Raw genomic sequence first — 230,686 nt, 5'->3', positions numbered from 1 at the left:
GACCGTATGAAGAATATGCCTGCCGTAATGGCCAATGCAGAGGTGAGGCTGTATACCCCCGCTGCTGCCGGTAAACGCCGTATATCGGTATATGTAAACACCCACTTTGTACAAAGCTATTTTCTTAACTGGCCCAGCCTGGGCGATCCTGCCACCAAAAAGCGCATTCCGCAACAGTGGGTGCAGGATGCAGGTATTACATATGCCTTTCCCGGTAATGCCTGTAGCATTACCGTGGAATGCAGAAACCTGCTGAATAAGCAGGTGTACGATAATTACCTGTTACAAAAGCCGGGCAAGTTTGCCAGTGTTCAGATACGCTATTTTTTTAGTCAAGTAAAGCACAACCAATAAATGATTATTATGAAGCAGATGTTTAAAAGAACTTCTATTACCGCCTGCGCTTTTGCAGCGCTGGCCTTTGCCGCCTGTACTTTATCGTGCAGCAAAAACGACAGCACACCCGGAGCCAGCAGCGATCAGCATTTTACCATTGCTGCCTGGGGCAACGGCGATGATCAGTATGTTGCTTCTGTGCCTGCTATTATGGAAGGCTCACTTACTTTTAAAGGAAAGGGTATTGAAGTACAGGGCTCCCGCTATCTGCACCACAAACAATATGTATATCTGATGAACCTGCCGGAGAAAAAGTTTATTCAGTTTGAAATGCATAAAGATGGCAGCATTCAACAAAAAGCCTATATACTTACCGATGGTGTAGTACCTAACTATTTTCAGTCGCTGAATGTGGTGGATGACACCACGCTGCTGGTGCTGGGCGCTAACGAAGGTAATAACGGTGTAGTGGGCTGGGCCCGCATTTCTACCACCCGCTTTGTGGTAAAAGATAAAGGTACTATGAGTGTGCCTGCCACACCCGGTGTAGAATACTACCTGGGTAAGGGCTTTGTAGATAATGGTAAGTTTATTATAGGCGGTTATTTTTACGATAACAATGCCAAATCTTACGTAGCAGATGGTGTGCAGGCGTTGGTATACGATTATCCTGCTATGACCAACATGAAAGTGATTAAAACCAATGTTACCTCCGGCGGTATTGGCTACGATTACCTGCATACCCTGGATAAAGACGAAGAAGGTAACCATTACTTTGTAGTAAGCGCCGGTAAATACTGGACGGGTACCGGTGGTAAGTCTGGCGTGGTACGTATAAAAAAAGGTGCTGCTGAGTTTGATCAGGACTATTTCTTTGATATCACTACCCCTGTTGGCAAACAAGCCTGCCTGATGGGTATGAACTATGTAAGCAACGGCATTGCCTTTGGTACCGTACAGTACGAAGCAGATATGACCTCACTGCGCGACCGTTATAAAAACATTGCCCAGGTTATTAAAATGGACCTGCGTAACAAAACCGTTACGGTAATGAATACACCATTAAGCCCTGTAGGTATGGTGCGTTTTCCCCTGGTGTTCAATAACAAATATTATACTGGTATTGCCCCTATTGATGGTGATGCTTTCATTTATGAGTTTGACCCTGCGGGCGATGCCAATGCCTTTAAAAAAGGCCTTGCGCTGGACGGCGGCGGTTATGTACAGGTGCAGCTGATTGCACCGCATCCTGTTAATTAACAGGGGGCTTTAATCCTTACCCAATTGCAAAACGGGCTGCTTTCCCTGGCGGGAGGCAGCCCGTTTTGCGTATGCATTTAGTAAAGGTTATTTACCTAACAATATAATTGCATTAGCTACCTCCCGCTCACCTGCGTGGTCAAATTGTTTGTTATCGGTAGGGTAGTTAACCACACCGTTATCTGGTTGTCCTTTAATATACAGGGTGGTAGAGCCGCCGCCGTCCAGGTTAAGTGCTTCGGTGCAACCCAGCCAACGCATTAGTTTTTGCAATTCAGGTATGCTCATGCCTGCTGCTTCTTTTGCGCGGCCGTCTACGGTTAGTAATATGATTGTTCCGTTTGATGTTTTACCTACGGCTGTACGTGGGTGTCTGTCGTTACAAAAGTCATCATTAGGTATGGTGCTGTTTTGGCCGTTTATAATCATTACCGGGCCAGATGACATGATGTCTCTGGCTACCAGTTCTGTTTCCCAGTTTATATTACCGGAGTCTGCTGTTAAAACAGAAAGGTTCTTTTTACCCGAAATCGCAACCACACCCTGTTGGTTGCGTTGACGTGTGCTGTCTTTACGCCATACATGGGGCGCAATGAGGCTGTCGTTTACACGCATATATACCACCGAACGGTTTTTGCCCATGTAAGAACGTTCCAGCCGTTGCTTGCCCGTATTGCCGGAAGTGTGATCCGGATCGGGACCGCGCATTTTAAAGAAAGAGCCGTTGATTGCAGCTAGTGCATTGTGCTGCATGGCTATGGTAGAGGTTTTATCTAATGAATCGGAGTAGGCCACAGCCAGCCGTATTTTTCTGGCTTTGGGGGATATTTCAATAACGTTGATGTTCTGATTGGCATTAAACAGCTGGTTGCCGGTAATATGAAGGCTCTTCCATTGCACACGCTTTGCAAGCTTTTTAACCGTCCAGTTGACGTTGGTAAGCGTTATTGAATCATTTTGTGCAAAAAGGGAGAAACAAATACTACACAATAAAGAGGCGAAAATGCTTTTTTTCATCTTGAAAGGCTATTGGACTGATGCTGAAAAGGCGTTTAAGAGGGGCTAATTTAGGTACAGTTTTACAATAGATAGGTTAGAGTCCTGGCCAAACGCATGTTATTATATTATTATGCAGATGCCCGCCTTCATATAATAGATACCTGAGAAAGGAAAATGGGGGATGCCTGATGAAAATATTTTCTACTTTTTATTAATGTAATTACATTGATTCTGTGTTTTCGGGGGCTACTGCTTGTAATAATCTACATTCATTGAAAGTCTTACTAATACTCATTCCCGCTTTTTACTTCAGTATTGCCTGTAAGGGTGGAGGTAAAATGCCTGACAGGTCTGGTGTATATGTTAAAACAATTGCCGGATTGGGTAAACTGGAGTTATCTCTTATCCGCTTGAGCGATACTGTGTATTATTTTGAACATGAGGTACGCAAAAGCAATACAGCTGATTCGTCCGATAACGTAGCCATTGGGCTGGGTATTTTAAAGTGGAGGAATGATACATTGGTTTATATGACTTCAGGAAAGCACTATTACTTTAAGGCTTTCTTTCCAGGTGCTGCTGAACTGATATGTTCTTTGCTGCAGGTAGCTTTTTCCCATAAGGTAGAAATAGCCAATAATGTTGCCCATATTTTTTTGTGTTACCTGAAAATAAATATCTGTTAGTGGAGAAAAAAAATCCGGTAACCAATTTTTATTTTCCGTTGCCGGATAAATTTTTTGTGCTACCTGAAAATAAATATCTGTTAGCGGAGAAAAAAAATCCGGTAACCAGTTTTTATTTTCCGTTGCCGGATAAATTTTTTGTGTTACCTGAAAATAAATATCTGTTAGCGGAGAAAAAAAATCCGGTAACCAGTTTTTATTTTCCGTTGCCGGATTAATTTTTTGTGTTACCCGAAAATACAATTCCGTTAGTGGAGAAAAAAAATCCGGTAACCAATTTTTATTTTCCGTTGCCGGATAAATTTTTTGTGTTACCTGAAAATAAAATTCCGTTAGCGGAGAAAAAAAATCCGGTAACCAATTTTTATTTTCCGTTGCCGGATTTTTATTTTTTGTTTCTGAAATAATTGTTGTTGCCCGCTCATTGTTTTACCTGGCTTGCTAAATATCCGGTTGTATGTAGAGAGAATATTGTGCTGCTGGCGGAAAAGTGGTTGGCGATAACTGAAAATTTGATAGTAATTACGAAGAAAAAATCAATGCATCCGGAAAATCCGACCTTAATAATGAAATAAAAGATACCCGCTTCTGTTTCAAATAACCGGCGTATTGATTTATTTTATGAATCAGCGGCGGTATATGTTGTTTCAGGTACCGGACTTCTTCGTTGCTGTTGCTACCGGGCTGGTTGCTGTTGTTGCGCAGATCGGTTTTGTATAAAATAGCTGACTGTATAATAAACCGGTATTGCTGTATCAGATTGTTTTGTTCCTGACTATTGTTTTGCAGCGCGGGGCCAGTGTTTCTGCTAAGTACTTCCTGGTACCAGCTTCCCTGTTGTATTAATACGTTCAGTCGGTTAATGCAGTTTTCGGTTGTAAGTTGTTTATTTTCTGCTGTCTGTTGTATTTGCTGCAGGTAGCTTTTTACCATAAAAAGGCTGTCGGCGCTTTTGCCGTTTTGGGTATAAACCATTACCGGTATCATACAGATTGTGATTACACTTGCTATAACAACCATTTTTAGCATAGGGTAAAATTATCAATAATACCACTGCTGTAAACTACCCATGTTTAGGTATTTCTGTTAGGCCGGGTTGGGTAAACGGAGAAAAAGGTTTTGCCATGGCCTGTAAGAGTAATTATAATTACCAGTGTTTTTGGGGAGATGAGTGTGTATGGTGTTTGTGTGTAAAAAACAGAAGCCCCTTTATAATAGATACCTGAAAAGGTAAAATGGGGGATGGTATTGAGAAATATTTTTCTGCTATTTTGATGTAATTACATCAATGTTTGGTTCGGGAATTTGATCCATATAATATATGAATACCTCAAGGGATATGCGGTGGCCATTTTAACAGTTGGGAAACTTGCTTCTCCATTAGTATAGCCCTGTTTTGCTTGTGTGGGGATGATCCTCACACATGTAAAACTCGTCGCCACATATGTGGGGATGAATTTTATAGCTGTAAAACTTGTCGCGATAGTACACGGTGAGGAAATAAATTGTGAAGAAAAAGTCGCCAGTTCGGATAATTTCGGGTGAGTACTGCCTGGTATTCTATTACCATTTTGGAAATAAGCCATTACTGATTTCATACAGATAGTAAGCAGAATTGCGATAATATTCATTTTAGCATAGGGTAAAATGATCAGTAATACTACTGCTGTAACTACCGATGTTTAGGTATTTCTTTCTGTAATAGTTGCAACTATTTTTGAATTGTATTTCTATTGAAAACAGGAGTCGATTGCCTCTGTTATTGCGGTGTTTATACTGTTTGTGTGTAAAAACAGAAGCTCCATTATAATAGATACCCGGGAAAGTAATTGGGGGATGGTGGGATGAAATATTTCTCAGTACTTATCAGTGTAATTACATTGATTTGTTTCTTCTCGGATACGGTAGAGCTTCAGTTCGTTTTTTAGTAGGTAGCATTATATACTGTACTAAATTATATGTCATTCCTGATATTCCGGTTTCCCTTATTCTATAGATTTAGTTTTTTATATTTTTAAAATATGTATTTTGCTTTAAACAACCCTGCTAAATAAAATGAAGAATATTGCCCTTGCTGCAATGATGCTGTTTGCATCTTATGCCTTATTTTGCTACAGAAAATAAGAAGGGAACTCAGATTGTTTCGATAACGGACTACGAATCAAAATCCATTTTGTATACCAATAATAATGTTCAGAATTTACAGGGGGTGAAGCTTAAAATACCCAGAACCTCTATCTATAAAATCTCCGTAACTACCAATCACCTTTTCGACAGGCAGTGTAAGTTTATATTAAAATGTGTGCCCGATTCGGAAGCACCAGCTAGTTTTAGCAGAAATGTTGCATGGATGACAAAACAGGATACTTCTTTTTTAATAAGTTATACAGATAAAAAAACAAATGCAAGTTTTGAAGCTGTGGCGTTGCAGACTCCAATTAATCATTACCTGAATGGCGGATTGAATGCAACCTTTAGTACTGGAAAGTCACGCATTACTTTCCCGATAACTTTGCCAGCTAACACGGTAGAATGGTATTACACATTTGCTGCTACGAGGAACAAGGCCAATGTTCAGGCTACAAAAGATCAGATGAAACTTTTTTCTACTTTATCAAAAATGCTTGCTGGTGGTGGACCATTATCTATAGCTCTTAATATGCTTGGTCAACCGCCGGGCGCTGATTACTGCGATGTCTATTTATTACCTACCGAATATTTTCAGGCTTTTGAAAGAAAGGAGGAGCAGAAATGGAAATATATAGCTGAGGGTACCCGCTTGAATGTTATGTCAGGGGTTGTGAAGGTTAATAGCTGCTGTAATCAAGGTACTTATTTTCTGGGTTTCAAAAATCCGAGTCCCAGTTATGGTTTAGAGATAATGATTGAGGTGGTGGCTATAGTAGAAAAGGCTACTATGGAGAGGGTGCAGGTTAAAACACCATTGACTGTTAAAACTATAAAGGTGCCGGTTTTTACTACCAATTAGTTTCGGATAAGTCAAATTAAACAAGCGGATGGTGCAGGAAAATTGCGCAGTTCGCTTGTTTTATTTACAACTTACTTGCGTTGAACATACCTATCTATAATGCGATCTGTTACCGGCCTTAACCTTCTCTCATATTGGATGGGGTGGTAACCATCTGATGTGAAAAATTCTACCACATTGTCTATTTTAGTATACCATACCCATCCTTTAGACTTTGATGTGATGGTATCTGTGTTCGTTATCTTTTTGAAATGCGTTAGTTTTTCCGCATCCAGCGCTATCACCAGCACTCCATCCATTTTCTGATTACAGGGTATTTGCTCATAGTGGTCACCTGTCCAATACATACAACCTTCCTGGCCGGTTAATACGGGTTTTGTACTGTTTTTATTTCCCAACCAATAACCTCCCAGGCTTAAAGATGATATAAGTACAATTGCTAATATAGTTATCCGTTGTTTCTTAAAAGTAATAGTGGATTTTACAGGTTCTATTAAATGGGCATCTCCTGTTTTTGTTGTTCCTCCACTGGTTTCTTTTACGGGTTCCCGTATTGGTTCAGGTGAGGCGTCTGGTTCTGCCTTCTTATCTTCTTCAACTATATCCTGCTGTTTAGCTATTTTGTTTGCTTGATGTCCGTCGCTATTGGGGTCAGTCTTTCTTTCATCTTCTGCTACTCCGCCAGGTAATACCGGAATTTCTTCCTCCGTATTCTCTTGTTCTTTCCCACTTTGCTTTGCTTTTTCCTTATAAACTTTTCCGAGAATAAAAGGCCTGTCTTCAAAATCAATCAGCCAGGCTAACAGTTCAATATTCTTTTTTCCGGTACTGGCTTTACCGGTTTTAAGTTTATTTAAGTAATTAATCAGCGGTTTGAATTTCTCAATGTCGTGCATTTCTATTGCCTTTAAATAGGAGGCATGGTCCTTCTGTAAACCAAAAAAGGTTGCTAAGCAGCCTTCATCTTTCTTCTGATAGCGATGGTGACACACTTCCAGGCACTCGTCGCGGAGACTTGCACGAGTAGGGTTTATCAATCGTTGAGAAATGGCATTCTGTGCCAGTTTCATCTCATACTCCTCAATGACTAATGATAGATAATCAGGATACATTTCAAGAAATATAATAGTAAAGCTAATCGAATTTTCGGAATCGTTCCGGTATTTCCGGAATTGTACAGGAATTACCGGAAATATCGGAATCGTTTGCTAATCAGCCTCTTGGGCCGCTATACCTTTGCTTTGTAATCAAAACACACCGCGTTGATCGGCGGTTTATCTGATCAGATTGATTACGCAATAAGCAGAGAAAGCGAAGGTGAATAACCGGCCTGGGAAACGTTTACAAGTCTTCGCAATCAATGCCTTCTCTCTTCCCAAACATGTAAGAAGCGCTTCTTACCTCTCCCGCGGTTCAGTGCCCGGAACCTGGCCGCACCCATTTTTTCATACTTATTAAATTAAATTAAAATGTTACACATTTTTATAGCGCTCTTTATGGCATTGGTGTGCCCCAACAACAACGGTAATACAAATAGTAATAATGGTGCACCGGTAAGTACCATGGATACCGGCGGCGAAACAGGACATGTGCCGCCGAATCCACCGCTTCCTCCCAAACCGCAGATATAAAAACATACGAAAGGCAGGCATTAGCTTGCCTTTCTTTTTTATAGCCTGGTGTTAATCACAGGCTATTTTTTTATTTTTAGGCTAAATAGCCCTGAAAAAATGCGCCTGTACGTAATAGCCCTAATGGCTTGCCTGTTTGCCTGTCAACAAAAAAAAGCAATACCTCCGGTGGTAAGAGAGCCGGATTATGCTAAAGCCGAGTCGCTTATATACCGGCAGAATGATTCGGCTTTTTATTATTTTACCCGTGTAGTACAACATTCTAAAGACAGTTTACTGGTTGCTATGGCTTATAATAATATGGCAGCCATTCAGTCCGATGCGGGAGATTATTTTGGAAGTCAGGAAAGTCTGTTAACCTCACTAAAGTATCTGGATGAAAGAAGGGAAAGGGATCACTACTGCTTGTCTTCCGATTTCAATGAACTGGGAAGTACCAGTCTGAATCTGAAAAATTACGAGGCTGCTATCGGGTATTATAATCTGGCACTGAAGTTTGCACAGAATGAAGACTATAAACTGGTGTTTCTGAATAATAAGGCGCTTGCCTGGCAGAAGAAAAAAGACTTTGAAAGGGCGATAGCACTCTACGATTCTGTTTTAGGTAACCCTGTGCCGGATGCCAAAGTGTATGCACGGCTTTTGTCTAACCGGGCCAGAACAAAATGGCTGCAACAGCCCGCTTACAATGCAGCGCCGGAATTCTGGTCTGCCCTGGGTATCAGGCTGAAGCAGGAGGATGCGTGGGGGCAAAATGCCAGTTATGCGCATTTATCTGACTATTACGCCCGTTCTCACCCTGATTCGGCATTGATATATGCCCATAAAATGTATACGGTTGCCCGCCAGCTCAATAGTGCGGATGATGAAATGGAGGCCCTGCAGAAATTAATAGCATTGAGTACTGCTACCAGCAGCAAACAATATTTTACCCGCTATCAGTATCTGAACGATAGTACGCAAACGGCCAGGAGTAACGCTAAAAATCAGTTTGCCTTAATCCGTTATGAATCGGAGAAAAACAAAGCCGAGAATCTGGAATTACAGAAGGAGAATGCCGATAAAAAGCTTCAGATTATACAGCAGTGGTTTGTAATAGGTGGCGTGTTGCTGATATTATTTTACGCATGGGGCTGGTACCGGAAAAGGAAACGGAAGCTGGAGTGGAGGGCGCAGAATGCCATTCGTGAGCATCAGCTGAAAACCTCGCAGAAGGTGCATGATGTAGTAGCGAACGGGCTCTATCGTATTATGGTGGAAGTGGAACATCAGGAAGTAATTGATAAAGAAAGCCTGCTGGATAAGATAGAAGAGATGTATGAACAATCCCGCGATATCTCTTATGAGCATACGGAAACAGCGGAAACGGATTTTCAGGAAGCGGTGGCCGGGTTGTTCGAAACTTTTGCTACACAGCAAACCAAGGTAATGGGTGTGGGCAATAACAAAGCCTTGTGGCAGAAGGTAGATGCCCGTGCAAAAACAGAAGTGCGGCATATACTACAGGAGTTGCTGGTGAACATGAAAAAGCATAGCCATGCGGATAATGTGGTAATACGGTTTGAGCAGGTAAATAATCAGGTGAATATTCTTTATACCGACGATGGGGTAGGGTTGCCTGCCGGTAATATTTCAGGAAATGGATTAACCAATACGGGAAACCGTATTCAGGGGTTAAACGGCACAATTACTTTTGATACGGGTGCTGTAAAAGGTACCAGGATTCTGATTTCATTTCCAATAGAATACACACATGATTAAAAAGGTACTGATAGCCGAAGACCATGAAAGCACAAATATTTCTGTGCAGAAGACGATGGAGGAGTTGAGTATTGCAGACCCGCATTACGTTTACTATTGTGATGACGCCTTTGCTAAGGTGCAGATGGCTATACAGAAAGGGCAGCCTTATGACTTACTTATTACTGATTTGTCTTTTGAAGAAGATGCCAATGTACAGAAAATAACCGGCGGCCTTACGCTTATACCTGCGGTGCGCCAGATACAGCCCGACTTGAAAATAATTGTGTTTTCTGCAGAGCACCGCGCTGCCACTATTGAGATGTTATTTCAGCAGCTGGATATTGATGGTTATGTACGTAAAGCCAGACATGATGCCAAAGAACTGGTAACAGCCGTAGAAGCTGTTTCCCGGCATCAACGCCATTTTCCCAGACATCTTACCCAGTTGATTAAACAAAAGAATACGCACGACTTCTCCGAATACGATATTATGGTTATATCCCGTTTGGCAGAAGGCATGCATCAGAAAGATATACCCGCTTATCTGGCAGAAAATAAAATACGCCCCTCGGGATTAAGCAGCCTGGAAAAGCGGCTGGCTTATATAAGAGAAGTGCTTGGCTTTTCCAAGAACGAGCAACTGGTTGCTTTTTGTAAGGATATGGGTATTATATAAGCAGCAGATAATAATTCCTGCTTACGGTTTTCCGTATAATTAGGTTTTAAGGGGAGACTACTTTTAACGCACAATAATAAACAAAGCGCTATGAAGTATTACGTTTCTACCAATGCCCAGCCTACGGGTGAACATGAAGTACACAATGAATCCTGCCCGTTTCTTCCAAAGCCAGAGAATCGCGTATATCTGGGAGATTTTTCTACCTGTCAGGATGCTGTTGCCAAAGCAAGTAGTTACTATTCTAATGTAGATGGCTGCAAAGTTTGTTCGCCGTCTTGTCATACAAAGTAGTAACCTCAATACTGCTACCGGCGGGGCTTCTGCCGGTGGCTCTTTATGTCATGTACTATCTATCCATAATGAAAACGTTATTGTTTGTTTGCTGCTTTCTTAGCGCTGCCCGCTGTATGAATAGTCCGGAGGTATATGTCTGTAGTAGCAGGTATGCACGGAAATATCATTTGAAGCCTGACTGCAGAGGATTAAGTGATTGCCAGTACCGTATTGTTAAAACAACGCTGGACAGTGCAGAGAGTAAGCATAGAACCCTTTGTAACTGGGAGAAGCCGGCTTCTCCCAGTATACAGCATCATCAAATTCCTGAATAATTGTTATGAGTTTATCTTATCGGAAATCTGTTAGTGCTGGCCCGTTTAGAGTCAATTTTTCTAAAAGTGGCGTCAGTTATTCGGTGGGTGTAAAAGGAGCCCGCGTTAATATGGGGCCCAGAGGTACCTATGTTAATCTGAGCTCTAATGGTATCAGTTATCGTAAAAAAATAGGTGGTAATCCGCCTGCCAACCGGAATGTGCCGTTGCCTGCTACAAGGGAGGTGATTAACAACATTACTTCCGCACAGGTAGAGCAGCTGACGGATACCGATTCCAAATCGTTTATTACAGAGCTGACTGAAAAGAGTCTGCAGGCTTCTTATGTTAAGCGGTGGGGCTTTTTTCCGCTGATAGTGTTGCTCTGCATTCTGATCATAAGCTCGTTCAGTCAGGAACAGACTATAGTGCCTTCTGCTTATGGTGGGCAGATAACGGAAAATGCGCTGAAGATGACCAACCCTTACCTGTTATACCAGTTGGCTATCTGTTTCTTTTGTTTCATACCGCTCATTTACTGGCTAACGAAAGTGGATAAGAAGCGGTTTGAGATGGAGTTGAACTATGAGATGGACGAGCAGTACAAACAGATTTATCAGCAGTTCAGCGCTCATTTTATTTCCTTTTCCAAATCGGCTAAAGTGTGGCAGTACCTCAATGCCCAACGCACAAACGATTTCAAGCGTAATGCTGGTGCCGGCAAGCTGATAAGACGCATTGGTGTAAGTGGAATAGCTGCCCATAAAGTTCCGCTTCAGCATTTTATTACCAATGTATCCATACCCTATGTTGTATTAAACAACATGGAGCTTTACTTTCTGCCTGAACGTTTGCTTATAAAGCGCGGAAAAACCTTCGCGGCAGTATTTTATAAAAACCTCCGCGTAACCACAAATGTTACACGCTTTATAGAGGACGGTTTTGTGCCACACGATGCTTCTGTTATTGATTATACCTGGCGGTATGTAAACAGAAACGGTGGCCCGGACAGGCGATTTAACAATAACCGGAAATTGCCCATATGTGCTTATTCAGAATACATGTTTACATCTGATACAGGCATTTTTGAGGTGATATCTACCTCGAAGACGGCGGCCATGGATGCTTTTTCCGGGTTTTTATCGAAGATTGGGGAGTTGCAGGGGGCGTATGTTCATTAAAAAGCGGCTTTATTAAATTGAATTTTAATTTATAATTATATCGAGTGTTCAGGTTACTTATATTAACAAGAAAGATCGTTTCAGTACGCATGAAAATACTACCCATCTTGGTGGCGAAGGCGGGAAATAGGCAAGTGCTAAGGTTGTCGCTTCTATAGAGAAAAAGCAGCATGCCTTTTATACTATGGGGGTAACAGTCGTGCGGAATTTCGGGTGGGGAACGGACGAATGGAAAGTGTTTGAGAACATACGATGACGACCTGCCAAAGATAATCTGTTGGCGTTGTCTGAATACGGGTAGTTTTAATGCGTATGCCTTTATGCGTTGTTGAGAATCCCCGCTGAGAGAATAATAATATGTTTTGCAGGTTGGGATTCATTTGAAATTTATTTATTGCTTTCAAATGATTGGTTTGCATTTGTTTCTGAAAGTTCTTGCTATGGGAGGAGGAAGCGAGCTATAATAGCAAGGTTCAATGTCACAAAGCTTCGATGAAGCTAGTGTAGATTAAAGTTAACTATTGAGTTTTCGATATATTTAGTTTTTAAGTCGTTTGGATTCGTGAAAAGTATTTAAGTTTGCTAAAATTTATAGGATGTAATTGGTGTTTGATATTATTATTATTATTATTAATGTCATGATTAGTGTGTCTTTAATTTAATAGCTTAAAATAAAGATAGTATGATTAGGTTTTTGTTTTTGGTTTTTCTTTTGAATGGGGTCTTTCCGGGATTTTCTCAGAATGTAAATAATACTTATATAAAAGAAGCCGAAACGGTGAATGTTTATAGCGGAAATGTTACTATCGGTAAGGTTATTATCAACGAAAGCTTAGCAACTAAATTGTATATTTTATCTTCAAAGCAATATCGAGATTCTTCTGGATATTTTGTGACAGTTATTGCATTAGGCAATAATGAAAAAGTTCCCGTTTTTGGGGTCGATTTAGACTTTAGATTTGATAAACCTATATTGTCAGCCAATGCGAATTTAATGGGTATGTCTGTTCAGGAGAGCACTTCGGAGAATAGGAGAAATTATAAACTTACTGCAGCGCAATTAAATAGATATCCTGATGGGATAAGAAATGTTGTCGATTTGGAGTTTAAAAGTATGTTCGAGGTTAAGTTTACAATAAAAGGTGTTAGTGGAAATTTTAAATAAGAGCATGTTTATTTTATATGTATAATGGATTTATTTTTTAACCTCCTTTTGAGATTTTTTGCGAGAAAGATTTCAATTTGGTCTGATTTATTACATGGTTTATGTGGGATTTTTTTATCGAATATTTTGCTTCAATTATAACTTTTACGCTTGGTGCTGTTACAGCGATTAAGGAGTGGAAGAGGGATCGGCTTTCGTCAAAAAAGTATTTGTTTTTTATTATAGCGATGCTTGTTATAGCGATGATTGTTGATGTAAGTAAGAAAATGAGTGATAGCCTTAAGGAGGATAAAGTGAAGAATGATACTGACTCGCTGAAAAATGGTATAGCAGTATTAAAAAGTAAACTTATTGAAAAAAACACGAGTGATAGCCTTTTTCAAATTGAACTTAATAAGAAGTTCAGAATAATAAGAGATAGTATTACAAATGAACCTAAAGTAATAAATCAAACAAACAGTTACAATACAGATATTGGGAAAGCTGGCGTAGTTAATATTGGTAGATAGAGTGGCAAGTTTGGCGTAGTGAAATGCTTTTCTTTTTATAAGGAAGAGGTGTTTTTTTAGAAGCTAGTATACTGATCTCTTTAGAAATTAGAAAATTTAAGTGTATTGTCATGCGTAGCGATGAAATGCTTGTTTTTATTTTTGGCGCTCAGTAATCAGTTCAATTGATTTAGATCAGTAGTTGATATTGTAGTTGTGCTTTAGAATCGGTTATGGGTTTCACCTGATCTGTGTTGTCAATTAAGTGATAAAACAGCAATGGCTGGCCATTCGGCCAGCCATTGCTGTTTTATAGTGGAATTTACCTTATCAAATTCACACTTCCCTTCTTCGTCACTTCTCCTCCATTATTCAATTGAATCGAGCATACATAAATATAAACTCCCGAAGGCTGCATCTTCCCGCCGTATCTACCATCCCATCCTTCTCCTTTATTCGAGGTTTCAAACACTTTCTGTCCCCACTGGTTAAAGATCATAAACCGCAGCGATTTGATATCTGCTCCATACACATGAATCACATCATTCACGCCATCACCATTGGGCGAGAAGCTGTTCGGTACAAATACGGCATCACTGAGTGTAGTAGCGGCAGTAAGCTGCGATACACGTAACTGACAACCGCCCAGGCTGCGTACCAGTAAGGTTACCTGCTGTTTAGGTTGCAGGCCGCCGATGGTGTGCGTTAAGCCGGTTACGCCGGAGCTTGGGTTGGTCCAGGTGGTGCCGTTGTCGGTGGATATCTGGTAGCCGGTGGCGTTGGTAACGGCGTTCCAGCTAAAGCGTACGGCGTGTGTGCCCACACTGTCGGCGGTAACTATGGGTGCTGCTACATCTGGTATAATGTAGGCGGTAACGGCTAAACGGGCAGAGGTGTTACAGCCGCTGCGGCTGGCGCTTACGTAAAACTGGGTGGCGCTGGCTACGGTGGTGGTAAAGCTGTTGCCGGTTTGCAGTAAGGTGCCATTGGTTGCCTGGTTGTACCAGGTGTATACTACGCCGGTTTCAGGGTTTTTAATTTCAAAAGTAACGGCGCTGCCGGGGCAGGTACCTATGTTGTTGTTCACCACTTCAATAACCGGTAACGGTATTACAGTTATCTGTTTGCTGGTGTTGCCTGTACAGCCATCATTGGCGGTGGCGGTAAGGGCTACTGTATAGGTACCGGCGGTGCTGTATTGTTTGGTGGTGGTTTGGGTTGCAGCGGTGCTGTTATCGCCAAAGTTCCAGTTCCAGCGGTTAAGTATGGCGCCGTTGCCTGCGGTGCCACTGCCGGTAAAGTTACCGGTGGCGTTAATACAACCGGTGTAGTCGGTAGTGTAGTCAACTACAGGTGCGGCAATTACGGCTACGGTAAAGGAGTCAATAGCGTTTGCGTTACAGGTGGCCGGGTCTTCGCTATAGCTGGCGGTTAAGGGTATGCTATAGGTGCCGGTTTGGGCAAAGCTTATTTCCTGGTTAAGCAGGTAGCCATAAAACACGCGGTTGTCTCTTATAATAGTGTCTGTTGCTACCGGGTTGCTTACAGTTATATCTGTAGCAGGTGTTACACCAGTTACTCGGCTGAAACCGAAAGTAAGGCTGGCGGCTGTTACCGGCAGGTACACTTTGGGTTTGAACGTTGTGTTTACGCAGGTGTACGTATTGGGTTCAGCAAGCTGACTGTGTACGTTGCGATAGGTAGTAGGTTCAAAGCTTACACGTGGTACGCGGAAGCCGGCATTGTTTACCAGACCGTAAATGTTATTGGGAATATGTACCAGTGCGGTAAACGCTGAGTCGCAGGTAACATGCGCAATGGTTTCCACATCTTCAAACATTTTCACCGCTACAGTATAGCCTGGCAGTTGCGGGTGCGGGTAATTCAGGTCAAAGTCATGCACACCATCTACTTTCAGTGAGGCAAAGCCACCCTGTGGTACAATAACGTTCAGGTAGGTTTTAACGTTCTGTTCAAATCCGTAGTTTTTCTTTTTGGTAAAGAATACAGATTCTTTAATGCCATAACCCAGCGGGGTAAGGTATGCCATGCATTCGTTTGAGCCTGGGTTGTCATACTCATCATTGCCACAGGCATCAAAATAGGTCATATACTGGCCCACCATTATGGGGCGGTCTGCCTCTATATATTCCGCGTCGCGGCTGCTGAACTCATAAAAATTGCCGGTGCGGCCTGTCATAATTACACCATTGCGTTTTACTACTGTGTTTACATCTTTCACCAGTACGCGGAAGGTGTTAAACAGATATTCTGTATTGCTGTTTTGGGTGGCCAGTGGCGTGGTTAAATAACGGGTGCCCCATGCCTGAGCGGGGTAAGCCTGCTGGTACATAGATGCATCTGCACCATGCAGCAATGGCTTACAGGTAATGCCGGTGGCAGAGCTGCCCGAAAACACGGCTATAGGCTGGCATATACCTGCTACATTAGGTACCGATACTACTTTGGTGCCGGTAAGGTCGTACGCGGCATAGCTGTCTTCATTAAACATACCGCCGGTTTCTGCCTGGGTATAGCTGCGTATAAAAGCGCCTATTACCTGGTACACCTGCCCACGTTGCAGCGTAACCCGGAACGGAACGCCTGCGGCGCGGCCACCTTCGGTATTGTTGGAGGGGGTTATTTCCACTACGGTGCTGTCGCGGTCGGCCACTACATTCACCCACGATCTGCCCATGGTTACACCGCTATAGCCACTAAACTGGCGTGCGCCCAGTGCAATGTAGCTTTTGCTGTAAGTGCCTGCCGGCATCAGCAGGCCGTAAGTGCCCAGTACATCTATAAAGGCAGTGGCACTGATGGGCTTGTCGCTTTCTATCAATATACCTCTGTCAAACAATCCTTCACCACGCAGGCGTGCATCCCATGCGCCTGATTTGGGTAGGGCATCCGTAGTAAGTATAGTGCCTGCCGGTACCGTGTATGTTTTTCTGTAAGCGGTTCCGTTTACCGATACGGTTACCTGTGCGGTTTCGTCGGCAGCCAGTAAAAACTTAAATTCCTGACCATTGCTCAGATACTGACTGCTGGTTAAACCGTAAGGTGCCCAAAAGCGGGTGCCTTTGTTGGTACTGTCTGCCGGTGAGGTAATAACCGGTTTCTGCGGTTCTTTACCATCCGTCATACCGGTAAAGCGGCCTATATAATTCAGGTCTGCTTCTTTAATAATATTATTCAGTGAATCAATAACGCTGGCAGCAGAGGCGGCCCATACGTCAGCCGAATTGGTACGGCCCAGTTTAATCTGCGATTTTATGGGCAGGGTATTCAGCCAGGGATCAATAAAATGATGTTCTGCGCTATACTGGTAATTGCCTGCACCTGTGGTGGTGGCAGCTACATAGTAATACATTGATTTTTCTGTAGCAGGTAAGCCCGCTGGCAATATGCCTGAATAACGTTGCAGGGTAATGGTAGCAGGTACGGTGGCACCCCATTGCACCGTAGTTACGGTATCGGTACCCAGCATAAATACCTGGCGGCCACCGGCCACAGGGGCGGCAGGCAGGGCGGTAAGTGCGGGTGGTGCTACGGTAGGTGTAAATTCATACGCGCCCAGGTCTGGCACACCACCGGTCAATGTTTGGCTGCGTGCATTGCCTGTTTTATCTGTAACGTTGCCAGGTTGCTGCATACCTCTGCCCTGCATAGCCCAGGAATGTGCATCGGCTGCATTGGGGCGCAGGTTGGTATTGCTGGTAAACGCAGGTGCATATACAAGGGAATTCATTTCTGTACCCCATTGCGCGCGCCATTCAGCCAGGTTGGAAAAGTCTTTTTCAAACGTGGTGTACTCAGGGCCTTGTTTTACCAACAGGTTGCCTGGGGTGTACAGCAGGTTGTAATCGCTGTTAATATGTTCTGCCGTATAAGAATAGTATACCGCAGGGCCACCGCCGGTGTTGGCAAACACGTTGTTGAACATATTGGTAAAGCCGCCTTCTCTGGCGCTCTGGTGGTCAGCATACAAGGCCACATTGTACATACCTGCTGCGGGCGAGGTGTTTAATATGGAGTTGTTATAGTAATTACAGTAAGCAGCATCGCCTGAGAATAAACCAACTGCATACTCATAGTTAATGGTGCCATCTATGGAAGATTGCACACTTATTTCATTGTTTATTACATCCTGATAAGTGGCGTTCTGGTTGTGAATACCTGCCACGTGCGAGGTAAGGCCATCGCGCGCCATTACCGTATTGCTGGCAATTTTACCCCGGGCAGTGGCAGTGCCGTTGTTGCCGGTAAGGTAAATGCCGTACATATAACCAACATTGTTCTGCAGGGTTACGTTGTTGCCGCTTACTTCCAGTGCGCCATCGCAGTTGTTGGTGTATATACCATATACACCCTGGTTGGAATAGAAGGCACTGTAGCCGGTATTTACCGGAACGGTATTGTTTAATACTTTCAGGTTTGCTGTGTGCTGTGCGTATATGCTGTGGTGATAACAGCTGTCGAAAGTATTGTTGGCTATAGAGTCTTTATCGCTGGGGCGGCTGGCACTGGCTACCAGATAAATGCCTTTTGCACCGCCGTGGAATTGGTTGTTGTTAATTACCAGTTCACCGCCTTTAAAGCCGGTAGCGGCATGTATGCCGGTTACCATGGTTTGGTCGTAACCCCAGGTAGCATATTCTACTTCGGAAGGCAGTGGCGCTTTAATAATACAGCCCAGTACTTTAATATCTGCGGCGGTATTCAGAATGTCAACCACGCGGCCATACAGGTTGTTTTCGGAGGCAATGGTAAGGTTGCGGAAAACAAAATGGCTGGCGCTATCCAGTTTAATGGTATAGTTTTCCGGAACAGAAGCGGCGTTGTATACCAGTACCGCAGCGGCTGCATTACCACTTTCGCTCTGGAAAGTAATGGTGTTTACGGCCGAGCTGTTGGGTATGTTGGCAAAGCGTACATGTTCGCGGTAAGTATCGTCTTTTACATTAAATACCACAGGGCCGGTAATACCGCAGGAAATGGTTTTTTCCACATCGGTAAAGCTTTGGAAGTTACGCGTGCCCGCAGGGTCGGTAACCCGTGTACGGTCAATGGTATATGTACCAGCCGGGAACAGGCCACCGCTTACAATCTGCACCGGAGTGGAGTAAGCGGGGGTGCCACCGTTACAGGAAACCGCAGCGCGGTAATACAGCGTGCTGTTGCTGAGGTTAAAACGATACGGAGGTGCCTGCTGGGCAGTGGATAAATTGGTCCAGGTGCCGGATGGGTCGGTGGCAGACTGCCACTGATACGTCATACCCAGGCCTACCGCATTATTTTTCAGATTCAGCAACACCTCTTTGTTTACACAGGCCGTAGTACCCACGTTGGCATAGCTTTCGCCTGGCACAAAGGAGGTGTTACAGGCCGGTAGCGTAAACTCTACCGCACCAATATCGGGCGTGGTAGCGCTGCGTGCTGTATTGTAAATGTCTTTAGGTACTTCTGTAACGGGCTTACCCTTGTTGTCAAACAATACCGAGGTAGGGGTAAAGTCGCCCGCTGCTGCGTTTTTAAACGCAGGGTCTACCATAACAGCATTGGCATCGAAGGTAGAGGCGGTTTTCCAGTCTGCCAGTGTTGCGTACTCTTTGTCGTTTATATAACCCAGGAGTACGGTGGGGTTGGCATCAAAGAAATAGTTGTTGTTATCTACCTGGAATATAGCGTAGTCTTTATCGGCAAAGTACATTCCGTATTTTAAACCTGCACCGCCACGGGTAATAGAGAACAGGTTGTTGTACAGGTTAATACCGGAAGGGGCAAAGTCGGTATAAAAACCATACGCCGTTTTGATGCTTGCCGAAGAGTGGTCATCCAGCGAAATAGTGTTGTGATAATAGTTAACGAAGTTGGTGCCGAAGTTATGCAGCGCATAAATGGTACCCAGTCCTTTAATATCGTAAATAAGGTTGTTGTTTACCTGATGTTCCAGCCCTGCATCCGCATCGGCATTGGAAAGGGATATGCCGTAAAAGCTAACGTCGGCGTTTTCCAGGTGGTTGTTGAAAATGGCGTGAATGCGGTTGCCGGAAATGGCAGTACCCATATTGGCCTGTGTAATATAAATACCGTACACAGCAGCCGGGCTGCCAATGCGGTTGGGGCGGCTGATGTCGTTACCACTAATGGTGGTAAGCAGCGTATTCGTCATGTATATACCATACTCATAAAAATCTTTGATGGTATTGTTCAGTATTTTGTTGCGGTTAACCGGAAAGTCGCTCCAGTCTGTGGTACCACCTACCACCGTAATGCCGTAGTTACCACCGCTGATGGTATTGCCTTCAATGGTATTACCATCGCAATACGAACCGTAGGCGGTGGGGTACTCGCCGCCGCTGATAACAATACCATTGCAATCGCTGTTCTGCGCTGCGGTATTTGCGGTAATGGTGCATTTACGAATGGTGTTGGAATCGGCATTATTGGTCAGGTGAACGCCATAGCCATACTCACCGAAGTTAGCAGCAGTAGCCTCAATTACCAGACTATCAAACGTAATGTGCGAAGCGCCGTTCAGCTTAATTACCGCACGCTGTTCGGTTACGGTGCTGAGGTAGGTAATGGTAGCGCCGTTGCCTTTAAAGGTAATGGTGTTGCCGGTAGAGGTGCCAGGCACTTTGTTTATAATCAGTTGCTCGTTATACGGCGTGCCGGTATTAACTACGTTAAACACCACGGGGCCGTTAACGCCGCATTTAATATGGTTATAGGCATCTGCAAAGCTTGCAAACTCGCCTGCGCCGGGGGCGGTAAGGCTGTTGTTGATGGTAAAGTTGCCAGATACGCCAGCGGCACGGCTTACCAATACTTCGGAAGAAGTTACCGACTGGCTGCTGGCCACGCAGGTTACCAGTAAACGGTAATGGGTGTTGCTGCTAAGGCTGGTAGTAACCGTGTCTTTGGTTGCACCGGCTATGTTTTGCCAGGTGGTGCCGTTGGTAGATGATTGCCACTGATAGCTCAGCCCCATGGCAGGGGTACCGGTATACGAGAGCAGGAAAGGCTCTTCGGGGCACACAGTGGTTTTGCTGGCGCTGGCGGTGCCGGCTGCCGGTGTGCCACTACAATCGGGCGGCGCTGTTTGCCAGGTAAAAGTAAGGTTGGGCCGGGTGGTGGCAGTGCCTGCTTCGGTAGTAGAGGATATAGTACAGAAGTTGAACGTGTTGTTGGCGGCGCGGGTATGCGATGCGTTGAACGCAAGGCCGGTTGTCCATGCTACCGTGGGGTTAAACGTTTGGTTATCCCAGAAGCGGTTGCCTCCGTTGAGGCATATTTCTACCAGTATATTACTGGTGCCATCCCAGAAAAAATTATCGTTGAAAGTAAAAGTGTTTACGCCTGCTTCCGGTGCAAAACCCTCATTGTGGTAATACTGCTGCGGTGTGGGTTCCCAGGTGGTGGCGCTGAGGGTACTTACGGTGGTGGCCCCCATTTTAATGGAGTAGTCCTGTAAATAGCCACAGTCGTTCAGCGACAATACATTTATTTTCAGCCCGCTGATAAAACCGCGGGATAAACCTGCTGCCTGCAGTTCTGCTGCGCGGAACAGGTACTGCGCACGGCTGCCCTCCATAGCGCCGGGCAGGGGGCAGGGGTAACTGGTGGCTGTGTTGCCCACAGCGCCGGTGCCCACCGGAAAATCGGTCTGTGCCTGTACAGGCTGAAATAAAGTTGCTGCGCATGCCAGTAATACAACAAGGCACTTACTAAGAAAGCGGATAACCTTTTGGTTCATTGCAGTTAGTATTTGAGTAAGGCGATAAAACGGTTTTGGGAGGTAGTTTTTTCGCTCCGCTAAAAGTAAGCCGCCCTGCCATTATAAATAATAGGCACAAGTACTCAAAGGTGGTTAGGTATAAATACTCAGTGCATGCTCATTTGTTGGTTGCTAAACATTGGTTTTCATTTATATTTGATGGGTATAAATACCCTGTTTTGGGGTTACGCTGTAAAAAACTGCTGCTTTAATTGCTGTTATCCTGAATGAAATCTATTGCTATGCGCACAGCCTTGAGCTGGCTTTTGGGGTGGGTATGTTTTTGTGCCGGGCTGGGTGCGGTAGCCCTGCATGCGCAGGAACACAGGCAGGCGCCTGATACGGCCGCAATTCTGCAGTTGCTGGAAAAAGGCGATTCGCTAAGCAATGTGCAGCCGGATGAGGCATATGATGCTTATACCCGGGCACTGCAGCTGAGCCGTAGCATACCGTACCACAAGGGCACGGTAATGGCGCTTACCAGAACCGGTAACTGGTACTTTGGTAATGATATGAGCCTGGCTATACAGTATGGCCGGCAGGCGCTGCAGCTATATGAGGAAAAGGAAATGGCCGATGTGGAAATAAAAGCACCGCTGGATATGTTGCTGGCAGAGGCGTATGATGAAAGAGGGATTGTAGACTCTTCAGCTTACTTTTTTTATATACTTACCAACGAAATGGAAGGGGAGCAGCGCATGAGCCCCGCATTTACTACCAATGTGTATATTAAGCTGGCAGTGTTCTGGATACATATGAATTACGATACGGCCTCTACCCACCGTATGGTGAAGCTGTATGTAGATAATGCACGGCGCGTTGCTGAAGGCCTGCCGGAAAGCAGCGCTGCCAGGCGTAATGTATACTTTCTGCAGGCACTGGGTTTTCAGGCTACACATCAGTTCGATTCTTCCCGGTATTATTTTGAACTGTTTCTTGAAAAAAGTCCCCGCCTGGGCCTGCCCAGAAAAATGTCGGCCCTGCTGAATATAGCCAGCACCTGGTTATATACCAACCGGCCCGATAAAGCGCTGGATTATATTGAACAGATGGAGGCGCTGGCGCACAAGCCGGGGCACGAAGCGGCTACGGCTTATTTTATAAACGAAACCAGCTACCTGCGTGCCTATGCCTGGTTTATGCAGGAAAGGTATTCCACCACCATACCCCTGTTACAGCAGTTTCTGGCGCGTAGCGAGGGAAAGGGCAAGCAGCTGCGTTTTGAAATGATGGATGCGCACCGCATGCTGGCAGGTTGTTATGAGCGGATGGGGCTTTACAAAGAGGCGCTGGAAGAAAGCAAGATACAACGGCGGCAGCAGGACAGCCTTAGCCGGAAGGATAAGCTGGATATGGTAAACCGCCTGGAAATGCGCTACCGGCTTACGCAGAAAGACAAAACCCTGGCGTTGCAGAAACTGACTATTGCAGAGGAGCGGGATAAAGCACGTAAAAGAAATTTCTGGATGGGTATTATTGCCTTGGTGGTGGCGGTACTTACCATAACAGGTATGTTATGGCAGCGCAATAGCCTGCAAAAGCAAAAGTTACAGGCTGAAAAACTGAACGGTATACAAAAGGAAATAGAGATTACCCGCTTGCAGGCTACAGTAACAGGAGAGGAGCGGGAACGGAAACGCCTGGCGCGCGAACTGCATGATGGGGTGGGTGGCATACTGGCAGCCGCCCGCATGTCGCTATCGTTGTTTGCGCAAAAGCAGCCACTGGCCACAGCTGCTGGTTGGGAGGAAGGCCTGCACCTGATAGAAGAAGCAGCCATTGAACTGCGCAAAACAGCCCATAACATGCTGCCCGATGTGCTGGAAGCCAAAGGGTTGGAAGCTGCTGTACGGTCGTTTGTAAGTAAAATAAGCTGCAGTTACAGTGCCGCACTGGTAGTGCAAAGTTATGGCGCTGAAAAAAGGTACGCCATAAGCTGGGAGCTGGCTATATACCGTATTGTGCAGGAACTGGTGCAGCAGATGCTAAAACATACCCAGGCGGCGCAGGTAATTATACAGATAGACTTTGAGCCGGCAGGTGTAACCGTTACCATTGAAGATGATGGTGTAGTGGTCCCTGAGTATATACAGCCTGCAGCCTCTGTATCAGATTTTGCTGCTGTGGAAGAGCGGGTGCGTGCGGCCGGGGGAAGCATGGATATTAAAAGCAGCCCTGGGGCGGGTACCAGTATTTACCTGGAGTTTACGGCCCCCGCGTAAGGATAAATTACTAACCTTTTGTATAAAACAAATGAATCGTCTATTTTTACCTAAAGTAGAAATAAAGTAAAGTTTTTAGTTTTTAATAATACCTACAACCTGAATGGAATACAATTGCACTAACTGCAGCACTACTTTTACAGGAAGCTTTTGCAATAGCTGCGGCCAGAAAAAATACCATAGAATAGACAAAAAATATATCTGGGATGAAACCCAGTATATGCTTCTTCATACCAATAAAGGTTTTTTATACTCGGTAAAAAGTATTCTCAGAAACCCCGGTAAAACTGCGCGCGAGTTTATAGACGGGAAAAGAGTGAGCCACTATAAACCGATGCTGCTTGCGTTTTTGCTGAGTGGTATTTCTGCTTTTATCTCTTTTAAGGTGGTTGGATTAACGGAGGTGCTACAGGATCTTTATGCCCAACAACATGTGAATTCAGCTCTTATGAACGATTATATGGCCTTTGTAAGAAGCTATAATTCTTTCATCATGCTGGCGCTGATACCATTCTTTGCCTTTTTTACCAGACTGGTTTTTAGAAAATGGGGGCATAACTACTATGAGCATGTGGTTATGAATGCCTATATTATATCCTTTTATAACCTTGTAACCATATTTCTGGTATATCCTGTATTATACCTGCTTAAAGGGAATATAAAGGTTTTCGGGCTTGTTACCGAGCTGGTTTTGTTCCTGATTGTTCCTATTTTAATATGGTTTTTTAAAGCTTTTTATGCAGATAAGCCTTTAAAAAGCATTATTGGGAAAGTGATACTTACTTTTTTACTGGTACTGCTGGTTCTGGTAATATTGGTTTTTATTGCAATTGTTGTACTGGCAGTGTTTATGAAGCATAAACACACGCACTAGCGTGTAAATTGCTGTGCTGTGGTTTTTCTTTTACGCGCCCACCAAATACCTGCCAGCAAAGTGCTAATGCCTGTTACTATATTAAACAGCAGTTGATATGAAGTATTTATGTTTGATGGCTGTTTTTATTGTGTCCTGTACCAGTCGCGTGCAGGACAGGATACAGATGCGGGATTCAGTTACACCTGCGCCTGTTCATTTTTCTTTTGAGCGTGATTCTTTGGATGAAGTTTATTCTAATAATATAATACCAGAGTTTGAAGCCAGCTATAAGCACACCTTTACAATAGATACCTCTTTTGAATTTAAGGACACTGCTTTTTTTATTCGAATGGAATATTTACTGGACAGTACAGCGAAAGTGGTGGTGCCCAAAAAATATCTTCAGTTGTATGGTTTGGAGGAGTATGTGGTGTATGCCTCTTATTGCAACCTTACAATAGAAAAAAATGGAGCACCATTTTTTCAGAAAAGAATGGATAAGAGGATGTTTTACGATGCATTGGATGTGCCGAAAAAGGCGTATGCGGTTATTTATGCACCCCATATGTCTATTGATGCCGGTAAGGCTACAGTTTGTTGCAGCGTGTCTATACCTTTAACAGATATTGGAGAGGGTGTGTGCGTTGAAGTTGATTTGCGTAATGGGGAAATGGAAGTCAGGTGACCGGTTTTAAGGGAATACTACCCGCTGAGCATAGCAGCTGCCGGTTGTTGTACCGGCTGGTAATAGAATTCCCTTCAAAAGTAACTAAACCGCAGGGAAACGCTCTACTTTAGTACATTTAGAAAAGCGTTAAAGTCTTCATGTGGTAAATAGTAAGGCGATGTATAAAATGCTCCCTTTTTTTGTTTTGGGTTTGATTGTGATATCAAATGTTGATGCACAAAAGATTGACTATGTGTTTGGTGAAAAGTCTGATGTAATTGATTCTATTAGCAACGTAATAGGAAAGCTAAAAACATGGCATAAATCTGAAGACTCATCTAAGCTGATTTTTTTTGCCAGCACAGAATATTTGGAAGGTGATTTGTTTATACATATAAATTGTTTTGTTAAAGGGAAATCATTCATATGGGAAAATGTTGTGGCTAAATCAAATCGTATAATCCGGTTGAATGATTCTCTTAGTTTGCCAGTTGTGTTTAAAACAGATATTCTTTGCGGGGAACTGAATCAAAGAGCAAAATTTGCTACAATAGGAGGGTATAGCATAAGGATTGTAAGAGGGGAGCAGGATGATTCATGGCATACATCAGGTGTTTTTTATTTTTTTTAATCTGAAATTATTCTTTAGGCTGATGGGTGTAATTCCTTTACCTAAAGGAAAAATGAAATCAGTTGCCTGCTTTTTAGGGGAATACCAACCCCTGAGCATAGCAGGCAACTCCATTATATGCAATGTACCAATGATGCCGGAACATGGCGTCTATAAACTGATGTGTGCGTAGCTTACAGTCAATTGTGACCAATCCATGATAAGTGAATGATTTGTCCCGTGGAAGGTATTTTTTCAGGAACGCAGCCGTACTCATTTCTTCCGGTCCGGGGTATGGATTTTTTCCTCTAAGTATGGCACAGTGTTGCAGGAATTCTTTGTCTCTTTTTGTATTGTCATTTAGTATCCATTCTTTCTCATTGCTTAGTACTTCTGTGAGTTCCTGCTGCAGCAATTTTGTGTTCCTGAATGCAGGGTTAATGTCCCGCATATAAAAATTATAGTTGTGTCTGTCAATCACTATTCTTACTTTTTCGTTATGAAACGTAGCTGGTATTGACAGCTGAATAAACTCCGGCATGGTGTAATTGCTCTCGAAGATTAACGTAACCAGTTTTCCCATAAGGGTGTCTACAGCTGGCGTAGCTATGCTTGTTGTTTCACTTGCAGGCTTCACCGCATTTGATCTGATTGCACTACTACCTGCATCGGTAAGTTTTACAAGCATATTGTGTTGCTGCAAGGCTTCCACAATATAGTCGTCTCCCTCATATTCCTCTTTGAGCAAAAAATAGGCACCTTCTTCTGAGTAGTGTTGTAGTACTTCGTTGAGAAAATAGTTGCGGTTGGCTGGACTATTCAGTAAGTAGGTGTTTCTCCAGCGTAGCAAATGGTAATCCTGCAGGTTTAAGGATATTGCGCCTCCCATACTAAAGGTGAATATTTGCTTTCCTTCCAGTATACGTACCAATACTTTTTTTATAGTATCAGTATTCTGGCAGCCCAGCATCAGTGCATCCATATAAATTACCAGATCTTTACGGCTGATAGCCAGCCTTTCTTTCTGGCCATTATATACAACAGGTATTACCAGGCGTATGGCCGTATCGGTTTTGTTTGTAAAAACTGCATTTACCAGCTGCTGAGCTGGCTTTAACTGTTGTGCAGATAAGAAGCTATGAATCAGTATCAGAAAAACCGATGTTGTTATTATTTTCAACATAAATGGTATTAGGGTGTTTTCAAATGTAGTTAAACTGGAATATTAAGCTTCTTAAAAGTGGGTTTAAAATAAAAGCCCTGTAGAGGGCTTTGTTTTAAAACGAAGTTGCTGCATAATGAGATGATTGGTCTAAAGAATGCTTACCGCTCTTTCTGATAAACCCGCACATAATCCACCTCCATACTATCCGGCCAGTCGCTATCGGTAATAGCGCCACCCAATCCCCCGCCAATAGCTACATTCAGTATAATATAAAACTTCTGATCAAAGGGCCAGTCTTTCGGGTTGGTTTTGGGGTTTACGAAGGTGAAGGATGGTTGGCCGTCGTAAGTAAAGCGTACAGAGTCGGCCGTCCATTCCAGGCCGTATACGTGAAAGTCGGTGGTGGTGTTTTGTAAAATGCGGGTGCCGGAGAGCAGGCCTTTGTTCATCCAGTTTTTGCTTTCGGTGTGTACGCTGCTGAATACGGAGTCGCGTTTATGGCCAATGTGTTCCATAATATCCAGTTCGCCGCTGCGGGGCCATCTGCCGTATTTGCTTTCGGTGGGCATCATCCATATGGCGGGCCAGGAGCCGCGGGCGCGGGGTAGTTTGGCGCGTACTTCCACTTTGCCGTATAAAAAATCCATTTTGTTTTTGCTGATGAGGCGGGCGCTTGACCAGGGGGCGGAGGAGTCGCCCGTGGGGTAATCTTTTTTACCGGTGATGACCAGGCAGCCGTTGCGCAGTACGGCATTATCGTGCGTGGCATTGGTATAGGTCTGTTCTTCGTGGTTGGCCCAGCCTTTGGGCAGCACTTCGTAAGTCCATTTGGTGCTGTCGGCTTTGCCGGTGCCGTTAAATTCATCGGAGTAAATAAGTTGGTAGCCGGCAGGGGCTTTGGCTTTGTTGCGCTGAGCAAGGATGGGTGTGCAGGGCAGAAGCAGTGAAAACAGGGTAACCATGGCAATGGTATGCAGGTGTATAACAGCCGTTTGCCGGGTGGTAACAAATAAATTCATATTGGCAGTGTGTTTAGTGGTGTAATATAAAAGCAAACGGCGGTTTGATACACACAAACCGCCGTTTGAAGTAGATAAGACGTACTTACAGCTTGATAATTTTTATAGAAACCGGAGCGGAACCGCCTTCCAGCCTGATAATATAATTACCGTGGGGTACGTTGCCCAGGCTTTTGTTGAATTTAGTGCTGCCTGCCGGTACGGGCCATTTGCGTAGTACGCGGCCGTTCATATCCAGCAACAGCATGGTGGTGTATTTTTTATTACCGGTTTCAATGGTAATAGATTCCTGTACCGGGTTGGGGTAGGCCTGCAGCGTAGTGCCTTCCGCAACGGTTTTGTTGTTAAGCGCCGCTATGCTGTTTACCCGCAGGCTGCTGCTATCGGGTGCAGGCTCGTTGGCGCAGTTGTCAATAGCAAACCAGTTGAACTTAAACGTGCCGGAATGCTGTATTACGTTGGCATAACTAATGGCAGGAATAGTCATGGTATCGCTGATGGTAGCCCATTGCCCGTTGGTATTGGGCAGTTGAACAATGCCATAGGTAACACCGCTGTTGGCCAGTTTAACGGCCGCCGGTGCGTTGGTGAGTACCCGGAAGCTGATACGGTACTTACCTTTAACGGGTATGTTTAGCGTACTGTATCCAAACCAATGGTTGTAGCCTATGCCGGTAAAGTTTTGTCCGCCGCTGGTATCAGTAGTGGGTTCCAGGGTAGGCACGGTAGAGCGGCTGGTGCTGATTTCTGCTTCCCACCGTTTTTTAAACGTGCAGCCGTAGCCGGTGGTGAAGGTGGCGCTGCCGCTGATGCTGTCTTTGGTGGCGGTAACGGTATAGCTGCCAGGGTTGGTGGTGGCGGTTACTATGCCGGTGCTGCTGACGCTGTTGCCGGTGCCGCTTACACTCCAGGTAGCGCCGGTAAAGGCAATAGGGCTGCCGTATTGGTCAAAGCCCTGTGTGGTGTATTGCTGTGAGGCGCCAAAGGGCAGCGTAAGACTATCGGGCACTACCTTAATACGTGCCAGCCTGGGCAGGGCCAGTACGTTAATTTTTGCTTTGCCAAACATGCTGTTGTAATGGGCTTTTACATAGTAAATGCCTGGTGTATCGCTGGCGGTAATAACACCTTTACCATCTATGGTGCCACCTTTGGCAGGTACTGACCAGGTAAAGGGCAGGTCCATACGGCTGCTGTCGTTGGCATAGGCAGCGGCTTTGAATTGTTTGCGGCCTTTAATGAATACGCTGGTGCTATCGGGTGTTACCACTATGCGGGAGAGGGCAATGTCTGAATCGCGTATTACTTTCAGCCAGTTAAAGTTCCAGCCGCTGGTAGTGCTCTGCAGGGTAAGGGTATGTTTACCACCCGGCAGGTTAAGCAGACCGCTGGTAACGGTGCGCCAGGTTTGCCAGCCGCCGCTGGCGGGCAGCTGCATGGTGGTAAGCAGGCTATCGCCCAGCAGTATGCGTACGGTGCTGGCGGTGTTTACCGCAGCGCGCAGCTGCAGGCGGTACTTGCCTGCCCAGGGTGTTTGTATATCGTATTCCATAAAGCTGGTATTGGCTATATAGCTTACGTTTAATACGCCGCTGGTATCCTGCGCCGGTTCGGTACAGCAGGTATTGCTATAGTCAAATGCTTCGGCTTCTATGCGGGCCGGTACCGGTTTGTAGTTGGCGGCGCGTATGGTGGCATTGGCAATAGCACGCAGGGTATCGCCATTGTAAGTAGCGGTGGCGGTAATGGTGCCGGGTGTAACTACCGTGGCGCGGCCCGTGCTGGTAATGCTGTTGCCGGTGCCAGTAATGCTGTAGACAGGTGTTACGGGCAGGGGAAAGTCGTTCTGATCAAACACCTTACTGGTATACTGAAAGCTTTTGCCGGAGATATACGCACGGTTGGCGGGTGTGAGCGTAATGCTGTCCAGCACCGGTGTGCCAATACCTTTCTGGTATACACGTACATAATCAACCAGCATACTATCCGGCCAGTCTGCATCGGTAACAGCGCCACCCATACCGCCGCCGATGGCTACGTTTAATATAATATGAAATTTCTGATCAAACGGCCAGTCTTTCCAATCGGTTTTGGGGTTTACGTACGTGTAGCAATGCAAGCTGTCGAAAGTAAAGCGTATGGAATCTTCACTCCATTCCATGGCGTATACATGAAACACCGTATCTACATCAGTTATAGTTCTGTTGCCCGAGGTATGGCTGCCATTCATCCAGTTGTTGTTCTGGGTGTGTACGGTGCTGAGTACGGTGCCAAACTTATTGCCCACATGCTCCATAATATCCAGCTCGCCGCTGCGGGGCCAATCGCCATACGCACTGGTGGTGGGCATTAACCAGATAGCAGGCCAGGAACCACGCGCACGGGGCAGGCGGGCACGTACTTCTACCTTGCCATATTTAAAATCCATTTTGTTTTGTGAGATAACGCGGCCGCTGCTCCAGGGCTCGGTGGTATTGTAATTGGGGAAGTCTCTTTTGCCGGTGATGACCAGGCAGCCATTGCGCAGGCGGGCATTGTCGTACGAGCTATCGGTATACACCTGCTGCTCCCCGTTAATCCAGCCTTTGGGGCGTGGGTCTATGGTCCATTTGGTAATGTCGGGCTTACCGGTGCCGTTAAACTCATCCTGATAAATAAGGGTGTAGTTGGGGTTGCCTTCAAACACCACATTGCCTTTAGCCGTGTATTGCGCTGCACCGGTGCTATCCAGCTGGTTGCCGGCTATGGTAAGTTTAACCTCTAAGCGGGAATAGTTTTCTGTGGCAGTTCCTGCCAGTACAATATTCACCACGGTATCATTCACCCGGTGCAGACTGTCTATACTAATGCCTGCGGGCCAGCGGGCGCTCCACAGGTTTTTGTTCAGTGTTTGCTTAAAGGTGTTGCCACGTACGGTAGCGCGTATAATAGCGCCTGCTTCTGCACCCATGGGTATGCGGGTATTGGCGAGGCTGATAGAAGCCGGGTCGGGGCCCAGCACCAGATCGTAATACAAAATACCATTGGCTTTTTTGCCATCGGCATAATGCACTTCAATACGGTTAAGATCGGTACGGTTGCGTACGCTGGCAAAATCAAAGCTGCATTCTTCCCAGGTGTTTACATTCTTTATTTTGTAGGTAAAGAATACGGCTTTGTTGTAGTTGGTGCCCGGCTGTAACTTAAACAACACTTCTTCCTTTACATCGCTGTACACCAGTAGCTTGAATACGGTGTTGCCCTTCAGGTCAAAACTATCGGGCAGGCTGCATCCGGCGCTCATCCATTCAAAGCAGGTAGTGTCTTTAATAAACTTCGCTACTTTGGCGCTGGTGTTAAGGCCGCCGGGTGCGGGGTTGGCTACGCCAAACTGTACTTTGCCGGTGGTGGTGTTACCGGCATAATAATCCCACCGGCCGGCGCAGGGGCCGTTGCCCTCCATATCATCCAGCAACAGAAACTGCGCGTGCAGGTGATTGCCGCAAACGCTTAGTAACAGCAGTAGCAGCAAGGTGGTAAGTCGGGAAAGCCCGGGCATGGCGGGGGCCTGCCCTTTGGGCGGTGTAATAAATGACTTCATAATGGCAAGTTTTTTTTAGTGAATTAGACTACAAATTGGGATTCATTAATTTGTCTGCGCCTGGAATAGGCAATACATAATCCGATTTGGTAATAGTACCATTGGGTTTCAGGTCATCTGCATGTTTGGTGGCATTGGCTTCTTCTACTTTTTCCAGCCGTACCAGATCAAACCAGCGGTTCCATTCACCGGCAAACTCCCAGGCACGCTCATTTACCACTGCAGTAATAAACGCATCTGTAGTTAAACCGGCAGGTACATCGGTTAAACCGGCGCGGGCACGTACGGCGTTGAGGGCGGCATATGCCTGATCGTTTACCGTGCCGCTGCGGGCCTGTGCCTCGGCATAGGTAAGCAGCACATGGGCGTAACGGATAAGGATAACGGGGTTGGCTGACATATAGGTGGCTTTGGTGCCGGATTGTATAGTGAATTTTTTATAGTATGGGTGTTTGGTAGATACGTTTTGCCAGGGAATGGTATCACCATTTACCACAAATCTGGTAGAGAAAGTAGCGTCTTTACGGCTGCCTGCGGGGAAGTTGTTGAAAAAATTGATTTCCGGAAAGAAATCGCTCCAGCCGCCTTCATCTTCGGGCATGGTGCTGAGGCCGTAAAAGCTGTTATAGGTAATCCACTGTCCGCGGGTGTACAGGGCAAACACATCTTCACTGGTGCCTCCGGCAAAGATTTTCAGAAAGCCATCCTGATACAGGTTGAACCCGTAAGTACTTTTATTATCTATTACTTCTTTGGCTTTGGCAGCGGCCAGTGCGTATTTGGTGGCGTCTTTAATGGGCCATCCGCCCTGGGTAAGATATACATCGGCCAGCAGTGCTTTTACAGCGCCTTTGTTGGGCCTGCCTTGCGCGCGGCGGGTATTGGGTACCCAGGCTTCTGCTTTTTGCAGGTCGGCTTCAATAAGCTTGTATATTTCAGCCGGTGGGGTTTTGCCCAGGGTAAGCAGGCTGGTACTAAAGGTTTCGGAAGGTATTACCGGCACGGCACCCCAGAAACGGGTAAGCCAGTAGTAGCTGAGTGCACGCAGAAAATACGCCTCACCTACGATGGATTGTATAGTGGCTTCGGTACCATCGGTTACGCCTTTATAATTGTTAATGATGTTGGTGGAGCTTTGGATTACTTTATAACAGCCGCGCCAGATAGGCGTCATACGGCTGTTGAGATCGGCCACGTTAAACCGGTCAAACTCGCGAAACTCTTCTTTGTTGCTGCCGGGGTGGGTGGTAAGGTCATCGCCGCCCATAGTCATGGCTATCTGCGATACGGTGGTAAAACCACTTTCCCAGGGCACCATCAGGCTGCCGTAAGCGCCGGTAAGGGCCGATTCCAGCCCGGCCTGGTTGCTGATGCCTGCGGAGCCCAGTACAAGGCCGTTCGGTTCTTCTGTCAGTTGTTTGCTGCAGGCAGTGGTTAAAAGCAATAAGGAGATTATATATATGTTGCGCATAGCATATCGTTTGAAAAATTAAAAACTAAGGGTACAGCCACCGGTAATAGTACGTGTGTTAGGATAAGAACCGAAATCGATACCCTGCCGTATATCGCCGGAAGCAGCGTTGGCTTCGGGGTCAATGCCAGTATAGCCCGTAATGGTAAACACGTTGGTGGCGCTTACAAATACTTTCAGCCCGGCCTTGCCTTTGAATAGGGTGCGTGGCAGATCGTATGCGAGGCTCAGGTTTTTCAGCCGCACAAAATCAGCCTTTTCCAAAAAGCGGCTGCTTTGGGTAAAGTTGCGGTTGGTGGTGCTGAAAGCCGGTATATCGCTGTTTTCGTTTACGCCGGGTATATAACGGTTCAGTATATCTATATAAGTAGCTTCCCGTGCATCGCCGCCGTGGTACATGGCCGCGGCTTTGTTGTAGTTGAGCTTATCAAAGTTGAGCATGGCGTGGAAGAATACGTTCAGTGTAAGGCCTTTGTAGCTAACGGTGTTGTTCCAGCCCAGGCTGGTGGTAGGTACACCGTGGCCAATAACGCTGTAGTCGCTGGCATCAATTACGTTATCGCTTTTAATATCCAGATAGCGGCTGTCGCCTGCTTTGGCACCAAAGTCGCCCGCTTTGTTGTCGCCGGGTTTCCAGGTACCCAGATAGGTAAGGCCCCATATGGCGCCCAGGGGCTGACCGGCCGTTACTACAAACTCGCTCTGGGGCGACATGCCGCCGCCGATTTTACGGTTGTTGGGGTCGAAGATAATTTTGTTTTGTCCCGTAGCCGTAACACGGTTTTTAACATAAGAGGCGTTAAAGCCGCTGCTCCATTTAAGGGCAGGCCCGTCAATCACCAGCGCTTCCACACCTACTTCAAACCCTTTGTTTTCCACCGAACCTACGTTGCGGGTAATAGGGTTACCACCCAGATAAATAGGCAGGGTTTCTGTCAGCAGCAGATCACGTGTTTTTTTAATAAAATAATCTGCGGTAACATTCAGTCTGCCTTTCCACAGGCCCAGGTCTAAACCAATGTTCTGTTGCTCGGTTGTTTCCCATTTCAAATCGGGGTTGCCTATGTTGCCCAGTATAATACCGGTTTGGTTGCTGGCGCTGTTAAAGCTGGCAACGCGGTTGCTGTAGGTGCTGAACGTGCTGTAGGCATCAATGGCCTGATTGCCGGTAAGGCCCCAGCTACCACGCAGTTTGAGGTTGCTGAATACGGGCAGGTGCCGCAGAAAGCTTTCTTCACTTACCACCCACGCAGCTGATACAGAAGGGAAGTAGCTGTATTTATTGCTGCCCACAAAACGGGAGGAGCCATCGCGACGCAGGGCGGCAGACAACAGGTATTTATCTTTATAACCGTAGTTGGCGCGCGCCATTAAAGAAAACAGCGATGCTTTGGAATTGCCGGAGCCGGGCGTGCCGGGTGTACCCAGGGCAATATTGTTCCACATAAACGACTCGTAGTTGAGGTTGGAGGCACCGGCACTCATATAGTTATACGTGTTTTGCTGGTACTCCATTACGGCTGTGGCATCCAGGTTATGGGTGTTGTTAAACAGTTTGTGATAGTTAAGCGTGTTGGTATTTTGCAAACGGATTTCTTTGTTGGAGCGCAGGCTGGCAATAGAGGTGTTGGAGTTAACCACTTTGCCTGCAAAGCTTTTGTTCTCGTACCCGTTATAGTTTACACCGTATTGCAGGTGATAGCTGAGGCCGCTGGCGAGTTTAAATTTAAAGCCGCCGATAAGGTTGGCCAGCATGCGCTCGGTAACGGTTAACTGATCGGTAGTAAGGGCTACCGGGTTGAAGAATACAGAGCTTACAGGATCGCTTACCGTATAACCACCCACGCTGTTGCGTACAGGTACGGTGGGCGACCAGGTAATGGCCTGCGCCAGCGGGCTATGCGGACCATCGGCCGCTATATCGCTGTTTTGTACGTTGCTGTAGCTGCCGAGTATATTCAGTGTGGCGCTTACCCAATCGTTCAGTTTGGTGCTGAGGTTAGAGCGCAGGTTGTAACGTTTCAAAAAAGAGTTTTTGATAATACCATCCTGGTTCAGGTAATCGCCGGAGATAAAGTAGCTGCTTTTATCGGTGCCGCCGGAAAAGTTAATGAGATACTCCTGGCCACCGGCACGGCGGAAAATTTCATCCTGCCAGTTGGTGCCGCCTGCGCGTTTGAACGAATCTACCTGTGCCTGTGTAAAAGGCGATGCAGTACCCACCGCCACCGCATGTGCATTGGCCGTTTCAGCAAACTCACCCGCATTCAGCAGGGGTAGTTTTTTCAGCACGCTGGCAGCGCTGAGGCGGGCAGTTGCGTTTACATGCGTAGCGCCTTTGCTGCCTTTTTTAGTGGTAAGTATTACCACACCGTTTGAGCCGCGGCTGCCGTAGATAGCGGTAGCGGAGGCATCTTTCAGTATCTGAATGGTTTCAATATCATCGGGGTTAATGCTGGCAAAGTCGGCACCCACAAAGCCATCTACTACATACAGAGGGCTGTTATCGCCATTGATACTGTTGGAGCCGCGGATGCGGATGCGCACGGCGCCGCCGGGTGCGCCGGTACTGTTGGTTACCTGTACCCCAGCTGCACGGCCCTGCAATACCTGATCCAGCCGGTTTACAGGCTGCTCTTTAAAACTGGAGGAAGATACAGAGGTAATAGCACTGCTAACGGCACCTTTGCGCTGCTCGCCATAGCCTATTACAATCAGCTCTTTCATATCATTGGCAGTGGCCACCAGGCTGATGGTGATGTAATTGCGACCCTTTACCGCAATCTCCTGCCGGGTAAACCCCAGCGAGGTAACTATCAATGTGGCTTCGCTGCTGGTTACCTGTAAGGTAAAATCGCCATTGTCGTTGGTAACCGTTCCTTTGCCGGTGCCCTGTTCCTGCACAGCAGCTCCGGTAACGCCATTGCCTTTATCATCGGTAATGCGCCCTTTTACGGTATTGTCAAACGCAGCCTGTAAAAGGGTAGTGCCGGCAGATGCAGGGGGGCGGCGTTTGATAATAATGGTTTTGCCGCTCAGCTCATACATCAGCGGCTGGGCGGTAAAGCACTGGTCCAGCACTTTATCCAGCGGCTGGTTTTGTACATCCAGCGTAACGGTACGGGCGGTGGCCAGTTGCTCATCGGTATACAGAAAGCTGTACCCGGTTTGCTTTTTAATTTCTTTAAACACTTTTGGCAGTGAGGCATTGCGCAGGGTAAGGGTAATGTTCTGCGAAAGCCCCCTGGCCTGTGCCTGTAAAAAAGTGATCGCTATCAGCAGTACTGTGAGTTTCATAATCAGTAGCGGTTTAACGATGAATCGTATACAATTGGTTCTGCGCCGGGCAGCGTGTAGCGGCCCGCTTTGGCAAACAAGCGTGAATGGCATATATTTGATATAGTCGGTTTACAAATGGAGTCAAAGCCAGTGAACCCGATGTATAACCGGAAGTGGTACGAACACTTCCGGTTTTTTTTATGGGTATTGGTAAGGGCGTGTATTCTTAAGGACTCATAACATTGTTTGGTTTTTACGTTGGTAAGTATATACTAAGGCGTTACAATAATTTTTCTGCCGCTGATGGTAAAATGCACTTCTCCCGTCTGCTGCATCATGTTCAATACTTCTGTAATAGGCGCTTTGCCCGATATGCTGCCTCTGAAATGTGCATTGGGTACAGCACCGCGGTATTCCACCTCTACATTGTACCAGCGGGCTATCATACGCATGGCCGTAGGTACATCACTACCAGCAAACAGCAGCTGATCGTTTTTCCAGGCAATGGTTTCTTCGGTATCCACTTCATTTTGTATCTGCATGCGGTTGCTGCCGGTAGGCAGGCTGGCGCGCTGGCCCGGTGTTAGCCTGTGCGTGCTGCCTCCGGTGCTGCTAACCTGTACACTGCCTTGTAACAGGGTGGTTTGTATAGCCGGCTCATCGGTATAGGCCATAATATTAAACTGCGTACCCAGTACGTTCACCAGCATATTGTTTACCCGTACCTGAAAGGGATGCGCTGCATCGGGTGCTATTTCAAAATAGGCTTCGCCGGTAAGCGTTACCTCCCGTGTGCTGCCGGTAAAAGCAGTGGGGTAGTACAGGCTGCCTTCAGCATTCAGCCATACTTTACTGCCATCGGGCAGGGTAAGGCTGAACCTGCCACCACGTGGAGTTATAATGGTATTGTACAACACTTTACTATCCGTTGCGCCTGCGTTCTGGTAGGCCAGCTGACCGTTGGCCAGCTTTACTACCTGGGTATTGCCCTGTTGCGCCAGGGTGCCGTTCTCCGCTTCGCTAAGGGAGATATAGGAACCGTCGGCCAGTTTCAGCAATGCTTTATCCGTACCGGGTTGTATACCGGTAGGTGTTTGTGCGGTGGGCTGTGTAGTGTTGTTGTGCGTTTTGCTGCGGGTAAGCTGGTAAACGCCGCCTGCTGCAGCGCAAAGTATGAGCACGGCGGCTGCATATTTATACCAGTAATTGCGGCGGGGTATTGGTAGTACAGTTGTTTCCTGTGCAGGTGTGGCAGGTTGCAGGCGCGCCCATACCTCTTCAAAAGCCTCCCGGGCATTGGTTTCGGCGGTGGGTGGAATCTGCTGCGTTTCGTTGTATAAGGTAGCCAGCAACTGATCCAGCTGTTGCTGGTGTTGGGTATTCTGTACCAGTGCGCGCAGTTGTTTCAGTTCACCGGCAGTCATTTTCTGATCGGCCAGGTATTTTTCCCATAGCTGATTCAGTAAGTCCTGATTATTCATATGGCCTTGTTACAGCGCCCGCGGTTATGGCAAAAGCGGGGCGCTATACAACAAGACGTACAGGAACGCCGGGGGGAGGCGTTATCCGGAAAAAAAATATTCCGCCGGGAGAGAAAGCAGCAGGGGGAGTATAAACTGCTCACCTCCATAGCGTATAAGATATTGTTTAATAGCGTACAGCGCCCGCACCATGTACGATTTGGACGTAACACGCGTAATATTCATGCGTAAAGCAATTTCCGCATGGCTGAGCCCTTCATACCGGCTGAGCCTGAACACCTGCTGCATTTGCGGTGGCAGATTGTTTACGGCCCTTTGTAACAGGTTCTCCAGCTCTTTATATTCTGTTTTTTCCTGCGGTGTACCGGCATCATCACTGAAATAATCCAGCAGATACTCTTCATTACCAGCACTGAACACCTTTTTACGCAGGTGATCAATTACCAGGTGCCGCGTAAGGGTAAACAGCCAGGAGCGGAAATGCGTAACACCTGCCAGCTGCTGCCGGTGGTTCCATACTTTTATAAATGATTCCTGTGCAAGGTCTTTGGCCAGTTCAGGGCTTTTACACAGTTTCAACCCTATGGCATACACCGCATCCCAATATTGCTGAAACAATACACGGTAGGCCTCAGAATCGCCTTCAGACAGGCGTATAAGCAGTTCCTGTTCGTTATATGGTGGAACAAATGGCAAAGCGTAGCAAAATCGTTAGAAGGCTAATGTAGGAAAAAAAAGTAATTTCCGTACATGATAAAAAATCCAACAGGATTTTACATTTATACGTATCCGCGCTTTTAAAAAGCCGGACACCCCTTAATATGGTTAATCTATCAACTCTAACACCTATTCCAGCACATCCACAACTATATCCATAAAAGTTGTTACTTCATTCATACTATCCGTTTATTTTGGTGACTAAATAAGTGGGAAGTGTGTTGATGGCTGCCTTTAGTTTTTGGGTGGCTTTTTCCTTTTTTTCTTTATTCAGGTGATAAACGTAATCATGAAACAGAAAGAAGGCGATAATTCTGTTATAATCGTCCAGCGTGCTGTCTGCCATCATTTGCTGTACCTGCGTTTCAAATGCCTCTGTTGAACCTGTTTCTGATAAAGCTCTGCCTAAACGCGAAACATTGCCGTAGTAATGGTTGGGAGTTTTGTCATCAATCCGGAGGCTGATGCCCAGCAGCAAATCCAATACGTTGATGTTTAATACTTCCAGTTCTCTTATGTAGGTTTGTCTGGCTCCCCAGGCATAACTGCCGTCGCTGTTTCTGATAAATCTATCGTTCATGATATCCAGGTGTGCCTTTAAAAATATTTCCCAGCTGGTAGTTTCTGCAGCCAGTTGCGCAATGTTTAATGCATGCAGTCTTGGGCTTTCATCCATACTGCAGAACCCTCTTACTATCCGGCTTCGTTTTAAATTCAGCGCTGTTTTAGCGTTGTAATACCGTACCAGGTAATCTTCAAACTCGTCATCGCTATCGTTGTGTTTTTGAACTTTTTTTAATGCTTGTTTCAGTAGTTTCATACACCTGGGGTCATGTGCAAACATGCTGTCAGCATACTGTTGCCGCCTTATTTTAGCAGATTCCCATTGTTGCAAAAAATCTTCTCTGTTGCTCATGGTATCCAGCTGAGGTGGATATTTAACAGGTGGCGTAACATAAGAAAGGAAAGCGGAGGTAGATGTTTTTTTAAGGGGCTGCCATCTTTGCGAAGTCTGTGCGCTGGGGTAAACCATCTGAGCAGATGTGTCTATCAGGCACTCAGAATACTGAATCATCCTGCCGTAAACGGGAGGTAAAGTTTGGCGGTTTAGATTATCGGTAAAATAAAACGCTTGCAGCGAGGCAGATGAATACTTGTTTTTGGGGCTGTATTCCACTACCCACTTTCCTTTGAGTGGAAGATTGTATTGACTCAGTTGTTTTGTAAAATATAAGCTGTGGCGTGGGTATCTATCACTCAAATCCATACTATAGAATGCAACCTGCTCCTGATTGTTGCTCTTGCGATAGCTGGATTTTACTACAAGCAATTCGTTTTCAACTTTTGCTGTCTTGTATTTTATCAAAAAATCGCTGAAGGAAATGTTGTTCAGTATATCGTTGTATGCGTTCTCTGCTGTGGAATCTTCAAACGAGATATAATTTGCTTTTGCCTGTGGTGCAGACTGGTAGGTTTTATTCAGATCGCACACCCTGAATCTAAGATTCAATGAATCGGTAATGTGTTTCAGCTTTTGAATGGCACTGTCTGAATAGATAAGGCTACTGTCGGAGTTTCCAAATTCGTTGGCTTGGGAAAAACCAGCTACAGTGGTTAGTAACAGAATTATAGTAAGGGTTTGCTTTACCATAAAAAAGGGTGGTTGATGTATAACGAATATAACAGTAGCCTTTTATGTGAGGAAGTATTTGACAGATATTATAAAATATTTAGCGATTTTGGGTGTAAGGGCTATTTCAACAACTTTATGCTTTGTGACTGTAGAAAACCGGCATTGTAAAAAAATAAAATTTCTTTAGCAGTTTGGCTGATATCTTTGGACATTATCAACCCTGATACACTCAATATGCGCATCTTTCGTTTCGGTAACCGGGCAGTATTACTTTTATTAATCATTATGTTATCCGGTGCGGTGTTTGCACAGAGAAACCCCGCCAGAATAAGGCAGACAATGCCGCTGGGTGATTCCATGTCGATGAATCAATGTGAAGTAGCTATGCTGGAGTGGATGTGGTTTATTGTGAATAATGACTTCAGAGAAGATCTGTTTCCTGATCCTTCCGCTCTGTCTCAGACGGCAGCTTTGTTTTTTGATGATTTAAAGAGTAAGCGCTTTGCGTATTTGAAGGTGGTGGATAATTCAAAACATGAGGCTATTGAGTGGGACTACAAAACAGTGCGTCTTATAAAACGTTATGAGGAACTGGAGCAGGCAGATAGCATTTATTTCTCTGCACGGCAACCGGTGGCGGGTATCTCTTTTGCGCAGGCGAAACTGTATTGCGCCTGGAGAGAAAAGGTTTTAAACAGAGACAGAAGCAGGAGGGTAAACATAAAAGTGAGTTTGCCGGATATAGACGTATACAGGAAGGTTGCCGATAATGTGGATAGTGTATGTGGCAGCAAAAGATGCGACAGTTGTAAGCGCTTTAGCTTTAACTATTTTCATGCTCCTTGTAAGCTGGCCGGGTATGATAAAGGGCTTGCGGCCAATGGGCAGCGTCCCGCACGGATAGATTATTTCTGGCCGGTAAAGGCAGGGTTTTACAATATTCAGGGTAACGTTGCTGAAATGACTTCTGTGGAGGGCGTTGCTTTTGGCGGCTCTTTCAGGCATTATGCAATTGAAAGCCATAGCGATCATACGCAATCTTATACGAAACCGGAAGACTGGCTGGGCTTCCGGTGTATGTTTACTGCAACGTATAGGTATAGCCCCAAAGTTGCCTTTTAGGGGGTTAGTTTAACCATTAGCTGCTGCAGTTGCAAGTACTGCAATAACATAATGGTTTTACCATCTTTAATACTGCCATCAGCCACCATTTGCAGAGCCTGCGTAAAAGGCAGCTCCAGCACCTGAATATTTTCCTGCTCATCCTGCAAACCGCCGCCGTCGTTTATTTTCATTTGCGGAGTGTACCCGGCGATAAAAAAGTGGATGAGTTCGGTAACGGATCCAGGCGACATATAGGCTTCGAATACCTTTTGAATATTCTGAACACGGTAGCCGGTTTCTTCTTCGGCTTCACGGCGTATACAGTCCTCCGGATTGTCTTTATCCAGCAGTCCGGCGCAGGTTTCTATCATCATACCATCTTCATTGCCATTGATATAGGTGGGTAGTCGAAACTGACGGGTGAGTATTACGGTTTGTTGCGCTTTATTATATAAGAGGATGGTGGCGCCGTTGCCACGGTCGTATGCTTCACGGGTGTGTTGCTCGGTTGTGCCGTTGGGTAAGGTGTACTCGTAGGTTACTTTTTTGAGAATATACCAGTTGTCGGACAGCAGGGTGGTGTCGAGCAATTTTACGTTGGGATTCATTTACATTGTTTTAGATAACACAAAAGGGCAAGTGATGAAAATAGGCGCTTTCATCCGGTTAGAAGAATGGTTTTGTGAAAATTGAAATTTCTTTAGCACTTTGGCTGATTTACCCGCAAAACCGGCGTTTTTGCCAGTCCTTAGCTTGCAGGGCCGCTTTAATTTTATAACATAAAAGAGAAGTATGCCTTTAAAATCACTGTTGCTTAGTTTACTACTGGTTATGCGTGCGGGTACTATGTATGCTCAGGCAACAGACCCCTGGACAGAATACATGATGCCCTCGCCGGTACATGATACGCTTGCGCGTTATACCGGAAAATATGAACTTACTATTACGGTGTGGATGGATACTGAACAGCCGCCAACAGTAGTAAAAGCATTGGCGGTATATGAAATGAAAAAATTACCGTAACCAATTTCTCAAAAGTTTAATTGCGCCTGCAACCTCAGCAGATTGCCAGATTGGGCATTGCTCTCTTTTTCATAATCGGCCGTGCGCCTTTGTGATATGGTGTACATAGCAACCAGTTCAAAGTATTTAACGGGCTGCCATTCAACACCCAGTTCCCATTCGCGAACCAGATAGCTGCGGGCATCCTGCTCAAACTTTTTACCGCCATCGTAGTAATGAAAACGGGTAAAGGGAATTACTACCTGATCGCCAATTTTTTTACGGTACGAGCCCATTACGTAACCACCCTGTAGCTTGTGCGACATGATGGAGTCGTAAGCCTTATTGTACTGCGGCCCCCGGCCCCAGTTGTATTCGGCCTGAAGGCCCCAGGGTTGGGGATAGAGTATAAAGCTGGTACCTATTCTTTTATCTTCCAGGGTGCGGTGTTCGGCAATTTTTACTTTTTCGGAAAGGTGACGGTCGGTAAGGGTATACATACCGGTATAGGCCTGAATACCCGCTTCAATAATCTGTCCCTTCCATTCAAATGGGTAGGAGATTCTACCCACTACATGCATTTGATCGTTCTTTTCCGGGCGGTTGGCACCTTGCCCGTTAAATACACCAAAAGCTGCCACGCCGTAATCGCCCGAGCCTTTTAAACCCTCGCTTACCAGCCACGCAAAACGTTTTCTTATTTTATCCGGCGCATAGTAAAAGAAAGCACCCATATCGCGCTCGTTTACAAAAGCACTGTTCATACCATCACTACGGTCCAGCGGCAGGCGGTTTGAGCTGGATTGCATACACTCAAACCCGTAGGGAATTTTACTCTGGCCAATACGCAGGCGGTATTCGCGCTTTTTATCGAACGAGAGGTCTATATACGCATCTCTTATCTGGCCGAAATGCAGATCGTCTGAGGAGGCAGCAGAAGCAAAGTCGGGTTGAAAATAGAAGTAGATATTGTTGTTCAGCTGGCCGCTTAATACCAGCCGTGCCCGGCGCAGAAACAGGCCGCCATTGCTGCCCATAGATTTGTCGCACTGGTCACATTTAAGCTTAGGGTTGGTTTCCAGTAAACGGTTGTAACGTATTTGTACGTAGCCGCGCAGGTTAATACGTTTGTACCAGGCATCGTCTTTCTTTTTCTCTACGGTTGTATCCTCCGTTTGGGCCGAGGCTAACGCGGGTACCGACAACAATGCTACAAGAAACCTTTTCACTGTTAAGTTTTAGTGATGAAATTGTTAACTGGCCGCAAAAGTAGGGGGCAATGCGGTTGGTAACATTCGCTTAACAATTTGGTAATATTGTGCGGGGCCGCACTATTACCGGAAAGGGTTTTCCCATATTATGTCAAATGCCAGATAATGAACCACATGGGAGGCGGTTTTGCCCAATAGGTTGCTCATGTATCCCACATCCAGAGTGAATGGTAATTTCTTCAACGTCCAGGAATAGTAACAGGTAAACCTGCTCTCTTCATACGCAAAGGGGGTAAAGCCCGCATGGCCCGTAAGTTGGCTGGTAGCAAACAATGCTTCTGCACCGGTAATAAGCCTGTGTGTTTTTTGTTTATTCAGCGGCACTGTCATTTGCAGGCGCAGGCGTGAGCGTAGTTGCAGGCTCTCTTCCGGGTTATGGAAAGCCGGGGTATAAAACTTCCGCAACTCCTGCCTTAACACGGCGGCCAGTTTTATGCGCCGCAGGGGCAGAAAGTAGTACAACCTGCCATATGCTCTTATTTCCTGCTGTGTGCCGGGGCGCTGGTGTTTATAAGGTGCCCGGTCCAGATATTCATCCTGCCGCCGGTAGCTGAGGGCAAAAGCATATTGGTAGTGGGTGTTAACTGCGTGCGTAAACTCATGGTTCAGTACCAGTATGGCCGGTTTAAGCGCCGGATTGTAATTGTCAGGATTGCTTTTGCGGCCCATGCCTATGTAAGACATAGATTGCCAGCCTTTACGGCGCTTTAGCTTTTGCCTTATGCCCAGCGCAAACCAGTCTGCCATATGGGCAATGCCCAGGCCGGGCGGACTAATCTGCGCTTTGCTTTCCCTGCACAGGGCGGCTACCAGCAACATAAGTATGGTGGTGATTTTTTTCAAATTAATCTGCTTTTTTGCTTACGATATTTCCCTGTGCATCAAACACTACCTCCCATTTTTCCGGCTGCTTTTTCAGCGTGGCCTTGTAGGTTTCCTTAGTGCCTTCGGTAATTTTTTCGGCATCCTTTACCGTATAGCCTGCAAACGCAGCAGCAATTTTAGCCTGTACGGCTGCGGGTAATGCGCTGGTAGCAATTTCCTCTTTGTGTTTTACCAGTTTGCCTGTAGCATCGTACCAAACATCATGATCGGTTTTATTGGTGCCGGTTTCAAATTCCACTTTGTATAAAGCATCTTTTTTCTTCCATTCCACATCTGCTGCTTTGGGAAACGCTTTTTGAAAGTTGTTTACAATTACAGACGGAACCTGGCTTTGGGGAAGCTTTTGTGCTGCTACTGCGCCTGCCAGTAAAAGGCTGCCCATAAGGGCGGATACTGCTGTTTTCATTTGCTATTGTTTTAATTGATAACAAAATAAATACAGGAATCTGGAAACAATCTGGAAAAGGATAAGGACGGTGAAAAATTACGCAGAACCGGTAAACAACAGCGTAAAGCAGTGCTGCTGGTTATTATAATTATAGCGTATGGTAAAGCCATACAGGTTACAGATTGCTTTTATAATAGCCAGGCCCAAACCTGTACCTTTGGCGGCGGCATCAGCTTTATAAAAGCGCTGAAATATATGGGCTGCATCCAGTGGTGTGGCGGCACCGGTATTACAAATGGTAAGGGCGTGTTCAGTAATGTGAATACTTACTTCTCCACCTGCACGGTTATGTATAATGGCATTTTTTATAAGGTTTAGCAGTACGGTGGAAGCCAGTGATGTGTTTATGTGAATACTTGTCTGCGCCGCTTCGGTAAGCTGTATGCGTACTGCCTTATAGGCCGCAAAATCTTCCAGATTGCTTATGCACTGCCGGGCAAGGGTATTAATGTTTACAGGCTCATTCTGAAAAAACTGTTTGTTTTCAATTTTGGTTAGCAATAGTAACGATTTGTTCAGCTTATTCATGCGTTCCAGCATTTGCAGTACTTCGCTTATGCTTTCAGCTTCTGTGCCCGACAGGTTTGATTTTTCCAGCAGCAGTTCCAGTTTGGAAGTAGCAATGGCCAGTGGTGTTTGTAGTTCGTGCGAGGCATTTTCAATAAACTGTTTCTGCTGGTTGTACGTTTCCACACTATGCTGCAGCAATGCATTAACGGCATTCTTAAGATCGTTGAATTCGCGTGTATGGGTAGTAATTTGCGGTAGTTGTTTACTCTTGCCCAGCCTGAATTGCTGTAGCTGGTTCAGCAGGCTGTAAAAGGGTGTCCATAATTTTTGCAGTACCAGGTTGTTGATAATGATAATGCTTACTACCAGTATAATGTACAGCCATAATGCCGACCAGAACAGGTCTTCAATCAGGTCATCTTCTTCCACCATGCTATTGATTACTTTCAGCTGGTAGTACCTGTTGTTATTTTGAAAGGCAGTGGTAAGCATGCGTACCGGCTCCATATCATCTTCATCCTGCATATACATCAGTGTATCCACATACCGGTCTTTCATAGCCAATGCTACGGCGGGGCTTATTTCCTGTATAGCGTAATTGCTTTCATCAAAGGTGCTTTTGGTTACTACCGTACTATCGCCTGCTGCTTTCTGAATAACGAGTAGTTTGTAGTTGGCCAGTCCATCATCAATACGGTCTTCAATTTCATCCAGCATGCTTATGTAAAAAACAACTGACCATATGCTTACAATCAGCAGAATAGAGAGGGAGAGGTATTTGACTGACTGGTTAAGCAGTTTCATATTTCTATCATTTTATAACCTACGCCATATATAGATTCAATTTCAACACCTGCCTGGCAGGATTGCAGTTTTTTACGGAGGTTTTTAATTTGATAATAGATGAAATCGAAATTGTCTGCCTGGTCAATATGATCGCCCCAAACATGCTCTGCCAATGCGTTTTTGGTAATAAGTCTGTTTTTATTGAGCAGAAAATAGTTGAGAATGTCAAATTCCTTTCTGTTCAGTGGCACCAGCTGGTTATTTACCAGTAATTGTCTTTCAGTTAAATTCAGCTGCAGGTTGGCAGTTTCAATCGTGTTTTTGCCATCCAGTGTTTTACGCCGTAATACCGCTTTAATGCGCGCGTTCAGTTCAGCTATATGAAATGGTTTGGTAAGGTAATCGTCGGCACCCAGTTCCAGGCCAGCCAGTTTATCGTCCAGCGAGTCTTTGGCCGATATAATGATGATATTTTCCTGCTTGCCGGTTTTCTTCAGTTCCTGTAGCAGTTGCAGTCCATCGCCGCCTGGCAGCATAATATCCAACAGAATACAGTCGTAGTTGTACACGCCCAGCTTTTCCATGGCAACATCAAAAGTGCCTGCTGTTTCGGTTACAAAGTGTTCTCTGGCAAGCGAATCAGCTATAGCCTTCTGCAGCTCTGGTTCATCTTCCACTATTAATATTTTCATTGCCTGCATTTTACCGGTAAAATCTGGAAAGAAATGGGAATAGCGGGCTTGCAGGTTGAAAAGGGTAATACATATGCTGTACCCCGGAAGATACAGCATATGCAGCGCAATGATACTTATAAAGTAGCCAGTATCTGCTGTATGGTTTTAATATACTCCTCGTTTTTAGCTTCGGTAGCCAGGGCCAGTGTTTTTTCGGCGCTTGCCTTTGCACCTGCTTTATCGCCCAGCTTCTGGTAAATGCGGGTTTTTAACATAAATACGTGTGCTGCTCTGGCATTAGCCGGGTCGGCACTGGCTTTATCAATCCATTCTTTGGCTTTAGACAGGTCTTTGCCGTTATCGTAATAGTAAGAAGCGGCAGCGTAATAGGGCTTGCTTTCCTTTATAAAAACATCATTAATCTGCTTCATTACCTTTTCATCGGTATTGGTGCTTATGGGCAGTTCTACCGCACTGTTTTCCCAGCTCATTTGCAGTATGCAGCTGCTGGTGGTAAAGTTGCAGAAGTTAATGGTAAAGGTTTCCGCTTTCTCTGCCAGTTTTTTAACCGGTGCCTTTACGCGTACAATATCGTTTTCCTGTTTGTACAATGCAGGCTGGTTAATAGTAAGGTCTTTGGTAATAATAAGCGTCCACTCGCCTGCACCGGGAATGCTGAGCAGCCCGTATTTGCCTGCTTTAATGCTGGTGCCACCAATAGTAACATCTTCGCTGAACAGGATGGTGGTGGCGGAGTTAGCGCCGGTGCGCCATACCTGACCATAGGGTGCCAGATCGGTACCCACTTTGCGGCCTTTTAAACCCGGGCGGCTATAGCTGAGTTCAATACTGCCCACACCAAAATTTTGTTTAATGGTTTGCGTAGGAGAAGATTGCGGGGTGGCAAGCTGCTGTGCCTGGCTGTACAGAATGCCTGCCAGCAAAACGGCACTTAATAAAACCTTTTTCATGCTGTGTTGATTTTGCGCAAAATTAGGCATATGAAGGTGTAGGTGATGTTAACGTGCTGTAACAGAATGCGCTATACGCCGTTAATCTGTAGTGATTTACCGAAGCAACGGGAAATATTTGTAGTTTAGTAGACTAAACTTTTTGCCGGGGGAAATGTTACAGGCACATACCCAACTACTGTACCCCAATGAAGAGAAAACTGCTTTTTCTGGAGAGATTCATGTATGGTGATGGATCGGCTCCTTTTCACGGTGTATTCAGCCTGAAAATTCGTGGCGTTTTTACTGCTGAACAATTACAGCAGGCACTGGCTAAACTACAGGCCGGGCATTGCCTGTTAAATATGGTGATTGAAGAAGATAGCAAAGGTGTGCCATGGTTTGTGCTGAGTAAGCGCCCGGCACCCATACCTGTGCGTATAGAAGAACGGCAGGGCGATGAACATTGGATGCAGGAAACCCGGCGGGAATGGGCTACCCTGTTTCAAGTAAACACTCATCCGCTGCTGCGTTTGGTTTGGCTGCGGGGGGCGGAGGTAAGCGATTTGTTGCTGGTAGTACACCACTGCGCATTTGATGGCGGCGCTGTGCTATGCATGGTGCATGAGTTGCTAAGCCTGCTGGACGCACCACAAAAGAAAGTAGCTGCTGCAACGGCACTTCCGTTTACCCACGTACAGGATCTGGTACCGCATAACATTTATTATAGCAGGGGCAACCGGGCAAAGCGTTTACTGCTGGGTGGTGTGGCGCAACTGGCTGCGGTGGCAGTACCGGTAATAAAGCGGTTACAGCGGCAGCCGGAGGTAACCGGACGAAAGGATTATTTTATTACCTGGACTATTGATAAAGATGCCACCTCTGCATTAACCAGGCGTTGCGTAACGCAAAAAATTACCCCTCACGCCGCATTAACCACTGCTTTTTTATATGCTTTCAGGCAGGTAAAGGGGGCTGCCGCGCGTAACCGTATACTATGCCCGGTAGATATAAGGCGGTATGTAAGAGAAATAAAAAAGGATACATTGTTTGCCTTTGGTATGGGGGTGAATCTTTCTGTAAGCAAAAAATCCGATGCCGGCTTCTGGCAGGCGGCACAACAGGTGCAGGCAGCACTTACCCGGCAAACAGACAAGCTGAATGGCTACGATTTTCTGATGAACTTTGAATGCTTTCACCCCATGCTTGCCCGCCGTGCCAAAGGCAAAACAAAGGAGATGGTAAATTATGATATGGTGTTTTCTAACCTGGGCAGGCTGGATATACCTAAAAGCTTTACCAGTTTTGAAGTGGAAGCTGTTTATCCGCCCACAGTAATGGGGCCAACGGGTAATTACAATACGGTACTTACTTCCACCTTCCGCGGGCAAATGGATTTCTCTTTTACCGGCAGCACACATCATTTTGCGTATGAAGAAGCGGTACGGGTAAAAGAGATTGCTATGGAGTTGTTGCTGGGGCAGCCATAGTGCATTACAGAATGTATTTATCTTAGCAGTAAACAGCCCTTTAGTCAGCTATGAAGTATGTAGCTTTTCAATTGAGAAACCCGGTATTCCTTTTAGTCTTTATTACAATTGTTACCGCCTGCCATACCGTAGAGCGGAAGGGAAAGCAACTGGCCGAAAAGGCTAAGCAAACCGCTACTGAGGTGCGGGACACGGTAAGTAAACGTGTTGATAAGTGGGTTGATAAAAGATTTCCTGCTTTTGATGCCTATCAGCCAGATACGGAGCATAATAAAAGTCGCTTTAGCGCTTATTTACAAGTACCTGTTACAAGTGACGTGAAGAATATTTATGCGTATGGCGATTTTTTTGGTGCGGACTATAAAGTGTTAATAGCCTTTTCGTGCAATGCTAACACGATTAAAAAAGTAGTGGAAGCTAAAAAACTGCATTTAGAGAAAGAATTGCAGGAAGGATTAATTTTTTCTGAGGATTTTACCTGGTGGGACGAGACGATTACGCAGCGGGTGTACCCTTACAAAGCAGGGGAGGAATATGCCTGGTGGAATTATTTGTGGTATGATGCTGCTACATGCAAGGCGTATTATCTGGAGTATAGTATGTAACAATGGTTATTTGTATATTTGAGAATAGCGCCTTATAATATGAAGCAGCTTTTTCTGTTAACAACCCTCATACTTGTTTTTATCTCCTGTAGAACGCGTACGGAACCGGCTTCTGCAAACAAAATTCAATTGATTTTGCCTGATACTGCTAATAATGGACGTGCAAAAGATGATTTGAGTAATCTGGAATATCGTTCAAAGCTGGAATCGCAAATGGGATTTCGTGATCTGAGAAAAGGAGCGGATAGTTTGGAGATAAGGCTTTGGTACTCATTTTCTTTCAGCGATTTCAGAGAATTGTATACGATTAGGCTATGTGATAGCACCTGCTACCTGACTTACAGTAAGGTTTATTTGCGAAGGATTCATTATTCTGTTATAGCCAATAATCCGGATTGGGGTTCTTATAATGACCCCATGGTAGATAGTATTTCTTCAAAAACAGTTTTACTGGGAAAGGCCGATTATGAAAAAGTGCATCTGGATTCTGTATGGTTGTTGAAAGCTGAAAGTGAGCTGAGACTGCCTGACACTCTCAGTTTTTCGGATTGTGATAGTTATGCCTTAGGGGTAGCAGACAAGAGACGGTTTAAGTACATACGATATCATTGTCCAGGTGGTATTTACATGAAAACCCACATGAAGGAAGTTGCTGCCTTTATGAGATATTGTGAACGTGTGATGGGATTGGCGGGTAAGCGTGGCTGGATTCCGCTGGAGTGGTAATTAAAAGAAACACATTGAAATACCTTTTTATTGCATTGCTTTTGACTTCCTCTTTGGCAGTAGCGCAAAAGAAGAATAAAGTTATTTACAATTTTCAGACTGATTATTACTGGGATAACACATTGTATAAATCAGAAATGGCGTTCTATTATGATTTGAAGAACGGTGTTATAAATGAGGCACACTATCCGGTAAAGGTGTATCAATACACGAACTTAAAGCAGGATTCTACCTGGAGGAAGAGGACAGATGTATATTATGATGATCGTACCAGTTATCATTCTTACTGGTATAAGAAAATAAAAGACTCTCTGGCTCTGGTGTTTTTTAATGCCGCAACGAAAAAGGAGGAAGTACATGTGAACTATATTTTACGTGCAGGGGACTCCGTTTCTGGTATCCTTGATGGGGCTGAGTTGAAAGATGGGCATGCCTTTACACCATACGTAGGCGGTATATCAAAATATCTTGGGCAGCGGGCGTTGATGATTGCAGGAAAGGTGAAGCAAACCTACTGTCTGGAGGAAAAGCACCGGAATCTGGATGCAGATGTAAGTTATTACTATATAACGGAAGTCTATATAGATACCGCATCTTTAACACCTGTTCTGTTTATAAAACGTCGCTACAATAGAAATGACGTATATACAAACTACTTTTCTATAACCAGGGTAAAGTCTGTTACAAACGTTTTGCCTTCGTACGCTTATCAGGAAGATTTGATACTATATGAGAATAAAATATTGAAGTGGACAGCAAAGCAAAAAGCAGCTTTTTTAAACCATTATCCTTTTAATAACGCTAAAATGAGGCCTTATATGGAGTGCCTGCTAACTTTGCTGGACGGCTCCGTGAGTTTTTATAATTGGGAAAGTAGTCGCCAGTTTAAGAATATTGCCAGCCACAGTAAATGTAATTCACTGATTCCGGAGGAGTAACTATGCAAACCATGAAATATGTTCTGATCTTTCTTCTTGTTTTTTGTTTTCAGGCTTCCCGGGCCCAGTCGCATGCTGTAAAGGGCAAAGCACAAAAAGATACCCTGCTGGAGAAGGTACTGAAAGATATGCCGGACGAAAGCCGGAAGGCATTTCTAAAGGAGTACAATAAGATGAGTGTTGCAAAGAGAAAGGAAATGCTTGAGGCACTTAGCTTTTTTAATGTAATGCCGGTTAGCAGCAAGAAGCAGCTGATACAAAATGTGGATACCAACTATGCGGCCATTTTAGTCCTGAAAACCTTTTTTAATAGCCTTGTACCTGATGAGTATTCTATTTATATTGAGTTTAAAGAGGCTGATACGTTTGCGGGGTTTGATGAGAGTATTGATTTTTGGGTAAGCCGGAAAAGTAAGGATGTAGAAGGGAAAGAAATGGTGTTTCAGCAGTGGGATGTTGAACTGAAATCTCCCAAACTGGATAGCCTGTTGCAGCTTACTCCTTTGAAAAATTCAGATTTGCAGGAGTTAAAGAAGTATCTGGATAAGGCGCATTGCATTTCTGTAAGTAACGGAGTGGTGTTTGAGGTTGGTTTTGGTAGAAGCGGAATGGGAAAGTATACATACCTGCTTTTTGATAAGCCGCTGACAGATGTGGAGCAAAAAGACTATAATGACGGATGCAGGTATATTTTTTACAAAAACAATATTGTGCTGGGCTATCACGGTGGTGCTATAGGGCCACAGTGTTTTCCTGATAAATAAATGGGTTCATCTGTCTGACTAAAAGCTGTTTATATGGAAAGTATAAAGTTTACAGCGGAAACAGAGGTGCGATGCAGTCGTGAGCGGGTATTTGATTATACCCAGAATTACGCACAAAGACTGCGATGGGATACCTTTTTGAAAAAGGCCGTTCTGGTAGAGGGTGCTACCGTTGCTGACAAAGGCGTAAAAGCATACTGTGTTGCTAAAAACGGACTGGGAATGGTAACGGAATATGTTTCTTTTAACAGGCCAGTTGCAACAGCAATTAAAATGACCCAAGGCCCGTTTATGTTCAGAACATTTTTAGGCTCCTGGACTTTTAAGGAGGTGCAGCCGGATGTAACAAGAGTTATTTTTCTGTATTCCTTTCAGTTGCGTTTTCCATTCAGTCTGGCTGCCGGAATTATTCAAAAAAAATTACAGAACAACGTAAAACAACGACTTGCAGATCTTAAAGCACATATGGAAAGGTAAGCTACTGCACATCACCTTAATCAACCATATATGAAACTATGAAACCAGTAGTACTGTTATCCTTACTCTGAATTTTTCAGCTTCTTGTGCCTGAGCGAGTATTTATAAAAGTTCTCCACCTTGGTGCGTGCCCAGGGTGTTTTACGCAGAAATTTAAGACTGGATTGAACGGAAGGGTTGCTGATAAAGCAGTTGATACGGATATAGTTACCCAATTCTTCCCAGCCGTAGCTCGCTGCCAGCCGGGTTACAATCATTTCCAGTGTTACGCCGTGTAAGGGGTCTTTAGATACATGCTCCGTACTCATGTGCTGCAATTTGTACAAAGGTACTCTTTTAGTACACAGCTGTATTGTTCATTAAGGGGGAGCAGTAGATTTTTAGTTATCTCGCTGCGGGGTTGAAATCCTATACAGGAAGGTACGCTACAAGGGCTTGTATAGTCCAGCCGGAGCGTGTGGTACAACAAGCGCACCCCTGTGTGTGTACGCTACAAGGGCCTGTACAGTCCACCCGGAGTGCGCGGTACAACAAGCGCACCCTTGTGTGTGTACGCTACAAGGGTCTGTACAGTCCACCCGGAGCGCGTGGTACAACAAGCGCACCCCTGTGTGTGTACGCTACAAGGGGCTGTACAGTCCACCCGGAGTGTGCGGTACAACAAGCGCACCCTTGTGTGTGTACGCTACAAGGGGCTGTATAGTCCACCCGGAGTGCGCGGTACAACAAGCGCACCCTTGTGTGTGTACGCTACAAGGGGTTGTATAGTCCACCCGGAGTGCGCGGTACAACAAGCGCACCCTTGTGTGTGTACGCTACAAGGGTCTGTATAGTCCACCCGGAGTGCGCGGTACAACAAGCGCACCCCTGTGTGTGTACGCTACAAGGGGTTGTATTGTCCACCCGGAATGCGCGGTACAACAAGCGCAATCCTATGTAAGTGCTACGGTTAACAGGGGCAGGCTTGCCGGAATGCGTAGCATAACGGACGCATTTTTACTAATTTACGCCGGAAAGTACACGCTATGTTTCCGGAAGTGCGCTCACAGATGGCTGTACAAAGATAGCTGTTAAATGTAAAACAGGATAGATGTTGCGGAAGTGTGCTTCATGCAGTGGTTAGAAAGACTAACTATTATTGAAGTGCTGCCGCTGAGTAATGCTTTACACTACTAAAACAACAAAAATATTTGCGCAGGTGAACATTGCAGATTACAGGTATATGGGCTTTTTACTCGCCTATAAAGAAAACAAGTGTTTAAAAGGGCAGGCTTCCGCTGCGGAGGTAGCGGCGGCTGAAGCCGCCTGGGGTATAACACTGCCGCTGGCCCTTAAAGAACAGATGATGCTTACCGCACTCCGGATTATACTGCCTGGCGTGCGCCGGAGTAGTAATGAGGGGGGCGGTAAAAAGGTGGCGGATGAAAGCAGCAGCGATGGCAAAACACCGCTGTTGATTCAATGGCTTACTTCAGACTATGTGGATGTGCCTGTGAAGTTTTCCGCTCCTGCACAAAAGCAGACAGCGTTTTAATAAAAAAGTCAGTTTCAGAAAGGGTATTGTAATAGTGAACAGAGGCGCGTACAACACTGTTTAACTGATGTTTGTTCATGTGCAGTAGGGTGGAGCGGGCTAACCCAACGGATACATTAATGTGATGTAGTGCCAGGTATTCTTTTACCTCTTTGCTATCGCAATGGTTAACGGTAAAAGTAATAATGCCGCATTGTATGTTACCGCCGTCCTGCAAAGTAACCTGCTCTATTAATTGCAATTGGTTGCGCAGGTGGGTAGCCAGGTATTGAATACGGTTCCAGATACGATCCATGCCAATATGTAAGGCATATTCCACTGCTTTGGCTAAGCCCAGTGTAGTTGCGCGGTTTTTCTCGTAAAACTCAAACCGTTTGCCGTTAGGAAGTAGTTGGTAAGATTGTTCGTTAATAGTGCTGACAGCATGACCATCCAGAAACAGGGGCGTAATTTTGTGCTGCGATTTTTTGCTAACGTAGAGAAAACCTGTTCCGCGCGGTGCACGCAGGTATTTACGGCCGGTAACAGACAAAAAATCGCATTGAATCTGCGCTACGTCAACCGGTAGCTGTCCGATGCTCTGGCAGGCATCTAACAGGTATAGGATATGGTGTTCTGCTGCTATTGCGCCGATTGCTTCCACTGGTAATACGCCGCCAGTGGCAGAAGCTATGTGTGTAACCGCAATAAGCCTGGTTTTATCAGTAATGGCCTCTTTCAATTTAGTTATTGAAAAATTACCCTGTTCATCATTAGGAATAACAGTAAGGGTAATGCCATAGTGTTGCTTGCCATACAGGTAGCCAATCATGTTGGTTACATATTCAAACTCCGAAATCAACACTTCATCGCCCGGTTGCAGGCCAATACCATGAAAAGCAATACACCATCCGTTGCTGGCATTTTCAACCAGCGTTATTTCTTCCGGCTGCGCATTAATAAGCCGGGCAATAACGTTGTAGGTATTATTCAGCTGTTGTTCATATTGTGCTTCTGCTTCATACCCACCCAGCAAGGCTTCCTGCTGCAGGTAGGCTGTTATGGTATTCACTACAGGCGTGGGGGCCAGTGAGCAGCCTGCATTGTTAAAGTGAATTACGTGTGCCGTTCCCGGTGTTTCGTTTCTCAATGCTTCAATGTCTTCCTCCGTTAGTAATGGCGTTATCATGTTGAATGATGATTTATTGCAAAGGAAGAATAAAAATACAGGCAAAAACAGATACAGATTGGCTGTTTTTGTGCATAACAGATGTTAGGCACAGGTAGGGTTAAATGTCAGCAACGAGCTTATCCAGACTGGCATCATCTTCCATATCTATATCCAGTTTCTTTTTCAGCCGGCTGCGGGTTTTACGTACAGATGGCTGATTAATGCCCAGCATAGCGGCCATTTCCTGCAGCGACAGCTGCAACCGGCTCAGCACCACAAAGCGTACTTCTGCCGGCGTAAGGTCGGGCAGTTTTTTCTTTACTCTATGCAGATAGCCTGTATGTACTTTATCAAACAGAGCGCAGAAATACTCCCAATCTTCTTCTGTAAGTATAGTGCTTTGCTTCAGCTGCTCCACCGTATCATGGGCATCCGTTTCAGACTGCTCCCGTAGCAGGCTGATGATTTCGTTTTTCTCCGCAATGTTCCGGGCAAACATCTTCAGCTCTTTTTCTGCCCGCTTTATATCCTCCTCCTGCCGTTGTTGTTTCTTTGTCTGCTCCCTGAATACCCATAGAGATACCAGAAGCAGCAAAAACACAAACCCTATCAGCCCGTTGCGCTGCAGAATATTGATATGCCTCCTGTTTTGTACAGCCGCTATTTCTGCATCATACTGTGCTTTATGCGCCCGCTGTTCGGCCCGCAGCATCAGCAGCGCGTTCGTTTGCCGGGTTACGCTATCTGTAACAAACAATGCTGAATCCAGATACACCGCCGCCAGCCCTGGCTGGTTTTCTGCCGTGTATAGCTTGCACAGCAGCGGGTATAAATCTTTCAAACGCCTGTACTGCCCACTCCGGTACACATACCCCCTGGCCTCCATTATCTGCTGCCGGGCCTTTGCAAAGTCCTTTCTTATCAGGCTTATATTGGCCAGCACCATCAGCGAGCCCGATGCCAGTCCCCAATCGGCAATAGCCCGCGCCTCCTTTACATCGTACAGTAATAACGGCTCTGCCTTATCATACGCTTTGCGTAAAAAATAATTATGCCCCAGATTGCCGCTGCTGATACCCTTCCATACAGGAATATTCAGTTTATCTGCCAGGTTATACGTTTCCCGGAAGTAATAATCAGAAGAATCCGGCATGTTCATTTGCTGGTAGCAAATACCCATGGTGTTGAGTATGCCCAGTCTGGTGGGATAGGCCTCCAGGCGGATAGATGGCTCTGCGGCCAGCGCCTCTTTATTAAAAAAGAGGCATTCTCTGTAATCGCGAAACACGTAGTAGTTATGCGCAGTTTGCGTAAGGCAGGCCTGCTTGTATGGAAAATCAGCAGGAGAAATATTTTTGATCAGCTGGTAAACGCGGTGCTTGTGTACAAAAGCAGCTTCATAATTATGCAGTACATCAAAATTGAAAAACGATTTCAGATTTTCTGCCAGTATCTCTGCCCATAGCCTTTTTTGCTCCACCGCCTGCTGCTGCAGGCTATCCAGCTTTGCGGCAAGTAGTTCATGGCCCAGATTCGGCCGGTAGAAAAAGTAATGCACATACATCATGTGCGCTTCCATCAGCAGGTCGTCATCTTTATGCGCTATGGCCAGCTGCCTTACACTGTCTATTTTATTAAATATGCTGATGGAATCGGCAGTCCATAAAAAATTGTGATAAAAAGGCTGCATCAGCAGCAATCTTTCCGCATGACTTTTAAACAGTAACGATTGTGGCTGTTGCGCATAGCCTGCATACAGGCCCAGTGCAAGAAGAAAGGATATCAGATACTTCAACGGCTAAGAGATTGGCCTGCAATATACTATGATTACAACTGACTGTAAAATGAGGCAACAGACGCCCCAGCGGGTAGCACCCGATAATTACAGGTAACAACAACAAATCCTGATCATTACTACCGGTGCTACACTTTTCACTGAGGGTTTCCCCATCTTAAAGGCGGTTATAAATATGCTCAATTATGAATGCGTTGTCCAAAATACAGCCATATACACAACATGACAGTAACGCCCAGCAGTACCAGTAAAAGGTAAACGAGCCTGATGTTATTGTTTGAAGTGGGCATGCCGCAAAAATATCAGGGAGGCGTTTATTATTCCCCAAAAGCCCGGGACAAGTGCGGGACAAAACAGCAGAATGCAGTGAGAGCAGGCTTTTGCTTATTTGTCTCACGGTTGTCCCGCCCGTTTTGCAATAACCCGCTACGCAAAAACTAGCTTCGCAGCAGCATAAACCAATCCAATAGCTTTATATGACAAAATGGCGACTTCAACTCTAGTTCCCCCTATTTTCTGTCACCGGCCTGCATAGACAGGCTGGTGTACAGCCCTGCTTGCACATTATTCCTTAAGACTGCGCTTTGCTGCTTTTCAGCTTTAGCCCGTAAAAAATTACTCATGAATAAGATCTTGTATGCACTGCTGTGCACCTGCTTTTGTGTGCCGGTTACCAGGGTGTTAGCCCAGGACCCGCATTTTTCGCAGTATTTCTCTTCTCCTATGACCATGAACCCTGCCTTTGCCGGACGTATGGTGGATGACTGGCGCGGCGGTATTAACATGCGCAGCCAGTGGTGGGGCCAGGCCATTAAGCCTTATTATACGGTAACGGCCGCTGTGGAAAAGAAAATTGCCATGGGGGCGGATAATCCCAGCTACTGGGGGCTGGGCGGTATGGTGGTGAGCGATCAGTCTAACGGAGGCATTCTGAAAAATAACTACTTCTCTCTAACGGCTGCTTATCATATTGCACTGGATGGCAGGGGCAGGCATATGCTGGGTGCCGGCCTTATGGGTACTTATGCCAACCGGATATTGGATGCCAATAAATTTCTGTTTCAATCGCAACTGGGTTCTATGGGCTTTCAGCGGAGTACCCCTGCCAATGATGGCATTGCCATACAAAAGAACAACTACTTTGATATAAGTGCCGGCTTATACTATAGCTATACCGGTGAAAAAAGCGGTTTTGCAGCAGGTGGCGCTTTATTCCATGCTGCCAGGCCTAAGGAAGGTACTCATGAAAATACTACCTACAATATGCCACGCAAATACAGCGCTAATGCCAGCTACTGGTTTAAAACAGGTGTGGCTAACGAAATGCACCTGAGTGGGTTTGCTGAATTTCAGGGAGGCAATAGTATTTACACATTAGGTGGTGTATACAAGATAGGGATAGCAGATGAATTGTTACGCAGTGTAAATGTGGGGGTGTTTAAACGCTTTGGCGATGCCTGGTACCCTTATATGGCACTGGAAGCCCAAAGCTGGCTGGCTGGTTTTACCTACGATTTTGTACGGTCTGATGTAGGCAAATATGCCTCTGTACAAAGCATGGAACTGTCTTTTGTATGGAAGATGGGTAGTAAAAACACAGGCCGGCAGGCTGGCACGGGCATAGTGGCTTACTAGCTGCTGCTTATTTGCCTTGAACATAGATAGCATATTAAATCCCCAATCAGAATCCTTTTGCAATGAAACAATATATTTATATAAGCCTGTTGTGTGTGCTTACCTTTTTAAGCGCCGGCATACAGGCGCAGGATGCCAATGGTATTTTGTATGTAAAAAAAGGCGGCAGCGGCACCGGTGCCAGCTGGGCCAGCCCATTGGGAGAACTGGCAGATGCATTAAAAGCCGCCACACAAATGAATGCAGCTACAGCAGGCACGGTAAAACAAATATGGGTAGCTGCCGGTACTTATCTGCCCATGTACCCTGCCGATGCAGTAACTACAGGTGCAGCTACCACTACCAATAGAAACAATGCTTTTGTGGTGGTAAATAACGTAAAAATATATGGCGGATTTGCCGGAACAGAAACTGCGCTTACCAGCCGTGATTCTTCACGCACTACCAACCAAACTATATTAAGCGGTAACCTGGGCGGTACCGGGGTAAATTCAGACAATGCTTACCGTGTGGTAGTTGCCACTGGTGCGTTAGGTACCGCTGAAATAAACAGTTGTATTATCAGGGAAGGAAATGGGGGTGCTTTCAACATTATAAATGTAAATGGGATTGATATCGTCTCCTCCTCCGGAGGAGGGATAGTCTGTAAAGGCTCCTCAGGTTTATTGACTTCCTTCGTAATTGCCAATGTATCTATTACTGATAACCGCTCAAATACAGGCGGGGGGATGTATGGCCAATACGCTGCGCCTGTATTACGTAACGTAATCATCAGTGAAAACGAGGCTTTTCAGGATGGAGGGGGAGTGTATTACACGGATGCTGCGCCCGTATTAAATAAGGTAATCATCAGTGGCAATATAGCTAACAGCAGAGGTGGCGGAGTATATACCAGTTATAGTTCCCCCTCTTTTACCAATGTATTAGTTAGTGGCAATAAAGCCAATAATAGTCATGGTGGAGGAATGTATACGCTTGCTCCATCTATTTCTCCTGTTTTAACAAACGTAACCATTGCCGGCAACTCAGCTGGCGGCGATGGTGGCGGAGCATATGCGTTGGGTGCCATTCCTGCCATATACAATAGTATTGTTTATGGCAATAATGGGTCTCCCAATGCAGGTGTATCTCCGGCATTAATTCCATCCGCTACCTGCCAATATAACTTATTGCAGGGTGTAAGTGCCAGCACAGGTTATCATGTGCTGGATGGCAATACTGTTGATCCGTTGTTTAGAGGTGCTTCTACGGCAACGCCTCCATTTACAGGTGGTAATTATCGTTTGCAAAGTAACAGCCCGGCTAAAGATGCCGGAAACGATGCGCTATATACGGCTACCTCAGGTTACTCCACTACAGATGTGGCAGGCCAGCCCCGGTTTAATGGAGCTATTGACCTGGGGGCTTACGAAGCCCAGCCTTTAACAGCCCAAACTATCACAGTGCTGGCAGATACTACGGTTACTTACGGCAATGTATTTACCAGAGCATTCAGCGCCAGTTCAGGGTTAGGGGTTGCCGTTTCTTCTGCTGATAACAATATAGCGGAAGTTTATCAGGATGCAACAGATGGCAATGCCTGGAAAATCAAGGCTAAAAAAGCAGGTACGGTAAACATTACGTTAAGCCAGGCAGGTAATGACAGCTACGCTGCTGCCTCTGATGTAGTATTTGCGCTTACCATTAGTAAAGCTGCTTTAACCGTTACCGCTAAAGATAGTACCATGAACTACAGCGGTGTTGCTTTTGCCGGTGGTAATGGCGTTACCTACAGTGGCTGGGTAAACGGTGATGATTCTACGGCTGCTTTAACAGGTGCGCTTACCTACAGCGGCACCTCGCAATCAGCTACTGGTGCAGGTATATATACCACTATTCCAGGCGGTTTAACCTCCGGCAACTATACAATTACTTATGTAAGCGGAAAGCTGAATATCATTCTCACAGCAGGAGCCAATGGTATCCTGTACGTTAAAAAAGGCAGTACGGGAAATGGAAGCAGCTGGACAAATGCGGTGGGAGAAGTTGCTGATGCCCTACGGGCCGCAGCTGTAATGAATGGCATAGCCGCTGGCTCTGTAAAGCAGATATGGGTGGCTAAGGGTACTTATTTGCCTGCTTACCCTGTTACTGCCGCCACCACGGGAGCAGCCAGCAATGGCAATAGCTTCAACTCTTTTGTGCTGGTAAAAGATACAAAGTTATATGGTGGTTTTGCCGGAAACGAAACGGATACTGTAGGTAGAGACTTTACTGTCAATACCACTATTTTAAGTGGAAATATTGGCGACATCGGATCCAGATCGGATAATGCTTTCCGTGTAGTAGTAGCGGCTGGCGACATGGGAGAAGCTGTAATCAGCGGCTTTACCATTTCTGATTCCTATAGTACTATATCCGATAATATTATTGTCAATGGCGTGAAAACTGATAATGGACTGGGAGGCGGCATTACAGTAAGAAGTGCATCACTTTTGATAGAAGATGTGACGCTTACTAATAATACTAATATTAACGGCGCAGCAGCAGCAGTGTATTCTGAAGCCGGAGCTGCAATGGCAAATGCGACATTCAGACGCGTAAACATTTTTAGAAATAGCAGCCTGACAGGTGGTGGGGGTTTGTATGCCACTTATGCAAATGTGCAGTTAGAAAATGTTACCGGCAGCTTTAATAATGCCAACGCCACCGGGGGAATGTTTGTGTTGGCTCAATCAGCCACTGTTCATTGCCGGCAGTCATCTTTTAATGACAATAAAACCCGTCATTTAGGAGGCGCTATCTATTGTAGTGGTAACGCTATGGCTCTATTCTATCAATGTGAGTTTTTGAGAGATACCTGTTCTTCAAGCGGGGGCGCCTTTCATATAGCCGGTAGCAGTAGTATACAATTTAAAAACTGCGCCATGGAAGCTTGCGTTTCCAGTGCTTATGGTGCTGTGGGACATATTAATAGTAGCGGCGCCGTAGTAAAAATCCTCAATTCGCGGGTAATTGGTAGTTACCAACCTGCCAACACGGGCGTCCTTCTCATAGACAATGGTACTTTAGATGTAGTTAATTCTACCATCAGCGGAAACAAAAGTATTGCTGTTAGCGGCGTAAGTGGCACTACTATTCATATTTTCAACAGTATTATTTATGGCAACGGTGGCGGTGTTTCTGCTTCTGGCAACTATAACGCAATGTATAGCACTATTCAGGGCGCAACTGCTGATGCTACTGAACATATTACTAACGCTGATCCATTGTTTGTAAACAGCAATAATTATAATACAGCCCCTTTTGCAGGGGGCGACTATCGCTTACAACCGACCAGTCCTGTTGTTAACGGCGGTTACGATAGCATTTACCATGCAAATGACACAGTTACTACTGATCTGGCAGGCAACAGCCGCCTGATGGGAACAGCTATTGACCAGGGGGCATATGAACTGCAATTGTTACCTCAGTCTATTACCGCACTCGCCGATACCACAGCAACATATGGCGATGTATTCTCCAGAATATTCATTGCCAGTTCAGGTTTAGCCGTTACAGTTGCTTCTGAAGACAATAGCATTGCAGAACCTTATCAGGATGCAACAGCTGGAAATGTCTGGAAAATAAAGACTAAGAAAGCAGGGGCGGTGAATATTACTGTAAGTCAGCCTGGTAATGCCAGCTACTCCGCTGCTGCCGATGTAGTGTTTGCACTTACTATTGATAAAGCCGCATTAACCGTTACGGCTAAAGACACCACTATTTCTTATACTGGTGTTGGTTTTGCAGGCGGCAATGGCCTTTCATATAGCGGATTTGTAAATAGTGAAGATTCCACTGCTGCCTTAACGGGTGCTGTTACTTATAGCGGCACTTCTCAGGGAGCTAAGAATGCAAACACTTATGTAATTACACCCGCTGGTCTTTCTGCTGCCAACTATGCGATTACTTATGCAGACGGCACTTTAACCATTGATAAGGCTGCCTTGACAGTTACCGCTAAAGACTCGTCTAAGGTGTACGATGGTTTAGCGTATAGTGGTGGTAATGGCCTTTCTTATAGCGGCTTTGTAAACAGCGAAGATTCTGCTGCTGCTTTAACGGGTACGGTAACTTATAGCGGCACATCGCAGGGTGCTAAGAATGTAGGCTCTTATGTGATTACGCCTGGTGGCCTGGCTGCTGCCAACTATGATATCGCTTATGCAGACGGTACTTTAACGATTGATAAGGCAGCACTGACGGTTACTGCCAAAGATTCCACTAAGGTGTACGATGGCTTAGCGCATAGCGGTGGCAACGGCCTTTCTTATAGCGGATTTGTAAATAGCGAGGATTCTACTGTTGCATTAACAGGCACAGTAACATATAGCGGCACATCTCAGGGTGCTAAGAATGTAGCCTCTTATGTTATTACGCCTGGAGGCTTGGCTGCTGCCAACTATGCTATCACTTATGCAGACGGAACGTTAACTATTGATAAGGCAGCACTGACGGTTACTGCCAAAGATTCCACTAAAACCTATGATGGTTTAACTTATAGCGGTGGTAATGGCCTTTCTTATAGCGGATTTGTAAATAGCGAAGATTCCGCTGCTACCTTAACGGGTACGGTAACTTATAGCGGCACATCTCAGGGTGCTAAGAATGTAGACTCTTATGTTATTACGCCTGGAGGCCTGTCTGCTGCAAACTATGATATCACGTATGCAGACGGCACTTTAACCATTGATAAGGCAGCGCTGACGGTTACTGCCAAAGATTCCACTAAAACCTATGACGGTTTAGCTTATAGCGGTGGCAACGGCCTTTCCTATAGTGGATTTGTAAATAGCGAAGATTCCACTGTTGCCTTAACTGGTACGGTAACTTATAATGGTACTTCCCAGGGTGCTAAAAATGTAAATACTTATGTGATTACGCCGGGTGGGCTGGCTGCTGCAAACTATGATATCAGTTATGCAGATGGAACGTTAGCCATTGATAAGGCTGCACTGACAGTTACAGCTAAAGATTCCACTAAAACCTACGATGGTTTAGCTTATAGCGGTGGTAATGGCCTTTTATATAGTGGATTTGTAAACAGCGAAGATTCCACTGTTGCCTTAACTGGTACGGTAACTTATAATGGTACTTCCCAGGGTGCTAAAAATGTAAATACCTATGTGATTACGCCGGGTGGACTGGCTGCTGCAAACTATGATATCAGTTATGCAGATGGAACGTTAGCCATTGATAAGGCTGCACTGACAGTTACAGCTAAAGATTCCACTAAAACCTACGATGGATTGGCCTATAGTGGAGGCAATGGTCTTTCTTATAGCGGCTTTGTAAATAGCGAAGATTCCACAGCTGCCTTAACCGGTGTGGTAACTTACGTCGGAACCTCTCAGGGCGCTAAGAATGTAAACAACTACGTAATTACTCCTGGCGGACTGTCTGCTGCAAACTACACGATTACTTATGCGGATGGCACTTTAACCATTGATAAGGCAGCGCTGACGGTTACCGCCAAAGATTCCACTAAAACCTATGATGGTTTAACATACAGTGGTGGTAATGGCCTTTCTTATAGCGGCTTTGTAAACAGCGAAGATTCTACTGCCGCTTTAACTGGCACAGCAACTTATAGCGGCACTTCCCAGGGTGCTAAGAATGTAAACAACTACGTAATTACTCCTGGCGGCCTGTCTGCTTCAAACTATGCGATCACTTATGCAGATGGAACGTTAACTATTGATAAGGCTGCATTAACAATTACTGCCAAAGACTCCGCTAAAACCTATGACGGTTTAGCGTACAGAGGCGGTAACGGCCTTTCTTATAGCGGATTTGTAAATAGTGAAGACTCTGCCGCTGCCTTAACCGGTGTGGTAACTTATACCGGAACATCTCAGGGTGCTAAGAATGTAAACAACTACGTAATTATTCCTGGCGGCCTGTCTGCTTTAAACTATGCGATCACTTATGCAGACGGAACGTTAACTATTGATAAGGCAGCGCTTACAGTTACTGCCAAAGATTCCACTAAAACCTATGATGGTTTACCTTATAGCGGTGGCAACGGCCTTTCTTATAGCGGCTTTGTAAACAGCGAAGATTCTACTGCTGCTTTAACTGGCACGGCAACTTATAGCGGCACTTCCCAGGGTGCTAAGAATGTAAACAACTACGTAATTACTCCTGGCGGCCTGTCTGCTTCAAACTATGCGATCACTTACGCAGATGGAACGTTAACTATTGATAAGGCTGCATTAATAATTACTGCCAAAGACTCCGCTAAAACCTATGACGGTTTAGCGTACAGCGGCGGTAACGGCCTTTCTTATAGCGGATTTGTAAATAGTGAAGACTCTGCCGCTGCCTTAACCGGTGTGCTAACTTATACCGGAACATCTCAGGGTGCTAAGAATGTAAACACATATGTAATTACCCCGGGTGGTATAACGGCTGACAACTATGCTATCACCTATATAAACGGCGCGCTTACCATTAATAAGGCGTTGGTAACGATAGCGGCGGTTGATACGGCACGTTGTTATGGAATAACCAACCCTGTTTTCCGTATTACTTACAGCGGACTGGCGGGCAACGAAACCGAATCGGTATTTACCAGCGCAGCACAGGCCAGTTCTACAGCAAATACGCAGTCTGCTGCAGGTACTTATCCTGTTACAGTGGCAGGTGCAGCTGCTGGTAACTATAGCTTTGCCTATACCAATGGTGCACTTACGGTAAATGCTTTGCCGGTAAGTACTATCCATGCTGCAGAAGGAGCGGTATTGTGTGGTGCTAATGGTACCCGTGTACTTTCTGTAGCGGGCAACTACAGCTTCCGATGGTTGTTTGACAATACGGCAGTGCAGGGAAATACTACTGATACCATACTGGTATCGGCAACTGGAACTTATACTGCTATTGCTACAGATAACAACGGTTGTGTGGCTCCTGCTACCAACAGTGTGGCGGTAACCAGGTTATTGCCTGCGCAACCTGCCTTCAGCTATGACTCTTATTGTGCGGGTACGGCTGTACGGTTCAATAATGAAACCAATGCAACTAACAGCGGTGCGGTAAGTTATTACTGGAACAGTGGTAATGGTCAGAATAGCAGTGATGTGGCTCCCCGGTTTACTTATAGTGAAGCCGGCAACTATACAGCAGCGCTAACGGTAACTCCTGATGTATGTCCTTCACTGGCTGTAACGGTAACAAAGGTTATTCCGGTAGAAGTGCCGGTAGCGGGCGTGCAGTTGGCTACAGTGGGTACTACAGCTGGCCTGCCTACGGCTTTGGCTTCCAGGCAGCTGGCGAATGCTTCTTGCAGCTGGTCACCGGCCACTGGCTTATCCAATACGGGTATTTACAATCCGGTAGCAACATTGAATGCTAACCAGACATATCATATTCGTATGAATTTTCCATCTGGTTGTATTACGGTAGATACTTTGTTGGTAACAGTGTTAAATATCAGTACCGTGTTGGTGCCCAATGTGTTTACGCCAAACGGGGATGGCCAGAATGATGTGTTGTATGCAAACCTGCGCGGAGTAAAGCAACTGAATTATTTCCGTGTGTTTAACCGTTGGGGCAAAAAACTGTTTGAAACTGCTGATGTAAGTAAAGGATGGGATGGCCGTGTAAACGGAGAGTTGCAACAGTTAGCCACCTATATATGGACAGCAGAAGCGATTGATGAAAATGGAAGAACTATTCACAGACAGGGTTCTTTTACCTTACTTAGATAGGGTGTAACCAATAAAAGAGTAGAGATTCGAAAAAAGGTTGGGCATCATGTCCAGCCTTTTTTATTTTATTCGTGAGGTCGATCTGTTTCGGATAAGTGCTATATCTGTAATTTCATGTTGCGCGCCTTTTCCAGCCTCGATCACCTTCCCGGTGTCAGGAAAGTGATCGAGGCCGGAAAGCAACTTGTTGCAGACCAAAAACAAAAAAGCCGCTGAATTTCAGCGACTTTCTGTTAAAGCTTGCGGACCGGACGGGACGTCCGACCCACTTAAAAGGTTTCACTAGGTTTATTTAGTTTAATTGTAAGTCGTTGTTTTTAAAGATCTTGTCACATTATCTACCTTTCCGAATTCGTACCTTTATTAGAGTTGATAGGTTTTTTATAGACTATAAATAGACCATGCTATGCGTCAACCTATCAAGTTAATTGTCAAAAAAGGAAAGCTTCGTGATGACGGCACCCGCCTTATCTCCATCCAGTATTGTCACACTGCCACAAAAAGAGTAGTAATTGGAACCGGTTACAGTATTCCGCCAGCGTACTGGAACAAAAAAACTGGCCGTATTTCTCCTAACCTCCCGCCTGAATTTGGGCAGGTAGAGGTTTTGGAAGAACAACTTACCATCAAATTGCGCAAGGCCGAAGATATGGTAAAAGTTGCCAAGAAGAAACAAACCTGCCCAATTAACTTCCTGAAAATCAACTTTCCATTATCTGATAAGTGGGAAATTCAGCTTATGAAAGAGAAAAAGCAGAATTTAGACGTGTACCATAATATTGACGACTACATAGAAGAAAAACGTTCAGAGGTGAAGGCTGTAACCATAAGCGTTATCAATAACATGAAAGCGCACCTAAAAAGCTATGAAGAGTTTACCGCTATCCCTATAACCTTCGATAGCTTTGACTTTTACTTTTACACTGGTTTTGTAAAGTTCCTAACCTATGAGTATTGCCTTCAACGGAAGAAAGAAATCGTAAAAGGACTACGTTTAAACACCATAGGCAAAACAATAAAGTGGTTAAAAGCCTTCTTACGGAACAGAATAGCCAGAAAAATTATACCCTATACTGACCTATCCTACTTTAAGGTTTTTGAAGAAGAGGTTGACGCAATCTACCTAAACTGGCGAGAGATTTCTACCATGTATAAACTTGATTTATCCGAGACACCTATGATGGAAAAGGTTAGGGATGCCTTTATTCTAGGCTGCTTAACGGGCTTTCGTTTCAGTGATTATTCTACTGTAAAGCCGGACGAGGTTAGAGATGGTATGTTGTTTATTACGCAAACTAAAACCACTGATCGCGTAGTGGTTCCATTGAGACCAGCAACTAAAGCCATTTTGGAAAAATACAATATGGAAATGCCATTAATAAACAATGTAGACTTTAATTTCCAAATCAAAGAGGTTGCCCGGCTTGCTGGCTTTAACGAAAACATCAAGTTCACATACAAGCGCGGCAACAAAATGATAGAGGAAGTAAGGCCCAAATATGCTTGGGTAATGTCACACACTTGTCGCCGTTCGTTCTGTACAAATGAATTTTTAGACGGGACTCCAATCACTTTGATTATGGCTATATCTGGCCATAAAACAGAGAAAGCATTTCGCAGGTATATAAAAGCCAACAGCCTTGAGAAGGCTCAGATGATAAAACGCCTTTGGGAGAATAAACCAGGATTGGTTGCATAGTTCCTGAGCTGTCTGCAAAAATGCATGAGAAGTATTGCTTACTCATTGTCATTCACATCAGTCAACTAAAATACTCTTAAAGTGATTGAATTACAGCCACTTTATTATTGGGGTCTATTATCTTTATTGAATGGGGCTGGTCATCCCATAGCTACCCTTTACCTATGCAATCAACACTTTATACAATATCCTTACAATCCGGCTTTAAAAGAAAGGCTATCATTACTAACTCATTACCAACTAGTTGCGTCTATAAATTCCCTTATGGCTCCCCGGTTTTCATTACAATCCCTGGCACTACAGATATCTCCATTCAACAATACCACCAAAGTAATATCTGTTTTGAAGCACATTCGATTTCGACTAAAAAAGACACCCATATAATTATACAGGTAAAAGAGTCATTTGTCCTTTTTTTCTGTCATATTACTACCCGGGCTATTTATTTTTTTAATAATGATAAAGGGTTTTATGTTATCAAAGGCCGGCATTGTTTACCCTTACTGATGAAACCGGGTAGGTGTAAATTCATTTTTAAACCGGGGAATTACGACTATCTTTTATTTTCTATTCCAAAAGAACTGTTTGCAAAAAAAATTAGTACTGCTGGCTTTACCTATTTACAAAAAAAAGGGGATCGCTTCCTCTCGGGTGTCGATCTTTTGCCAGTTCTTCCAATAAGTGCTGCTACTAAAAAACTGATAAAACAACTACAGCAGGCAGATAAAACAAATGAGCATATTGAAACGAACCTGATGAACGTATTCTTACAACTACTTGCTAAATATGATACACAATCTTCTAACGCAGAAAAAAACGCCACTATAGCCACAGAAGAACTTGCTGATAAAGCTAAAGAATATATACTGGCAATGATTAAAAATGGGAATAGTAAGAGTATTCCTGAAATTGCAGAACTACTTGGTACTACCCCCAGTAGAATGGCAAGAGCTTTTAAACATAAATTCCATCTTACTTTAAAAGAGCTTATAAAAGAAGAACGTATGATAACAGCCAGGAACCTTTTATCAATAAAAGGAACATCTCCTGCTATGGTGTCTGCCTATTTAGGTTACAGCCGTATATCTTCCCTGATAAGAGAATATAAAAAACGATGGGGTACATGGCCTCAATGAAATGGGTGCAATATTTTGAACATATAAATATTTTAATTACAATCAGTTACGATATTTTGTCAACTAATGTGCAAATATTTTATTGATAAATGTGAATAAAATATGTAGAACTTTAAGTAAATGATCGATTCTGCCTAAGGCTAAACCTACTTGTATCCAGCATTGATTTATTCTATAAACCAATCTTCACCAACGCGATAGAATAAGCTATCCGCTCTAAAAACACTATTATGAAAAACTCAATGCCATTTATGCCTGGGGAAGAGGGTAAACCTATAAAAAAAACGCCCCTCAATTTAGTCGCATTCCTTCCTCAGTGGCCTAATGCGCAAAACGAATGTCTTGAATACAGCTTTGGTTTTATTACAACGCATAAAGTTACAGATGCAGCAGGATCGTGCTATACCTGTTATATTAGTAATACTCGAAAGCGAATAGTACTTACCCAAAATGTTCAGGCAGGAGGTATGTTTCTGTTAGTTCAAAAAAACAACATCCAGGACATTACTTTTTATGAAGAATCAGGAAGAACTTTAGAAGAGGTAAGCTGTACAATTACGTATTTCCCTTCAGGAGAAAACCTATTCAATGTGGCTGCCGGAACCGCTGCCCTACTATTGGTAGATATAGATAGCATCATGTACCAGTTTATGCCAGATTCAATTTTGCAACATCTGCAACTACATATACAACAATATCCTGCTGTTTTATATGAATTACCGGTTGTTACAAACAATGCCTGGTTACACGGATTGATAAACCTGCTATTGAATACAGGGAAAGACAGCCATTATATTCCTGAATTACACAACACGTTAAAAAAAGTTATTGCTATATACATGAATGAAATTGACGATAACATTCCTCTTCCACTAAAAGAAAAATTACAGTTAAGTATACTGTCAGGCCGTGTACAAGGCAAATCTTACTTACTGTATCAATCGAGGAAAGAGAGCTTATATAATGACATTATAGCTTACCTGGTAAAACATCTGAAAACGAACTATAACAAAAAGAACATCGCCATTAAAAGCGGATTAAGCGAGAAAAACTTTAGCAGAATATTCCAGGAAGGATATGGAAAAACATTTAAAGAAGGATACCTGGAACTGCGGCTCACAGAAGTATTCAGACAGGTTATACAAAATAATAAATTAGCAGAAATTGCTCATAAGTCAGGATACACAAGCGCCTCTAACCTAAGTGTATCCTTTAAAAAAATGTATGGAAACCCACCTTCCTTATATCAATGGCCCTATAGAATTAACACCTTTATTGCCAATGAGTATGAATAAAAAACGTTGCATAATCAATAGTGTAACATCAGGCAGGCAATAGACACCCCAGCGTTCAACAATACTTCAACTATTGTATCAGGCAATAAACTCACGTAGGTTTACATTATAGAAACGATGCAAACAAAAGTAAAGCCTGATCTATGAAATAACACATCCCTGTCAACTACACATGAGAAAGCCTTGTTCTGTTAATACAAAGTTATAGCTGCTGCTGCACCAACATAGGAGGCAGCAGCGCTTTAACCGAAATTTGAAAGCCATGTATACACATTTATTGATTGTGATCATCAACATCATGCTTATAATCCTATGGGTTTACGCAGCAGTTATAAAATTAACAGATGTTAAAAAATTCAGAGAATCACTTATTACGCAGGTGATACCACGGTGGATGGCTAAAACACTGGTATGGGCATTGCCGCTATCTGAATTACTAAGTGCAGGGTTGCTATTATTTGCCGGCACAAGGCTCTGGGGCATGTATCTGTCCGCATTGATGATGCTTGTTTTTACAGTATATGTAGGATGTGCAGCCTACCTGGTCTTCACAAGCTATCCGTGTCCTTGCGGCGGATTGTTTACACGCATTGGATGGAAAAAGCATTTTAAAGTGAATATATTTTTTACACTACTTTCTTTACTGGGTATTCTGTTAATTAAGTTTGGTTAAAACAGTCACTAAAGGGTGTTCCGAAAACCTGAAAAAGAGTAGGCTAACCATAAAATATGATATCATGGGCTGGTACATTTTAAATTGCAAGAGAGACCCTCTCAATCCGCATGCCTATACTTTGCTGGGCGACTGTCCCCCCTGTTGCTCAGGCACACAGCAGATATGCGCCATCTATACGGGTGGAGGGTCGTGCCCTGAAATTTCCAATGCGCTTCTCGAAGAAATGATATGGGCACTTCAAAACCACTGCAATAGTCCTAATGTAATACTTAAAAATAATTAATACATAAATGTATTTGTTGTACAACAAGTAGGCGGCATACAGGAAATATGCACGCTTCCGATCTAAGGATGCATTGCCATTCAAAAGATCACTGTTAAAAGGGAAACGCCGAAAACCCTGAAAAGAGTAGGCATACATATAAAGTTTTTAGGCAGCTTTTTGAATTATAAAAGTTACCATTTACTATGGCTTGGTATTCTTTGCCTCATGGTGCAAATCCACTGGTGCCTTCTCAGTACGTTTCGGTTGGCGATACACCTCCCACCTGTAACGGAAACCTTCAGGTATGTGCTGTTTTTGCTGATGGAGGAACAACTCCTGTTTTATCTCAACCACTAAAAGATGAGATCATTACAGCGCTGAACAATCACTCCAGTACTGCAAATGTTAAGCTAAGAACTCCATAATTGCGAACAGGGGCCTCGCCATGTTTAAGAGGCCCCTGCCTTTTATGGATAAAAAAGGGATATGCCGAAAACCCTTAACAGAGTAGGCGTTATCTAAAGTTTTTAGGCAGCTTTTTGATTTATAAAAGCTACCATTTACTATGGCCTGGTATTCATTGCCTCATGGCGGAAATCCGCAGATAGCTTCTCAGTATACTTTCATTGGCGATGTACAGCCAACCTGTAACGGAAACGTTCAGGTATGTGCTATCTTTGCCGAAGGAGGAACGACTCCCACATTATCTCAGCCACTGAAAGACGAGATAATTTCAGCGCTGAACAATCACGCCAGCACCGCAAACGTGAAACTGAGAACTCCATAATTAAAAAAAAACCACCTCATTCCATTGAGGTGGTTTTATTGTTATTGCAAATTTTAATGCTCTGTTATTACCAATACTTCTATCTCCCTGTTAGCCTCTATTAAATCAAAGCCGTTCGCCTGCAATTGTTGCCGGAGGCTTTGAAGATCGGTGTAATTACCCAGGTAAACATCCCCCTCATAATGAGATTCATCTAATGCAGGCGGAAATTTTCGGGAAAGATCCAGTGCAAAGAAGGGCAATGTACTTACGTTCACCTTCACAGCATTCGGAATAACTGTACTATCCGGTTTGGCGCCACCAGGTCCTTGCACCAGCACAAGACACTTTTGCATTCTTTTTTCCAATCTCCCCTTTATTCCCAGCCGCACATCAAGGTCGTTGATCACCCGGCGAAATCTTTCTTTATCAGGTAATATTTCCGCTGTTACCATCTCATAACAAAACCTGTTCTCCATATCCCATACATCCGCATACCCTTTTGCAGCATCAAACAAATAGCGGTTTTTATTTTTTACTTCCAGTTGAATACGGCCCGGATGAGCCAATAAAAAAAGAGGTGGTTCAATAAAATGAGCCCATAATGCTACATAGGCATCTACAATGGAAAAATTATAAAAGTAAGTACGGTGTATGGCCGAATCATAAACAACACCATTTTCAGCAACTAATCCTTTTCTAAAGCCTGCCATACCTGAGTAATCAAAGAAGCGGCTGTTGCTGTTGAAATTGGCCGAATCTGCTATAGTAAACAATGGCCTGGACGCATCAAAATTCATAGCATCACTTTTAACAGGCCACCGAACAGGTTGATTATTCAATACGGTTTCAATATTTTCTGCGGTAACATATTCTTTACCGGTAATGGCAATAACCCGCCCCTTATATATCCAGGCAATATGTGAGATGAACTTATGCCTGAAATATTTCGATAATACTGTATCTCCGGTTATCCACGTTAGTTGCAGCTGTTTCCTGCGGGCAATACTTTCCGGCTTAGTCAGCCATTGTTTTATGAGAGCCGGCTTTTGCCAGGTTACAGGATAAATAGCCACCCTGTTTCCCCATTGTTGTTGTTGTGCATTCATTTTAGGCAGCGCTTCAATACAGCTGCTACAGTAGGTATCCATAAAATCCAGTATCAGCAACTTGTCTTTAAAATCACTTGTGCGAATTTGTTGTGTAGTTCCATTCACTATATTTTTCAATACCAGGTTGGGTAATATGTCGCCAGGAACCAGGTTCCGGATTCCTGCATTTTCTGCCGGTGAATGTCTCACTGCCTCTACTTGCTGGGCGTTGGCATAACTAAAGAAAAGTAATACAACAAATACCAATATATTATTCATCTTCATCTTTAACTATTTTAAATATTATCGTTCATTTTGCGCTATACCACTGGTGCCTATCACTTCCTGCGGAATAAGCAGCGTATATCTGACATCATTGGGTGGTAATGGCGTATAAGGCATTGTATTTCTTGAACGGGTTAGCGTTTTCGCAAACCGGCTATCTTTATTCAGCCGCCTGAGATCTGTCCAGCGGCTGGTTCGGAATATTAATTCCTTCCGGCGTTCTGTAAGTATTTTACGCAATGCATCATCGGCATCCGATGCTGTATAAGGTACGAATGAAGCATTCCATCTTTTTATCAATAACGTATTTAAATCGTCCATGGCCGCCTGAACAATACCTGCCCGGGCATAACATTCTGCCCTCACCAGATAAACTTCGTCTATAGCAAGGCCAATAAACAATTGATTGGTGTTGGTACCATCGTAGCCACCCCTGTAAAATGCCTCAGCCCCCACATTGTTTTTAAAAAACAATTGCTTCCGCAGGTCACCTGAAGCGTAAGAACGATACAGCATTGTATCAATATGGGCTATACCGGGGTTTAATGCATAAGTAGAATTAGTAACAGCTGTAAAAACAACTTCATCATTGAAGCGGGTAAAAGCGGGTGTAGTACCAATAGTATCCAGCATTGCATAATCCAGTAATGCATGATAATGCTTTAAACAGGAATCGGCATACATACCTGCTTTTACATATTCCTCCATGGCAAGAAAGGTACGGGCCAGCATAGCAAAAGCTGCTGCTTTGTTCGGACGCGATTTTACCACAGCCGTCTCAGGCAACAAGGTGGCGGCCTGTTCCAGGTCGCTTACCATAGAGCTATATGTTTGCTGTACCGTTCCTCTGACAGAAGGTATACTGGCATCAGCGCTTTCACGCACCGGTATTCCGGGTGCAACATCTGCCGTGCTCTTATCATAAGGCGGGGCATAAAGCTGGGCTATCTGGTACAATGCAAAGGCCCTGAAAAACAGAGCAGATCCTTTTACATTATTATAGACGCCGGCAGCATCTGGCTCCAAATTACTTACTACCTCTAAAGCTACATTGGCATTAAATACGGCTTTATAAGGATATTGCCAGGTTGCCACATTATGAAGCCCGTTAGCCACCCAGGTATAATTTCCCCTGTCCAGCACATCCAGGCCCGACAAGTCCCCATCTGTAATATAATAGTTGTCGGCTGCCGCTTCCCCCTCACCGGAATACCTCATATTCATGGTGAAATAGTCATTCAGTAAAATATCTGCATCGTTCAGCGTAGTGGGAATTACAAATTTCTGATCCGGCTTCTCACTCAGAAACTTCTTACAGGCACCCGCATGCAACAGCATAAACAGCAGGCATGCATTTCTAAGCAGTGTATAGGAATATTGTATAGTCATGATATGTCTTTTATTAACCTTTTAAAATCCGGCAGTAATACCTAATGTATATGATCTGGAAGGCGGAACAGCATTATTGCCCAATGCGCCATAAGCAGGATCAATGCCGTATTTATTTGCCCTCCATAAAATTCCCACGTTATCAACCGTAGCATATATTCTTAACGATCTAAAGCGGAATAGTTTTTTATCCATATTATATTCCACTACAATATCCTGCAGGCGAATATGGTCGCCTTTTACTACATTCACCGAATTGTAGGCATAGAACAGATCCCTGTTGCTATCTAACGGATAAATAAAAGCAGGTACATTGGTTAGCTTTTCATCTCCCGGTTTCTGCCATCTCTGGCTGAATTCCTTATTGCCATAACGGGCGCCGGAAAAAGGACTAAACGTTTTAGAGTAATCCATAGCCGGACGAATAAACTTAAAGCCCAGCTGGTACTGCAGGTTAGCAGAAACAGAAAATGCTTTCCAGGTAAAAGTGTTGCGCACAGCGCCATAACAAACAGGCGTAGCAGAGCCATGATAGTCCAGGTCGTTAATGCTGCCATAGTTTAAAGAATAATAGTCCGTGCTCGGCTCTCCATTCACATATCCCCTGGGCGCACCGGTTGCAGGATCAAGGCCTGCCCATTTATAGGCATACAAGCCATAAGCATCCTTGCCTTCCATAGCATTCAACTGGCTTCCCGTTAATGCACCAAAGGTGAGGTAGCTGGTGGCATCAGTGGCAGGCAACAGGTATTTGGATACCTTATTACGGTTATAGCTAAACAATACGTTTGTTACCCACTGAAAATGATGCTGACGAATATTAATGGTATTAAGCGTAATATCCGTACCATAGCCGTGTAAATTAGCACTGTTCTGGTCAAGCGTATTAAATCCGGTAGTGGGGTCTAAAGGCGTAGGGGCAATCAAATTCGTAGAACGTTTGTCGTAATATTCTACACTACCCGATACCCGGTTATTCTTAAAGCCAAAATCCACACCTATATTTAACATACCAACACGCTCCCATCTTAATCCATTATTAGGTGGTTTACTAATGGTTCCATATAACTGTTGCGTAATAGCATTAGGGCTGCCCTGATACGAAATAATGGTAAAAGCAGCATTAGAGTTATTCACATTGCCCTGGTAACCAAAGCTGCCACGCAGCTTTAAATAAGGCAAAATACCCACTTTGTAAAAAGGCTCATTAGAAATATTCCAGGCAAGCCCTGATGACCATTGCGGCTGCCATCTTTTGCGTATTTCCACTCCAAACAAATTAGCAGCATCGTTTCTGATGCTTAAAGAAAGTACGTAGCGCCTGTTATAAGTAAGCGCTCCATTTCCGAACACGGATACAAAACGATTGTTAACGCCTCCTAACGTACCGGTGTTAACCGTGGTTTGATAGCCATCCATACCATTCAGCACGGCATGTGGCGTTACGTAATCAACATTACCTTGTGTAAGTGTGTTAGGGTTATACCCCCACACATTATAGCTTTGCAGGTCTGATGCAGCTTCTTTTATTTCCCCCCCTGCTATGGCATTTAATTCCAGCTTCTCCCAGGTATTATTTATATTCAGTTGCGCCCTGGCCGTATTAGATCTTAAATTTACATTCAGGTTGGTAAGCATATCGCCAACAGGAATACCACGCACCACATTTGCGCCACGCCAGTCAGAATGATAATTAATAGTATTGCGTGTTTCATAGCTGTTCACCCCTCTGCTATCCACTTCTCTTCTCGGACTCCTTTCATGCTGGTAGTTAACAGAGGCACTTAATATGCGGTTTATCCTGTATGAAATACCCAGATTTAACAACACATCCTGCAGATTATTGGTAGTGGAGGTCTGGTGCATATCGTTCAGTAAAGAATAAGACCAATCCAGTAAACGGCCGTTGCCAGCCGTATCTCTGAACACAGGATCATATCCTACAATATCTGTAACAGCGGCATTTCCATTCTTATCTACCAGCCGCAAATAAGGATAGGATGTATAAGAAAGCTGGTACTCCGGGGAATTAGCCTGGTTGGCAGAAGGTTTGTGCGTAACCGTGTTTGTATACAGTATCTGCGCCTGAATTTCCAGATTCTTTATGGGCTTCATTACTGTATTCATTCGTAGCGAGTAACGTTCGTAATCACTTAATAAATTATCCCTGCTTTTATCATACCCTCCACTAATCAGATAATTTACCTGATTACTGCCTCCAGAAACACTCAGCGCATATTGTTGCCGTACCGACTTACGGTATACATATTTCAGGTAATCATCCCGCGAATCAATATTCCGGTAAGCGTTAATCTGCTGTGCAGCAGCGGCGGGTGTTAATACACCATCCCGCTGCTTTTTTAAAATTTGCACAACAGGTGTTTTTCCATAACGGTATGCATCTGCGCTGTTCAACTGATAATCGTAAGCGCCGTTATTAAACAACAGCATTTCTCCATCAATAAAATCTGATAAATTCATATTGGGCAGGTAGTAAAGATTAGGCTTGTTTCCTACGTTTACGTTTGCATTTACCGACACGCGCAGCGGTTGGTTAAAGGCTCCTTTTTTAGTAGTGATTACAATTACACCGTTACCGGCCCGGGCACCCCAGATAGAGCCCGCTGCTGCATCCTTTAACAAGGTGATACTTTCTATATCATTAGGGTTAATATTATTGACATTACCATCATACGGAAAATTATCCACTACCACCAGTGGCGCGAAAGGTGATGTACGCAAATCGGTACCGCCACTTCCCGGCGAAAGTGTGCTGTTACCCCTGATACTAAACAAACCACTGGCCAGTACATTATCGGTTTTAGGAAACCCTTTGTTAATAAGAATACTGGTAGCTATCCCATCTAACCTGTTAATAATATTCGTACCAGGATTACGATTAAAAAGCTTGCTGTCAATCACTTCAAAAGAACCTGTAATCCGCTCTTTGGGAATTCGCTGGTACCCGGTAGAAGCTACCGAAACATCCTCTATGCGATAAACAAAGCCTTTTAAAACAATAACCGGGTTTAAAGTTTCATTACTAATTTTATAAGTGGTGGAGGTATAACCCACATATGAAACAACTAGTATGTCTCCTTCAACAGCTGCTATGAAAAAAAAACCTTTTACATCTGTGGTAGCGGTGATACGCGGTTTACCCTTTACAGTAATGACGGCTCCTATCATAGGATTGCCGGATGAATCTGTAACCTGTCCGGTAACCGGTGGCGCAGGTGCCGCCTGTAACACTGTAGTGGATGATGCTGACACAGGCAAGGATTTACCTGTTGCTTTTTTAAAAAGGATGATGGTTTTATCAGCTATTTTATAATTTACCGGCTGATCTTTCAATATCAGGTTTATAAAATCAGCAAGTGCCATATCCGTAGCTGCTATAGTAACAGGGTGGGTCTTTTCTAACACCTCCCGCTTTCCCCAAACAACATAGCCTGTTTGATTTTCGATAACTGCAAACAGCGATTTTAAAGATTGATTCTTTCCCGAAAAGGTAACGGATTGGGAAAAGCCCACAGCCTGCACCTGAAATGCAGTTGTTAACAGTAATACAACAATGAGTTTCATTACCAGTAAAATTTTAATAAGGCTTTGTTGTTCACACCAGGCATAACAAAGCCTCCAAGCAGATTTTTGCATAAATTGCATGTGTTTGGTTGTTAAAATGTAATGTTCACACAACAGGTTGGAGCAACTAAACTTTCCCGGAGGTGTTCGTAGCACTTCCGGTTTTGTTTTCATCAGGGCATTACTATCAGCTTTCTGCCTTCTATCCGGAAATGAATATCGGATACCTTAAGCCCTTCTAAAAGGTCGGTTAATTGTACAGACTTGCTCATTTTGCCAAAGAATTGTATATCGGGTATAGCGCCTTCGTATATCACTTCTATATCATACCATCGTTCCAGTTCATGCATCATGTCATATAAGCCGGCACCTTCAAAGTTGAATATTCCCCTCTTCCAGGCTATCACCTTTGCAGTATCGGCATGGTTTATTACTGTTATGGGTAAATGCATACTATTCAAAGCCTGCTGCAGCAGCGCCTGCTGTCCGGGAGTTAACACAACAGATGCATGATTTCCTGTTGCCAGGTAACGTATACGTACTTTTCCCTGCAATAAAGTAGCGGCAATATTGTTTTCGTTTTCATAAGCATTTACGTCAAAGTGGGTTCCCAGCACTTCTATCATTGCCCTGTTATTGGCATTTACCAGGAAGGGTATACCGGCCCTGGGCGCTACTTCAAAGTACACTTGTCCTGTCACTTCCACCTTGCGCTCCTTACCGGTAAAAACAGTGGGATACCTGATGGAGCTGGCCGCATTGAGCCATACCAGTGTACCATCCGGCAACACCAGGCTAAACTGCCTGCCTTTAGGCGTAATAACACTGTTATAGGCGGGTACTCCGGAAGAGGGGCCGGTTGCTGCATAAGCTAGCCGGCCGTTCCGTAGCATCACCTGCACATCTTTTTGTTCTGCCACAATACCGTTCTTCATTGTATCCAAAACCAATAAAGTACCGTTTGCCAGCTTTAAAAGAGCCCCGTTAGTGCCGGGTGAAATATGTTGAGAGGTGGTTCTGTTAGTATGCGCACGTTGTTGCTGAAGGCTGTTGGCATGCCAAATCCATAAAGCGCCTGCTGCTAATACAAGGAAAGCAGCAATAGCCTTCCAATGTTGCCGCCATAGCAATACCGGCCGAAAGGTGGAATGCGCAGGTTGACGTTTTATTTGCTGCAAAAGCTTTTGCCAGTTCTCTTCCCGTGCAAGAGCAGTATCCTCACGTTGTTGAATGGCATTACGCAGGAACTCCTTATCATTCAATAGCTTCAATGCTTCTTCGTTATAAAAAGAAGTATCAGCCCATTCCTGTAAGGCATGTTCCTGCGTAGCCGTTAAAGGTTCGTCATTCAGATGCAGCGTAATTATATGCAGCAGTGCTTCACTTATCACACAACTCGTTTCTATTGAAATCCTGTAATGCCGTTTTTTGTGACAAAAAAGGGCAATTATTTTATTCAGTGCGTTTTGCCATGAATAACCAGGTAGAAGAGCACCAGGTTACCTAAATTGGCGCGAACAATCCGGCTGCGTAATAGTTCTATTGCACGTTCTTTTCTCTTGCGTACATTGTTCTCAGATATTTGTAGTTGATAAGCCGTTTCTTTAATAGAAAGCTCCTCTACAAATAAGAGGTAAATAACATCCCGGTATTTAGGGTTAAGTTGCTCTATTTCACGGTGAATCTGCTGCACCATTTCGGCAATTACCATCCTGCTATCTGCATAAGCTACATATTCCTCCGGCAATGTATCCATAACCGCGAGCAGATGTTTTTTCCGGGCTTCCTCCCGGTGATAATACTTGTAGCAATCGTTGCGCACCAAGGTATACAAATATGCCTTGATAGCTGCAAGCGCTTCAAATTGCGTTCTCTTATCCCAGTAACGTGTAAAGGCAGTAATTACAATATCTTCCGCTTGTGCCGTATCGTGTATCATGCTGTTAGCAAAAAAAACAAGAGACGTATAATACTCATTATAAAGTATCCGTAATGCCCGTTCATCGCCTGTTGACAACTGTTGAAGCAACTCTGGTTCTATATGAAAATGTTTGGCTACCAATATCTAAATGTAAGTTTTTTCAACAATAAGCTACCCGAACTCCCTGTTTTACTATATATACAAGGCAGTCAGACCTAAAGAGGCCCGCCCTAGAAAGGGTAGGCCTTGATCTATGAAAATAAAAAAAAACGTTGACACTATAGACTACTTGTCATACAATCAAAGGCCGTACATCCAATCTGGAAAATCTAGAGGTAAATAATAGACTTGCTAAAGAGATAACTAATTGGTAGAGGTAAAGTGTGAGGGTGACTGTATAAATGTAACCTTTTTACTTCACTATATTAATTAATTTACTTAAATATTGAAATACAAAACTTACAATATTGATAATTCCCCAAAACAGGGAATTATATCTACATGTTACAGCCTTTGTTGCAAAAGGCGCTGAATCATTACTGTTCTTTCTTATACCCGTTATTCCTGCTCATAGCGCTATTTATGCCGCTTAAATACATGGTAGTATGGATGTTTTTTTATTGATCAGGGAAATCAGATGCAGCACTTTACTTGAATTAATAGATAACAGGTTACCCGCTAAGTGTTAACCTATCTATATATTACGTATATACAATTAAACTTGTCAAGCCTGTTATACTGGCATCATTTTAACAGAATAAGGTTGGCTCTTGCAAGGCATAATGGCGGTTTACAAAAAAGTATCCTCACTATTATAAGTATTTCACTTATGGATTCAAACACATTACTTGTAATTTGATACATTCAATGGATATGAATAATTGAAATGCTACTTTTTCGCAGGAAAAACATAAAAGATGTCTACAGCGAAAGTTAAAGCAGGGAGCGGGGGACGGAACCTCAAGAAACTATCATATTTAAAAGCTGAATTTGATGCAGAGAGAATAACGAGTTGGGAACAGGTATTTGCTTTTTATGCTATTAGCACTATTGCGGTTGACTTGGGAATACACTACAGCACCTTTCAGAAAAAAGTAAAAAACAATCGTTCTTTTACATTGGATGAATTAATCAGGTTTGCGGCTATTATAAATGTAAACCATCGCCTGGTAATAAACTTTGTAGTAGATCAGATTGCTGTTAATAAAAAGTAGAACCTCTCAGTTAATATTTTTGTAAGTTTTATAAACCAATATCCAATGTCCAAAACACCTACTCCTAAAAGGAGACTGTCTACAACAGAACCGGCCTTACTAAAATTATTCAAAGACGGGTTAAAGGACATTTACTGGGTCGAAAAGCACCTGGTAAAAGAACTCCCTAAAATGCGAAAATCAGCGACCAGCCAGGAACTGGCGGCCACCATGGAAGAGCATGCAGAAGTAACCAAAACACATGTTGAGCGACTGGAGCAGATATTTAAAATACTAGGGGAGAGAGCGCAAACAAAAAATGTGATGTCATGGAAAAGCTCACTATAGAAGGGCAAACCATTATAGAAGAAACAGAGGACGGATCTTCTACCCGTGACGCAGGCATTATTATGGCGGCTCAAAAAATTGAGCATTATGAAATTGCCACTTATGGTACATTAACACAACTAGCTACCGTTTTAGGCTTAGAGGACATTGCTGAAAGACTGGGTGAAACCTTAGCTGAAGAAAAGGAAGCTGACGATAATCTTACCGGCATTGCCGAATCTATCAATTATGAGGCAGCGGCAGCAGCAGAAGAAGAAGAGAATAGTTCGTATTAACAAGGTTTCATTGAAAGTCGGAATATAGCGCCGGCTTTTCCTATATCCGTACGCTAACAAGATTGCAATTGCCGATACCACATTTGTAGTGGCATGATCTTTTTATTGAATAGATTACAGCGTAAGGCATCCTCAACAGCGCCGTCATTTACGAAACACACCCAACACCCGCTAAAACAGCATTTGCATAGATAATACTCGGGATATGATAGCTTCTTGTTAAACACCTATTTAAAAAAATGGATATCCCTTTGTGTATTTCTGGGATCATTTATCTTCCTGGCACCAGGCGGGACTTTGGAATATGGCTGATAGCGTGTCTTTGCAACGAGTGCTTCATCTGCCAACCGTCACCGCCTTATTTGAAGCACAGCAAATGCTGGATAAATAAGCTACTTTCTAAGATGTAGCATCGTTCATTTTCATATCCTGTTCTATTGCTACATTTGCCGATTCAACAAGACCTTATGATGTTTTCAATAAGAATACGTTTTGCTTTTAATTTCAGTTAATGTAACTTAATAAGTAATCAATGTGAAATCATTCTGTTTGTCACGTCCACTGTCACGTGACATTGTTTTCATTGGTTCCTGGTGCTTATATTTTTTTCAAGGCTGCACTTGATATTTTTTTTGGTGGTAAGCAAGACAAAGGCACCTTGTCACATCTATCCTTTTAGAAAAATATTTGAGCATATTTTGGAATTGTTTGGCAAATCTCATCCCAAACGTGCTCAAACTGGGCAAGGACACTTTTCGGTTGTTGTATCATTGTAAAATAGCAGCACAGCTACTATTTCAACATTAAACTTTTGAAAATGAAAACCATGAACCACAACGAAAACAACCAGACTGTTATGTTATTCCCTTTTGATCCGGAAGTATTTTGGCAACGGGTGCGGGTTATTATACGAGAGGAAGTAAGTCGGGTAGAAAAAGCTACTCCTGTAACTTCCATGTATGAAACGCCAGGGCTGGAATACAAGCCACTTTATAAGACTGAAGAAATATGCAACCTATTCCAGATTAGCAAGCCTACTATCTATGCCTGGGTAGAATGTGGCAAGCTGAAACCTGTAAAAATTCGCTCGCGGGTATTTTTTCTATGGCAGGACATTCAAGAGCTTTTGAAGGAAGGGCGTAAAGATGCAGCTGCATAGTTACCCTACGTAAACAATAAAGGCTTCTAAATTTAAAAAGGCCTGTATTCAACATGCAGGCCTTTTTGGTAACTTATTTAAGATGTGTGACTACTTCTTTTCATTCAGTAATCTTTCAAGCAAAGAATTTTTTTCGCGTTCAACTCGAAGCAGTTGCTCATATAGTTTTTCATTTTTCTCGACAGCTTCTAAAAATCTTTCCAATGGATTAAAATTTAATGTAGAATGGTAATTGCTACTTCCACCACCCTGATTTACGCTGCTATCATGAAAAGTGTTCGTAATAATATTAATTGCTCTTTCTTCATCAAAGTTTCTAATTGCGTCAGGTGAAACTTTCAAAATCTTCGCTATTTGGTCCATAAGATCATCGGGGATTATTTCCTTTTCTTCCAGTCTTGATACTTTCTTTTGATCCCAGTCTTCCCCCAATTCAAAGGCTACAGTTTCCTGTTTAACGCCTAAGATTTCCCTCATGCGCTTAAAATTTTTTCCGTGATGTGGTTGGTGAGTGTTTGACATAATAGATGTATTTATACAAGACGCTGTAAGATAAGGTTATTTGTAAATTGGACTATTGTACCCGGTAAAAAAGGCAAAAAATCGGTTTTTTAGGCAATTTCTGCCTTTAATAGACAAGCTCAACTTACTTACTTTACCTAGTAAATATTACATTTGTCGTTCTTCATTGAATTTGAAGGACTTCGCTATAAGTCTCAATCTGAAAACCGCGAATTTTCAAGGGAAAGAGATGATAGGTGAAGCCTACTCTATAGTATTATGCCTATAGGGTAGGTCTCTATCAGCTTATCTCTTCCCGGGCTCTTCGCGGTGCCTCAGATTGGTAAGACGAGACCTGTCCTATAGGCAATTTCATTTCCGGACACGCCACGTCTACTAGAGACTTACATTTTTTAACCTATAAATGTAAGCGTATGTCGCACCCAATTACAGTATTACCATGCCAATAAGCAGGAAGTCATTTGCTGCTCCCTAACTGGAATCTCAATTTATTAGCCAGCGGTTGCCGTTATTCTTCATGGAAAACGGGGAATTTAATGTGTTGGTGACAGGCACTAGCGGTGGCCGCATGGCTATAACCATCTAATTGTTTATATGGCATTCCAATTTGCATTCACTCCGCAAGGGTTACCTATATTCCGTTTGCAGGTTTGTTGGAAACGGCTACCATTTATCTCACTTTTCATTTACTGGCTCTGTCAAATGCTGAGTACAGCCCTCTTTAACCTGGTGGTAGGTTCTCCGGTTACTATTATTCAATTACTGATTATTAGAAATACCTGGTATACTTACCTGCTCTTGTATGGGGTGTATATGCTGGCAATAGTGTTTTTGTTTGGCAAATTGTATAAGCGTGCAAAACGTGTTAGAAGAAAAAAGGGTTACATCATTCTGCTTATACACATTACAGTATTAATCCCTATTTACATTGGGGCTGCTATCTTCTTTCATAGCTTAATCATTGGGCTCGATTTCATTATAGCCTACACTTTATATGTAGGCTTGTCCAGACTGCTTATTGCCAAAGACCTTCTATTCCGAATACAGATGTATGACGGAACCACCATCCACCACCATTAACCCGCACACCACTTCCTTAGTATTTCCTAACGATTAATATAAATGACACATGAAGTTTCAAACACTGAAAGCTACATTCACGCTTACGGATGATTTTTTGTATGCCTGCAACTGGACAGGAAAAACGCCCGAACAAGTATTACAACAGTTTGCTGACCGGGTAACCATTGTGGGGTATCTGGAAAAGTACAATACCAGTTCCTCCAAACTGGCAGGCGAGTTTATAAAGCTCTGCAACTGGCACCTACAGGCAGAAAAGAAGCTACTGAAAGGAAACACCATTAAATACAGCATATCCAGTGGCTTTATGCAAAAAATAGCTAAGGTGATACATTCAAAAAAAACACAGCCAGAAAAGACTTTACTATACCAGCAAATTATACACGACTGGAAAAACGCCGTACTCACCTTATAAAATAACATTATGGAAAAGACTATCACCCTTCACATTGGCGAAGAAATGACATTGCTATGCGATGCATTACGGATCGACCTTCATGCGGTTTTGCAGCTGTATATCGATCACGTTTCCATTGAAAAGGTAGAGGTTGAACCTCTTAGCCAACCTGTGATGATTGCTACCGTTTTAACCGTCATGGATGAGCTAAATAAACACAAACCTATTGCCAATAATCATGAGTGAAGAAAATAAAGACCAGCTATTAAAGGACATTTACGTAGAAGTCCTCCACTTCTTTCTAAATAACCCATTTGAAAAGGCCAGAAAAGAATTTTGGGAGTGGATGACTGCATATATCTATTTCAGAGGTGAAATAATAGGCGGAAAAGAAGCGGGGGAATCTCTTTACTTCTATGAACAGCTTATAGATATGATTAACTCCTTAGAAGGATTCTTAAATAAAATTAGGAACCTGGAAGAAATGGCCAAGCTAACCGTTTAATCAACACGCATAAAAAACAACCAGTTATAACACTCAAACAAGAAAATATTATAATGGACACTATCTCTGTTACACTTGACATTTCGGAAAGTTTTACAAAAGACTGTGAAGCATATGGCATATCCGAACAGCAAATGTTGCAACTTTTCACCAGCCACTTAGTCACCGTCTGCACCTTCTTTGAGAATAATGACGACTTATTGATAGTACAAACAACGAACGTTTTTAAGGACTTCATGGAAACAACCATTGCTGTACCAGAATCTAACGAAGTTAAAAGAGAGATTTGTATAAAAGTGACTAAAACCATTATCGCAATGACTGTTACAGGAGTGCTGGAATGGTCAGAAGCGGAATATAACCAGCTGATTAACGACACCTATCAGCAATTACTACAAAACAACAAAAACAGTTAAGCTATGGAAATGACTTTTGAAATTACCCACACTCCGGAAAGCTATGTAATGATGGAGTTGTTTAACCATAGCTTACAAGAGGTGTTACAGCATTTTGTAAACAATGTATCTATTCAGAATTATAAAACAACAAAAAAAGAACATGTTAAACGTGCCACATTCGCCTTTTACAAATTGGCAGAAGCCCATAAGATCGATGAATTTGTGGGAGATTAGATAAGATTGATGCAGCAGGAAAATACATATTGGATAGCCCGTTTCCGGATGAATTTGCGGAAATCATCTAAAGCAAACAGGTTTTAGAAGAAAGCCGGTATTGTCCGGCTTTTCTCTTTAATCAGCAATTTGCTGTTCATCAATTTTATATCACTCTTCCTTTCCCGTTATCACAAAGCTCTTAAAAGTCAGCCTCAAAAACGGTCTGCGCTGTTGCTGCGCCTGCTTTCGGTTCGAGCAAAAATCTCCACCTCTGTGGAACAGTGGAAAATGCTTCCAAAGCTTTTTTGCTATAAAACTAAATGTCCAGTAATGCTTTGGCGGGAAGTATAGATTCTCATTATTTAGCAGCCCAATAAGCAGAAGTGGCAATAAAAAAGGATAGAAAAAATATATAACTTTATACTCCTATCAATTAAAAAGAGGTAAAACGAAGTAAGAAAGAACGGGAAAATGAATTATTATAGACTACCAAATAGACTAAAAATGAAGAAGTCGCTGTGTTACAGCGACTTCTAGTGGATTCTTGCGGACCGGACGGGACTCGAACCCGCGACCTCCGCCGTGACAGGGCGGCATTCTAACCAACTGAACTACCGATCCAAACCTTCCTTTTTAACAGCTTTACGTGTTATCGTTTGCCGTTAAAGGAGTGCAAATATAGGGGTATTTGATCAATGGCGCATGTGCGGGCAAAAAAATCTTACCCCTCTGCAACTATTAATTATTCACGCCTGCATGCTGTAAAAGCAGTACTGTATTCTCCATGGTGCTTCTGCACTGCAGGGCATACTGCAACACACGCTGCACCTGCTTATTCCGCAGTGCGATGACATCCGGTTTATAATGTTTCAGAAAAGTCGCCAGCAAATCCTGCTCGTTTCTTTTCACCATGTTACGGGAAATATACCGTTGCCGGCTACATTTTCAGCTTTTTGTACCGGAGTTGAGTATTTGTAGAAATCCTCTGCTTTGGTACGCGCCCAGGGTGTTTTGCGCAGAAACTTAAGGCTGAATTGTACGGAAGGGTTGCTGATGAAGCAGTTAATACGGATGTGTTGCCCCGGTTCTTCCCAGCCATAGCTGTCTGCCAGGCGAGGTAACAATCATTTCCAGCGTTACGCCGTGCAGGGGATCTTTGAAACATGCTCCGTACTCATTCACTACAATTGTGCAAAGGTACTCTTCTTTTAAAACATGCGTTTATCCCCTTAGTGCCGCGTTTCTGTATTTTAGCTTGCGGGGCAGGTGTTTATTACTTTGTTTTGTTCTGCCCTCAGTTTTATACAAATGATGAAGAAACCACACATACCGCTTTACTGGAAGTGTCAGCTGCTTGGCTGGTCTGCAGCATCTTTCTACTGGGGGTATACAGGTTTTCTGAGCGGTGGGTATATCGTATGGATAGGGGTATTGCAGTTTTTGTCGGATGTGTTGTTGTACGTGTTTATTACGCATCAGTATCACCGGTTTGCTTTGCGGCATCACTGGCAGCGGCTGGGCACGAACCCGTTAATACAAAAAATTATATCCGCCGTGGTGGTATTGTCGCTGGTGTTTCTGCTGGTTACTGCGGGTAAGATATATCTGTTTCGTGTATGGCTGTTTGGGGGTGATGCAGGCACTTTTGCCGCGTTTTTTCAGGCTAACTGGTTGCCCATTCTTATGGGTGGTTTCCGCTTAATGTGCATCTGGCTGCTGGCTTATCACCTGTATTACTATGGTAAGCGGGAGGTGGCACTGGCCAGAGAAAACACCCGGCTGGAACTGATAGCGAAAGATGCACAACTGAGCAATCTGCATGCACAGTTAAACCCGCATTTTTTGTTCAACTCGCTGAATACCATTAAAGCGCTGGTGGTGGATGAGCCTGCTGGTGCCAGAAGAGCCATTGATCTGATGTCAGATTTGCTGCGCAGATCTCTTTACTATCAGGAGTTGTTACTGCACCCTTTAAAGGATGAACTTTATCTGGTGCAGGATTATCTGGAACTGGAAAAGCTGCGGCTGGAAGAGCGGTTGCAGTTTGTTATTGAATGTGCGCCGGAACTGATGGATACAGTGATACTGCGTTACAGCATACAGGTACTGGTAGAGAATGCTATTAAACATGGTGTAAGTCAGCAGAAAAGCGGTGGGTTGTTACGGATAACAATCAGGCGTGAGGGAGACTTTATACATGCAACGGTAGAAAGCCCGGGTGTATGGAAGGTTGCCGCTCCGGCGCAGGGGTTGGGTTTGAAAAACCTGAGCGAACGTTTGCAGTTGTGTTATCAGCATAAGGCGGTATTGAATAGGGGGGAGGTGGATGGAGTGGTTACGGCCTGTATTTTATTTCCTGTAGTATGAGGAAGATGCGTGTAATAATTGTGGATGATGAGCGTAGTGCCAGAAATGAAATACGGCGCCTGGTAGCGGGTTGTCCGGACCTGGAAATTATTGCCGAGGCTGCCAATGCAGATGAGGCAGAACAGCTGATGGAGGAACAACAACCAGATCTGCTTTTTCTGGATATACAAATGCCCGGCCGGTCGGGGTTTGATTTGCTGGAAGGGCTGGCATGGGGGCAGCAGGTTATTTTTGTTACTGCTTTTGACCAGTATGCGGTGAAGGCTTTTGAGGTAGGTGCTTTGGATTACCTGATGAAGCCGGTACGCGAAGAGCGTTTTGCCAGAGCAATAGCGCAGGCCCGGCAACAATTTCATACGCCTGGAGAGGCCAGCGTGTTTGTTAAAGACAAAAACACCTATTATTTTTTGCCATGGAAAGAGGTGCACCTGATTGAATCGCTGGATAACTATGCAAGGCTTTCCTTTAACAATAAAAGTGTGTTAATTAAAAGCTCGCTGAACCAGTTGGAGAAGCGGCTGGAGGCTATGCCTTTTTTCCGGGTAAACCGCGCTCAGTTAATTCATACCGGTTTTATACGGCAAATAGAAACACTGGAGGATGGGCGTACACAGGTTACGCTTACTACAGGCCATACCGTAGAGATGTCTGAACGGCAGTGGATTAAATTCAGGAAGATACACAGGGGTATTTAGCTTTTCTGCACCCCGTTAATTACTAAACAATAATACTTGTTTTACCCATGAACAGAAACCTCTGTATGGCATTGCTATGCCTTTTTGTTACCCGTATGGCCGTATCGCAACCACTGGTGTGGCCGGCAGGCACGGGCCGCGATAGCGCCGCTGTTAACAGGCAGGTGCAACTGCTGGCTAAGCAGGTGCTGTTAACCTACACAGATAGCAGCCGTAAAACATATCTTGAAAATGCATACAGGTTACAGTTGTTGACCGGCGGATATTCGCAGGCAATGGCTACTGCAAAGGCCTGGTTGCCGCTTTACAAGGCGGCGAGCCCTTATAGGCCTGCAGTGGGCCTGTCATACCAATTGTATGCACGTGCAGCCAAAGAATTGAAGGGGCATCCGGAGCGTTTTGCTGCAATCTATTCCCGCCTGTTTTACAAGGCCATGGAAAAGCTGGATGATAAGGCTGCTTACCGGGAGTATGGTGGGTTTTTCAGCGCGGAGAGTGTAAGTGTTTTAAGAGATCTGTTTCAGCAGAAACTGGCTGCTGCACAAAAGGATAGTCTTTTGCTACCTGCAGATGCCGTTGCGCTTTGTGTAAGCTATGCAGATATGCAGTACGCTGAACAAACGGAAGTGCTTGCCCGATCGCTTATACTCAACGATTGCAAAAGGCGGTATGTGGTAACTGATCAGCTGGTGCAAATAGCAGGCGGCGTACAAATTCATGTAAAACTTATTTTGAAGCGGGGAATCAGCAGCGCCCTTCCTGCTGCTTTACAGTATACCATTTATGCAGATAGTACAGCAGGTATACGGCTGTTTGCCTCTGCTGCGTATGGTTATGCCGGCGTAATGGCTTTTAGCCGGGGAAAGGGGATGAGTACAGATACTATAGTGCCTTTTGAACATGATGGGGAAGATGCTGACCAGGTAATTACCTGGATAGCCAAACAGCGCTGGTGTAATGGCAGTGTGGGTATGTATGGCGGCAGTTATAATGGCTTTACGCAGTGGGCGGTGGCCAGGTACCGTAACCCCGCGTTAAAAACAATAGTGCCTTATGTGGCCGCTATTCCCGGCCTTGGCCTGCCTATGGAAAACAATGTGTTTCTGAATGCGAATTATGGCTGGGCTTTTTATACTACCAATAACCGGTATCTGGATAACGCTGTTTACAATAATCCTTCCCGTTGGCATTCGCTTAACTGGAACTGGTTTAACAGCGGTGCTGCCTACAGAAAAATGGATAGTATAGACGGCACGCCCAACCCCTGGCTGCAACGTTGGTTGCAGCACCCGGATTACGACCGCTACTGGCAGCAGCAGGTGCCTTATCAGCAGGACTATGCCGGTATTCATATACCTGTACTTACGGTGGAGGGATATTATGATGATGGGCAGATTTCCGGACTGCATTATTTTCTGGAACATCTGAAATACAACGCTGTTGCCAACCACTACCTGCTTATTGGCCCTTACGATCATTTTGGTGCCCAAAGCGGTGGGGTACCTGTATTACGTGGCTATGAGGTTGATCCGGTGGCATTAATCAGCACCCGGGAAATAACCTATCAATGGCTGGATTATGTATTGAAGGGCGCTTTCAGGCCGGAGATTATTCAAAACAGGGTAAACTATGAAGTGATGGGGGCTAACCGCTGGGTACATACTGCTTCTGTAGCAGATATGGCCGGTAAACGGCTTCGGCTGTACCTTACTGCACAAAAAAATGGTAATGACTATCTGCTTTCAGAAACTACCTCTTCCCAATCCTCCGCATTAAACGACACCATTGATCTGGCAGAGCGGAGCGTTTTATATGGCGACTATTACCCTTCGCCCATTATTAAAGAGGCACCTGACAGGAGTAATGGATTGTTTTTTCTGTCGCAGCCTTTTGACCAGCCTGTACAGATAAACGGCAGGTTTAGTGGCGAGCTGCATGCGATTATTAATAAGAAAGACATGGATGTAACAGTGGTGTTGTATGAGGTAACGCCGGAAGGAAAGTATTTGCAACTGAGTTACTACCTGGGAAGAGCCAGCTATGCACAGAATATGACCAACAGAAGGTTGCTGCATCCCGGTAAGGAAGAGCGCATACCCTTTGAGCGCACACGGCTGGTAAGCCGCCAGCTTAGGAAGGGCAGCCGTTTACTGGTGGTATTGAACACAGATAAAAATCCGTTTGCGCAAGTAAATTATGGCACTGGTAAAGATGTGGCTGATGAAAACGCTGATGATGGAAAAGCGCCTCTGTTGATTCAGTGGCTTACCTCCAGCTATGTGGATGTACCTGTTAAATTATTGTAGACTATGAAATAGAGCTCCAATAAAAGAGTGTAAAAACCGGATGATTTTCAAAATAAATAGCTATTCATTTGTAACGTACGTTTTTTATGCATAGGTTTGTGGAGGATTAATTAAGGAAAGATTGTGCAGCGGAAAATACCCTAACCAAAACTGAGATGGATGTGCTGAAGATCCTTTGGCAACGTGGGCGGGCATGCCATTGCTCCGATAAATAAACAGTAAAATCATGTAATTGTACAAGCTACTGGCGGCACAGTCGACCAGCAGGGAACTCTATTGCCTAAAAATTAAAACATGAATCGGAAAAATTTCAGAAAAGCTGTGGTATTGACAGTGCTGGTATCTGCCTTATGGCCTGCCCGAATGCTGGGTCAGCAGGTTCATGAGCGCCTGGATAGCCAGTTTGTAAATCTGGCGCTGCAAAACGAATTTAACGGAAATGTGCTGGTTGCCCAACAGGGAAAAATCCTTTATAGCCAGTCCTTCGGTTTTGCAGATGTGGTGGGGAAACATTTGAACGATGACGCTACGACTTTCAATCTGGGCTCGGTTTCCAAGACTTTTACTTCTGTGGCAGTATTGCAGCTGATGGAAAAAGGGAAGTTGAAGCTGGATGACCATTTTATCAGTTTTTTTCCTGAGTTTCCATTCGCAGAGATTACCATATCTCAGTTATTGAGCCATACTTCAGGATTGATTGACTATCAGATTTTTGAGGGGCCGCACCAAAAAGATCCTAAGCAGATTTATACACTGAAGGATTTGATACCTGCCATTAAAGCTGATAACAGGGCTTTAAGATGGAAGCCCGGAGAACGCTGGAACTATTCCAACACTGGTTATGGTCTTTTGGCGCTGTTGGTGGAAAAGCTTAGCGGGGAAGCGTTTCAGGATTACCTGAATAAGCACGTTTTCTTACCTGCGGGTATGAAAAATAGCTATATCACCAGTCCGCTGATTCCTTTTCCGGACACACACCGTGCTGTAAGGTATGAGTATCTGCCTTATTCCCCTTCGGTACTAAGGCCCGTAGATTCTGTAAAAGATGATTACATAGATGCAGTGGTGCTGGGTGCGATTGTGGGCCCAACGGCTGTGGTAAGCAGCTGCCGGGATTTACTGAGTTATGACCAGGCGCTTTATTCCGGCAAACTGCTTAAAGCGAAAACCCTGGATCTTGCGTTTACTCCCGCGCTTTTGAACAGTGGTGAAAAAGCGCAGATGGGCTGGGGTGGTAGCTATGGTCTTGGCTGGATGATTCTTCCAACCCGCTTTGGGAAGCTGGTCTGGCATTCGGGCGGCGCAGCAGGAATTGTTACCGCTTTTATCAGAAACGTGGAAAAACATCAAACGATTATTGTACTGGATAACGTAACGCACCGCGGTTTGCATAGCGACGCGCTAGACGCTTTTTATCTGGTAAACGGTGCTTCCATTGCTAAAAAAAAGCGCTCCGCGGCAGTGGCATATGTTATCGCTTTATACCGGAATGGCGCAGATGCAGCAGCAGCAAACTTGCTTAGCATGCGCACAGATACGGCTGCTTACTTCCTGGATGAGCGGGAAATGAATCGTTTGGGATATGCATTAGCCGGAGACGGGCTGTTCGCTGAAGCTTTGGAGGTGATGAAAGTGAACACTTTACTTTTTCCAGCCAGCTTTAACACCTATGACAGTTACGGAGATCTGCTTAAGCGGGCAGGTAAAAAGCAGGAAGCAATATGGATGTATGAGCGGGCAATTGCGCTGAACCCCAATAATGAGGGTGGTAAAAAAGCCCTGGCAGAATTAAAGGCCAGCTCTCATTAACAAAAAAGCCGCTGAAATTCAGCGACTTCTTGTTAAAGCTTGCGGACCGGACGGGACTCGAACCCGCGACCTCCGCCGTGACAGGGCGGCATTCTAACCAACTGAACTACCGATCCAAACCTTCCCTTTTATTGGCTTTCCGTGTTATCGGTTTGCCGTTTTGGGAGTGCAAATATAGGGGAGGCAGGTTCAATTCAACAAAACTTTTTTCAACTTTTTTTCTGCGTAACTGATTGATTGAGTTGTTACTCTGCTTTAAGGCTGTTAACCGGGTTGGCAATGGCAGTTTTAATAGCCTGGTGCGCCACGGTAAGTAAAGCAATGGCTACGGCTGCCACGCCGGTAAGTGCAAACATCCACCACTGCAGTTGAATGCGGTAGGTGTAGTTTTGCAGCCATTTATACATGGCTATGGCGGCAAGCGGGGTGGCTATTATAAAAGCCAGCACCACCAGTTGCACAAATTCTCTGGCCATAAGGCTGGTAATATGTGGCACGCTGGCGCCCAGCACTTTTCTAATACCCATTTCTTTGGTTTTTACCTGTGCGGTATAAGTGGCCAGGCCTAAAAGGCCGAGGGCGCTGATGAAAATGGTAACTACAGCAAATACTTTAAACAGGTTACCCGCCCGCTGATCGGCCCGGTACATTTTTTCAAAATCAGCATCCAGGAAGGAGTAACTGAAAGGAAAGTCTGAGCCATAGGCTTCCCAGTTCTTTTTAGCAGCGGCTATTACTGCTTCTGCTGCCTGTGTAGTGGTTTTTACATATATGTGATAGTTCTGCCTGCTGTAGTACATAATAATAGGTTCTACAGCCGTTCTGAGCGATGAGTAGTTGTAGTCTTTTACAACGCCGGTAATAATGCCCTTGTTTTCGTGCAGGCTAAAGCGTTTGCCTATCGGGTCTTTAATTCCCATCTGGCGTATAGCGGTTTCGTTAAGTATGTAACGGGCACTATCGCCTTCACCGGTAAAATTGCGGCCGGCCACCATTTGCATCTGTAACAGCGGAATAAAGTTTTCATCCACTTCCCGCTCGTGTATCATCATAGAACTGTTGGGGGCTTTGCCTTCCCAGTCAGTATCGCCGGTGGTGCCGTTAATACCTGCCAGCCCGCTGCCGCTACAGGTAATACCCAGTACGCCGGGCATTTGCGCCAGTTTATTACGCAGTACATCAAAGTGCGGAAAAGTGGCTTTATCCAGCCGGAAAGTAAAAACCTGCTCTTTGTTAAAACCCAGGTTTTTGCTGCGCATGTATTGCAGCTGGCTGGCTATAACCACCGTAGATATAATTAACGCGGTAGAAAATACAAACTGAGTAACCACCAGTGTTTTGCGGAAGGTGGTGGTGGCTATGCCTGCGGTAAGCTTGCCTTTAAGTGCCTGTAGTGGCCGGAACGAAGAAAGTAACAGTGCCGGGTAAATGCCCGATAGTAACAGGGTGCCCAGTATAGCGCCGCCGGTAACCAGCCATACGTTGGCAGAGAGCAGGTTAAAGCGCAGGTTTTTGCCCGATAAATCGTTATACAATGGCAGCAGCAGATAAATAATACCAAATGCCAGCAGGGTGGCAAATAAAAACAGCAGGGCCGATTCAACTATAAACTGCGCAAACAACTGCTGCCGTGCAGCGCCTGCAATTTTACGCATGCTTACTTCTTTAGCGCGCTGCATACTACGTGCGGTGCTTAGGTTTACGTAGTTAATACAAGCTATAATAAGTATCAGTGCAGCTACCAGTAAAAAAATGCGGGCTGTTTGTTGTGCGCCTTTATTGCCATCCGGCGTTTCCAGGTGCAGGCTGGTGAGCGGCTGTAATACAAAATGGCTGCCGTCTGCATCTTCACCGGATTTGTGCTGATAAAAAATGCTGGTTATTTTTTTAGCTACCGCCTCTGGTGTTGCCTGCGGGCGCAGCTGAAAATAGATATCGTAGTTATAACCGCCCAGGTCTGCATCTATGGTTTTCCAGTCGCCGTTGCCGCCGGCTTCGGTAAAATTTCTGGCGTATAACGTCATAGGAAAAATCATGTTGTATTGCATAACCGAATTGCCCGGAAAATCCTGCATTACGGCAGAAACCACCGTATGCTCTTTATTAATCTGCAGGGTTTTGCCCACCGCCTGTTCGGTACCAAATAGTTTTTTGGCAGTGGAGGCGGTAAGTACTACTGAATGCATATCGGTAAAAGGCTTATCGGGGTTGCCCTGTAGCAGCGGAAAGCTAAACAGGCTAAAGAAGCCACTGTCTGCATAAGCCGTGGTGTTTTCGTATAGTTTATCGTTACCTGTTTGAATAATCAGGTTGTTCCATCTTCTCATAACCCGTACGCCATTCACCACATCGGGTACACTTTCTTTGGCAAACACGGTAAGCGGGGCAGGGGCCACACCCCATACCTGGGCGTTGGCATTGCCCAGGTGGCTGTTAACTTTATAAATATGTGCCGCGTTGGTATGAAAGGTATCAAAGCTGGTTTCGTCCTGTACCCATAACAGTATCATAATACCTACGGCCAGGCCTATAGCCAGACCTGTAATATTAATTACACTGTAGAATTTGTTTTTTAAGAGATTGCGCCAGGCGGTTTTGAAATAGTTGCGGAACATGGGCGTTGGTTTGCAAATGGTCTACACAGTCCGTGCCAGGCGTGTAATGTCTTGTTTATCAATAATTTGCTAAGGACTATGCGTGTAAAAATGCACGGGGCCGTACAGAAAGTGTACGGTTTAGGTTTTGTGCTGCATTTTTGTGCAGGAGTAAAGTATATGTATACTACGGAACACAATAACGGGGTTTTGCCTCATTTTACACGTACGCGTATAGCCCCTACACCCAGTGGCTACCTGCATATGGGCAATGTGCTGTCGTTTGCGGTAACCGCCACGCTGGCAAAGCAAACGGGGGCGGTTATTTTACTGCGTGTTGATGATATGGACAGGGAGCGCGTGCAGCCCGCCTATGTGCAGGATATTTTTGATACGCTAAGGTTTATGGATATACCCTGGCAGGAAGGGCCGGAAAATGCGGCAGCTTTTGAAGCCACGTGGAGCCAGCAGTATCGTATGGCATTATATAACCAGGCACTGGAGCAGTTGCGGCAGATGAATGCGGTGTATGCCTGTGGCTGCAGCCGCGCACAGTTGCTGGCGGTTAACGGTATTGGCTGTGCGGGCAACTGCCGGCAGCAACAGCTGCCACTGGATGCGGCGCAGGTTAACTGGCGTTTAAAAACAGACAATATACGGGAGGTGACATTGCGTACGCTAACAGGTACGCATACAGAAGCATTTCCGGCGGAAATGAAAGACTTTGTTGTACGTAAGAAAGATGGATACCCGGCTTATCAGTTAAGTTCTGTAATAGACGATGTACATTTTGGGGTGGACCTGATAGTACGCGGAAAAGATTTGTGGCAAAGCACGCTGGCGCAACTGGGGCTGGCAGCGCAATTGAATGCAAAGGACTTTACCGCTACCTGTTTTGTACATCATGATCTGATAAAAGATGCGTCAGGAGAGAAGCTTTCTAAATCTGCCGGTGCTACTTCCATACAATACCTGCGAAAGCAGGGGGCAACTGCAGAAGCATTATATAACAGTATTGGTAAATTGTTGCAGGCTGAAGCCGAGATACATAACCGGGAGGGTTTAGGCAATGCTGTTTTATATGGTTGACATTTTGCTACTTTTGCCGCTACCTTAAACAACCATTGCTATGAAACACATACTGCTTATTGGCGCTTTGTTATGTACTGTTATTGCTTCTGCCCAGCAAACAGGCGCCTTGCAGGAGAAGGCAGACAAATACTTCGGCATTAATCCTTATTCAGCCAGCCGGGAAGGGATTGCAGACTTGCTGGAGGAGAAGTATCATCTTACTGATATATGGCGCAGAACACGCAGCAAGGATTCGCTTTTTTACATGCGTGGCTTTACTACTGAATTTAACCCGTTTTCTATACCGGTACAAAGCGTGGAATTTCAGGTAAGGGAAGCTACCCGGTCGAAAAAACGCCGTGACGGCAGTACAATAAAAGATACTGTGCTGGTAGTGCAGGTGGTGGGTTTAACAGACACTACACTACAGGCAAAAAAACAGGTGGAAGATGAATGGAGGTCCATTGCAGCAGATTTTCGGAAAAGCTACTTTGTAGTTCGTGAGAATGAGCAGCGGGAGAAAGGAGAGTTGCTGTATGCCAATACCTGGTTTGGTGCCGAAACAGGTGTGTTTAACAGCGTAGCAGGCTTTGGCCTGCATTATAAAGACAATAAAACACACTGTGTAGATGTAATGCTCTTCTTTGCCAACCGTTAAAAAGCAGCGCCGGCAAGCCGGCGCTGCGTGGGGGTGCTGCAGCTATTCTAACACACAGGTAACGGGGATACCTTACTTTACGCACATCTGCTGCAGCTATATACACAAGGGGATGCTTGTAGCGCTTTTAGCAGCATTGGTAGTATTAGCTACGTTGCTGATGTAAAATTACCAGGGCTGTAAGGGCGTTTGCCTGCATAATCGTTAAACAGGCCAATGAGGTAGTTGTACCGGGCAAAACGATACGTGGACTATACTTTAATAGATAAACAACCGCTGCCGGCAGGAAAAACAGGCTTGTTTCAGCCATATACCGGCCAACTGCTTTACCTTAACCGCCTCAATAGAACCATTAGCATGAAGAATATTGTACTGGCCAGTACCTCTACCTTATATGGAGAAGCGTACCTGGCGTACCTGCAACCAGTTATAAAAGAGTTGTTTGCAGCAGCAGGAGAAGTGATTTTTGTACCCTATGCACGACCGGGAGGCATTTCACACGATGAATACACCGCCAATGCAGCCAAAGTATTTGCAGACGCGGGTATTACCCTGCGCGGGCTACATACGTTTGATAACCCCGCAGAAGCGCTGCGTGTGGGCAAAGGCTTTTTTACCGGTGGTGGCAACACTTTTTTGCTGGTGAAGCAGTTGCACGAATTGGGGGTGATGCAGGTACTGGCAGAAGAGGTTTCTAACGGCAAACCTTACCTGGGAACCAGCGCGGGTAGTAACATAGGTGGGGTAAATATGCAAACCACCAATGATATGCCTATTGTATACCCACCTTCTTTTACCACCATGGGGCTGGTGCCTTTTAACCTGAACCCGCATTATCTGGACCCCATACCTGAACTGCCGCATATGGGCGAAACGCGGGAAACGCGTATAAAAGAGTTTCATACCCAGCAGGTTGTGCCGGTGGTAGGCCTGCGCGAAGGGGGCTGGATACGGGTAAAAGACACCCGTGTTACGCTGGAAGGCGTACCTGCCGCCCGTATTTTTTTACCCGGAAAACCCGCTTATGAAGTGAAAAGCGGGGAAGAGATTGTTTTTTAGCTATTTTGCGGCCCCAATTGTTAATATTCAGACTATGATTATTGTACCTAAAGTACGTGGCTTTATCTGTTTGACTTCCCATCCGGAAGGTTGTGCACAGAATGTAGTGAATCAGATTAACTACGTAAAATCGAAAGGAGCTATTGATGGTCCTAAAAAAGTGTTGGTAATAGGCGCTTCTACCGGTTTTGGACTGGCTAGTCGCATTACCAGTGCCTTTGGCGCCGGAGCAGCTACCATAGGTGTGTATTTTGAAAAACCATCGGCAGAAGGTAAACCCGGCTCACCAGGCTGGTATAACACCGCTGCTTTTGAAACCGAAGCTGGCAAAGCCGGTTTATATGCTAAAAGTATTAATGGCGATGCTTTCTCTAACGAGATTAAGCAAAAGACGATTGATCTGATTAAGTCCGATCTGGGTGAGGTTGATCTGATTATCTACAGCCTGGCTTCACCCCGCCGTACCCATCCGGTAACCGGCGTGGTACACAATTCTGTACTGAAGCCGATTGGCCAGAAGTTCAGCAACAAAACCGTTGATTTTCATACCGGTGTGGTAAGTGAGGTTGCTATTGAGCCTTGTACCGAAGCGGATATTGAGAACACGATTGCCGTAATGGGTGGTGAAGACTGGGAAATGTGGATAGATGCCCTGAAAGCAGCGGGTGTACTGGCAGAAGGTGCTACTACCGTTGCTTACTCTTATATAGGGCCCCTGCTTACCGAGCCGGTTTACCGCAAGGGTACCATTGGTATGGCAAAAAATCACCTGGAGCAAACTGCGTTTACCATTGATGAAAAGCTGAAAGACCTGAAAGGCCACGCTTACGTATCGGTAAACAAAGCGCTGGTAACACAGGCCAGCAGTGCTATTCCCGTAATTCCTTTATACATTTCGCTGTTATACAAAGTAATGAAGGCAAAAGGCCTGCATGAGGGTTGTATTGAGCAGATGCAGCGTTTATTTGCTACCCGTTTATACAACGGTGGTGCAGTGCCGCTGGACGATAAAGGCCGTATTCGCGTAGACGACTGGGAAATGCAGGAAGATGTGCAGGCAGAAGTGGCTGCTTTATGGGAGCAGGCTACTACCGAAAACCTGTCTGCCATAGGCGATCTGGCCGGTTATAGAAATGACTTCTTTAATCTGTTTGGATTTGAGTTTCCGGGCATTGATTATGAAAAAGATGTAAATGAAGTTGTGAACGTACCAGGACTGGTATAGTTTGCATAATTTTTATAAAAAGCGGCTGCAGAGTTTTCTGTAGCCGCTTTTTTTTGCAGCTGGCCGCTGTTTTAAACACATATAATATTTTACCTCTTTTTTATGTTTTTTTATAGCAGTATTAATAAGGCTTCTTATACGATGGATTAAAAACTAATTGTAGCTTTAAAAATTCATATCCTTTGTCAAAACCGATAACATGGATAAGCTTGTTTGCCATACTGCTGCCCAGGTAATGCCTATGCCTTATCTGGTACCTCTTTCACACAATGCCCGGCTTAGTAAGGTGTTTTTGCCCGGATGTGCCGCAGGCAATACTGAAAACAATACTTCTTTGCAAAAGCTGGAAGCCTACCGTAACGAACTGGAGTTAAACCGGCAGTTGCTGGCAGAAACCTGTTCCATAGCACGGGTAGGGGGTTGGTACTGTAATCTGATAACCAAACAACTTACATGGACGCCCGGCGCCTATGCCATTTATGAAAAGCCGGAAACGTATGAGCCGTTGTGCGAAACGTTGCCGCAGCTGTTTCACCCCGATTGCCGTGAACAGTTAAGAAACAGCATTGAAATGGCCCTGCGTGAACACGCAGGCTGGGAGCTGGAGGGAAAGCTGTTATTTGAAAACGGGCGTTGTAAATGGGTAAAAATAAAAGGAGAGCCCGTAACAGGCCCTGGTAATACGTTAATAGCCTATAAAGGCTTTGTAATGGATATTAACGATACCATGCTGGAGAAGATAGAAAACAACCGGTACAGAGAGGCCCTGGAAGTGCGCGATCAGCTGTTGAACGAAGTGGGTGCCATGGCACATATTGGCGGCTGGAAGGTGGATTTGCAAACCAGACGTTTGTACTGGACGCGCGAGGTATTCAGAATACATGAACTTGCCGATTGCGCTTTGCCCAGCCTGGACGAGGCTTTTGCGTATTACACACCCAAATCGCAGATGTTGCTGCGTGATGCGGTTAAAAGAGCGCAGGACTATCTGATACCTTACGATCTGGAACTGGAACTGATTACCGCTACCGGAAAAAAAATATGGATAAGATCGATAGGGAAAACCATACTGGACGAAAACGGGAAGGCGAAAGCTTTGTTTGGTACCATACAGAATATACAGGACCATAAAATAAGAGAAGCACAGCTGCAGGAGCAGCACAATATTATAAAAGAGCAGAAAGAAAGGCTGGAGAATTTTGCACACATCGTATCGCACAATCTGCGCTCGCACGCGGCTTCGTTTTCTGTATCGCTGGAGGTGCTGCCCCTGGTTACAGAAGCAGAGAAGGAAGAGATATTTCATAACATGGAGCGCATTAGCCAAAACCTGCACGAAACGCTGTACCACTTAAATGAAGTAATTAAAATTAAGAACGATTGCCGCAATGCGTTACAAACGCTCTATTTTTCGGATGTGTACGAGCAGGCGCTGCATGTGCTGGAACTGCAGATAAAAAAGACCGGCGCGCGCATAAGCTGCGATTTTTCGGAATGTTACCGGGTGCAGCATATACCCGCCTACCTGGAAAGTATAATGCTGAACCTGATATCAAATGCTTTAAAATACAGGCATCCTGACAGGGTTCCGGAAATAATGGTACGTGCCTGCAAAAGTGGTGATAAAACAGTGCTGGCCATTTCTGACAACGGCCTGGGTATTGATTTGCAAAAGAACGGGCATAAGATATTTGGTATGTACAAAACCTTTCACTCGCACCCGGATGCAAAAGGAATAGGGTTGTTTATAACCAAAAGTCAGATTGAAACGGTAGGAGGTACTATTGAAGTGGAGAGCAAGGTAAATGAGGGTTCCTGTTTTATTATTACAATGTTATAGCCATGAATACCAAGGTGCTTACTTTTCTGGTAGATGATGATGCCGCTTATTTGTATGGCACCCGCAAACTATTGGAATATCATAAGCTTTGCGATACGGTGCTTACTTTTGGAAACGGCAGGCAGGTGGCCGATTTTATGAAGGAACATTTGTACGATAAAGAGCGTACACCTGATTATATATTACTGGATCTGGAAATGCCCGTGATGGATGGATGGCAGTTTCTGGAAGAGTTTTTACAAATGAAGCCTTTGCTGGGAAAAGAAGTGAAGGTGTATATTGTAAGTTCTTCTATTGACGACCGGGATAAGGATAAGGCAAAAAGCATTAGTGTTATAACAGACTACCTGGTAAAGCCGCTGAACTCGGCGGGGTTGAGGGAAATTTTTAAGCCTGCTGAACAATGATGCCTATAATGGAATATTGGCAACCGGCGTCTGCTCCAGCCGCTGGTTTATCTGCTGGCAGCATGCTACTATCATGCCCAGTTGTTTTCTTTCCTCCGTTATATCACCTTCCTGGTTGTTAAGCATAAATTCTGCTATCAGTTGTATGCTGGTAAGCGGAGTTTTAAGATCGTGCTTTAGCTGCAGCAGTGCTTTTTCTTTCTGATACAGTTGCTGCTGCATGGCCAGAAAATGCTCCCGTAACGTTTCTATATCGCTTTTAGATGCAGGCATGTGCATGGGCTTGTATGTAAATATAAACAGTATTTATGTAAACCGGAATACCCCTGTTTAGGGGTAGTGTATACCTGAAAATGGTGTAATGAATAATGGCAGATACTATGGTACTTTGTTGTATGCTTATTTAACATTTAATCTTATTTGTTATGGCTACCATACTAACGATTGACGATGATATTACTATGCAGCATGTGATTTCGATGGTGTTAAAACGCGAGGGACATGATGTTTTTTCTGCTGCTTCTGCCAGAGATGCAATGGATTGCCTGGCCCGTTTTCATTATGATCTTGTACTGGTGGATATGATGTTGCCCAATACCAACGGACTGGAAATTATAGGCGCCATAAAACAGAAATGGCCCTATGATACCCCTGCCATAATTGTGGTAAGTGCTTTGGGCAATGAAAAAAATGTACAGGATAGTTTTGATATGGGGGCTGATGACTTTTTGCGCAAGCCTTTTTCTACCAGTGAACTGGTGTGCCGTATTAACCGGCTTTTGCAACGCGTAACACATAAATAACTGCCGTATGAATTATTTAACCGGATTGCCTGCCCAGGTGCAGATTGCATTGCTGATTCTGCTGATTGCTTTTACAGGTATTTTGTTTAGCATGGTTATTCTGCTTTTGTATAGGCTGGTAATGTACCGCAGAAACAAGCGCGAACGGATTTGTATAAACACCATACAAGCCCTGCTGGCAAAAGAAGTAGTGCTGAACGAACAACTGCACCGCGGTACGCCTGTAAAAGCCGTGGTGCTGGATATAGCTGCCTTTAAAGCAATTCCGCTGCACAAAAAATGGTGCCGGCAGTTACTGGTAGCGCAACTGATAGAATACCGCCATTTGCTGAGTGGCAAAACTGCAGAGCTGCTGCGGAAATTATATGTAGAACTGGGGCTGTACCGGCAGGCACGCTCTTTTATAAACTCGGCCAGACCGGGGCATATTGCGGCAGGTTTGCATGAATTGTGTGAAATGGCCATGCCTGCCGATAAAGACCGGCTGCTGATGCTTGCACAGCATACAGACAGAAACGTAATGGAAATGGCCCGTTGCGCCTGCGTAAGGCTTTTACGCGAGCCGCTGGTATTTTTAAAAGAAGTGCAAAAGCCATTATTGCCCTGGGAGAAGCTGGAGTTGTTACGGCTGTTATCGCTACGCAATGATGTTTGTTTGCCGGAGTTTTCCGGTTTTATGAATGAGGCTTACCACCATTCGGTAATATCGTTAAGTATGCGGGCGGCAGCATGGTTTCAGCAGTTTGAAGCCATACCCGCATTGATGAAAATGCTGGATAACCCCGAACAGGAGCTGCGTGCTGAGGCAGTAAATGCGCTGGGCAGGCTTGGAGCAGAAGTAGCAGAAGAAATATTGGTACAGCGGTACACTGCCGAAACCATGATGGTGAAAATTGAAGTAGTAAAAGCATTGGGCCGTATTGGCAGCGGCCGCTGCCTGGTGTTTCTGGAGCAGGAACTTACAGATGGGGAAGTGTTTGAGCTGCGAAAAAAATCGGCCCGGTCTATTATACAGCATAAAGCTTTGGCAAAAAACAATATACAACGCCTTACAGAACATACCATTGGTTTACCTCATCTGATGATAGTACATAGTGCAAACCCTTTAATCAGAAACTGATGTTACAACAAGTGTGGTTTTATATTACCGTCTTTTACGAAGGCGTAATATTCCTGTATTGCCTGGCACTTTTTGCGGTATACGCTTTACTGGCTGTTATGTCGCTTACCACCATTCGCAGGCACCTGCACAAGAACAGTTATAAAACCAGCCGTACGCTGGTTGAATCGCCCCTTATGCCGGGTATATCGGTAATAGCTCCGGTATACAACGAGGCTGCTACCATAGGTTGCAGCGCCCGGTCGCTACTTTCACTCAATTACCCCCGTTTTGAGGTAATTATTGTGAATGATGGCAGTACCGATAATACGCTGGAACTGCTGACAAAACAGTTTGATTTAATGGAGGTGGAATTTGCCTACCATGCACAGCTTGCCAGTAAACCCGTGCGGCGGTTTTTAAAATCGAAAAGCCCGGCCTATGCCAGATTGCTGGTGATAGATAAAGAGAATGGCAAATGCAAGGCCGATGCAGTAAATGCAGGTATTAATGCAGCTACGTACACCCACTTTCTGAATACAGATGGCGACTGCATTTTACACAGAGATACCCTGCTGAAACTGGCGCAACCTTTTATGGATGAAGAAAAACGCGTAATAGCCACCGGCGCTACCTTGCGCATGGCAAACTCGTGCCTGGTAAATGAAGGAGAGCTGACTGAAATGCGTGCGCCCGTTGAGTTTTTACCGCGTTTTCAGGAAATTGAATACATACGTTCTTTTCTGCTGGGCAAAATGGGATGGACCTTTTGCAATGCTGTAACCAATGTGTCGGGTGGTTTGGGGTTGTTTGATAAAGAGATTGCCATAAACAGTGGTGGGTACGATGCTGCTTCTTTTGCAGAAGATATGGATATAGTGGTACGCATGAGTAAGTACATGCATAGCCATAAACTACCCTTTGCCATAAGGTATGTGCCGGAAACGCTGTGCTGGACGGAAGGGCCCGCTACGTTGCGCGTATACGGCCGCCAGCGTGCGCGCTGGGGCAGAGGGCTGCTGCAGCTTTTTATGGCGCACCGCCAGGTATTTTTTAATCCGCGTTATGGTAAAATGGGCTTGTTTATGTTTCCGTATGTGGCGGTGTTTGAGTTAATGGCACCGGTTATTGAAGCTACAGGGCTGGTGTATTTACTGTACCATATTATTACCGGTACGGTAAACCCCTTATGGGCTGTTATTTTGCTTGCTTTTGTATATGTATATACTTTATTGGTTACTACGCTGGCGCTGTTGTGGGATCAGCTGACCTTCCGGCATTACCGTAGCTGGCGGGTGGTAACCGGTTTGTTTTTAACAGCACTTGCGGAGCCATTGGTATATCACCCCTTATCGCTGTTTTTTACGCTTAAAGGCTATCTGCAGCACCTGACCGGTAAAAAGCATAAATGGGGCAACATGCAAAGGCGTGGGTTTAAGCAGGAGCAGCCACTGCTATTTCATCATTAATACCTAAAGGACGATTGATATGGAAAGCCAGATAAAACCCCTGTTAAGGAAATGCGGAATGTTAATTCCTCTTTTTTTAACAGCAGCGGTACTGTATGCGCAAAACAGTGGCGGCAGCTTGTCTTCTGATGAGTTGCTGCAACTGGCGCAACGGGAAACAGTAAACCAGCACTACAACCAGGCCATGAGCCACTGCAGCGCCGCCCTTAAACTGGCGCCGGCAGATGATGATATACATACCCTTATGGGCAGGCTTTACGTTATAAAACAGCAATATGCTGCTGCACGGGAAGAATGGAAACAGGTGCTTACGCGGCAGCCCCGCAATAAAGATGTGCTGCTGTACATGATAAGCCTGGAAGCAGGCTGCGCTAACTATGCCGAAGCTATTGTAAACTGTGCTATTTTTCTGCGGTATTTCCCCGCCGACTCGCTGGTTATGGCTAAACAAGCTGGTTTATATATGCTGCAAAAGCAGTATTCCAGTGCCATCGCCGTTGCTGCCCCGTTGCAACGGCGCTATACCAGCGATGTAAGATTAACTGATTTATGTGCAGATGCGTGGTGGCTGCTGGGCAAAGAGTGCCAGGCACAGAACAAGCCAGATAGTGCTATGATGTGCTACAGGCAGGTATTGCAATACCACGCAACTGATACGCTGGCGCTGGTAAAACTGGCAGGCGGGTTTATGGCCGGCAAACAATACGATTCGGTGTTGTTGTACGCACAGCAAGGGTTGCAGCAATGGCCCGGGCAGGTGCCCCTGCTACGCGAAAAAGCAGTGGCACTGGATAACATGGGCAGGTATACCGAAGCGGTAAGGGCTATTATGGAATGGAAGCAGAACGAGCCGGGCAATAAAAGACTGAATGATTATTTGTTACAGGTGAAAGCGAAGCAGTACAGGAACCAGCTGGGGGTACTGCATCTGCAGTCGTTTTACAATAATGGTACACGCACTGCTTTCATCAGTTCTGTTCAGTACCTGCGCCGTTTTAAAAAGGTGGTGCTGCTGGGAAGGGTGAATTATGGCGACCGGCAATCTGGCAATGGTATACAACCGGAAGCAGAGGTTTATGTAAACCATGATAAACAAAACTATTCCTGGGCATGGCTGGGATGGAGTAATAGTGTGGTTTTTCCGAAGTACCGGGCCAGCTATTCCTGGTTTCATGGCTTTGCTAAAGGGTGGGAGGGGGAGCTGGGTTTCCGGTATCTGAAAGCAGATACCATACATACCTACACCCCTGTTATATCTATAGCTAAAAGCGCGGGTAATTACTGGGGCAACCTGCGGGGCTTTTTTACGCGTGATGCCGGTAAATGGTATCAGAGCGCTGTGTTTACCAATCGTTTTTACCTAAGGGAAGCAAAAGACTTTCTGGCGGTAATGCTGGGGATAGGGGTGAGCCCGGACGACCGCAGCCGCAATTTTCAGTTTGGGCGCCTGCTGGGTATGACTACTACATCAGCCACGCTGGGCTACCAGAAATATCTGGGGGTAAGCTCCGTTATTGCGGCTTATGCTACGTGGAGCCATGTACAGATGACTGGTATACCAGCTATAAATCAATACGATATATATGTATCCTTTTACCAGAATTTTTAATGGCTGCCTGGGTGCATGGGGTTGTACAAACCTTTTTGCATGGCAAAAACAATAAGATCGGCTGTGCGGTTTACTTTTAGCTTTTTCATAATTGTTTTCTGATAACTGTGCACGGTGTGTACGCTCAACTGCATTTTATAGGCAGCTTCTTTAACCGTATGGCCTGAACAGATAAGGTGCAGCACTTCTTTTTCACGGTGAGATAAGTGGAAAACAACCTGTTCTTCGGTAAATAAGGTAGTGAGCAGGCTGTTGCGTAAACGGGCAGAAATATATTGTTCACCATTGCTTACGGCGGTAATACACTCGCCCAGTTCTTCTACCCCGGTGTTTTTAGATATATAACCGGCGGCACCTGAGCGGATGGCCTGTCGTATGGTTTGCACATCTGTTACGCCGGATAAAACAATCACCTTAGTGTTTGTGTATGAATGCATTCTGAGTTTTTCTATCAGTTCTATGCCGTTGGTGCCGGGCATTAAAATGTCTGTAATAATAATGTGGGGGTGCCAGGCAGACAGGAGAAAGGCATCTGCATTAATAAACGTGCGGATATTCCGGGAGTGCCCGCTGGCTGACAGCACTGCTTTCAACGAGTCGGTAAGAAGCTGATGGTCATCAATCAAAGCAATATCCATGTGCAGCAGGCTTATTACTACAATTTACAATTAAGCAGCGGGGTGGCCAAATTCAGTGAACAGAGGCTTTTGTTCATTTTGTTCATTCTGTGCTGACTGTTGTTCGGGATATTGGGGCTGCCTATATTCGCACTTACAAAATCCAATTTCCCACAAAATTTTATTGTTATTCGTTTCTAATATTTGGGTGGAATTCTCATATTCCAACTAAGGGTCAAGGTTGTGTCCCTATATGTCTATATGGGGTATTTATTTGAATTGTTATTGAGTGTCTGGGGGGATGCTCAAGTCGTTATAACAAGTACGGCTCCGGAAATCCGGGGCCGTTTTTTGTGATTTAGATCGTAATTTTGCGCTCGGAAAGGAGATTTTTGACATAAAAAGTATTGTAATGCGCAAAAGACTGATCTGGGGTAGTTATGTGAAACTGGTGGGTATTTCGGCTCTGGTAGGACTGGCTTCGGCTTTTTTGGCAGACACACTGAAACATGTAACAGCACACTATGAAGACCATATATTGGAAACCATCCGCCCTTACCGTTTGTTATTTCTCATTTTTCCCGCTATAGGTTTACTGCTGATATTTCTGTTACGTACCTGGTTGTTTAAGAAGAAGAAAAACAAGGGTATAAAAGAGATTTACGAAACACTGGATACCCGGCACAACCAGTTACCTGCTTATAAAATTCCCTCACACTATATCAATGGCTTTTTAACGGTAATATTCGGCGGCTCTACCGGCGTGGAAGTATCTACGGTAGTAGCAACCGCCACAGTTGGCGCGGTAGCCAGCCGTAAAGCACGTATGCCTCTGCGTTACAAAGGCGAACTGGTTTGTGCGGGTGTAGCTGCCGGTGTTACGGCATTGTTTGGCAGCCCGCTTACCGGCTTTTTGTTTGCGTTGGAGGTAATTGCCCGCCGCCGCATAACCAAAACCAATGTAATAAGCGTGCTTACGGCTGTTGGGGTGGCCCGCCTGGTGCTGCTGCTGTTGCAGGATAAGCCTTTGTTTGTATTTCATACCACCGGATGGCAATGGAGCGCCCTGCCTTATATATTACTGCTGAGTGTACTGGCGGCATTGATGGCCGTATTGTTTACCAAAAGCGTTATTTATATAAAGTACAAACTGGGCGCGGTGCCAAACGATTACGTGCGTATTGGTGCAGGCGCAGCTATTATAGGTATTGCTATTGCCATACTGCCACAGTTATTTGGAGATGGTTATACGGCTATAGACGAAATGTTGGAGCAGGCGTTGAAAGGTTCTTTTACGCTGCCTTTTGCCTTTACCCTGCTGGCGGTGGTGCTGCTGAAACCATTGATATCATCGGTAACGCTGGGGGCAGGTGGCGATGGTGGGGTGTTTGCGCCAAGCATTGTAATAGGTGCTTTACTGGGGCTGCTGGTAGCGCTGATGTTTAATCACTTTCTGGGCACGCAACTGGTGGTAGAAAACTTTGTGGTAATAGGTATTGCTGCGGTACTCAGCGCCAGCATACATGCGCCTTTAACAGCAACGGCACTGGGCTGTTGTTTTACAGGTGGTTATGTAATTGCTATTCCGGTATTAATTGCCTGCGTGGTAGCCAGATATGTGGCCGGCACTATTTTTAAAGACACCGTATATACTTATACAACTGCACCGTAAGCGCTGCTACGAAATGTACAAGTTATTCGCTGATATGGCAATTGACGGCAGGTGCCACAGGGGATAACTTTGTATTATGTTTTTAAGGGGAGCGCTTATGAAAAGCAGCTGAATTGCGTAGCAGGGAGGGGGAAGGGACCAACCTGCTGCACAATCAGCATATCAGCCTTATTACTCCCACTTCCATGCTGCTATTTCCGGCATATCTACCAGATGTTCGCGTATATAAAGGTTGTGTTCTTCCAGCTTTTGCTCAAACAACTGTATCACCTGTTTTCCATTTTCATCCTCCGGTACACTTCTTTTAATAGCTTCTATAGCCAGATGGTAACGGCTTACCTGGTTCAGTACTACCATATCAAACGGCGTAGTGGTACTGCCTTCTTCCATAAAACCACGGGCATGAAAGCGGGAAGGGTTGGGCCGGCCATGTATTAAATCGTGTATTACACGTACATAGCCATGAAAGGCAAATATTACCGGTGTATCTGTGGTAAATAACTGTTCAAAATCTTCATTGGTAAGGCCGTGCGAATGGTAAGGCCGGGGCGTTAAAGCCATCAGGTCAATTACATTTACCACACGGGTTTGCAGCTGTGGCAGGTTCTTGCGTAACAGCCAGGCGGCAGCTACTGTTTCCATAGTGGGCACATCGCCCGCGCAGGCCAGTATAACCTGTGGCTGCGCAGAAGGGCTGTTGCCCGCCCAGTGCCATTCAGAAGCGCCTTTAATGCAATGCTGTATAGCAGCTTCCATATCCAGATACTGCAATTCCGGCTGCTTACCCGCTATAATTACGTTTACATAGTTTTTACTACGCAGGCAGTGGTGGGTAATAGCCAGCAGGGTATTGGCATCGGGCGGAAAATACAGACGTATAACCGTACTTTTTTTATTCACCACTGTATCAATAAACCCGGGGCCCTGGTGGCTGTAGCCGTTATGATCCTGCCGCCAGGCGTGGCTGGTAAGCAGGTAGTTAAGGCTGGCAATGGGTTGGCGCCAGGGCAGCTCGTTACAGGTTTTTAACCACTTGGCATGCTGGTTAAACATACTATCTATAATAGTAATAAACGCCTCGTAACAGGGAAAGAACCCGTGGCGGCCGGTAAGCAGATAACCTTCCAGCCAGCCCTGGCAAAGATGTTCGCTCAATACTTCCATTACGCGGCCATCTTTAGAAATATGATCGTCGCTTAAAAACAGCGCATTCATACTACAGCGGTTGGTGGCTTCAAATACGGCGGTAAGTTTATTGCTGTTGGTTTCATCAGGGCAAAACAGCCGGAAGTTTTGCTGCTGCTCATTAGCGGCAAACACATCCCGCAGGTATTTACCCAGTTGTTGTGTGGCCATGCCGGTGGTGGTAGCCGGTGTTTTTACGGGTAATGCATACTTACGGTAATCGGGTAATTGCAGTTCCTGCAATAAATGGCCGCCGTTGCCGTAAGGCGTAGCCCCCAGGCGTTTACTCCCTTCCGGTGCCATAGCGGCTAACTCGGGCAGCAGGGTGCCATTGGCATCAAATAAATCTTCGGGGTGGTAGCTTTTTAGCCAGGTTTCCAGCATAGCCAGTTGTTCCGGGTTTTTATTCACCTCGTCCAGCGGTACCTGGTGCGCGCGGAAGCTGCCTTCCAGCGGATGATGCTCCCATTCTTTAGGGCAGGTCCACCCTTTAGGGGTGCGCAGTATAATCATAGGCCAGCGTGGTGTTTGTGTAAGTGCACCGGTGCGTGCCTGCTCCTGTATAGCACGGATTTTTGCATAAGCCTTACCAAGCACTTCAGACATGCGTTCGTGTACCAGCAACGGATCGTTACCCTCTACCAGCAGCACCTCATAACCATGGCCCTCAAACAACTGCCGTACCTGGCGGTCTGGCATACGCGCCAGCACGGTGGGGCCGGCTATTTTGTAACCATTCAGGTGCAGTATGGGTAATACTGCGCCATCGCGTGCCGGGTTGAGAAAATGAATGGATTTCCAGCTGCCTTCCAGCGGGCCGGTTTCGGCTTCTCCATCGCCTACCACACAGGCCACCAGCAGGTTGGGATTGTCGAACGCAGCCCCAAAGGCATGCGCCAGCGAATAACCCAGTTCGCCCCCTTCATGAATACTGCCTGGTGTATGCGCGCTTACATGGCTGGGAATGCCGCCTGGGGTAGAAAACTGGCGGAAGAAGCGTAACATGCCCGCTGCATTCTGTGTTACCTCCGGATAGGTTTGGGTAAACGTACCTTCCAGATAGGCGTGAGCCAGTATAGCCGGGGCGCCGTGCCCGGGACCACATATATACAATACATCTGCCCCTGTATGCCGTATTAACCGGTTCAGGTGTGTATATATGAGGTTAAGACCGGGAGAAGTGCCCCAGTGGCCCAATAAACGGGGTTTAATGTGCTGAGGCTGCAACGGCTGTTGCAGCAAAACATTATCGCGCAGATAAATCTGACCTACCGCCAGATAGTTGGCAGCCTGCCAGTAGCGGTGGAGTAGTTGTAATTCTTCGGTAGCAAGTGGCTTCATGCCATTACTGCTTCAACAATTGCGCCGTATGGTGCGCTATCATCCACTCCTCATCGGTAGCCACCACGCGGATGGTAACAGCAGATGCCCGGTGGGAAATAACTGCCGCATTTTCCTGGTTGCGGGTTTCGTCCAGTACAATACCCAGAAAAGCCATGTTGTGGCAGATGCCGGCCCTTACAGCGGGCAGGTGCTGGCCTATGCCACCGGTAAACACCAGCGTTTGCAGGCCACCCATAGCAGCCGCCATAGCGCCCAGCTGTTTACGTGCCTGGTAGCAGAACAGTTCAATAGCTTCGGCCGCCTGTGGGTTTTCGGGGGCCGCTTCTACCAGCTGCTGCATATCGGCACTAAGGCCGGAAACGCCCAGCAGGCCGGATTGGCTGTTGAGTAGCTGGTGCAACTGGTGTGGTGATAATTTCTGCTGCTGAAGCAGGTATAACAGTACACCGGGATCCAGATCGCCCGGGCGGGTGCCCATTACCAGGCCGCCGGTGGGGGTAAAGCCCATAGTGGTATCTACACTCTGCTGGCCATTGATAGCGGCCATACTGGCCCCATTGCCCAGGTGGGCAATAATGGTTTTACCCGCAGGTTGCAGGGTGTGTACAATATAATTATAGGAAAGGCCGTGAAAGCCATACCGGATAACCCCCTCCCGGGTAAGTGCCTGCGGAAGGGCGTAGTGCTTTGCGGTACATGGCATGGTTTGGTGAAAAGCAGTATCAAAACACACCACCTGTGTAATATCGGGATATTGCTGCTGAAAAAAGCGGATGCCTGACAGTTCAGCAGGTAAGTGTAACGGTGCCATAGGCACCAGCTGTTCCAGTTGCTGCAATAGCTGTTCTGTTACTTTTTCGGGGGCAGAATGGTGCAGGCCCCCCTGTACTATGCGGTGGCTGATGGTATAGAGCTGTTTTTCGTACCCTATATACCTTAGCCAGTTTAATAAATGCCCAAAAGCATCCTGATTGCCGGGCAGGTGTACCGTTTCATCGGTAATTACTTTTCCTGTTGCGCCTGTGGCCGAAAAATGCCCGTTCTCTTTGCCAATGCCCGTTAGCGTGCCTCTGATGCGCATGCTGATATCTGCCATTTCGTATAACGCGAACTTGATACTGGACGATCCGCAATTGATAACCAGTATCCACTTGTGTAAACCGGCCATAGGCAAAACAGTTTGGTAAGGTAATTATGGTCTTAAGGTGGTGTCCCTGAACCGGGCGCTATCCCGTTGACTGCCCAGTGTATCCAGGTTTTGTCCGCCAACAGTAGCAGGCGTATCCATTGGTACAGGCTGGTTAACAGAATCGGCGCTGCCATCTTTGTTGTCACCATTGCCACAGCTGGCGGCAGCTACCAATAGGGTGGCCGACAGGGCACAGGCAGAAATAAAGCGTCTCATAGTGCTCGTATTTTATAGTTGAATAATACAATTTGGGGGTATTTGTTCAATTACCCTGCCGGGATTGGCCTGAGGAGATACCGGTTTACGGAGCAGAAATGCCCCTTTTTCTGTAGAATGAAATACCCTTACAACTGTTGTTATTTATAAGAAATGGGGTAAAATGGCCGAAAAAAAAGGAGAAAAACAGAATTAAACATTGGAAATTAGTTTCAAACTGTAATTTTACCGCCCAACAGTTAGATAGTAAAGCGTATGCCTCAATACCCCAACAGACAGTTTTTAGATTTTGAGCAGCCGATCAAGACTTTGTATGAAGAAATTGATAAGCTGAAGCAAACAGCAGAGAAGAGCAAAATTGACATGTCGGAAGGCATTAAAAAGCTGGAAGCTGCGATAGAGGATAAGAGAAAGGAAATAACCAGCCATCTGACCCCCTGGCAACGTGTTCAGTTAAGCCGCCACCCTGACCGCCCTTATACCTTAAAGTATATTGACAAAATGATTGATAGTTTTCTGGAGCTGCATGGCGACAGAAATATTAAGGACGACAAGGCGATGGTAGGAGGCTTTGGTCAGCTGGATGGAGAAACCGTTATGTTTATTGGCCAGCAAAAAGGTATTAACACCAAACTGCGCCAGTTGCGCAACTTTGGTATGGCCAACCCGGAAGGTTACCGTAAAGCCCTGCGTTTGATGCGCCTGGCAGAGAAATTCAACAAGCCGATTGTTACTTTAATAGATACCCCCGGTGCGTTTCCTGGCCTTGAGGCCGAAGAGCGCGGACAGGGAGAGGCCATTGCCCGTAACATTTACGAGATGATGCGGTTAAAGGTGCCGGTAATTTGTGTAATTATTGGTGAAGGTGCCAGTGGTGGTGCCCTGGGCATTGGGGTGGGTGATAAGATACTGATGATGGAGAATGCCTGGTACACCGTAATTTCTCCTGAAAACTGTAGTGCTATTTTATGGCGCAGCTGGGAGAAAAAAGAAGTGGCCGCTGAGCAGTTAAAACTGACTGCTAAGGATATGCATGGTTTTGGACTGGTAGATGAAATTGTACCTGAGCCGGCCGGTGGAGCCCATTGGGATTACGACCAGGCTGCTGCTATATTAAAAGCGCATATAAAGAAAGCGTTACAGGAAATAAAACAGGTGGCGCCCGAAAAGCGCATGGAAGACCGTATTGAGAAGTTCAGCAAAATGGGCTTCTGGGACGAGCGGTAATAACACGGTCCCCTGTTTTACTGTAAATAACAACAAGTACAATTTAACGCTAAAATTTATATGTCTCTTCGTCAGCAATTAAAAGGCACGGGTGTGGCTTTAATCACCCCGTTTACTGACACCCTTTCTGTAGATTACGACGCATTAGGTAGAGTAATTGACCATGTGATAGCAGGTGGTGTAGAATATGTAGTAACGCTGGGTACTACCGGTGAAACCCCTACACTGGATAAGAAGGAGAAGCTGGATATAGTTAACTATACATTTGAAAAGGTAGCCGACAGGGTACCTGTGGTAGTAGGTATTGGTGGTTTTAACACCCAGGAGCTGCTGAACGATTTAAAAAGCTATCCGCTGGATAAGGCTATTGCTGTGTTAAGCGCTGCGCCGTATTACAGCAAACCTTCGCAGGAAGGTATTTATCAGCATTACAAAGCACTGGCTGAAGTATCGCCTAAGCCGATATTATTATACAATGTACCGGGCCGTACCGGACGTAATATGAATGCAGAAACCACTATTCGCCTGGCAAAGGAAGTAAAAAACATTGCCGGTATAAAAGAGGCGGGTGGTGATATGATGCAGTGCATGCAGATTTTAAAAGAAGTGCCGGAAGATTTTCTGGTGGTGAGTGGTGACGACGGATTAGCCTTATCGCAGATTGCCTGTGGCATGGATGGCGTAATAAGCGTAATTGGTAACACCCTGCCCGCACAGTTTTCTGAAATGGTACGCCTGAGCCTGAAGAACGATTTTGTGGCTGCCCGTGCTATTAACAACCGCCTGCTGCAGGCCTATGATCTGCTGTTTGCAGAAAATAACCCCGCAGGTGTTAAGGCGTTTATGACACAGCAGGGTATTATTGGCAACCACCTGCGCCTGCCGGTTACACCGGTAAGCGACGGACTGTACCAGAAAATACAGGGGTATCTGAAAACCGTATAAGGCTATCGGAATACCTGATAATAGTGAATGTCCATGACAACGTTTTATTCGTAGTCATGGACATTTTTTATTGCTGCAACAACCTCCGGGGCAACCGGCTTTCTTTATATTTAACCCATGAAAAAAATCAGCCTTCTTTTGTATGTGAGTTTACTCACAACCCTTTTACACGCACAGTTTACCCTACGCCTGGTGGTTACAGAAGTGGCTACCAAAAAGCTGGACGATATTTATGTAACCGGCAATTTTAATAACTGGGACCCTGCTGACAGCAAATACAAGCTGAAGCCGTTTGGCCCTACGCGCCGCGCAATAGTGTTAAAAGACCTGCCCGCTGGTAAATATGAATTTAAGTTTACCCGCGGCGGATTGGATAAAGTAGAAACCACCGCCAAAGGAGAAGATATTGATAACCGCACTATTGATTTAACCACCGACGAATCGCTGAACATAACCATACCCGGCTGGAAAGATGATTACCCGGATAAGCCAAAGCCTTTTACTGCTACAGAGCAGGTGCATTTGCTGGATTCTGCTTTTAGCCTGCCACAACTGGGCCGCACCCGGGCAGTATGGATTTACCTGCCTAAAACCTATGAGGCACTGAAAGGTAAATCGTATCCCGTACTGTATATGCAGGATGGCCAGAACCTGTTTAACGAAAGAGTAGCCAACGGGCCGGAGTGGCGTGTGGATGAGTGCCTGGATTCTATACAAAAAGCAGGAGGCAAGGAATGTATTGTAGTGGGTATAGAACATGGTGGCGACAAGCGTATGACGGAATACAACCCGTATGACGATGCTAAATATGGTAAAGGAGAAGGGAAGCAGTATGCTGAGTTTTTGGCCAAAACACTGAAGCCCTATATTGACAGCAAATACAGAACCCTGAAAGATGCTGCACATACCTATATAGCAGGCAGCAGCATGGGGGGGCTGATTAGCCTGTATACGTTAATGCAGTACCCTAATGTGTTTGGTGCAGCAGGCGTATTCTCGCCATCTTTTCAACTGGCGCCGGCTATGGGTACCGACCTGGCCAATGCCAAATGGACGGTGCAGCCACGTTTTTATTTTTATGCCGGTGGTAAAGAAAGCACTACCATGGTGCCGGATATGGATAAGGTAATAGGTGTACTGGAAAAGAAGAACCAGTACGACCTGCGCCGCAGCTATTTTCCGCTGGGGCAGCACAATGAGGAGTACTGGAAGCGTGAGTTTGCAGACTTTTACAAATGGCTTGTTCGCTAAACCCAACAAAATACAGATATGAAAAACAAATACACCTGGTTGCTGGCGCTGATGCTGGGAAGCAGTGTTGCCGGTAATGCCCAAAGCGACAGTGTTTATATAAGAGAAGTAGTAGATACCCTTACCAGCCGCTGGTTTTTAGGCCGTGGCTACCTGGATAATGGTATGGGCAAAGCGGCTGATTATATTCAGAACCGCTTTAAAGAAATAGGACTACAGCCGTTGAAAGGCAAAAACTACCTGCAGCCCTTCAGCTACCCGGTAAACACTTTTCCGGGTAAGGCAGCCGTTACTGTTAACGGAAAAGCTTTGCGGCCAGGTGCTGATTTTATACCCTCACCTGAAAGCCGTGGGGTAAGAGGAAAAGGAACACTGGAGGCAAAGGATGCTACGCATTATATAGATGCGGAAAACAGAGTAATTCTGGTACTGGAGAAAAAACTTACCTGGTCGGTTGCTACCACGGCAGCCGACTATACGGTAATACAGGCAGACAGTGCGTTGTTTGTAAACGATACGCCCAGAGAAATTGCCATAGACCTTGACAATAAGCTGGTAAGTAATTTTAAAACTGCCAATATATGCGGCATGGTAAAAGGAACTACCCATCCGGATTCGGTGCTGTTTGTTACGGCACATTACGACCATTTGGGTGGCCTGGGCAAGGATGCTTATTTTCCGGGTGCTAATGACAATGCAAGCGGGGTGGGTATGTTACTGGCGCTGGCTAAGTATTATGCTGCGCACCCACAGCCTTATACCGTAGCATTCATCTGCTTTGCCGGTGAAGAAATTGGCTTACTGGGTTCAAAGTATTACACAGAGCATCCACTGGTTTCTTTAGAGAACATCAGTTTTCTGATTAACCTGGATTTAACCGGTACCGGTGATGAAGGTATTATGGTAGTAAATGCTACTGAATACAAAAAAGCTTTTGAGCTGATGAAAGAGATTAATGCACGGAAGCATTATCTGGCCGATGTTAAGGAGCGGGGTAAAGCGGCCAATAGCGACCATTATTTCTTTACAGAAAAGGGCGTGCCTGCTTTCTTTATTTATACTATGGGGGGCATTAAAGCTTATCATGATGTATATGATAAAGCAGCTACGTTGCCACTAAATGAAGTAAATGATCTTACAGCGCTGATTAAAGACTTTTTTCAGCAATGGCAGCAACACTAATTGCGGCAGCATGTTGTTGATAACAGCCTGCCTGGTGGTTACCCCACCAGGTAGGTTACCCCTTCCAATGCCAGTTGTGTATTGGGGAATACTTCGCAGGTTTCGCTTAAAAACTCATCCAGCACCTCGTACTTACTGCTGAAATGGCCAATAAGCAGCTTGCCTGCATTGGCAAGGGTGGCTAATTGCCCGGCCTGCTCTGTTGTAGAGTGGAAGCGCTCCGCGGCGCGGTCGCTCAGTTTTTTCAGATACGTAGTTTCGTGGTACAGCATACTTACATCCTTTACCTTTTCGGCTATAGAAGGCGTAAACACCGTATCTGCACAATAGGCGTAACTTTTACCCGGTGCGTTAGGTATAGTTACCCATTCATTTTTGATGACTTCACCACTGCGTTTTTCATAATCATCCCCATTCTTCAAACGCTCGTAGTAGGCCAGTGGAATTTCATAAGCCACTGCCTTTTCTTTATCAATACGGCGGGGCTTCTTTTTTTCGCGGATAATAAAACCCCAGCAGTCAATACGATGATATACCCGGAAGCTGTGAACGCTGAATTTGCTGTTATCTACCAGCAGCTCATCATCGCCCAATGGATGAAAATGTAATTTGTAAGGCAGTACCGAGCCGGATACATCCAGCTGCATTTGAATAATAGGCATTAACATAGCCGGAGCATACAGGTGCAACTCATTATCCCGCCCCATTAAACCCATAGTGGTAATAAGGCCTGGCAGGCCAAAATAATGATCGCCATGCAGGTGTGATATGAAAATATGATTGATGCGGCCGCGGCGTACTTTAAACTTGTTGAGTTGCATTTGAGTACCCTCACCGCAATCGATAAGAAACAACTGTTCGTTCAGTGTTACCACCTGTGCGGTAGGATGCCTGTCATAAGCAGGCAGGGCTGAATTATTGCCGAGTATTGTTACTCCAAACATGCGGGTACTGTATTTGTGTGTTTTTCCGTGATTTAAATAGACAATATTAAATGAAAAAATGATGCGCAGCTTATTCACAGTATACGAAATTGAATTGAAAGCCCGTTATATTTGCCTGTTAACGTAATTCATGGCCAACAGACTAAAAAAGAAAACGCCGCCCACCCCGCCACCTCCGGACCCTGACCAGTTAAAGCCGGAAAAAGAAGCAGAGGTAACGGTGAAAGAAATTGTGAAGGATGAGCGCACCACTAAAATAGCCGGTGCGGTTAGCTTGTTGTTTGCTGTATTTCTGTTTATAGCACTTACCTCTTATTTATTTACCTGGCAGGAAGATCAGGATAAAGTTTTACAGTTTGGAGCCAAACTGTTCAGCACCGATGATATTAAAGTAAGCAACCTGCTGGGCGCATTAGGCGCCTGGACGGCACACCTGTTTATTTATAAAGGCTTTGGCCTGGCCGCTTTTCTGTTCTGTACTTTCTTTTTTGTACTGGGCGTAAACCTGCTGTTTGGTAAAAAAGTGTTTAGCCTGCTGCGCAACCTGAAGTATATGATTGCGGGACTGCTGGTGCTGAGTGTTACTTTTTCTTTCTTTGGCAATGGCAGTGAGTTTTCCTGGGGCGGTGCCACCGGTGAACTGATGGAAGCCTGGATGGTGAAATGGATAGGTAAAGTAGGCACAGGCTTTACACTGGGTACTGCTTTTTTTGCTTATGTAATATGGCGGTTTAACCCTACGTTTCGCCTGCCCGAGCGTAAAGTGAAAGCCAAAGCTACCCCGGCTGCTGCTGTGGTGGGTGAGGCTGCAGCAGATGCAGAAGAACAGAAAGAAGTGCCTGGGAATGATGATACCAGTGCGTTACCCAATAAAAACAAACTGAAGAATAAGGGCGGTGCTACAGTAGTGCCACCCGTGGTACCTGCTGATGCAGCGGCTTTAAACGGGTTAACCCTTACGGAAAAAGAACTGCCGGAAATAACTGAAGAAGCAGACGGCGGCACTTTGTTTATTGATGAAAGTGTAATGCCGGAAGAGGAAGAACTGTTTGATGAAGAGCCGGTAACAGAAGCTTTTGCCGAAGAAGAGGAAGTGGTAACAGATGAGGAAGATTATGTGGAAGAAGAGTACGGGGAAGAAGAAGTAGCACCTGCACCACCACCGGTACTGAAAGGAAAGAACCGGATAGAAATGCCGCCGGAGGATATGCAGCTGGAGATAAAAGGCACACCGGATGAGGAGCCGGACGAGCTGGAAGAAAACCCTATTATGGTACGCCATACCGTGGCGGAAGTATATGAGCCTACACTGGACCTGCGCGACTATAAACACCCTGGCCTGGAGTTACTGGAAGCCCACGGCACGGATAAAATTGTACACGACCCCAATGAACTGGAGGCGAACAAGAACCAGATTATAGCTACGCTTAAAAACTATGATATAGCCATACAACGCATCAGTGCTACAGTAGGCCCTACTGTTACCCTGTATGAAATTGTACCGGCACCGGGTGTACGTATCAGCCGTATTAAAAACCTGGAAGATGATATTGCGTTAAGCCTGGCCGCATTGGGCATCCGTATTATTGCGCCTATACCTGGTAAAGGTACCATTGGTATAGAGGTACCTAACGTGCGCAAAAGCATTGTAAGCATGCGTACGCTGCTACAATCAGACAAGTTTCAGAATACTGCTTTTTCGCTGCCGGTGGCCATTGGTAAGAGTATTGACAACGAAAACTTTATTGTAGACCTGGCTGCCATGCCCCACCTGCTGATGGCCGGTGCCACGGGACAGGGTAAATCGGTTGGTATTAATACCCTGCTGGTTTCCTTATTATATAAAAAGCATCCATCGCAGCTGAAGTTTGTACTGGTTGACCCTAAAAAGGTGGAATTAAGCCTGTACCGGGTTATTGAAAAGCATTTTCTGGCTAAACTGCCGGGAGAGGAAGAGGCCATTATTACCGATACCAAAAAAGTGGTGTATACGCTGAATGCCCTGTGTATTGAGATGGATAACCGCTACGATCTGTTAAAAGAAGCCGGTTGCCGGAATATTAAGGAATACAACGAAAAGTTCATACGCCGTAAGCTGAACCCGCAGAAAGGGCATCAGTACCTGCCGTTTATTGTACTGGTGGTGGATGAATTTGCCGATTTGATTATGACGGCGGGTAAGGAAGTGGAGATGCCGATAGCCCGTTTGGCGCAGCTGGCGCGTGCCATTGGTATACACCTGATTATTGCCACCCAGCGCCCATCGGTAAACATTATTACCGGTACCATTAAAGCCAACTTCCCGGCACGTATTGCCTTTAAAGTATCTTCTAAAATAGACAGCCGTACCATTCTGGATGCCGGCGGCGCCGAGCAACTGATTGGTAAGGGAGATATGCTTATCAGCTACAACGGGGAAATTACCCGCTTACAGTGTGCCTTTGTTGACACCCCTGAGGTGGAACAGGTTTGTGAGTTTATTGGCGACCAGCGCGGCTACCCGCAGGCCTTTTTACTGCCGGAATATGTGGACGAAAAAGACATGGACGGCAAGGATGTGGACCTGAGCGACCGCGACCCGCTGTTTGAAGACGCAGCACGCCTGGTGGTACAGAACCAGATGGGCAGCACCTCGCTGATACAGCGCCGGATGAAGCTGGGGTATAACCGTGCCGGCAGGCTGATGGACCAGCTGGAAGCAGCAGGCATAGTAGGACCCAACCTGGGCAGCAAGGCCAGAGAAGTAAATGTTAAAACTGACTCGGACCTGGAAGAGATACTATCTATGCTGTAGCGCATTGGCCGATAATATCCGTTTTTTAACGTTGGTGTGGGGATGTGCTTTCCAATTGGCATGCCCTTTGGACTTATCTTTGCGACCGAAAATTTTACGAATGAAAAAGTTTTACGTTTTATTGATGATGTTAGCAGGTGTAACAAGCCTGGTGAATGCACAGAACGACCCCAATGCAAAGAAGATTCTGGACAATGTAAGTTCTAAGCTGAAGACCTACAAAGGTGTTACCGCTAATTTTACCTATACTACTACTGATAAAAAGAATGTGAAGAGAGGCGCTGTAGCCGGTACTATTCAGATTAAAGGTAATCAGTATTATATTAAGCAGGGTAACACAGAAATATTCTGTAACGGTAAACAAACCTGGAACTTTAACGGAGAAAGTGAAGTAACCGTGGCTGATGTGGAGAACGATGCTAAAACGTTGTCGCCCCAGAAGTTACTGTCTGACTTTTACGATAAAGACTTTACTTACAAGCTGATTTCTTCTGCCGGTTCATACCACCAGATTCTGCTGCAGCCGATAGACAAGCGCAAGAACTTTAAGCAGGTTACGGTGTTTGTAGATAAGGCAAAAAGCATGGTTACCAGAGCACAGGTGGTGGATAAGAGTGATAACACTGTTGAATTTAAGCTTTCTAACGTAAATACCAGCGCAACATTGGCAGACAGCAAGTTTGTGTTTGATGCCAAAAAGCACCCTGGCGTGGAAGTGATTAACCAGTAACAACAAGCATTCAGATACTTATAAAAAGGTCGCCGCAAGGTGGCCTTTTTTGTTAATTTTACAGCGGCATGAAAAAGATAATCATTACTATAGATGGTTACTCTTCCTGTGGCAAGAGTACGCTGGCAAAGCAAATGGCTAATGAGCTGAACTACGTGTTTGTAGACAGCGGAGCCATGTATCGCGCTATTACGCTGTATTTTTTGCGCAACCATATTAACTGGGAAAAAGCAGAAGAAGTTGTAGCAGCACTGAAAGAGATAAACCTGGAGTTTCAGTATAACGAACGCAGTGGCAAAAGCGATATGATACTGAATGATGAGGATGTGGAAGTGCTGATACGCGATATGCTGGTAAGCGAACACGTAAGCGAAGTGGCTGCTATTAAAGAAGTGCGCGAGTTTGCGGTGGCGCAGCAGCAGAAGATGGGTAAGAAAAAGGGCCTGATAATGGATGGCCGCGATATAGGTACCACGGTGTTTCCGAATGCGGAACTGAAGATATTTGTTACCGCCGACCCTGCTGTAAGGGTTGAACGCCGCTTTAAAGAGATGTACGATAAAAACCCTTCTATTACCATTGAAGAGGTGCGCAATAATCTGGAGATGCGGGATTACATAGACAGCAACCGTGAAATAAGCCCGCTGCGCCAGGCGGAGGATGCCGTGGTGCTGGACAACAGCAACCTTACCCGCGATGAGCAGTTAGATCTGGCGCTGGAATGGGCACAACTTAAAATAGCCTGCTGTTAAAAAGCCGAAGCCTTACGCAAATGATGCAGTAAGGCTTTCTACTGTTTGGGTGGTACTGTAAAAGCCCGCCAGTTTACGTATTACCTGCTCCACCAGTGCATCGGGGCAGCTGGCACCACTGGTTACCAGAATACGGGCCGGTGTATGCTCCGGTAAAAAATTATTCACCAGGGTTTGTTCTTTTGTACGCCAGTTACACTGAATAATTTCGTGGCGGCTGATAATTCTGTCGGGGCTATCAATAAAGTAGGTAGGTAGCTTATGCTCGCACAGTTCTACCAGGTGAGAAGTGTTAGATGAGTTATAACCACCTACTACCACAGCAATATCCGCATCGGTGGAAAGCAGGCCTGCTACAGCAGTCTGATTATCATTGGTGGCATAACATAAGGTATCACGTGTATCTGCAAAACGTTCGCCAATGGTGGTATCTGTTAGCTGAAAATGATCTTTCATTACCTGTTTCAGATAATCGGCTATGGCCTGTGTATCGGTTGCCAGTTGGGTGGTTTGGTTAACCACGCCTATTTTCTGCAGGTGTTTGGTAACATCAAACCCTTCATTGTACCGGCCTGCAAACTCTGTATAAAACTGTTCTACGGGCTTTTCACCGGTAATATAACGTGCCAGCTCTATGGTTTCTGCCATATCGTTTACCACCAATGTTGGTGTATGGTAAGAGGCATGGGAGAAGGTAGCTCTGGTTTCTTCGTGTTTGGGTTTGCCATGTACTATAATACTGTAACCTTTCTGCGCAATCTGTTCACTGCGGTTCCATACCTTTTCTACAAAAGGGCAGGTAGTATCGTATTTAGTGGCAGGTATTCCTTTTTCTTCCAGCAATGCTTCAATTTGTAACGTGGTGCCAAAAGCAGGAATAATAACAATATCATCGCTGGTAATATCTGAAAAGGGGATAAGCTGTTTGCCGTAAGTATCCTGTAAAAACTGTACGCCTTTGGCCTGCAGATCGGCATTTACCTGTGGGTTGTGAATCATTTCACTCAGCAGGTAAATACGTTTGCCCTGATTTTCGTCAATGGTTTTAAAAGCAATATCAATAGCATTCTCTACCCCGTAACAAAAGCCGAAATGGCGGGCCAGGTAAAACTGAACGGGACCAAAATCGAGTAGCGTAGGCGTAAAGTCTTTCTTCATCTTATCCTTTTGCCTGCGGTTTTGTTTAACAGCACTGATAAGATTGCTACGGTATATATTGGGAACGTTGAATTGCTTCATGGTACAAAGGTAAAGAAACCTATTTTTTATTAGTACACCAGTAAATAGCTCCGTCGCTGGTGGAATATACTTCGGTAAGATTTTTATGCTGCCGGATAAAGCTGGTGTTTACCAGATCGGGATCGTCAATATGCCCATACCATAACAGGTAATGGCCATCAGCGGTAAGAAAGGTTTCCACATCTTCTTTATCTACCGTATGTGGCAGCGATTCTGCGGCCACATTGGCCGTAAAGTATGCTGCCTCGTGCGCATTAGAATAAATAGCCGCCGGCTTATTCAATACCTGTGGATGTTGTTTCAGGTATTGGGTAATGGGAGAATTGCGCCATCCATCATCGGTATAACCGGGTATGCCCCAGGTATTGTATTCCCTGTACATACCATAGCTTTCTAGTGCCTGGCTGGCTATAAACAACAGAAAAGCGGCAGAGAGCATTACAATAGTCAATGTTTTTCTGAAAAACATTAGCTTAAAGCTCAGGCGGCCAAAGGCGTACACAGTTACCAGCAATAAAGGTGCATAAGCTGGTATCAGAAGTCGGTTGTTAATGGTTTCGTACCGGGAAATACTGGCGGTAATAACAATAAACAGAATATAAACGATGCCAAAGACCATGGCAATGTTCTGATAGCTTTCGTGGTTGTAATTGGTACGTATGCGCCAGATAATAATAGCGATGGCAGTTACCAGAAAAACAATGGCAAACACAGAAACCAGTACCTCACTGTTTTTCATAAAAGGCAGCCAGTAGTACAATACCTTGCCGTAATAGTACAGGTTAGTGAAAAAGCTGGTGGTGCTTTTTTCACGGTTACCGGTAAAAGTGCCGGTGATGATGGCATTGCGTATAAGGTTGCCGATAAAAAAGGCGCTGCTTGTTAACCCAAATACAATACAGTGGGTAATTCTTTTTTTGCTGCGTAGCGGCAGATGGAAAAAAATAAGAAAGCAACCAGTGAAAATAAATGTAACCCCCGCATAACGGGTAAGGCATGCTAAACCGGCGCATATGGCCACAACCATTACACGGGCTATAGAGGGTTGTTTAAAATACCACCCCGTAACCAGGATAAACACTACAGACAGTGCAATAAATAAGGTTTCGGACCATAGCATGGTATAAATATCCAGCAACGCCGGGCTGAGCATTAACCCCAGCAGCAAGGCCCATTTAACCAGGCGCGGGCGCATAATCTGCTTCATAATATGGCCACACATGTAAATAACCGACGCGAAGAGGAGGCCGTTGATAATGCCGCCGGTAACCACAGGGTCCAGCCGGGCAATAAACAGCGAAAGCGAGAGAAACAAGGGGTACAGTACCGGAAAATCAACCAACGGCATGTGATTGTATGCTTCCAGTTTACCATGGTAATACAGGTTGCGGGCTGCGCTGGTGTAAACTACCGAATCGGGTGATACCCCAATGCTGCTGTGGTGTGTAAACAGGTAAACGATAAAAAAGCCGCATACAGCGGCAAAAAAAGAGTCGATGTCAAATTTCTTCATAAATAGGGGCTACCTGCCGGCGAAGGTAGCCCTTCCTTTCACTTAATAAGCAGCGGTGAAGCGCTTTTTGAGGAATTGAGCGTTTTCTGCCTCGTCTATAATTACCACAGCCAGATCCTGAACAGATAATATGCTGCGGCCACTCTCGTTAAATACCGGGTTTTCTGTACCTAAACGGAATTTACCGGTGCGACCAGTGGTAATGCCCGGATGCATTTCAATAGCAGGGCTGAAGAAAGTCCAGTCCAGCACTGTAGTTTCCTTCAGCATATTCAGATAGTCCCGTGCTGCGGTAGCACCAGCTTTGTATTCTGCAGGAAAATCGGGGGAGTCTACCAGTTGTTTGCCATCAATATACAGGCTACCTGCACCACCGATGGTGATAAGGCGTTTTACACCGGATTGCTCCACAGCAGCCTGAATGTCTTTAGAGCCGGCGATGAAATCGTCGTAAATATTGGGGTTGGTCCAACCAGGATTAAAGGCGCTTACCACTACATCATTACCTTTCAGCTGTGCTGCCAGTTCTGCTACATGCTTAATATCGCCTTTAACTACCGTCAGTTTTTCACTGGGGTTGCCAATTTTAGAAGGATCACGAACAATAACAGTTACCTCGTGCCCGCGTTGCAGGGCTTCTTCCAGTAAATGGGTGCCTACAAAACCTGTAGCGCCGATCAATGCAATTTTCATAACGTTGATTTTATTTATTGTAATGTATTTTGTTACAGTTTTGGGCTAAAAAAAAGCCGTTACACGAACTTTTTACAAAATGCCTCCAGCGTAGTTTGCCCCAGTTTAGCCAGCAGCGCCCTGTCTACCTCTTCATACAAATCATCCAGATGCTGGTTTATCTGCCTGCCCACCAGGCAATCGGGGTTAGGTGTGTTTTTAGCAACGCCCAATACCGGACTTTGTTTAACAGCCTCGTATACTTCAGACAAAAGAATATCCCGGGCAGGCTTTGCCAGCTGGGCGCCGCCGTTTTTACCCTCTTTGCTGATAACCAGCCCATGCTCACGCAGGTTACTCAGTTCCTTTCTTACCAGAACGGGGTTGATGTTAATGCTGCCTGCAATCCATTCAGACGAAAGTAATTCGCCCTGCGAGGTTGCAAGCAACGTTAAAATGTGTACTGATATAGAGAAACGCCCGTTGTTCATTCTGTAATTAAAAATATTACAGTACAAAGCTAAGCAGCGCTGGAATACCAACCATCAATACCCGCAGTTTTTTGTTTTCGTTAACGGCACGCCGGGCTATTGCAGAAAGCCTATTTTTGCGCCATGCATTATGTTTCAGCTGAAGGATTAACCAAGAGTTTTGGTGTAACACCGTTGTTCAGGAATATTACTTTCCATATTAACGAAGGAGATAAGATTGGTTTGATAGCCCGGAATGGGGTGGGTAAAAGTACCCTGCTACGCATTCTTACCGGCAAAGAAACCCCCGATACCGGTAAGTTGTGGATTAATAAAGATGTAACCGTGGCCCTGTTTGAGCAGGAGCCGGGGTTTAAGGAAGATAAAAACGTACTGGAGAATATATTTGACGCCGGCAACCCGGTAATGAATGTAATACGGGAGTATGAAGCGGCTACTGAAAGTGGTGATGCGGATGCGCTGGGCCGTGTGTTTGAGAAAATGGATGAATTTGGCGCCTGGGATTTTGAAGCCAAAGTGCAGCAGATATTAGCCAAACTGAATATTACCTACCTGCAAAGTAAGGTGGGCGACCTGAGCGGAGGGCAGCGTAAAAGAGTGGCGCTGGCCAAAACGCTGATTGATATTGGTTTTGACCATAAGCACACCTTGTTGCTGATGGATGAACCTACCAACCACCTGGATGTGGAAATGATTGAGTGGCTGGAGCATTACCTGAACGGTGAGAATGTAACATTGTTACTGGTAACGCACGACCGTTATTTTTTGGATGCGGTGTGTGATGAGATATGGGAGCTGGAGCGCGAGAATATGTACACCTACAAGGGCGATTACGAAAACTACATGGAGAAGAAAGCCGCCCGCCTGGAAAGTGAGAATGCCAGCATAGAAAAAGCAAAGAACACTTACCGCAAAGAGCTGGAGTGGATGCGTAAGCAGCCCAAAGCCCGTACTACCAAAAGCAAAAGCCGGCAGGATAACTTTTATGAGGTAGAGGCCAGAGCCAAAACCAAAATAGAAGATGCGCAGCTGCAACTGCAGGTGAAAATGAGCAGACTGGGCGGTAAGATTATTGAAGCCAAGAAGGTATATAAGAGCTATGGCGATAAGAAGATACTTACCGGATTTGATTACACTTTCAGCAAAGGCGAAAGGGTAGGGGTGATTGGTAAAAACGGTGTTGGTAAATCTACCTTCCTGAATATATTACAAGGCCTGGAAGCAGCCGATAGTGGTAAGGTGAATGTGGGCGATACGGTAGTGTTTGGTAACTTTTCGCAGCAGGGGCTGGCAATAAAAGATAACCTGCGTGTAATTGAATATGTAAAAACCTTTGCAGAAAGCTTTCCGCTGGCAAAAGGTGGATCACTGAGTGCAGCTCAGTTTCTGGAACTGTTTCTTTTTCCCCCCGAAAAGCAATACACCTATCTGGCATCGTTAAGTGGTGGGGAAAAAAAGCGTCTGCAATTGCTGACCATTCTGTTTACCAATCCTAACTTTCTGATACTGGATGAGCCTACGAATGATCTGGACCTGCCTACGCTGGCGGTGCTGGAAAACTTTTTGAGCGACTACCAGGGCTGTGTGCTGATTGTGAGCCACGACCGTTATTTTATGGACCGCCTGGTAGACCACCTGTTTGTATTTGATGGCGATGGTGTAGTGAGTGACTTTCCGGGTAACTATACCCAGTACCGTTTGTGGCAGAAAGAAGAGGAGAAAAAGCAGTCTGCACCGGCACCTGTGCCAGCGGCTAAAGCAAGTACTGCTGCGGTAGCTGCACCTGTTGAAGCTGTTGCCAAAAGAAAGCCCTCTTTTAAAGAAAAGAAGGAGTTTGAAGATTTACAGAAGGATATGGCAAAGCTGGAAACAGAAAGAGAAAAAATAGGAGAGCAAATGAGTGAAGCTGGCCTTGCTTTTGAACAAATAAGCAAACTCAGCACACGCGCTACTGAAATAACCCAGTTGCTGGAAGAGAAAGAAATGCGATGGCTGGAATTGAGTGAATTATTTGAGTAATTATAGCATAACTTGAAACCCGCATGGCAACCAATCAACGATATGAAGAACGTCATTTTGTAGACAGTACCCGAACCGTTTGGAATTATTCTTTATTCACAGACGATGATGTACGCAATTTTCAGAACGGAACCCATTACAGCCTGTACCGGGTTTTTGGAAACAAGCAGATAGAGGTACTGGGTATTAAGGGCGCCTACTTTGCCGTATGGGCGCCCAATGCCACGCGGGTTACAGTAATAGGTAATTTTAACGACTGGAATAAGGAAGAGCATCCTTTGTTTGTACGGCTGGACCAGTCTGGCATATGGGAAGGATTTATACCGCATGTGCTGGCAGGAGAGTCGTACAAATACCATATACATGGTTTTGAAGGTGTGCAGGTTGATAAAGGCGACCCGTTTGCGCATTTCTGGGAAAAGCGTCCGTTAACTGCTTCTATAGCCTGGGAACTGGGTTATACCTGGAAGGATACAGCATGGATGGACACCCGCGGCAAACACAATGCTTTGGATGCCCCATGGTCAGTTTACGAAGTACACCTGGCCAGCTGGATGCGCCCCGATAAACACGATGAGGAACGCTATAACAGCTACGAACAGATTACAGAAAGGCTGGTGCCTTATGTAAAAGAAATGGGCTTTACCCATGTAGAGCTGATGCCGGTAATGGAGCACCCTTTTGATGGCAGCTGGGGCTACCAGGGTACCGGCTTTTTTGCACCTACCAGCCGCTTTGGCGGTCCGCAGGATTTTATGGCCATGGTAGATGCCCTGCACCAGGCAGGCATTGGGGTAATACTGGACTGGGTGCCTTCACACTTTCCTTACGATGCGCACGGTTTGTTTAAGTTTGATGGTACGCATACCTACGAGTATGCAGATATGCGCAAAGGCTATCACCCCGACTGGAACTCGTACATATTCAACTACGCCAGAGGAGAGGTTAAAAGCTTTTTAATAAGCAGCGCCCGCTTCTGGTGCGAGCAGTTTCATATAGATGGTTTGCGGGTAGATGCGGTATCCTCTATGCTGCGCCTGGATTACAGCCGTACAGAAGGCCAGTGGGAGCCCAATGTATACGGTGGCAACGGTAACATTGAAGCCATTGCTTTTATTAAAGATTTAAACGAAACGCTTTACCGCGATTTTCCGGATATACAAACTATAGCAGAAGAAGCTACTGACTGGCCGGGTATAAGCAAACCTACGTTTATGAACGGGCTGGGCTTTGGTATGAAGTGGATGATGGGATGGATGCATGACACCCTCAACTATTTTAAAACAGACCCTTACGGCAGGCAGTTTAAGCAGGATCAGCTTTCTTTCAGCATGATGTACTTCTTCAATGAAAACTTTATGCTACCTCTGAGCCACGATGAAGTGGTGCATGGCAAAAGCCCGATGCTATACAAAATGCCGGGCGATGACTGGCAGAAGTTTGCCAACCTGCGTTTGTTGTATACCTACATGTTTACCCACCCCGGCGGCAAGCTGTTGTTTATGGGCAACGAGTTTGGCGCTACCAGAGAGTGGGATTACAAATCGGAACTGCAATGGGATTTGCTGCAATATCCGGGGCATGAAGGTATGAGGCAGTGTGTGCAGCAACTGAATAAGCTTTACCGCAATAATCCGGCTTTATACAGCAAACAGTTTAAGCCCGAAGGGTTTGAATGGATAGATCTGAACCACCGCCAGGAATCGGTAGTGGTATTTAAACGCAAAGGCAGTTCAGCAGCCGAAGATGTACTGGTATTGCTGAATATGACGCCGGTGGTGCGCCAGAACTGGCAGGTATATGTAAAAGGCAAAGCAGCCTGGAAAGAGATATTTAACAGTAACGATAAAGCATTCTGGGGCACCGGGGATGTATACAACCCGGATGTAGTAACAGAATTAGTGGATGAGGATAGTGATACCTACCGTATTACGGTGCATTTGCCTGCGCTGGGTGGGGTGGTGCTGCGCTAAGGCCTACACCACTACTTCGCCCACCAGAAACACACTACCACAAACAAGAATAAGGTCCTTTTCATGGGCCTTTTGTTTTGCCTGTGCCAGAGCAGCATTTACATCGGGGTAGGTATGCCCCTGCAACCCGTGGGCAGCTGCCTTTTCTGCCAGTTCATTTGCCGGAAGCGCCCGCGGCAGTTGTGCCTGGCTAAAGTAATAATGCGCGGTTTTTGGTAAAAGGGTAAGTACTTTATCAACATCCTTGTCTTTTACCATGCCTATTATCAGGTGCAACTCATTATAAGTAGCTAATTCCAGCTGCTGCACCATCTGGCGAATGCCATCTTCGTTGTGGCATACATCCATAATAACAGCCGGGTTTTGCTGAATCAGCTCCCAACGGCCGTGCAGGCCGGTAAGCTTTTTTACATGCTGTAAAGCGTGTGCTACTTTGGCTTCAGGAATAGTGTAGCCTTGCAGGCGCAATTGCTCAATGGCTGCCAGTACACTGAGTATGTTTTTACGCTGATAAATGCCCGGTAAATCCAGCGTATAGGTAGTTCTTTCTCCGGAAGTTTTATGTTCGGTAGTTACCTGTAAGTGGTGATGTTGGTAATGCCAGTCTGTAACTGTATTCAACTGCTGCGCCCATAAAAGGGTAGCCTGTTTCTGGCTGGCTGCTGCTTCAAATACGGGTGTGGTTTCTGGCAGGGCTTCGCCTATAATAGCGGGTACCCCGGGTTTAATAATGCCTGCTTTTTCACTGGCAATCTGTGGTAAGGTATTGCCGAGCAAATGCATATGATCGTAACCGATATTGGTAATAATACTGAGTTTGGGCAGTATTACATTGGTACTGTCTAAACGGCCGCCCAGTCCTGTTTCTATTATAGCTATATCCACCTTTTGCTGATGAAACCACTCAAAAGCCATTGCTACGGTAATTTCAAAAAAAGAAGGTTCCAGCCTTTCTATCTCCGGCTGTATCTTTTGGGTAAAGTCAATTACAAACTGCTCACTGCATAGCTGTCCGTTTACTTTAATACGTTCCCGGAAATCTTTCAAATGGGGTGAGGTGTAGAGGCCTGTTTTATAACCGGCTTCCTGCAACACCGCAGCCAGCATGTGGCTAACAGAACCTTTACCGTTTGTACCGGCAATATGTACGGTGGCAAATTGCTGTTGGGGGTTACCCAATGCCTCACATAGTGCTATAGTATTAGTTAAATCTGCTTTTAACGCCGCAGCCCCCATATGGCTGAACATAGGTAGCTTATGAAACAGATAATCCAATGTTTCCTGATAATTCACTTAGCCTTTCAATTTAAAGTCGAATACAATAGTTCCTGTCTGTTCTTCTGTGCCTGCTGAAAATTTTATCTGCAATGCCTTGCGCTGGGCAATGCTTCTGATATTGCTGTTGGTGGTAGTGGTGCCTTTGGGGTTAACACGGGCAGCGATAACTTTACCGGCAGCGTCTACCGTAATATCTACTGCTACCTTCGCATTCTCGTTAAAGTCATCTTCAAAAGATACTTTGTTAAGCGATCTTCTGCCGGTGAGTCCACTGCGTACCGTAAAGCCGCTTTTGCCGGTTCCGCCGTTACCGGTATAGCTATCGGAATTGGGGTTGCCATTGGGTTTGCCCTGATCGCCATTGCCGCCTGCTATACCCTGATTGCGCACGCCATTGTAGCTGTCTGCACCGTTACCACCTGTACCTGTTTTGCTGCCACCACCGTATACTGCTTTGGGTTTGGCGGGTTTGGGAGGTGTTTGAACAGTTGCCTTAGGTTCTTTGGGTTTGGTAGCTTTTACGGTTTCAGTATGTTTAGGCTTTGGCTTTTCGCTCGGTTTTACCGGGGTGTTTACAGCCGTAGCATTGGGGTCGTCGTTATCTTCGGTTACTTTCGTCTCTTCCGGAACTGCTTCTGTGGGAGTGGAAGGAGCAGGGGGATTAACCGGCGCGCTGGCTTCTTCTGCCGGATCGCCGGGCACTTCAGGCGCTACATCGCCCAGGCCTTCATCGCTGTTACCCAGATTTACTTCAATGCCTTCCTCTACCTGGGGTTGCTGTACCTGTGGAAGGGTCCAGCTTACCAGAAACAGCAGGGCAGCCAGCAAGGCGCATATGGCTACTGTAATACCCAGTGCTTTCAGATTCTTTTGCGATTCAAAGTTTGTATCCATACAACGGTAAATTGATGCAAAACAAATATAGCATTTATTGCACTAAGGCTGCCGGTACAGCTTATACACATCCCACCCAAAGCGGATAATGGTGCCTGTTACCACCAACAGAAAGAAAATACGTATAAAACGGTTGCCTTTTAACAGGGCCAGCCTGGTGCCAAAGAAAGAGCCGGTAAGGTTGCACACAGCCATAGGAATGGCGTACTGATACAGAATATGACCTGTACTGCTGAAATACAGAATAGAAGCCAGGTTGGTGGCCAGGTTTACCATTTTAGCGTGGGCGCTGGCATGAAGAAAATCCTGCCCCAGTACACTGATGAAAATAAGGATGAGAAAGCTGCCGGTGCCGGGTCCGATGAAGCCATCATAAAAGCCGATAATTAAACCAAACAGGGCACCATACGCTATGGCGTTGGCCGGCATTTTTTCACTATGCTCCTGTAACCCGAATTTTTTATTGCTGTAGGTGTAAATGCCTACCAGTATCAGTAACACCAGCATTACCGGTTTTAACACCTGGTTGCTGAGCATACTGGCCATTTTAGAACCGGTAAGCGCCGCCAGAAAAGCTACAGAAGCTACGGCCGCCAGTAGCCGGTAGTTCAATTGTACGCGTTTGGAGTATTGCCAGGCAGCCAGACTGGTGCCGGCAAAAGAAGGAATTTTGGTAGTGCCCAGCAGCGTTGCTACAGGGTAGTGTGGTAGTATAATAAGGGTGGCGGGCGTTTGTATAAGCCCGCCACCACCTACAATAGCATCTATAAAACCTGCTATAAAAGCAGCCGTACATAATAACAAAAGGGTTGTTAACATGATTGCCGGTTACTAAACAGATTATAATTAATGGGCAAAATCAAGCTCGTAATTGCCTTTAATACGCTCAATAGGCGGGTTAAAGTAGCCGAACCTTACTTTGGGAAACTCTTCGTGTATCAGATCCATCATTTGCTTAACACCCATACACTCACCGGTTTCTGCCACGTTTATCTGGCCCAGATACCAATCAGGGTCAATGTTAAAATTTCGCCACTGAATCATGGTAAGGTCGGTATCTATAATCAGCTTACGCAGGGCTTCATACTCCTCCACACTATCCGTCATACCCGGAAATACGAAGTAGTTAATGCTGGCCCAGCCGCCAAAACTGCGTACCACTTTCAGGCTTTCTACAATGTCTTCAAACTCGTAGTTGTTAGGGCGGTAATAAGGCGTGTAAATATGTTTGCGGGCAGAGTTAGTGCTTACGCGTATGCTGTTCAGCCCTACTTCGCACAGGGCTTTTACTGCCTGTGGGTTAGAACCATTGGTGTTGATGTTAATGCTGCCCTTGCTGGTGTGTTTGCGGATTTCTATAATAGACTCACGGATGGTTTGCCACATCAGCAGTGGTTCGCCCTCGCAACCTTGCCCAAAGCTAACGATAGGGAAGGGGGCGGTTTCCAGGTGCGGAACGGTAAACTCTACAATTTCTTCTGCACTGGGTTTGAACGTGAGGCGGTCCTGCGTGGAAACAATAGACTCTTCTTCCGGCTGAAAGGAGATACAACCGATACAGTTGGCATTACAAGCCGGTGAAGCCGGAACCGGACATTCCCAGCGGCCGAGTGCAAAATTGCGGGCAGCAGGGCAGTGGTACGTCTGGCAACAGGTTTCCATCAGGTGTTTGATGAGCCTGTTATGCGGATAAGCTTCCAGCAGGTTTTTAGTGCCTTCCTGTATAAGCCCGTCATCATAACCTGCACACTCCTGGCGTATATCGCGCTCAATGCGTACAGCGGTTACATAAAATTTATCGTTATGCCATGCGGCAGCGGTATAACAGAACAATGGCAGGGTAGGTGCATCGGGCAGGGTTTCGTAGGAAGCCATGTACAGGCCGGTGTGCGCAGGCGGTATAAAGGCAGCCACGGCCCATCCTTTTTCGCACAGGCGCATTTCGCCGGTTTTTACATCAATACCTACTCCACGGCGACCAGGAAGTTCGTATAAATTTCCTCCTTCAGGCAGCTCTATCCACTCTTCTGCAGGCACAGGATATACATCCCAGCCGGAACGGCCGGTAGCGTACAGGCTCGTGTCTTCAAAAATATTCCCCAACCCATCGGAGTACAATATGTACGGTGATTCAGTCATTATCTGCAATTGAAGCGGCAAAGGTCGTAAAAAAATCCCTTTTAACCGCGTTAGCGCCCTTCGCAGGGCAATCTGTATAAGGTGTAATGGCCGTATTACCGGCCCAGTTGTGCGGCTGCAAAAGCGTTAAAACGGCTTTCTTCTTCCGCTGATACGTTGTAAGGAATTTCGGCCTGAAAGAGTTTGTTGTTCCGGTAATCGAGTGTAAGCAGGTTATCCTTCAACACTACATTAGAAAAGGTGGCCCATTCCAGCTTTTTTTCCGGAAAACCGGTAATGCTGATGTTGTTAGTAGTAAAACTGATCTGCTGGGGTGTTTTGGCTTTTTTTTCCAGTAAACCGGCTGCTACGTATAGCAGGGCTACAAAAACATTACCCAAACCCGGATATAACCAGCCGGCAGCAGCCATGCCAAAGGCCGGAGCCACGGCAGGAAGTGTGTGTGCTTTTCTCTTCTTTATCTGGCTGTAAACGCGGAAACTGATAATGCCGGCTATTAATATGCTGTATACCATTACCGGGGTGGTTTGCGGGTAATGATAAATAATCATAGCAAACTCTGCCACGGAAAAAAGCAGCATCAGATCGGCAATAACATTATAAGTACGCAGGCGCTTTTGCGGCAGCGTGAAAACAAAAGCGGACTGAGACATTAATTGAGCAGATTACTTTTCACTAACAAATTGTTTAAACGCCAGATGATGTGGGCACCCACATTGGCATCTGTGTTCTGTTCTCCTACGCCTACTTCCACCAGATCGTAACCGATAAGGGTTCTGCCGCTTTGGATAATGCGTTTAAACAGATAAAGCACCTGCTCCAGCTCGTAACCACCGTGTACCGGGGCTGCTGCGTTGGGGCAGAGCTTGGGATCAAGACCATCCACATCAAAACTGATATGAACTTTCTGCGGCAGCTGTGCTACAATATCGTCTGCAATATCGCGCCACAGTTTGCCTTCGTACAGGTCTTCCTTAATTCTGCGATCAAAGAAAGTAACTACACGGTCTTTATTGTTATTCAGGTAATCCCATTCCTCTTCACAAAAATCACGAACGCCCAGTTGTACCAGCTTTTTCAGTTCCGGTATTTCGTTAAGGGCATTGTACATAACAGAAGAGTGGGAGTAGTTGAAGCTGCAGTAGCAACGACGCAGATCGCAGTGCGCATCCAGCTGAAGAATACCAAAATCGCCATGTTTTTCGGCCTGGGCTTTCCAGTAACCGAGTGCGGTACTGTGGTCGCCACCAATTAAGCCAACCAGTTTATCACGGGAAAGCAGTTCGCGGGTTTGATCGTACACCCACTTGTTCATTAGTTCGCTGCCTTCATTAATCTCTTTCAGGCTTTTGCACATGAACTTGTTTTTGTCTACATCATCGCCACGCGAAACGTAGTCCAGATACAGTTCAGCTTCTTTCCGCAGGTAATCGCTTTTCAGCAATACCTTCCGGTTTATGTCGCGCATAAAAAAGCCTTTCTTCCATGCATCGGGCACATCCGGGTCGAATATGTCCACATGCATACTGGCTTTAAAAATATGATCGGCACAGCGGGCGGTGCCAGCAGAACAACTAATGGTAACTTCCCATGGTACGGGTAAAAGAACTAATGCAGCATCTTCTTCTGTAAAAGGAAGGCCAAATATATTATTGTGCGGATTGCCTGCAACGTTGGGGTTAAACCCCGCTAGATCTTCCATGTCGCAATTTTACAAACGGGGTGCAAGGTAGGCCAAAAAACAAATACCAAAAGCTTAAAAAAAACTTTGACGTTTTATTACTACAAACAATTGTTTGCTTTGGGTGAGTTGCGCGTTTTTTACCGACGGTTTGTATAGATTCCGGGAAGTTGTACAGTATGGGCGGATATGCCTGATAATTAGCAGAATAAGCAACCGCAAACCGGGTTTTAAGAAAACAATAACAGAACGCCAGGTTATTTTTCCGGTACCTGGTCATTATGATATATACTATTGCTCTATATTTACTCTGACGAAAAATAACCATATTCCTGTTCACAGATGTTCGGTCGTTTATTAATATTATTACTGATTGCCGGAGCGGCTGGCATGCCTGAAAGTGCCAAAGCCCAGAACGGCCAGGGACCTAATGACACCATCCGGGTAGGTTCGTGTATTGAAGCCAACGGAGACACTATTCCCTGTGGTTATCTTCCTCCTTACTACGTTTACACCCACCTTACTGCCAAATGGCGTAAATATCATGCAGAGTGGACAAGATTGCGCAATGCCGTATATGTTACCTATCCGTATGCCAGAGCTGCTTCGGGGGTAATGAACGAGATTAATTCCAGGCTGGTAGGGGTAACGGATAAAAAGCAACGAAAAGAAATCATACGATCGCGCGAGAAGCAATTAAAGAAAGAATTTGCCGATAAGCTTACCAAACTCTCTGTATATCAGGGCAAAGTATTGATGAAGCTGATTAACCGGCAAACCGGCAACAACTGCTACGAAATTATAGATGAATACAAAGGCAGCTTCACTGCCGCATTTTACCAGACGGTAGCTGTAATCTTCGGCTCCAGCCTTAAGCAAAGCTATGAGCCTGAGGGTAAAGACCACGCCATGGAGGTTATTGTGCTGGATGTGGAACGCATGTATGGTATAAGAAGATAAGCTACTTTTGCAGCCTAATTTAGTTAAGATGAGTACAAAGGTGGATATTCTGGCATTCGGCGTGCACCCGGATGATGTAGAGTTGGGATGCAGTGGAACTATTATAGCTTCGGTAGCGCAGGGAAAGAAAGTAGCGGTGGTAGACCTTACACAGGGCGAACTGGGTACCCGTGGTACCATAGAAACCCGCAAAACAGAAGCCGCAGATGCAGCCCGCATAATGGGCGTAAGCTACCGCGAAAACCTGAAAATGGCCGATGGATTTTTTCAGATAGATGAAACCAATACCCGTAAAGTAATTGCCGCCATTCGTAAATACCAGCCCGATATAGTGCTTTGTAATGCACTGGAAGATCGTCATCCCGACCACGGCCGCAGCTCGCAACTGGTAGAGGAAGCTGCTTTTTTAGCCGGTTTACGCAAAATTGAAACAGAAGTGGATGGCGTGCCACAGGAAGCCTGGCGCCCCGCTTATGTATTCCATTATATACAGGACCGTTACCTGAAACCCGATTTTGTATTTGATATTTCGGGTTATATGGACCAGAAAATCAAGGCAGTACAGGCATATACCACCCAGTTTTATACCTCTGCAGCGCCAGATAGCGACGAGCCGCAAACCTATATTTCTACCCCCGATTTTCTGGAAACCGTTAAGGCGCGTGCGCTGATGCTGGGAAAAAGAATAGGGGTTAAATATGCGGAAGGTTACCTGACGAAAAAGATGATTGGAGTGGCGGAATTTAATGCTTTTGTACAACAAACTACCTGACCTGATAATTACGTTAATATTTACTTAGTCAGTGTTTTTACCGCACGGTTGTGCGATATTTGCAAAATTATTAAAATTCATACGTTTACACATGCTTACACCCAAGTTTGCCCATGTAAAACAGTCTTTTCACGTGGAGTTGAAAAAGCGGATTAACGAGTACTTTGCCACTACCGGCAAAAGCACTACCGGAGGCATCAGACTGTTTTCCAAGGCCCTGTTTCTGATACTGGCACTTACCTATACCTATATTCAACTGGTGTTTTTTACGCCGGGTGTATGGGTAGCACTGGGTTTGTGCGTGGTAATGGGCTTACTGGTAGCTTCCATTGGCTTTAACGTAATGCACGATGGGGGGCATGGCAGCTTTAGCCGCTCTACTGCCGTTAACAAAATGGCAGCGGTAACTGCCGAAGTACTGGGAGCCAGCCATTTTATGTGGAACATGAAGCACAATGTAATTCACCACGCTTATACCAACATTGATGGTATTGATGATGATATTGACGCGAAACCATTTTTAAGAATGGCTTCTACCCAGGAGTATTTAAAAATGCACCGCTTTCAGCATGTTTACTTTGTAGCGCTGTATGCTATATTTCATTTGTATTGGGTACTGTTCAGCGATTATAAAAAATACTTCAGCGGTAAGATTGGTGATATGCCTATCAAAAAAATGAAAACGGCAGATCATATCACTTTCTGGGGCTTTAAGCTGCTGCACTATGCGCTGTTCTTTATTATTCCTATAGTGGTATTAGGTTTTACCACCTGGATTATCGGGTTTAGCGTAGTAACTGTAGTTACCGGCTTTACTTTAAGCATTGTATTTCAGCTGGCGCATACGGTAGAGCATACGGAGTTTCCGGTACCTGCAGAAGATGGCCGCTTACAGGATGAGTGGGCTATTCATCAGTTGAAAACTACCGCCAACTTTGCTACCCGCAATAAGCTCATCAGCTGGTTTGTAGGTGGACTGAACTTTCAGGTAGAACATCACCTGTTTCCTAAAATATCTCATATTCATTACCCTGCAATTAACAAGATTGTAAAACAAGCTTGTCAGGAGTATGATGTGGTATATGTGGAGTATCCTAAAATGTACCATGCCGTAGCCTCCCATGTTGCTTTTTTAAAACAGATGGGAAAACAATAGGCCGGGTATTAAAAAATATCTGCATAGCCCGGCCGGTATAACGGCGGGCTATTTGCATATTATAACCGTGAATTCGTAATTTATCATTATTCCTATTATCTATTATGTCAAAGGTTAAAGTGGGTTTGGTGCAGATGAGCTGCACTGCTGACAAACAGGAGAACCTGGATAAGGCTATCGTAAAAGTACGTGAAGCTGCCGCCAAGGGCGCACAGATTGTATGTTTACAGGAGCTGTTTACATCGCTGTATTTCTGCGATGTGGAGGATTATGAAAACTTTAAACTGGCCGAGCCTATACCCGGTGCTTCTACCGATGCGCTGAGCAAGGTGGCAGCGGAACTGGGTGTGGTAATTATTGCCTCTTTGTTTGAGAAGAGAGCGCAGGGGCTATATCATAATACTACTGCGGTATTAGATGCCGATGGTTCTTACCTGGGTAAGTACCGCAAAATGCATATACCGGACGATCCGGCTTATTACGAGAAATTTTACTTTACGCCGGGCGATCTGGGGTATAAAGTATTCAAAACCAGATTTGCCACTTTCGGCATTCTGATCTGCTGGGATCAGTGGTACCCGGAAGCTTCCCGTATTACCGCACTCATGGGTGCTGAAATTCTGTTTTACCCAACTGCTATTGGCTGGGCAACCTCGCAGGAAGAAGCTACCAATGTGGAGCAATACAATGCATGGCAAACCATTCAGCGCAGCCATGCCGTAGCCAATGGCGTACACGTGGTAAGTGTAAACAGGGTAGGTTTTGAGCAGGATGGCGCTATGAAATTCTGGGGCGGTTCTTTTGTTGCCAATCCGTTTGGCTCTATTATGTACCAGGCTTCGCACGACCAGGAAGAAGTATTTGTACAGGAGATTGATACTGCACAAAGCGACCGTTACCGTACGCACTGGCCTTTTATGCGCGACAGACGTATTGATTCTTACCAGCCCATTACCAAACGTTTTATTGATGAAGATTAATATACAGGCAACACCCAAAGAACAGGGATATTATTTTCCGGCTGAGTTTGCGCCGCACAAAGCCACCTGGCTTAGCTGGCCGCATAAAGAAGCCAGCTGGCCCGGCAAACTGGAAAGTATTTACGTAAGCTACAGCAAGTTTGTATACTACCTGGCGCTGAGCGAGCAGGTATGTATTAACGTGGCAGATACTGTTATGCAGCAGGCCGCTACCGTGCATTTGCAAAAGGCAGGTGTAAACATGGAGCAGGTGAAATTTTTCCTGCATCCTACCAACGATGCGTGGTGCCGCGATCATGGTCCTGCGTTTCTGATTAACCCGGCAGCGGAGCAGAAAAAAGTAATTGTAGACTGGAATTATAATGCCTGGGGTGGTAAATACCCGCCCTTTGATCTGGATGATGTAATACCTACTTTAATAGGTATGGATTACAATATTCCGGTGTTTAATCCGGGCATAGTAATGGAAGGTGGCTCTGTAGAGTTTAACGGAGCAGGTACGGTGTTAACTTCTACCTGCTGTTTGCTTAATCCTAACAGAAACCCCACTTTAAGCCAGGCACAGATAGAGAAATTCCTGTGTGATTATTATGGTATGGAGCAGGTACTGTGGGTGCCGGAAGGCATTGTGGGTGATGATACCGACGGGCATATAGATGATACCATTCGTTTTGTAAATGAAGACACGGTGTTAACCGTGGTGGAAGAAAACAAAAACGATGAAAACTACGATCTGTTGCAGCAGAATCTGGTGGCATTAAACGAAATGCGTTTGCTGAATGGCAAACAGCTGAATATAGTAGAACTGCCCATGCCGGATGCAGTGGTGTTTGATGATCAGCGTTTACCTGCTTCTTACGCCAACTTCTATATCAGCAACAAGCACGTAATTGTGCCCACTTATCGTTGTGATAAAGATGATAAAGCATTGCAGATTATTGCAGACCATTTCCCGGGTAGGGAAACGGTAGGTATTGATTCTACTGATATTATATGGGGGCTGGGTAGTTTTCACTGCCTTAGCCAGCAGGAGCCCGCTATTTAACTATTTTGTGCTATATCAATTGTATCAGCCGTTTCCTTTACTGGAGGCGGCTTTTTTATGGGCATCATTTACTGTACGTGGCTATCTTTTTCCTGATTCAGTAAACGATTGCCGGTTTAAGGGCCAATCTTCGCAGCTGAAAACAGATAACCATGATAAAGAAAATAAGTACTTCGCTGGTACTGGGTTGTTTTGCGCTGATTTCGCAGGTATATGCCCATGCTTTATGGATTGAAACCAACGCTGTGGGTAAGGCAGGGCAGAAGCAGGAAGTAAAGGTGTTTTACGGAGAATATGTAGAGAACAATCCGGATTCGGTAAAGAACTGGTATTCTGATGTAAAAGACTTTACCTTATGGGTGGTAGGGCCTGATAAGCAGAAGCAGCAGCTTACCTGCACGGCAGGAGTAAACTCCTTTGCAGCGGAATGGACACCGGAAAAGGATGGCGTATACTATCTTACCATTACACATAACACCAAAGACCTGGGTGGTACCACCTTATACCAGTTTGATGCAGGTGCTATTGTAAAGGTAGGTGCCGGTAATAACGAACTGGCACCTGAGGCGGATTTAAGTGCTTTGGTAAAAGCGGGTAATATACATAAGGTAAACAAACCACTGGCAATTACCGGCCTGGTTAAAGCTAAACCGGAAGAAAAGCTGCGTATAGAAATAGTAGCACCTACCGGCTGGAAGCGCGAACTGACTACGGATACCAAAGGGGTAGCTTCTTTTGTACCTGAATGGCCTGGTAAGTATATGATAGAGGTAACCAGATTTGAAAAGGTTGCCGGCGTACATTATGAAAAGAAGTACGATGCTATCTGGCGTGGTGCTACCCTGTGTGTAGAGGTGAAATAAGTAAAAAAGCCACCCTCATAAGAAGGTGGCCAAAAGGGATTCAGGAGCCAAACTCGTAGCATTGCCTGAAATTTCACTCTTCGCAACGCTTTATGCTGCAGGGATACAAAGAGGGGGTATGTTACCGGCTCCCTTCCCGTTTGTGAATGCAATTAAATAAGAAAAGCGCAGCTGCAAATACGCTGTAATTCATTTTAAGCCTTACTTAGTAAGGGTTTAAGGGGCCTTTAAAGGGCCCCTTTTTATTTTAATAGTTTTTAATATGTAGCGGCGGAAAAATAGTTTGCTATGCAACTAACAATTGTTAGGGGTTTGCCTATATTTACGGAAGTAAAAACAGTAAGCAGTATGGATTTTCAATTCAGTGAAGAGCATTTGATGATTCAGAAGGCGGCCCGTGATTTTGCGCAAAACGAATGCCTGCCAGGTGTAATAGACCGCGATGAAAAACAACAGTTTCCCAGAGAACAGATTATGCAACTGGCCGATCTGGGCTTTATGGGTATGATGGTAGATACCCGCTACGGCGGTGCCGGTATGGACACCATTAGTTATGTGCTGGCCATGGAAGAGATAAGCAAGGTAGATGCCAGCGTAAGTGTATGTATGAGCGTAAACAACAGTCTGGTATGCTGGGGCCTGGAAACCTACGGAAGCGAAGAACAGAAGCAGCAATACCTTACCCCGCTGGCCCGTGGTAAAAAAGACGGCGAATTGTATATAGGTGCCTTTTTATTAAGCGAGCCGGAAGCTGGCAGCGATGCCACCTCACAGCGCACCACAGCAGAAGATATGGGAGATTATTACCTGCTGAACGGTACCAAAAACTGGATTACCAATGGCTCCTCTGCCAGTGTTTACCTGGTAATAGCCCAGACGGATGTAAGCAAAGGTTCGCACGGTATTAACGCGTTTATAGTAGAAAAGAGCTGGCCGGGTGTAACCGTGGCAGCCAAAGAAAATAAAATGGGCATCAGAGGCAGTGATACGCATACCATTTTGTTTAATGATGTAAAAGTGCCTAAAGCCAACCGCATAGGCGAAGATGGCTTTGGGTTTAAGTTTGCCATGAAAACGCTGGCGGGCGGCCGTATTGGTATTGCCTCCCAGGCATTGGGTATAGCCAGCGGTGCGTACGAGCTTTCTGTAAAGTATTCCAAAGAGCGCAAAGCTTTTGGTAAGGAGATTATGCAGCACCAGGCCATTCAGTTTAAACTGGCAGATATGGCCACTAAAGTGGAAGCAGCCCGTTTGCTGTGCCTGAAAGCCGCGTGGGAAAAAGACCAGCATCTGGATTATACTTTAAGCGGATCGATGGCCAAAGTATTTGCCTCTGAAACTGCTATGTGGGTAGCTACAGAAGCGGTGCAGGTACACGGCGGCTATGGATTTGTAAAGGAATATCATGTTGAGCGTATGATGCGTGATGCCAAGATTACCCAGATTTATGAGGGCACCAGCGAGGTACAACGTATTGTAATAAGCAGAAGCATACTGAAATAGATACAGGTATGGCACCTTGTTTGCGGGTTGCGGGCGTGCGAACACTGATATCCCTGATAATGACAGTTTGGCTGAGCAGCGCAATACATGCTGCTGACAGCTTAGCAACCCACCAGGTGCTTGCCCGTATAAGACAATGGCAGAAACAAACATCCGGCGACTTTCCTGCCGGTATATTTCCTGCTTACAGGGAGTATAATCGCAGAACGGTTGCCAAAGCGGATGACAATCCTTTCTTTACCGGGCTGATAGCCGTAACGCTTCAAAACCTGCGCCCGCATCTGTCACCGGAAGAGCAGTTGATTTGCGACAGTATTTGTGCAGATGCCTTGCCTGCTTACCGGTTATACAGGAACAAAAAAGGACGACCTACCTATAACTTCTGGCGTACCAACCCCACCGTTGTATTTCCACATTCAGGCTGGATAAACCTGATGAACAGAACCCATGCTTTGCCGGATGACATTGATGATACCAACATAATACTCATGGCTTCGGGGGCTGATGCAGATACGGTAAAAATAGTGCATGGCCTTATGCAGCAGCATATCAATGCAGGAAAGCATCAGAAGAAAATGCGTTATCCTGAATACCGCGGCATTCAGGCTTATTCCACCTGGTTTGGGGTTAATTTTCCGGTAGACCTGGATATATGTGTGCTCTCTAACGTGCTGTATACTTTTCAGAAGTATCGTATTCCGTTTACCAGGGCTGATTCTGCTTCATTACAGTTTATATGTACGGCTATAGATAATGGACACTACATAACCAAAGCTTCTTATGTTTCGCCACACTATGCACGTACGCCTATTATACTGTATCATCTTTCCCGGTTAATGGAAGCAGGGCCGCTGGAAGCGCTGGAACAGCGTAAGCCCGCACTGATTGCAGAAGCCCGCAGACAGTTTGATTCGGCAGTAAATCCTTTAGATAAAATAATGCTGGCAACTGTATTAATGCGGTGGCAGCAACCGGTGCCTGCTATAGCATGGCAGGCCGACCAAAGTGTGTTCTCTTATTTTGAAGATAACGACTTTGCATTTTTTGTGGCCAGTATGACTTCCATTTTGCCAGACCCGTTACGGCAGTGGGTTGGTAGTACCGGAACCGGACGCTTTTTCTATTATTGCCCTGCCTATAACGATTTGCTGTTGCTTGAATATCTGGTATTACAACAGCAGTTACAAAACACAGGCAGATGATAAGCTTACCAGGATTATTTTTGCGCAAAACACAGTTATGGCAGTAAACGAAGCGGCGTATAAAGGAATAGTGGACGCACTGGCACCTGCTGGTGTAACCCTGGTGGCAGTAAGTAAAATTAAACCTGCTGCAGATATACAGGCGTTATATGATCTGGGGCAACGTGATTTTGGTGAGAACTACGTTCAGGAGGTTATGGAAAAGCAGGCTGTATTACCTGCAGATGTACGCTGGCATTTTATTGGCCATCTGCAAAGCAATAAGGTTAAATATATTGCCCCTTTTGTGCACCTGATACATGGTATTGACAGCGAAAAGCTGTTGGCTGAGGTAAACAAACAGGCTAAAAAGAATAACCGGGTTATTGATTGTCTGTTACAGGTACATATTGCCCGGGAAGAAACCAAGTTTGGGCTGGATGCCACTGAGCTGGATGCATTGCTGCAAAAAGTAGTAACAGAACAGGCCCAATGGGCTAACATACGCATATGTGGTTTAATGGGTATGGCTTCCTTCAGCGAGGATAACGAACAGGTGCGTTCTGAATTTGCCTTTATTCACGGTTTGTTTAAACAGCACCAACCCGTAACTGCTCCTAACTGCACGCTTTCCACCCTTTCTATGGGCATGAGTGGTGATTATAAGATGGCTATAGAAGAGGGCAGTACCATGGTACGCATAGGTAGCCTGCTGTTTGGCAGAAGAGATTATCAAAAATAACCAGTTATACTATATTTTATGAGTGATTCACCCAGTACCCTTGCGCAAAGAACAAAATCTATTGCAGATATAGGCCTGTTATATAGTAAAGATGCGTATGACCGGGAGCGTTATACAGAATTGCACGAGCTGGCACTGGAGTTACTGGGACAACTGATTGATAAACCGGTGGAAGTGGTAAAAGATTTTTATACCGCTGTTACAGATTATCCTACACCTAAAGTAGATATACGTGGTTTTGCTGTAAATGATAAAAACGAGATACTGCTGGTAAGAGAAGGGGTAGGCAAATGCTGGACCTTACCCGGTGGTTGGGCAGATATAGGGTTAACACCTGCTGAGGTAGTAGTAAAGGAGTTTAAAGAGGAAACCGGCCTGGCCGTAAAGCCGGAACGTTTACTGGCTGTTTTTGATAAGAAAATGCACCCGCACCCGCCGCAGCCTTTTTATGTATATAAAATGGTTATTCTTTGTTCCATAACCGGAGAGCTATCCTTTAAAGCCGGGCATGATATGCTGGAGTCTGCCTTTTTTCCGGTAAGCGGGTTACCGGAGTTATCACTGGATAGAATTTTAGCATCGCAGATTCAGCTGCTGCACAGCAACTATGTAAATAATGTATTAATGCCGGTGTTAGATTAAATATATAACACACCTGTTTGAATAAGTTGGGCGCCTACAGGGCGCCCTTTTTGTTTTAGCAGATAACTTCATATGGCTTTTCAGGTGTTTCTACGCTATGTGAATAAATGGTAAGTAGTAGGGTAATCCTGTTTCCGGAGTGATACTTTTTTGCAATGTTGAAACACTCTTTTGGAGGAAGAAATGAAAACTGTTCTGATATATTAATTTATAAATGCTTTGTTGTTCAGTGTTTTAAGTGATTAGCTGTGGCTGCTATTCAGCTGTTCTATCATCTTTTCTGTATTTATTTAACCGCTTATAAACAGGATACGATTTACAAATAAATAGTTAATATATGGTAAATGGGGTACCAGGTACACAAGTAATTTAGATAACATAAAACGGTTGCTGTTAGCCAGGTTGGCCAAATTACCAATACTGCTGATAATTAATTATTTAATCATTACTAATAACTGAGTATGAGAAAGCCTAATAGGTGCTACCTTGTTGTATGCACTTTACTGTTTGCTTTGTTATTGCTGAATGCGCCCTTGCTGCACGCGCAAAAAGCAGTTTCCGGTTTTGTAAAAGATAAAAACAAGGCGCCGCTTAGGGGCGTTTCTGTTATTGTAAAAGGAAAGAGTAACGGTACTGTTACCAACGATTCCGGAAGATATACTATTACGGTTCCCGCGGGTGATAGTATTCTTGTATTTACTGCAGCAGGCCTTAAAAGTGTAGAGGCTTCTATTCTGCGCCTTTCCGATGACATTATTTTAACAGACGACTATGCTAAACTGGATGAGGTGGTAGTGGTGGGTTATGGCACGCAAAAAAGAAGGGAGGTTACCGGTGCGGTAGCTACTATTAAAGCAGAGAATTTTACCGCCGGTGCTATCAGAGATGTATCTGAGGCTATCAGAGGTAAGGTTGCCGGCTTAAACGTTACCAGCGGTTCGGGCAATCCTTCTGCTACTTCCAGTGTTAATTTAAGGGGCTATGCCTCACTGGCAGGAAGCACTTCTCCGCTGATATTGATTAACGGTATTCCGGGTGGGTTTAACACGGTTGCGCCGGAAGATGTTGCTTCTATTGATGTATTGAAAGATGCGTCTGCTGCAGCCATTTATGGCTCACGCGGTGCCAACGGTGTAATACTCATTACCACTAAGTCTGCGGGCAATGAAACACCTACTTCTCTTACTTACTCCGGTTACGGTTCGGTATCAGCGTTTGCTAAAAAAGCAAAATTTCTTACGGCAGATAAAATGCGCGAGCTAAAGAGCAGTGGTGTAAACGTGGGTATGACAGATAAGGGGCTGAATACAGACTGGTTGGGGCTGATTACCAGAACAGGTAATATGCATAACCACAACGTAAGTATGAAAGGTGGTAACCGCCGCTCAAGTTATGTAGCCAACGTAAACTATAATAATCAGAATGGTGTATTTAAGAATACTTATAACCAGGAGCTGAAAGCTACGCTGGATTTTTACCATTATATGTTTGACGACAGGCTGAAAATTAACCTGAATCTGATTAAGGGATTTCAGAAGCAGGATGTGGCTAACAATCTGTTTGGTGCTATGGATATTGATAACCCCTACAGACAGGCGAACAACCACAACCCTACAGACTCTGTAACCAACTTCCGTGGCAGATGGTATGAAAGCAACACGCCTTTGCAATATTATAATCCGGTGGCGATTATTAATGAAACGCTGGGTGAAACAGAGAATGAATGGACCCGCCTTTCTGGTAACATCGGGTTGAATATTGTAAAAGGCTGGGATATGAACCTGTTATTGTCTACCAATAGAAACAGCGGCAATTCCGGTTCGTACGAAACCTGGAAACACTATTCCACTACGTTACAGGGAAGAAACGGTGTAGCTAACGTGGCTACCAGCAGAAGTAAAACTGATAATCTGGAATTGACCACTACTTATAGAAAAAACTGGAAGGGGCATAACTTTACCCTCCTTGGCGGTTACAGCTACCAGTATAATGTAAACGATGGTTTTAATGCCTATAACTTCGACTTTCAGCACGATGTATTGAGTTACCATGATATCTACTGGGGTAAGGCCTTGCCTGATGGCAGAGGTGCAAGCATGGGAAGCAATAAGAATGACAACAAGCTGATTGCTTTTCTGGGCCGTATCAATTACTCCTACGATAATCGTTATACCATAATGGCTAGCATCCGCAGAGAAGGTTCTTCTAAGTTCGGTGCTAATCACAAGTGGGGTAATTTCCCTTCTATCTCTACCGGCTGGACACTCAGCAATGAGTCTTTCCTGAGAAATGTTTCAGGTATTAATTTATTAAAACTGCGTGCAGGCTGGGGTATTACCGGTATTGCGCCAGCCAGTTCTTATTTGTCCCTGGCCACCTATGAGTATGGAACTATTTTCAAGAATGGCGACGAATCTATTTATCCGCTGAGACCAGGACAGAATCCGAATCCCAACCTGCGTTGGGAAAAATCTACCGAGTTTAACTTCGGTTTAGACTTTGCACTGCTGAACAACCGCCTGAGTGGTAGCATTGACGTGTACAATAAAGAAACGAAAGATCTGCTCTGGAACTATCCGGTACCATCTCCGCCCAATTTCTCCACTGTTACCGTGGCTAACGTAGGTCGCATGCGTAATAAAGGCGTAGAGATTTTACTGAATGCGGTGCCTGTAAAGAACAGAAATTTCAGCTGGAATTCTTCCCTCACGTTTTCTCACAATGCTAACAAACTGATGAGTTTGTCTAACGACTTTTATCAGATTGATCAGAACAGGCTGGAGTTTGGTGGTATTACCGAGCCTATTTCTATACTTTCTCACCGCCTTGAAGTGGGTATGCCACTGGGCAACTTTTATGGCTTTAAAAGCGTAGACATTACCGACAATGGCCTGTGGATTATAGAAACGGCCAAAGGCGAGCGGAAAACGTTAGCAGCAGACATGCTGGGTAAAGATGAGTTTCGCCAGTACCTGGGTAATGGTATTCCTAAATATACCGGTGGGTGGACCAACACTTTCAATTACAAGGGCTGGGATATGAGTGTGGTATTAACAGGTGCTTTCAGCTATCAGATCCTTAACTCTCAAAGAATGTTTTACGAAAACCCCAATATTCCTTTCAATGTGCTGGAGAGTGCGTATGATAAGGTATATGGCAAGGCTGTGTTAAAATATCCTCAAACGTATGTAAGCTACTATCTGGAAAACGGTAACTATGTTAAACTGGATAACATTACCATTGGTTACTCACCCAAATTTCAGGCTAACAAATACATTAAATCTTTAAGAGTATATGCAAGCGGTGCCAACCTGGGGTATATAACTGGTTATAAAGGCCTGGATCCTGAAATTATAAGGAACGACGTTCGTATCGCGGGCATAGATGACCGCGATAAGTATCCCTCTATCAGAACTTTTACTATTGGTGTTAACGCAACCTTTTAAAACTTACTGACATGCGTATTTTAAATATAAAGAAGACTGCTGTTTTTATCGCCCTTGGTATTGGATTTTCTGTTTCTTGTACCAGGCTGGATGAAAATTTATATGATATTATATTGCCGGAAGATATTACGTTTACCGACAAGGACGCTATACCCATTATGGCACCTGCCTATGCAGCATTCCGGGCGGTGTATTTTGGATGGGATGGTATGTTTGATGCCTCCGAAGATGTATCTGACCTGGCGGTTACGCCCTATAGGGTAGGCGTTGGCTGGGGAGATTACTACATAACTCTGCACCAGCATACCTGGAATAGCACTACAGGGCCGGTAGAGGCAATATGGAGCACCTGCTACGACGGTGTTAACCTTGCCAATAAAGCAATTTACGATCTGGAAAAGATAGAAAGCCTGGCCAACAAGGATGTTTACGTAGCAGAAATGCGGGCACTCAGGGCTGTTTACTACTATATACTGCTGGATTACTACCGCAACGTGCCGCTGGTAACCAAATTTGATGTTGAGCAGGGGTATTTGCCTGCACAGAATACGGCGCAGGAAATATACACTTTTGTAGAAACGGAGTTAAAGGCTGTGATGGATAAGCTGGACACCAAAACCACAGATAAAAGCTATGGACATATGAATAAATGGGCGGCGAAGATGACGCTGGCCAAATTGTATCTGAACTCTAAAGTGTATTTAGGCGTGGAGAAGTGGGATGATGCGCTGGCCCAGGTGAATGAGGTTATTGACAGTAAATTGTTTAGCCTTGCCCCTAATTATGCAGATCCTTTTAAAGATGATAACTCAAAATCAGTAGAGCAGATTTTCTCCATTCCCTACACAGAGGTTACTGCGGGCGGTTGTTATTATCCATATAAATCGCTTCATCCCGGCAGCCAGGCTACTTTTAAAATGGTTGCAGGCCCCTGGGGAGGCGGTACAGGTATGATACCGCAGTTTATGGACACTTACGACCCGGCTGATAAAAGATTGAATACTTATCTGAGAGGCCCCCAGGTTGATTACAATGGGGCGCCTATTATGGTGGAAGGTAAACAGCTGAATTATGTAAACTACATTACTTCGGTAGATGATGCGCTGCCTGAGCAGGGATACAGAATGGTAAAGTGGGAGATAAGAATAGGGCTGAACGGTAACCAGGGTAATGATGCACCATTATATCGCTACACGGATGCGCTGATGATTAAGGCCGAGTGTTTATTGAGAAAAGGACAGGCTGCTGAAGCTGCGGAAATTGTAACACAGGTTCGCCAGCGCGATTTTGGCGAGGCTGACAAGGCCAAAGCCACTGTTACAGGCGCGCAGTTACTGGGTGGCAGCACTTATAACTATGGTACTTACAAAAACGGTGTAATTACCAAACCGGAAGGTGGGGCTGATATTCAATATGGCCGCTTTCTGGATGAGCTGGCCTGGGAATTTGTAGGTGAAGGACGGCGCCGGCAGGATCTGATACGGTTTGGAGTGTTCTCTACAAAATCGTGGTTAAGCCACACGCCTAAAGACGCGCATATCAACATTTTCCCTATACCCTTTTCTGCCATGAATACCAATGCGAAACTGAAGCAGAACCCAGGCTATTAATATTGTGGTGGAAATGTTTATTATGATGCTTTGAGAAATGACTGGCCGGAGGGGTTAGATACCTCTGATAATAGTTTGAATAACAAAAACGGTGTACCTGAATCAGATACACCGTTTTTGTTTATTATAGGGTTTCTTTCAACCACTTGTAAAACTCCCGCTGCCATACAATAGCGTTCTGCATGTTCAGCACCCAATGGTTTTCATCGGGGAAGTACAGGAACCGGCTTTTGATGCCTCTTAACTGAGCGGCCTGAAATGCCTGCTGACCTTGCTCAATAGAAACGCGGTAGTCTTTGCCACCTTGTATAATCATGATAGGGGTGTTCCACTGATCTACGTAGTTGCTGGGGCTTTGGCTAAAGGAGCGTTGGGCTACTTTGTTTTTGCTATCCCAGTAAGGGCCGCCTTTTTCCCAGTTTTCAAAAAACATTTCATCGGTAGTGCCGTACATGCTTCTGAAATCGTATACGCCATCATGGCTGATGAAGCTTTTGAAACGTTTGTTGTGCATACCTGCCAAACGGAATACAGAAAAGCCGCCAAAGCTGGCGCCTACGCAACCCAGTCGGTTTTTATCAACAAAAGATTCTTTAGATACATTATCAATAGCACTCAGGTAATCGTTCATTACCTGGCCCCCCCAGTCTTTACTTACCTGCTCGTTCCATTGGGTACCGTGGCCTGGCATACCTCTGCGGTTAGGTGCTACCACTATATAACCCTGCGAAGCCATCAGCTGAAAGTTCCAGCGGAAAGAGTAGAACTGGGTTAAGGCAGATTGCGGGCCGCCCTGGCAATACAGCAGGGTAGGGTATTTTTTAGATGCATCAAAGTTGGGAGGATATACTACCCATACCAACATCTGCTTGCCATCGGTGGTTTTTACAAACCTTCTTTCGGTTTTGCAGAGGCCGATGGTTTTATAGGCTTCATCGTTTACATGTGTAAGCTGTGTCATGCTGCCGGTATTAATATCAACCGTGTACAGCTCTGCTGCGTGGTTAATATCGGTGCGGCTTACAATCAGCTTATCACCGGTTTGGGCCACAATAGCGGCAACATCAAAATCGCCTTTGGTAATTTGTTTTACATCGGGCACTTTCATCAGCATGCCGGGGTTATCAACCACAAACAGCTGCAGGGTACCATTAACAGGGGCAATGAAAAACAGGTTGCGGTCGTCTGTGCTCCATTTAAAGCTTTCTACATGTATGTCATCGCGCAGACCGGTAAGGTTGGTGCGGGTGCCGTTGTTTACTACTACCAGGTCCTGCTTATCACTTTCGTAACCATCTCTTTTCATGCTCAGCCAGGCCAGTGTACCTTTGCTGTTGAAAGCAGGGTTAATATCATAACCAGCGTTTTGCTCCGTAAGGTTGGTGGTGCTGCCGGTAGCCATATCATACTCATACAAATCTGTATTGGTGCTTATGGCATAGTCGGTACCAAACTTTTTCTTGGTTACATATACTATCTTTTTGCTGTCGGGGCTCCAGATAAAGTCTTCATCGCCACCAAAAGGCTTCTGCGGGCAATCGTACAGTTCGCCGGGCATAATGTCTTTAGCCGCGCCTGCTTTACCACTGTTATAAGGTGCTACAAATACGTGATCAAACTTGCCATCTTCCCAGGTATCCCAGTGGCGGTAGTTGAGGTTATCGTAAATCTGTACATTAGAATTCTTCAGTTCAGGGTAAAAGTCGCTGCCGTTTACGTTCTTCAGTTTTACGGCATCGCTGCTGAGTATATAGCTGCCATCGGGGGAGATGCGGTCGTTAACTACCAGTTCATCCGTATTGGTTACTTCTACCGGCGTACCGCCTGTTACAGGTATTTTGTAGCTTTTGCGGTTGTTTTTATTGGCTCCCACATCGGGCGTGGTTACGCTGTATACTACAAATTTTTGATCCTTCGTCAGGCCCACTGCGTTTACACGCCCCAGTTTCCACAACAATTCAGGTGTCAGCTGCCCTTGCGCCATCCCTGCCAGGGAAGACAGCAGCAAACCTGTGATGAGAACATGCTTCATATTTTTATTCCTGTTTTATAGTGGCGGCAAGATACTGAATAGTAAGTGAGTGCGTATTTGCCTGGGGCAGTTGGCAGCAGCAACAACCTGTTAAAGAAACCCGAAAGCGGGTACAAACCAGGAAAATTTCACAAAAAAAAGTGTGCGGAATTGAAAAATGTGTAGTTTTGCTAACGGTGTTAACTTTTTTAATAGCGTAATATGGGAGTCAAAGAAAGGAAACTCAGGCAGAAAGAAGAGGTGCGTTGCCAGATTTTGACGGCTGCCTGGGACATTGTGGAAGATGAAGGTTGGAATGCCCTGTCTATGCGCAGAATTGCGGATAAGATTGAATATTCTGCCCCCATTATTTACGGCCATTTTGAAAACAAGGAAGCATTACTGATGGAGTTTACCCGTCAGGGCCACATAAAGCTACTGCAACTGGTAAAAGAAGCAAAGGAGCGGTTTGAAGATCCGGCGCAGCAACTGGAAGCAATGTGGATGGCGTACTGGGATTTTGCTTTTGAAAATACGCCTTACTATCAGTTAATGTTTGGAGTGGAAATGGGCTGTTGTGAATGGAAGGCAAACGAAATTCCCGAAGTAGCAGAAGGGCGTAAGGTAATAGATGGGGTACTGCAACAGTTAATTGCCAGCAGTAAAAATCCGGATGCTGATTCCTGTTTAAAGTTCTATAGCTTATGGTCGGTAGTGCATGGGTTAATATCCATTAACCTTACCCGCAGAATGTACGATGAGCGGGCTTTCAGAGAAGACGGACACGGAGATTTAAACCAGGCAATATTGAAAGATGCCATCAGTGGCATTATCAACAGAATAAAAGAGTAATAGCGGGAAAGAGCAGACGAAACACAGTTTACAGGCATAGCCTGTTTTTTTCCAGAGAAGGTTAACAGTGGTAAATATGTTTACAGCCGTAAAGAATAAGAGGAAGCAGACAAATAACACAAGAGGTGACAGGGGGAAGCTATATTTTTTTGCCAACGGGTTAACGGTGTTAGATTTATTATAAACGTTACAAACAATAACACGTTGATTAAAACCTACTAACATACAATCAGGACTACCGCGCACTCTCCGGTGCGCATCATATAAACAATCAAAATAGACAAATATGGAATCGTTATTACTGAAAGCTCGCCTTTACAGGCAGGCATGGCCGGTTATTGCCGTGATTGCAGCTGTTACTTTATCGGGCTGTGAGTCAAGCACCGCAGGCAACAACTTTACGCCACCACCACAGGAATTACCTGTTTTACCCGTTAACAATACATCTGCCACCACATTTCAGGAGTTCTCTGCCACTATTGAAGGCACGGTGAACGTAGAACTGCGTCCGCAGGTAGATGGGTATTTAGAAAAGATTTTTGTAGATGAAGGTGCGTTTGTAAGCAAGGGGCAACCATTGTTTAAAATCAACGACAGAAGCTACAACGAAACGGTAAACAATGCCAGCGCTAATGTACAGGCCGCTAAAGCCAACGTGGAAAAGGCTGCTATTGAAGTAAACCGTTTAACGCCACTGGTACAGAACAATGTTATATCCGATGTGCAGCTGAAAGCAGCACAGGCAGCGTACGATGCGGCCAAAGCCAGCCTGCAACAGGCACAGGCTTCGGGCAATAGTGCTGGTATTAACCTGGGTTATACCCTTATTACGGCACCGGTTAGCGGTTACATTGGTCGCATTCCTTTTAAAACCGGAAGCCTGGTAGGCAGGGGAGAAGCATTACCGTTAACGGTAATTTCTGAAATCAAAAATGTATACGCTTACTTTTCTATGAGTGAGAGTGACTTTTTACAGTTCACTAACCAGAGCGCCGGCAAAACTGTAGCTGAAAAAATTAAGAGTTTACCACCGGTTGAACTGCAACTGGCAGATAAAAGCATTTATGCGGAAAAAGGAAAAATTGAACTGATGGAAGGCCAGTTTGATAAAAACATGGGTACCATCACCTTCAGAGCCGTATTCCCTAACGAAGCAGGTATACTGCGTTCCGGCAACACCGGTAAGGTGCGCATACCGCATAACAGCGGCGCTGTATTAGCGGTGCCACAACAGGCTACTTACGAACTGCAGGATAAGGTATATGTGTTTGCCCTGGCTGATAGCAACAAGGTTACCAGCAAGCTGATACATATTACCGGCCGTACAGAAACGTATTATCTGGTAGACAAAGGCATTACGCCGGGTGAAAAAATTGTGTTTACAGGGCTGGATCGTTTGCGTGACGGCGTGGTGATTAAACCACAGGAGTTATCGGCAGACAGCGTACTGAAGGCGATGCCTCTGTAGCCATTGCTTCACGAAAACGTATCGATTTGATTTAATACAATCTCTTTTATGTTTAAGAAATTTATTGAGCGGCCGGTGTTATCAACGGTCATATCTATCCTATTGCTATTACTGGGCGGTTTATCGGTATTCAACCTGCCAGTTACCCTGTTTCCGGATATAGCACCACCCAGTGTACTGGTAACTGCCAACTACCCTGGTGCGAATGCTGAGGTGGTAGCCCGTTCGGTAGCTACCCCGCTGGAAGAAGCCATTAACGGTGTAGAGAACATGACTTACATGACCTCTAACTCCAGTAACGATGGCAGCATGTCGCTGACTGTATATTTTAAGCAGGGTACCGATCCGGATATTGCGGCGGTAAACGTGCAGAACCGTGTATCTAAAGCCACCAGCCAGATTCCTCAGGAAGTAGTGCAGGCGGGTATTTCCACACAAAAGCAACAGAACAGTATTATCATGTTCGTGGGGCTGAAGTCGGAAGACAGTGCGTATGACGAAACGTTTCTGCAGAACTATATTAAGATTAACCTGATACCCAAACTGCAGCGTATACCCGGTGTAGGTGATGCACAGCCTTTTGGTACCAAGGATTACTCTATGCGTATCTGGTTAAAGCCAGAGCGTCTGGTGGCTTACAATCTGTCGCCCCTGGAAGTAACCAATGCTATTAAAGATCAGAGTCTGGAAGCGGCTCCCGGCCGTTTTGGCCAGAGCAGTGGTCAGGTGTTTGAATATGTATTGAAGTACAAGGGCAAGCTGAATAAGAATGAAGAGTACGAGAATGTAATTATCAAATCAAACACAGATGGTTCGGTAGTGCGGTTGAAAGATGTGGCTCGTGTGGAGTTTGGTTCTTATACGTATTCTTCCAATACCAAACTGAATGGCTTCCCCGCTTCTGGTGTGGCTATTTTCCAAACGGCTGGTTCTAACGCCAACGACATTCTTACCGAGGCAGAAAAACTGGTAAACAAGTTTTCCAAAGAACTGCCTAAGGGTTTAAGCACCACTATCATGTATAACTCTAAGGAGTTTCTGGACAGCTCTATCGAGCAGGTGCAGCATACACTGATAGAGGCGTTTATTCTGGTGTTTATTGTGGTGTTCATCTTCCTGCAGGATTTCCGGTCTACCCTTATTCCTGCCATAGCCGTACCTGTAGCTATTATTGGTACCTTCTTTTTCCTTAACCTGTTTGGCTTTACCATTAACCTGCTTACGCTGTTTGCGTTGGTACTGGCCATTGGTATTGTGGTGGATGATGCCATTGTGGTGGTGGAAGCGGTACACTCTAAAATGGAGCATACGCACTTACCGGCGCGGGCAGCTACCATTACTTCTATGAATGAAATATCGGGCGCCATTGTATCTATTACGCTGGTAATGGCTGCGGTGTTTGTGCCGGTGGGCTTTATGCAGGGCCCTGCTGGTGTGTTCTACCGCCAGTTTGCGTTTACGCTGGCTATCTCTATTTTAATTTCTGCGGTAAACGCGTTAACACTCAGCCCTGCTTTGTGTGCGCTGTTTCTGAAGAGCCCTGCCGGAGCGCCGGGTGAGCACCATGGTAAAAAGTCAGGTTTTGGCAGCCGTTTCTTTAATGCGTTTAACGCCGGCTTCCAGGGCATGACCAATAAATACATTAAGAGCCTGCAGTTTCTGTTCCGTAAAAAGTGGGTAGGTATCAGCGCGCTGGTGCTGGTAACCGTTGCTACCATATTTATGATGCAGCGTACCCCTTCCGGTTTTATTCCCACGGAAGACCAGGGCTTTCTGCTGTATGCGGTAAATACCCCTCCGGGTAGTTCGCTGGACAGAACGCATAAGGCGATGGCTAAGATTGACAGCATTATTAAGCAAGACCCTATTGCAGACAAGCGTTATAATGTGGAAGGCCTGAACTTCATATCTAACGCAAACGCTTCTCCTTACGGCGCTGGCTTTGTACGTATGAAGCCTTATGATGAAAGAGGTGCAGTGAAAGATCTAAACGTGATTACGGCCAACATGACGGCTAAGATTGCTACAGAGGTGAAAGATGCCAATGCATTCTTCTTTACCTTCCCCACCATACAGGGTTTTGGTAACGTAGCAGGCTTTGAGTTTATGTTGCAGGATCAGACAAACGGTTCGCTGGATAAACTGGGTGCTACTGCCAACCAGTTTCTGGGTGCGTTAATGCAGCGTAAAGAAATTGCGTATGCGTTTACCACGTTTGCTTCGGGTAATCCGCAATATCAGATTGAGATTGACGATAACAAAACCAAGCAGCTGAACGTATCGGTAAGTGAATTGTTACGCACCATGCAGATTTACTATGGTAGTAGTTTTGTGAGCGACTTTAACCGCTTTGGTAAATACTACCGGGTAATGGCGCAGGCAGATGTGCCTTACCGTGCAGATGCCGCATCGCTGAACAATATTTATGTAAAGAATACCACGGGGCAAATGGTGCCGGTAAACCAGCTGGTTACCCTGCACCGTGTGTACGGCCCTGAAACGGTTACCCGTAACAACCTGTACAATGCGGTTACTATTAACGGTGTACCTAAACCAGGTTACAGCACCGGTGATGCTATTAAGGCTATTGAAGAAACGGCAGAACAGGTATTGCCAAGAGGTTATGGTTATGAGTGGACGGGTATGACCCGTGAGGAGAAGAAAGCCGGTTCGCAAATCATATTCATATTTGCGCTGAGCCTGGTGTTTGTATACTTTTTGCTGGCAGCCCAGTACGAAAGCTATATTCTTCCGATGGCCATTATCCTTTCTGTACCGGTAGGTATATTCGGGGTGTTTGCGTTTATTAAGTCCGTTGGGGTAGATAACAACATTTACGTGCAGGTGTGTTTGATTATGCTGGTGGGGCTGCTGGCCAAAAACGCCATCCTGATTGTGGAATATGCCGTACAGCGCCGTCAACAGGGTATGGAAATTATCGCTGCTGCACTGGAAGCTTCCCGTTTACGTCTGCGTCCTATTCTTATGACATCCTTTGCCTTTATTGTGGGCCTTATTCCATTGCTGCGTGCCAAAGGTGCTTCTGCACTGGGTAACCATTCCATTGGTGCAGGCGCCATCGGCGGTATGTTAAGCGGTGTGGTACTGGGTGTGTTTATTGTACCGGTGTTGTTTATCATATTCCAATCGCTGCAGGAGAAGGTGAAACCCAATAAGGTAGTGTTACCTGCGGAGCCTTCTTCTCATGAAATTTCATTAGACTAATTCGTGTAAACTTTTTATATGCAACACAAAACATTTTTTAAGATACTCCCCCTGCTTACACTGGCTGGCGGCCTTTACTGGACGAGCTGTTCGTCTGGTAAAGCCAACCAGAAGGTTCAGGTAGAGCTGCCCGCTGCTTTTGATAGCAGCGCGGCAGCCGGGGTGGAGTACGATACGGCTGGTATAGCTGCTATTCCGTGGCAGAATTTTTTTGGCGATACAGCTTTAAAAGCACTGATTGGTAAAGCCATTGCTAACAACTTTGACCTGCAGGTAGCCGTAAAACGCACCGAGGCTGCACAACAGCAGTTGTTACAGGCAAAAGCTGCGTTTGGCCCTACGGTTAACTTTCAGGTGTCGGGGCAAATCAGCCGCCCGTCAGACAACAGCTTAAATGGCTTAAGTCTGGGTGCATTCCTGGGCCGTAGTTATCTGGAAGATTATACTGCAGCTGTAAACGTTGGCTGGGAAGCAGATATATGGGGTAAAATTAAAGGACAGAAGGAAGCTGCCCTGGCTACTTACCTGCAAACCTATGAAGGTAGCAGGGCTGTACAAACCCGTTTAATAGTAACGGTAGCAGATGGGTATTACAACCTGCTGATGCTGGAAGACCAGCTGGATATTGCGCGTAAGAATCTGGAACTGGCCAATCAGGTACTGAAGATTACCAGACTGCTGCGCGATGCGGGTGAAGCTACCACACTGGCTATTGAGCAGGCACAGGTGCAGCAACAAAGCACTGCCTTACTGGTGCCGCAACTGGAGCAGGCCAGAGGCATTCAAATGAATGCACTGCGTTTGTTAACCGGCGAAATGCCGGGTGCTGTTAACCATGGCAGCAGCCTGCGTGCAGTAACGGTAACGGATACTTTATCTACAGGCGTACCTGCCCGTATGGTAAAGGTCAGGCCCGATGTGCGTGCTGCTGAACTGGCTTTACAGGCTGCTAATGCCCGTGTGGGTGTGGCACAGAAAAGTATGTATCCTGTGCTGAACATTACCGCGCAAGGCGGCCTTAATTCTTTTCGCAACAGCAACTGGTTTAACATTCCCGGTTCTTTATTTGGTTTGGCAGGTGGTGCTATTGCACAGCCGTTGCTGCAAAAACGCCAGTTAAAAACACAACTGGCCACTGCTAAAATTAACAGAGAAGAAGCCGTGATTCAATTCAGACAAAGTGTGGTAACTGCCGTGAAGGAAGTGTCTGATGCGATGATTCAGATAAAACAGTTAAAGCAACAACAGGTAATTGCCCAGGCTAAAATAGATACGCTGCAACAGGCTATGCGTAATGCAGATATGCTGTTTAAAGCCGGTATGGCCAATTATCTGGAAGTAATAACTGTACAAAGCAACAAGTTACAGGCTGAGCTGGCTATGTCAGACATTACCCGCCAGCGCCTTTCTGCCGTAGCGGCTTTATACCGGGCGCTGGGTGGTGGTAATTAATTGTTCAATCAGTTTATCGCAAGGGAAGAGTGCCTTTGGAAAGGAGGGAGTTGAGTTGATAGTTGATAGTTTGAAGTTGGGAGTTTTAGTTGGGAGTAGTGAGTTTGGAGCAGGTATTTACAGGAGAGGATTAACAAGGGGAGTGATTGACGGAAAGGAAGTGATATAATAAGAAGGGATATATAGAGGAGAGGTAAGTCTGCTTAGTGATTGGATGTGCGAATGATAGTTGTGGAGATATTGGTAAGGATATGTGTAACAGATGAGTGTAAGTTGCGATAGTGTGTTAAGGAAGTGTGGGACTGGGAGTAGTACAAAGTTTGTGTGAGGAAAGCCCCGGTGTTGAGAGGTTGTAGTGTAACCTGGTGCAGCAGTTAGTTTGGGTTAGGTAGTAAGGGCATGTGAATATGGCTGCTGCGCCCGGTGGAGGGGCTGATGGTAAATGCTTGTAGTGAGGAGTGGAAGGTTTAACAGAAAGGATATGGAACGCTGAACTTCCTGGTCTGGCGCTCCTCCCGCGAAGACTGATGCATTGAACGTTTATATGATTTGGTATGGGCCTTGAAAACACCAAAAACGTGAGCTAAGGAGTTTCTCCCGCTCACGTTTTTTTATGTTGTAAACCTGTAAGGGTGGTTATTGATTACTTATCGAAGAGATTGGAAGAAAGATACCGGTCGCCACGGTCGCAAATGATGCATACTATTACGCCGGATGGTAGCTTATTGGCGAGCGTAACGGCTGCGTGAACAGCACCGCCGCTGCTCATGCCGCAAAACACGCCTTCTTCTCTGGCCAGTCTTTTGGTCATGGTGCGGGCATCGGACTCTGCTACTTCAATTACCCGGTCAATGCGGGAGCGGTCGAATATTTTAGGCAGGTAGGCTTCGGGCCATTTGCGGATGCCGGGTATGGAAGAACCATCGGTAGGCTGGCAGCCTGCAATTACAATATCTTTATTTACTTCCTTTAAAAACTTAGATACGCCCATAATGGTGCCGGTGGTACCCATGGCAGATACAAAATGGGTTACTTTGCCCTCTGTGTCGCGCCATATTTCCGGGCCGGTGGTGCGGTAGTGCATTTCGTAGTTGTCGGGGTTGGCAAACTGATTCAACATCAGATAACCACCGTTGGCTACCTGTTCAGTGGCGTAGTCAATAGCGCCTTCCATAGAGCGTTCTTTGGGGGTAAGAATTACTTTGGCACCAAAGGCTTCCATAGTAAGTACACGCTCGCGGGTGGCATCTGCGGGCATTACCAGTTCTATTTCCACGTTAAAAAGAGAGGCTATCATGGCCAGGGCTATGCCGGTATTGCCGCTGGTAGCTTCAATCAGTTTCATACCGGGCTTCAGTTCGCCGCGGTCCAGCGCGCCCTTAATCATGCCATAGGCCGCGCGGTCTTTTACACTGCCGCCTGGGTTGTTACCTTCCAGCTTGGCGTAAATGGTTACATTCTTATTCTGTGTTACATTTTTCAGTTCTACAAGAGGGGTATTTCCTACCAGTTCAAGTATGCCAGCCATAAGTTGGTTCTGTTGGTTTGTTCGCTAAAGTATGGCTCAAAGGTAGGGTTTTAGGGTAGTAAATGGGAACCGGCGGGGTAGTTTTAGGGGAGCGGGCGTGGGCCTGACACAGACTGAGCGGGTAGCAGCAGGTGAAAAAACAGGCCGTTATCCCAGTGATGGTGGGAAGAAAGCTGCAGCTGGCGGAACATTCCGGTAAGTTAACCCACTACGCTGGTCAACTCAGCAAAATAAAGCCTGATAGTTAACAGCGCTCCGGGCATCCCTTAGTTTCTTTGCGTGAACAGAGGCACCTTTCGCGCCATTTCTTCTGAGCTTTTGGCAAACTTGTTTACCAAACACACGCACCCTGCAACTTGCCGGGCAAGCTCACCCGGCATTTCGCCCAGCCCTCCGGCCATTCCGGCGGGCCCGCCGGAATGATCAGACAGCCCTGCGGACAACCGGGAGGGCTGGCGGAACAAATGGCAGAGCTGGCGGATGAATCGGGCGGGCCCGCCGGAATGATCAGACAGCCCTGCGAACAACCGGGAGGGCTGGCGGAACAAATGGCCGGGCTGGCGGATGAAACGGGAGGGCCCGCCGGAATGATCAGACAACTCTGCGAACAACCGGGAGGGCTGGCGGAACAAATGGCAGGGCTGGCGGATGTTATCCTGCTTTTTTATAATTTGGGTATAAACACAATCAGGCCGGTAATAACCGCAAAAACAGCGGCTACCAGTACTGCCCCGGAGGCAATATCTTTAATATCCTTAACCGCATCACTACGTTCTGGGCTCAGGTGATTCATTATTTTTTCAATGGCAGTGTTAACCATTTCTGCTACCCATACCAGGGTTATACAGCCGCAGATGGCTATCCATTCCATAGGGGAAATGTGAAAAAGAAAACCAGCGGTAACTACGGCAATGGTGGCGGCAAAGTGTATCCACGCGTTATGCTCGGTGGTTACAAAGGTTACAATGCCTGCCCAGGAAAAAACAAAGCTTTTTAAACGGGCTTTCCAGGAAAATGGTTTCATTACAGTAGCTGTTTAAGGATAAATATACTGTGTATTACTAACCGGAACATTAAAAAAGGGCGTGGCCGGAAATGGCTACTACTGTCCCTGATATGGCTAACTCCGCAAAACAGCCTGTCGGTAATTTTGTGGCTGTTATTGAGAAACACAAAAAACGGAACGTTATGATTAACAAAAAAACAGCGTTAGGAAAGGAAGGATTGGTAGTGCCGGGTATTGGCCTGGGTTGTATGGGTATGACCACTATTGCAGGCGCAGATATTTATGGTAAGTCAGACGAAGCAGAATCTATCAGAACCATTCACCGTTCGCTGGAACTGGGTGGTAATTTTCTGGATACGGCAGACCTGTACGGGCCGCTGCTGAATGAAAGGCTGATAGCCAAGGCCATTGCAGGCAACCGGCAGCAGTACATTATCGCTACCAAATTTGGGTTTGAAGTGGATGATAATGAGCAGCTTACCTGGAAATTCAATGGCAAAAAGGAGTATGTAAAGAAAGCAGCAGAGCGCTCATTAAAAAATCTGGGTACGGATTACATTGATCTGTATTACCTGCACAGGGTTGACCCGGAAACGCCCATTGAAGAAACGGTAGAGGCTATGGCTACGCTGGTAAAAGAAGGAAAGGTGAAGTACATAGGCCTTAGTGAGGCATCGGCACAGACTATCCGCCGGGCGCATGCCATACATCCGCTGGCGGCAGTGCAAACGGAATATTCTTTGTTTGAAAGAACGGTGGAAGAAGCGCGTATTACCGATACGCTGGCAGAACTGGGTATAGGGCTGGTAGCCTATTCGCCGCTGGGCAGGGGTTTTATTTCGGGAGATATTAAAAGCCCTGATGATTTTGCTGCCAACGATTTCCGCCGTACTATACCCCGTTTTCAGGGGCAGCAGTTTTATAAAAATCTGGAACTGCTGGGGGCTATTGAGAAAATGGCCGCAGAAAAAGATATTACGCCTTCTCAACTGGCCATAGCCTGGGTAATAGCAAAAGGGCATCTGCCTATTCCTGGTACCAAACGCGTAAAGTATGTGGAGCAGAATATTGCGGCTGCCAATATAGAACTGAGTGCGGCAGAGATGGCGCAACTGGAAGCTATTGTACCTTTGGGGCTAAGCACAGGCGACCGCTATGATGCGGCAGGCATGAGCTGGATAGATCAATAATGATTCACCTCATTCATACGTTATGAAAAAGCATCTTCCCAATCCAATACATATCAGCCATATAAGTGAACTGCACCGTATGAATACTGTGCCTTTACCAGAGCATCCGCTGGTGAGTGTAGTACACTTTAATGATATTGCGCAATCCCCTGCTGACTTTAGCGGGGGATTGATTATGGATTTTTACATGATTGCCATTAAGAAAGACTTTAGTGGTAAAATACGGTACGGCCAGAATTACTATGATTTTGATGAGGGGGTATTGTCTTTTATAGCACCAGGTCAGGTTTGTTATGAAGATACCAGCGACCGGCCGCGCGGTGGTTGTATGCTTATGTTTCACCGGGATTTTATTAAAGGGTTTCCGCTGGCAAAGACTATAGGAGGATATAGCTTCTTTTCCTACGAGGTAAATGAGGCTTTGTATCTGAGTGCGAAAGAGGAGGCGATGATTGAAAGTATTTTCCGGAATATTGAGCAGGAATATCGCTTGCCTATTGATCATTTTAGCCAGCAGGTGATTATTTCGCATATAGAACTGCTGCTTACTTATGCCAACCGGTATTATAACCGGCAGTTTATTACCCGTAAGCTAGCCAATACCGATTTGCTTACGAAGCTGGAAGCTTTACTGGATAATCATTTTGCAGCGCCGGAAGTAAACGGGTTGCCAACCGTAAAGGAAGTGGCGGCGCAACTGAATGTATCGCCCGATTATCTGAGTGATATGTTACGCAGCCATACAGGACAGAACACCCAGCAGCACATTCACAACCGGTTGATTGAAAAAGCGAAGGAAATACTGAGTACCAGCCGGCTTTCTGTAGCGGAGGTAGCTTATCAGCTGGGGTTTGAGCATCCGCAGTCGTTTCATAAATTGTTTAAGAAGAAAACAAATTATTCGCCGTTGGAATACCGGCAGCTGTTTCAATAGCAGGGGGGCGGTTTCTTAGTTATTTTAGCGAAACAGTATAAAAACCAGTGGCCCACATTGCGGGCCACTGGTTACCTTGTTGAAGCGCATTTTTTGCGTAAGCGCCTGTAAAGGGATGTTGGGGGATATGCTAATTAACTAAAGCTGATGGTATCTTCATATACATTGCCAAAGCGGTCTGTAGCGCGCACGGTAATTTTTTGTACGCCGGCAGAGGGTTTGGCAAAGAACATATGATCGTTCAGGGTAGGCTCTACCCATTTGTGTTTTTTAGGAAACTGAGGGCCAGAGTATAGTTCCGCTGCCCACGGATCGTAGGCTACGCGCTTCTCCATATTACCCTTCAGTACGCCATCTTCCAGATATTCTACTTTCCATTTGCTATCGTAGTTCCAAACGTTGGCGCAAAACTCATCAGGTGCATCTTTCAGGCGACCTTTGGCATATACCCGTACCTGCTTTTCTTTGGGTAACCCGGTAGATTTGTAATACCATTTAATGTCTGAGCCATCTACTTCATACACGCCATAACCTGCGGGTGTTCCATCGCCGCAGATAGGGCCCGTCCACCAGGCACCGCATACCGTACCATGGTTGTGTTCCATCATATCGCCTTCTTCCCAGTTATCGTTAAAATGGGTGTGGCCGCTCATAATATGCACTTTAAACGGAGCCAGCAGTTTGTACAGCTGTTTTCTGTTTGAAACGGTGCCACCAAACTCTTCGTCTTTTTTATCTCTTTTAGGCTGGCCGGTAAGCGTAGGTATGTGCAGGCTAACTACTACGGTGCTGCCGGGTTTAACGGTAGCCAGATCCTGTTCCAGCCAACGCAGCTGGTTTTCGGTAATATAGCCGATGTACTTTTTGGCGGTGCCGATAAAGAAAACATCATCCAGTACTACATAATGTATATCGCCGCGGTTGTAAGAATAATAAGTAGGGCCGAATTGTTGTTTAAAGGTTTTGGCAGAACCGTCGTCGGTACGGGCATCAATATCCATATCGTGGTTGCCAATAAGGTTGTAGAAAGGTACACCGGTAATTTCTACTGCCTGTTTGTAGTCTTCAAACAATTCAAAATGGTCCCACACCAGATCGCCGCAGCCTATGCCGTGCCACAGGGTACCTGCAGGGTAACTGGCTACCAGCGCTTTTAAATCCGGTGCAGACTGTGTTTTCAGCAGGTCTGCATCTTTCTCAGATATAATCTGCGGATCGGCCCACACCACAAAGTTGTGTTTGCGATCGTCTACCGATAGTTTGGTGAGGTTGAAGTCGTTTACCTGTGTGCTGCTTTTGGTAACAGGTTTATAAAAAGCGGCAATGCCTTTTTCTTCCGGTATAGCGTAACCGGCAGGCAGGCTTATGTATACAAACTCCGCGGTAGCATTACTCTTCAGCTCGTAGCGGCCGCTTCTGTCGGTTTGGGTAATATTAATGCCATCTGTTACAGATACACCTGCAATACCGCTGCCCTGGCTTTGTACTTTGCCTTTAAGGGTAATTACAGAAAGGTCTACACCGCCTGCTGTTTTGGTATCAGGCTGCGCTTTCAGTAAGGAGGGCAGGGCAAACAGTGACCCTGTTAACCCCGCATTCTTTAAAAAATCTCTTCTATCTAACATTTTTATTTATTTAACAGTGGTGGCACCGGTGCCTTCAATTTCTACCAGTGTAGAAGTTTTGGTAAGGGTAACATTGTTTTGCGCACGGGCGGTAGTCCATCTGCCCAGTTCTGTGTTGTATACACCACCCAGCATGATAAAGTAACCTACGTCTGCTGTGTTATAAGCCAGATTAAGCGTATTGGTACCCTGACGGTAATAAGGTTGATCTGCCAGGGTAATGGGGTTCTTTACATCATACCAATCGGTATTGGCTATTTTATAACCTTTGGCGGGCGGGCCCGCGGTAAACAAACTGCCACCTGTTGCGGTAAAAATTACATCAACAGGTTTGGAGTTTACCGTTACATTGCTATGGTCAAATACCGCAATACCAAATGCGTTACCGCTGTTGGCCAGCAGGTTGGTGGTTTTGGTGCCAAAACCATCGCCTGCGGTAGTGGAATAGTTGAAGGAGCGTATCCAGTTAGAGGTGGCGATAGAGGTAGAGTTATCGCCATTAATCAGTTTGCTGCCTGCACCCACATAAAAGAAAGTGCCTTTGGAAGCACGGCCCGATGTAAGATTGAATTTATAGGTACGTATGTCGCCGGCAGCCCATCCGTTGGTGGGAAAGCCGGTAGGAGTAGAAGCATTGGCGTTATTGGTGGTTACAACGGCAAACGGCGTTTCTGCAAAGTTGATATCCTGTGTAGCAAGCAGCTGAATATATTCGTTGTTGGCATCGGTACCTTTTACATCGCTGATAAAACCAGCAATTACTACCGGAGGTATTTCAATTACAGAACTCAGGGTTACTTTATCTGCACCCGTGCGTATTCTGAATTGAGGGGCCAGGCTGTCGCCAATAAGCTTATTAAATACAATACCATAGTAGTTGGCTAATACCGGAACAGAATCGCCCGAGAATTTTGCGCCGGCTTCTGTATGCAGGGTAATGTTACCAAAGCCATCATTCAGCGTTTTATCGCCAGACATAACATCTTTGGGAGAAGGCAACGGATCAAAGCCGCCCTTTACAATGGCAGACAGTGTGCTTTCGTAATCACCAGGGTTGGCCAGCATCTGGCTGGTGGTTACTTTGTTTAACGGAATTTCTACATGGGTGGCTACGCGGGTAATATCGCCTTCGGTAATATTGGCAATCTGTAATATGCCTTCTTTTCGGGTTAAGGTTTTACCAGCTACGTTAATCAGCAATGAGTCTCCCGGAACAAAGCTGCCAGCAGCGGCGCCCAGTGGAATGGAAATACCCCGCAGCTTCTCTAACCGGCGTTTATCCTGCACTACCAGCAAACCGGCAGGCAGGTTGCTGCCGGAGTGATCTGATACTACTACCACAGCCAGCTGACGGGAACCGAACATGTTTTCTTCGGTCAGCACCAGGTCCTGCCCTTTGTACATGGTTCTGATATCGTACAGGGCTATAAACGGGCTAATTTCACCACCCGGATAGTTATTTTTTTTGCAACCCCATATAAAGGGTATCAATAGAAGAAAGCAGGAATATATTGTTAACTTTTTCATTGTCTGGTATTGATTATTCACCATTTTTAATACAACTGTGTACTAGGGTTTCTGCCACCATACTTTCGTACTTATTCTGTCTTCACCCTGTTCTGCTACTGCTTTTTTGTAGTTAGTAGGGTTGGTAGATTGTACATATACCGGATAAATAGATCTGGAAGGCATTTCACCATTGTTTTTTAAACCTGCGCCTTTGGGCAGTACAGGGTGACCGGTGCGGCGGTATTCAAACCACTGCTCCAGATCAACCATAAACAGTGCATAGTATTTCTGCAGGTGAATCTGTTCCAGTTTATCTTCCAGGGTACCGCTGTTATCCCACTCAATATCACCCTCTGCCAGGTAGGTTTTAACATCTTTGCTCCAGGCAGGAATCCAGTATTTAATGCTGGCGTCTACGGCATTGGTGAAGTAGGTTTCTGCGCTGCCGGTAATCCAGCTCCTGGCTGCCAGTTCTGCCATTATAAACTGCAACTCTGCATAATTCATTAAAATGCCGGTGAGCGAATCGTTCTGCAAGGTTCTGGCAGAGGTGGTGGAATAGAAATAAGCCTTTTTTACAGGGTTTTCAACAGCGGAGTAGCCACTGGGTACGCCTGCAAATACACCGGATGCCGGTGCAATACCCCAACGGTTAATGCCACTTACGCCATAGGTAGGAATATCAATACGCGGATCGTTCCACTTGTTCAGGTTATCTATAAAAAAGCTGGCAATAGCCGGTGAACGATAGTCCTGTTCCCTTACAGCAATCAGTGGAGATGCATAAGGGGCTGAACCCGTCCATCTTAACACGGCAGATTCGGCGTTAGATGTAAATACCGGGTAGTTGGCGGCAGAGCCGGTTATCTGCAGTATTTTCTTTACACAGGTATCTGTAACTTCTGCTTTACCGGAAACACGTAACAATAAGCGCAGATACAGTGAGTTGCCGAATTTACGCCAGTTTTGCGCATTGCCTTTGTATACGGGATCGCTGGCTGCGTTAATGTTGCCTGCACTTTTAAGCAGGGTGTTGGCCTGTTCCAGTTTGCTGAAGATATCCATGTAAATATCTTTCTGTTTATCAAACCGCGGTTCCAGTATACCACTGTCTCTTGCCAGGTTACTTTGAAAATAAGGTACATCACCATAGGTATCTGTAAGCATAGAATAAACCCACGACTGGCAGATGAGTGAGATACCCTGTAACGCCGTATTGGCACGTTTAGGATCGCTGGCTATTTTATAAATGTCTTTAAAGTTGGTCAGCTGTGCATACCAGCCATTGTACAGATAGTCTGCCAGTGAGGCCCGCACATCATACCGGAACACCATGCCTTCCCCATCGTTCATGTCTACCGTAACCTGCATCAGTTCGTTGTTGTAGTTGCGGTTACGTAGCTGGTTATAGGTAAGTGTATTTACCAACGCAGGCGCCAGCAGCTGATTGGCCTCTGCGTAGGGCGTGGTGTTGGGGTCGGTATTGATTTTTGTAAAGTCTTTGGTGCAGGAGGTAACCATAGCACCCAGTGCCAGTACCATGCTGCTTATAGTAAGAATATTCTTTTTCATTGTTTGTTGCTATTATAAACCAAGAACAAGGTTAAAGCCATAAGAACGGGTGGAAGGGAACTGGCCAATTTCGAAGCCCTGAACAATATCAGTTCCGCTGAGGGTACCAAATTCAGGATCGAACATAGGCCATGGGCTCCAGATAAACAGGTTACGGCCATATACACCCAGGCTTGCACGTGATAAACCTATTTTCTCCAGCAGTTTGGGGTTGAAGTTGTAGGTAAGGTTTGCTTCCCTGAACTTGATAAAGTCTGTACGGAAAGTGCTGCCCTCTGCGTTATCAGCACCGTAGTGCGAGCGGTAATAGGCATCTACGTCTGTGGCTATGGTCGTGTTCTTTTTGTAGTTCTTTTCGCCATCTTTTACCACGCCGTTGCCAATAATACCATTGTAACGGCCCGGTAATGTAATGGCGGTTTTGCCTTGCTCGGCCAGTTTGTAGTTCATAAGAGAATGTGCTACGGCTCCAAACTGAGCATCAAATAATACATGCAGGGTAAAACGCTTATAATTGAAATCGTTAATAAAGCTGGTTTTCCACTTTGGCGTGGTAGTACCCAGGTATTTAACATTGTCGTCAATCATTGCCACACCCGTGTTGGCATCATACACCACCTGTCCGTCCGGGGCGCGTACATAACCTCTTCCGTATACATCGCCCATGCCGCCACCTACTTTGGCTACAATTTGTCCGCCGCCTACAGGGCCGGTTCTTAATACTACGGAGCTATCGGCCAGTTCATCAATTCTGTTCTGGTTGGCAGAGAAGTTTACTATTGATTTCCAGCTGAAGTTTTTGGCCATAACCGGCATAGTGGTTATAGAAATTTCAATGCCTTTGTTACTTACTTTGCCCAGGTTAATCATTTGCCTGCCGTAACCCGAAGCACGGTCAATAACGCGGCTCAGAATCTGATCGCTGGTGGTGCCTCTGTACACGGTAAGGTCAAGGCCCAGGCGGTTGTGCAGCATTTTAATTTCTGTACCTGCTTCATAGCTTACTGTTTTCAGCGGGCGCAGGTTGGGGTTATTGAGGGTAGAAGGGTTTTGCAGGGCGCCACCATCCCAGTTGCCACCTGGCGATTCGAAGGTAATACCTGTCTGGTAGGGTTTGGTACCGCCGCTACCTACACCGGCAAATGATAATCTGAACTTCATATAGTTGAAAACAGCAGGCAGTTTCAGTAAATCTGAAGCCACAAGGCTGAAGTTGGCAGAGCTGTAAAAGAAGCCTGCATTATCGGTACGTTGGGCAGTAGCCAGTACGCTGTTCCAGTCCTGACGACCGGTAAAATCAGCATACAGATAGTTTTTATAGTTCATGGTAACTAAACCATAGAAACTGTTAATAGCGTATTCACTTTTCTCAGGCATGGCCAGGAGTGGGCCTGCTGCGTTGGCAAAGGTGTACAGTCCCGGACGTACCAGTGAGTCTGCGCGTATTTCGTCTTTATTATAGTGGTTGCGTAAGGTACTTCCACCAGCAGTGCCGCTTATGGTAAAGTCTTTATTGATTTGTTTGTTGTACTTCAGCAGGAAATCGGTGGTAGTTTCCTGCGAAAACATGTTTTGTGTGCGGTAGCTGCCTTTGGTAAGTTTGCTACCCGCATCGTATGGACGTTTCTGGGCACGCTCGTCATAAGATAAATCCATAGAAGTTCTTACCAACAGACTCAGTTCTTTGTTAAACGTGTAGTTGGCAGAGATGTTACCGGTAAGCGAGTGGCGGTTGGTACTGTTGAGGTACTGCTCTACCACGGCAAACGGGTTGGCAGGATAGCTGCTGTACGGGTACTGTATATTATAGTTTTCCTGTCCGTTTGCCCAGTAATTTCTTATCCAGTCCAGGTTGGCATTAGGCTGCCAGAAGATGAACCAGTACATGAGCGACTGGTTGCCATAACCGGCACCTGGCAGGTTATCGCTGGTACGGTTGTTATAAATGATTTTAGAGTTAATGGCTAACTTATCGCTCACTTTTGAGTTGAGCGACATAGAGATGGAGTTGCGTTTGTAGCCGGTATTGGGAATAATCCATTTATTGGAAACGTTGGTAAATGAGAAGCGGGCACTTGTTTTATCAGTGCTTCCATCTACGCTTAACGTATTGGTAATGGTGGAGCCGGTATTGAAGAAATCGCGGATCTGATTTTTATAAGGTACCCAGGGAGTTCTTGTTTTACCGGTTGTTTGTGTTACGGGGTCGTACTGAAAAAACTGTTGTCCTTCAAAACGGGGGCCGTAAGCAGAGCTGGTACCGCTGGTGCTGCCACCATCGGCTGTGCTGCCAAAAGAATAGTAGTTAGCACCACCTAAGCCCTGACCATATTCATACTGCAGATCGGGCCAGCGGTTAGGTGCTTCCAGGTTGGCATTAGAGTTAAAGCTGATGCCCATTTTCTTTTTCTTTGTAACAGAGCCGGATTTGGTAGTAATTACAATAGCTCCGTTAGCAGCACGCTGACCGTACAGGGCAGCTGCACCAGGGCCTTTTAACACCGTCATGGTTTCAATATCTTCCGGGTTCAGATCATTCATACCACTGCCATAATCAGCAGGCATGTTATCACTGCCTGTACCATAGGTAAGATCGCTCTGGTTGGCAGTGCGCTTACCGCTACCGTTGTTAATTACCACACCATCTACTACAATCAGGGCTTCATCAGCACCTGAAAGGTTGTTTTCGCCACGAAGTACAATTCTGTTAGAACCTGCGGGGCCGCTGTTAGAACGTATCAGGTTTAAGCCCGGTACTTTACCAGACAGGGCATCTGTCCAGTTACCAGAGATAGCGGTAGTCAGCTGATCGCCCGATACTACCTGTGCGGAATACCCTAACGATCTTTCTGCGCGTTTAATACCCAGGGCGGTTACCACTACCTCGTCTATTTCCTTTACATCTTTCGATAATTCTATATTCAACACTTCTTTTTCAGAAGCACCGAATTTTCTTTTTACACCATAAAAGCCCACTGCATTTACTTCCACTATACCTTCTACCTGTGGAATGCTTTTGCTGAAGAAGCCTTTGTCGTTGGTTATTGCAGTAAGGTTTTTCAGGCCATCCTGTTTAATCTGCACCACAGCACCTTCCACAGGAATGCCTTTTTCCATAATAGTACCCTGTAGTACCATTATGCCCAATGCTTTATGCACAGGACCAGCGGGTGATTTTTTAATAACAAAATTGCTGCCGTTGGCAGTGGCGCTGAAACCTGCAGCAGCCAGCATTTTGTTGAGTAGTTCGTTAACGGTAGCTGCTTCAAAATTACCGGCTGGCACCTCTATAGCGGCCAGATCGGCATTTACATAAGCCAGTTGTACATTGAATTTTTTGCCGAAGTCTTCGGCTACTTTTGATAGCTTCTCAGCCTTGTGCTGATAATGAAGCTTGTTGGTTTGCGCCGGCAGCCACTGTATACATGCTGCCAACAGCACTACCAACATACTTAACCTGCCTGTTACTTTACCGTGTTGCATAGTTGTTGTTTTAAAACAATAAGGTTCCGTGCCGCCTTACGGCAGCAATTGTGATAAGCTTTTTATGATAATTACTTAGTGAATGTTATATCCGGTCAGCAGGTTCAGCACATTCAGGTTTTCTTCCAGCGTTTGGGAGAATGACCAGGTGAGTGTAACCCGTGTATTGCGTTGAATGTTTTTACGATTCAGTTGTACATGATAATATGCTTCTATATTGTCAAGCAGTTCGTTCAGGGTAATATCCATAAACCTTACTTCGTGCTGCAGCCACCAATCGGCCAGTGCTTCCGGTACGGTGGCAACGGCTCCGGCAGCAGACTGCAGGGTACTTACCTGCTCACCGCCATTAACTATTACGCGGCCGCTTTGGTTGCTCAGGGCTACTTTACCATCTTTCACTACCAGGTTTACATCAACTGTGTCTTTGATAGATATGGTAAACCGGGTGCCCAGTACCTGCACCTGCTGCCTGTTTACAGCTACTGCAAACGGGTGCTCTTTATCCTGTGCTACTTCAAAAAAGGCAGTTCCTTTTTCCAGTACCACATTGCGGTGGCTGGTAAAAGCAGGGTACAGCTTTACGGCAGAGTGGGGCGCCAGCCATATTACAGAACCATCAGCCAGTTCTATCTTTTTTCTTTCTTCATTGCTGGCTACCATATTCCATTTAGAAACCGGCGTTAGTTTATTGCCCGTCCAGGCAACGCGCACAACAAAGGCAGTAAGTACGGCTGCTGCAGCACCGGCACTGATGTATAGTATTTTTCTGCGGCGGTTGCTGCTGCTGTTTATACGCTGGTGAATAGATTGCAGTAGTTGCTGCTTTCTTTCGCCAGTGATAGTACCGGTAGTATCAAATGCCTGCTGCCAAAGTTCATCCTGTTCAGGGCCGTTCTTACGTCTTTTCCAGATCATGCACAGAGTGTGTTTGATTAAGTGACGATGGCCGGAAAAAAAGGTACCAGAGAAAAATGCGGCTTAACAATTAGTTCATATCAAATAAGGGAAGGAGCGCCCAGAAGAAGAGTTGTACCTGCTGTAAAATTTTTACAATGCGCTGTGCAGCATTGTGCAGCTGGTTTTTTACCGTTTGTTCTGATAAGTCCAGTTCGGAAGCTATTTCTTTTACAGAAAGCGCTTCTTCGTTTTTCATGGAGTAAATGCGCCCCATCTGCACAGGCAGGCGTTGAATGGCTTCGCGCCATGACTGGTTCAACTGGCGGTAGCGGAAATGATCGTCGGGCTGCATTTGTTCTTCCTGCGAGTCGGGTAGTTCTGCAATGGAGATATGTCTTTTTCTTTTAAGTACGCGCAGATGATCGTTGATGCAGTTTTGCACCAGTGTATAGAGGTAGTTTTTAAAGGAGGTATGTATTTCTATAGCATGGCGGTAGCGCCAGAGTTTGATGAAAACTTCCTGGAGTACGTCTTCCGCATCCTGTTCGTCTGTAAGACGAAAGCGGAGGTAATTCATAACAGGCTCTGCATATTGATTGAACAACTCATCAAAATCTTCCCTGTATCCTTCCTTCAACCGCTGCACCAATGCCTGTTCACCCGGAAATGATTCCTGATACTGCATACCTGATAGTCAATTATATCATTATATAGTAGGGATCTGCTACCGCGCCCGCTAATACTTAGCGAAAAGGGTAGCAGGGCGACGGCGAAATCCGGGTGCAAGTTCATTTACCATTATTAATTTTATATGAACAGACAGTTAACTTATCATGAAGGCATCAGTATCCGTCATTTTGCTTATACACTCCATTGGAGGTGATTATTTCAGCAGAAGGTACGGGGTATATAATATAAGAAGGTACGACCTGATTAATCTGGCTGCCCAGGTTGTCAGTAGCAATCCATGCGTTTAAAATGGTAACTGCATTTCCGGAGCGTACCAGATCATTCCAGCGGATACCTTCTCCTGCAAACTCTCTTCTTCTTTCTTCCAGTAGCTGTGCGGTGGTTACCTGGCTTATGCTGCCCAGTTTGGCCCGGTTTCTTATTTTGTTTACCAGAGAATCAACTTCTGCCTGATTGCCTGCAGCACCGTGCAGAATAGCTTCTGCTTTCAGCAGTAAAATATCTGCATAGCGGAGCGCTATAAAGTTAACAGGCCAGTCTGTACCGCTGTTGCCTCTGCGGCTCAGGTCTATATACTTTTTATAAAAGGTGCTTACCCCGTAGGTATAGTTAACGGAGAAGGTATCTCTTACATCCTGTACCGTACCATTGGGACGGAAGGAGTTGCGGAGGTTGCTGGTAATGTCGAATGAACTGGAACCATAACCGTTACCGTAGGTGCTGGCGTAACCGAGACTGGTCCAGTACGCCACGGGTACCAGATGGCTGGGGAAGGAGGCTCCGTTGTTACTGCTCATAAATTGTACATCAAACACCACTTCGTTATTGTTCTCGTTGGTGTAAGAGAATACAGCCGGATAGGTGGGCAGTATATCATATACGCCGGCGTTAATCACCTTATTCAGATACGTAAGCGCTTTATCGTATTCGTTGCTGTTGAGGCCAGGGCCGTTAACGCTGTAGGTGGGGCCAGACCGGGTAAGGTATACCAGGCCAAGATAGCCATTAGCAGCTCCGGAAGTAGCACGGCCAATATTACCGCCTGTATAGCTGGCAGGTAATACAGATGCTGCGTAAAGGAAGTCTGAAAGTATAAGATCGTACACCGCGCTTATTTCGCTACGCGGTACAGACGCTACTTCTGCAGAAGAAAGTGGAGTAGTTACCACGGGTACTTTGCCAAACAGCTTTACCAGCTGAAAATAATAGAAGCCGCGTAAAAAGCGCACTTCGGCCCGGTAGCGGTTGGCCAGTGCGGTATCTTTTATAACGCTGCCTTTTTCATCCAGTGCCTGTAATACGCTGTTGGCGTTATAAATGCCGTTGAAGTTTTCATTCCAGGCGGTGGTGATAAAGCCTGTGCTGGTAATGTTTTTGGCAAAGTTGTTAATGCCTGCCCAGTCGCGGTTGCCATCATCCTGTCCGTTGATATTATCGCTACGCAGCTCGCCCAGCCATAAAGCCTGGCTGGGGTAGTTGGTAAGGTTGCTGTAGGCGCCGGTAACGGCCTGTGCAAAATCGTTAGCATTGCTGTAAAAGTTGCCGGTGGTGGTGTTTGATACCGGAACCAGATCCAGCTGTTTGCTGCAGGAAGTGGTGTTGAATATTACTGCTGACAGCAGTGCGGTATATAAAAGCTGTTTCATATTAAAATTGCTGTGGAATTAGAAAGTAAAGTTTACGCCCAGTGTAACGGTTTTGCTCAATGGCATAGAGCCGTAATCGCCAGGTACGGCATAAGCGCTGCCAGCGCTGCTGTTGTTGGTGTTCTGCGCTTCGGGGTTTACGCCGCCTTTGTATTTGTCTTTACCCAGAAAGTTTTGCAACGCAACAAATACACGTGCCGCACTGATGCTTCTGGTTTTGATTACATCCTTCAGGTTGTAACCGAATGTAATGTTTTGAATGCGCCAGAAATCGGAGGAGTATACCCAGTCTGATGTTACAGCGGGTGATGTATAACTGGCATTCAGCCGGCCGCGTGCGGCTTTGTAATTCTGATTCTGAGCGGTCCAGCGGTCGCGCCATATGCCCAGTACGTTTGAGGAGGTGCTGCCGGAGTAATCCAGTGCTCTGCCCAGGTAGGAGAGTATAGAGCCACCCTGCTGGCCATAGGCCTGTATACTCAGGTCAAACTTTTTATAAGTGAAAGTATTGGTAAGGCCCCAGGTGTATTTGGGGTTGGGCTGCCCACCAATAATACGGTCATCTGCGGTAATGGAACCATCGTTGTTGCGATCGTAAAACTTAGGATCACCTACACGTTCGCCGGATACCTTTGCTACTTTACCGTTGTTAATATCATCCTGCGTTAGCAGGCCATCTATCCGTGTAACATAATAACTAAACAAAGGAAGGCCTACCTGTAACAGGTAAGGGGCATTGCTGCCGGAGTAGTTGGAGGGTATTTCTATACGGTCCTGATTGGGGCCGAGAGAAGTTACTTTGTTGCTGTTGAAAGCAATGTTCGCATTGGTGGTCCAGGTAAAGTTGCGGGACTGAATGTTGATGCTGTTCAGCGCCAGCTCCAGGCCTTTCGCTTCCATACTGCCTACGTTCTGCAAGGCAGTATTAAAACCACTGGCACCCAGTACGGGCAGGTTCATCAGCAGGTCTGCACTCTTCTTCTTATATACATCCAGCGTAAGTGTAAGGCGGTTTTTAAACAATGCAGCATCCAGTCCGAAATCGTAGGTATTGGAAGATTCCCATTTAAGATTGGGGTTGGCAATGCCTGCTGATACACGGCCGGGTGAGCTTACGGGCGTGTTGCCACCAAAGTTGTAATTACCATCTGTAAGCGTGGCGGTGGTGTTATAATCACCAATGGCGTTGTTGCCGGAGCGGCCCCAGCTGGCGCGCAGCTTAAGATCGTTTACCACGTGGATATGATTTTTAAAGAAGCTTTCATCTGAAATGCGCCATCCCAGCGATACAGAAGGGAAGGTGCCCCACCGGTTATTGCTGCCAAAGCGTGAAGAGGCATCCCGTCGGAAGGAGGCGGATACCAGGTATCGGGAGTTGAAATTGTATTGCGCACGGCCATACCACGAAAACAGCGTGCTGTTACTGGCGCTGGTAGAAGCGTTGTAGGTAACACCGGCTGAGTTGGCAATGGCGTTGTTGAGTGTTTTTACAATATTGTTGGCATAACCACCCGCCGTGGAAATGTTGAATACCTCGCTGTGGGTGCTGCTGTACGACTGACCGGCTACCAATGAAATATTGTGCTTGCCCGCGAGGGTTTTATTATAGCTGAGGGTGTTTTCGTTTACAAAGGTTTGCTTTTTAGCCCCGCTGTAAGAGCCGCTGGACTTTAAGCCGGGCTGTGTTTGCCTTTCCAGCAATGCGCCAGCTACTACCTGGTCGGATATATAGGTAGATCGGGTGCGGTCTGTACCATCGAAGTTAACGGTGGTACGTGCTGCCAGGCCTGGAATGATTTGATACTCGCCATACAGGGAAGCTATGATACGGGTGATTTTGGTGAGGCTCTCACTGTTTTCCAGATAAGCGAGCGGGCTAACGTATTTGCTGCTTGACCATGTATAGGTATTATTGTTGAAGGCGCCGGTATATAGTCCCGCAGAGTCTTCTACCACAGGGCTCATCAGCGCTGCTTTCATTAATATGTTGTCTTTGCCTTCTGCAGAGGGCAGGTTGTTGATGGAAATGGTAGGAGCGAGGTTAATGCCTACTTTCAGCTTTTTACTGGCATTGGCTTCTACGTTAGCGCGCAGGCCGTAGGTTTTGTAGTTGGAGTTAACCAGTGTGCCATCCTGGTTCATGTAGTTGCCTGCAAAAAAGTAGCGTACATTTTCGGTGCCGCCGCTTGCAGAAAGACTGTAGTTCTGAAAGCCTGCTTTGCGGTAAACCACATCCTGCCAGTCTATATATTGCAGGCCAGGGTGGCCGGGGTGCGACCAGCGGTCATCTTTTACATAGTTCAGCTTCAGTGAACCAAGTGCTGCAATGCGCTCTGCCTGTGTTTGGCTTACGGTACGGCCTGCTTTGGAGTTTACCCAGTTGGTGTCTGCTATTTCAGATGCCATCTGTACCCATTCTTCCGGACTTAATATGTCTAATTTTTTTGCTACGCTGCTGATGCCTGCGTTGGCGTTAAAACTGATTTTCATTTTTCCCGCCTGCCCACGTTTGGTAGTAATAAGTACCACGCCATTGGCGGCGCGGGAGCCATAGATAGCACCGGCGGCAGCATCTTTTAATATCTGTATGTTTTCAATATCATTCGGGCTGAGGTTGTTGAGCGGGTTGTCGGTAAAACTGCCGTCTGTATTCTGGCTTACCACATCCAGCGGAAAGCCATCTATAACATACAGTGGTTCTGTACCGGCAGAGAGGGATCCGCTTCCTCTTACAAGAATACTCAGGCCACTTCCCGCCATGCCCGACTGCTGGCGTACCTGTACCCCAGGCAACTGGCCTATCAGTGCCTGCTCTATACGGTTAATGGGTTTTTCTTCTATGTTTTTGGCATCATAACTGGCAATAGACCCTAACAGGTTGCGTTTGCCGGAGGTGCCGTAACCTATCACCACTACCTCTTGCAGTGCCTCACCCGATGGCTGTAATTGTATATTTAATTGCTGTTGCGTGTTTACTGCCAGTAGCTGGCTTTTATAACCTATTGCAGATATTACAAGCGTATCTCCGGCGGCAGCGTTAATACTATAATAGCCGTTGCTGTTACTGGTGGCGCCGGTACGATTGCCTTTGGAAGTAATGCTTGCATGTTCCAGTGGCTGCCCACTTGCTGATTTAATATAGCCGGTACGGGTAGTCTTGTTGTCAGACTGTGCAGTTAGAATAATGGGCGACAGGCATGCCAATAGAACGCCTGCTCCTATGTGCTTTAACATATAGAAGGATATTGTTTGTTAGTTAATCAGGCAAGTAAAGCGTCAGGATAGTAACAGGTAAGAGGGGAATCAGTAACAACAGCAACAGGCAGCAGTAGCCCGTTGTGTATGCAGTTTGTCTATAGTACAGTTCAATACACTTTTCATTACGCTCATTTTAATGTCGGTATCACAGAGCAAAAGTATGGTAAAAGTTATTACAACACTATTTTAATAGACTTTTATGTTAAAAAAGTTGAAATGACACTTTATGTACAACAATTGGCTATGCAGGCATGCTTATTTTACCGATGAATGAAAGGCGGATTAACAAATTGTTACCCGCAAGGGTGTTTCTCTTTTCAAACGAATAGTTACTGTATCGCTTTTGTTGCCGGCTAACGAACGATTACAGGCTTGCTTTTTCTTAACTATTATTCATGCAGGGCATAGTATGTCTGCAGCTTGTAAAGGCTGTGGGTGATGTATTGCCTGTATTAAAACCACACAAACGAAATGAAAAAGACTAATTGTATTACCCGATGGATGGTAATGGCGGTTGCTGCCCCTTTTGTACTGGCCGCTTGCAGTAAACAGCAGCAATCTGTAGCTGAAACTGATAATACCATTGCTGTAGCTGCTGCCGCACGTACCGCTACCGCTACCGGAGGCACCTTTTCCGTACTTACTTATAATGTAGCAGGTTTATTGCAACTGTTTTCCAGTGCTACTACCCGGCGCGATTCCAGCACTTCGCAGATAGGCCGTATGGCGAATGCCTATGATATTGTACAGGTGCAGGAAGATTTTAATTATCATGCCTACCTGTATGATAAAGGCAATGTACATCCTTACCGATCTAACACCAGCGGTGGTATGGGTATAGGGGATGGATTAAATTCATTGTCTTATTTTCCTATGACCGATTTTGCGCGCATTACATTTAATACGCGTATTAATGAAAACGCCCTTACCCCTAAAGGATTTACGTATTGCCGTTACCGGCTGGCTGAAGGTGTATATATTGATGTATATAATATGCACACGAATGCAGAGTCTGATGAAGCATCTATTGCTGCGCGGGCAGACAATCTGCTACAACTGAGTAATTTCATTGCTGCCAATTCCAAAGGCAATGCGGTAATTGTAATGGGAGATACCAATGGCCGTTATACCCGCGATAACAATCTGCGTTTACTTACCGATGTAAATGGTATGACTGATCCGTGGATTGAGCTGGTGCGTGGCGGAAACTATCCTGCTTTAGGCTCACCTGCTATTGCATGTACTTTTCCTGCTATTACCAACAGTTGTGAAGTAGTAGATAAAATTTTTTACCGCAGCAGTAAGTATGTAAAACTCCAGGGCAGCGATTATAACGTGGTACAGAACTTTGTAAATGCCGCGGGCGAGCAGTTGTCTGACCATATGCCTGTTGCTACCCAATTTACTTATACACTGCAACAACCATTTGCTGCCAGTGATTTGTTTGGCGGCCCGCATGGCACTCCTTTTAATGATCTGGAAACACTTATGGCTACCAGCAATGCTACAGTGTTTACTGTATGCGGCGGCAGCCGGGTAGACAAAGTACAGGTTACCCTTGCCAACGGAACAGTGCTTGGGCATGGCGGTACCGGTGGTACAGAGCAATCGCTTACCCTGCAAAGTGGTGAAACAGTTAATTCGGTTACACTGTGTTCCGGCCAATACAATGGCAGAACACGCATTTTTTATATCAGGCTTACCACCAGCCTGGGCCGTACGCTGGCTACCGGCAAAACTACCGGTAACACAGTTACTTATACGGCACCTGCGGGATATAAGATTACTGGTTTTTACGGAAATTCCGGTGAGGAAGTAGATAAGCTGGGTGTTATTTATACAAAGAAATAAGCGCTGTTGTTTTAGTGTATTACCAGTGCCGTCCCGAACGTGTTTTGGGGCGGCACGTTTATTTTGGTAAATTCAGAAGATTGCTCACCAAAATTTACGACTATGTTACTGGAATGGAGTGAGGTATTACTGCGGCTGGGGCTGGCAGCCGTATTGGGTGGCGCTGTTGGTCTGGAGCGGGAACGGAAAGACTGGACCGCTGGTATGCGCACACATATGATGGTTTGTGTGGGGGCATCGTTGGCTATGCTGGTATCGTCTTTCGGCTTTGAAGATATACTGGGCAGGCCCGATGTGGAGTTAGACCCTTCACGCGTTGCTGCGCAGGTGGTTAGTGGTATGGGTTTTATTGGCGCAGGTACTATTATTGTATTAAAGGAAGGGGTTATTAAAGGGCTTACTACTGCTTCCGGTTTGTGGACGGTAGCAGCCATAGGGTTGGCAACGGGTGGGGGTATGTATTTTGCTGCCCTTGCCGCTACTGTACTTGCTATCATTATTTTATGGGTGCTGCAGTTGTTTGAAAAAAAGGTGAGTTCCCGGCTGGCTCCAAGGGGCATTACTATTATGCTTGCCCGGCAGGAGCAGTCTGCCGCTATTGTAAATGAACTGCTGGGGCGGCAACACCTGGATATTGCGTATTGTAACATTGCAAAATCGGATGAGGGTTATCAGCTATCTTTCCGCTTTAAAAACATCAGCAGGCAGGAACTGGCCGGTATTATGGGCGAGTTTCAATCTGCCGAAGGTGTAAAAGAAATTAACTGGCGTAATAAATGACAACCAGCTATATTTTATTGAGCGTTGTACTTTTAGTTGTAATGTGCTTTAGTGTATGGAAGCGAAAGCTTACCGTGCCGGCTGCTTTACTGGGGGGTATAATCGGGGTAAGTATGTACGTGGGAGCCGGATGGAAAGGTGTATGGATGCTGGGGGCCTTTTTCGCTTTAGGTGTAATGGCTACGGCCTGGAAGAAGGAGCAAAAGCAAGCCAATGCTGCCGGAGAAGCTCATTCGCAACAACGTAGTGCAGCACAGGTGTTTGCCAATGGGGGAGTAGCTGCTATTGCGGCCATACTGGCTTATCTGCTGCCTGCACAGGCGGGGCTTTTTCGTTTACTGCTGGCTGCTGCGCTGGCTTCAGCTATGGCAGATACTTTATCTTCTGAGTTAGGAATGGTATATGGTAAGCGGTTTTTCAATATTCTTTCCGGTAAGCCGGAAGCGAAGGGGCTGGATGGTGTTATTAGTATAGAGGGTACATTGATTGGCGTTGCCGGGGCTTTGATAGCCGGCGTTATTCATATACTGCCGGGGTGGAATGGAACGGAACTGCTTATCGTTACTGTATCGGGTATTATTGGCAATCTGGCTGATTCGCTGGCTGGTGCGTTGTGGGAACGTAAACAGTTGATAGGAAATAATACAGTTAACTTTTTAAATACCCTGGTGGCGGCAGCCATTGCCTGGGGTTTGTATGTGGTGGTGCCTGTATAAATGAAAAGACCGGTAACAGGTACCGGCCTTTTACAATTGCTATCTGGTTACAGTAGTCTCATAAATAATCTTTCCTTCATGGCTGATGGTTTTTACGTTTATGGCTTCTCCGTTTACTGAGAAGTACATAAAACCATACTCAGCAGCCTGGAATTTGCTGTAGGGTATATCGCTTTTAACCGGTGTTACTTCCGATCCTGCGCCTGAAATAAAATGATGCGTGTAAGTGCCGGTTTTCAGGTGTTGCAGCGAGTGGTCGTGACCAGCCAGATAAATATCTACCTTGTTTTGTTCCAGCGTTTGCTCCAGCACTTTTCTTATTGCCAGTGTATCATAATTGGTAGTACGCGGCCCGGCGGTATACATGGGGTGGTGGCCCACTACTATTTTCCATTTAACATCGGCGCTTGCATTCTGTAGCGTCTGGTTAATCCAGTCCAGCTGTTTTTCCGGCTGCTGACCAGCTACATGTGGGCCGTATTCGGCATTGCTGTAAAACTCCGGAATCATCGGGTTGGTATCAATAAACAGGAATAACACTTTTCCTTTGCCGGTACCCAGCGATACTTCTTTGGAGTAGTATCTGGCAGGCATTTTCCAGCGGCGGCTTATTTTGCTGTAACGTACCTGCGCATCGGGATCTGACTTGTAATCGTGATTGCCCAGAATGGGGTACCAATCCCACTGTAGCGAAAAATCGGTATACACATTTTCAAAAGAGTAATGCCACAGCGGATCATGCTCGCTGGCAATACCGCTGGGGTAAAAGTTATCGCCTACGGAGATAATAAAGTTGTTGGGATGGTCAGTAGCCCATTTTCCCATTTGTTTGGCTACATGCACCTGGTGGTCTGCGCCGTTACGGCCCCAGTCGCCAATTGCCAGAAAATGCAGGGGATAGTCGTCATTCAATGCGGCACGGGGTGCAATGTCTTCACTTTGCAGAAACGTAACGCCGGATGCTGCAAAAGCTTGCAGCGGCGCAAGCAGTGTAGTGCCTAAGGCTGTGAGTGCTGTGTTTCTGAAAAAATCTCTTCTTTTCATACCTGTAATGTTATTGTAATGTATTGGCCACTGTAGTCATATGGCAGCAGCTGTTTTCAAGTGGCCGGCAATGTAATAAAAAATGGTTCATGGATACGTCCATGAACCATTTTAACAGCTTTGTGGAGGAAGCTTTTATAAGTTCAGGCTATTTGTAACCATCGTTCTGTATCAGGTGCGGGTAAATGGCCCTTTCCTGTGAAGGGATCGGGAACAGGCGAAGATTTGGGCTCTCGTTACCTGCTTTAAAGCCCCATTTACCTTCGTACTTACCAAAACGAATCAGATCGTTACGGCGCCAGCCTTCCCAGGCCAGTTCACGGCCACGCTCATTCAACAGTTCATCCAGTGTAATGCTGCTTACTACAGGTGCGTTCACTCTTCTGCGGATTCTGTTTACCATTTCCACTGCCGTTGAAGCATCTCCACCATTTCTCAGAATGGCTTCTGCCTGCATCAGGTACACATCACCCAGGCGTAAAACCGGCATGTCGTTATTGGCAAAGCGGTCAATGGTATTAGGGTCAGGGTAATACTTTACAGATCTGGCACCATAGGAAATACCATTTTTCTCAGGCCCTACGTCCATTCTCTCGGCGTTAACCAGTTGAATGTTCGGTTCAATTACCAGTTGCACGCCACCGCCGTTAGAATTGATGATGGGGGTGGTTTTGTCAAACAGGTATTGTGGCCCGCTTAACCAGGTAGTGTCGCGTGCATCACCGGCAAGGTTAAACAGGTTAAAAAATTCCAGCGTAGTACACATAGCGTTACTGGGCGCGAAAACCAGATTGTATTTACGCTGCAGGTTACCATGCAGGCCAAAACGCATCAGGTGGTTGCCTTTGCCTTTATCCGCATCAAAAATAGCTGCGAAAATGGTTTCGGTGTTGGCGCCGTTTTTAGGCGAAAACAGGCTCATATAATCTCCCACCAGGGTAAGGCCTGATTCTGCCATGATCTTGTTGCCGTACGTGATGGCATCATTGTATCTTTTGGTACCGGTATAGGTTTCCCAGTTCAGATACAGCTTTTGCAACAGGGCATAAGCCATCCATCTGGTAGGGCGGCCGTAGTACTTTATATCTACGGTTGAAGGGGTAGCCAGATTAGGAATAGCAGCCAGCAGTTCTTTCTCAATATGTGCACAAACCTCAGCACGTTTGTACTGTTTAGGCAGCTCCGTGGTACTGGTGGTAGTAATAGGAATATTGCCATACATATCCATCATATAGAAATAGTACAGCGCACGCATTGTTTTTATTTCTGCTACAAACAGTTTGTTGATGGTAGTGTCAGCAGCGCCTTCCAGAATAGGTATAATTCTGTTACAATCAGAAATGCCGCTAAAGCCCCATGTCCACTGTGACAGTACATCGTCTTCCGTCCAGGTGTGTTTGTGCCATTTAATGTAAACAGCATTATCGTAATACCCCTGGTCGCGGGTAGGTATCATGGCTTCTTCGGTGGTAAATTCGTTGGCTCTGAACATGTCTGTAGCATAACCAGAGGTAGCAAAGCGCTGGTATACAGGCCCTGTTACCGAAATATACTGATCCACCGTTTTAGGAAAGCTGCTCGCAGCCAGTTGCGATTCAACGGGTACGTCCAGCTTGGTGCAACTTGTGCCTGCTATTAAGGCCGCTGCTGCTATGGCGATATTTATTCTTTTAGTCATCTTGCTTTTTATTTTATTCGGTTGCAACAGAGTATTAGAAGGTTACATTTAAACCTGCAATGAATGAGCGGGTTTTAGGATAGAAGTTGCGGTTGTCTATACCTGGTGTTTGACCAGACATGTTGATTTCCGGATCTATACCAGTGTATTTGGTAATTACAAACAGGTTGTTGGCTGCTACATAAAAACGCAGGTGGTAATTCTGTTTTGTGTTAAGGCTATAACCCAGTGTGACATTGTCCAGGCGCAGGTAAGAACCGCTTTCTATGTACTTGTCAGAAATAAAATGTTCCTGACTGTCATCCATAGATACATCCAGTGCGTCTTTCAGAATGTTGGTTTGGTTTGCCAGCGAAACCGCACGCATATCTGCACGGGTTGCGTTCAGAATTTTGTTACCCATTACACCACGTACAAACACATTTAAATCAAACTGGCCATAACGGAAAGTGTTGTTCCAGCCATACAGTAATTTAGGTTGTGCAGAACCGTTTACAAAAAAGGATGCGTTTGTATTGTTGCCGGTAGCTGCTGCTCCTTTGGTATCGTAGAACATAGTTTTGCCGGTAGCATCTTTACCCGCATAGCGTAATGTGTAGAAAGAGCCTAATGGTAATCCTTCTTTAATTACCTGGTAACCTAATACACCACTCTGGCTGCGGCCGCTTACGTTTCCGGCGGTATAGAAGATATCCCTTTTGAACAATTCGTTAGAGATAGATTCGATTTTGTTTACGTTGTGTGCCAGGTTTACGGCGGTAGTCCAGCTGAATTTACCGGTTTTAACAGGTGTAGAGTTAAGGCTTAGTTCAATACCCTTGTTACTCATTTTGCCTACGTTGGCAGTAAGGGTGGTAAAGCTGGATACCAGCGGCGAAACGGTGTAATCGCCAATCAGATCAGATGTGCGCTTGTCGTATACGTCAATTGAACCATTCAGTTTGTTGTTAAATATGCTGAAGTCAATACCTACGTTTACAGTAGAGGTGCGTTCCCATTTAAGCGCCGGGTTGTCAGCCTGTAATGGGCCCATTGAAGTGATGTAGCCGTTATTATACCAGAAGTAAGTATTGCTGGAGCCCAGAATTGCCTGGGAAGAATAGGCATTAAAGCCGGTTGAGTTACCGGAAACACCATAGCCGGCACGTAGTTTCAGCGCATTGATGAAATGTACATTGCTCATGAATGCTTCGCGGTTGATGTTCCAGCCGGCAGAAACGGCAGGAAAATATCCCCAGCGGTTATTGGCGCCGAATGCAGAAGAACCATCGCGGCGCAGAGATGCCTGAAACAGGTATTTGCCGTTGAAGTCGTAGCTGGCACGGCCATAAAATGAAACCAGACGAAGTGTAGAGAGGTAGTTGTAACCATAGTTACGAACGCCGCCGGCACCCAGTCCCAGATTATTCCATAATAACTCGTCGGATACGAAGTTGTAGTTAGAGGATTTGAAGCCATCACCTTCCCGGTCTTCCTGCCAGGAATAACCTGCCAGTAATTTAATGTTGTGCTTTCCAAATGAGGTAGCGTAGTTGGCGTACGATTCCCATATTTTTCTGGTATTGCTAACAGCAGTTCTTTCTGCGAAACCTTTATCCGTTACAGTAGGCAGCAGCATGGAAGTGCTTTTATAATACAGGTTGGTATCCAGCTGTTGCTTCTGCATAGAGATAGAAGTGGTAAAATCCAGACCAGGCAGAATGTTCCAGTTTACTACGCCATTTACCAGAAACAGGTTTATTTTGTTCTGTATGGTATTGTTGTACAATAGTGCCACAGGGTTATAATAACCGCCTGTACCTACGGTTCTGCTTCTATCTTCGGTATAGCTGCCATCAGGCTGCATTACACTTACAGTAGGCAGGTAAGTCATCATGTTGTTATATACCTGTGCCGGAACCTGGTTGCCATTAGTAATGCTGTTGGTAACATTCAGGTTTATTTTCAGACGATCTTCAAACGCGCGGTGTTCCAGATTGGCACGTACCACAAAACGATTCATGGAAGATGTTTTGATGATACCTTCGTTGTTGAGATAGTTTACACTTACACCGTAAGCGGAGTGCTGGTTGCTTCCGTTGAAGGATAGGTTGTGGTTGTGTGAAACGCCTGTGCGGGTTACTTCTTTCTGCCAGTCTGTATTGCTTACGCCATCATCATTAACCGGAATAAGCGTTCTGCCATTAGCTTTTATATAGGCCCTCAGTTCATTGGCATCAGCCATTTTCAGGGTATTGGATATCTGCTCAATAGCGCCGTAAGTGCTGTAAGACAGGTGCGACTGGCCTTTGCGTACTTTGCGCGTAGTAACAATGATAACACCGTTGGCTGCGCGGGCGCCGTAAATGGAAGTAGATGCCGCATCTTTCAGTACGTCCATGCTTTCAATATCGTCTGGTGCAACTATATTAATGTTTGCACCGGGTACACCATCTATTACATAAAAAGGTTCGTACGCAGAAGTATTAGCGCGAAAGCTGGAAGGGCCACGCAGTATTACGGAAGGGTTTTCGTTTGGGTTGCCGCTGCGGGTAACGTTTAAACCTGCCACTTTACCTTGCAATAACTGCATGGGCGAGCTGAATACCCCCTGGTTAAAATCTTCTCTTTTTAACGAGGTTACCGCACCGGTAACTTCGTTGCGGCTTCTGGTGCCATAACCTACTACCACCACTTCATTCAGTTGACTGTTGGCTTCTGCAAGTTTAACTGCTACAGATACCAGTTCACCTTCTTTGATGCTGTAGTTGGGCATGGTTTGTTTTACATAACCCACATGCGAAACTTCAATACTGTAGCCGTTGCCCACAGGTACCTGTGTAAAGCGGAACAGACCGCCGGAATCGGTACGGGTGCTTTGGTTAAAGCGGGCAGTTGCGTTGTTCAGTACAACGGTGGCACCGGCCACTGCTTCGCCTTTCTCATTGCGGATAAGGCCTTTTACATTGCCGGTTTGGGCAAAGGCACTCAGTTGCAGCAATACGAGCAGGCTGAAAAATGCAGCCGTTCGTAATAAAATTTGCTTTCCTGTTGATCTCATTTTGGTGGATGTTTAAAAAGTTATGGCAATAAGCAGCCTTCCGGTGCTTTGTGCCGGGTTTACCTTGCTTTGTATGTGTTAGGAATTACTTTGTTATGCTATAACCGTTTGCTGTTTTTTCCAGTTTCAGGTCGTTGATTAATGTTACGGTAGTCAGTATATCGTCTATTTTATCAGCTGCTGTATAGCTGCCGGAAAATTTCATTTTGTTCAGCTGTGTTTCCTCAAATTCAATGGTAACATGAAAATGATTTTCCAATGCATGCAGTACTTCCGGTAAAGGGCGCTGGTTAAATGCCAGTGCGTTTACCATTGCCGGGGCCGCTGTTTTGCCGGCAGCGGTTGGTTTTGTGGTTTTATCTGATACACTGGCCAGTTGTGCCTGTTTATCAAACACCAGTTCCTGCCCCGGTGTAAGGTATACCGGTTTAAAAGCAGTTACTGTCGGCTGTGTGGTATCTTTTTGTACCACTACTTTACCGGTAATCAGTTTTACCTGTATGTTGTTATGGGCTTTGCGGCATTCTATCCAGAAAGAGGTACCCAACGCGGTAGTGGTTAAACCACCTGTTGCCACGGTAAAGGGGCGGCCTTTTTCCTGCGCCACTTTAAACAAAGCCTTGCCTTCCAGCTTTATAAAACGTTGTTTAGTACCAAAGCGGGTGGGGTATTCCAATGTGCTGTTGGCACTAAGGATTATTTCTGAACCATCTTCCAATGTAAACAGCTTATCCAGCTTGCCGGTATTGGTAATACTTGCCATAAGCAGGGTATCGGCAACCGGTTGTACAGCGGCGGTTGATTTGCTGTTCTGTTTACCAATAAACCACATCATGCTGCCGGCCACCAGTGTAAATACAGCTGCTGCTGCGGCGTATGAATACCATTTGCGTTGTATGCGCGAAACAATAGCAGCCTCACCTTTTATCTGCTTCCATAGCTGTTTACCTGTAACCTCCGGCAGGGTATAGGGGGTGCTGTATTGTTTCCATTCAGCTTCTCCTATGTACTTTTCCAGTTCTTCCGGGTGGGCTTCAAAGTAAGCACTTATACGCTCTGCTTCTTCTCTGCTACATTCATTGTTTAAAAAACGTGTAACCACTTCCGCGTTTAACTTCATTTTCCAGTATTCTACACACTATTCGTTTGAAAAGGAAAACACCCCAGTGGTTAACAATTTGGTAACAGGGAAGTCTTTAGGGTGCTAGTGAAAGAAGATAATGAACAGTGGAGCAACTACTTTGCGCAGCCGACTGAGGGTGCGTGAAATATGGTATTCCACGGTTTTGGGCGAGATGGATAATTCTTTGGCTATTTCGTTATAGGTAAGCCCGTATTCGCGGCTGAGGCGGAATACCTGTTTGCCTACTTCTGGCATATTGCTTACTATTTTGTCTATTTCCTGCAGGGTTTCGCGGGCGTGGTATTGTTGCAGGGGGGAAGTGTGTGTATCAGGCTCAGGAGCATTCTCTGTCAGTTTGCGTTCATTGGCCAGTTTGCGCAGCTGATCAATCATTAAGGAGCGGGCTATGCGGAACAACTGCACATCGGCTTCCACCTCTTCCGACAGGTTTTCGCGTGATACCCAGCATTTTACAAAAGTTTGCTGCAGAATTTCCTGCGCCCAGTATTCAGACTTCATTTTGCCCAGCAGCCAGAAGTACAGTTTATCCTTATACTGCGTGTATGCAGCTTCAAAAGCTTTTTCGCTACCTTGTTTTATATCCAGTACAGTATACAACGTAAACAAGCTTATTGGTTGCAGCAAAAGTATAACAGGAAAAGCTTGCGGTGTATTAAGGTAATATTATCAATAGAGTGGGTGTTCCGGCTCCTGGGGCAGGGTGGGCGTCATTGCTACAGGAATAGGGTTGAAACAGGCGCAAGTTTAGAAAAATAAGCCTTTATAATATAGCGCGCATCATAGGAGCCAGTGCCTCTGCCCATTTACGGTATTCCTTTCCGGAAGGGTGCAGGCCATCATCTGCCACCAGTGTGTTGTTGGTAGCAGCTTCCCGGGTGGATGGCGTTATATCCAGCCAGTTGCAGTGGTATGTAGCGGTTATTTCGCGGTTTATAGCGTTAAACCAGTTGATTTCTTTTGCGGTTTGTTGTGGTTGGTAGCTTTGGCCAAACGGGGTTACGCTATAGTCGGGTATGCTGAGTACAAAAACATGCAGGGGGCGGTTGCCTGCCAGTAAAATGCTTTTTTGCAGCAGCTGTGTAAACCGCAAACGATACCCGGCGGTATCCAGATGCTGAAACTGATCGTTTACGCCTATCAGCAGACTTACCATATCGTACGGGCCTTTGGGGTTTTGGTTCTGTATGGCTGTTAGTAGGTTGGCGGTTGTCCAGCCGGTAGTTGCTATGTATTCCGGAGGGGTAACCAGGGTTTTTCCGCTGTTTAGTATCGCTGCTGTCTGGGCAGGAAAACGCAGGGACGGGTCTACAGATTGCCCGATGGTGTACGAGTCGCCCAGAGCCAGATAGGTTTTGCTGCGTATAGTGGTATCGTTGCCGGATGAAGCATTGGCAAGGGAGGATGCAGGCGTGTTACTGGCAGGCCCTTTACTACAGCCGGCAAATGGGTAGCATAAAATGCCGGCTAGCATACAGATGAATGATGCTGATACTTTCATATTGGATATACGCAAAATATTTATGTCAGGTTCATTGCTTTCGGTGGTTTCCTGTCTGCACGGCTGGTTTGCAGGCCCATACGGCTGTTTTTTCGTATTTTACAGCTACAACTCTGAATTATGAAAGCATTATTACTTGCAACGGGTTTGCTCTCTGCGTGCGCAGGTTTATCACAAAACGCTACTGTGCCATTGGCAGATACAAAAGACAGTAGTGAAGTAAAAACTATCATTTATTCTCCTGCAAGGCCGTATAGTATTCGTAATAACAAAAATTTTGGTGGTGGCATGCCTAACGCCATAACAGTAACTCCGCTGCTTACGCAAAAGGTGGGTAACAACCTGCGTGGCTTTGATCTTTATCAGCTACAGCAGGATGGTATGATTTGCCTGGTGCCAGATTCTACTAATACCTCTCATATGCCCGTTGTGGGGTTTCAACAACGCGCGCGAAAAGAAGCTCCTGAGGTTAAGATTACTCATTAATGGAAAAGAGTTCCCTGGAGTTGCTTGTCTCCCGGCTTGCAGCTATATACATAAATGATAATGCCGGTTTCGCGTCTGCGGTAAGAGAACAGCGTGGCCATATCGGAATCGATGATCTCCGGCATTTATGTGACATATTGAAGAACGGTATTCCGGTACATCCGAATGTTGACAACAGTTTATTAGGATTGTCTGGCTGGATAAGTGTTTGTCTGGATGTTGTATTTGAACTTATTTATCTGCTGGATGAAAAGGCGCTTGCTGTTCTTGAGTCCTTTGCATTTGGTGAATATGACTGGACGCAATCCAGGGCGTTGATTGGTCTTTGCCACTTGTATCTGGCTGGTAAATTACACAAGGATAAAATTGAACTGATTGCTGTCAGACTGGAAGAAATGAGATTTGAAACACACCTGTATTTTGTGGAGGAGTTGCTGAGCCGTAGAGAGCAGGATGCCAGATACGATCAGTTTTTTCATCTGTTTAATAAAAGCGATCTTTTTCAGGAAGCGCTTACGGAAATAATCCCATCTCCCCCGTTAACCCGCGTGGAACTGATTGTATTGGGCGAAAGAATTATAGCCGCCAATGAAAGCCCGGAAAAGCTTCAGAAATTAATGGAGTTGTTTGATAGTAATGTGCCTTATCCGCAGGGAAGCAGCTTGTTCTATTATCCGGAAGATGCTGATGGTGCCGGAGACTATTCGCAATACAATCCCCCGGTGGAAGAGGTGGTAGATAAATGTCTTGCTTATAAAGTCCGGGTTATTTAGTAAGTGCTTTAATGCGTTGTATTAAGTTGTTTTATGTTTTCTGTGGCATTTTTTGCTGTGTGTAGTATCGTTAGACATTAGAAGTTGCAGCCATATTATCACCATTATGAAACCCCATGCAAGTAATAGAAGCGGTAGGGAATCATGGGTTCTTTTGCCTGCCGGCTCATCCTGTGGAATAAATATGATACTGTTGGTGCTGTACGGAAGCATTTTATGTTCAATCGCTTTGAGAAATCCGCTTATCCTGGAAGGGGCTGTTTCCCGTTTCAGGTACTGGAACGAAATAACGTTTTCCGGAACTGGCTGTTGAAGATGTAGTCGCAACTTGTCTGCCGGAGACTGGTTACTGCTTAATAATACTTCGGCAAATGTATATAATTCTTCACCCGCAGTCTCTCCGGCAGCATCCAGCGCAGGTATACAATCCAGGTAATGGAAGCGATAGCAGCAGTGCCGGATAATACCTGCACCAGTAACGAATACGTGCGCCAGTACCATTTCACCATATCCAGATCTGTTTCGGAGCTGTGTAAAACGCTGGTGATGGTTTGGGCAGTTAAATTGTTGCAGATAAATGCAAACAGAGATAAGGTTAAGGTGATTACGCAAAAGCGGTACAGATCTTTCAGGCTTTTCTTTCTGGGTAATAAACCGGAGGTTACTTTTAAATTCGGATAGGATACGGAACTGTTCATGCTGCTCGGATTCGGATTCACTAATTGTTACAGCAAATAAAGTACAGGGCAACGGAAAATGTTAAAGTTCAGATGGGGCTTTAAGTAAGCTTTAACCGGCTTATGGGGGGACAAGAGCGTTTTTGATTGTATTTTAATGACTTATAAGGTGGCTTTAAGGAGTTTACGCGGCGGACAGTACCTGTAAACAACTATTAAACGAATGTTTGGTTTTTAAAGCGTATATTTGCATTGTAATATTTTTTGAGCCTCGCATCGACATCATCTTTAGTCTTCTAATAGTTGCACATAGCTGGTCAATCATTGCTTTACTCAGTGTATTTATTTAATTTATAGTATGAAAATTTATGTTTCAAATCTGGACTACAGTGTTCAGAGTGAAGATCTGCAAGACGCTTTTTCCGCTTTTGGCACCGTAACTTCTGCCAATGTAATTAACGACCGTGAAACAGGCCGTTCCAGAGGATTTGGCTTTGTGGAAATGGAAAATGCTGATGAAGCCAATGCAGCTATTAACAACCTGAACGGAAGCGACCTGAATGGCAGACAGCTGAGAGTAGCTGAAGCACAGGATAAGCCTAAAACCGGTAACGGTGGTGGTTTTAAAAGCAATAATGGTTACTCCCGTAATAACAACAGGTGGTAATTGTTGAATAAAAAACCTGATTCTGAATGGTGCTGTTGCAGCATCATTCAGAACCGGGATTTTAAAAGGGTGGAAACAGGCTGAGGCCTATTTAAAAATTAAATCTTAACTATGGCGAGATCGCAAGAGACATTTACAAAGAGAGAAAGAGAAAAACAGCGGCTGAAAAAGGCGCAGGATAAGAAAGAGAAAATGATGGAGCGGAAGGAAGGGAAGGAGAAAGGTAAAAGCCTGGAAGACATGATGGCTTATGTGGATGAAAATGGTAACCTTACTGACAGACCCGTTGACCCCAGAAAAAAACACACATTCCGCCAGGAAGACATGGTAATTGGGGTGCCTAAAATGGAAGATATGCCTGCTGATCTGCAGCGTAACGGCGTAATATCTTTCTTCAATTACGAAAAAGGTTTTGGATTTATTACCGATCTGGTTACACAGGAGCGCGTGTTTGTGCACACTTCCGAATTATCATTCCCTGTAAAAGAAAACGACAAGGTTTTCTATACAAGAGAAAAGGGACCTAAAGGCCCCGTTGCTACCAATATTGTTTCGGGCAAATCTTCGCCCCCTGTTCAGGAGCCTGTTTAATCAGGCTACATACCTGTAACAAACTGCATTTATATTCATTCCGGCCCCTACAGAAGCAAATAGTATTATATCTCCGTTTGCCAGCGAATGTTGCTTATAATGGCCATGCATTACCATATTGTACAATGTAGGTATGGTGGCTACCGAGCTATTGCCCAGATCGTGGATATTCATGGGCATTACATCCGCGGGCGCGTGTTGATTGTATAGTTTATAAAATGCTTCCAGTATGGCTTCGTCCATCTTTTCATTCGCCTGGTGAATGAATATCTTTTTTATGTCGGAAACAGGAATGCCTGCTTTATCCACGCAGGCTTTCATGGCTTCCGGCACATGCTTCAGCGCATATTCATATACTTTTCTTCCTTTCATTTTTAACAGCAGTGTTTCTGCGCATGCGGTGGGGTGGTTACCTGGTGTCATATTCAGGTAATTCACTTCTTCCTGGCAATGGCTCATGGCATTACTGGCCAGTATGCCACCTGTTGTTTCTTTGTATTCCAGTACTACGGCACCTGCACCGTCACTAAAAATCATACTGTCTCTGTCAAACGGATCGTACACACGGGATAGGGTTTCGGCCCCCACAATTAACGCACTGCGTGCCATTCCTGCTTTAAAAAAGGCATCTGCCTGCATTACTGCCATCAGCCATCCGGGGCATCCAAATAAAACATCAAAGGCAACACACGCAGGGTTTTTTATACCCAATGTATACTTAACCCGGCTTGCCAGTGCAGGAACGGTATCTGTATAATGCTGCCCATGGCTGATGTCTCCAAAATTATGGGCCACGATAATCAGGTCAATAGTTTCTTTATCTATTTTACTGTCTGCAATGGCGCGTTCAGCGGCAACAGCCGCCAGATCGGAGGTTTTCATTTCTTCCCTGGCATACCTTCTTTCCTTAATTCCGGTAATAGCTTCAAACTTCTTAATAATAATCTGTTGGTCCTGCTTAATCGGAAGTTTGTCTTCTGAAAAGAAGTACTGGCTTAAAAAGTCGCTGTTGGTTATAACTCTTTCAGGAATAAAGCTGCCGCTTCCTGTAATAATGGTATTGGTCATAATACTACTTAATTGCCTTGGTTGGGGGTAAGGCAGGGGGATAAGTTGGGGTATGTTAACTGCTACAGATTGAACCAGGTACACCTACCACGTTCTTCTGACACGGCGTACAGGCGCTTCAACGGGTTTGTTTCTGTTTAAAATCATTGGCCGCCCAGACAACGTAAGCCCGTTTAAAGCAGCAATTGCTTTCTCGGCCTGTTCCTGCTCGGGCATTTCAATCATTGCAGAGCTTTTGCTTTGATTGGCAAGTTTGTCGGTTACCATGTTTATAGAATTAACTTTTCCGTATTGGGAGAAGTGGCTTAAAAGGTCTTCGGAGTCTACGCCGAAGCTAAGGTTAGATACATAAATATTCATCTCATGTTAATTTAATTGAGAAAAAAGGCAGATCTGAGAAAAAGCAGGAGGTAAGGAAGATCAACGGATCAGGCGAAATCGTTCAATACAAGATGCTGACATACTCAAATTATATCTTATTAAAGATAAGGGATTTATTAAATACATCGCTTGAAGAAAATTCGTTTTTTGTTGTTTTGAAGTTAAAATGCGTTGTCGTTTTCAAGGGGATATCATTAACAGAACGAAATCTGTCTGGCAATGCCGCAAGTGCCGGGGTGTAAGTAAAGCAGATGTGCTCAGATGAGGCGATACTTCACCTTAAATTCGTTCAGATATCTGTTTATATGAATAGTTAATGCTTTCTGAAGCAAATGAATGTCCTGAGCGTTTTTATGCTGTTCTATCAGGGTCAGTGCTTCTGTTTCCAGGTTTATTCTCAGTAAATCCCAGTACATAGCATGCATTTGCAGGTATTCCGTTTCATGTTGCCAGTGGCTAAAGCCTGCTGAGGCTTTCTCAAGCCGGTCACATACACTAAAGTAGTGTCGTTGGGCTAATGTGTTAAATTCAATATTTATTAGTTCAATATCCTTTTTCATATGTACCGTTTTGCTAAGGGTATTATTCTAATACCAGTGCTTCCAGTCCGGTTGTTTTTCCATAAAAATGAAAGGTGCAGCCATCTGAGTGCCCGCATTCAATCCGCAAATCTCTTTCTAAAAACACACAGGTGGGTATGTTAATATAGTTGCGCCCGTTTTCTTCGTATAGTGCAAACGGCATTAAAGCGCACCGGTCTATAATCAGAGCATTGTTTTTAAAACGGAACTTTTTTCTTCCATCTCTTTCGTAAAAGCTTCTGCTGTAAAGCAGTTCATATATATCGGCTACATTCATTCATAGCTGTTTAAAAATAAAAGGAAGCCTTGTAAAAGCTTCCTTTTATATAACTAGTAAAAAGTTCTATCGCGTTTTGCCGGGCGTTCTTCCCGGGGTCTGGCTTCATTTACTGTAATGTTACGGCCGTATAAACTAATGCCATTCAGTTCTGTAACCGCTTGCTGCGCTTCTTCCTGCTGCGGCATTTCCACAAAGGCAAAGCCTCTGCTCTGTCCGGTAAATTTGTCTGTAACAATGTTAACGGATGCTACACTTCCGTATTTGGAGAAATGACTTTTCAGTTCTTCGGTGTTTACACCAAAGCCTAAATTAGATACATAGATATTCATCCTGTAAATATTAAAATGAGAAAAAGTATCTGAGAAAAAGCAGGAGGTAAAGAAGGACGACAAGATTAGCGGTAATCGTTCACTACAAGATGCTGATATACTCAAATGATATCCTGATGAAGGTAGGTGAATTGTTGGATAAGTAAAGATTTATTTTCAACAGCGTAAACCAGGTCGAGGCTGCCTGAATCGGAGATAGGGGGTACAGGAGTCTTTGGGAAGGTATGGAAAGGCTCCTGTAAGTTTTTGCCCGGAAGCTTCTTAGTAGTGTTTAGGCAGATACATAAAATGCTTAACCCGCAACTTTTCCGGCAGCATCCAGCGAAGGTATATCACCCATGTTGCTGAAACAATACCAGCTGTACCCGCTAGTATTTTTATGGCACCGGCGTAAGCATGTCTGTACCATTTAAGGTCATCTATATTGGTAATGTTGCCATGTACTATACGGGTAATGAGCTTAGCTATTGTTTCATCGAAAGCAAAAGCAAGTGCTGAGAAGAATAATGAGATGACGCAAAACCGATACAATTCTTTCAGGCTTTTTTTTCTGGCAACGAGGCTGGTAGCTATACTTAAGTGCGGATAGGATACGCTACGTTTTTTTCGTTTCATAATGTTCAGGATATGGATGTTTCGAATTCTTAAAGCAAATAAAGTATACTCCTGCTTATATTGTTTGCACGCGGCACCACCTTTAAGCCAGCTTTAACGGGTATTGGGGGCAACCCCTGTGTTTTTTAATAAATTTTAATTTTGAGTAAGGCGACTTTAAGTCTGCCTGGTGACCTATAATCGTTACCACTAACGTTAGAATATTCTGTAAAAAAAACAGGGCGCCAATGGCGCCCTGCTGCATAATGGTACTCCTTACTCCCGTGTTATTTGTTCAGGGAGTTAATGTCAATTACAAAACGATACTTTACATCGCTTTTTAATACACGCTCATATGCTTCGTTAATGTAGTTGATGTCTATTACTTCTACATCAGATACTATGTTATGTTCTGCGCAAAAGTCCAGCATTTCCTGTGTTTCCTTAATGCCGCCAATCATGCTGCCCAGAATGCTTTTGCGCTGGGTAATGAGGTCGAACGCAGGAATTTTTGCAGGCTCCGATGGTATGCCCACAATAATCATAGTGCCGTTGGTTTTCAGCAAATCCAGATAGGTGCTGTAGCTGTGTTCGGCCGATACGGTATTTAGTATAAAATCAAACTCACCTTTCAGGCTTTCCATAGTGGCTTTGTCTGAAGTAAGGGCAAATTTGTGGGCACCCAGTCTTTTAGCGTCTGCTTCTTTGGAAGGGGAGCCGCTTAACATGGTTACTTCTGCACCAAAGGCAGCTGCAAATTTAACCGCCATATGGCCCAGACCGCCTAAGCCCAGTACAGCCACTTTATGCCCTTTGGTAACGCCTACATGGCGCAGAGGGGAATACGTGGTAATACCGGCACACAACAGCGGTGCTACGCCTGCCAGGGGCAGCTTGTCCGATACCTTCAGGGTATAATGCTCGTCTACCACAATGTGGGTAGAATAACCGCCGTAGGTAGGGGCATTGGTTTCGCGTTCGCGGGCGTTGTACGTGCCTGTCATACCTTCCAGGCAATATTGCTCCTCGTTGTTTTTGCAGTTTACGCAAACACGGCAGGAATCTACAAAACAACCAATACCAGCCAGATCACCCACTTTAAATTTAGTTACATGATCGCCTGCTTTTACAATCCTTCCTACTATTTCATGTCCGGGCACCATAGGGAAGATAGAACCGCCCCACTCGTCTCTTACCTGGTGAATGTCTGAGTGACAAACACCGCAGTATAAAATCTCAATCTGTACATCATGTGCGCCCACGTCTCTTCTTTCAAAGTTGAAAGGAGCCAGCGGGGCCGACACTTTTTCTGCTGCGTATGCTTTTGTTGCTATCATATCTATATAGGGTACTTATTTATCTCCATTCGCTGGCTTTGTTTAACAGCGCAATAGCTTCTTCGTTCAGTTTTAAGGTGGTTGATTTGGTCAATGCTTCCAGTTGCTCCAGGCTGGTGGCGCTGGCTATAGGTGCGGTAACAGAGGGACGGGCAATTAACCAGGCCAGTGCTACCGATGCCGGCGTGCTCTCATAGTCGGCTGCTACCTTATCCAGCGCTTCCAGTATCTGCTGCCCGCGTGGGTTCAGGTATTTTTTCATCCCACCGCCGCGTACGCTTTTGCCCAGGTCGTCTTCACTGCGGTATTTGCCGGTTAAAAAGCCGGCCGCCAGCGAAAAGTAACTGATAACACCCAACCGGTTTTCCAGGCAAATGCCTTCCATTTCCTTTTCAAAGCCTTCGCGCTCGTACAGGTTGTACTCGGGCTGAAAAGTCTGATAGGCAGGGTAGCCGTGTTGTTTACTGGCTTCCAGCGAGGCCAACAGGCGGGCAGGGGTAAGGTTACTGGCGCCAATCCAGCGTACTTTGCCTTCCTGCACCAGTTGCTGGTAAGCTTCCAGCGTTTCTTCCACCGGCAGGTTGGTATCATCATCCCAATGGGTCTGGTACAAATCAATATAATCGGTCTGCAGGCGTTTCAGCGAGGCTTCCACGGCTTTCAGTATATAGGTTTTGCTCAGGTCTTTTTTGCCCTGGCCCATATCGGCACCTACTTTGGTGGCTACAATTACCTTGCTGCGGTTTCCACGCGCCTGTAACCAGTTGCCTATAATGGTTTCTGATTCGCCACCGGTATTGCCGGGCTTCCAGCGGGAGTATACATCGGCAGTATCCAGCAGGTTAAACCCCGCGGCTACATAACCATCCAGAATGCTGAATGACTGCTGTTCATCAATGGTCCAGCCAAATACATTACAACCCAGGGTAAGCGGCGCTACCTGCAAATCACTCTGGCCTAACTGTCTTTTCTCCATAGTGTTACTTTTTAAGTGTGGTATGAATGTCAGATCCATCACGTATTTCTTCATTGGCGCTCAGCACCAGGTTATCACCCGGCGTAAGCTTACCAAATACTTCTGCTTTGCCTTCTGCCTCACGGCCTTTTTGTACCGGTACCCATTCTGCCTTGTTATTGTTGTTTCTTATTACAAACACGCCGGTGGTACTGTTGAGTATTGCGCTTTTAGGTACAACTGTTACGCTGTCCTGTGCGGGCATGGGTATGCTTACTTCAGCAATCATGCCGGGTAACAGTTTTTTGTTGTCGTTGAATACGTCTATTTCAACACGCTCTGCCCGTAAACGGGTGTCAAGCGCGCCGGACAAGCGTTTTACGTTACCGGTAAACTTCTGGTCTGCCAGGGCTTTAACGGTAAAGCTTACTTCGTTTTTGTTGCTGAGGTAGCTGGTATATATTTCCGGTACAGCTACTACCAGCCTCAGATGTTTCTGCATTTGCAGGGTAAAGATGGGGAATTCAGAACCCTTTCCCGATGGGCCTACATAGGCACCGGTATTTACATTACGCGCAGTAATAACACCGCTGAACGGAGCGCGTATTTCCAGATAACCGCGGATAATGTTTACCTCACGGCTGGCGGCTTTGGCGGCTTCCAGCTGTGCTTCATCGGCTTTCATACGGGCACTGGCCTGGTCCAGATCGTTAGGGGAAATGGTGCCGGGCGTTAAGCTGGTTTTGTATAAACGGTCGTAGTTGGCTTTGCTGGCGTAATAAATGGCCTCCTGCGATTTTAAGCGCGATTCTGCCGCGGCCATACGCGAGTTCAGTTCCGGCGCTTCCAGCGTAGCCAGCAGCTGGCCTTCAGACACTTCAGAGCCCACATCTACCGCCAGTTTTTTTACAAAACTGGCTTCTTTGGCATACAGGTCTACCTGTTGGTAAGCAATCAGTTCGCCGGGTGCGGTAAAGGTGGATGACAGTTTGCTTTTCGTCAGCAGAAAGGTTTCAATAGCCGGTGCAGCGGTTGCTGCGGCTTCTTTTTTATGTTCGGTTTTGCCTTCGGATGAGCCACATCCGGTAAGGGCACCAGCGCCGGATAAAAGGCTGATGCCTGCAAAAAGTATGGTTGTATTATTTCTAAGCTGTTTCATATAAATCAGGTATATAGTGTTTGCTTTCTTTGTCTTCAGGATCAAGTGATACAGATACGGTGGTGGTTTTTTTCTGTACCCAGGCAAATACCAGGGGCAGAATAAACAATGCGGCAAAGGTACTGGCTATAAGCCCTCCAATAACGGCACGTCCCAGGGGAGAACTCTGGTCGCCCGCTTCGCCCAGGCCGCTGGCCATAGGTATCATACCTACCACCATGGCCACTGCTGTCATTACAATGGGGCGTAAACGCAGCGCGGCTGCTTCTCTGGCGGCTGCTATGGCATCGCCACTTTTCAGGCGCAGCTGCTCGGCATTGGTAATTAACAAAACGGCGTTGGATATGGATACACCTACCGACATAATCATACCCATGTACGATTGCAGGTTTAATGTGGAGCCACATACTACTAACAGTGCCAGTGAGCCTAATAATACCGCAGGCACTGTACCCAGTACCACACCGGATACTTTGAACGACTGGAAGTTGGCAGCCAGCATCAGGAATATTACCACTATAGCTACTATCAAACCATTCTGCAGGCTGTCCAGCGTTTCGGTAAGGGTGCTGCTTAAACCAATCAGATCAACGTTCAGGCCGCGTGGCAGTTCGCCCAGTGAGGCTATGGCTTCCTGCACCTCTTTAGAAGCAGCACCCAGGTCTTTATTGTTCAGGTTGGCGGTTACCGTTAACATAGGCATGGCACCCAGGTTATCTGCTTCGCCATAGGTAATGCCGGGGGTAATGGTAGCAACATCGCCCAGTACCGGGCGGCTGGAGTTTTTCAGCAGCGGTATTTCTGCAATATCCGCCTGGCTGGCCATTTTGCTTTCTGGTATTGCTACCTGTACGCTATAGCTGTTGCCACCTTTTTCATCCACCCATATATTCTTATCGGTAAAGCGGGAAGAAGAGGTAGAGGCAATAATAGAGCGGGTTACATCACTCATATCCACACCCAGCTGCGCGGCGCGTACCCTGTCTACGTTAATGTTCAGGGTAGGGTAGTGTATGCTCTGGCCAATCTGTACATCACGCAGGTAACTGATCTGTTTCAGCCTGGTTACCATTTTCTGTGCATATTCTTCACTTAGTTTTTTATTACGGCCCGAGAAGCGTACTTCAATAGGGGTAGGCGAACCCTGACTCAGAATTTTATCGGTCAGTTCAATCGGCTCAAAAGACAACAGCATTTCAGGCGCCAGTTCTTTGGCCTTCGCGCGTATTTGGTCTTTCAGTTCGTCCAGGTTGGTTTTGTAATGTTCTTCCAGTGCTACCTGTACTACGGCTTCATGCGGGCCTGCCATCCAGAGAAAGATGGGGCTGATAGAAAACAGCTGTGGGTGTAAGCCGGCGTACGCACTGGTAATGGAAATGTTTTCCTTGCCTACAATACCTTCAATGGCTTTTACCAGGGTAATGGTTTTTTGCTCGGTTACCTCCATACGTGTGCCTTCGGGTTCGCGCAGGCGTACCTGAAACTGGCTGCCGTTTACTTTAGGTAATACATCGCGGCCAATGCTGCTTAACAGCAGGGCGGTAGCGCCACACACGGCCAGCAGGTATACAATTACTATCGGCTTGCGGTAAGGCATCATCCTGTCAATAAAGCGCAGATAACGGTTTCTGATTTTGTCAAACAGGGTAACCTTGCCATCGTTGTTGCAATCCTCTCTTTCGGCAATTACTTTCTTCTGGCTCCAGGTTTCTGCTTCTGTACCTGCCAGCCCGGTGGCGGCAAATTCTTCTGCATCGGTTAATTCGCGTGTTTTACCATTTTCCTTTTTGTGGTGGTGCTTCACTTTCATCATCCAGTTGGCCATTACGGGTACAAAGGTTTGTGCCAGAAAGTAGGAGATGATCATGCTGAAGCCAATGGCCAGCGCCAGCGGCAGAAATAAAGAACCGGGTATGCCGCCCATGGTAAAGGCAGGTGCAAACACCGCCAGGATACAGAAAAGAATCAGCAGTTTGGGAAAGGCTATTTCTTTACACGCATCCCATATGGCCAGCGATTTGGGTTTGCCCATATCCAGGTGCTGGTGAATGTTTTCTATGGTTACCGTACTCTCATCTACCAATATGCCAATAGCCAGGGCAAGGCCGCTCAGCGTCATAATGTTAATGGTTTGCCCAAACAGGTTTAGAAACAGTACGGCAGATATAATAGATGTAGGGATGGTTAAGATTACAATCAGCGCCCCGCGTGCATCGCCCAGAAACAGTAATACCATTAAGCCGGTAAGTATGGCGCCAATAGCCCCTTCGGTTAATAAGCTTTTTACAGAGTTGATTACATAAGTACTCTGGTCAAACTCATAGCTCACTTTTACATCTTCCGGCAACTGTGCCTGTATTTTGGGGATGAATTTTTTCAGGTTCTGCACCACTTCCCAGGTGCTGGCATCGGCACTTTTTGCCACGCTCAGGTATACACTGCGTTTACCGTTTACCAGTGCGTAGCCAGAGGCTATATCTGCACCATCTTCCACCGTAGCCACATCGCGCAGGTAAAGGTTCTGTACGCCGTTTTTAAACAGCGGTATATTTTCAAAATCCTTTACGTCTTTAATAGTGGTATTAATGGGGGTAATGTAGTTTTTATCGTCTACCCGCACGTTGCCCGAAGGGGCCGTCTGGTTGTTCAGGCGCATGGCTTCTACCAACTGGTCGGGCGTCATGTTATGCGCACGCAACAGGGCAGGGTCGGCTTTAATAACTACGGTACGTACGTTACCGCCAAAAGGTGGGGAGGATACCAGGCCTGGTATAGAGGTAAAGGACGATCGTACATATACGTTGGCCAGATCCAGTAGTTCGTTATTGGTGCGCTTATCGCTGCTCAGTACCAGCTGGCCAACAGGCAGGGTACTGGCATCAAAGCGTATAATAAACGGTGGGTTACTGCCCGGCGGAAAGGCGGCCTGTATACGGTTGGCAAAGGCGCTTACCTCTGCTGCGGCCTGTGCCATATTGGTGCCGGGGTAAAAGTTAATCTTCATCAGGGTAAGGCCCTGAATGTTCTTTGTTTCAATGGTTTTTATACCGTTTACAAAAAGGAAGATATTGATATATTGTTTGGCAAAAAACACCTCCATCTGTGCAGGCGTGTAACCACCAAAGGGGTGCGATACATATATCACCGGCATATCCAGCTTCGGAAAGATATCAATTTTAATGCTGGTAACAGCCTTGATACCGAAGAAGAACAAACCAGCCACCAATACCAGTATGGTAATGGGTTTGCGTAATGCTAATCTTATAAGGTTCATTGTGTGCTTCTGTTAAAATTCAGAGATAAACAGGTCGAAGTTGCCGCTGGCGGCTGCTTTCAGCAGCAATGCCTGCCATACGTTGGTGTAGGCAATGTCGCGGTCGGTTTCGCTCCGGTTTACGATGTATAAGGCCTGTGTTACTTCTACAATATTGCTGAGGCCGTTGGTATACAGCACCTCTTTCTGGTGGTAAGCATCTGTGGCAGATTTTACCTGAATGGGCGCTTCGGCGTAGTTGGCCAGCGCATTCTTCATTTTATTGGAAGCCAGTGCCAGCTGCGCTTTTAATTGCTGATCGGCCAGTTCGTATTCGGCCTGCAAACCCAGTGAGGTAAAATGCTGTGCGCTGGTTTGTTGTTTTACCCGCAGCGGCGTGGTAAGGTTCCAGCTAAGACCCAGCCCCAGCAGGTAGTTGCCGCGCATGCTTTTTACACCTTCCCAGTAGTTAGTAGTATAGTGGTCGAGGTTGTTGCCCAACTGCCCGTAGTTCCAGTCAAAGCCAGAGCCACGGCCCTGTATCAGCCCAAAGGCCGAAAACGTAGGGTAGTTGAAAGTCCGGTAGTACTTCACCTGCTGATTGCTAAGGGCAATTCTGCTTTTATAATACTCCAGCACCGGGTGTTGCTGCGTAGCGTTTATACTGTCGTATGCGCCTCCGGGCACCCGGGTAAGAAATACCGTGTCCAGCACAAAATCCTGTGCAGGCACGCCCATCAGCCTTGCCAGCTGATTGGCCTGTTCCTGCTCTGCATCAATGGCTTTGGTAAGCGTAATGCGGGCACTGGAGGTTTCTGCGTTTGCCTGTGAGGAATCTACACCGGGTATTAATCCGTTTAAAGCCCGGGTAACTACTACTTCGCGTAAAGCGGTAGCGCGTTCCAGGTTGTTGCGCCAGCTGCGGATAAGCCGTTGGGTAGCCAGCAGATTCAGGTAGGCGGCTGCCACCCGTATTTCGTGCTGAAAGGTTTCCTGCGTAAGGTCACTTTTATCACGTGTAAGGGTTGACTTTGCTACATTAATCTTTTCTCTGGCTTTGCCGAAGGAATAGAAGTCCCAGCTGATGTTGGCTAAATACAGGGCGCCAAAGGCGGCATTCCAGTTCTGGTGCGGTATGGCGCCTCCGGAGGCGGCGGTTGCCCCGCCTTTAAAACCGTACTGGGGACCGTTTAAACCGTTAATGGTTCCGTAATCCTGCTGGGCAGATAAGGTAAGATCGGGCAGGTACTCGCGCTGGCTTTGTTTTACCGACGCGGCTGACGATTGTGCATACGCTGCCTTTGCTTTAATGGTGCCGTAATTGGCCAGGGCTGTTTCTACAGCCTGCTTCAGCGTAAGCACCTGTTGTGCACGCACACTACTGCTGCTTAAAACACCCCCTGTTACAAGCAGGGCAAGTGCTGTTTGTTTTAACATGATTTGGTTCTTTCTTCTGTTATTCTATCTATAGTCTCTTGCGTTTCCTTACGGCTGGGCTATCGTCTGGTATGTTATTACTCAGCAGGCAGTGTTGAGTACCGTAAAATTAGGCAGGCTAACAGAAGCGTTCCTTTCACTTTTCAAACAATTACTTGTAATTTTCAAACATCTGATGTACGGAAGGCGCCGGGGGTAGAACTGGTATGTTTTTTAAAGAAATTGTTAAAATAGGCAGGATACTCAAATCCTAAGCTGTATGCAATTTCTGCCACGCTCCAGTTGGCGTGTTTCAGCAAGGCGCGTGCTTCGCTGGTAATGCGTTCAGCAATATGCTCGGTAGTGGTTTTGCCGGTTACTTCTTTTACGGCACGGTTTAAATGGTTTACATGCACGTTCAGGCGTGCAGCATAGTCCTGCGCGGTGCGTAACTGCAATATGTGCTCAGGCGAATCTATCGGAAACTGGCGCTCCAGCAATTCCATAAAAGAAGCGGTAAGCCGGGCAGAGGCGCTGCTATGTTTTATCCAGGTTTCGGTAGCGCGCATCTTCATTACCTCGTGTACCATTACATACAGGTAATGGCGCAGCAGATCGTGCTTATACAGGTATTCACTCTCCATCTCGCACAGCATCAGGCCAAACAGATAATTCAGTCGCTCCTGCTGTGTTTCATTTACAAAAAACAACGGGTTGCTGGTAGGCTGGCATAAAGGCGATTCGTGAATAATGTCTTTGGCGTTCTGGTTGTTTAAAAAGGCATCGTTAAACAGGCAGAAGTATCCTTCCTGTATATCGCTTTCTTTTTCCCAGGAATAGGGCAGGTGTGGGGAGGAGAGTATTACTACAGGCTTGTCCACTTCCACCGTTCTGTCCAGAAAGTGGAAGCGGCCTTCGCCTATTACAAAGGATATTTTATAAAAATCTCTACGGTTTAAAGGCGCTGCACTTTTGCAGATACCCTGCCGGGGGTACACGTTAAAATGCGCGGCATCTTTGCCGTTATGATGGGAAGGCGGCGGCTTTAACTCCAGCCGCCTGTAAAAATCGTCGAGGGTTTCTATTACAGCCATACCCCGAAGTTATGAAAATCAAACAAAAGCACTATAGCCAGTTATTCCTCTGCCTACAATCAGCGAATTAATTTCTTTGGTGCCTTCGTAACTGTAAATAGCTTCTGAGTCGGCCACAAAGCGCGCCACATTGTATTGCAGCAGTATGCCATTGCCACCCATTACCTCCCGGGCACGGCTTACAATATCGCGGGTGCGCAGGGTACAGAACACTTTTGCCAGCGAGGCATGTTCATCTGTAAGGCGGCCTTCATCCTGTAATTGCGACAAACGAAATACCAGTGTTTGCATAGCAGTAAGGTTGCTCAGCATTTCTACCAGGTGGTTTTGTATCAGCTGAAAGGCGGCAATAGGTTTACCAAACTGTTTGCGTTGGGTAGTATAAGCCAGTGCATTTTCATACGCACCACGGGCGCAGCCTACGGCTTCCCAGGCAACCCCCGCGCGCGTCATACGCAGTACTTCGGCGGTATCTTTAAAGGTATTGGCCTTTTCCAGCCGGTCGGCCTCAGTTACGGTACAGTCGGTTAAGGTAATAATACCATTCTGCACAATACGCAGGGCCATTTTGTCCTGCATCTTTTCCACGTGCAGGCCGGGGGTATCTTTTTTTACCAGAAAACCTTTTACGTTGTTGTCGTCCAGGTCGCGTGCCCATATAATAATCACATCTGCAAAAGGGGCGTTGCCAATCCATTTCTTCTGTCCGTTCAGCACCCAGGTATCGCCGGTTCGTTTGGCGGTGGTAGTAAGGCCACCTGCTGCGCCGGAGCCTACTTCCGGTTCGGTAAGGCCAAAAGCGCCAATCAGTTGCATCTGCTGCATGCCAGGCAACCATTGCTGCTTCTGTGCCTCGCTGCCCAGCATGTAAATACTACCCATGCTAAGGCCGCTTTGTACGCCAAAAAAGGTAGCGATAGAAGCATCTACCCGCGCCATTTCCATGGCCAGTATCCCTTCCATTAAAAACGGCAGGCCGGGGCAGCCATAACCCTGGTAGGTAACGCCGCAAATATTCAGTGCTGCCATTTTAGGTATCAGTTCATGTGGAAATTCGGCTTTCAGCCAGTAATCGTTCACCAGGGGCTGCACTTCTGTTTCCATAAAAGCGCGCACTTTTAACTGCAGTTCGCGCTGTTCGGGGATAAGCATACCGGCCAGATCATAAAAATCGCCATCTACCGGTGGGGCAGGCTTTTTCTTTTTACCACTGCTGCCGCTGGCCAGCATTTTCATCAGCCCCTGTAACTGGGCATCATCCAGCTTGCTAACGGTGTGCATTACTGCACCCAGATCCACTTTTGCCGCCAGCTTGTTCAGGGCGTCTATATCAATGTTTTTGTACAACTGCCAGGCTTGTTTCAGTTTTTGGTACATGCTCATGGTGCAACCGGAGTTTTATGGGTTTATAAATGTGTGATGTTTCCTATATCAACCGGTTGAATAGCAAATAGTTCAGCCAAAGGCATAGTTTTGGCAAGGAAATAACATGATCATCAACCGAACACAAATGAAAAGCAAACAACAATGGATGTGCATGACGGTAGCAGCTGCCGGCATGTTTATGATGGCGGCCTGCGGCGAAAATGCCGGAAATGCAGAAAACAGTAAAGATTCAGCGGCAATCAGTGCTGATTCAGCCGTTCACGCGCCTGCAGCGCCGGTTACTACACCACCGGTAGATGCTACCACACAGGATTCCACTAACAAAGGCGGTTTTACCGAGGTGGGTGTAATTGGCGAGGTTACCAACGGCAAGGATGGTTTTATGGCCACCCTTACCAACGACAAAGGGGTTGTGTATTCTACCGTGTTCAGCATTATGAAACTGGAGAAGAACTACAAAAAGCTGAAAGCCGGCGATCGTGTGCAGGTATCGGGCGATACCATGCAGCTGGGCGATAAAACGCATATTGTGGTAAAACAGTTTACGCAGCAGTAGCGGCTGTTAACCCGGCATTTTAATTTCAAAGCTGGCTCCGGTGTTTGCACCATTGCTGAAAGCCTGAATATTGCCGTTGTGCTGCTCTACAATTTTACGTACCAGGTACAGCCCCAGGCCCGTGCTGGCTTCGCCGGCTGTACCTTGTTTACGTGCCGTAGTATATCTGTTAAATAAAATAGCAGCCTGCTCCGGTGCAAAACCCAAACCTTCATCCTTTACGGTTATGTGTAGCTGCCCGTTCTGGCGGCTGGCGTTTACATATATATTGCCTCCGTTGTGCGAAAACTTAATGGCATTGGTAAGCAGGTTCTGAAACACCTGCGTAAAAGCTTCCGGATTTACGGTAAAAGTCAGGTCTTTTGCCAGGCTCTGATGAATATGGATGTCTTTGGCAGCGGCCAGTTGCGAAACGTTGTTTATGGCGTTGGTAGTTACCTGTGCCAGCGGCGTATTGGGTGTAAAGGAGCTGGCTCTTTCCAGTTCGTTGTGGCTCAGCAGTTCCAGTATTCCGTTTAAGAAGTCCAGCTGCTGCTCCCCAATCTTAATCATCATATCGCCCATTTCCTGCAGGCGCTGGCTGCCTTCCTCCCGTTTAATCATCTGCCCCAGGCCTACAAACTGGGTAAGGGGCGTACGCAAATCGTGCGATAGCAGGGCGGCCACATCTTTCTTTTCTTCTATCAGGGTATCCAGCGCAGTAAGCGTATGCTGAATTTCTTTCATCAGAATGCCGGCCTCGTCTGTATAAATAACGGGTAAATTGGGAAGGGTTTTGTTATTCAGGTAGTTTTCCAATGCCTTTTTAGAATCCTGCAGCGGGGCCAGTAACTGGTAAAAAGTATACAGCGCAATAATAGTTGCTACCAGGGTAGCTGCCAGTACTACCAGCACAGCGCTGATTTTACTAAAGTTAAAAACCTCAAAAACTATACATACGCTTAAAATAATCAAGGGTATATGTATGCCTATAAAGGCAATAACCATAAACTTGGCGGGGTAGCTTTTTTTAATAAACGGCCAGTTATTGAGGCCCTGATAAATGCTGCTCATGAATAATTTGTTTTTCTTGCTGTTATAAGGCTTGCAACCATTTATCATTGAAGAATGACAAGCGGGCAGATAATTGAGCTTTCACAAGGCTTAGATTTTCAGGTATGGCGTCAAACTTACTTATTATCTCCCAACTGCGCGCGCCTGTAACCGGCAAAATATCCCAGGCGGGCAGCAGGTTTTTTATTTTATGAAAGATAATATACTGATTGAAAACAAAAAAGCCGGCAGTAAATGGTTTACACTGCCGGCTTTTATCAATAATCTGAAGGTCTGTTGTATTACAGCAGTTTTTTGGCTTCGTAGCTTAACACCTCGCTAACTACCTCGTGCAGGTTGCCTTTGGTATCCGTCATCAGGTATTCCAGCAATACTTTGCTCAGGTCTAAACCGGTAGCCTGCGGTGGCAGCGCATTGGCAAACTGGTTAATTACCAGTGTGTTCTGCTCTTTCAGGTTTTTAATGGCCTTCCAGGCTTCTGCACTTACATATATCTGCTGGGTAATGTTGTAATCAAACTCTTCTTTCAGGGTACGGGTAAGCAGCATCTGCATTTCCCGGGCGCTTATGCCGGGTTGGTTTACGCGGGTAATTAAATTGGGAAGGGCAATCCGGTCTACCAGCAGCGTTAAACGCTCGTATGCCTGTAACTGCAGGTGTTGTCCACCCTGTACTTTTTGCTGTTCTTCTATTTTGGTTTTCCGTTGCAGGTAAAAAAGATAGCCTACTAAGCCCGCTATCATTACGCCTATCAGCACGGTCAGGGCCATGGTTGTATCTAACATCTATATGTCCGTTTTTAACAAAAATAGGGAGAAAGGCAGGTTTTCCGCAATCCGAAAATGAGGGGGCGCAAAAAGGTGGCAGATAGTACGTATTTTTGTAAGCTTAAATGGCAGATATGGAAACATTAGTACAAACTCCTGTGTCGTTTACTGCCGGTGCAGTGGCAGAAATAAAGCGATTAATGCAGGCAGATGGTTTTGATACCACGCAATACCTGCGGGTAGGCGTAAAGGGCGGCGGATGCAGTGGCCTGAGCTATGTGCTGGGTTTTGATCAGAAACAGGAGAGTGATGAGATTTTTGAGTATGAAGGCGTTCCCTGTATTATGAATCCTGGCCACCAGTTATACCTGCACGGTATGGAAATAGAATATCAGGATGGTTTGAATAACCGGGGCTTTATTTTTAACAACCCCAACGCAGAGAAAACCTGCGGCTGTGGAACTTCGTTTTCTGCGTAGGTAATAAAGCTAATAAGATTTGAAAAGTATAAAGGCTGCCCCATTGGGTGGCCTTTTTGTTGCATAAGGTGCAACGGAATAAAATGAACAGAAGTATTGTCCTTATCTCTGTTATTTTAGTGTTGTACAAAAGCAATCTATGCCAAATGAGTATGACAAAATTCTCAGAGAAACTTTTAAGAAACCCAAACTAAACCTGCTTCAGCAAATACTTCCTGTTAAAGTTATAAGTGTACAGCCACTACCCGCAAAAGTACAACAGACCATTATTGAACGTGAGGCTGACACTGTATTGCAAATTACACCTGATAAAGGTGTCCCATTTATAGTTCATATTGAATGGCAGTCAACAAACGATAGGCAGATGGCGTTGAGGATGGCGAAATATGATATATTATTATACGAGTGCTACAGGAAAAATGTAATGGGGATAGTCATTTATGTGGGTGAAAAGAAGTTAACAATGAAGAATTCATTCACATTTTTTGGACAACAATATACCTGTCCAATTATCGATATCCGTTCTCTTTCGCCACAGGTATTTCTTAAATCTGACGATGTAGGTGAACTGTTACTGGCAGTTTTGGCAAAAGAGGGCGATAGACTTCTGACTATCCGGGAAGTTTTATTTAAATTGCGTATAAAGACAAAAGGCGATATTACAAAGTATAAAGAAAAGATTAAGCATCTTGAACTAATTTCGCAACTGAGGGGAAAAGCTTTTCAAAAGCAGATTCAAAAAGAGGAGGAAAATATGCCCATTACCATTGATATAAAAAAGGATTTACGGTACCAGCAAGGCGTACTTGAAACTAAAATAGAAAGCGCGCAGAAGATGCTGGAAAAAGGTATACCACTTGCTGTTGTAAAAGAAGTTACGGGTTTAAGCATGACTCGTCTTAAAGCAATATGTGATAAGGTAAAACACTAAATGAAAAGTAAAATGATACTAAAAAGCCACCCGTTAAGAGTGGCTTTTTTATTTTATCCTCTTCCCGGCCGGGAAGTAGCTGGTCTTGACCCGGATGGTGCCGGTGCCGGCGTTGGTCTTGTTGGTTGTTGTACCGGACGCGCAGCTGGCTGTTGGGGCTGAGGCGTTGGGCGTTGTACCGGTTGTGTAGCGGGCCTGCTAACTGGCTGCTGCTGTACAGGACGGCTTTGTGGCTGTTGTTGTACAGGCTGCTGTGCGGGCCGTACTTCTGGTCTGCTCACTGGCTGCTGCTGAACCGGACGTTGAACCGGTTCACTAACAGGTCTGCTTACGGGCTGCTCCGCTGGTTGCTGAGCCGGCTGTTGAACAGGCCTGGTTACTGGTTGTTGACCAGGCTGCTGCTGAAATGGTTGCGACTGAACAGGCCTTGTTACGGGTTGTTGCACGGGTTGCTGCGGCTGTGAAACCGGCTGTTGCACAGGCCTGCTGCCAACGGGCTGTTGTACCGGTTGTTGAACAGGCTGCTGCTGTACGGGTCTGCCTTCCGCTGGTTGTTGTGGACGCGAAGGTTGTTGTATGGGGTTATTACCAGGTTGCGGCGTGTTTACCGGTGTTCCTGATCCATTATCATTCAAATCCAGCTGCTGCTGTGGTCTGCCTCCACCCGGGCGGGTGCCCTGAGTGGGACGGCCACCAGGCTGCACGGGTTGTGTGGCAGGTCTTGTAGCCGGGCGTGATGGCTGTACGGGCGTGGGGCGGCTGTTGCCGGGGTTACTGTTACCCGGCTGGGGCGTAACACGTCCGCCGTTGCTGTTATTATTCGGTCTGGTGTTACCAACAGGGCGTGGTCTTGAAGATCCGCCTTGCACCGGACGATACATGTTAATGGTATTGCCATTATTTTCTGTACGGCCAGGCGTACGGGAGTTGCCTACCTGTACCGGCGTAATACGGCCACCTGTTCTGCGCTCTACATCTGCCACACGTGGGCCCATATTGTATCTGGAATCGCGGAAACGGCCATTGTTGTTAATAACAGTGGTGTTATTAATAATAGTTACGTTGCGCGAGCGGTCAACATAATAGTTATTAATGTTGGTCTGGTTCATATACCGGTTAGGCACAAACACATAGTGGTTGGCAGGTATATTGGTACGGTTACCCGGGCCTAACGGTGCCCAGCCATAATAATCGTTGCTGCTTCTCCAGCTTACCCAGGCCGGAGCCCATTGGTAGCCTGGTACCCACATCCAGCCATAAGCAGGCTCGTACGCCCAGCGGCCGTAGTGGAAGGGCGCCCATCCCCAGTTATAATCGCTCACCCAGGTCCATCCGTAGTTGGTATAACTCCAGTGGCCACCTGTTTGGTAAGGAATAAAGCCAGGCTGATTGGCAATCCACACCTGCCCGTAAGTAGGGTAATTCATCCATGTGCCATATGGGCTCAGTGCGCTCTGAAAAGTATTATAGTCTAATGCCGCCTGCGGCTCATCATAATAGTAATCATCATCCTGGTAAGCCGAAGCGGAGGATGGTGTGTAATAATTATTCGAACACGACGATACCACCGTTACTACCACTGCTATGGCAAGCAGGTATTTCAGGCGGTAAAAAAAGCGGGTTGTTTGTTTCCGGGGTAACATATTGTCTGTTTTAAACGATGAGTGTAAAAAATGTATCTGCTAATAACCTTGTTTATCAGATATAATGCAAGGTTGGTACCATTCACGTGGCGTATACTGCCAAACGTTTGTTAATGGGCGGGAAACAGATTAATCTGTCGGCGAAAATCGGCTTTTTAGCACTAAAATCCGTCTCCCTGCTTTCAGGTGGTTGTTAATCACAAAAGTGATGTTAAAAAGAAATAATCCGCTACCTTGTACAGCACAGAATAGTAGTGTGCATGACTGACAATATAACAGCAACGGAACTGGTAATGGGCATTGATATAGGCGGCTCGCATATTACGGCCGCCATGGCGGATCTGGCAACAGGGCAGCTGGCTAACGGGCAGGTAATACGCAGGGGAGTAGACAGGCATGCAGATGCAGATACCATTCTGACCACATGGTGCGGGGTAATCAGCGATTTGTGGGCAGCTACCGGAGTAACCAGCAGCAAAATAGGTTTTGCCATGCCCGGCCCTTTCAATTATAAACAGGGCATCAGCCTTATTACAGGTTTTGATAAGTATGAGGCGTTATACCAACTGAATATCCGGGAAGCACTGAGCCAACGGTTACAGCTACCGGCGGAGGATCTGCTTTTCAGAAACGATGCGGAAGCTTTTCTGGAAGGGGAGGTGTATTACGGTGCTGCCAAAGGCCATGCGCATGCTATAGGTATTACACTGGGTACCGGCCTGGGCTCTGCTATTTTTCAAAACGGCGTTTGCCGCGATGCGGAGTTGAGTGTGCTGCCCTACAAGGGCGAACGGATTGAAGATTTTGTATCTACCCGCGGCCTGCTACGTAACTACCAACAGTTATCGGGCGAAAAAGTGAAGGATGCCAGAGTAATTGCCGAACGTGTGGCAGGTGATGTGCATGCTGCGGAAGCTTTTCGCCTCTTCGGGGCAGATCTTACCTGGTTTCTGCAGCAGTTTATTCAGCAACAACATCCGGATATACTGGTAATAGGCGGCAATATTGCACAGGCGTGGCCATTATTCTGTTCCGATCTGTTGCAGGGTTTATCTGCATGCGTTACCCGTATGCCTGCTATTGTTATGGCCGGCCTGGGCGAGCATGCTGCGTTGCTGGGCGGGGCGCATTGTTTTGCCAGGCATTAAAACCGGAAACCCGCCGTTATATAGGGCAAAGCGCCTTCGGTACTAAACCCTACTGATGCCTGAATTACAAACAGCTCGGCAGGTACAATGTATATACCTCCGCCATAGCCGTCATGCCATCTGGCAGAGGTTTCGCCGGGCAGCCAAACGCGGCCTATATCATTAAAAGCTACCAGCCCCACCGTTCCGGGCAACAGGTAAGAAGCAAAATCAAACAGCTTCAGGCGAAATTCCAGATTATGGTATACAGCAGTTTTTCCTATAAACCGGTTGGTATGAAAACCGCGCAGTACCTGCGCGCCACCAATAGCCATCATTTGAAAAAAGGTGGGATTGCCAAACGTGGTACCGCCTGCTATGCGGTTGGCCATTACCAGGGTTGAATCGCCTGCCAGCGGAACATAAAAACTGAAATCGGTAGTGGCCCTGCCCCAGGTTTCGTGCATGCCGTTGGTTTGCTGCATACCGGTTATCTCAGCATTCCAGTGGAGGCCGCGGTGGGGCATAAAACCGTGGTTGCGCGTATCTGCTTCTATGCCGGCTACCAGCCCTGCAAACACACGGTCGTTAAACACTTGCGCTTCCGGGTGGGCAGTGTTATAGTCTTTTAAAAAGCGCGCTTCATTATTGGCGCCACGTGCGGTATAAAACTGCCCGGCTATACCGCCGTTAAGGGTAAACCGCTTGCCCAGCTTGCGGTACAGGCGTACATCGCCATTAATCAGATCGTACCGGTTGCGGTAATAACTTATTTCCTTATCGTCATCGTTTACAAACACGCTTTCATTGCCCAGGCCAAAAAAGTTGCTCAGGTTTTGCGGACCACGGGATAGCACATTTACCCGCAGATCATTTTTTCCTATCAACTGTTTAAAGTCGGCCTGGTATTGCAACATAAAAGCTTTGCGGCCGGTAAAATAACTTACCATCAGCTGGTGCTGCTGCGCGTAAGGCGTTTTTCTAAAGCCCTGCTTTTCCAGTATCATATCTGCCCGCAGCAGCAGGCCCTGGTCGGGGTTGTACTGGGCGCTGAAAAGTGGCCCAAATCTGTCAAACAAAAAGCTTTTGCGGTTAAAGCTGTTTACTATGCTGTCTGTATCGGTTCGTATGCGCGCCTGCGTGCGGCCCGGCAGTACGTTGGGTTGGTCGCTTCGGTCGTATACAAACAAACGGCCTTTATTGCGTACGCCGGGTGCTATGTAAAAGCTGTCCCGGCCATCGCCACCTATCAGGCGTATTTTAATACAGCTTTTGTCTGTACCGGTAACGGTAAACACATCCTGCCCGCCCATGCCGTACAGGCGTATTTCGCGGGTAATGGCGGGGGCAAAGGTTTTGCTGTAAATGTTTTCTTCCCGGGTACCGTCTTTCTTTATCTTGTAAATATCCACGGCTACCAGCCCATCCGGCTGCTTTACTATGTTAAACAGTTCGTGTTTATCTGTGGCGGGTATATCTGCATTTTTGCTGATGAAGGCGTAGTATTTCAATGCCTCTTTACCCAGGTTTTGCCGGCGGGCTATCAGTGTTTCAATAATCCGGGGACCCGATAGTTGGTAAATGGTATCCGGTAACAGGTGTATGGCATAACGTATTAAACTGTCTGTAAGCGTTTGTTGCAGGTAAGCAATCTGTTCTTTCCAGTCTGCCTCGCTAAGGGCGTTGAGAAAATAACGGTCAAAGTAGCGGGCATTGATGTTAAAGCCGTTAATGTCGCGGATATTATCATGAAAGCCCTGAAATTTCGATTTCAGCCATTGGTGGCTCAGTATCCACGGAAAAACGCCGGTGGTGTTGTAATACACCTGGTCGCGGTCGCGCGGCACGGGGGTATACACTACTTTCTTTTTCTCCTTTACCCGTTCCCAGCGCCACTGTTCTTCGTGCCGGTCCCAATCGCCCAGTAACATATCCAGCAGGCGGGCACGCAGCACTATCTGCTGGTTTACGCGTACATCATTGTCTTCCTCCAGCTTGCGTTGTGTTTTATCGGTGTTGTCGGTACGGTCTGCATCTACCGGCTCGCGTTCTTCCAGCAAAAAAACGGCGTTGGCAAAATCTTTCCGGTATTCGCCCAATGCGGTATCATCCGGTACATATACAATCTGCGGGTTGGCATGGGGTATACCCAGTGCGGCTGCCAGCGGAGGCACGGTAAGCGAAGAAAACGGGTGGGCAGTAACCACCTGGTCCTGCAGAATATCTTTGGCTATGGTGGCACGCAGGTTGGGCGGCAGGCCACGTTCGGGATATTTCTGAATGGTACGTAGTACCCATTCCTGGCCGCCAGGGTCTTTTAACCGCAGCGATCGGGTTTGTAATCCGCCGCCTCTTTGTTCTATAGTCAATCCGCCTTTTTCCCGGTTCAGGTAAAACACTTTCAGCTTTACCGGGGCTGCCCACAGCTTACGGTAGCTTTCGCCAAACCAAAAGCGGTGAATGGCCGATACGCTGTCGTACACCGGCGATATGGCAACCGTAATGCTGTCTGCACCGGGGGCCGGGCTTTGGGCAGGGGCGCACACCACTGCCAGCACCGGCAGCGCCAGGCTTGTAAAAAGTCGGAGTGAAAATGTCATAGCTTCTGAAAGTCAACAACAATTATGCTAATGTAACCCCTCCCAGTACCTGCACACGTAACGCTTTCATACCTGTAAGTCCCTGCAGTTCTTCCAGCTCCAGCCACTCCAGCTCCTGGCTTAAAGTGCCGGCCTGCTGCAGGCTTTGTATGCCTTCCAGGTAATCTTCTATTTCCTGTTTGCCGCTGTACACAATGGCAATGGTGCCGGGTTGTGTAAGGCGTTGGGCGGTGTTTTTAATAAAGGCCTTGTCTATCCTTTTCTTTACCACCTGGTAGCGTATATTATAACTGCCTTCCACATCAAACCGTTTTTCATCTGCTCTGAAGGCAATGTCAATATGCGTACCATGCACAAATATCAGCTGGGTGGTAAGCAGGGCTTTGGGCATCAGGGGCAGCAAAGCTTTGGTTTGCTGTGCCATCAGTGCCATTACTTCCAGCTGGCGGTGCCGTATTTTTTTCAGGCTGTTATGGTCAAATGTGCGGGTAGGGTCAATGCTGGGGCCGGTATAAATATCGTACTCCACCCCATCCGTTCTGAATTTTTCAAAGTAACACGGAAACTCTTCCTGCAGGGTGCTGTTAAACTGGTCCAGTGTTTTACCAATGGTTACGTTAATCAGCTGCATACTGTTTTCCAGCTCGCGGCGGTGCTGAAAGGTAGCACCGTCTTTGGGGTTAATGGCCTGCAGGTAGTGGTCTATTAAACCCGATGCGCCCGGGTTGTTCTGCCGCACACTTTGCAGCAGCGCCGGTATTTCGCGGTGCAGGTAGTCTTCCAGCTTCATGGCCTGGTAGGGGCTCATGTTATGGCTGTTGACTATTTTCTGCTGCCATTCTTTGTGCTTTTTAACGCTCTCTTCATTTACCAGGCAGGTATCGCACTGCTGTATGGCCTGCATGGTGGTTTCCAGCAGGTGCAGGTGCGTTTCCAGGTCGGCTTTCAGGGCCGTATTGCGTTCTTCGGTGCTGTTGCGTATGTCTACGGCACCATATAACGGGTATACATCTTCAAACGCTATGCGGGGCAGCCGGGGTGCTTCCTGTTCCTGCTCCTGTACCAGATACTCCCACGCAGCTTCGTTAAACTTCCACTGTACAGCGGGCTGCAGCGGTGTAAACTTATCGGTAATTACACGCGCAATTTCTGTCTGCAGATCGTCTATCGACTGTTGCAGTACCTGCGATAATACCAGGTTGGCGGCATTCAGGCGCGACAGCATTTTTTCGTTGATAATATTTTCCTGGTCAGAAAATACTTCCAGCACGCCACACAGCTTACCCTGGTAATACATGGGTATTATTACAAAGGAAAGTATGTTATGCTCTGCCAGTATTTTTAATGCTGGCGACAGGTCCTGATGCAGGGGCGTAATACTCCGCAGAAAAACAATGCGGGGCGCGGTAACATAGCTGCGTACAAAACCCTGAAACATCTCTTCGCCAAAGCCATGCTGGCGGGCCAGATCAATCAGGGTGCTTTTCAGGCCAATTCCGTTTTTAAATACATACCGGTTATTAATCTTCAGCAGGGGCAGCAACCCAAAGCTGATGGCGGGGTTGCCTATCATGCTTTTCAGCGCCAGCTCAATGCGTTCAAAATTGCGTTCATCGCTATTCTGGGCATGCTCTACCACTATATCCCGCAGGGTTTCCACGGCATGTTCTTCCGTAACTTCTGTTAAGGTTATTACCGAAAAACCTTCAAACGTAAACAGGTTCAGCGGCAGTTTGCTTTCCAGCACACTTAACGGGTTGCTGGTAGGCGGTAGCTGCTCCTGAATACTTTCCATGGTAAGTTCGGGCAGGGGCTTGCTGGTTTTAATGTTTATAAAACGGTCATCAAAATCCAGCCGGTAATACCGCGCCAGTCCGGTGCCTTCATCTATGGTTTTGTGTATAATATCCTTGTGCCCAAACGGAATGCCGTATAGCTTACTTAAAATAATAGAGTAGGTATGTGTCAGCTTCTGTTGCCGCCAGTCTTCCTCTGTATGTTGTATCAGATTGGGCTTGAGCGAGCAGATGTCTGCATCATCACAGGCTACCGTAAGTAAATCATAAAAAGCATTGGTACAGTAAAAAACAGTAGGTGCCATGGGCAAACACAGGGCCCACAGGTAACTGCTTTCCGGTTCGGTAACCGGTGTAAGTATGGTAAAAATCTGCTCCAGTACCGCTTTATACTTTTCCGGGTCGGTTACAGTAATAGGGTCCTGTAATTCCGGATACCGGGCAAAGGCGTCAAGGGCCGCCTTAAATATGGCGGCCCGTGCAGTATGTTCTTCCTGTATTTTTTGTTCCAGAAACCGGATAAAGGGACGAAACGATAGCTCCGTGTCCAGGGTGTAAAGGGCCTGGTAATCAGATCCCTGTGCCAGGTTTAACAACTTTGTCTTCATGTCCTCTCATTTATTGCCTGTCTAAACCTTGCTAAAAGCGGAAGCCCATAACAAAGTAGGGGTATAGACCTTCTGTCGAATTTCCCACTACAAAGCTAAATGCAACCATCGAAACAGGGGCAAAATAAATACCACCGCCTGCACCATGGTGCCATTTATTGCTGTTATCGTTCTGCTCCCAAACACGGCCCACATCCCAGAAGCCGGTAATACCCAGCTGACCCGGTAAAATATAGCTGGCCACATCTGCCAGTTTTATCCTCAGTTCCAGGTTGTTATAAAAACTATGCTGCCCGGCAAAACGGTACTGCCGGTAACCCAGCAGGTTTTCCTGCCCGCCCAGCACGGCACTCTGGTAAAACGCGGTTTTACCCACCGTTACCGTACCGCCAAAACGTTCTGCCAGTATAATAGTGGCTTTGGCGTTCAGGTTTTTGTACAGGGCTATTTCGGGGCTTATCTGCCCGTACGATTTTGCATATTGCCCTATTCCACCGTATCCGGCCATTTTTACCCGTACATAACTGCCCCATTGGGGTATAATGCGGTTGTTGCGGTTATCGAAAATATAATCCAGCGCCACGCCTGCATGCAGTTTGTTTTTTTCAATAGTAACGCTGTCGTACGATCCTATCAGGCCTTTGTTTTCAATAAACCGGCCTTTGTTGTCATCGGTATCAAAGCTGTAAAACTGGGCAGAAGGGCCAATACTCAGCGATGTTTTGTTGCCTGCACTTCTCCAGCGCAATTGCGGGTTTACCTCGTACAGGCTGAAGCGGGTACGGTAGTAACGCACAAAGTTGCCGGTTTTATTAAATTCGGTTTCGTTGCCACGGCCATAGAAGTTGATGGTATTGTTAGGCGCTTTGGCATTTACATTCAGTACAATATCCGGGCGTTTGCCTATACCAATCCACTCTCCCCGGTATTTTATATAAAAAGCCTGGGTGGAGAAAGAGTGCCCCGCCAGCACCTGCTGCATACTGGCATAGGGATAACGGCGAAAGCCTTCCTGTTTAATATGGCGGAAGCCGGCGCCCAGTATAAACCCATCATCCCGGTTCAATCCAATCAGTGCCAGCGGCATCCAGGTGTTGTACAGGTTTACAGGGGTAAACGCGGTGTTCAGGCTGTCGTTAGAAAGGTGTTTGCGCAGTCGGCTGGTATCGCCCGTAAAACGGCTGCCGTTAAAACGATCGTACAGCAACACTTTGCGGTCTGCCGCATCTATCTGGTAGGTTTTGGCATCATGGCCGCCCACAATGCGTAAACGTATGTTGCTGTTTTTGTTGTTTACTACTACGCTGTCGTTACCGTTACCTATAAACAAACGTATTTCTCTGGTAAGGCCGGCATCGTAGGTTTTATTCATCATTTCCTCTTTCACTTCACCCTCTTTATTCATACGGCGTATGCGTACGTTCAGGTTGCCGTTGGTGGTATCTGTTATTTCAACCAGTTCGTTTTTGTTGCTGGTTTGTATGTCGGCTATTTTCTGGGTAAACACATAATAACGGTCCATGGCTGCCGGCAGGTTATCACGGCGTTGCTGCATACGGCTGAATAAAAAGTTACGGCGCAGGGCATAGGCCGGTGCGGGTAACTGCTTCAGCGAGGTTTCCAGTACCGAATCGGTTAGGGCGGCTGTAAACTTCTTTGCTTCCTCCTGCCATTTTTCGCGGGTAAACTGGAAAGAAGGGTAGGCGTTTACAAACCTTGTTTTAAACAACAGCCAGTGTATATGCCCCATCTTATAATCAAAGTTGCGCAGGGTAGGCAGTATATAATCCTGCGAGGCCAGCCAGGGCAATGCCCCCTGTGTAAGGTGAAACACCTGGTCTCTGTCGCGTGGTACGGGTTCGTATAACTTATCTTTACCCTTGCCCGCATCGCGCCAGCGCCACTGATCTTCGTGGCGGTCCCAATCGCCCAGAAAGGCATCCAGCATACGGGCGCGCAGCATGTCTTTGGCCTTAATGTCGTTCTCGTTATCTTTCCACAGGTTCTTCACCATTTTTACCGAGTTATCGCTGTTGCCACCGGGTTCACGCTCTTCCAGCAACACCACCATATTGGCAAAAATGTTCTCGTACAAACCCAGCTTTTTATCGGGTGCTACCACGCCAATAACAGGGTTGGCATGGGCCACTTTTACCGCATTTGCCAGCGGCGGTACCGCCAGGGCAGAAAAGGGGTGCTGTGCACTGGTTACATCATCCAGCCAGTCGCGGGCAAAAGCGTCCTGTAAACCGGCAGGCAGCAGGGCATCCGGCGTTTTTTCCACGCTGCGTACTACCCATTCCTTACCGTTTTTATCTACCAGCCGTAGCGATTTACTTTGCATACCCCCACCCAGTTGTTGCGGGGTAAGGCCGCCATGCATTTCGCTCAGGCGTATCACCGGCAGTTTTACCGGCATAGCCCATTCTTTGCGGTAGTTTTCGCCAAACAACCAGCGATGAAAGCCGCCTGGCTTGTCGTACGATGGGTGCACAGCTACCGTAACACTGTCTTTATATTGTGCCAGCGCGCTGGTGTCCGATTTTTCGGTTACCGGCGTATAAGCCTGCTCATACGCAAAAGCCTGGCGTATGGTATCATTTTCATAAACATAATAGGTAAACCGCAGGGTACCGTTTATCAGCATATCAGCAGTTACATACCCTTGTGTAGCTTCTGCAAACAGCGAGTGTTTGCCTTTACTGGCATTGGTATGTTTGGCACCCGCGCCGCTTACTACCTGTACCTTCTTTTTGTCTTTAATAAACTGCAGGCCATGTTCATGCCCGGCCACATGTACCACATTAGGGTTGCCGGCAAATACCGCGTCTACATTTTTAATCATGTACTTGTACAGCGGGTGTTTCAGGTCTTCGGGGTTGGTAAAGGTGCTACGCAGAAAGGGGTATAGCGATCCTATTACCGGCAGCGGTATGTACAGGTTTTTGTTGGCAGCGGTTAACGGAAACAGATGGTCCTTCAGGGTAAACACGCCACCATGCACACCATAACTCTGAAAAGGGTGATGGCTGGCCAGTAATACCACTTTATGCCTGTTTTTATATTGCAGTTCTGCCAGGCGTATCAGCACATCTCTCCGGCTTTTACATTCACATTCGCCATCGGGGTTGTCTTTGTTAAAGGGAAACAACCACCATTCACTGTCATACGCAATAATGGTAAGGCTGTCTGTAAGGTTAATCTCCACCGGGTCGGGGCAGCCGTTGGCAGGTATCAGTTTCAGCAGCGAGTCGCCCCGCTCATCCAGGTATTGCCACTGGCGTTTAATTTTCGCCAGCCCTTTGGGGCCCATCCGGTCCCAGTCGTGGTTGCCCGGTACAAAATATACCGGTGCCTGTTTGGCACGCATAGGCAGGTATTGCGATTGCAGTATCTGCTGCCCATCGGTTTCTTCTTTGGTGCCGGGCAGGCCCATGCCGTGCGGGTAAATATTATCGCCCAGGTAAAACACCGAGGTTTTGCCGGTAAGGATATGATTGGCTGCGTGCTGCAGCGCTTTTTGCTGCTCGGGGTTCATTTCACCCGCATCACCAATAAAAATAACGCGGTAGCGGATGCTGTCCTGCGCGCAAACAGTGGCGGAGGTGGCACCCAGCAGTAACAGTAGTAGCAGTTGTCTCATGTAGCTTTATTAACGGGTAAGTCTTTTAAATTTCAGGATGTTGCCGCGGCTCAGGTCGTCGCCTTCATTAGATATATACATATTGCCTTCCGCATCAAAGGCCAGACCTTCCGGCTGGTTAAAGGTATTGCCGTTCAACGGGTACACTTCCTTAACGGTAAAGCTGCCATCGGTAATTACCAGCAGTTTGTTCACAGCCGATACAATAAACCACTCCCCGGTTAACGGGTTTTTAGCCATGGCCGAGGGGCGAAAGCCGCGTTTTACCTTACCGGCTATTTCTTTAATCTCTCCTACGTTAATGGTAAAGTTGCCGGCAGGTTCCAGGGTGTTTCCGTTTATGCGGAATATAAAACCCGAGGCGGCTTTTTTCTTGTTATCCTGCTCGCAGTTTTTGCACAGTACGTATACCTGGCCGCTGCTGTCATCCGCATACAGGCTTTCATATTCGCCTTTGGGCAGCAGGTGTTTCCATTCGTTCACACTGTCTATAGACTCATACGTGGCGCTGCTGAAAGGAAACTGAAACAAACTGCCGTTGCTCTTCAGTACTATTACCTGGTCGCGGGCAATGCTTACATCTTCGTAATCGCCCGTTTTGCCAAACTGCGCGTGTAATTGTTTTTCGTGCTTCCATGCCAGGCGAAACAGTTTGCCGTTTTCGTCCTGTATGGCATACACACTATCGTTCCGGCCCTTGTAAAAGCTAATGCCGGATATCTCCAGCAAACTTTCGGGCATCGAAAATTTTTCAGGTTTGCCCAGGTTATACGCCCTGGGCGTTGGGTCCTGCTTTTTCTGCAGGCCGCATGCGGCCGTCATCAGCAGTAAAATGGGTATCAGTAGTCGTATAGTAGTAATGGTACGCATCATAAGTCTGGTTTTAAATAGCTGCCTGTTGTTCTATATCTGCTTTAACATCCGGTAAATAGCTTCCTGCGATCGTATGGCGGGTTCTGCCACCGCCACCGGTACGTTGTTTAGTTGCTCATCTATCCACACAGCCTGTACATTGTCTGCCGCCTGTATGGCCACAATCTCCTGCAGTTGCTGCCGTATGCTGTTGTCGTAAATGGGAAAACATACTTCAATACGCCGGTACACATTGCGGTTCATCCAGTCTGCCGAACCCATAAACACCTCCGGTGCATCATTGTTATGAAATATAAATATGCGCCCGTGCTCCAGGTACCGGTCCACTATCCGCTTAATGGTAATGTTCTCACTCATACCGGGCACACCAGGTACCAGGCGACAAATGCTGCGTACTACCAGTGTTATTTTTACACCCGCCTGCGAAGCTTCGTACAGTTTCTTAATCAGTACTTCCTCTTCCAGGTTGTTCAGCTTAATGGTAATAGCGGCAGGCAACTGCTGCCGGGCATGGGCTATCTCCCGGTCAATCAGTTCCACAAACCGGCGCTGCAGATTAAACTGCGCTACCAGCAGGTGCTGAAAAGGAATGGCATCTTCCGCTGCGGGCTTTTTGCGTTTGGTTAAAAAGGTAAAAAGCTGCCCCATTTCACGCAGCATGGGCTGGTGGGCGGTAAATAAAATATGATCGGTATAAAAACGTGCGGTGGTTTCGTTCAGGTTGCCGGTAGCCATCAGGCCCAGCAGGGGCAGGGTGGCGTGTTTACGTTTTACCAGTGCTATTTTGGCGTGTACTTTCAGGGCATTGCTGCTGTACAATATGCGTACGCCTGCTGCCTTCATTTTCCGGGCCCAGCGTACGTTATTGGCCTCATCAAACCGGGCTTTCAGCTCAACCAGTACCGATACCTTTTTGCCATTGCGGGCAGCAGTAATCAATGCCTGTGCAATGCGGCTGTTGCTGGCTACGCGGTACATAGTGGTATATACCTCCTCTGCATCGGGGTTAATAGCTGCTTCGTTAAAAAAACGTAGTATGGCATCATAACTCTGGTAGGGGGTATGTATTACATGGTCGCGCAGGCTTACCTGTTCAAAAAGGGTACTGTTCTGCAATGGTATCGCGTCTTCCGCAGCCGGCCAGGCAGGGTAGGCTGCGGCGCGGTCTGCCACCGGCAGGCTGTCCAGGTCGCGCAGGTTGTGGTGTTTGCCACCTTCCACTACACTGGCTTTGTTCAGGTTAAACTGCTGCACCAGGGTTTGCAGGTGGCGTAAGGGCATACCCGGCTCGTATAAAAAGCGGGTGGCAAAACCAAAGTCGCGTTTAACCAGTTGCTTTTCCATCTTCTCTGCCAGGTCGCCAAACTCATCCAGCAGGTCCAGCTCTGCATCCCGGGTAATTTTAATATTCCAGGTGCCCTGTATTACCCTGCCGGGAAACAGGTGCGTCAGGTTTTGCGCAATCATATCTTCTATAAAAACCAGATAAGTGTGGTCACTCTCCGGGTCGGGCGTTTTTAAAAAACGGCCTGTCTGGGCTACGGGTATGTTTACCAGATACAGCTGTTCGCGGTTATCGGGTGTTTGTGTAGCTACCAGTTGGTACAACTGGTTGTTTTCCGGAAAAAAACTGGTATCACCGGGCTTCAGCATTACGGGTTGTAAAAAACCGGCTGCCTGGTTAAAAAACCAGCGGGCGCAGCTGGTTGCTATGGCCTGTGGTATTACACCATCGTTCAGCAGGCGGTAACCCAGTTGCTCCAGTTCCGGTTTAATACGGCTGTTCAGTATGCGGCCGTATTCCTGCTGCTGCCGGTTAATCATGGCCGCAGCTTCTTCGTAAGGTATGTCAATGGTTTCTTTGCTTACTTTCTGCAAAGCCATCAGCGAGGGCATACGTACCCGGTAAAACTCATCCAGGTTGCTGGAATAAATGCTTAAAAAACGAATGCGCTCCAGTAAAGGCACTGTGTCTTTGGCCGCTTCTTCCAAAACCCGTTCGTTAAAATAAAGCCAGCTTATATCACGGTTAAAGAAATAGTACTCCATTACTGTGTTATTAATGTCCAAATATGATGGTGGCAAATGCAAAGGCAACTACCGATAGTATAATACCAAACATAAATATGTCGTACGCCTTGCGCAACAACCGGTATTTACGGCTCAGCACCACGCCCTGCGAGTATACATCTTTGGTAAGGCTGCCGTATAAAAAGTCACGGTCGTTCATCATGTGGTTCATGGCATTGGCATATTCATCATAGCTCATGCGGTAAAAGTTGCCAAAAAACAGCAGGTTTACTTTTTTAGTGTCAATGTCTTCCTGTGTAAACGTACCGTTGCTCAGGTTGGGGCGGGTAGCCAGTATGGCAAACACCATGGTGGTAACGCACACCACCAGTAATAACATGGTGGGTATTACCAGGTGCGGGTTATCTTCCAGCTTGCGCAGCAGCACACTCAGTATTACCGATAATATAATAGAAGTGGTAGATATCATAATGTGCGCCTTGTTATCTGCCATATCACTCAGCCGCTGGTTGTTGCCGCTGCTTATGCGAAACATGGTTTCAATACCTTTATCCGGGCGGTTGTTATTGCCTTTTTTGCCGGTGGCGGCTTCGGGCAGGGTAGTGGCTTTGGTGCTTATGTTTACCAGCAGCGGGGGCTCTTCAAATTTTGCTTTCAGCTTTTCCAGGTTTTCTTTCTTCTTCGGCTCCAGAAACTGCTGGCCATAGCTGGTTTTATAATGGTGGGTGCTCAGCAGTTTAATGGTGCCGCGCTGCCAGTCTTCTTTGGCTATTTTTTTATTCAGCCGGGTTTCCGCTTCTTTCCGCATCAGCTTGTTGCGTTCGGCAAACTCATCGGTACCCCAGTGGAAAAGGTCGGCATCGGTTACTATCTGTGCTTTTAAGCCCTCGGGCGTTTGTCCGTTCATGCAGGTGGCCATAATACATTGCTGCACCTCGGTAATGGTAGGTTCATCCACCCCATGCTGGCGCAGAAATATGGCGGCCAGGTCGGCAGCGGTTTTCTCATGCCCTTCTGCCGGGCCGGTGTAATACCCCATGTCGTGAAACCAGGCGGCTGTTAATACAATAAATACATCGCGGTCGCTCAGCTTGTAATAAGAGGCCATTTGGGTGGCCGCTTTTACCACGGCTTCTGTATGCCCCAGGTTGTGATACAGGAAGGGAGTTTCTTCATGCGTTTTAAAGAAATGCAGGGCGTGATGCTTCACTTCTTCCAGTAACGTTGTATAATTCATATATTCTGTTGTATAAATTGCGCGGCCTTAGTGCCGTGTGCTTTACGGTGTAATGCTAAGGTATTTATCTTTCTCCTTATAGCGCAATGCCATATTTTATTTGGCTGTTTCGTTGCTTTTGTTGGCAATTCCGGTAAGTACCGCCTGCCGCCCCTCCATCATAGTATGCTGCCCCGGGGCAACCAAAGAAAAATTTGGCTGCTTGTTCCGGTATAGTTTACTTTGTGGTTCAAAGTTTATTCAAAAAACAGAATCCTGCGTAAAAAGCGGGATTTTAAATGGGTTTAAACTTTGAGTTTCAAAGTGCTTGTTTGATTTATTGTCTTAAAAAACGAATATAATGCTTACCCTTAAAGAGAAATGGAATGATACCGTCTGGAGTACGGGCATGCTGTTACTGTTAGTGCAAATACTGCTTTTTGTGGCGCCCCTGCTTTTTCAGATCCAGACAGAGGCTTTGTTTATGATTCACATTGGCCTTGCGGGTTGTTACTTTTTGGTGCTGCTGTTCAGCGGCCGTTTAAAAAAGGGCAGGGAAGGCCTGCATGTGTTCTGGATATTTCTGGTACTCTTTTTAATCAGCGCTTATGGGCTTAACCGCCAGATGGAAGTGTTTCAATCGGCAACTTTATGGATGTGCTGGGTATTGGTTATATCCTGTATCAATTATCTCTCTTTTTATTTTTTTACAAACATGCCTGGCAGGCTACAGCAGCTGCAAACATTTATCCTGGGGGCAAGCCTGCCGTTTTATGCTTATTTAGCACTCTACCTGGTACCCTTATACGGCATCAGTTTACTGGCTGCTATAGGTATTGGTATATCGCTGCACACCTTTGTTCCGCTATTGTTTTTTATTTACTCGGTAGTGCTCATAAAGCGGTATCAGCTTACAGGTTCCCGCTACAGGTATGCGCTAATGGCTGGTATCGCATTTTCTGTAATCATAACCATATGCTTTGTTTTTCTATGGTGTGTTAACCTGTCACATATTAACCGGAAATATGGCGATGCATCTATTGAGGGTAATCCCGCACTTCCTGCCTGGGTTAACACTGCACGTACGCTTCCACAAAATATGGTTACCGAAAAAATGCTTAAAACAGGGCTGGTATATGAAACGGCTGATGCGGGGCATATGTCTTTTTTCTCCCTGCCTTCCCGCTCAATAGATGAACAGCGCAAGCACGATCCGCTGGTAATCACGTCTTCTCTGCTGGCGGGCACTATTAATATGGCTGATGAAAAACGCATTAAAGTACTGGAAGCCATGTATCAGGCACGGCATCAGGCGCAGGAACGATTGTGGCTGGGCGATCATTTGTTTACAGATAAGGTAGATACCAAAGTGGCCATCTGGCCGTCCTTCCGTATGTCGTATACCGAACTGGGGGTGGTAATCAGCAACCAGGCACCGCCCAGCCCCTGGAGTGATGGTGCGGAAGAAGCTATTTA

General features: G+C 45.8%; 180 protein-coding genes, 2 tRNA genes and 1 pseudogene (2 of these 183 cut by a window edge). 94 read left to right on the top strand and 89 right to left on the bottom strand.

Going from position 1 to position 230,686, the window contains the following annotated elements:
• Both IEY13_RS11115 and IEY13_RS11110 read left to right on the top strand, forming a co-directional pair.
• A protein-coding gene (locus IEY13_RS11115; RefSeq protein WP_188952044.1) for a TonB-dependent receptor crosses the window boundary here: on the top strand, nt 1–354 show its 3' portion. Its footprint begins 1,827 nt before the window's first position; 354 of the gene's 2,181 nt are visible here — the last part of the coding sequence; the start codon falls outside the window, past its left edge; the stop codon is at nt 352–354.
• 9 nt (nt 355–363) lie between these two features.
• Nucleotides 364–1,596: a DUF4374 domain-containing protein gene (locus IEY13_RS11110; protein ID WP_188952043.1), complete on the top strand. Its 1,233-nt coding sequence runs from the start codon at nt 364–366 to the stop codon at nt 1,594–1,596.
• An 87-nt stretch (nt 1,597–1,683) separates the two neighbouring features.
• Here the strand turns inward: IEY13_RS11110 and IEY13_RS11105 are convergent, their stop codons facing one another.
• On the bottom strand, nt 1,684–2,613 hold the full coding sequence (locus tag IEY13_RS11105; protein ID WP_188952042.1) for a phosphodiester glycosidase family protein: 930 nt from the start codon (nt 2,611–2,613) through the stop codon (nt 1,684–1,686).
• A 254-nt stretch (nt 2,614–2,867) separates the two neighbouring features.
• On the opposite strand from IEY13_RS11105, the gene IEY13_RS11100 reads away from it, so the two are divergent.
• Nucleotides 2,868–3,281 carry a hypothetical protein gene (locus IEY13_RS11100; RefSeq protein ID WP_188952041.1) on the top strand — a complete coding sequence of 138 codons (414 nt, stop codon included), beginning with the start codon at nt 2,868–2,870 and terminating at the stop codon, nt 3,279–3,281.
• 522 nt (nt 3,282–3,803) lie between these two features.
• Here IEY13_RS11100 and IEY13_RS11095 read toward each other — a convergent pair.
• The gene (locus IEY13_RS11095; RefSeq protein ID WP_188952040.1) at nt 3,804–4,268 is read right to left on the bottom strand and encodes a hypothetical protein; all 465 of its coding nucleotides are present in this window, start codon (nt 4,266–4,268) and stop codon (nt 3,804–3,806) included.
• A gap of 1,111 nt (nt 4,269–5,379) precedes the next feature.
• Here IEY13_RS11095 and IEY13_RS11090 point away from each other — a divergent pair.
• The gene (locus tag IEY13_RS11090) at nt 5,380–6,270 is read left to right on the top strand and encodes a hypothetical protein (RefSeq protein ID WP_188952039.1); all 891 of its coding nucleotides are present in this window, start codon (nt 5,380–5,382) and stop codon (nt 6,268–6,270) included.
• A 71-nt stretch (nt 6,271–6,341) separates the two neighbouring features.
• On the opposite strand, the gene IEY13_RS11085 is transcribed toward IEY13_RS11090, so the two are convergent.
• A complete protein-coding gene (locus IEY13_RS11085) occupies nt 6,342–7,382 on the bottom strand; it encodes a hypothetical protein (protein WP_188952038.1) in 1,041 nt (346 codons plus the stop codon).
• Nucleotides 7,383–7,739: 357 nt separating this feature from the next.
• Between IEY13_RS11085 and IEY13_RS11080 the strand changes: the two genes are divergently transcribed.
• From IEY13_RS11080 to IEY13_RS11055, 6 genes are all read left to right on the top strand, one after another.
• Nucleotides 7,740–7,901: a hypothetical protein gene (locus tag IEY13_RS11080; RefSeq protein WP_188952037.1), complete on the top strand. Its 162-nt coding sequence runs from the start codon at nt 7,740–7,742 to the stop codon at nt 7,899–7,901.
• A gap of 99 nt (nt 7,902–8,000) precedes the next feature.
• Nucleotides 8,001–9,662, top strand: a complete 1,662-nt coding sequence (locus tag IEY13_RS11075; protein WP_188952036.1) for an ATP-binding protein — start codon at nt 8,001–8,003, stop codon at nt 9,660–9,662.
• On the top strand, nt 9,655–10,320 hold the full coding sequence (locus IEY13_RS11070; protein ID WP_188952035.1) for a response regulator: 666 nt from the start codon (nt 9,655–9,657) through the stop codon (nt 10,318–10,320). The genes IEY13_RS11075 and IEY13_RS11070 overlap by 8 nt, the downstream gene beginning before the upstream one ends.
• A 616-nt stretch (nt 10,321–10,936) precedes the next feature.
• Nucleotides 10,937–12,091, top strand: coding sequence for a DUF4236 domain-containing protein (locus IEY13_RS11065; RefSeq protein ID WP_188952034.1), 1,155 nt, complete (start codon nt 10,937–10,939; stop codon nt 12,089–12,091).
• Nucleotides 12,092–12,773: 682 nt separating this feature from the next.
• Nucleotides 12,774–13,256, top strand: coding sequence for a hypothetical protein (locus IEY13_RS11060; RefSeq protein ID WP_188952033.1), 483 nt, complete (start codon nt 12,774–12,776; stop codon nt 13,254–13,256).
• A 101-nt stretch (nt 13,257–13,357) separates the two neighbouring features.
• Nucleotides 13,358–13,765 (top strand): hypothetical protein, encoded by a 408-nt coding sequence (locus tag IEY13_RS11055; protein WP_188952032.1) that lies wholly within the window; start codon nt 13,358–13,360, stop codon nt 13,763–13,765.
• Nucleotides 13,766–14,066: 301 nt separating this feature from the next.
• On the opposite strand, the gene IEY13_RS11050 is transcribed toward IEY13_RS11055, so the two are convergent.
• On the bottom strand, nt 14,067–21,506 hold the full coding sequence (locus IEY13_RS11050) for an Ig-like domain-containing protein (protein ID WP_188952031.1): 7,440 nt from the start codon (nt 21,504–21,506) through the stop codon (nt 14,067–14,069).
• 263 nt (nt 21,507–21,769) lie between these two features.
• Between IEY13_RS11050 and IEY13_RS11045 the strand changes: the two genes are divergently transcribed.
• The 4 genes from IEY13_RS11045 to IEY13_RS11030 all read left to right on the top strand — a co-directional run bounded on the left by IEY13_RS11045 (nt 21,770) and on the right by IEY13_RS11030 (nt 25,903).
• Entirely contained in the window at nt 21,770–23,749 is a 1,980-nt protein-coding gene (locus tag IEY13_RS11045) for a tetratricopeptide repeat-containing sensor histidine kinase (RefSeq protein ID WP_188952030.1), read from the top strand.
• A 220-nt stretch (nt 23,750–23,969) separates the two neighbouring features.
• A complete protein-coding gene (locus IEY13_RS11040; protein WP_229687823.1) occupies nt 23,970–24,623 on the top strand; it encodes a DUF3667 domain-containing protein in 654 nt (217 codons plus the stop codon).
• A 97-nt stretch (nt 24,624–24,720) separates the two neighbouring features.
• The gene (locus tag IEY13_RS11035; RefSeq protein WP_188952028.1) at nt 24,721–25,290 is read left to right on the top strand and encodes a hypothetical protein; all 570 of its coding nucleotides are present in this window, start codon (nt 24,721–24,723) and stop codon (nt 25,288–25,290) included.
• Nucleotides 25,291–25,450: 160 nt separating this feature from the next.
• Nucleotides 25,451–25,903, top strand: coding sequence for a hypothetical protein (locus IEY13_RS11030; RefSeq protein WP_188952027.1), 453 nt, complete (start codon nt 25,451–25,453; stop codon nt 25,901–25,903).
• A 73-nt stretch (nt 25,904–25,976) separates the two neighbouring features.
• On the opposite strand, the gene IEY13_RS11025 is transcribed toward IEY13_RS11030, so the two are convergent.
• The 8 genes from IEY13_RS11025 to IEY13_RS10990 form a co-directional block, all read right to left on the bottom strand.
• Nucleotides 25,977–27,065 (bottom strand): hypothetical protein, encoded by a 1,089-nt coding sequence (locus IEY13_RS11025; RefSeq protein ID WP_188952026.1) that lies wholly within the window; start codon nt 27,063–27,065, stop codon nt 25,977–25,979.
• Between the two features lie 140 nt (nt 27,066–27,205).
• Nucleotides 27,206–28,102: a glycoside hydrolase family 16 protein gene (locus IEY13_RS11020; RefSeq protein WP_262891974.1), complete on the bottom strand. Its 897-nt coding sequence runs from the start codon at nt 28,100–28,102 to the stop codon at nt 27,206–27,208.
• Between the two features lie 49 nt (nt 28,103–28,151).
• Complete coding sequence (locus IEY13_RS11015) at nt 28,152–31,646, bottom strand: carbohydrate-binding protein (RefSeq protein WP_188952024.1); 3,495 nt, start codon at nt 31,644–31,646, stop codon at nt 28,152–28,154.
• A gap of 28 nt (nt 31,647–31,674) precedes the next feature.
• Nucleotides 31,675–33,117: a RagB/SusD family nutrient uptake outer membrane protein gene (locus IEY13_RS11010; RefSeq protein WP_188952023.1), complete on the bottom strand. Its 1,443-nt coding sequence runs from the start codon at nt 33,115–33,117 to the stop codon at nt 31,675–31,677.
• Nucleotides 33,118–33,135: 18 nt separating this feature from the next.
• Entirely contained in the window at nt 33,136–36,414 is a 3,279-nt protein-coding gene (locus tag IEY13_RS11005) for a TonB-dependent receptor (RefSeq protein ID WP_188952022.1), read from the bottom strand.
• Nucleotides 36,415–36,668: 254 nt separating this feature from the next.
• Complete coding sequence (locus tag IEY13_RS11000) at nt 36,669–37,877, bottom strand: FecR family protein (RefSeq protein ID WP_188952021.1); 1,209 nt, start codon at nt 37,875–37,877, stop codon at nt 36,669–36,671.
• 81 nt (nt 37,878–37,958) lie between these two features.
• Entirely contained in the window at nt 37,959–38,573 is a 615-nt protein-coding gene (locus IEY13_RS10995) for an RNA polymerase sigma factor (protein ID WP_188952020.1), read from the bottom strand.
• A 202-nt stretch (nt 38,574–38,775) separates the two neighbouring features.
• Nucleotides 38,776–40,245: a hypothetical protein gene (locus IEY13_RS10990; protein ID WP_188952019.1), complete on the bottom strand. Its 1,470-nt coding sequence runs from the start codon at nt 40,243–40,245 to the stop codon at nt 38,776–38,778.
• 216 nt (nt 40,246–40,461) lie between these two features.
• Between IEY13_RS10990 and IEY13_RS10985 the strand changes: the two genes are divergently transcribed.
• On the top strand, nt 40,462–41,349 hold the full coding sequence (locus IEY13_RS10985; RefSeq protein WP_188952018.1) for an SUMF1/EgtB/PvdO family nonheme iron enzyme: 888 nt from the start codon (nt 40,462–40,464) through the stop codon (nt 41,347–41,349).
• On the opposite strand, the gene nudK is transcribed toward IEY13_RS10985, so the two are convergent.
• Nucleotides 41,346–41,939, bottom strand: coding sequence for a GDP-mannose pyrophosphatase NudK (gene nudK / locus IEY13_RS10980; RefSeq protein ID WP_188952017.1), 594 nt, complete (start codon nt 41,937–41,939; stop codon nt 41,346–41,348). The two genes, IEY13_RS10985 and nudK, sit on opposite strands and share 4 nt — an antisense overlap.
• Nucleotides 41,940–42,123: 184 nt before the next feature.
• On the opposite strand from nudK, the gene IEY13_RS10975 reads away from it, so the two are divergent.
• Nucleotides 42,124–42,354, top strand: coding sequence for a hypothetical protein (locus tag IEY13_RS10975; RefSeq protein WP_188952016.1), 231 nt, complete (start codon nt 42,124–42,126; stop codon nt 42,352–42,354).
• Nucleotides 42,355–42,362: 8 nt separating this feature from the next.
• On the opposite strand, the gene IEY13_RS10970 is transcribed toward IEY13_RS10975, so the two are convergent.
• The 6 genes from IEY13_RS10970 to IEY13_RS10945 form a co-directional block, all read right to left on the bottom strand.
• A complete protein-coding gene (locus IEY13_RS10970) occupies nt 42,363–43,562 on the bottom strand; it encodes a porin (RefSeq protein ID WP_229687822.1) in 1,200 nt (399 codons plus the stop codon).
• 105 nt (nt 43,563–43,667) lie between these two features.
• On the bottom strand, nt 43,668–44,447 hold the full coding sequence (locus tag IEY13_RS10965; RefSeq protein ID WP_188952015.1) for a DUF2490 domain-containing protein: 780 nt from the start codon (nt 44,445–44,447) through the stop codon (nt 43,668–43,670).
• A gap of 1 nt (nt 44,448) precedes the next feature.
• Nucleotides 44,449–44,895 carry a PepSY-like domain-containing protein gene (locus tag IEY13_RS10960; RefSeq protein ID WP_188952014.1) on the bottom strand — a complete coding sequence of 149 codons (447 nt, stop codon included), beginning with the start codon at nt 44,893–44,895 and terminating at the stop codon, nt 44,449–44,451.
• A gap of 78 nt (nt 44,896–44,973) precedes the next feature.
• Nucleotides 44,974–46,251, bottom strand: coding sequence for a sensor histidine kinase (locus tag IEY13_RS10955; protein WP_188952013.1), 1,278 nt, complete (start codon nt 46,249–46,251; stop codon nt 44,974–44,976).
• The gene (locus IEY13_RS10950) at nt 46,248–46,925 is read right to left on the bottom strand and encodes a response regulator transcription factor (protein ID WP_188952012.1); all 678 of its coding nucleotides are present in this window, start codon (nt 46,923–46,925) and stop codon (nt 46,248–46,250) included. Before IEY13_RS10950 ends, IEY13_RS10955 begins: the two co-directional genes overlap by 4 nt.
• Nucleotides 46,926–47,041: 116 nt before the next feature.
• Complete coding sequence (locus IEY13_RS10945) at nt 47,042–47,878, bottom strand: DUF2911 domain-containing protein (protein WP_229687821.1); 837 nt, start codon at nt 47,876–47,878, stop codon at nt 47,042–47,044.
• Between the two features lie 188 nt (nt 47,879–48,066).
• Between IEY13_RS10945 and IEY13_RS10940 the strand changes: the two genes are divergently transcribed.
• Genes IEY13_RS10940 through IEY13_RS10915 form a run of 6 tightly spaced genes read left to right on the top strand, consistent with a single transcriptional unit; the run spans nt 48,067 to nt 52,857 of the window.
• Nucleotides 48,067–49,347 carry a condensation domain-containing protein gene (locus tag IEY13_RS10940; RefSeq protein WP_188952010.1) on the top strand — a complete coding sequence of 427 codons (1,281 nt, stop codon included), beginning with the start codon at nt 48,067–48,069 and terminating at the stop codon, nt 49,345–49,347.
• Nucleotides 49,348–49,397: 50 nt separating this feature from the next.
• Nucleotides 49,398–49,952 (top strand): hypothetical protein, encoded by a 555-nt coding sequence (locus tag IEY13_RS10935; RefSeq protein WP_188952009.1) that lies wholly within the window; start codon nt 49,398–49,400, stop codon nt 49,950–49,952.
• A 39-nt stretch (nt 49,953–49,991) separates the two neighbouring features.
• A complete protein-coding gene (locus IEY13_RS10930) occupies nt 49,992–50,678 on the top strand; it encodes a hypothetical protein (RefSeq protein WP_188952008.1) in 687 nt (228 codons plus the stop codon).
• Nucleotides 50,679–50,692: 14 nt separating this feature from the next.
• On the top strand, nt 50,693–51,616 hold the full coding sequence (locus IEY13_RS10925; RefSeq protein ID WP_188952007.1) for a hypothetical protein: 924 nt from the start codon (nt 50,693–50,695) through the stop codon (nt 51,614–51,616).
• Nucleotides 51,617–51,627: 11 nt separating this feature from the next.
• The gene (locus IEY13_RS10920; protein ID WP_188952006.1) at nt 51,628–52,380 is read left to right on the top strand and encodes a hypothetical protein; all 753 of its coding nucleotides are present in this window, start codon (nt 51,628–51,630) and stop codon (nt 52,378–52,380) included.
• 33 nt (nt 52,381–52,413) lie between these two features.
• Complete coding sequence (locus IEY13_RS10915; protein ID WP_188952005.1) at nt 52,414–52,857, top strand: SRPBCC family protein; 444 nt, start codon at nt 52,414–52,416, stop codon at nt 52,855–52,857.
• A 62-nt stretch (nt 52,858–52,919) separates the two neighbouring features.
• On the opposite strand, the gene IEY13_RS10910 is transcribed toward IEY13_RS10915, so the two are convergent.
• Nucleotides 52,920–53,165, bottom strand: coding sequence for a VF530 family protein (locus IEY13_RS10910; RefSeq protein ID WP_188952004.1), 246 nt, complete (start codon nt 53,163–53,165; stop codon nt 52,920–52,922).
• 851 nt (nt 53,166–54,016) lie between these two features.
• On the opposite strand from IEY13_RS10910, the gene IEY13_RS10905 reads away from it, so the two are divergent.
• The gene (locus tag IEY13_RS10905; RefSeq protein WP_188952003.1) at nt 54,017–54,391 is read left to right on the top strand and encodes a hypothetical protein; all 375 of its coding nucleotides are present in this window, start codon (nt 54,017–54,019) and stop codon (nt 54,389–54,391) included.
• Here the strand turns inward: IEY13_RS10905 and IEY13_RS10900 are convergent.
• Together IEY13_RS10900 and IEY13_RS10895 are read right to left on the bottom strand one after the other, a co-directional pair.
• The gene (locus IEY13_RS10900; RefSeq protein ID WP_188952002.1) at nt 54,324–55,559 is read right to left on the bottom strand and encodes an aminotransferase class V-fold PLP-dependent enzyme; all 1,236 of its coding nucleotides are present in this window, start codon (nt 55,557–55,559) and stop codon (nt 54,324–54,326) included. The genes IEY13_RS10905 and IEY13_RS10900 overlap by 68 nt on opposite strands.
• Before the next feature lie 100 nt (nt 55,560–55,659).
• On the bottom strand, nt 55,660–57,336 hold the full coding sequence (locus IEY13_RS10895) for a sigma-70 RNA polymerase sigma factor region 4 domain-containing protein (RefSeq protein ID WP_188952001.1): 1,677 nt from the start codon (nt 57,334–57,336) through the stop codon (nt 55,660–55,662).
• 621 nt (nt 57,337–57,957) lie between these two features.
• On the opposite strand from IEY13_RS10895, the gene IEY13_RS10890 reads away from it, so the two are divergent.
• The 8 genes from IEY13_RS10890 to IEY13_RS10855 all read left to right on the top strand — a co-directional run bounded on the left by IEY13_RS10890 (nt 57,958) and on the right by IEY13_RS10855 (nt 72,559).
• On the top strand, nt 57,958–58,971 hold the full coding sequence (locus IEY13_RS10890) for a PorP/SprF family type IX secretion system membrane protein (protein WP_188952000.1): 1,014 nt from the start codon (nt 57,958–57,960) through the stop codon (nt 58,969–58,971).
• A 62-nt stretch (nt 58,972–59,033) separates the two neighbouring features.
• Nucleotides 59,034–66,701 (top strand): MBG domain-containing protein, encoded by a 7,668-nt coding sequence (locus IEY13_RS10885; protein WP_188951999.1) that lies wholly within the window; start codon nt 59,034–59,036, stop codon nt 66,699–66,701.
• Between the two features lie 406 nt (nt 66,702–67,107).
• Nucleotides 67,108–68,400 carry a site-specific integrase gene (locus tag IEY13_RS10880; RefSeq protein ID WP_188951998.1) on the top strand — a complete coding sequence of 431 codons (1,293 nt, stop codon included), beginning with the start codon at nt 67,108–67,110 and terminating at the stop codon, nt 68,398–68,400.
• A gap of 164 nt (nt 68,401–68,564) precedes the next feature.
• On the top strand, nt 68,565–69,536 hold the full coding sequence (locus tag IEY13_RS10875; RefSeq protein ID WP_188951997.1) for a helix-turn-helix domain-containing protein: 972 nt from the start codon (nt 68,565–68,567) through the stop codon (nt 69,534–69,536).
• A gap of 230 nt (nt 69,537–69,766) precedes the next feature.
• Nucleotides 69,767–70,831: a helix-turn-helix domain-containing protein gene (locus IEY13_RS10870; RefSeq protein ID WP_188951996.1), complete on the top strand. Its 1,065-nt coding sequence runs from the start codon at nt 69,767–69,769 to the stop codon at nt 70,829–70,831.
• Between the two features lie 262 nt (nt 70,832–71,093).
• Nucleotides 71,094–71,504 carry a MauE/DoxX family redox-associated membrane protein gene (locus IEY13_RS10865; protein WP_188951995.1) on the top strand — a complete coding sequence of 137 codons (411 nt, stop codon included), beginning with the start codon at nt 71,094–71,096 and terminating at the stop codon, nt 71,502–71,504.
• Nucleotides 71,505–71,975: 471 nt separating this feature from the next.
• Nucleotides 71,976–72,197, top strand: coding sequence for a hypothetical protein (locus IEY13_RS10860; protein WP_188951994.1), 222 nt, complete (start codon nt 71,976–71,978; stop codon nt 72,195–72,197).
• Nucleotides 72,198–72,337: 140 nt separating this feature from the next.
• A complete protein-coding gene (locus IEY13_RS10855) occupies nt 72,338–72,559 on the top strand; it encodes a hypothetical protein (RefSeq protein ID WP_188951993.1) in 222 nt (73 codons plus the stop codon).
• Between the two features lie 53 nt (nt 72,560–72,612).
• On the opposite strand, the gene IEY13_RS10850 is transcribed toward IEY13_RS10855, so the two are convergent.
• The 5 genes from IEY13_RS10850 to IEY13_RS10830 form a co-directional block, all read right to left on the bottom strand.
• Nucleotides 72,613–73,914, bottom strand: coding sequence for a TlpA family protein disulfide reductase (locus IEY13_RS10850; protein ID WP_188951992.1), 1,302 nt, complete (start codon nt 73,912–73,914; stop codon nt 72,613–72,615).
• A gap of 18 nt (nt 73,915–73,932) precedes the next feature.
• Nucleotides 73,933–75,303: a RagB/SusD family nutrient uptake outer membrane protein gene (locus IEY13_RS10845; RefSeq protein ID WP_188951991.1), complete on the bottom strand. Its 1,371-nt coding sequence runs from the start codon at nt 75,301–75,303 to the stop codon at nt 73,933–73,935.
• A gap of 21 nt (nt 75,304–75,324) precedes the next feature.
• A complete protein-coding gene (locus tag IEY13_RS10840) occupies nt 75,325–78,960 on the bottom strand; it encodes a SusC/RagA family TonB-linked outer membrane protein (protein WP_188951990.1) in 3,636 nt (1,211 codons plus the stop codon).
• A gap of 101 nt (nt 78,961–79,061) precedes the next feature.
• On the bottom strand, nt 79,062–80,279 hold the full coding sequence (locus IEY13_RS30145) for a FecR family protein (protein WP_229687820.1): 1,218 nt from the start codon (nt 80,277–80,279) through the stop codon (nt 79,062–79,064).
• A 65-nt stretch (nt 80,280–80,344) separates the two neighbouring features.
• Nucleotides 80,345–80,917: an RNA polymerase sigma factor gene (locus IEY13_RS10830; RefSeq protein ID WP_262891980.1), complete on the bottom strand. Its 573-nt coding sequence runs from the start codon at nt 80,915–80,917 to the stop codon at nt 80,345–80,347.
• A gap of 809 nt (nt 80,918–81,726) precedes the next feature.
• On the opposite strand from IEY13_RS10830, the gene IEY13_RS10825 reads away from it, so the two are divergent.
• The 3 genes and pseudogenes from IEY13_RS10825 to IEY13_RS10815 all read left to right on the top strand — a co-directional run bounded on the left by IEY13_RS10825 (nt 81,727) and on the right by IEY13_RS10815 (nt 83,784).
• Complete coding sequence (locus IEY13_RS10825) at nt 81,727–82,023, top strand: hypothetical protein (protein WP_188951988.1); 297 nt, start codon at nt 81,727–81,729, stop codon at nt 82,021–82,023.
• 45 nt (nt 82,024–82,068) lie between these two features.
• Nucleotides 82,069–82,625, top strand: a pseudogene (locus tag IEY13_RS30435) (YciE/YciF ferroxidase family protein).
• 817 nt (nt 82,626–83,442) lie between these two features.
• Entirely contained in the window at nt 83,443–83,784 is a 342-nt protein-coding gene (locus IEY13_RS10815) for a helix-turn-helix domain-containing protein (RefSeq protein WP_188951987.1), read from the top strand.
• A gap of 90 nt (nt 83,785–83,874) precedes the next feature.
• Here the strand turns inward: IEY13_RS10815 and IEY13_RS10810 are convergent, their stop codons facing one another.
• The gene (locus IEY13_RS10810) at nt 83,875–84,306 is read right to left on the bottom strand and encodes a helix-turn-helix domain-containing protein (protein WP_188951986.1); all 432 of its coding nucleotides are present in this window, start codon (nt 84,304–84,306) and stop codon (nt 83,875–83,877) included.
• A gap of 702 nt (nt 84,307–85,008) precedes the next feature.
• On the opposite strand from IEY13_RS10810, the gene IEY13_RS10805 reads away from it, so the two are divergent.
• Genes IEY13_RS10805 through IEY13_RS10780 form a run of 6 tightly spaced genes read left to right on the top strand, consistent with a single transcriptional unit; the run spans nt 85,009 to nt 86,920 of the window.
• A complete protein-coding gene (locus IEY13_RS10805; RefSeq protein ID WP_188951985.1) occupies nt 85,009–85,386 on the top strand; it encodes a hypothetical protein in 378 nt (125 codons plus the stop codon).
• A gap of 49 nt (nt 85,387–85,435) precedes the next feature.
• Nucleotides 85,436–85,801 (top strand): hypothetical protein, encoded by a 366-nt coding sequence (locus IEY13_RS10800; protein WP_188951984.1) that lies wholly within the window; start codon nt 85,436–85,438, stop codon nt 85,799–85,801.
• Between the two features lie 9 nt (nt 85,802–85,810).
• A complete protein-coding gene (locus IEY13_RS10795; RefSeq protein WP_188951983.1) occupies nt 85,811–86,029 on the top strand; it encodes a hypothetical protein in 219 nt (72 codons plus the stop codon).
• Nucleotides 86,022–86,288, top strand: a complete 267-nt coding sequence (locus IEY13_RS10790) for a hypothetical protein (RefSeq protein ID WP_188951982.1) — start codon at nt 86,022–86,024, stop codon at nt 86,286–86,288. The genes IEY13_RS10795 and IEY13_RS10790 overlap by 8 nt, the downstream gene beginning before the upstream one ends.
• Before the next feature lie 53 nt (nt 86,289–86,341).
• A complete protein-coding gene (locus tag IEY13_RS10785) occupies nt 86,342–86,704 on the top strand; it encodes a hypothetical protein (RefSeq protein ID WP_188951981.1) in 363 nt (120 codons plus the stop codon).
• A 3-nt stretch (nt 86,705–86,707) separates the two neighbouring features.
• On the top strand, nt 86,708–86,920 hold the full coding sequence (locus tag IEY13_RS10780; protein ID WP_188951980.1) for a hypothetical protein: 213 nt from the start codon (nt 86,708–86,710) through the stop codon (nt 86,918–86,920).
• 529 nt (nt 86,921–87,449) lie between these two features.
• On the opposite strand, the gene IEY13_RS10775 is transcribed toward IEY13_RS10780, so the two are convergent.
• The 3 genes from IEY13_RS10775 to IEY13_RS10765 all read right to left on the bottom strand — a co-directional run bounded on the left by IEY13_RS10775 (nt 87,450) and on the right by IEY13_RS10765 (nt 88,026).
• A tRNA-Asp gene (locus IEY13_RS10775) sits at nt 87,450–87,523 on the bottom strand.
• Between the two features lie 117 nt (nt 87,524–87,640).
• On the bottom strand, nt 87,641–87,814 hold the full coding sequence (locus IEY13_RS10770) for a hypothetical protein (RefSeq protein ID WP_188951979.1): 174 nt from the start codon (nt 87,812–87,814) through the stop codon (nt 87,641–87,643).
• Nucleotides 87,808–88,026 (bottom strand): VF530 family DNA-binding protein, encoded by a 219-nt coding sequence (locus IEY13_RS10765; RefSeq protein WP_229687817.1) that lies wholly within the window; start codon nt 88,024–88,026, stop codon nt 87,808–87,810. The genes IEY13_RS10770 and IEY13_RS10765 overlap by 7 nt, the downstream gene beginning before the upstream one ends.
• Before the next feature lie 184 nt (nt 88,027–88,210).
• Between IEY13_RS10765 and IEY13_RS10760 the strand changes: the two genes are divergently transcribed.
• From IEY13_RS10760 to IEY13_RS10745, 4 genes are all read left to right on the top strand, one after another.
• Nucleotides 88,211–89,269: a sensor histidine kinase gene (locus IEY13_RS10760; RefSeq protein ID WP_188951978.1), complete on the top strand. Its 1,059-nt coding sequence runs from the start codon at nt 88,211–88,213 to the stop codon at nt 89,267–89,269.
• Nucleotides 89,266–89,964 carry a LytR/AlgR family response regulator transcription factor gene (locus tag IEY13_RS10755; RefSeq protein ID WP_229687816.1) on the top strand — a complete coding sequence of 233 codons (699 nt, stop codon included), beginning with the start codon at nt 89,266–89,268 and terminating at the stop codon, nt 89,962–89,964. Before IEY13_RS10760 ends, IEY13_RS10755 begins: the two co-directional genes overlap by 4 nt.
• Nucleotides 89,965–90,011: 47 nt before the next feature.
• Nucleotides 90,012–92,270, top strand: coding sequence for a CocE/NonD family hydrolase (locus IEY13_RS10750; RefSeq protein ID WP_229687815.1), 2,259 nt, complete (start codon nt 90,012–90,014; stop codon nt 92,268–92,270).
• A gap of 294 nt (nt 92,271–92,564) precedes the next feature.
• The gene (locus tag IEY13_RS10745) at nt 92,565–94,079 is read left to right on the top strand and encodes a serine hydrolase (RefSeq protein ID WP_188951977.1); all 1,515 of its coding nucleotides are present in this window, start codon (nt 92,565–92,567) and stop codon (nt 94,077–94,079) included.
• A gap of 42 nt (nt 94,080–94,121) precedes the next feature.
• Here IEY13_RS10745 and IEY13_RS10740 read toward each other — a convergent pair.
• Nucleotides 94,122–94,195: transfer RNA gene (locus IEY13_RS10740), tRNA-Asp, on the bottom strand.
• Between the two features lie 129 nt (nt 94,196–94,324).
• On the bottom strand, nt 94,325–96,694 hold the full coding sequence (locus tag IEY13_RS10735) for an ABC transporter permease (RefSeq protein ID WP_188951976.1): 2,370 nt from the start codon (nt 96,692–96,694) through the stop codon (nt 94,325–94,327).
• A 159-nt stretch (nt 96,695–96,853) separates the two neighbouring features.
• Here IEY13_RS10735 and IEY13_RS10730 point away from each other — a divergent pair, with 159 nt between their 5' ends.
• The 6 genes from IEY13_RS10730 to IEY13_RS10705 all read left to right on the top strand — a co-directional run bounded on the left by IEY13_RS10730 (nt 96,854) and on the right by IEY13_RS10705 (nt 102,933).
• Nucleotides 96,854–97,762 carry a glutamate--tRNA ligase family protein gene (locus IEY13_RS10730; RefSeq protein ID WP_188951975.1) on the top strand — a complete coding sequence of 303 codons (909 nt, stop codon included), beginning with the start codon at nt 96,854–96,856 and terminating at the stop codon, nt 97,760–97,762.
• Between the two features lie 40 nt (nt 97,763–97,802).
• A complete protein-coding gene (locus IEY13_RS10725; RefSeq protein ID WP_188951974.1) occupies nt 97,803–98,402 on the top strand; it encodes a hypothetical protein in 600 nt (199 codons plus the stop codon).
• A 357-nt stretch (nt 98,403–98,759) separates the two neighbouring features.
• Nucleotides 98,760–99,461, top strand: coding sequence for a dipeptidase PepE (gene pepE, locus IEY13_RS10720; protein WP_188951973.1), 702 nt, complete (start codon nt 98,760–98,762; stop codon nt 99,459–99,461).
• 34 nt (nt 99,462–99,495) lie between these two features.
• Entirely contained in the window at nt 99,496–100,686 is a 1,191-nt protein-coding gene (gene fabV / locus IEY13_RS10715) for an enoyl-ACP reductase FabV (protein ID WP_188951972.1), read from the top strand.
• A gap of 199 nt (nt 100,687–100,885) precedes the next feature.
• Complete coding sequence (locus IEY13_RS10710; RefSeq protein WP_188951971.1) at nt 100,886–102,526, top strand: PAS domain-containing sensor histidine kinase; 1,641 nt, start codon at nt 100,886–100,888, stop codon at nt 102,524–102,526.
• A gap of 2 nt (nt 102,527–102,528) precedes the next feature.
• Nucleotides 102,529–102,933 carry a response regulator gene (locus IEY13_RS10705; RefSeq protein WP_188951970.1) on the top strand — a complete coding sequence of 135 codons (405 nt, stop codon included), beginning with the start codon at nt 102,529–102,531 and terminating at the stop codon, nt 102,931–102,933.
• A gap of 3 nt (nt 102,934–102,936) precedes the next feature.
• Here IEY13_RS10705 and IEY13_RS10700 read toward each other — a convergent pair whose 3' ends face one another.
• Nucleotides 102,937–103,206, bottom strand: coding sequence for a histidine kinase dimerization/phospho-acceptor domain-containing protein (locus tag IEY13_RS10700; RefSeq protein WP_188951969.1), 270 nt, complete (start codon nt 103,204–103,206; stop codon nt 102,937–102,939).
• A 152-nt stretch (nt 103,207–103,358) separates the two neighbouring features.
• Here IEY13_RS10700 and IEY13_RS10695 point away from each other — a divergent pair, with 152 nt between their 5' ends.
• From IEY13_RS10695 to IEY13_RS10680, 4 genes are read left to right on the top strand one after another with little or no spacing between them, the layout of a single operon-like run.
• Complete coding sequence (locus IEY13_RS10695; protein WP_188951968.1) at nt 103,359–103,736, top strand: response regulator transcription factor; 378 nt, start codon at nt 103,359–103,361, stop codon at nt 103,734–103,736.
• Nucleotides 103,737–103,743: 7 nt separating this feature from the next.
• Nucleotides 103,744–104,856, top strand: a complete 1,113-nt coding sequence (locus IEY13_RS10690; protein WP_188951967.1) for a HEAT repeat domain-containing protein — start codon at nt 103,744–103,746, stop codon at nt 104,854–104,856.
• On the top strand, nt 104,856–106,304 hold the full coding sequence (locus IEY13_RS10685; RefSeq protein WP_188951966.1) for a glycosyltransferase family 2 protein: 1,449 nt from the start codon (nt 104,856–104,858) through the stop codon (nt 106,302–106,304). The genes IEY13_RS10690 and IEY13_RS10685 overlap by 1 nt, the downstream gene beginning before the upstream one ends.
• A gap of 58 nt (nt 106,305–106,362) precedes the next feature.
• Complete coding sequence (locus IEY13_RS10680; protein WP_188951965.1) at nt 106,363–107,913, top strand: YaiO family outer membrane beta-barrel protein; 1,551 nt, start codon at nt 106,363–106,365, stop codon at nt 107,911–107,913.
• Here IEY13_RS10680 and IEY13_RS10675 read toward each other — a convergent pair.
• Complete coding sequence (locus tag IEY13_RS10675; protein WP_188951964.1) at nt 107,910–108,551, bottom strand: response regulator transcription factor; 642 nt, start codon at nt 108,549–108,551, stop codon at nt 107,910–107,912. The two genes, IEY13_RS10680 and IEY13_RS10675, sit on opposite strands and share 4 nt — an antisense overlap.
• A 391-nt stretch (nt 108,552–108,942) precedes the next feature.
• Here IEY13_RS10675 and IEY13_RS10670 point away from each other — a divergent pair, with 391 nt between their 5' ends.
• Complete coding sequence (locus tag IEY13_RS10670; RefSeq protein ID WP_188951963.1) at nt 108,943–110,202, top strand: chloride channel protein; 1,260 nt, start codon at nt 108,943–108,945, stop codon at nt 110,200–110,202.
• Nucleotides 110,203–110,373: 171 nt separating this feature from the next.
• Here the strand turns inward: IEY13_RS10670 and IEY13_RS10665 are convergent, their stop codons facing one another.
• Genes IEY13_RS10665 through IEY13_RS10655 form a run of 3 tightly spaced genes read right to left on the bottom strand, consistent with a single transcriptional unit; the run spans nt 110,374 to nt 114,136 of the window.
• Entirely contained in the window at nt 110,374–112,728 is a 2,355-nt protein-coding gene (locus tag IEY13_RS10665; protein ID WP_188951962.1) for a phosphoketolase family protein, read from the bottom strand.
• 4 nt (nt 112,729–112,732) lie between these two features.
• Complete coding sequence (locus IEY13_RS10660; RefSeq protein ID WP_188951961.1) at nt 112,733–113,899, bottom strand: acetate/propionate family kinase; 1,167 nt, start codon at nt 113,897–113,899, stop codon at nt 112,733–112,735.
• 24 nt (nt 113,900–113,923) lie between these two features.
• Nucleotides 113,924–114,136: a hypothetical protein gene (locus IEY13_RS10655; protein WP_188951960.1), complete on the bottom strand. Its 213-nt coding sequence runs from the start codon at nt 114,134–114,136 to the stop codon at nt 113,924–113,926.
• 255 nt (nt 114,137–114,391) lie between these two features.
• Here IEY13_RS10655 and IEY13_RS10650 point away from each other — a divergent pair, with 255 nt between their 5' ends.
• The 4 genes from IEY13_RS10650 (at nt 114,392) to IEY13_RS10635 (ending at nt 118,741) form a co-directional block, all read left to right on the top strand.
• On the top strand, nt 114,392–115,363 hold the full coding sequence (locus IEY13_RS10650) for an acetyl-CoA carboxylase carboxyltransferase subunit alpha (protein WP_188951959.1): 972 nt from the start codon (nt 114,392–114,394) through the stop codon (nt 115,361–115,363).
• 60 nt (nt 115,364–115,423) lie between these two features.
• Complete coding sequence (gene dapA / locus IEY13_RS10645; RefSeq protein ID WP_188951958.1) at nt 115,424–116,308, top strand: 4-hydroxy-tetrahydrodipicolinate synthase; 885 nt, start codon at nt 115,424–115,426, stop codon at nt 116,306–116,308.
• Between the two features lie 117 nt (nt 116,309–116,425).
• Nucleotides 116,426–117,559 (top strand): alpha/beta hydrolase-fold protein, encoded by a 1,134-nt coding sequence (locus tag IEY13_RS10640; RefSeq protein ID WP_188951957.1) that lies wholly within the window; start codon nt 116,426–116,428, stop codon nt 117,557–117,559.
• Between the two features lie 18 nt (nt 117,560–117,577).
• Complete coding sequence (locus IEY13_RS10635; protein ID WP_188951956.1) at nt 117,578–118,741, top strand: M28 family metallopeptidase; 1,164 nt, start codon at nt 117,578–117,580, stop codon at nt 118,739–118,741.
• Nucleotides 118,742–118,779: 38 nt separating this feature from the next.
• Here the strand turns inward: IEY13_RS10635 and IEY13_RS10630 are convergent, their stop codons facing one another.
• On the bottom strand, nt 118,780–119,685 hold the full coding sequence (locus IEY13_RS10630) for a ribonuclease Z (protein ID WP_188951955.1): 906 nt from the start codon (nt 119,683–119,685) through the stop codon (nt 118,780–118,782).
• Nucleotides 119,686–119,815: 130 nt separating this feature from the next.
• On the opposite strand from IEY13_RS10630, the gene IEY13_RS10625 reads away from it, so the two are divergent.
• The 3 genes from IEY13_RS10625 (at nt 119,816) to cmk (ending at nt 123,961) form a co-directional block, all read left to right on the top strand.
• On the top strand, nt 119,816–122,479 hold the full coding sequence (locus tag IEY13_RS10625) for an FtsK/SpoIIIE family DNA translocase (protein WP_188951954.1): 2,664 nt from the start codon (nt 119,816–119,818) through the stop codon (nt 122,477–122,479).
• Between the two features lie 100 nt (nt 122,480–122,579).
• Complete coding sequence (gene lolA1 / locus IEY13_RS10620) at nt 122,580–123,209, top strand: outer membrane lipoprotein periplasmic chaperone LolA1 (protein ID WP_188951953.1); 630 nt, start codon at nt 122,580–122,582, stop codon at nt 123,207–123,209.
• Nucleotides 123,210–123,277: 68 nt separating this feature from the next.
• Complete coding sequence (cmk, locus tag IEY13_RS10615; RefSeq protein WP_188951952.1) at nt 123,278–123,961, top strand: (d)CMP kinase; 684 nt, start codon at nt 123,278–123,280, stop codon at nt 123,959–123,961.
• 12 nt (nt 123,962–123,973) lie between these two features.
• Here cmk and IEY13_RS10610 read toward each other — a convergent pair whose 3' ends face one another.
• The 4 genes from IEY13_RS10610 to IEY13_RS10595 are packed head-to-tail and all read right to left on the bottom strand — an operon-like array spanning nt 123,974 to nt 127,876.
• On the bottom strand, nt 123,974–125,200 hold the full coding sequence (locus tag IEY13_RS10610) for a 4-hydroxy-3-methylbut-2-enyl diphosphate reductase (protein ID WP_188951951.1): 1,227 nt from the start codon (nt 125,198–125,200) through the stop codon (nt 123,974–123,976).
• Nucleotides 125,201–125,219: 19 nt separating this feature from the next.
• Nucleotides 125,220–126,713, bottom strand: a complete 1,494-nt coding sequence (locus tag IEY13_RS10605; protein WP_188951950.1) for a hypothetical protein — start codon at nt 126,711–126,713, stop codon at nt 125,220–125,222.
• A 42-nt stretch (nt 126,714–126,755) separates the two neighbouring features.
• Nucleotides 126,756–127,406 carry an NAD(P)-dependent oxidoreductase gene (locus tag IEY13_RS10600; RefSeq protein WP_188951949.1) on the bottom strand — a complete coding sequence of 217 codons (651 nt, stop codon included), beginning with the start codon at nt 127,404–127,406 and terminating at the stop codon, nt 126,756–126,758.
• A 59-nt stretch (nt 127,407–127,465) separates the two neighbouring features.
• Entirely contained in the window at nt 127,466–127,876 is a 411-nt protein-coding gene (locus tag IEY13_RS10595; RefSeq protein WP_188951948.1) for an Rrf2 family transcriptional regulator, read from the bottom strand.
• A gap of 123 nt (nt 127,877–127,999) precedes the next feature.
• Here IEY13_RS10595 and IEY13_RS10590 point away from each other — a divergent pair, with 123 nt between their 5' ends.
• Both IEY13_RS10590 and glgB read left to right on the top strand, forming a co-directional pair.
• A complete protein-coding gene (locus tag IEY13_RS10590; protein WP_188951947.1) occupies nt 128,000–129,895 on the top strand; it encodes an ABC-F family ATP-binding cassette domain-containing protein in 1,896 nt (631 codons plus the stop codon).
• A gap of 23 nt (nt 129,896–129,918) precedes the next feature.
• The gene (gene glgB / locus IEY13_RS10585; protein WP_188951946.1) at nt 129,919–131,868 is read left to right on the top strand and encodes a 1,4-alpha-glucan branching protein GlgB; all 1,950 of its coding nucleotides are present in this window, start codon (nt 129,919–129,921) and stop codon (nt 131,866–131,868) included.
• 3 nt (nt 131,869–131,871) lie between these two features.
• On the opposite strand, the gene IEY13_RS10580 is transcribed toward glgB, so the two are convergent.
• The 6 genes from IEY13_RS10580 to IEY13_RS10555 all read right to left on the bottom strand — a co-directional run bounded on the left by IEY13_RS10580 (nt 131,872) and on the right by IEY13_RS10555 (nt 137,881).
• Nucleotides 131,872–133,161 carry a bifunctional folylpolyglutamate synthase/dihydrofolate synthase gene (locus IEY13_RS10580; protein WP_188951945.1) on the bottom strand — a complete coding sequence of 430 codons (1,290 nt, stop codon included), beginning with the start codon at nt 133,159–133,161 and terminating at the stop codon, nt 131,872–131,874.
• On the bottom strand, nt 133,162–134,040 hold the full coding sequence (locus tag IEY13_RS10575) for a hypothetical protein (protein WP_188951944.1): 879 nt from the start codon (nt 134,038–134,040) through the stop codon (nt 133,162–133,164).
• A 42-nt stretch (nt 134,041–134,082) separates the two neighbouring features.
• Nucleotides 134,083–134,859: a sulfite exporter TauE/SafE family protein gene (locus IEY13_RS10570; RefSeq protein WP_188951943.1), complete on the bottom strand. Its 777-nt coding sequence runs from the start codon at nt 134,857–134,859 to the stop codon at nt 134,083–134,085.
• A gap of 27 nt (nt 134,860–134,886) precedes the next feature.
• The gene (locus IEY13_RS10565; protein WP_188951942.1) at nt 134,887–136,179 is read right to left on the bottom strand and encodes a radical SAM family protein; all 1,293 of its coding nucleotides are present in this window, start codon (nt 136,177–136,179) and stop codon (nt 134,887–134,889) included.
• Nucleotides 136,180–136,274: 95 nt separating this feature from the next.
• Entirely contained in the window at nt 136,275–136,832 is a 558-nt protein-coding gene (locus IEY13_RS10560) for a hypothetical protein (protein ID WP_188951941.1), read from the bottom strand.
• On the bottom strand, nt 136,832–137,881 hold the full coding sequence (locus IEY13_RS10555; RefSeq protein WP_188951940.1) for an arginase family protein: 1,050 nt from the start codon (nt 137,879–137,881) through the stop codon (nt 136,832–136,834). The genes IEY13_RS10560 and IEY13_RS10555 overlap by 1 nt, the downstream gene beginning before the upstream one ends.
• 321 nt (nt 137,882–138,202) lie before the next feature.
• Here IEY13_RS10555 and IEY13_RS10550 point away from each other — a divergent pair, with 321 nt between their 5' ends.
• The 12 genes from IEY13_RS10550 (at nt 138,203) to IEY13_RS10495 (ending at nt 152,760) form a co-directional block, all read left to right on the top strand.
• Complete coding sequence (locus IEY13_RS10550) at nt 138,203–138,820, top strand: DUF4294 domain-containing protein (protein WP_229687814.1); 618 nt, start codon at nt 138,203–138,205, stop codon at nt 138,818–138,820.
• A 28-nt stretch (nt 138,821–138,848) separates the two neighbouring features.
• On the top strand, nt 138,849–139,592 hold the full coding sequence (bshB1, locus tag IEY13_RS10545; RefSeq protein ID WP_188951939.1) for a bacillithiol biosynthesis deacetylase BshB1: 744 nt from the start codon (nt 138,849–138,851) through the stop codon (nt 139,590–139,592).
• A gap of 91 nt (nt 139,593–139,683) precedes the next feature.
• Nucleotides 139,684–140,748, top strand: coding sequence for a fatty acid desaturase family protein (locus IEY13_RS10540; RefSeq protein ID WP_188951938.1), 1,065 nt, complete (start codon nt 139,684–139,686; stop codon nt 140,746–140,748).
• A gap of 104 nt (nt 140,749–140,852) precedes the next feature.
• Entirely contained in the window at nt 140,853–141,728 is an 876-nt protein-coding gene (locus IEY13_RS10535) for a carbon-nitrogen hydrolase (RefSeq protein ID WP_188951937.1), read from the top strand.
• Entirely contained in the window at nt 141,718–142,773 is a 1,056-nt protein-coding gene (locus IEY13_RS10530; RefSeq protein ID WP_188951936.1) for an agmatine deiminase family protein, read from the top strand. The genes IEY13_RS10535 and IEY13_RS10530 overlap by 11 nt, the downstream gene beginning before the upstream one ends.
• Before the next feature lie 152 nt (nt 142,774–142,925).
• Nucleotides 142,926–143,636, top strand: a complete 711-nt coding sequence (locus tag IEY13_RS10525; RefSeq protein ID WP_188951935.1) for a DUF4198 domain-containing protein — start codon at nt 142,926–142,928, stop codon at nt 143,634–143,636.
• A 288-nt stretch (nt 143,637–143,924) separates the two neighbouring features.
• Nucleotides 143,925–145,139 carry an acyl-CoA dehydrogenase gene (locus IEY13_RS10520; RefSeq protein ID WP_444542342.1) on the top strand — a complete coding sequence of 405 codons (1,215 nt, stop codon included), beginning with the start codon at nt 143,925–143,927 and terminating at the stop codon, nt 145,137–145,139.
• Nucleotides 145,140–145,198: 59 nt separating this feature from the next.
• Entirely contained in the window at nt 145,199–146,341 is a 1,143-nt protein-coding gene (locus tag IEY13_RS10515; RefSeq protein ID WP_188951934.1) for a hypothetical protein, read from the top strand.
• A 37-nt stretch (nt 146,342–146,378) separates the two neighbouring features.
• Nucleotides 146,379–147,062, top strand: a complete 684-nt coding sequence (locus tag IEY13_RS10510; protein WP_188951933.1) for a YggS family pyridoxal phosphate-dependent enzyme — start codon at nt 146,379–146,381, stop codon at nt 147,060–147,062.
• A gap of 18 nt (nt 147,063–147,080) precedes the next feature.
• Nucleotides 147,081–147,704, top strand: a complete 624-nt coding sequence (locus tag IEY13_RS10505) for an NUDIX hydrolase N-terminal domain-containing protein (RefSeq protein ID WP_188951932.1) — start codon at nt 147,081–147,083, stop codon at nt 147,702–147,704.
• A gap of 461 nt (nt 147,705–148,165) precedes the next feature.
• Nucleotides 148,166–151,150, top strand: a complete 2,985-nt coding sequence (locus IEY13_RS10500; protein WP_188951931.1) for a SusC/RagA family TonB-linked outer membrane protein — start codon at nt 148,166–148,168, stop codon at nt 151,148–151,150.
• Nucleotides 151,151–151,161: 11 nt separating this feature from the next.
• Nucleotides 151,162–152,760, top strand: coding sequence for a RagB/SusD family nutrient uptake outer membrane protein (locus IEY13_RS10495; RefSeq protein WP_188951930.1), 1,599 nt, complete (start codon nt 151,162–151,164; stop codon nt 152,758–152,760).
• A 124-nt stretch (nt 152,761–152,884) separates the two neighbouring features.
• Here IEY13_RS10495 and IEY13_RS10490 read toward each other — a convergent pair whose 3' ends face one another.
• Entirely contained in the window at nt 152,885–154,792 is a 1,908-nt protein-coding gene (locus IEY13_RS10490; protein ID WP_188951929.1) for a S9 family peptidase, read from the bottom strand.
• Between the two features lie 201 nt (nt 154,793–154,993).
• Between IEY13_RS10490 and IEY13_RS10485 the strand changes: the two genes are divergently transcribed.
• From IEY13_RS10485 to IEY13_RS10470, 4 genes are all read left to right on the top strand, one after another.
• Nucleotides 154,994–155,623 (top strand): TetR/AcrR family transcriptional regulator, encoded by a 630-nt coding sequence (locus IEY13_RS10485; protein ID WP_188951928.1) that lies wholly within the window; start codon nt 154,994–154,996, stop codon nt 155,621–155,623.
• 286 nt (nt 155,624–155,909) lie between these two features.
• Nucleotides 155,910–157,091 (top strand): efflux RND transporter periplasmic adaptor subunit, encoded by a 1,182-nt coding sequence (locus tag IEY13_RS10480; protein WP_188951927.1) that lies wholly within the window; start codon nt 155,910–155,912, stop codon nt 157,089–157,091.
• 48 nt (nt 157,092–157,139) lie between these two features.
• Nucleotides 157,140–160,316, top strand: a complete 3,177-nt coding sequence (locus IEY13_RS10475) for an efflux RND transporter permease subunit (protein WP_188951926.1) — start codon at nt 157,140–157,142, stop codon at nt 160,314–160,316.
• Nucleotides 160,317–160,334: 18 nt separating this feature from the next.
• On the top strand, nt 160,335–161,768 hold the full coding sequence (locus IEY13_RS10470) for an efflux transporter outer membrane subunit (RefSeq protein WP_188951925.1): 1,434 nt from the start codon (nt 160,335–160,337) through the stop codon (nt 161,766–161,768).
• A 643-nt stretch (nt 161,769–162,411) separates the two neighbouring features.
• Here IEY13_RS10470 and cysM read toward each other — a convergent pair.
• Together cysM and IEY13_RS10460 are read right to left on the bottom strand one after the other, a co-directional pair.
• Nucleotides 162,412–163,296: a cysteine synthase CysM gene (gene cysM / locus IEY13_RS10465; RefSeq protein ID WP_188951924.1), complete on the bottom strand. Its 885-nt coding sequence runs from the start codon at nt 163,294–163,296 to the stop codon at nt 162,412–162,414.
• 664 nt (nt 163,297–163,960) lie between these two features.
• The gene (locus IEY13_RS10460) at nt 163,961–164,320 is read right to left on the bottom strand and encodes a diacylglycerol kinase (RefSeq protein WP_188951923.1); all 360 of its coding nucleotides are present in this window, start codon (nt 164,318–164,320) and stop codon (nt 163,961–163,963) included.
• Nucleotides 164,321–164,484: 164 nt separating this feature from the next.
• Here IEY13_RS10460 and IEY13_RS10455 point away from each other — a divergent pair, with 164 nt between their 5' ends.
• Both IEY13_RS10455 and IEY13_RS10450 read left to right on the top strand, forming a co-directional pair.
• The gene (locus tag IEY13_RS10455; RefSeq protein WP_188951922.1) at nt 164,485–165,492 is read left to right on the top strand and encodes an aldo/keto reductase; all 1,008 of its coding nucleotides are present in this window, start codon (nt 164,485–164,487) and stop codon (nt 165,490–165,492) included.
• 22 nt (nt 165,493–165,514) lie between these two features.
• Entirely contained in the window at nt 165,515–166,426 is a 912-nt protein-coding gene (locus IEY13_RS10450; RefSeq protein WP_188951921.1) for a helix-turn-helix domain-containing protein, read from the top strand.
• A gap of 134 nt (nt 166,427–166,560) precedes the next feature.
• Here IEY13_RS10450 and IEY13_RS10445 read toward each other — a convergent pair whose 3' ends face one another.
• The 8 genes from IEY13_RS10445 to IEY13_RS10410 form a co-directional block, all read right to left on the bottom strand.
• Nucleotides 166,561–168,051, bottom strand: a complete 1,491-nt coding sequence (locus IEY13_RS10445; RefSeq protein ID WP_188951920.1) for a calcineurin-like phosphoesterase C-terminal domain-containing protein — start codon at nt 168,049–168,051, stop codon at nt 166,561–166,563.
• Nucleotides 168,052–168,057: 6 nt separating this feature from the next.
• On the bottom strand, nt 168,058–169,578 hold the full coding sequence (locus IEY13_RS10440) for a DUF5689 domain-containing protein (protein WP_188951919.1): 1,521 nt from the start codon (nt 169,576–169,578) through the stop codon (nt 168,058–168,060).
• 42 nt (nt 169,579–169,620) lie between these two features.
• Complete coding sequence (locus IEY13_RS10435) at nt 169,621–171,132, bottom strand: SusD/RagB family nutrient-binding outer membrane lipoprotein (RefSeq protein WP_188951918.1); 1,512 nt, start codon at nt 171,130–171,132, stop codon at nt 169,621–169,623.
• A gap of 12 nt (nt 171,133–171,144) precedes the next feature.
• Nucleotides 171,145–174,615 (bottom strand): SusC/RagA family TonB-linked outer membrane protein, encoded by a 3,471-nt coding sequence (locus tag IEY13_RS10430; RefSeq protein ID WP_229687813.1) that lies wholly within the window; start codon nt 174,613–174,615, stop codon nt 171,145–171,147.
• Nucleotides 174,616–174,690: 75 nt separating this feature from the next.
• Nucleotides 174,691–175,533 carry a FecR family protein gene (locus IEY13_RS10425; RefSeq protein WP_188951917.1) on the bottom strand — a complete coding sequence of 281 codons (843 nt, stop codon included), beginning with the start codon at nt 175,531–175,533 and terminating at the stop codon, nt 174,691–174,693.
• Between the two features lie 70 nt (nt 175,534–175,603).
• A complete protein-coding gene (locus IEY13_RS10420; protein ID WP_188951916.1) occupies nt 175,604–176,200 on the bottom strand; it encodes an RNA polymerase sigma factor in 597 nt (198 codons plus the stop codon).
• A gap of 157 nt (nt 176,201–176,357) precedes the next feature.
• The gene (locus tag IEY13_RS10415) at nt 176,358–177,851 is read right to left on the bottom strand and encodes a RagB/SusD family nutrient uptake outer membrane protein (protein ID WP_188951915.1); all 1,494 of its coding nucleotides are present in this window, start codon (nt 177,849–177,851) and stop codon (nt 176,358–176,360) included.
• A gap of 18 nt (nt 177,852–177,869) precedes the next feature.
• Complete coding sequence (locus IEY13_RS10410) at nt 177,870–181,085, bottom strand: SusC/RagA family TonB-linked outer membrane protein (RefSeq protein ID WP_188951914.1); 3,216 nt, start codon at nt 181,083–181,085, stop codon at nt 177,870–177,872.
• A 495-nt stretch (nt 181,086–181,580) separates the two neighbouring features.
• Between IEY13_RS10410 and IEY13_RS10405 the strand changes: the two genes are divergently transcribed.
• The 3 genes from IEY13_RS10405 to IEY13_RS10395 all read left to right on the top strand — a co-directional run bounded on the left by IEY13_RS10405 (nt 181,581) and on the right by IEY13_RS10395 (nt 184,456).
• Nucleotides 181,581–182,960, top strand: coding sequence for a jacalin-like lectin (locus tag IEY13_RS10405; protein WP_229687812.1), 1,380 nt, complete (start codon nt 181,581–181,583; stop codon nt 182,958–182,960).
• 102 nt (nt 182,961–183,062) lie between these two features.
• A complete protein-coding gene (locus IEY13_RS10400) occupies nt 183,063–183,740 on the top strand; it encodes an MgtC/SapB family protein (protein WP_188951913.1) in 678 nt (225 codons plus the stop codon).
• A complete protein-coding gene (locus IEY13_RS10395; RefSeq protein ID WP_188951912.1) occupies nt 183,737–184,456 on the top strand; it encodes a DUF92 domain-containing protein in 720 nt (239 codons plus the stop codon). Before IEY13_RS10400 ends, IEY13_RS10395 begins: the two co-directional genes overlap by 4 nt.
• 39 nt (nt 184,457–184,495) lie before the next feature.
• On the opposite strand, the gene IEY13_RS10390 is transcribed toward IEY13_RS10395, so the two are convergent.
• From IEY13_RS10390 to IEY13_RS10365, 6 genes are all read right to left on the bottom strand, one after another.
• Nucleotides 184,496–185,500 (bottom strand): purple acid phosphatase family protein, encoded by a 1,005-nt coding sequence (locus tag IEY13_RS10390; RefSeq protein WP_188951911.1) that lies wholly within the window; start codon nt 185,498–185,500, stop codon nt 184,496–184,498.
• Nucleotides 185,501–185,648: 148 nt separating this feature from the next.
• Entirely contained in the window at nt 185,649–187,178 is a 1,530-nt protein-coding gene (locus tag IEY13_RS10385) for a RagB/SusD family nutrient uptake outer membrane protein (RefSeq protein ID WP_188951910.1), read from the bottom strand.
• Between the two features lie 34 nt (nt 187,179–187,212).
• Nucleotides 187,213–190,218 (bottom strand): SusC/RagA family TonB-linked outer membrane protein, encoded by a 3,006-nt coding sequence (locus IEY13_RS10380; protein WP_188951909.1) that lies wholly within the window; start codon nt 190,216–190,218, stop codon nt 187,213–187,215.
• A gap of 85 nt (nt 190,219–190,303) precedes the next feature.
• Nucleotides 190,304–191,338: a FecR family protein gene (locus tag IEY13_RS10375; RefSeq protein ID WP_188951908.1), complete on the bottom strand. Its 1,035-nt coding sequence runs from the start codon at nt 191,336–191,338 to the stop codon at nt 190,304–190,306.
• An 84-nt stretch (nt 191,339–191,422) separates the two neighbouring features.
• A complete protein-coding gene (locus tag IEY13_RS10370; protein ID WP_188951907.1) occupies nt 191,423–191,968 on the bottom strand; it encodes an RNA polymerase sigma factor in 546 nt (181 codons plus the stop codon).
• Between the two features lie 154 nt (nt 191,969–192,122).
• Complete coding sequence (locus tag IEY13_RS10365) at nt 192,123–192,860, bottom strand: SGNH/GDSL hydrolase family protein (RefSeq protein ID WP_188951906.1); 738 nt, start codon at nt 192,858–192,860, stop codon at nt 192,123–192,125.
• 120 nt (nt 192,861–192,980) lie between these two features.
• Here IEY13_RS10365 and IEY13_RS10360 point away from each other — a divergent pair, with 120 nt between their 5' ends.
• Together IEY13_RS10360 and IEY13_RS30130 are read left to right on the top strand one after the other, a co-directional pair.
• On the top strand, nt 192,981–193,346 hold the full coding sequence (locus tag IEY13_RS10360) for a hypothetical protein (RefSeq protein ID WP_188951905.1): 366 nt from the start codon (nt 192,981–192,983) through the stop codon (nt 193,344–193,346).
• Complete coding sequence (locus tag IEY13_RS30130; RefSeq protein ID WP_229687811.1) at nt 193,346–194,119, top strand: bacteriocin immunity protein; 774 nt, start codon at nt 193,346–193,348, stop codon at nt 194,117–194,119. Before IEY13_RS10360 ends, IEY13_RS30130 begins: the two co-directional genes overlap by 1 nt.
• A gap of 353 nt (nt 194,120–194,472) precedes the next feature.
• Here IEY13_RS30130 and IEY13_RS10350 read toward each other — a convergent pair whose 3' ends face one another.
• On the bottom strand, nt 194,473–194,817 hold the full coding sequence (locus IEY13_RS10350) for a hypothetical protein (protein ID WP_188951904.1): 345 nt from the start codon (nt 194,815–194,817) through the stop codon (nt 194,473–194,475).
• Between the two features lie 337 nt (nt 194,818–195,154).
• Here IEY13_RS10350 and rbp (IEY13_RS10345) point away from each other — a divergent pair, with 337 nt between their 5' ends.
• Both rbp (IEY13_RS10345) and IEY13_RS10340 read left to right on the top strand, forming a co-directional pair.
• Nucleotides 195,155–195,463: an RNA-binding regulator gene (gene rbp / locus IEY13_RS10345; RefSeq protein ID WP_188951903.1), complete on the top strand. Its 309-nt coding sequence runs from the start codon at nt 195,155–195,157 to the stop codon at nt 195,461–195,463.
• Nucleotides 195,464–195,574: 111 nt separating this feature from the next.
• The gene (locus tag IEY13_RS10340) at nt 195,575–196,054 is read left to right on the top strand and encodes a cold-shock protein (RefSeq protein ID WP_188951902.1); all 480 of its coding nucleotides are present in this window, start codon (nt 195,575–195,577) and stop codon (nt 196,052–196,054) included.
• On the opposite strand, the gene IEY13_RS10335 is transcribed toward IEY13_RS10340, so the two are convergent.
• The 13 genes from IEY13_RS10335 to IEY13_RS10275 form a co-directional block, all read right to left on the bottom strand.
• Nucleotides 196,055–197,122 carry a 3-oxoacyl-ACP synthase III family protein gene (locus IEY13_RS10335; protein ID WP_188951901.1) on the bottom strand — a complete coding sequence of 356 codons (1,068 nt, stop codon included), beginning with the start codon at nt 197,120–197,122 and terminating at the stop codon, nt 196,055–196,057.
• Nucleotides 197,123–197,206: 84 nt separating this feature from the next.
• On the bottom strand, nt 197,207–197,482 hold the full coding sequence (locus IEY13_RS10330; protein ID WP_188951900.1) for an RNA recognition motif domain-containing protein: 276 nt from the start codon (nt 197,480–197,482) through the stop codon (nt 197,207–197,209).
• Nucleotides 197,483–197,760: 278 nt separating this feature from the next.
• A complete protein-coding gene (locus tag IEY13_RS10325; RefSeq protein ID WP_188951899.1) occupies nt 197,761–198,063 on the bottom strand; it encodes a hypothetical protein in 303 nt (100 codons plus the stop codon).
• Between the two features lie 22 nt (nt 198,064–198,085).
• A complete protein-coding gene (locus IEY13_RS10320; protein WP_188951898.1) occupies nt 198,086–198,361 on the bottom strand; it encodes a hypothetical protein in 276 nt (91 codons plus the stop codon).
• 53 nt (nt 198,362–198,414) lie between these two features.
• Complete coding sequence (rbp, locus tag IEY13_RS10315; RefSeq protein ID WP_188951897.1) at nt 198,415–198,693, bottom strand: RNA-binding regulator; 279 nt, start codon at nt 198,691–198,693, stop codon at nt 198,415–198,417.
• A gap of 261 nt (nt 198,694–198,954) precedes the next feature.
• On the bottom strand, nt 198,955–199,308 hold the full coding sequence (locus IEY13_RS10310) for a hypothetical protein (RefSeq protein WP_188951896.1): 354 nt from the start codon (nt 199,306–199,308) through the stop codon (nt 198,955–198,957).
• 266 nt (nt 199,309–199,574) lie between these two features.
• Nucleotides 199,575–200,624 (bottom strand): NAD(P)-dependent alcohol dehydrogenase, encoded by a 1,050-nt coding sequence (locus tag IEY13_RS10305; protein WP_188951895.1) that lies wholly within the window; start codon nt 200,622–200,624, stop codon nt 199,575–199,577.
• A 19-nt stretch (nt 200,625–200,643) separates the two neighbouring features.
• Nucleotides 200,644–201,600, bottom strand: coding sequence for an aldo/keto reductase (locus IEY13_RS10300; protein ID WP_188951894.1), 957 nt, complete (start codon nt 201,598–201,600; stop codon nt 200,644–200,646).
• Nucleotides 201,601–201,604: 4 nt separating this feature from the next.
• Nucleotides 201,605–202,738 carry an efflux RND transporter periplasmic adaptor subunit gene (locus IEY13_RS10295; RefSeq protein WP_188951893.1) on the bottom strand — a complete coding sequence of 378 codons (1,134 nt, stop codon included), beginning with the start codon at nt 202,736–202,738 and terminating at the stop codon, nt 201,605–201,607.
• The gene (locus IEY13_RS10290) at nt 202,725–206,012 is read right to left on the bottom strand and encodes an efflux RND transporter permease subunit (protein ID WP_188951892.1); all 3,288 of its coding nucleotides are present in this window, start codon (nt 206,010–206,012) and stop codon (nt 202,725–202,727) included. The genes IEY13_RS10295 and IEY13_RS10290 overlap by 14 nt, the downstream gene beginning before the upstream one ends.
• Before the next feature lie 12 nt (nt 206,013–206,024).
• On the bottom strand, nt 206,025–207,428 hold the full coding sequence (locus IEY13_RS10285; RefSeq protein ID WP_188951891.1) for a TolC family protein: 1,404 nt from the start codon (nt 207,426–207,428) through the stop codon (nt 206,025–206,027).
• 164 nt (nt 207,429–207,592) lie between these two features.
• Entirely contained in the window at nt 207,593–208,501 is a 909-nt protein-coding gene (locus tag IEY13_RS10280) for a helix-turn-helix domain-containing protein (protein WP_188951890.1), read from the bottom strand.
• Nucleotides 208,502–208,519: 18 nt separating this feature from the next.
• Nucleotides 208,520–209,884, bottom strand: a complete 1,365-nt coding sequence (locus IEY13_RS10275; protein ID WP_229687810.1) for an acyl-CoA dehydrogenase family protein — start codon at nt 209,882–209,884, stop codon at nt 208,520–208,522.
• 127 nt (nt 209,885–210,011) lie between these two features.
• Here IEY13_RS10275 and IEY13_RS10270 point away from each other — a divergent pair, with 127 nt between their 5' ends.
• On the top strand, nt 210,012–210,443 hold the full coding sequence (locus tag IEY13_RS10270; RefSeq protein ID WP_188951889.1) for a hypothetical protein: 432 nt from the start codon (nt 210,012–210,014) through the stop codon (nt 210,441–210,443).
• A 6-nt stretch (nt 210,444–210,449) separates the two neighbouring features.
• On the opposite strand, the gene IEY13_RS10265 is transcribed toward IEY13_RS10270, so the two are convergent.
• Complete coding sequence (locus tag IEY13_RS10265) at nt 210,450–211,496, bottom strand: sensor histidine kinase (protein WP_188951888.1); 1,047 nt, start codon at nt 211,494–211,496, stop codon at nt 210,450–210,452.
• A 281-nt stretch (nt 211,497–211,777) separates the two neighbouring features.
• Complete coding sequence (locus tag IEY13_RS10260) at nt 211,778–212,281, bottom strand: DUF7935 family protein (RefSeq protein ID WP_188951887.1); 504 nt, start codon at nt 212,279–212,281, stop codon at nt 211,778–211,780.
• 116 nt (nt 212,282–212,397) lie between these two features.
• Between IEY13_RS10260 and IEY13_RS10255 the strand changes: the two genes are divergently transcribed.
• Nucleotides 212,398–212,742, top strand: a complete 345-nt coding sequence (locus tag IEY13_RS10255; protein ID WP_188951886.1) for a HesB/IscA family protein — start codon at nt 212,398–212,400, stop codon at nt 212,740–212,742.
• A gap of 139 nt (nt 212,743–212,881) precedes the next feature.
• A complete protein-coding gene (locus IEY13_RS10250) occupies nt 212,882–213,673 on the top strand; it encodes an Rpn/YhgA-type helix-turn-helix domain-containing protein (RefSeq protein ID WP_188951885.1) in 792 nt (263 codons plus the stop codon).
• A 53-nt stretch (nt 213,674–213,726) separates the two neighbouring features.
• Here the strand turns inward: IEY13_RS10250 and IEY13_RS10245 are convergent, their stop codons facing one another.
• Nucleotides 213,727–215,316, bottom strand: coding sequence for a DUF6600 domain-containing protein (locus tag IEY13_RS10245; RefSeq protein WP_188951884.1), 1,590 nt, complete (start codon nt 215,314–215,316; stop codon nt 213,727–213,729).
• A 260-nt stretch (nt 215,317–215,576) separates the two neighbouring features.
• Here IEY13_RS10245 and IEY13_RS10240 point away from each other — a divergent pair, with 260 nt between their 5' ends.
• Entirely contained in the window at nt 215,577–216,464 is an 888-nt protein-coding gene (locus tag IEY13_RS10240; RefSeq protein WP_188951883.1) for an ROK family protein, read from the top strand.
• Here the strand turns inward: IEY13_RS10240 and IEY13_RS10235 are convergent.
• Genes IEY13_RS10235 through IEY13_RS10210 form a run of 6 tightly spaced genes read right to left on the bottom strand, consistent with a single transcriptional unit; the run spans nt 216,461 to nt 229,231 of the window.
• Nucleotides 216,461–219,043: a BamA/TamA family outer membrane protein gene (locus IEY13_RS10235; RefSeq protein ID WP_188951882.1), complete on the bottom strand. Its 2,583-nt coding sequence runs from the start codon at nt 219,041–219,043 to the stop codon at nt 216,461–216,463. The genes IEY13_RS10240 and IEY13_RS10235 overlap by 4 nt on opposite strands.
• 22 nt (nt 219,044–219,065) lie before the next feature.
• Nucleotides 219,066–221,447, bottom strand: coding sequence for a GAF domain-containing protein (locus tag IEY13_RS10230; protein WP_188951881.1), 2,382 nt, complete (start codon nt 221,445–221,447; stop codon nt 219,066–219,068).
• Nucleotides 221,448–221,478: 31 nt separating this feature from the next.
• Complete coding sequence (locus IEY13_RS10225) at nt 221,479–225,090, bottom strand: BamA/TamA family outer membrane protein (RefSeq protein WP_188951880.1); 3,612 nt, start codon at nt 225,088–225,090, stop codon at nt 221,479–221,481.
• 9 nt (nt 225,091–225,099) lie between these two features.
• The gene (locus IEY13_RS10220; protein ID WP_229687809.1) at nt 225,100–225,963 is read right to left on the bottom strand and encodes an SdiA-regulated family protein; all 864 of its coding nucleotides are present in this window, start codon (nt 225,961–225,963) and stop codon (nt 225,100–225,102) included.
• Between the two features lie 30 nt (nt 225,964–225,993).
• Nucleotides 225,994–228,012: a polyphosphate kinase 1 gene (gene ppk1, locus IEY13_RS10215; protein WP_188951879.1), complete on the bottom strand. Its 2,019-nt coding sequence runs from the start codon at nt 228,010–228,012 to the stop codon at nt 225,994–225,996.
• A gap of 10 nt (nt 228,013–228,022) precedes the next feature.
• Nucleotides 228,023–229,231 (bottom strand): Pycsar system effector family protein, encoded by a 1,209-nt coding sequence (locus IEY13_RS10210; protein WP_188951878.1) that lies wholly within the window; start codon nt 229,229–229,231, stop codon nt 228,023–228,025.
• Nucleotides 229,232–229,571: 340 nt separating this feature from the next.
• Here IEY13_RS10210 and IEY13_RS10205 point away from each other — a divergent pair, with 340 nt between their 5' ends.
• On the top strand, nt 229,572–230,686 hold the 5' end (the start) of the coding sequence (locus IEY13_RS10205; RefSeq protein ID WP_188951877.1) for an XrtN-dependent VIT domain-containing protein. Its footprint extends 1,390 nt past the window's final position; the window shows 1,115 of its 2,505 coding nt (coding positions 1–1,115); the start codon lies at nt 229,572–229,574; its stop codon lies beyond the right edge, outside the window.

The organism is Filimonas zeae (assembly GCF_014641615.1).
Lineage (GTDB): Bacteria > Bacteroidota > Bacteroidia > Chitinophagales > Chitinophagaceae > Filimonas > Filimonas zeae.
Note: the sequence above shows the minus strand (reverse complement) of the source record. Positions and strands in the feature narration are given on the sequence as shown.

Bases quoted from the DNA above. Each gene is read 5' to 3' on its own strand.
- IEY13_RS10940 (WP_188952010.1), top strand. From the start codon at position 48,067: ATGAAGAGAAAACTGCTTTTTCTGGAGAGATTCATGTATGGTGATGGA.
- IEY13_RS11080 (WP_188952037.1), top strand. From the start codon at position 7,740: ATGTTACACATTTTTATAGCGCTCTTTATGGCATTGGTGTGCCCCAAC.
- IEY13_RS10330 (WP_188951900.1), bottom strand. From the start codon at position 197,482: ATGAATATTTATGTATCTAACCTTAGCTTCGGCGTAGACTCCGAAGAC.
- IEY13_RS10290 (WP_188951892.1), bottom strand. From the start codon at position 206,012: ATGAACCTTATAAGATTAGCATTACGCAAACCCATTACCATACTGGTA.
- IEY13_RS11105 (WP_188952042.1), bottom strand. From the start codon at position 2,613: ATGAAAAAAAGCATTTTCGCCTCTTTATTGTGTAGTATTTGTTTCTCC.
- IEY13_RS10910 (WP_188952004.1), bottom strand. From the start codon at position 53,165: ATGAGTACGGAGCATGTATCTAAAGACCCCTTACACGGCGTAACACTG.
- IEY13_RS11095 (WP_188952040.1), bottom strand. From the start codon at position 4,268: ATGATACCGGTAATGGTTTATACCCAAAACGGCAAAAGCGCCGACAGC.
- IEY13_RS10610 (WP_188951951.1), bottom strand. From the start codon at position 125,200: ATGAAGCAATTCAACGTTCCCAATATATACCGTAGCAATCTTATCAGT.
- IEY13_RS11040 (WP_229687823.1), top strand. From the start codon at position 23,970: ATGCTTCTTCATACCAATAAAGGTTTTTTATACTCGGTAAAAAGTATT.
- IEY13_RS10695 (WP_188951968.1), top strand. From the start codon at position 103,359: ATGGCTACCATACTAACGATTGACGATGATATTACTATGCAGCATGTG.
- IEY13_RS10480 (WP_188951927.1), top strand. From the start codon at position 155,910: ATGGAATCGTTATTACTGAAAGCTCGCCTTTACAGGCAGGCATGGCCG.
- IEY13_RS10565 (WP_188951942.1), bottom strand. From the start codon at position 136,179: ATGACTGAATCACCGTACATATTGTACTCCGATGGGTTGGGGAATATT.
- IEY13_RS10225 (WP_188951880.1), bottom strand. From the start codon at position 225,090: ATGAGACAACTGCTACTACTGTTACTGCTGGGTGCCACCTCCGCCACT.
- IEY13_RS10705 (WP_188951970.1), top strand. From the start codon at position 102,529: ATGAATACCAAGGTGCTTACTTTTCTGGTAGATGATGATGCCGCTTAT.
- IEY13_RS10675 (WP_188951964.1), bottom strand. From the start codon at position 108,551: ATGGATATTGCTTTGATTGATGACCATCAGCTTCTTACCGACTCGTTG.
- IEY13_RS10485 (WP_188951928.1), top strand. From the start codon at position 154,994: ATGGGAGTCAAAGAAAGGAAACTCAGGCAGAAAGAAGAGGTGCGTTGC.
- IEY13_RS10800 (WP_188951984.1), top strand. From the start codon at position 85,436: ATGAAGTTTCAAACACTGAAAGCTACATTCACGCTTACGGATGATTTT.
- IEY13_RS11015 (WP_188952024.1), bottom strand. From the start codon at position 31,646: ATGAAGTCATTTATTACACCGCCCAAAGGGCAGGCCCCCGCCATGCCC.
- IEY13_RS10475 (WP_188951926.1), top strand. From the start codon at position 157,140: ATGTTTAAGAAATTTATTGAGCGGCCGGTGTTATCAACGGTCATATCT.
- IEY13_RS10375 (WP_188951908.1), bottom strand. From the start codon at position 191,338: ATGAAGTTAAACGCGGAAGTGGTTACACGTTTTTTAAACAATGAATGT.
- IEY13_RS10450 (WP_188951921.1), top strand. From the start codon at position 165,515: ATGAAAAAGCATCTTCCCAATCCAATACATATCAGCCATATAAGTGAA.
- IEY13_RS10770 (WP_188951979.1), bottom strand. From the start codon at position 87,814: ATGGTGAAAAGAAACGAGCAGGATTTGCTGGCGACTTTTCTGAAACAT.
- IEY13_RS10595 (WP_188951948.1), bottom strand. From the start codon at position 127,876: ATGAACAACGGGCGTTTCTCTATATCAGTACACATTTTAACGTTGCTT.
- IEY13_RS11010 (WP_188952023.1), bottom strand. From the start codon at position 33,117: ATGCGCAACATATATATAATCTCCTTATTGCTTTTAACCACTGCCTGC.
- IEY13_RS10230 (WP_188951881.1), bottom strand. From the start codon at position 221,447: ATGAAGACAAAGTTGTTAAACCTGGCACAGGGATCTGATTACCAGGCC.
- IEY13_RS10655 (WP_188951960.1), bottom strand. From the start codon at position 114,136: ATGAGACGCTTTATTTCTGCCTGTGCCCTGTCGGCCACCCTATTGGTA.
- IEY13_RS10870 (WP_188951996.1), top strand. From the start codon at position 69,767: ATGAAAAACTCAATGCCATTTATGCCTGGGGAAGAGGGTAAACCTATA.
- IEY13_RS10845 (WP_188951991.1), bottom strand. From the start codon at position 75,303: ATGACTATACAATATTCCTATACACTGCTTAGAAATGCATGCCTGCTG.
- IEY13_RS11045 (WP_188952030.1), top strand. From the start codon at position 21,770: ATGCGCACAGCCTTGAGCTGGCTTTTGGGGTGGGTATGTTTTTGTGCC.
- IEY13_RS10635 (WP_188951956.1), top strand. From the start codon at position 117,578: ATGAAAAACAAATACACCTGGTTGCTGGCGCTGATGCTGGGAAGCAGT.
- IEY13_RS11075 (WP_188952036.1), top strand. From the start codon at position 8,001: ATGCGCCTGTACGTAATAGCCCTAATGGCTTGCCTGTTTGCCTGTCAA.
- IEY13_RS10325 (WP_188951899.1), bottom strand. From the start codon at position 198,063: ATGAAAAAGGATATTGAACTAATAAATATTGAATTTAACACATTAGCC.
- IEY13_RS10780 (WP_188951980.1), top strand. From the start codon at position 86,708: ATGGAAATGACTTTTGAAATTACCCACACTCCGGAAAGCTATGTAATG.
- IEY13_RS10390 (WP_188951911.1), bottom strand. From the start codon at position 185,500: ATGAAAAGAAGAGATTTTTTCAGAAACACAGCACTCACAGCCTTAGGC.
- IEY13_RS10915 (WP_188952005.1), top strand. From the start codon at position 52,414: ATGGAAAGTATAAAGTTTACAGCGGAAACAGAGGTGCGATGCAGTCGT.
- IEY13_RS10300 (WP_188951894.1), bottom strand. From the start codon at position 201,600: ATGGAGAAAAGACAGTTAGGCCAGAGTGATTTGCAGGTAGCGCCGCTT.
- IEY13_RS11110 (WP_188952043.1), top strand. From the start codon at position 364: ATGAAGCAGATGTTTAAAAGAACTTCTATTACCGCCTGCGCTTTTGCA.
- IEY13_RS10700 (WP_188951969.1), bottom strand. From the start codon at position 103,206: ATGCCTGCATCTAAAAGCGATATAGAAACGTTACGGGAGCATTTTCTG.
- glgB (WP_188951946.1), top strand. From the start codon at position 129,919: ATGGCAACCAATCAACGATATGAAGAACGTCATTTTGTAGACAGTACC.
- IEY13_RS10525 (WP_188951935.1), top strand. From the start codon at position 142,926: ATGATAAAGAAAATAAGTACTTCGCTGGTACTGGGTTGTTTTGCGCTG.
- IEY13_RS10875 (WP_188951997.1), top strand. From the start codon at position 68,565: ATGCAATCAACACTTTATACAATATCCTTACAATCCGGCTTTAAAAGA.
- pepE (WP_188951973.1), top strand. From the start codon at position 98,760: ATGAAGAATATTGTACTGGCCAGTACCTCTACCTTATATGGAGAAGCG.
- IEY13_RS10755 (WP_229687816.1), top strand. From the start codon at position 89,266: ATGAGGAAGATGCGTGTAATAATTGTGGATGATGAGCGTAGTGCCAGA.
- IEY13_RS11025 (WP_188952026.1), bottom strand. From the start codon at position 27,065: ATGTTGAAAATAATAACAACATCGGTTTTTCTGATACTGATTCATAGC.
- IEY13_RS10885 (WP_188951999.1), top strand. From the start codon at position 59,034: ATGAAACAATATATTTATATAAGCCTGTTGTGTGTGCTTACCTTTTTA.
- IEY13_RS10470 (WP_188951925.1), top strand. From the start codon at position 160,335: ATGCAACACAAAACATTTTTTAAGATACTCCCCCTGCTTACACTGGCT.
- IEY13_RS10255 (WP_188951886.1), top strand. From the start codon at position 212,398: ATGGAAACATTAGTACAAACTCCTGTGTCGTTTACTGCCGGTGCAGTG.
- IEY13_RS11085 (WP_188952038.1), bottom strand. From the start codon at position 7,382: ATGTATCCTGATTATCTATCATTAGTCATTGAGGAGTATGAGATGAAA.
- IEY13_RS10975 (WP_188952016.1), top strand. From the start codon at position 42,124: ATGCCTTTAAAATCACTGTTGCTTAGTTTACTACTGGTTATGCGTGCG.
- IEY13_RS10685 (WP_188951966.1), top strand. From the start codon at position 104,856: ATGTTACAACAAGTGTGGTTTTATATTACCGTCTTTTACGAAGGCGTA.
- IEY13_RS11050 (WP_188952031.1), bottom strand. From the start codon at position 21,506: ATGAACCAAAAGGTTATCCGCTTTCTTAGTAAGTGCCTTGTTGTATTA.
- IEY13_RS10625 (WP_188951954.1), top strand. From the start codon at position 119,816: ATGGCCAACAGACTAAAAAAGAAAACGCCGCCCACCCCGCCACCTCCG.
- IEY13_RS10395 (WP_188951912.1), top strand. From the start codon at position 183,737: ATGACAACCAGCTATATTTTATTGAGCGTTGTACTTTTAGTTGTAATG.
- IEY13_RS10665 (WP_188951962.1), bottom strand. From the start codon at position 112,728: ATGAAGCCACTTGCTACCGAAGAATTACAACTACTCCACCGCTACTGG.
- IEY13_RS10735 (WP_188951976.1), bottom strand. From the start codon at position 96,694: ATGTTCCGCAACTATTTCAAAACCGCCTGGCGCAATCTCTTAAAAAAC.
- IEY13_RS10335 (WP_188951901.1), bottom strand. From the start codon at position 197,122: ATGACCAATACCATTATTACAGGAAGCGGCAGCTTTATTCCTGAAAGA.
- IEY13_RS10600 (WP_188951949.1), bottom strand. From the start codon at position 127,406: ATGAAAATTGCATTGATCGGCGCTACAGGTTTTGTAGGCACCCATTTA.
- IEY13_RS10530 (WP_188951936.1), top strand. From the start codon at position 141,718: ATGAAGATTAATATACAGGCAACACCCAAAGAACAGGGATATTATTTT.
- IEY13_RS10235 (WP_188951882.1), bottom strand. From the start codon at position 219,043: ATGACATTTTCACTCCGACTTTTTACAAGCCTGGCGCTGCCGGTGCTG.
- IEY13_RS10430 (WP_229687813.1), bottom strand. From the start codon at position 174,615: ATGCAACACGGTAAAGTAACAGGCAGGTTAAGTATGTTGGTAGTGCTG.
- IEY13_RS10500 (WP_188951931.1), top strand. From the start codon at position 148,166: ATGAGAAAGCCTAATAGGTGCTACCTTGTTGTATGCACTTTACTGTTT.
- IEY13_RS10860 (WP_188951994.1), top strand. From the start codon at position 71,976: ATGGCTTGGTATTCTTTGCCTCATGGTGCAAATCCACTGGTGCCTTCT.
- bshB1 (WP_188951939.1), top strand. From the start codon at position 138,849: ATGAGTACAAAGGTGGATATTCTGGCATTCGGCGTGCACCCGGATGAT.
- IEY13_RS10490 (WP_188951929.1), bottom strand. From the start codon at position 154,792: ATGAAGCATGTTCTCATCACAGGTTTGCTGCTGTCTTCCCTGGCAGGG.
- IEY13_RS10985 (WP_188952018.1), top strand. From the start codon at position 40,462: ATGCGCATCTTTCGTTTCGGTAACCGGGCAGTATTACTTTTATTAATC.
- IEY13_RS10605 (WP_188951950.1), bottom strand. From the start codon at position 126,713: ATGAAGAAATTTGACATCGACTCTTTTTTTGCCGCTGTATGCGGCTTT.
- IEY13_RS10930 (WP_188952008.1), top strand. From the start codon at position 49,992: ATGAAGCAGCTTTTTCTGTTAACAACCCTCATACTTGTTTTTATCTCC.
- IEY13_RS10515 (WP_188951934.1), top strand. From the start codon at position 145,199: ATGACAGTTTGGCTGAGCAGCGCAATACATGCTGCTGACAGCTTAGCA.
- rbp (WP_188951903.1), top strand. From the start codon at position 195,155: ATGAAAATTTATGTTTCAAATCTGGACTACAGTGTTCAGAGTGAAGAT.
- dapA (WP_188951958.1), top strand. From the start codon at position 115,424: ATGTCTCTTCGTCAGCAATTAAAAGGCACGGGTGTGGCTTTAATCACC.
- IEY13_RS10855 (WP_188951993.1), top strand. From the start codon at position 72,338: ATGGCCTGGTATTCATTGCCTCATGGCGGAAATCCGCAGATAGCTTCT.
- IEY13_RS10210 (WP_188951878.1), bottom strand. From the start codon at position 229,231: ATGAATTATACAACGTTACTGGAAGAAGTGAAGCATCACGCCCTGCAT.
- IEY13_RS10920 (WP_188952006.1), top strand. From the start codon at position 51,628: ATGAAATATGTTCTGATCTTTCTTCTTGTTTTTTGTTTTCAGGCTTCC.
- IEY13_RS10725 (WP_188951974.1), top strand. From the start codon at position 97,803: ATGAAACACATACTGCTTATTGGCGCTTTGTTATGTACTGTTATTGCT.
- IEY13_RS10425 (WP_188951917.1), bottom strand. From the start codon at position 175,533: ATGATCTGGAAAAGACGTAAGAACGGCCCTGAACAGGATGAACTTTGG.
- IEY13_RS10410 (WP_188951914.1), bottom strand. From the start codon at position 181,085: ATGTTAAAGCACATAGGAGCAGGCGTTCTATTGGCATGCCTGTCGCCC.
- IEY13_RS10990 (WP_188952019.1), bottom strand. From the start codon at position 40,245: ATGGTAAAGCAAACCCTTACTATAATTCTGTTACTAACCACTGTAGCT.
- IEY13_RS10850 (WP_188951992.1), bottom strand. From the start codon at position 73,914: ATGAAGATGAATAATATATTGGTATTTGTTGTATTACTTTTCTTTAGT.
- IEY13_RS10815 (WP_188951987.1), top strand. From the start codon at position 83,443: ATGAAAACCATGAACCACAACGAAAACAACCAGACTGTTATGTTATTC.
- IEY13_RS11030 (WP_188952027.1), top strand. From the start codon at position 25,451: ATGTATAAAATGCTCCCTTTTTTTGTTTTGGGTTTGATTGTGATATCA.
- IEY13_RS10680 (WP_188951965.1), top strand. From the start codon at position 106,363: ATGTTAATTCCTCTTTTTTTAACAGCAGCGGTACTGTATGCGCAAAAC.
- IEY13_RS10935 (WP_188952009.1), top strand. From the start codon at position 49,398: ATGAAGTATGTAGCTTTTCAATTGAGAAACCCGGTATTCCTTTTAGTC.
- IEY13_RS10505 (WP_188951932.1), top strand. From the start codon at position 147,081: ATGAGTGATTCACCCAGTACCCTTGCGCAAAGAACAAAATCTATTGCA.
- IEY13_RS10825 (WP_188951988.1), top strand. From the start codon at position 81,727: ATGTCTACAGCGAAAGTTAAAGCAGGGAGCGGGGGACGGAACCTCAAG.
- ppk1 (WP_188951879.1), bottom strand. From the start codon at position 228,012: ATGGAGTACTATTTCTTTAACCGTGATATAAGCTGGCTTTATTTTAAC.
- IEY13_RS10510 (WP_188951933.1), top strand. From the start codon at position 146,379: ATGGCAGTAAACGAAGCGGCGTATAAAGGAATAGTGGACGCACTGGCA.
- IEY13_RS11070 (WP_188952035.1), top strand. From the start codon at position 9,655: ATGATTAAAAAGGTACTGATAGCCGAAGACCATGAAAGCACAAATATT.
- IEY13_RS10405 (WP_229687812.1), top strand. From the start codon at position 181,581: ATGAAAAAGACTAATTGTATTACCCGATGGATGGTAATGGCGGTTGCT.
- IEY13_RS10440 (WP_188951919.1), bottom strand. From the start codon at position 169,578: ATGAAAAAGTTAACAATATATTCCTGCTTTCTTCTATTGATACCCTTT.
- IEY13_RS10250 (WP_188951885.1), top strand. From the start codon at position 212,882: ATGCCAAATGAGTATGACAAAATTCTCAGAGAAACTTTTAAGAAACCC.
- IEY13_RS10960 (WP_188952014.1), bottom strand. From the start codon at position 44,895: ATGAAAACAGCAGTATCCGCCCTTATGGGCAGCCTTTTACTGGCAGGC.
- IEY13_RS10865 (WP_188951995.1), top strand. From the start codon at position 71,094: ATGTATACACATTTATTGATTGTGATCATCAACATCATGCTTATAATC.
- IEY13_RS10415 (WP_188951915.1), bottom strand. From the start codon at position 177,851: ATGAAACAGCTTTTATATACCGCACTGCTGTCAGCAGTAATATTCAAC.
- IEY13_RS10760 (WP_188951978.1), top strand. From the start codon at position 88,211: ATGATGAAGAAACCACACATACCGCTTTACTGGAAGTGTCAGCTGCTT.
- IEY13_RS10670 (WP_188951963.1), top strand. From the start codon at position 108,943: ATGCGCAAAAGACTGATCTGGGGTAGTTATGTGAAACTGGTGGGTATT.
- IEY13_RS11060 (WP_188952033.1), top strand. From the start codon at position 12,774: ATGATTAGGTTTTTGTTTTTGGTTTTTCTTTTGAATGGGGTCTTTCCG.
- nudK (WP_188952017.1), bottom strand. From the start codon at position 41,939: ATGAATCCCAACGTAAAATTGCTCGACACCACCCTGCTGTCCGACAAC.
- IEY13_RS11000 (WP_188952021.1), bottom strand. From the start codon at position 37,877: ATGAATAATCAGGACTTACTGAATCAGCTATGGGAAAAATACCTGGCC.
- IEY13_RS10745 (WP_188951977.1), top strand. From the start codon at position 92,565: ATGAATCGGAAAAATTTCAGAAAAGCTGTGGTATTGACAGTGCTGGTA.
- lolA1 (WP_188951953.1), top strand. From the start codon at position 122,580: ATGAAAAAGTTTTACGTTTTATTGATGATGTTAGCAGGTGTAACAAGC.
- IEY13_RS10365 (WP_188951906.1), bottom strand. From the start codon at position 192,860: ATGAAAGTATCAGCATCATTCATCTGTATGCTAGCCGGCATTTTATGC.
- IEY13_RS10520 (WP_444542342.1), top strand. From the start codon at position 143,925: ATGCAACTAACAATTGTTAGGGGTTTGCCTATATTTACGGAAGTAAAA.
- IEY13_RS10445 (WP_188951920.1), bottom strand. From the start codon at position 168,051: ATGTTAGATAGAAGAGATTTTTTAAAGAATGCGGGGTTAACAGGGTCA.
- IEY13_RS10555 (WP_188951940.1), bottom strand. From the start codon at position 137,881: ATGGAAGATCTAGCGGGGTTTAACCCCAACGTTGCAGGCAATCCGCAC.
- IEY13_RS10730 (WP_188951975.1), top strand. From the start codon at position 96,854: ATGTATACTACGGAACACAATAACGGGGTTTTGCCTCATTTTACACGT.
- IEY13_RS10640 (WP_188951957.1), top strand. From the start codon at position 116,426: ATGAAAAAAATCAGCCTTCTTTTGTATGTGAGTTTACTCACAACCCTT.
- IEY13_RS11090 (WP_188952039.1), top strand. From the start codon at position 5,380: ATGCCTTATTTTGCTACAGAAAATAAGAAGGGAACTCAGATTGTTTCG.
- IEY13_RS10400 (WP_188951913.1), top strand. From the start codon at position 183,063: ATGTTACTGGAATGGAGTGAGGTATTACTGCGGCTGGGGCTGGCAGCC.
- IEY13_RS10305 (WP_188951895.1), bottom strand. From the start codon at position 200,624: ATGATAGCAACAAAAGCATACGCAGCAGAAAAAGTGTCGGCCCCGCTG.
- IEY13_RS10385 (WP_188951910.1), bottom strand. From the start codon at position 187,178: ATGACTAAAAGAATAAATATCGCCATAGCAGCAGCGGCCTTAATAGCA.
- IEY13_RS10550 (WP_229687814.1), top strand. From the start codon at position 138,203: ATGTTCGGTCGTTTATTAATATTATTACTGATTGCCGGAGCGGCTGGC.
- IEY13_RS10890 (WP_188952000.1), top strand. From the start codon at position 57,958: ATGAATAAGATCTTGTATGCACTGCTGTGCACCTGCTTTTGTGTGCCG.
- IEY13_RS10805 (WP_188951985.1), top strand. From the start codon at position 85,009: ATGCTGAGTACAGCCCTCTTTAACCTGGTGGTAGGTTCTCCGGTTACT.
- IEY13_RS10245 (WP_188951884.1), bottom strand. From the start codon at position 215,316: ATGTTACCCCGGAAACAAACAACCCGCTTTTTTTACCGCCTGAAATAC.
- IEY13_RS10880 (WP_188951998.1), top strand. From the start codon at position 67,108: ATGCGTCAACCTATCAAGTTAATTGTCAAAAAAGGAAAGCTTCGTGAT.
- IEY13_RS10900 (WP_188952002.1), bottom strand. From the start codon at position 55,559: ATGATAACGCCATTACTAACGGAGGAAGACATTGAAGCATTGAGAAAC.
- IEY13_RS10710 (WP_188951971.1), top strand. From the start codon at position 100,886: ATGGATAAGCTTGTTTGCCATACTGCTGCCCAGGTAATGCCTATGCCT.
- IEY13_RS10840 (WP_188951990.1), bottom strand. From the start codon at position 78,960: ATGCAAAAATCTGCTTGGAGGCTTTGTTATGCCTGGTGTGAACAACAA.
- IEY13_RS11065 (WP_188952034.1), top strand. From the start codon at position 10,937: ATGAGTTTATCTTATCGGAAATCTGTTAGTGCTGGCCCGTTTAGAGTC.
- IEY13_RS10575 (WP_188951944.1), bottom strand. From the start codon at position 134,040: ATGGATACAAACTTTGAATCGCAAAAGAATCTGAAAGCACTGGGTATT.
- IEY13_RS10495 (WP_188951930.1), top strand. From the start codon at position 151,162: ATGCGTATTTTAAATATAAAGAAGACTGCTGTTTTTATCGCCCTTGGT.
- rbp (WP_188951897.1), bottom strand. From the start codon at position 198,693: ATGAATATCTATGTATCTAATTTAGGCTTTGGTGTAAACACCGAAGAA.
- IEY13_RS10350 (WP_188951904.1), bottom strand. From the start codon at position 194,817: ATGAACAGTTCCGTATCCTATCCGAATTTAAAAGTAACCTCCGGTTTA.
- cysM (WP_188951924.1), bottom strand. From the start codon at position 163,296: ATGGCTGGCATACTTGAACTGGTAGGAAATACCCCTCTTGTAGAACTG.
- cmk (WP_188951952.1), top strand. From the start codon at position 123,278: ATGAAAAAGATAATCATTACTATAGATGGTTACTCTTCCTGTGGCAAG.
- IEY13_RS10570 (WP_188951943.1), bottom strand. From the start codon at position 134,859: ATGTTAACAACCCTTTTGTTATTATGTACGGCTGCTTTTATAGCAGGT.
- IEY13_RS11055 (WP_188952032.1), top strand. From the start codon at position 13,358: ATGTGGGATTTTTTTATCGAATATTTTGCTTCAATTATAACTTTTACG.
- IEY13_RS10455 (WP_188951922.1), top strand. From the start codon at position 164,485: ATGATTAACAAAAAAACAGCGTTAGGAAAGGAAGGATTGGTAGTGCCG.
- IEY13_RS10945 (WP_229687821.1), bottom strand. From the start codon at position 47,878: ATGAAAAAGGTTTTATTAAGTGCCGTTTTGCTGGCAGGCATTCTGTAC.
- IEY13_RS10420 (WP_188951916.1), bottom strand. From the start codon at position 176,200: ATGCAGTATCAGGAATCATTTCCGGGTGAACAGGCATTGGTGCAGCGG.
- IEY13_RS10955 (WP_188952013.1), bottom strand. From the start codon at position 46,251: ATGAAACTGCTTAACCAGTCAGTCAAATACCTCTCCCTCTCTATTCTG.
- IEY13_RS10750 (WP_229687815.1), top strand. From the start codon at position 90,012: ATGAACAGAAACCTCTGTATGGCATTGCTATGCCTTTTTGTTACCCGT.
- IEY13_RS10310 (WP_188951896.1), bottom strand. From the start codon at position 199,308: ATGAAACGAAAAAAACGTAGCGTATCCTATCCGCACTTAAGTATAGCT.
- IEY13_RS10690 (WP_188951967.1), top strand. From the start codon at position 103,744: ATGAATTATTTAACCGGATTGCCTGCCCAGGTGCAGATTGCATTGCTG.
- IEY13_RS30130 (WP_229687811.1), top strand. From the start codon at position 193,346: ATGGAAAAGAGTTCCCTGGAGTTGCTTGTCTCCCGGCTTGCAGCTATA.
- IEY13_RS10240 (WP_188951883.1), top strand. From the start codon at position 215,577: ATGACTGACAATATAACAGCAACGGAACTGGTAATGGGCATTGATATA.
- IEY13_RS10220 (WP_229687809.1), bottom strand. From the start codon at position 225,963: ATGATGCGTACCATTACTACTATACGACTACTGATACCCATTTTACTG.
- IEY13_RS10340 (WP_188951902.1), top strand. From the start codon at position 195,575: ATGGCGAGATCGCAAGAGACATTTACAAAGAGAGAAAGAGAAAAACAG.
- IEY13_RS10360 (WP_188951905.1), top strand. From the start codon at position 192,981: ATGAAAGCATTATTACTTGCAACGGGTTTGCTCTCTGCGTGCGCAGGT.
- IEY13_RS10810 (WP_188951986.1), bottom strand. From the start codon at position 84,306: ATGTCAAACACTCACCAACCACATCACGGAAAAAATTTTAAGCGCATG.
- IEY13_RS10460 (WP_188951923.1), bottom strand. From the start codon at position 164,320: ATGAAACCATTTTCCTGGAAAGCCCGTTTAAAAAGCTTTGTTTTTTCC.
- IEY13_RS10320 (WP_188951898.1), bottom strand. From the start codon at position 198,361: ATGAATGTAGCCGATATATATGAACTGCTTTACAGCAGAAGCTTTTAC.
- IEY13_RS10790 (WP_188951982.1), top strand. From the start codon at position 86,022: ATGAGTGAAGAAAATAAAGACCAGCTATTAAAGGACATTTACGTAGAA.
- IEY13_RS10950 (WP_188952012.1), bottom strand. From the start codon at position 46,925: ATGAAAATATTAATAGTGGAAGATGAACCAGAGCTGCAGAAGGCTATA.
- IEY13_RS10660 (WP_188951961.1), bottom strand. From the start codon at position 113,899: ATGGCCGGTTTACACAAGTGGATACTGGTTATCAATTGCGGATCGTCC.
- IEY13_RS10650 (WP_188951959.1), top strand. From the start codon at position 114,392: ATGCCTCAATACCCCAACAGACAGTTTTTAGATTTTGAGCAGCCGATC.
- IEY13_RS10265 (WP_188951888.1), bottom strand. From the start codon at position 211,496: ATGAGCAGCATTTATCAGGGCCTCAATAACTGGCCGTTTATTAAAAAA.
- IEY13_RS10260 (WP_188951887.1), bottom strand. From the start codon at position 212,281: ATGTTAGATACAACCATGGCCCTGACCGTGCTGATAGGCGTAATGATA.
- IEY13_RS10270 (WP_188951889.1), top strand. From the start codon at position 210,012: ATGAAAAGCAAACAACAATGGATGTGCATGACGGTAGCAGCTGCCGGC.
- IEY13_RS10795 (WP_188951983.1), top strand. From the start codon at position 85,811: ATGGAAAAGACTATCACCCTTCACATTGGCGAAGAAATGACATTGCTA.
- IEY13_RS11005 (WP_188952022.1), bottom strand. From the start codon at position 36,414: ATGAAACTCACAGTACTGCTGATAGCGATCACTTTTTTACAGGCACAG.
- IEY13_RS10905 (WP_188952003.1), top strand. From the start codon at position 54,017: ATGCTTTACACTACTAAAACAACAAAAATATTTGCGCAGGTGAACATT.
- IEY13_RS10435 (WP_188951918.1), bottom strand. From the start codon at position 171,132: ATGAAAAAGAATATTCTTACTATAAGCAGCATGGTACTGGCACTGGGT.
- IEY13_RS10380 (WP_188951909.1), bottom strand. From the start codon at position 190,218: ATGAGATCAACAGGAAAGCAAATTTTATTACGAACGGCTGCATTTTTC.
- IEY13_RS10275 (WP_229687810.1), bottom strand. From the start codon at position 209,884: ATGAGCATGTACCAAAAACTGAAACAAGCCTGGCAGTTGTACAAAAAC.
- IEY13_RS10540 (WP_188951938.1), top strand. From the start codon at position 139,684: ATGCTTACACCCAAGTTTGCCCATGTAAAACAGTCTTTTCACGTGGAG.
- IEY13_RS10535 (WP_188951937.1), top strand. From the start codon at position 140,853: ATGTCAAAGGTTAAAGTGGGTTTGGTGCAGATGAGCTGCACTGCTGAC.
- IEY13_RS10590 (WP_188951947.1), top strand. From the start codon at position 128,000: ATGCATTATGTTTCAGCTGAAGGATTAACCAAGAGTTTTGGTGTAACA.
- IEY13_RS10630 (WP_188951955.1), bottom strand. From the start codon at position 119,685: ATGTTTGGAGTAACAATACTCGGCAATAATTCAGCCCTGCCTGCTTAT.
- fabV (WP_188951972.1), top strand. From the start codon at position 99,496: ATGATTATTGTACCTAAAGTACGTGGCTTTATCTGTTTGACTTCCCAT.
- IEY13_RS10280 (WP_188951890.1), bottom strand. From the start codon at position 208,501: ATGGCTGTAATAGAAACCCTCGACGATTTTTACAGGCGGCTGGAGTTA.
- IEY13_RS10285 (WP_188951891.1), bottom strand. From the start codon at position 207,428: ATGTTAAAACAAACAGCACTTGCCCTGCTTGTAACAGGGGGTGTTTTA.
- IEY13_RS10785 (WP_188951981.1), top strand. From the start codon at position 86,342: ATGGACACTATCTCTGTTACACTTGACATTTCGGAAAGTTTTACAAAA.
- IEY13_RS10295 (WP_188951893.1), bottom strand. From the start codon at position 202,738: ATGAAACAGCTTAGAAATAATACAACCATACTTTTTGCAGGCATCAGC.
- IEY13_RS10560 (WP_188951941.1), bottom strand. From the start codon at position 136,832: ATGTCTCAGTCCGCTTTTGTTTTCACGCTGCCGCAAAAGCGCCTGCGT.
- IEY13_RS11035 (WP_188952028.1), top strand. From the start codon at position 24,721: ATGAAGTATTTATGTTTGATGGCTGTTTTTATTGTGTCCTGTACCAGT.